Origin of the sequence: Brevundimonas sp., assembly GCF_035561115.1 — a bacterium.
Taxonomy (GTDB): Bacteria; Pseudomonadota; Alphaproteobacteria; order Caulobacterales; family Caulobacteraceae; genus Brevundimonas.
The window spans coordinates 1-167414 of sequence record NZ_DATMYH010000106.1; the positions used below are offsets into that span (position 1 = coordinate 1).

A 167414-nucleotide genomic window follows, 5' to 3' on the forward strand; every position below is an offset into this window, starting at 1 on the left:
CGGAGCCGGTGAAGCCGAGGCTGCGCAGGAAGGGGATGTCGGGGCGCTCGTGCGGCGGCAGGACGAACTGGGGCAGGCCGAGGTCGGCCAGCCGCTTCATCTTGTCGAGACCCTGCAGCACGGCCGCGCGCGGGTTCGACGCCTCGCCGGCGTTGAGGCTGGAGGCGAGGTTGCCGGGGGACAGGCCGGCATAGGAATGGGTCGGACCGATCAGGCCGTCGGCGTTTGCCTCGACAGCCGAGGTCACGGCAGCAAGCCCTTGATCTCGCCTTCGATGTTCTTCACCGAGCCGGCTTCGAAACTGGCCACCGGATAGGCGCAATAGTCGGCCGCATAGTAGGCGCTGGGCCGATGGTTGCCGCTCGCGCCGAGGCCGCCGAAGGGCATGTCGCCGGCGGCGCCGGTGGTCGGGCGGTTGAAGTTGACCACGCCGGCGCGGATGCGGCGGATGAAGCGCTCCCAGTTGGCGGGATCGTCGCTGACAAGACCGGCGGACAGGCCGTAGCGGGTGTTGTTGGCTTCGGCGATGGCGGCGTCGAAGCTGCCGACGCGCCGGACCTGCAGGATGGGGCCGAAGATTTCCTCATCCGGGACCTCCACGCCCGTGGTGTCGATGATCCCGGGAAGGACGAAGGCCTCGCTCTCGATGTCGAGATGGCCGAAGGTCATGAGAACCCGGGCCCCGGCGTTGCAGCGATCCGCAGCCTGGCCGAGCACGGTATCGGCCGCGCGGGCGGAGATCAGCGACCCCATGTAGGGCTCCGGATCGCTGTTCCAGCGGCCGATGATCAGCCGGTGGGTCAGGGCGATCACGGCCTCGATGACGGCGTCGCCCCGCGGGCCTTCAGGAATGATCAGGCGGCGCGCGCAGGAGCAGCGCTGGCCGGTGGTGACGAAGGCGGACTGGACGACGATGCCGGCCACGGCCGCGGCGTCGGCGGCGTCCCAGACGACCAGCGGATTGTTGCCGCCCAGCTCCAGCGCCAGGATGACGTGCGGGTCGTCAGCGAATTTGCGCCGGAAATGGGCGCCGGCTGCGCCGGAGCCGGTGAACATCAGGGCGTCGATGCCGGCGTCCAGCAGGGCCGCGCCCGTGTCGCGCCCGCCCTGGACCACATTGACCACACCCGCCGGCAGGTCGGCCGCCTCGAAGGCATCGGACATCAGCTGGCCGATCAGGGGGGTCTCTTCCGACGGCTTGAAGACGACGGTGTCGCCGGCCAGCAGGGCCGGGACGATATGGCCGTTGGGCAGGTGGCCGGGGAAGTTGAACGGTCCGAGCACGGCGGCGACACCGTGCGGGCGGTGGCGCAGGGTCGCATGGCCGAAGGCGGTGTCGGCGGTGCGCTCGCCGGTGCGCTCGTCATAGGCGCGGATCGAGATATCGACCTTGCCGGCCATGGCGGCCAGTTCGGCCGTGGTTTCCCACAGGGCCTTGCCGGTCTCGCGGCTGATCGCCTCGGCCATCTGCGGGGCGCGATCCTTGAGCACGGCCTGATAGCGTTTGACGGCGTCGATGCGGTCCTGACGCGGGCGGTCGGCCCAGTCGGGGAAGGCGGCGCGGGCCCGGTCGGCGGCGGCCTGGACCTCGGCGGGAGAGGCGGCGGCGCCCTCCCAGACGGTTTCGCCGGTGGCGGGGTCGATCGATTTGAAAGGGGTCATGGTCATCAGATGGTGGCTCAGGTTTTTACCCGCACTGTATCGCCCGCGCTGACCTTCAGCGCGTCGGCCGCTTCGGCGGTCAGGGTGGCGGTGTCGCCCTCGATATAGGCACGCTGGCGGACGGCGCGGAAGGCGGTGACGCTGTCGGTCGAGATCAGGGCGGGCAGTTCGGCCTCGACCTCGGCGGCGACGGCGACGGTCAGGCGGCGGGCGTCGCGGACGGTGCGGATGTTGTCGCGGCCGCAGGCCACCGTGGGCCCGGCGTCGAAGATGTCGATCAGGCCGTTGGGCCGGAAGCCCTCGCTCTCCAGCAGGGCCATGGCGGGCACACCCTGCGGATGGACCTTGCCGATCACGGCGCGGGCGGGCTCGGGCAACAGGTCGATGTAGATCGGGTGGCGCGGGGCCAGGTCGAGGATGAACTGCTTGTCCGTCGAACCGGTCATGCGGTCGGCCTCGTCGAACTCCATGGGGAAGAATTTGTGCGCCACATGATCCCAGAAGGGGCAGGCGCCGTCCGGGGTGAAGACGCCGCGCAGTTCGGCCAGGACGTTCTCGTTGAACAGTTCGGGCTCGGCGCCGATCAGCATGTAGCGCGACTGGCTGAGCAGGCGGCCCGCGCCGCCCTTGCGCCGGTCGGCCTTGAGGAAGAGGGAGCCGACCTCGGTCCAGCCGGTGCATTCATTGACCAGGACGAGGGTTTTCTGCTCCAGCTTGATGCCCAGCGAGGGCGAGGACTGGGTGTTGGTCACCACCCGGAACGAGAAGAAGGGCCGGTGCAGGCCGACGGCGGCCTTGACCGAGCCGATGCCGTCGACGTCGCCGGTATCGGATTCCTCCAGCATCAGGGTGTACCAGCGCTCCTCCGGCGCCAGTTTGCCGGAGAAGCTGTCGCGGCTGAGATCCAGCCGTTCGGCCAGCTGGTCCGGATCCTCGGGCAGGCTGGTGAAGCCGGGTCCGCTGAGGATGGCCAGCTCCAGCAGATGGTCGAGGTCGGCGGGCGCGGCGGGTCGGACGACGAGCATGGGTTACATCGTCTCCAGACGCAGGGATTTCAGTTTCAGGGCGTCGATCTCGCCCGAGGCGATCCGGCACAGGATCAGGGCGCTGAGCTGGGCGCGATCGACGAAGCTGGCGGGCCAGGCGAACTCCTGGTCCGAGTGAATGTCGCCGCCCAGCACGCCCAGGGTGTCGACATTGGGCAGGCCGGCGGCGTGCAGGTTGTTGCCCTCGCAGACCCCGCCCGACGGCTTCCAGGCCAAGGTCTGACCCAGCAGGGCGCCCGTGTCGCGCACGGCCTCGAACAGGGCCGTCTGGGACGCGTCCATCGGCTTGGGCGCGCGGGTCATGCCGCCGTGCAGCTGCAGGGTCAGGCCGGGGAGGGGGGGATCGGCGGCGATCTCGCGCACGGCGGCCTCGATCCACTCCGACGCGGCCTTGTCCGGCACGCGGACGTTGAACCGGACCACGGCGTTGTCGGCCACCACGTTCAGGGCTCCGCCGCCGGATATCTTCGCCACATTGACGGTGACGCCCTCGCGCAGGCCGTTCAGGGCGTGCAGCCGGGCGGCGAGGATGGCGGCGCCGGCGACGGCGTTGGCGCCTTCATGGAAGGCGCGGCCGGCGTGGGCGGCCTTGCCGCTGACGATCAGATGGTAGTTGCCGCTGCCCTTGCGCGCGCCAGCGAGCGTGCCGTCGGCGAGGGCGGGCTCATAGGTCATGCCGATGTGGCCGCGCGCGCCGAGCTCAGCCAGCAGGGGTGCGGAGGCGGGCGAGCCGATCTCCTCGTCCGGCGAAAGCAGGACGGTCCAGCCGACGCGCTCGCGCTCCGGGTGGGTCTCGAAGGCCTCCAGCGCCGCCAGCATGACGCTGATCCCGCCCTTCATGTCGGCGATGCCGGGACCGTTCAGCGCACCGTCGGACCGGACGGAGACGGTCTGGAAGCCGCTGCCTGCCGGGAAGACGGTGTCGTAGTGGCCGGTGAGGACGATCTGGATCGGCGCATCGGGCCGAGCGACGACCTTCAGCGCGTCGGCGTGGGCCTCCGTCCGCACCGCGCCGTCGTCGCCGACCGAGGTGGAGGGCCCGGTCGCGATTCGCTGAGCCTCGGCGGGCAGACGCGCGATTTCGGCCTCCAGCCTGTCCAGCATCATGACCAGTCCGCCGGTGTTGCGGCTGCCCGAGCTTATGTTTGACCAGTCGACCGCGCGGCCGATGATAGCGGCCTCGCGCGCCGCGACATGGTCGAGCACGAGTTGATCGGAGGGCTGAATTCGCATGCGGGCGGACCCTAGCCGGGCGGACGGCAAAGGTGAAGGCGACGGCGTGCCGGTTTCCACCGATGGACGCGCACGCTAGGCTGACTCATCTTTAAGGGAGGAACACCACATGACTGACCTGATCCGGGCGTTGAATCCGACGGCGCCGATCACCACCGAAAGCGAGGCGATCGACGCGGCGAGGGCCAGCGCGCTCGCCATATTCCTCGGCGTGCTCTGGGGCATTGTCGGGGTGATCTATCTGATGACCGCCGGTCAGGCGGTCATGGAAGCGGCTGTGGCCCAGGCCTCGGCCCAGAACCCGGAAGCCGCCGGCATGGCTGGCGCCATGGCGCAGACCGCGCTGTGGATGTCGGTCGGCCTTGTCGTGATCCAGGCGATCCTTGGGTTCGTCCAATGGACCAAGCCGAACATCGTCATCCCGATCATCTTCGCCATCCTGGTCGCCTTCGGCCTGGTGTCCGGGCTGCTGAGCCTGGCGATGGCGGGGCAGGCCGGCATGCCGGAAACCGTCCAGGCCCCGATGTGGCAGGTCTGGGGCGGCTTCATCGTCATGGCCGTTCAGCTGCTGATGCACATCAACGGCATCCGCGGCGCACGGAAGCTGGACAAGCTGCGTTTCGACGCCGCCCAGACCTACTGATTCCTAGCGGTTCGGGCGCCGGTCCTCGCGACCGGCGCCCGGCTGCCGGGACTGGCGGCGCCAGCGGATCGACAGACTGGCCTCGCCCTGTCCCCCGAATTTCGAGCTGACGGTCAGGTTGCGGCGCACCTGCCATTCGACGTTCACGGCCGCGCCGTTCTCGCCGCCGCCGATGATCTCCAGATAGACATCGTCGTTGATGTAGCGTCCCCCGGCGACCGTCAGGCCCGACGCCTCGCCCCCGAACGACAGCCGGTCCAGGCCCGCCAGTTCGCGCAGGTTTCCGATCACGTCGAAGCCGCCGCCGCCCGCCAGGGCCGCGACGCCGGCCGCCAGCTGGGCGGCCTCGAACGCCGACAGCTGCGAGGCCGATCGCCCGAACAGGACCTGGGACAGGATTTCGTCCTGGGGCAGGGCGGGCGTCGAGGTCAGGGCGATCTCGGGCCGGGCCGCGGTTCCCGTGACGCGGATGGTGGCGGTCAACGCCGGGTCGTCGCGGGTGGCGGTCAGATCCAGCCGGATGAGTTCGGGGTTGGTCGACAGGCTGACGGAGCCGCGCTGATCGAACACGAACCGCTTGCCGGCGAAGTCGTAGTCGCCGCGCACGACCCGCGCCGTGCCGCTGAGGATCGGTCGGCTGATGGTGCCGGTGACCCGGGCGTCGACGTTCATCTCCACGTTCAGACCGCGACCGATCACGCGCACGTCGCCGTCCGGCGAGCGCAGGCCGACGTTAAGCCCGAACTGAAGGCCCCGCTGGCGGTTCTGCTCCTCTTCGGGGACGTCTCCGCCCGGCTTGTTGATCTCGACCACATCCATGCGGACGATGCCGTTTGAACCGGGCGGATTGGCCTCGATGCGGGCCTCGTCGATATCCATCTCGCCCGTCAGGGTGATGTTCCCGTCCGCGCCGCGCGTCACCGTCAGAAGACCGGACGCCTTCGCGTCGGCGATGTCGTTGTCGATAATCCGGAACCGGTTCAGCAGCAGCTGGAAGCTGGAGCCGGACCCTTGACGCAGGCCTATGCGTCCGCTGCCTGAAACCGAGCCTCCGGCCCCGTCCACGGCGTTGAAGGTCTCGATCAGGCCCGTGGTGTCGTCGAAACGGCTGGCCAGGACGACGTTTTCCAGCCGCACGCCCGTGGCGCTGTCGCGGAAGGTCCCCTGTTGCAGGTCGAACCGTCCGTTGATTCGCGGCGCGGCCAGCGAGCCCGCCAGGCTGGCGCGGGCGTTCACCTGCCCCGAAAGAGATCGTTCCCCGCCGGCCAGCAGGTCCCAGATCGGCTGGATCTGACCCTGGATGGAGATGTCGCCGGACATTTCGCGCGTCCGCGCGATGGCCAGACGCAGGGGAACGGCCGAAGACTCGACGGGCAGGGTGAGATCCGCCGTGGCCCGGACGGCGTCGCCGTCGTTGGCCTGGGCCTGGACCCGCAGACTGTCGTTGACCAGAATCGCGTTCAGCGTGCCATCGACCGCCAGACCGCGCGGCGCGTCGATGCTGCGGATGTCCTCGAGCGCCAGGTTGGCAGAGCCCGACAGGTCGTCGCCGGCTCCTCGCAACGAGAGCCGTCCGGTCACCGATCCGCGCATGTCGCGGACCGCCGTGCCCAGGTCGACGCTGGTCAGATTGGCCTCGATTATGGCGGCGCGGGAATCCTGGCGCAGTTCGCCCAGCAGGACGCCGCCCCCGATGCCAAGATCGACTCGCGCGACGCGTCCGTCTCCCGACAGGGCGAGAACGGCGGGATTGCGGGTGGTGAAGGCGATCTCGCGGACCCTGCCGGATCCTTCCAGCACCACCGACTGTGCGCCGGCGTCGCGGGAATAGACGCCGGTTCCATCGAACGAGACCGGCGTCGCGCCGCCGATGTCGGTTCTCAGCGTGAAGGGCAGGCGCGACAGGGTCCCGCGGCCGTTCAGGTCGAGCGTCCGGATCGTCCAGGTGGATCCAGCCAGACGGACATTGCGGCCTGTCACATCTAGGATCGCCGTCTCAGCGCCCTCGCCGTCGGTCAGGCGCACCCGGCCGTCGGCGGTCCCGGTGGCGAGGAAGGCGCCGGGGCGAGCGGTGAAGGTCAGGTCAGCGCTGGAGGGGAAGCTGTTCGACAGGGCGATCGCCCCCTGGGCCGTGACGCCGCCCGCGTTCAGATCCACGTCCGTCAGACGGATGCGGTCGCCGCCGAGGAAGAAGTTGCCGCTGGCCCGCGCCGGTCCGTAGTTCGAACCGGCGGTCAGGGCGATGCGGCCGTCCGAGGCGTCCGCGCCCCGCCGGAAGCTCAACACCATGTCCGCATCGGTCAGGACCAGCGCTCCGGCGCTCAGCTTGCCGAACTGGGCCGTCAGATCGGCGCGGGGCCGGGCCAGCGTGCCCGTCAGCGCCCCTTTGCCGGTCATCGCCCCGTCGATGGCCACCGGGCCGACGCCGAAGGGCCCGCGGGCGTCCCAGGTCAGGGCCAGCCGCATACGCCCGTCGCTTTCGATCAGGCCGCGAGCGCCCGCCGTCCCCTGGGCGCCGGTCAGCAACGCCCGCTCGACCTCGATTCGTCCGCCGTTGAGGGCGCCCGTCGCCTGGAGCCGGGGCGCGGCCCCGAGGAGCCGGTCCAGTTCGGCCATCCCGGTCGCCAGCCGGCGGCCGCGGGCGTCGAAGGTGATGCGCCACGGCTGGCCCGTGCGGGCCATCGACGCCGTAACCGGTCCGCCAAACGCGCCGCGCGCGCCCTTCCGGAGGCGGGAAACGTCAGTGATCTCGGCCCGGCCCCGGAACCCCAGGCCGCCCGTCAGGCTGCGTCCGCCCGTACCCGAAAGGGTCAGCGCCTGGCCCGTCGCCTGAACCCGCTCCAGCAGGATGGCGCCGTCCGCCAGTCGGGCCGCCTGGAAGGAGACCCGTGGCTGGCTGCCCAGAAGGCCGCCGACGATGCCGGCGGTGGAGCCGCCGGCGGCCCGGATGTCGCCGTCCAGATCAAGGCGTCCGAGACGCATCCGGGCGTTCAGGGGGCCATGAATGCGTCGGGCCCGGTAGCTGGACACCTCGGCCCCCAGGAGGTCCGCCGAACCCGTCAGGGTCCAGGAAGAGGCGTCGCCCCTGAACACTCCCTTGTAGGCCGCCGGACCGGCCGCGCGCTGGCCGATGAGCCGGGTCAGGGACGGCGTCGAGACGTCCAGCCGGATGCCGCCGGGGCTGCTGCGGTCGCTGAGCCGGAGGTCGCCGCTGGCGCGGGCGTTCAGATTGTCGGCGATCAGCCGCCAGCCGACGCCGTGCAGGCCGTCGTTGTCGCTGTCGGGCGAGGTGGCGAAGCCGAACCGGACCGTGCGGCCGATCCGCTCGGCGAACGGCGTCAGCAGATCCGACCCGGAAAAATCGGCGAAACCGGAGATCCGGGCCCGGTTTTTTCCGTACCGCCCCTTGATCACCAGCGGCACGAAATCACCCGTTCGCACAATGGCGTCGACGACCGAGCCGTTGACCACGGCGGTGGCGAAGAAGGGCTGGTCGGGGGAATAGCCCAGGGCTCCGGCGATGGGACCGCCCTGGGCCTCATTGGCGCGCAGATTCAGGCGCAGATCGGCGATCTCCGCCCCGATCGTGGCGTTGACGCGCAGATAGTCGCCGGGACGGCTGTTGCTGGCGGCGTTCACGATCGCCTTCTTCTGGCCCTTGCGCGGCACGTCGGCCTCGCCCGACAGCCGCCAGCGGCCGTACTCGCGGCTGAAGCCTTCCAGCAGTTCGACGTCGGCCGAGAAGCGGTCGATGTCGACCGACAGGGGCTGCGGTCCCGGCGGCTCGGTCGTGGGTTCGAGTTCGGGACGGCGGATCAGGCGGATAACCTGGGCCTCGACGTTGGTGGCGTGGAAGCGGCGCGCCATCAGCGGCCACCAGTTCCAGTCGACGCGGACCTTGCGGGCGTCCAGCCAGACGCCCCTGGCGTCAGTGACGGTGACGCGGTCGATGGTGAAATCGTCGAACAGATCGCCGCGCACGCCCTCGACGTTGATCCGGCCGTAGCGGCCCAGCTTCTTGCCGGCCACGAAACTGGTGACCAGATCCCGCCCCGGGTCCGACAGCAGATACATTCGCCCGCCGACGAGGCCGACGATCAGAAGGGCGGCGAGGATGGCCGCGCCCATGCCGCCGAAGAAGGCGATGGCCTGCAGGCGCGTGCGCTTCTTCTTCGCCGTTTCGGCGGGCGTGTCAGGCGTTTCCGGGGGCGGCGGGGCGTCGGTCAAAACGCCTGTCCGATGCTGACGTAGACCTGGAAGTCGGCGTCGCCGTCGCGGCGGTCCAGCGGGAAGGCGATGTCGGCCCGGATCGGTCCGAACGGCAGCTTGTAGCGGACGCCGAAGCCGGCCCCGTAGCGAAGGTTGCCGAAGTCGGGCGTCTCCCGGAAACCGATCGCGCCGGCGTCCACGAAGGCCACGGCCTGGAAATTGCGCCAGACGTCGCGACGAATCTCGACCGAGGCCTCGACCAGGCTCAGGCCGCCGCGGGGGGTGTTGTCAGGCAGGCGCGGTCCCACGCCCTGGTATTCGAAGCCGCGCACCGAGCCGCCGCCGCCGGAATAGAACAGGCGGTCGGAGGGGATGGTCAGTTCGTCGCCGCCGACGATGGAGCCGAGGCGGGCGCGCCCGGCCAGGACGGTCTTCGCATTGTCCTGAAGCGGCAGATAGGCGGTGACCTGGGCCTCGGTGCGCAGGAAGACGGTCGTGTCCTCGCCCGACACGGCCGTGGGCTGGGCCCAGGCCGAGAGGCGCCAGCCGGTCGTCGGATCGAGCGGATCGTTCGACCGGTCCAGATAGGCGCTGGCGCGGCCGGTCAGGATGACCAGGTCGCGGTCGAAATTGACCGGCAGCCGGGTGACCGGATCGAACCGGTTCTCATCGTATTTGCCTGCGTCGAGGCCGACGCCGTAGCTGATCCAGGAGGTCTTGCCGAGGCGCTGCTGCAGGTCGGCGGCAATGGCCAGGGCCGTGCGGCGATAGGCGTCCGTATCCTCGTTGAGCAGGGCGACGGACAGCTTCAGCGTCTCGCCCGGGCGTCGCCAGTGCGGCAGGCTGAGATTGACTCCCAAGCGGCTGTCGACATCGGCCGCGCGGGCCTGCCAGACCACGGTGTCGGCGCGTCCGAACCGGTTGTGCCAGGTCCAGATCAGATCGAGGCCCGATCCTTCGGCCGTCGAGAAGGTCGCGCCCGCCTCGAGAATCCGGCGCGGCCGGTCGGTCAGGGTGACCACAATGGGACGATAGCCGCTGGCCAGGCTCTGGTCGCGCGGCGCCAGGGCCACGCCCACCCCGTCGTAGACGCCCGTCTCCAGCAGCCGGCGCTCGAGCTCGGCCACGTCCTCGGGGTCGTAGACGTCGCCTTCGGCCCAGGGGGCGAGGGCCGTCACCCAGGCGGGATTGGTGGGGCCGCGCGTCTCCAGCCGCACCCCGTCCAGACGCACCAGGGCGCCGGGCGAGATCCGGTAGTTGGGCTGGACGGTGAAGGTCGCATGGTCGACGACGACGCGCCGGGGCTCGGCGGCGGCGTCCGCATAGCCGCGGCGGGTGAGGACGGCGACGACCCGGCCCTCGGCGGCCAGAACGTCGCCCGCGCGCCCGGCCTGATCCGGTTTGACCGCGACCTCGGCGAGCGCGGCGGTTTCCGATTCGGCGTCGGGCGCGGGAGCGGTCCACTGCACGCGGGGATCCGTCAGCATGAACCGTCGCCCGGGCGTGACGTTGACGATGGCGACGGGGCTTTCCTCGCCCTCGACCACGTCCTCCAGCACCGGCTGATAATAGCCCTCGGATCTCAGCAGGGCCTCGGCGGACTCCAGGGCGCGCCGCGCGCGGCGTCGGGCCTCGAACCGGTTCGAGGGCGGCGCGTCGACCTCGCCGACGGCACGGACGAGCTGTTCGCGAAGTTCCGCGTCCATCTCGCCCCGGATCTGCGCACGCGGGTCTGCATGGGCGGTGGACGCGAGAAGAGCGAAACCCGCCGTGCTGACGAGAAACAGGGCGTGCCTTGGCGTCAAACTGGAACTTTCGTCAGGGCGGCCGGCCGCCGCCGATCAGCGGGCGGATCAGTAGAAGAGGGTTTCGCTCTCGGGTTTGACCGACTCTTCGGAAGACCGCTTCTCGGGTGGGAGCGTGGTCGAGTCCGCCGGCGGCGTATCGACGGCGCTGGGCGCAGCGACCGGAACGCCCGCGTCCTCGGCGGCCGGCGCGACGGGCTCTTCCATCGCGGCGTCTGCGGTTTCAGGCTCGTTCGATTCCTGCGGGTCGTCGCAGGCCGCGGCGGCGAGGGCGCTGGTCAGGACCAGACAGGCGATCAGTCGTTTCATGAATGGCGTCTCCCCCGGATCGGCCTTCCAACGCGCGACCGGTTCGCACGTTCCATAGCCTTGAACGGGCGGATGGTCACCCACGGGAGAGCAAATTTTGCAGCCGGGGGTCCGGCCTGTTCAAGGGCGGCCGATCAACGCCAGCGCGCCACGGCCTGATCGAGGGACAGGGCCGCTCCCGCCGGTTCAGGGCCGGGATCCGATCCGGCGAATCTCGGAGCCGGGGCGGGTTCGGGCCGGCCTGATGCGCCGAACGTGCTGCGGGCGGCGTTGTGCGGATGGCGCGGCGCTTCAGCGAGCGACAGGACAGGGGTGACGCAGGCGTCCGTCCCCTCGAACAGCGCCGCCCAGTCGTCGCGGTCCCTGGTCGCGAAAATCGCCTCAAGCCGGGCGTGCAGGGCCGGCCAGCCGCCCGTGTCGTACTGGGGGGCCTCCGCTTCGTTCAGGTTCAGACCGGCCAGCAGGGCGCGGTAGAACTGCGGCTCCAGCGCCCCGACGGCGACGAACCGGCCGTCCCGGCAGGCGAAGCAGCGATAGAAGGGGGCGCCGCCGTCCAGCAGATTGGCGCCACGCGCATCGCTCCAGAGACCGCGCGCCCTGAGTGCATGGAACAGACTCATCAGCAGGGCCGACCCGTCCGTCATGGCGGCGTCCACCACCCGGCCCGTCCCCGTACGCTGCGCTTCGATCAGGCCCGCCAGCATGCCCATGACCAGCATCATGGCCCCGCCGCCGTAGTCGCCGATCAGGTTCAGCGGCGGTCGGGGCGGACGATCGGGCTCTCCCATGGCGTGGAGCGCCCCGCTGAGGGCGATATAGTTGATGTCGTGTCCGACCTCGGCCGCCTTGGGTCCCGTCTGGCCCCAGCCGGTGACGCGGCCGTAGACCAGTCGCGGATTGCGGCCGGCGCAGACCTCCGGTCCGAGACCCAGCCGTTCCATGACGCCGGGCCGGAAGCCCTCGATCACCCCATCCGCCGCGGCGATCAGCTCCAGGACGCGTGCGTGATCTTCGGCGTCTTTCAGATTGACGGCGACGGGCGACCGGCCGCGATGCAGAATCTCGCCGCCGACATCGGCGAAGACCGGGGCGCCGGTGCTGCGGGTCAGGCGAAGCACCTCGGCGCCGAGGTCGGCCAGAACCATGCCGGCGAAGGTCACCGGGCCCAGCCCGTCGAATTCGATGATGCGCAGGCCGGACAAGGGTTTCATGGCCGATGCCTAGCCCGCCGTCCTCTATCCGTCGACCCGGCGCTTGACCCGGAGGCCGGATTGCAAGAGAAGGCGCCTCGCCGGCCCGCGAACGCGACCGGCGCGGTATGCGCCCTTAGCTCAGTTGGTTAGAGCATCTGACTTTTAATCAGAGGGTCCTCGGTTCGAGCCCGAGAGGGCGTACCACCTTCTTTTCGGGAACAAGGCAGGGCCGCTCCCGGTTGTCGTCAGACACCGAAGGAGAGTTCGCCATGCCCCACCAGAACGCCGATTCCTCCAGGGCCGCCGCCCGGAATGCAGCCGCCGACCCGGTCGCGCCCCGGAGCGAGCCGCGCAGCTACGCCGCCCCCGACGTCGCCGATTCGTCCCTGGCGCCTCCCGCCGCGGGCGAGGTCGCCGATTATATGGACGAGGGCGAGGCGCTCGCCGCCGACGACGTCCAGTCCGGCAGCAACCATCGCAATCGCCCGGGCCGAACCGAGGCGATGTCGGATCAGGGGCCGAAGACGATCGCCGGCAACAAGGAACGTCTCAGGTCAGGTTCCGCCGACGGGCGTTGATGCTACGGCCCGGGGCGGCGCGCGCGGCATTTCCTGCACACTTCGCCGGCGGTACGTGAAGTCGTGTCGGCGCCGCTGCCGGGCGAGCCAGGCCTGAACAACTCGATCCTGGGCGAACCCTGCCTGGATGATCGACGCCGGATAGTGGCTATTCCGACCGGCACGCCGGGGAGAGACGGCTTTCGCCGCGCCGCCGGGCGTGGTTGAACACGGCATGCGCCAGATCATCCCCATTCTCGCGATCGCCACGGCCCTCGCCGGATGCCAGGCGGGCGGGTCGGCGATGGACGGCGCGCGCCAGTTCGGAGCGGGCCTGGGGGCCGCGGCTACCGCGCCGCTCGACGATCTGAACCTGCGACGGCAGCATATCCCGACCGTCCTGCTGCAGGCCGAGGCCAACCCCTATGACCTGCGCAACCTGAACCAGTGCGCGACCATCGGCTCCGAGATCGCACGCCTGAACGAGGCGCTGGGGGCCGACACCGACGAGCCACCCTCGCCGGATGGCTCGTTCCTGAGCGAGCGCGCAGCGGATGCGGCGGCCGGGGCGGCGCTCGACACGATCCGGGACGCCACGACGGACTTCATTCCCGGCCGCAGCTGGATCCGGCAACTCTCGGGCGCGGAGCAGCACAGCCGCCACGTCCAGTCCGCGATCCAGGCGGGACGCATGCGGCGCGCGTTCCTGAAGGGGACGGGGATGCAGCGGAACTGCCCGCCGCCCGCCGCGCCGGCCTGGTTCCGGCCACGGGGCCGCAGCCAGCGCTAGCCGTTGGACGTATGGCGGGCGTGGAAGTCGCGGCGGAAGGCCTCGAACCGGCTTTCGGCGATCGCGGCCCGCATCGCCGCCGTCAGCGCCTGGAAGAAGGCGATGTTGTGCCAGCTCAACAGGACCTTGCCGAGAATCTCGTCAGCCCGGATCAGATGATGCAGATAAGCTTTTGAATATTGAGACGAAGCGGGGCAATCAAGGGTCGGGTCCAGAGGGTCCTGATCTTCGGCGAAGCGGGCGTTCCTGAGGTTGATCGGCCCTTCCCAGGTCCAGGCCTGACCGTGGCGGCCGGCGCGGGTGGGCAGGACGCAGTCGAACATGTCGACGCCGCGCCAGACCGCCTCCACCAGATCGACCGGCTTGCCGACTCCCATCAGATAGCGCGGACGATCGGCGGGCAGCATGTCGGGGGCGTAGTCCAGCACCTCGCACATGGCCTGATGGCCCTCGCCGACGGCGAGGCCGCCGATGGCGTAGCCGTCGAAGCCGGTCTCGATCAGCCGGTCCGAGGACTCGCGGCGCAGGTACTCGAAGGTCGAACCCTGCTGGATGCCGAACAGGGCCTGGGTCTCGCGGGTCCCGAAGGCGGCCTTCGAGCGCGCGCCCCAGCGGGCCGACAGCTCCATGGCGGCGCGGGCGGCGGGCTCTTCGGCCGGCCAGGAGACGCACTGGTCCAGCTGCATGGAGATGTCGGCGCCGATGCGGTCGGCCTGGATCTCGATCGAGCGTTCAGGCGAGAGGACATGTCTGGACCCGTCGATATGGCTGGCGAAGGTGACGGCGTCCTCCTTCACCTTCGATATGCCGGCCAGGGACATGACCTGGAAGCCGCCGCTGTCGGTCAGGATGGGCTTGTTCCAGCCCATGAATTTGTGCAGGCCGCCCAGCCGTTCCATCCGCTCGGGGCCGGGGCGAAGCATCAGGTGGTAGGTGTTGCCCAGGATGATGTCGGCGCCGGTCTGCTGCACCTGGTCGACCGTCATGGCCTTGACCGTGGCGGCGGTGCCGACGGGCATGAAGGCGGGCGTGCGGATGTCGCCGCGCGGGGTTCTCAGCACCCCGGTTCGGGCGCGGCCTTCGGTGGCGGAGATATCAAAGGGAAAGGGCATGGGGCCTCGCGGGGGTTACGAACCGGCAAGGCTCAGTTGGAGGAGGCGAGGCGCGACAGAATATCCCGATAGGCCGCCGCTATCAGGGTCTCCAGGGCCGGGGTGTCGACCGGATGACCCCAGCGCAGCTTCACGTGCCGCATCCGCTTGCCCGAGCCTTCAAGCAGGCCCGCGGGGTCGTCCAGGGACGCGCCGTGGAAGAAGCCGACGTTCGCATGGGCGCTGAAGGCGCCGACGTATCCGAAGGCGGCGTCGCCGACACAGGCGGTGGGACAGCCGTCATGCAGGATCTCCCGCACATCCGGCCCGCACGCGCGCATCCGGGCGAACCACGGCGCGGCGAGGCGGCGGATTTCGTCGCCCGCCGTGAACCAGGCCTCGACATCGGGGTCGCGCCGGACGGCGGAGGGAAGCCGGAAGATCTGCGTCATCGCCCCGAACCTACCGGACCGCGGGGGCGCGGAACAGCAGGGACCCGTCGCCGTAGGAATAGAAGCGATAGCCGTGGGCGATGGCGTGGGCATAGGCCGCCTTCATCGTCTCCAGCCCGGCGAAGGCGGACACCAGCATGAACAGGGTCGACTTCGGCAGGTGAAAATTGGTCATCAGCACATCGGCGGCGCGGAAGCGGTAGCCGGGGGTGATGAAGATGGCCGTGTCGCCGTGGAAGGGGCGAATCTCGCCGTCGCTGGTCGTGGCGCTTTCCAGCAGCCGCAGGGAGGTGGTGCCGACGCAGACGATGCGGCCGTCGGCGGCGCGGACGGCGTTCAACGCTGCGGCGGTTTCGGCGGAAACCTCGCCCCATTCGCTGTGCATTTTATGGTCGGCGGTGTCGTCGGCCTTGACCGGGAGAAAGGTGCCGGCCCCCACGTGCAGGGTCACCGCATGGGTCGAGACGCCGCGGGCGCGGATCGCATCCAGCAGGGCCGGGGTGAAATGCAGGCCCGCCGTCGGGGCGGCGACCGAGCCGTCCCAATGGGCGAACATGGTCTGGTAGTCCAACCGGTCGCGGTCGTCCTCGGGCCGCTTCGCCGCGATATAGGGGGGCAGGGGCATGACGCCGACGTCGCGGATGGCCTCATCCAGCATCGGTCCGGCGAGGTCGAAACGCAGCGCGACAAGGCCGTCCTCGCCCTTGTCGACCACGGTGGCGTCGAGCCGGCCGAGGAGGCAGGCGCCGTCGGCTCCCGCGCCGAAGCGGATGCGGTCGCCGGGCCTGATGCGCTTGCCGGGCTTCATGAAGGCGGACCAGACGTCAGGCGCGTCGCGATGATGCAGGGTGGCCTCGACGTCGACCGTCAGGGTTTCGCCCTCGGCCCCGATACGCTGGCGGACGCCCGACAGGCGGGCGGGGATGACGCGCGTGTCGTTGAAGACCAGGGCGTCGCCGGCTTTCAGGAAGCCGGGCAGATCGCGGATGATCCGGTCCTCGAGCGCGCCGTCGCGGACCACCAGCAGGCGCGCGGAATCGCGCGGCTCGGCGGGGCGAAGCGCGATGCGGTCCTCGGGCAGGTCGAAGTCGAAATCGGCGGTCTTCATCAGGCGGCGCAAAGGCCATGGGGGAGGGGGCGGGTCAACCCTTGCCGCCAGCGGCTCACAGCACGACGTTGCGGATGAAGCGGACCGGACCTTCGCCGCCATTGGCGAAGACATAGGGGCGGGCGCTGGAGAAGATCAGAAAGTCTCCGGCGGCCAGACTGTGCTTCTCCTCGGCGCCCTCGATGACGAGTACGCCCTCGATCACCGCCAACATCTCGTGCCAGTTGTGGGAGTCGGCCTCGGAGGGGTAGCGTTCGCCTTCGGCGAGGGACCAGATCCATAGTTCGGCCTCCCGCGTTGCGGGCGCGGAGCCCAGCAGGACGCCCGAACTTTCCGGCGTCGCGCCTCGCCATGCGACGGTGTTGATGCGGCGGTTGTCGGCGGCGTCGGGCGGACGAACCAGTTCGGTCAGGCTGACATCCAGGGCGGCGGCCAGGCGGTCGAGGGTGGAAAGGCTGACGTTGGCGTCATTGCCCTCCATGGCGCCGATCATGCGCCGACTGGTGCCCGAACGATTTGAAAGTTCGGTCTGACTGAGGCTCCGCAAGGCTCGAAGCCGTCGCAGGTTCTCGCCGACATGGGCGAGGACGTCGGGTCGGGCCAGCGGGTCTTGACTGTGCAATATACTGCCCATAAGAAAAGTGAACTATATTGCCCAGCTTGGGGCCCGGCAAGCACCAGAGGGCCGAAGCGCCCCGAGACGGAGCAGTCATGAAACGGTATGCTGCGATCGTACTCGCCCTGCTGGCGATGGGCTGGGCGGCCGTCGCGCGGGCGCAGCCCGCGCCGCCGGCGGATCTTGCCGGTTTCATCAACGCCTACGCCGTCGAGAATGACCTGCAGGGCGTCATTCGGGTGGAGGAGAACGGCGCGCTTGTGTTTCACGGCGCCTACGGACAGGCCAACAGGGCCTTCGCCGTGCCGACGACGGACGACACCCGGTTCCGCATCGCCTCCATCACCAAGCTGTTCACCGCGGTGCTGATCCTGCAGTTGCAGGACGAGGGGCGGCTCAACATCGATGACACGGTGGGTCGTCATCTGCCGGACCTGCCGGGCGAAGCGGGCGCGCGGGTCACCCTGCGCCAATTGTTGAACCACACCTCGGGTCTCGGGCAGCTCGACACGGTGAGCAGCTATCAAGAGGCCTTCGCCAACGGCATCCCGCACTATCAGCGCCCGATGACGCCCGCGGCCCTGCTGGCGAATTGCTGTACGGGCGCCCTGGCCACGGAACCTGGCGCGGCGTTCAACTACAATAATGCGGACTACATCCTTCTCGGAGCGGTCATCGAAGGCGTCACCGGCAAACCCTGGGAGCAGGTCCTGTCGGAGCGTATCCTGGCGCCGCTGGCGCTTGCGGACACAGGCGTGGCGCGCTGGGACGCCATCGTGGAGCGGCTGGCGCCGACCTACACCTTCCGGGACGACACCCGGACCCTGGTCACGGACATGCCGGTCTATTTCGAGAACTGGTCGGCGAGCGGGGCCATGTATTCGACCGCCGCGGACCTCGCCGTCTTCGCCGACGCGCTTTACGGCGGCCGACTGTTGAAGCCGGCGTCGCTGGACCAGCTGTTGACGCCGGGGCTCGACGACTACGGTCTCAGCGTGTGGAGCTACAGCTTCGAGCGCGGCGGCCGCACCTGGCATGTCGCGCAACGGCCGGGCAGCGTCATGGGGGCGACGGGCGTGCTGTATCGCCTGCGCGAGCGGAGCGTGACGATCGTGCTGCTGTCCAACACCAACGCCGTGGACCTGGACGTCTTCGCCCGGCGGATCGCCGACCGGCTGATCGACAGCGACCCGCCGGCGAACTGAACCGCCGGCCGTCCGGGCGGGTCGAAGTCGAATCGGCGGTCTTCATCAGGCGGCGCAAAGGCCATTGGCGGCATTGGAATCAACAGGGAAGCGAAATCGGGTCTGAAAGTTGACGCTGGCTCACCTAACCGCCAAACCCCGCCCCATGCTGCAGAACCTCGAAACCCTCGCGCGCGAGGCCAAGTCCTGGCCGTTCGAACAGGCCCGCAATCTTCTGGCCCATGTGCTGAAGAAGCGGTTGGACGACGCCGAGCGGACCGCGGCGAAGCTGCTGATCGACGCCGGCAAGGCGGACGAGGCGCTGGCGACGTTCGAGGCCCTGCAGAAGCCGGTGATCTTCGAGACCGGCTACGGCCCGTCCGGCCTGCCGCATATGGGCACCTTCGGCGAGGTGGCGCGCACCACCATGGTGCGCAACGCCTTCCGGGCGCTGACGGGCGACCACTGGACGACGCGGCTGATCGCCTTCAGCGACGACATGGACGGGCTGCGCAAGGTTCCGGAGGGCATTCCCAATCCGGAGATGCTGGCCGAGGATCTGCACAAGCCGCTGACCGTGGTGCGCGATCCATTCGGGACGCACGACAGCTTCGGGGCGCACAACAACGCCCGCCTGCGCGCCTTCCTCGACGGGTTCGGCTTCGAATACGAATTCCTGTCCTCGACCGAGCAGTACAGGTCGGGACGGTTCGACGCGACCCTTCTGACCCTGCTGGAGCGGTTCGATGCCGTTCAGGCCATCATGCTGCCGACCCTGGGCGAGGAGCGGCGCGCCACCTATTCGCCCTTCCTGCCGGTCAGTCCGGTCACCGGCCATGTGCTGCAGGTCCCGACGCTGGAGCGCAACGTCGCCAAGGGGACGATCGTCTTCGACGACCCGGCCGGCGGCCGCACCGAGGTTCCGGTCACCGGCGGCCATGTGAAGCTGCAGTGGAAGCCGGACTGGGCCATGCGCTGGACGGCGCTGGACGTCGACTACGAGATGTCGGGCAAGGACCTGATCGAGAGCGTGCGCGAGAGCGGCAAGATCTGTCGCGCCCTGGGCGGCGTTCCGCCGGAGGGGTTCAATTTCGAGCTCTTCCTCGACATCGAGGGCAAGAAGATCTCCAAGTCCAGGGGCAACGGCCTGACCATGGACGAATGGCTCCGCTACGGCACGCCGGAGTCCCTGAGCTGGTACATGTTCCAGTCGCCGAAATCGGCCAAGAGCCTGCATTTCAACGTCATTCCGCGCGCGATCGACGATTATCTGGCGGCCATCGAGGCGTACAAGACCCAGGAGCCCCCCAAGCGGATCGACAACGCCGTCTGGTCGATCCATTCGGGCGCGCCGCCGACCCACACCTCGCCCGTCTCGTTCGCCCTGCTGCTGAACCTGGTGGGCGTGGCAAATGCGTCCAACAAGGACCAGCTGTGGGCCTATTTCGCCAGATACCTGCCCGAAGCGACGCCGCAGAACGAGCCGCTGCTGGACCAGCTGATGGAGCGGGCGCTGAACTATTACGAGGACTTCGTGAAGCCGACGAAGTCCTATCGCCTGCCCGACGACAGGGAGAAGGCGGCGCTGCTCGACCTGGCGGGGCGGCTGAAAGCCCTGCCGGCGGACACGACCGACGGCGAGCTGATCCAGGCAGAGGTGTATGCGGTGGGCAAGGAACACGCCTTCGAGCCGCTGCGCAGCTGGTTCGGGGCGCTGTACGAGGTGCTGCTGGGCGCGTCGCAGGGGCCGCGGTTCGGCTCGTTCGCCGCGATCTACGGCCTGCCGCAGACGATCCGGCTGATCGAGACCGGCGCGAACGGCGAACTCGCATCCTAGTGGGCCGCGGTCGTCGGCCCTTCGGGACCTGACTGCTGCGCGCCGCCCTTCGGGTCCCGACTCGACGCGGCCTGGCGCTTCGCGCGCGCCCGCGGTCAGGCAGCGATGCGCCGCGCGCATCGCGTCAGCGCCAAAAATGTCCGGTAACGAACATGAACCGAAGATAACGGCGCGGCTCCGGGAGCCTTCATCCGGACCAGCGCATTGTGCCTGACATCGACCAACCTCGATGAATGGAGAGAGCCATGTCGAAGATCATGAACACCACCTTGGCCACCGCCGCCGCCCTGGCGGCCCTGGTGACCGCGGTCCCGACCGCCTCGATGGCCCAGCAGGCCAACGGCATCACCAACTGCGACGCCCCCGGCGGCCGTCAGCGCACCGGCGCTCTCATCGGCGCGGTCATCGGCGGCCTGGCCGGCAGCCAGGTGTCGAGCAATGAACGCACGCTCGGCGCCGTGGTCGGCGCGGGCGCCGGCGCCGCCGCCGGCTCCTACATCGGCTGCAACCAGCAGCGCGCCCGGGTCGGCTCGGAAGCCAGCAGCGGCGCCCAGTACCGCGCCACCTCGAACCTGCGCATCCGCTCGGGTCCGGGCACCAACTACCGTCAGGCGGGCTCGCTGCGCGCCGGCCAGCCCTTCGCCGTCATCGGCTCGCAGGGCGAATGGGTCCAGATCGCCGGCGGCGGCTGGGTGAACGCCAACTACGTCACCGCCTACTAGGGCGCGACGCAGAGACATCGAAGGCCGCCTCGGAAGGGGCGGCCTTTTTTGTTGGACGGTATCGCTCGCCGCGCGGCGGCTCGCTGCCTGAGCGCCTACTGGCTGACCCACAGCACCCGGCCCATCCAGACGATGTCGCGCCGGGGCAGGGTGCGGGGTTCATAGGCGGGGTTGATCGACGACAGGGTCACTGATCGCGCCGTGATCGCCGCCAGTTCCTTGGCCAGGGTCTCTCCGGACGTGGTCCGGACCACGACGCGATCGCCCTTGCGGACCCGGGTCGCGTCGCGATCGACCAGCACCCGGTCGCCTTCGCGATAGAGGGGCGCCATGGAATCCCCGTCAATGCGGAGGCTGAACAGGGTGTCTTTCGGCTGCGGCAGCTCGGTCTGCTCCCAGCCGTCGCCCGCCGGCAGGCCCGCATCGTCGAAAAAGCCGTCCTCGCCCGCCCGGGCCATGCCCAGAAGGGGGGCAGTCGGGGCCCGTTCCGGCGCGTCCATCGCCAGGGTCGCGAAATCGCCCAGCGACAGGCCGGTCGCCTGCAGGATCCGCGTCAGGCTCTCGGTCGAGGGCCAGCGCGGGCGGGGCGGATCTCCGGCGCCGAACCGCTTGGACGGGTTGAAGCTGGTGGCGTCCAGACCGGCCCGCAGCGCCAGTCCGGAGGCGCTCAGGCCCTCGCGCCGGGCCAGGCCGTCGATCGCCTTCCACAACTGGGCATGGGACAGGGGCATGGCGCCTCATCGGGGCCGGATGGCCGATTCGGGCGGAGTTTACGGCAGGGGATTAGGAATATCCACCTATGGCGACGGCGGGCCGCCGCCTATTCCAGCCCCGCCGCGCGCCGGTCCCGCCATGCCCAGAACGTGCCGACCGCTATGACCAGCAGGATTCCGTAGCTGGCCATATTGATGACGGCGTAGAATGCGGCGAGGGGCGGGCGCAGGTCAAAGAGGGTCAGAACGTGGCTCATGACGACCAGGGCCTGCAATCCTGTGGCCCAGACCGGCCATGACCGCCGGCTCTTCCAGGCGAGGGCCGCGTAGACGCCCAGCATGATCGTGTCGATCGTCATCACGCCCCACTGGGAGCCGGACAGCCGGCTGTCGTCCTGGAGCAGCAGTGACGCCAGAAGACCCAGGGCATAGGCGCCGGCGCCGACGCGCTCGGGCTCGTCGCCCTTCAGGAAGGCGAAGGCGATGACCAGTGTGGCGACGCCGGCGCCGATCCGGGCGTACAGGGTGTCAAACAATCACTTCGCCTCTCGCTGACCGGTCCGGCGGCTCAGGTTTCCAGTCCGGCCGCCCGGCGTTCCTGCCAGGCCCAGAAGGTGCCGACGGCGAGCGAGATCAGCAGGCCGTAGTTGGCCATGTTGTTGACGGCGGCGAAGGCGTCGCCCGGGGGGCGGATGTCCGCCAGCACCAGAATGTGGCCGGTGACGATCAGACTCTGGAAGGCCAAGGCCCAGATCAGCCAGGTGCGGCGGCTGTGCCAGGCGAGGCCGCCGAACACGGCTGCCAGAATCAAATCCCAACCAATCGGACCCCATCGCGCGGCGGGGCCGGAATCAGGAGTCACCAGCGAGGCCACCACGACCAGAACAAAGATGGCGCCGGCGATGCGTTCCGGCTCGTCGCCCTTCACGAAGGCGAAGGCAACCACGAGAACTGTGACGGCGAGGCCGACCTGTACGTAGATGTTGTCGAACACAGAATCGCCCCCACGCCATTTTGCGTGGGGGCGAGAATGCCTGAAGTCAGCGACCGCGTGAATGATCGGTAGCGGACATTACGTCGAATTAAACTGCGCGGAGGATCCGACCTTCGGTGGGGCGCTCTTGATCCTCGCCCTTGGGCTTCCAGCCCTCGGCGTAGACGCCGTAGCCCAGGCGGCGGTGGTCCTTGGCGAGTTCCTTGTGGCACTCGACCATGGCTTGGCGCGCGGCGGCGAGCGAGGCGATGGCTTCGAGAGCCTTGGCCTGTGAACCGGCGCAGGCCACTGGCGAAAGCTCAAGTGCAGAACGAGCACCAATCATAGCCTGCACCAAGGTGGTGGCGCGAGCGATGGCCGCATCGACAGACATTTCGGCGGCGTCCAGGTCGCTGGCGACGCTGGCGATGATTTCGGTTTTGGTCACAAAGGCCCCCACTGGAGAAAACTAGGTCAACAAAACCTTAACACAGCTCGGCTGTGTACGGTAGGGTTTTGTTGACCGTGTCTGTCAGGGCTTTGTTTACCATATCCTGATGAACGCCCGGCCCATCCCCGCCGCCACCCCCGATGGGCGGCGTGTCGCCGGGCTTGTCGATCGGACCGACGGCCAGGGCGTCGAGGCCCAGCTTGCGCGCCAGGGCGGCGAGGGCCGTGTGGGTCTGGACCATGTGGGAGCGGGCCGCCGACAGGGCGCTGACGGCCCCCGCGGCCCCGTCGAAGGCGCGCTGGCCGGTCACGGCGGAGAGGTAGGCGTCCGCCCGCGCCGACGGCAGCATCGCCGCCAGCGTCGCCGTCTCGGCAAGCGCCAGATCGATGGCGGTTTCGGCCGCATAGAGCCGGACGGCCAGGGTTTCACCGATGGATTGTCTGGTCATGATCTTCCTCCCGTGACCGGAACGTCACGGGGGAAGCCGATCACGAGGTCCGCTAGAAGACAACTACAGGTCGTCTACCGCAAGTAGGAAGTGTGCGGTCAGTGCGGCGATGGGCTGGGCGCGGTCGTCCTGCCAGGCCTCGGCCAGGACGTGCGCGACCCGGCGGCCCGCGCGGCTGATCCGGGCGCTGGCGTGGACGTTCATCGGCCGTCCTGAACGCAGATAGGCCACGCTGACGTTGATGGGGCGGGGCAGGCGCAGTCGCGGATAGAGGGCGGCGACCTGGGCCACCGCCGTCAGTTCCAGCAGGGCTGCGGTGGCGCCGCCGTGAAGCGCCGGGAGGATCGGATTGCCGATCAGCCGCTCTGCGAACGGCATGGTCACGGTCAGATCGTCGCCTTCGCTTTCGGTCGTCAAGCCGAGAAACCGGGCGTAGGGCAGGCGGTCCAGAAGATCGCTCATCGCGGCGTCTCCCCCGCAGCCCGGAGATTGACGCCCGGACCCCGTCCTTCGCCGGAGCCCAGCATATAGGCGCTCTGAACCGCCGCGACGGGATCCTCGGCGGTGTCCTCGAACGCCCAGGCGCGGACGAAGGCGACCGACCGGGTCAGGCGATAGCAGCGCGCCTCGGCGATCAGATCCCGACGGGTTTCGGCGGCGCGCATGTAGTCGACACGCAGGTCCAGGGTGGCGATCGTCTCGAAGCGGCCGAGCGCGACCCAGGTCGCCAGACCTCCGACGTGGTCCAGCAGGGTGGTGACCAGCCCGCCCGCCAGCACGCCGGTCTCGGGGTCGCCGACGAGGTCCTCGCGCCATGGCACGCGAATGCGGACGCGATCCCCGTCCACGCCGTCGTAGACGAAGCCGAGGGCGTGGGTGTGGGCGGCGCCGCCGGCCAACTGGGGCAGGAGGTCAAGGATCGAGGAGGTCATGGTCCGTTTCTGGGTCGGGCGCGAAATGAGCGCAAGTCCGTCGGGCGCGTTGTCAGGTGCGCCATGACCGCCATATGCCCTTCATGATCCGCTTCGAAGACCTGCTGAGGCCGACGCCGGCGGGCCTCTATTGCCCCCCGGGCGACTTCCATGTCGACCCGGTTCAGCCGGTGGATCGGGCCGTGATCACGCACGGCCACGCCGACCATGCGCGTTCGGGACACGGAACGGTGCTGGCGACGCCGCAGACCCTGGCCATCATGGCCGAACGGTACGGGGAGGATTTCGCCGGACGCCGGCAGGGAGTCGCCTATGGCGAGACTGCGTCCCACAACGGCGTCGGGATCACCCTGGAACCCGCCGGCCATGTCCTGGGCTCGGCCCAGGCGGCGATACGCTGGAAGGGGATCACCATGGTCGTCTCCGGCGACTACAAGCGGCGCCGCGATCCGACCTGCGCGCCGTTCGAGCCCGTGCCGTGCAATGTCTTCATCTCGGAGGCCACCTTCGGCCTGCCGGTCTTCACCCATCCGCCCGACGGCGAGGAGATCGGCCGGCTGGTCCAGTCCCTGCGCCAGTTTCCCGAGCGGGCGCATCTGGTCGGCGCCTATGCCCTGGGCAAGGCCCAGCGGGTCATCCGGCTGTTGCGCGAAGCGGGCTGGGAGCGGCCGATCTATGTTCACGGGGCGCTGGAACGCCTGAATCGTCTGTACGAGCGCGAGGGCGTCGATCTGGGGCCGATCCTGCCCGCCACCGGGCTGAAGCCCAATGCGTTGGGCGGCGAGGTGGTGATCGCGCCGCCGTCGGCGACCCAGGACCGGTGGGCGCGACGCTTCGCCGACCCGGTGCTGGCCTTCGCCTCGGGCTGGATGCTGGTCAGGGCCCGCGCGCGCCAACGAGGGGTGGAACTGCCGCTGGTGCTGTCGGATCACGCAGACTGGCCGGAGCTGATTGCAACCTTCACCGAGCTGAGACCGGAAGAGGTGTGGATCACACACGGGCGCGAGGAAGGTCTGTTGCGCTGGTGCGAACTGAACGATCAGGCGGCGAGGGCGCTGCGTCTGGTCGGCTACGAGGAAGAAGACGACGAGGCCGGATCGGTCGACGGCGACGGCGGCTAGGCGACCGAACGGGCCGCCGGGGCGGGGTCCGCCCCGGCTCTCGCAGCAGCGGCGGCCTGTTCGAGGGCCAGGTTCATGGCCATGCGCAGGCGTTCCGGCTTGATCGGCTTCTCGACCACGGCGGCCATGCCGATTTCCACGTATTTCCGGGCGTCGTCCGGATCGGCGTTGGCGGTCAGGGCGACGATCGGCAGGGCGCTTGCAGGCCCCTCGAGGGCGCGGATCGCCAGGGTCGCCTGAACCCCGTCCATGCGGGGCATCTTGATATCCATCAGGACCAGATCGAACCGGCGTTCCTGCACGGCTTCCAGCGCCTCGACGCCGTCCCCGGCGGTTTCGGAGGTGCAACCGAACATCTCGCACAGCGCCTGGGCCACAACCCGGTTGGTGGCGTTGTCATCGACGATCAGGATGTGGGGATTGGTCATAAGGTCGCCGTCCCCGATGCTTTCGACGTTGGAGGGAGCCGCCGCCTCGACCTCGCTGCGCTCGACCTCAATGTCGAAGGCGAAGGTCGCACCGCGGCCGGGATTGTTTTCCGCCCGGATGCGTCCATCCATCCGGTCGACGATCTGACGGCATATGGCGAGGCCGAGGCCGGCGCCGTCGGGGCCGGACCCATGGACGAACGGATCGAAAATCTCGTCGATGCGGTCGGGATCGACGCCTGGACCATCGTCGCGGACCCGCGCCTCCAGCCGGATGCGGTCGCCCCTGGCCACGGCCTTCAGCCGCGCCTCGACCACCCCGTTGCGCGCGAATTTGAGCGCATTGCCGATCAGGTTGTTGAAGACCTGTTTCACCCGGACGCTGTCGATGAACCCCGCCAGTTCGGTGTCGCCCTCATAGCTTACCATCAGGGTGACGTTGTCCTGCGACGCGCGGGGGGCCCACAGGGCCTGGACGTCGTCCATCAGGGCGCGCAGCGGCGTCGATTCGGGATGCAGCTCCAGCTCCCCGGCCTCGGCGCGCGAAAGATCCAGGGCGTCCTGGAGGATGCGAAGGAGGGTTTCAGACGAGTCCACGATGGTGGTGACGTGCGCCTGGGCCTGGCTGTTCAGCGGCTGGCGGCGCAGCAGTTCGGCGACGGCCAGCACGCCGTTCATCGGCGTGCGCAGTTCATGGCTCATGATGGCGAGGAACTGGCTCGTGGCCCGGGCGGAGGTGAGCGCCTGGTTGCGGGTGTCGCTGAGGGCCCTGGCCTGTTCGGCCAGTTCTTCGTTCTGGCGGCGTTGGCGGTCGTTCACGGCCTGCAGGAGGGACACCGCCGTGCCGACGCCGTGGTACCGGCCTCGCCGGGTGACGATGAAGCCCCGCATGAGGGCGCCGGGGCCGCTCTTCAACAGGATGTCGCAGAAGGCGTCGATGCTGACGCCGGCCTCGACCACAGCCGGCTCTGCGTCCATCAGGTGCTCCACCGGCCGTCCGGCGTAGAGCGCGTGGCCGAAAGGGGCGGCGATCTTGAGCAGGAAGTCGTTACGCTCGATCAGGCCGACCGGTCGACCGGCCTCGACGACGGCGATCACCAGGGTGTCGGGTTCCTGCTCGAAGCGCGAGAAAACAGCGCTTCCCGGCGTCTGCGGCGAGACGGGCTCGGCGCGCTCGGTCAAGACTTCGATGGTCGGCATGTCCGGCCACAACTCCACTGTCACCGGTAGACATTGACCGACAAGCGTTTGCAGAAGGGTTAAGGCGGCGATCGCCGCTTTCCGGCCGTCTTTGCCCTGCGCCCGGGGCTGGTGTAGAAGGCGCGCCCCGCCATCGAAGCGGCCCATCCCCCCTGTTTATGCGCGCGGCCGACCGGCCGACCGCAGGTTTGTCATGAGCGATTCCGGCCCCACCAGCGAAAAATCTGCCCTCGTCCTGTTCTCGGGCGGTCAGGACAGCGCCACCTGTCTGGCCTGGGCGCTGGCGCGGTTTCCGCGCGTCGAAACCGTGGGTTTCGACTATGGCCAGCGTCATGCCGTCGAGATGGAAGCGCGGCTGACGGTGCGCGAGGGCATGCAGGCGGTCCTGCCGCAGTGGGCAGGGCGGCTGGGCCCGGACCATGTCGTCGACCTGACGGGATACGGCCGGATCGCGGAGAGCGCCCTGACGACGGACCGGGCGATCGAGATGGACGCGCGGGGACTGCCCAGTACGTTCGTGCCCGGCCGGAATCTGGTGTTCCTGACCTGCGCCGCCGCGCTGGCGGACCGGCGCGGGCTGGACCTGCTGGTCGGCGGCATGTGCGAGACGGACTTTTCCGGCTATCCCGACTGCCGCCGCGACACGATCGACGCCATGGCGACGGCGCTCAGCCTGGGGCTCGACAAACCGGTCGTGATCGAGACGCCGCTGATGGCCCTGACCAAGGCGGAGACCTGGGCCTTGGCCAACCGGATCGGCGGGGCGCCGCTGGTGGAGCTGATCGTCGAGGCGTCGCACACCTGCTATCGCGGCGACCGCGAACACCGCCACGTCTGGGGCTATGGCTGCGGCGACTGCCCGGCCTGCGACCTGCGGGCGACGGGCCACGCGGAATGGGCGGCCGCATGACCTATTCCGCCAAGGAGGTCTTTCTGACCGTGCAGGGCGAGGGCGGGCAGGCCGGACGGCCGGCCGTGTTCCTGCGGTTCGCCGGCTGTAATCTCTGGAACGGGCTCGAGCGCGACCGGGCCGCGGCGGTCTGCACCTTCTGCGATACGGACTTCGTCGGGACGGACGGCGACGGCGGCGGAAAGTTCGCCGACGCGGACGCCCTGGCCGATCACGTCCTGTCGATGTGGCGGGGCAGGGCGGGGGATCCCCGGCTGGTCGTCTGCACCGGGGGCGAACCCCTGCTGCAACTGGACGCGGGCCTGATCGACGCCCTGCACGCGCGCGGGTTCGAGATCGCCATCGAGTCCAACGGCACGCTTCCGGCGCCGGCCGGGATCGACTGGATCTGCGTCAGCCCCAAGGCCGAGGCGGCTGTGGTCCAGACCTCGGGCCAGGAGCTGAAACTGGTCTTCCCGCAGCCGAAAGCCATGCCGGACCGGTTCGAGCATCTGGCTTTCGAACGCTTCTGGCTGCAGCCGATGGACGGCCCCGACCGGGCGGCCAACACGGCCGCAGCCATCGACTATTGCCTGACCCACCCCAGATGGCGGCTCAGCGTCCAGACCCACAAATACATCGGCGTGAGATGAGCGTTTTCGAGATCACCAAGGCCGCGACCTTCGACGCCGCCCACCACTTTCCGCACGAGCCGGAGGGCAGCATCTATCGCCGCATCCACGGCCACTCCTTCACGGTCGAGGCGACGATCCGCTCCGAGGTGCTGGACGCCGATCACGGCTGGGTCGCCGACCTTGGCGCACTGGACCGCGCCCTCAAGGCGGCGGCCGAGGAACTGGATCACGGCATGCTGAACGAGAAGCCGGGGCTGGAGCTTCCGAGCCTGGAGAACCTTTGCCTCTGGTTCGCCCGTCGCCTCCGGCCCGAATGGCCGGGCCTGTGCCGCATCCAGGTGGCGCGGCCGACCATTCACGAACGCTGCGTGCTGACCCTCTAGGTCAGCAGTCGCGGCCCTGGCGCTGGCGCTGTTCGCAGCGGCGCTGCTCGCGTTCGTGGTCCCGCTGCTCGCGCTCGCGTTTAGCTTTGGTCTCCTCGTCGGAGGTCGTGACCACGTCGACACCCGCGCCGACCACGGCGCCGGTGGCCTGGGCCGCACCCCCTACGATCGCGCCCGCCGTTCCGACGACGGCGCCGACCAGACAGCCCTGCAGCATCAGGGCCGCGCCGAGAACGCCCGACAGGATGGCGAGGCGGGCAGGGGGCATGGACATGGTGAATCTCTCCTGACCGGCAGGGTTAGGCCGCGAAGGGTGAACGCATCCTGACCGGCGCCGGGGCGGGCGCCGGGGATTGGTGGGCGGCGAGGGGTTCGAACCCCCGACCCCCTCGGTGTAAACGAGGTGCTCTGACCAGCTGAGCTAGCCGCCCGATCCCTTCGCTTTCCGGCCTAGAACCGGAAGCTGGCCCGCAGGAACAGCATGTAACGGACATAGTCCTCGATCATCTCGGCGTCGGCGTTGATGGACAGCATGCCCAGTTCGTTGCCGACGTTCAGGCGGAAGCCGACGATCGGCCCGCCGCCCTCGATCGAACCGCCCGCCAGGGTGAAGTCCGGACCACCCGAACGGAAGCGCGCGATGGTCTCGCCCGGATCAGCCGAGATGTTCTGACGCCAGCCGACGCGCAGCTCCGGGCGCAGCCAGCTGTTTTCGCCCATTCCCATGCCGACGTTGATGGCGGCGGTCGCCGAGAACAGGTGCCCTTCGCGGTCGTCGATCTCCAGGTCAAAGCCGTCTCCGCCGCCCGTTTCGACGTGGCCGTCCTCGCTGAGCGAGAAATACTCGGCATAGATTTCGGGCCGGACGCTGAAGCGTCCGAAGGAGCGCTCATACGAGGCGCCGCCGGCTGCGGCCAGGGTGAAGCCGTTCCAGTCCGATTCGTTGGACAGGTTCAGGCCCGCTCCGACGAAGCGGCGCTCCGAAGTGAAGGTCGCATAGCCCGCGGCGGCGCGCGCCCAGGTCGTCCAGTACTGGCCCTGGGCCCGCCAATAGAGACCCAGCTCCAGCAGATTCGCCGACAGCACTTCCTCGGCCTCGGCCTCCGGATCCTCGAGGTCCGACGAGGTGAAGGCCGCCGTGATGCCGATATTGCCCAGACCGCTGCCGCGTTCGACGCCGCCCGCGACGCCGAAGCCTTCCGAGCGGAAGCCGTAGGTGTCGGTCTTGTCCTTGTCGGCGTAGAAATTGATCTCCTGGACCCAGGCGCTGGTTTCACCCGGCGCGGCCGAGGCGTTGCGGCCCGTCAGGGCCCGCGTCACGGCGTCGACGCCCGAGGCCAGGGAAAGCAGCGGACCGCCCGAGTGGTCGGGCAGGAGCTGCTCGTACAGATTGATGAAGTCCTCGCGGCCCGTCTGGGCCAGGAAGGCGTTGCGCATGCTCAGGGCGTCAGCGTCGCCGATCGCGGTGTAGAAGGCGTCGTACAGGGCGGCTTCGACCGGAATGAATTCGGCTTCGGCCGCCGTCCGCCGGCGGACATCGGCGAACACCTCGCCGGCGGCGACATCGGCGCCCGCCTCGACCACATACAGATACGGGGAATTGGCCTCGATCGAAGTCAGGTCGATCGCGCCGAAATTGAGGGTCGCCGCGTCGATGAGCGTGAACCGCTCCTCCGCCGTCAGAAGCGAGGTGAAACGCACGCCGAGGCCGGCGCCGTCGGCCAACGTCGCCGTTCCTGCGACGTTGAACCCGCCCGAACTGTTGTTGGCCGGATCCAGGGTCACGATCAGATTGCCGTCCGCTCCGACATTCAGGTCGGTGACGTTCGTCCGCGTGAGCTGACGCGCGTCGAGCGTGCCGTTGGAAACGTCGATGGTCAGGTCGCCGCCCGTATCCGACAGGGCGCCGCGCACGACGCCGCCGCCCGAGATCAGCAGACGGTCGGCGCCGGCGCCGAAGGCGACATCGCCCTGCACCACGCCGTTCCGGATATCGACGGTGTCTGCTCCTGACCCGAGTTTGATCGCGCCCACGATGATCGGTTCGTTGCTGTCCGGCACGCCGTCGCCGTCGGTGTCAGGGTTCGCTGCAGTCGGCGTGGCGGCGACGCCCGTCTGAATCAGGCTCACCCCGGTCGTATTCGCGCTGACATCGATCGCCGTCGTGGAGCCGGTCAGCGCGTCGCCGTCTGCGTTCGGAGCAAGCAGCGCCTGGATCGACCGGGTGTTGTTGATCGAGGTGAGGCCGCCGCTGAGGTCCAGAATGCCCGTGACGGTCGCCGTGCCGCCCGTGCCCGAGCCCAGGATCGAGCCGTTGTTGGTGAGGCTGGTGACCGACGCCCCGGCGTCGATCCGGATCGCAGTCGCCGATGCGGACGCCAGATCGCTGGAGACGCCGGCGTTGATGGCCCCGGAGTTGTAGATCAGGGGCGCGTTGGTTCCTGCGCCGAGCCGGAGCGTCGTGGCGTTCGCATCGAACGCGAGGGCCGACACAGTTCCCTCGTTCCGCACGCCGCCCGAGACCGTCACCGTCTGGCCGGCGTTTCCGCCAAAAACGACCCCATTGGCGTCAATGCCGTCATAGACGCCCTGACCCGAGATCACCCCGCGGTTGATGAAGCCGAAGGCGCCATCGCCCGTTCCCACGGCCCCGAGGGTGATGGATTGTGTCGCGGAGCCGATCACAAGCGCCGGCGCAGCGCCAAAGCTGGTGATCGCGCCCTCGGGCTCGGAGGCGTCCGGGAAGCCGTCGCCGTCTTCGTCCGCATTGGCCGTGTCCGCGTCCACGGGCGCGCGATCGACGATGACGCCGCCGGCGACATTGCCGGCGACGATCACCGCGGGGCCGCCCTGCAGCTTGTCTTCAGCGTCGAGTTTCTCCTCGAAGGCGTCGCCCCCGCGGGAAGTGTAGCGGTAGCCGGACGCGTTGATGTCGCCCTGAAGCGTCAGGCGGCCGCCCACGTCGCCGCCGATCGAAACAGCGGACACATTGGCGCCGCGCGCGCTGACGGCTCCCATAAGAGTCACCGCGCCCGTGATCGGACCCTGGGTGCGAATGGCGATCGAATTGTCGCCAAACACCCGGACGGCGCCCTGGCTCTGGAGTTTTCCGGTGAGGCCCGATTCGATCAGGACGCCGTACGAGTTGGCGCCCTCGACGTTGATGACGCCGCTGACGCCAATGATCAGGTCTCCGGTGACCGGCGCGCCTGCCGCGTAGCGTATGCCGTACCGGCCCGATCCGGTGGCCCAGGGACCGTCGAGATCCCCGTCGCTGTCGCTGTCGGGATAGGTCCCGATCGTGTCCGAGATGGAGATGGAGCCGTTGATCGTGAGGGTGGAGGCGACCCCCGGGTTGACCAGGACCCCGGTCGCGCCGTTGGCGGCGAGGGCCATGGTGACGGCGCCGGCCGAGTCGATAGTGAAGTTTTCGCTGGCGTCGACCGTCACCGCTGCGCCGGACGCGACGTTGATGGCGCCGCCGCCGGCGATGCGGATGTCGTCGGGACCCGAGCCGGTGGCGTTCGACGTCGCGATCGGCGTCGTGCGGGCGGTCGAAATCACGACCTCGGCCATCGCGCCGGAAGCCGCCATCAGGGGAGCGATCGCAACCGCGGTCGCGAGTAGAATACGCATTCGGTAGAAACCCCTGTGGACGATACGCCAGAGACGCGGGCGATCCTCTAACAGGGACCACGCCAGCCTGCCTCAAGTTTCTCGAATTTGAGGCGAATGCAAGGCCGAAGCCGGGCCTCCGGGCAACAGTTAAAGCGAGGCTATTGCGCAATTCGACATCAAAGTGATATCATTTTCATATTGCTTCAGGGAGGGACCGATGACCGCAACCACACATTCCAGATCCACGGAACGCCCGGCGTCGACCGCCAATGGCGTCCTCATGCTGCTGGTCGGGCTGGCCCTGCTCATTCTCGGGCCGGTCAGCATCACCCAGGATCCGGACACGGCTTGGCGGGTCGTCGCCGGCATCGTCACCGCCGTGGCGGGCCTGCTGCTGATCTGCGGGCTGTACTCGCTGCAGCCGAACGAGGGCATGGCGATCCTCCTGTTCGGCGACTATCGCGGCACCGACCGCAGGACCGGGCTGCGCTGGGTCCTGCCCTGGTACAGCCGCAAGAAAATCAGCCTGCGCGTTCGCAACCTCACCTCGGACAAACTCAAGGTGAACGACAGGCGCGGCAATCCGATCGAGATCGCCGCCAATGTGGTCTGGCGCGTCGAGGATTCGGCCCAGGCCCTGTTCGACGTCGACGACTACCAGGCCTTCGTCGCCATCCAGGTCGACACGGCCCTGCGCGATATCGCCTCGCACTACGCCTATGACCACGGCGAGGAAGGGCAGGATTCCGAACTTACGCTTCGCGCCGACGCCGAGGACGTGGCCGCCCGGCTGCGTGACGAGCTGGGCACCCGGTTGCACGCCGCGGGCCTGGCGATCGACGAGGCCCGCCTGGCCCACCTCGCCTATGCGCCTGAGATCGCAGGGGTCATGCTGCGGCGTCAGCAGGCCGAGGCGATCCTGTCGGCCCGGCGCCTGATCGTCCGTGGCGCCGTCGCCATGGTCGAAAACGCCCTTCTGGACCTTGGCGAACGCGGCGTCGTGGAACTGGATGAGGACCGCAAGGCGGCCATGGTGTCCAACCTGCTGGTGGTTTTGTGCGCCGATCGCGAGGCCCAGCCGGTCATCAACACCGGCACCCTGTACGGCTGAGTCCATGGCGCGTCCCAGGAAGCCCTTTCTGATGCGCGCCTCTCCGGGCGTGATGGCGGCGGTCGAGCGATTGGCCGCCGCCGAACTGCGCTCGGTCAACGCCCAGGTGGAGACCTTGCTGCGGGAGGCGCTTCACCGCCGCGGCGTGGTCCCCGTCGAAGACGGTCCGCAAGCGGACGACGCTTGAGCTTGGCTTCGAGCGGCGCTAGGGGCCGCTGATGGTAAAGTCGCATATGTCGAAGGTCCGAAAGGCCCGCCGCATCCAGAAGCGCGTCGCGCGCGTTGGAGCCTCAAGAATCAGCGCGGCCGAACGTGAACTCATGAGCCTGGCGGGTCTGGAAGTGCAGGAAGGCGAACTGCGCCTGATTCCGGGCTGGGACGAGGAAGTCTCGGAAACCCTGAGGGCAACCAAGGCCGCCGGCGATGAGGGCCGGCCGCGTCTGGTCGACACCACCATGCTGTACGCGCCGCGGTCGGGCGGGGTGAAACGCTATCTGCTGTCCAAGAAGGCCTGGCTGGAGGCCAACCGGCCGGGGGTGGCCCATTCGCTGGTCGTGCCCGGCGCGCACCACAAGGCGGGCGATGACGGCATCGTCCAATTGCACGCGACCAAGCTGCCGTTCGGCGACGGCTACCGCTGGCCGACCTCGGTGCGGCGCTGGGGCGCCTGGGTGGCGTCGCTGAATCCGTCGATCATCGAGGCTGGCGATCCCTATACGCCGGGGCAGGGGGCCCTGGAGGCCGGTCAGCGCGCCGGCTGCCCCGTCGTCGGCTTCTGCCATTCCGATCCGGCCGGCCTCGCCGCCCTGCATTTCGGCGAATGGGCCAAGAAGCCCGTCGAGAAGCGTTGGGCGCGGCTGTTCGGCCAGTTCGACAAGGTCATCTCGCCCAGCCGCTTCATCGCCCGCCGGCTCGAGGAGGCCGGCGTCGGCAACATCGTCATCCGTCCCCTGGGCGTGGAGATCGACACCTTCCGCCCCGACCGCCGCGACCGCGACTGGCTGCTGAAGAAGCTGGGCCTGCCCGCAACCGCGCGCTTGCTGTGTTTCGCCGGCCGGCCCGCGCGCGAGAAGAACATCGACGTGCTGATCGAGGCCGTCCAGAGACTGGGCGACCCCTACCATCTGATCCTGGTCGGCGCCGGCGCGGGCATGCCGGCCGAAGAGCGGGTCATCTCCCTGCCGTACGAAGCCAACCCCAAGGCCGTGGCGCGGATCATCGCCTCCTGCGACGCCTTCGTTCACGCCAATGACAAGGAGCCGTTCGGCCTGATCGTGCTGGAAGCCATGGCCTGCGGACGGCCGGTCGTCGGGGTCAACGCCGGCGGGGTGAAGGAAACGGTCGACGACACCGTCGGCCAGCTGGCGAAGAGCGCCAACCCCGTCCAGTACGCTGCGGCGATCGAGGCCCTGTTCGCCCGCGATATCGAGGCCATCGGCGCGGCCGCACGCGTCCGGACCGTCGAACGCTTCGCCTGGAACCGTGTCTTCGAGGACCTCAGCTCAGTCTACGCCGAGGTCAGCGGCGAGCCCGCCTTCGCCCGGCCGGGTGAGTGGAAGGTGCACTGAAGCGTATCGGGGCGCCGGCGTCTTCGCCCTCGACAGTCGATGCCCCGGCGGTCAATCTCGAGCGAAACCGGGATTTGAGATCATGAAACGCCTCCTGCTCGCGGCCGCCTTCTCGCTGCTGACCGCCACCTCGGCCATGGCCCAGACGGTCTATCTGGTCCGTCACGCCGAGAAGGCCGACGCCGGCGCCGATCCGGCGCTGTCAGAGGCGGGTCAGGCTCGCGCCGCCGTGCTCGCGGCCGCCCTCGCCGAGGTCCATCCCGGTCACATCTTCACCAGCCCGCTGCAGCGTACGCGTTTGACCGCCGCGCCGGCGGCGGAATTCCATTCCGTGACCGTCGAGCCCGTCGGCCTCGACGGCGGCGCGGCGGCCCATGTGGCCGCCATCGCCGAAAAGGTCCGCGCCCTGCCGGACGACGCCGTCGTTCTGGTGGTCGGCCACAGCAACACCGTGCCGCTGGTCGCCCGCGCGCTGGGCTATGCCGAGGCTGCCGACATGCCGGAATGCGAGTACGACCGCATGACGGTGCTGCATCTCATGGGCGACGCCGCCCACGCCCAGGTCAGCCGTTACGGCGCTCCGACGGCGTGCGACCAGGCGACCGCTCACTGATCGACATAATTTATCCGGGTAATATTGACGATCCGATATTGCCCGGGTAAATCCACCGGATGACGCGCTTCTGCGTCATGCCGGGAGACCAGCCATGCAACATGACCTGACACAGGGATCGATCAGCCGGCGTCTCATCGGCATGGCGGCCTTCATCGGTCTCGGCCTGCTGTTCCAGACCCTCTATTTCCTGATCGACCTCTATTTCGTCGCCGGCGTCGGACCGGACGCGATCGCCGGCGTCGGCCTGGCCGGGGTGGTCTTCTTTCTGGTGATGGCGGCCGCCCAGATGGTGGCCGTCGGTTCGCTGTCGCTGATCGCCCGCGGCATCGGGGCGAAGGATTTCACCCAGGTCGACGGCGTCTATCGCCAGTCCATGCTGATATCCCTGGGGCTCTCGGCCCTGACCCTGATCGGTGGCTACGGCTTCGGCGGCATGGCCATCGGCGCCTTCGCCGCGGACCCCGAAACGGCGCGGCAGGGGACGGCCTATCTGTACGGCTTCCTGCCGGCTCTGGCGTTGATGTTCCCGACCGGAGCCATCGGGGCGGCGCTGCGGGCCGCGGGCGTGGTGCGGCCCACCATGCTGATCCAGTCGGGCACGGTCCTGCTCAACGCCGTCCTCGCGCCGGTGCTGATCGCGGGTTGGGGCTCGGGCCTGCCGCTCGGAACCTTCGGGGCGGGACTGGCCAGCTCGCTGGCGGCGCTGGCCGGTTTCGTCGGCTCGGTGTGGGTGTTCGGGCGCGCGCAGACGCTGATGAGCGAACCCCTGCGTCTCGCCCGGCCCGACCGCGCCGTGCTGTCGCGCATCGTCGGCATCGGCCTGCCGTCGGCGGCCGAGTTCGTGCTGATGTTCTTCACCATGGGCGTCGTCTACGCCGTGATCCGCAATTTCGGGTCCGAGGCCCAGGCCGGGTTCGGCGTCGGCTCCCGGGTCATGCAGTCGGTCTTCCTGCCGGCCATGGCGGTGTCCTTCGCCGTGGCCCCGGTGGCCGGACAGAATTTCGGCGCGGGTCTGCCCGATCGCGTGCGCCGCACCGTGCGCGACGCGGCGATCATCAGCTGCGGCCTGATGCTGGTGCTGACCCTCATCTGCCAGTGGGAGGCCGGCTGGCTGGTCGCGCCCTTCACGCCCGATCCGGCGGTGGCCGAGGTCGCCTCGACCTATCTGCGCATCGTGTCGCTGAATTTCATCGCCACCGGTCTGATCTTCATCGCCTCCGGGACCTTCCAGGCGCTGGGCGACACCCGGCCCGCGCTGGTCGGCAGCGCGCTGCGTCTGCTGGCCTTCGCGGGGGGCGCCTTCTGGCTGTCGGCCCAGTCCTGGACGCGGCTGGAGCATTTCTGGTGGCTGTCGGCGAGCGCTGGCCTGCTGCAGTGTCTGGTCGCGCTGTTCTTCCTCCGGCGGCAGCTGCGGCTGAAGCTGGCGGGTCTGGTCCCGCCCCGGCCGGCCGCGGCCCTGGCCGGCTGATCAGACGTCGAGGTCGGCCACCGCGAAGCGCGCGTTTTCCTGGATGAACTGGAAGCGGGCCTCGGGTTTGCGGCCCATCAGGCGTTCGACCAGATCCTCGATCTCGTCTTCGGACGACGGCACCGTGACCCGCGCCAGGGTGCGCTTCTTGGGGTCCATGGTGGTCTCCTTGAGCTGGGAGGCCATCATCTCGCCCAGGCCCTTGAAGCGGCCGATCTCGACCTTCTTGCCCTTGAAGACGGTGGCGATCAGCTCGTCGCGGTGGGCGTCGTCGCGGGCGTATTCGGACAGCGGGCCGGCGCTGATCCGGTAGAGCGGGGGCAGGGCCATGAACAGCCGGCCCTGACGGATGGTCTCGGGCATGGAGCGGTAGAAGAAGGTGATCAGCAGCGCGGCGATGTGCGCCCCGTCCACGTCAGCGTCGGTCATGATGACGATCCGCTCGTAGCGCAGGTCTTCCATGTTGAACCGGCTGCCGGGCTGGACGCCCAGGGCGAGGGCGAGATCGGACAGTTCGATATTGGCGCGCAGTTTGTCGGCCGTGGCCGAGGCGACGTTCAGGATCTTGCCGCGCAGGGGCAGGATGGCCTGGGTGGTGCGGTCGCGGGCCTGTTTGGCCGAGCCGCCGGCCGAGTCGCCCTCGACGATGAACAGTTCGGTGCCGTTGGCCGACTGGCGCGAGCAGTCTGACAGCTTGCCGGGCAGGCGCAGCTTGCGGGTGGCCTGGGCGCGCTGGACCTCCTTGTCCTTGCGGCGACGCAGGCGGTCCTCGGCCCGGTCGATAACAAAGCCCAGCAAGCTGTTGGCTTGTTTGGGACTTTCGGTCAGCCAGTGGTCCAGCGGATCGCGCAGCAACTGCTCGACCAGACGCTGGGCGTCGGGCGAGGAGAGGCGGTCCTTGGTCTGGCCCTGGAACTCGGGGTTGCGGATGAAGACGGAGATCATCGCCCCGGCGTTGGCGATGACGTCCTCGGCCGTGATCAGGCCCGCCCGCTTCTCATTGGTCAGTTCGCCATAGGCCTTCAGACCCTTCACCAGGGCGGCGCGGAAGCCGGCCTCGTGGGTGCCGCCGTCGGGCGTGGAGACGGTGTTGCAGTAGGAGGAGACGAAGCCGTCGGCCTCGCCGAAGCCGATCGGCGACCAGGTCACGGCCCATTCGACGGCTCCGGCCTCGCCCTTGCGCTCGACGCGGCCCGCGAACGTCGGGGTCACCGTCTCCAGGGCGCCGATTCGCTCGGCCAGGGCGTCGGCCAGGCCGTTGGGGAAGTGGAAAACCGCCTCGGTCGGCGTGTGGTCGGTGATGCGGTCCGCGGCGCAGGTCCAGCGAATCTCGACGCCGCGGAACAGATAGGCCTTGGAGCGGGCCATGCGGAACAGACGGGCGGGCTTGAAGGCCGCGCCGACGCCGAAGATTTCCTCGTCCGGCTTGAACCGGATCAGGGTCCCCTTCTTCTTCGAGGGCGGCCCCTGGACGATCGAACCCAGCGGCAGGCCGCGGCTGAATGACTGGGTCCACTCATGACCGTCACGCCAGACCGTAACGTCCAGCCGTTCGCTCAGGGCATTGACGACGCTGACCCCGACCCCGTGCAAACCGCCTGAGGTTTCATAGGCTTTACCGGAAAACTTGCCGCCCGAGTGCAGGACGGTCATGACGACTTCCAGCGCCGACTTGCCCGGATGTTTGGGATGGGGATCGACCGGGATGCCGCGGCCGTCGTCGCGAACGGACAGCCAGCCTTCGGCGTCCAGATCGACGGTGATCAGTTTCGCGTGGCGGGCGACGGCCTCGTCCATCGCATTGTCGAGGACCTCGGCGAACAGGTGGTGCAGCGCCCGCTCGTCGGTGCCGCCGATATACATGCCGGGCCGTTTGCGGACCGGCTCCAGCCCTTCCAGCACCTCGATCGAGGAGGCGGAATAGCTGCCGGGGACAGGCGGCGCGGTTGCGACAGCAGGCGAGGAGGCGGGGGCCGGCTCCGGCTTCGAGGCTGCGGGACGGGGCGTCAAGACCGGATCATTGGCTGGCGCGCCGGCGGGATCGGGCTCGCCGGCGGCCGGCCCTCCAAAGAGGTCATCGAGAAACGAAGGTGCGGGATCGGACTGGCCCATGCGGATACTGTGCGGCGATTCGGGAGCCGGTCTGGTAGGCCCCGCGGCGCTTCTCCACAAGCGGCGCGGCGACCGGAACGGGCGAGGGCAGGACGGCGCGCGTCAGGACCGCCAGGAACAGGACCCAGTGCAGGCTCTGATGCTGCACCAGGATGCTTTCCGACAGGCTCAGAACGAAGAAGGCGGCCAGGAAACCCAGCGCCCACCAGCCCTCGCGCGCGCCCTGGCTCATGGAGCGCAGGACGGTGACCAGGGTCGTCGTCGTCATCAGCAATCCCACCAGCACCGCGCCCGGCCAGCCGAGCTGCACCAGCAGATCGATCCAGCCGTTGTGGGCGCTGGGCACGGTCCAGCCGGTCTCCTTGCGCACCCAGTCCGCCGGAACCGACTCCCCAACCCGGCCCCAGAAGGCCCCGTAGCCGTAACCGGTCCAGGGCCGGTCGGCGACCTTGCGCATCAGGCTGTCCCAGATCTCGGTCCGGCCCGTGAGGGAGGGGTCCTTGCCCAGCGCCTCCAGCACGGCGACGGAGTGGGTCTCCCAGGTCCAGAGACCGATTCCGGCGACCACGACGGCGATCCAGATCGCCACGACGCTGAAGGCCGCACCGCCGCGCTTCAGCGACCAGAAGCCACCGACCAGGCCGAGGCCGACGATCAGGCACAGCAGCGAGGTCTTGGACTGGGTGGCCAGCACGAGGAGGGACGCCAGGCCGAGGGTGACGGCCGGCAACAGCCGGCGCGGGTCAGGCGAGGCCAGGCAGGCGGCTGCGGCCGTCGCCCCGACCACCATCACGGCGCCCATCTGGTTCTTCTCGTACCAGAGGCCGCGCCACAGGCCGGCGTTGTCGTACTGGTGCACGCCGATGGACGGGAAGGCGAACACCATCACCAGACTTCCGATCGCCATCAGCAAGGCGGCGTGCATCAGCAGGCGCGGCAGGTGCGGACCCCGGAACACCGCTCCCAGATAGAGGGCGAAGACGCAACTGATGGCCAGGGCGATGACCCGCCGGCTGGTCACCTCATAGTCGATCGACCAGTATTTCGAGGCGAAGGCCAGGCCGACCACGGCGGCCATGGCCAGGACCGCCGGCCACGCCCCCCACATCCGGTCGATCCGCCATGCCGCCATGCCGAAGATGGCGGCATAGGCCGGCAGCCAGACCAGCCGCAGCACCGGGGTCTCTTCCTGCAGCGGCGCGAAGACCGGCCCGATCAGGGCGCCGGTCAGCATGGCGATGATGACGACGCAGATCACCCGCTCCCACCAGCCGGGGGCGGGGTCGGTCTGGCCGTTGTCTGGACGGGACTCGCGCACCGATGCAGGGTCGGGCTTCAGGCTTAACGAAGGGTTGGAATCGGATGGCGGGCGACCTGCTGAGAACCCGGGACGGAAACCACGCCCGCGTGGGCTTCGTCGAACTGTTCTTCGACCTCGTCTTCGTCTTCGCCATCACCCAGCTGTCGCACACCCTGCTGGAGCACCTGACCTGGCTGGGCGTGCTGCAGGCGACCATGCTGCTGGGCGCCCTATGGTGGGCGTGGATCGACACCAGCTGGATCACCAACTGGCTGGATCCCGACCGCGCGCCGGTGCGAGCGCTTCTGTTCCTGCTGATGGGCGCTGGCCTGGTCATGTCGACCTCCCTGCCGGAGGCCTTCGGCGACAAGGGGCTGATCTTCGCCTGCGCCTTCGCCTCGCTGCAGGTCGGGCGCGGCCTGTTCACCCTGTGGGCGGTCCGGGAGCATGCGGTGCTGCGGCGGAATTTCCAGCGGATCTGCCTCTGGGCCGTCGGGGGCGCCATCCTGTGGATCGCCGGGGGAGTCTTGGACGGGCAGGCCCGTCTGGTCCTGTGGCTGATCGCCGTGGTCGCCGAATTCGCCGCGCCGGCCTGCTATTTCTGGGTTCCGGGCCTCGGCCGGTCGCATACCGAGGACTGGGAGGTCGAGGGCGGCCACATGGCCGAACGCGTCGGACTTTTCATCATCATCTGCCTGGGCGAATCCGTGCTGGTCACGGGCGCGACCTTCGCCGGGCTGGAGTGGACGCCGCCGGTTCTCGGCGCCTTCGCCACGGCCTTCGGCGGCACCCTGGCCATGTGGTGGATCTGGTTCAGCAAGGCCCACGACGCCGCCTCGGACGTCATTGCGCATGCGCAAGACACCGGGCGCGTCGCGCGCCGCGCCTACACCTACGCGCCGATCCTCGTGGTCGCCGGCATCGTCGTCACCGCCGTCGGGGACGAGATGTCGCTGAGTCACCCGGGCGGCGTCATCGATTTCGCCATGGCCGCCGTCGTGATCGGGGGCCCCATGCTGTTCCTGATCGGGGCCCAGGTGTTCAAACTGGCCGCCTTCGGCAAGTGGTCGCCGTCACGGCTGAGCGGGATCGCGGCGCTGGGGGCGCTGGGATTCGCCGTGCCGATGCTGACGCCGCTGGGTCTCGCGATTTGCGCGACGGCGGTGCTGGTCGGGGTCGGCGCGTGGGAGACCCTGGCGAGTCACGGCGCGCCGGCCGAAAGGGCGCAAACGCCCGGATAGCCGCGGGAAGCCGCCTCCCGCTACAGCGCCGCCAGCGCCGCGGCCTGCGCGCGGATCAGCGTCCGCGTGGAGGCGTCCGTGTCGAACACGCCGTACCACCCCTGGGGCTCGTGAGGCGGATCGCCCAGCCATGCCCGGTCGCCCTCGCGGAAACGGAAATCCGGATTGCGCGTCCGGCCTTCGCCGTTCCATGCCCAGAAGTTGGATCCAACCAGCGGGCCGCCCGTGCGGCTGTCGGCGAGGACGGCGGCGTGAATGTCGCGATAGAAGCCGTCACGCAGGGTGGTCGGCGTCGCCGGATCATAGGCGTCGCCGTCCCGTGGATATCCGAACTCCTCGATCACCAGGGGTTTGCCCAGCTCCCGGGCGAAGCCGATGTGCTGGCGGATGTAGTCGGCCGACCGGGCCCGCGCCTCCGCGTCGGTTCCGGCCATGTCCTGCCGGTTCAGCCAGCTCCAGTTGGCGGGCCAGATATGGGCGGTCAGATAGTCGATGTCGGACGGGCGATGAGCGTCCAGCAGGATGTCGGCCCGTTCGACCGATCCCTTCAGGCCCTCGCTGCCCGTCGAGACGAGATGGTCGGGATCCAGAGACTTGATCAGCCGCGCCGTGCCGGCGATCCAGCCATAAAAGGCCGGCAGGTTGGCGGCGGCCCGGACCTCCGAACCGGCCGGGCGAGGCTCATTGGCCAGCTGCCAGGCCATGATGGCGGGATCGTCGGCGTATCGTACGCCGGTGACGGTGTTGGTTCGCGTGACCACGGCGCGGACCCAGGCGTGATAGAGATCGACGGCGTCGGCGGCGCCGTAGTAGTCGGCGACGAAGTCCGGAAATTCGGGCCACGGGTGGGCCGGGTCGTTCATGTCCAGATAGCGCCCGCCATTGACCCACGAGAGATAGGTCATCATCCCGCCGGACCATTCCCAGAAATTGGTCAGGTAGAGCACGGCCTTCATGCCGCGCCGCCCGATCCCGGCCAGCGCCCGGTCCAGACCGACAAGCAGGGTTTCGTTGTAGTCGGAACCCCGGTCGCGGAAGGCGGGCCGGACCGAATTCTTCAGAGGCGAGAGTTCAGCGGAAGCGGCGATCCGGAGATTGGTCACGCCGTCGCCGGCCAGGGCGTCCAGTTCGCGTTCCAGCCGCGCCCGGTCGCCAAAGTCCGCCTCGGCGCCCAGCCAGGCCAGATACCAGGCGTTGGCGCCGACGAACCGGTAGGGCCGGCCGTCGATCTTCAGCCCCATCCCCTCGCGCGTGACGAAGCCCGGCCGGCTGGCGGCGGCTGCGGGCGAGGCGAGGGAAAGGGCGGCTGCGGCCGCCAGGACGGCGCGGCGGCTGGGTGTCATGGAATCTTCTCCACGAAACTGTCGATCACCTTCTTTTCGCCGGCCTTGTCGAAGGCGACCAGCAGTTTGTTGCCCTCGATGCCGGTGATCAGGCCGTAGCCGAACTTCTGGTGAAACACCCGTTCGCCCTTCGACCAGTCGCCGCCGGCCTTGGGATCGGCCGTGGCCACCAGACGGCCGTCGCCCTCGATCAGCGTGTGGCGCGCCGTCCGCGCCGCCGGGGTCTTCGCCGCGGTGAACGACTGGGCCCGTTTCCAGCCGGGAGAGGAATAGCCCGAGCCGAAGGTCGGCATGTCGTCCCAGCGGCTCTTGGCGTCCTTCATGCCCGGGGTGACGCCATAGTAGCCGGTGTCGCTCTCGGCCTCGACGTGGGCCATGGGCAGTTCGTCCACAAACCGGCTCGGCAGTTGCGAGGTCCAGCGCCCGTAGACCAGCCGGTTGGCGGCGAAGCTGATGCGCGCGTCGGACTTGGCCCGGGTCACGCCGACATAGGCGAGGCGGCGTTCCTCCTCGAGGCCCTTTTCGCCCTTTTCGTCGATGCTGCGCTGGCTGGGGAAGACGCCTTCCTCCCAGCCGGGCAGGAAGACCAGCGGGAACTCCAGCCCCTTGGCTCCGTGCAGGGTCATGATCTGGACTGCATCGTCCGAACCGCCCCGGTCGAGGTCCATGACCAGTGAGACGTGCTCCAGATAGGCGGGCAGGGTCTCGAACTGCTGCATGGATTGCGTCAGCTCCTTCAGGTTATCCAGCCGGGTCTGGCCGGTGGCGCGGTCAGCCTTCTGCATGTCGGTGTAGCCGCTCTCCTCCAGCACCGCCTCGGTCAGCTCCCAGTGGGTGGTGGTCTGGGCCAGGGCCCGCCAGCGGTCGATGTCGCGCACGAAGTTGGACAGGGCCGTCCGCGTCCGCGCCTGAAGCTCGTCCGAGGTGATCAGGTCGCGCACGGCGCTCATGGCCGAGACGCCGGACAGGCGGGCGATCTGAAGCACCTTCTGCACGCTGGTGTCGCCGATGCCGCGCTTGGGCACGTTGACGATCCGCTCGAAGGCCAGGTCGTCGTCCTCGGACAGGATCAGCCGCAGATAGGCGTGGGCGTCACGGATTTCGGCCCGCTCGAAGAAACGCGGTCCGCCGATGACGGTGTAGGGCACGGCCAGAAGGACGAACCGCTCCTCGAACGCCCGCATCTGGAACGAGGCGCGGACCAGGACAGCCATGTCCCTGTAGGGCGTGCCGGCCCGCCGCGCCGTCTCGATCTCGTCGGCGATCAGCCGGGCCTCGGCCTCGCCGTCCCAGACGCCGCGCACCCGGACCTTGTCGCCGCTCAGATCCTCGGTCCACAGGGTCTTGCCCAGACGGTCCCGGTTGGCGGCGATCAGGCCCGACGCCGCGCCAAGAATATGCTGCGTGGAGCGATAGTTGCGCTCCAGTCTTATGACCTTGGCTCCGGGGAAGTCCCGCTCGAACCGCAGGATGTTGTCCACCTCGGCCCCGCGCCAGCCATAGATCGACTGGTCGTCATCGCCGACGCAGCAGACGTTGCCCGTCGAGGAGGTCAGCAGCCGCAGCCACAGATACTGGGCGACGTTGGTGTCCTGGTATTCATCGACGAGGATGTAGCGAAAGCGGCGGCGATATTCCTCAGCAATATCGGCATGCTGCGACAGGATCGTCAGGTTGTGCAGCAGCAGGTCCCCGAAGTCGCAGGCGTTCAGGCTGACCAGCCGCGCCTGATAGGCGGCGTACAGGGCGTGGCCCTTGCCGTTGGCGAAATCCTCGGACGGCGGCAGCTTGTCCGGCGTCCAGCCCCGGTTCTTCCAGTGATCGATCAGGCCGCTCAGCGAGCGCGGCGTCCAGCGTTTGGTGTCGAGATTGGCGGCTTCCAGAAGCTGTTTGCAGACCCGCTCCTGGTCGTCGGTGTCCAGGATGGTGAAGGTCGACTTCAACCCGACCAGTTCGGCGTGCCGGCGCAGGATCTGGGCGGCCACGCTGTGAAAGGTGCCGAGCCAGCGCAGTCCCTCGGCCGACGGGCCGATCAGCTGGGTGATCCGCTCGCGCATCTCGCGCGCGGCCTTGTTGGTGAAGGTGACGGCCAGCAACTCCCACGGCCGGGCGCGGCCGGTGGCCAGGATGTGGGCCAGCCGGGTGGTCAACACCCGGGTCTTGCCCGTGCCGGCTCCGGCCAGCACCAGCACAGGACCATCGACGGTCTCGACCGCCTCGCGCTGCTCGGGGTTCAGTCCGGCCAGATAGTCGGGCGCGGCCGCTTCGACGCCGTTGGGGCCGCGCGAACGGGCCAGATCGGAAATGCGCGGGGCGGGGGCGTCAGGCAGACTCATCGGCGGAACATAAGGTGCACGGAGCCGGATGTCAGCGGCGGCGTAGGTCTGACGTCGCGGAACCGTGAAGCGTGACCGTCGTTCCGGTCGCATCAGCAATCAGGGAAGGGTCTTCCATGGCCGACAACATCAACAACACCGGCAGCGGCGGCGGCAATGCGGGCCTCGCCTTCATCGTCGGCGGCATCGTCGTCGTGCTGGCTATCGTGGCCTATTTCGTCTTCGCCCGCGGCGGCGCGCCCGAGACCAGGGACGTGAACGTCGACGTCGATCTGCCCGAAGTCTCGGCTCCGGCCGTACCGGCTGCGAACTGACCGATGACCGATCCCAACGTTCCGCCGCCCGAGAGGCCCGAAGTCGTCCATCACACCACTATCAACAATCCGCCCCGGAGAAGCGGCGGCAGCTGGATCGGCCTGCTGGTCGGCGGCCTCGTCGTGGTGGTCATCGTCATCGCCTTTGTGGTCTTTTCGAACGGCGGCATGAACCCGGCCAAGGACACGAACGTCGATATCGACGTCGACCTTCCGCGTCCCACGCTGCCGGATGCCCCGAAAGCGCCGGACCTTCCGGACATGCCTTCCGTCGAGCCTCCGAGCGTACCGGGTCCGGAACCCGTGGCGGAAAACTGATCGTCAGCGCAGACGGTAGCTGATGGTGGTCACGACCCGGACCTTCTTGTCCGGGGACTGGCTCTCGTCGCCGATCTCATCCCGGGCGAGGATTTCGAACGAGCCCTGCGTCGCCTGACGGATCGGTCCCAGAGGCGCGCCCGAATCCTGGGCGAACCGCTCGGCGCCGGTGCGGGCCGCGGCCGTCGCCTCGGCGATCATGGCGGGGCGCACGCTGTTCAGCCTGGTGAAGACATAGGTGGGGCCGGAGAAGTCCTGCAGGACCACGCCCTGGCGAACCAGATCGTTCAGGGCCCGGGTCGTGGCCTGGACCCGGTCCACATCCGTCGTCCGCACGATCACCGTCTGGGCGAGGATGAACCGGGGTCCGCCGGTCTGGTTGGCGTATTCGCGTGATCGCGTATCGGCGACCTCAAGCCGGCCCAGCGACACGGCGGCGGCGGGATAGCCCTGCGCAGTCAGGAAGCCGCGCACGATGACGAGGTCGCCGTCGATGCGCGCCTGGACCTCGGACAGGACGTCGCCGGAGGCGGTGAACCGCAACGGCAGGACGGCCAGATCGGCCTTCACATTGCGCTCGGCCAGGCCGCGCACGCTGACGGACCGGTCGCCGACGCGGGCGTTGACGATCCCCTGTCCGATCAGGGCGCCGCCTCCGAGCATGCCGAGGGCGAGCAGGCCGCCGACGATCGCGGCGGGGATCAGTTTTTCGTTGGACATGGGGACGCCTCCGGAACGGAGGATGCGCCAACCCGGGCCGCTGTCAATCAGTAGACGCCTGTTCGGCGAAAGACCGGTCGCCACCCGCCCAGGCGAGCGCCAGAAGGCGGCAGGCGGAGGCGAGGGGCGTGCGTCCCCGCTGTTCGTCGATCCGCTTCATCAGCCCGGCCTGCGACAGGCCAGCGGTGACCGCGACCTCGTCCAGCACGGTCCAGAAGGCCGGCTCCAGCGCCACGGAGGTGGCGTGGCCGGACAGGGAGACGGAGCGTTTCTTCAGCATCAGCTGCGGCGGTCCTGCAAGGCGCGGTCCTCCACCCGGATGCGCCAGGCGACCAGTAGCGCGTTGGCGACGCTCCAGACCAGAGCGATCCAGACCTGACCGAAGGCCAGGGGCAGGACGAGGATCTCCAGCGAGGCGACCACATAGTTGGGGTGGCGTATGAAGCGGTAGGGACCGCCCGTCTCCAGCGGCGCGCCGGGCAGGGTGATGATCCGCGTCGTCCAGAACCCGCCGAGCGTCCTGATGACCCAAAGCCGGCCGAATTGCAGGATCCCGTAGAGCGCCAGCCACCACAGGTTCGGAACCGTCGTCCACGGGGTTGCGATGGCGAGCGCGGCCAGCCAGCTGGCGTGCAGCGCGACGAACAGGGGATAGTGGACGGCCCCGACCTCGACCGCGCCCTCTGCCAGAAGGCGTTTTGTGTTGCGATCCGCCAGCCACAACTCCCAAAGCCGCTGCGCCGCGACGAGCCCAAGGACCAGCCACAGCCACATCAGGCGTGCACCAGCATCAGTCCGGCGGTGAATCCGGGACCCAGGGTGGTCAGCAGCAGCGGTCCCTTCGCCCCGTCGTCCAGCATGGCCTTGAGCACGAACAGCACCGTGGCGGCGCTCATATTGCCGTGGTCGCGCAGGACGGCGCGAGTATGGGTCAGAGCGCCCTTCGACAGTTCGAAACAGGCTTCCAGCGCATCGATGACCTTGGCGCCGCCCGGATGGCAGACGAAGCCGCCGATGTCGGCCGGGGTCAGACCCTCGGCGGCCAGGAAATCCATCGCCACGGGCCGGAAGTCGTTCTGGACCAGGGTGGGGATGTCACTGCTGAACACGACCTTCAGCCCGTCGTCGGCCACGTCCCAGCCCATGACGTCGAGGGTGTCGGGCCAGGTGTGTTCGCGGCTGGCGCCGAGGGCGGGTCCCGTGGCGTCGTCGCGGCAGCTGATCACCGCCGCCGCCGCGCCGTCGCCGAACAGGGCGGTGGCGACCAGATTGCTCTTGGACCGGTCCTGCGCCCGGAAGGTCAGGGCGCAAAGTTCTACGACCAGCAGCAGCACCCGCTCATCCGGATGCGCCCGGGCCAGATCGGCCGCCCGCGCCAGTCCGACGACCCCGCCCGCGCAGCCCAGGCCGAAGATGGGCAGCCGCCTCACGTCCGGCCGGAACGGCATCGCCTGCATCAGCCGCGCGTCCAGCGCAGGGGTCGCGATCCCGGTCGTGCAGACCGCCACGATCGCGTCGATGTCGCCTGCCTCAAGTCCCGCCTGATCCAGCGCCTTGCCCGCGGCCTCGGCCAGCACAGTGACAGCGTTCTCGAGGAACAGGTCGTTGCGTTCGGAGAAGCTGTGCGGCTTCAGATACCATTCGATCGGGACGCAGGAATGCCGCGTCTCGATCAGGGCGTTGCGATAGATGGGCGCCAACCGTTCGAAGCCGCCGTGGGTGGTGGCGAACATCTCCGCGCCGTTGGCGGCGACATCCTCCTGACGCAGCACGTGGGGCGGCCATGCCAGGGCCAGGGACTGGAGCCGGGGCGCCGCCGTCGTACGGGTGGTGGACATCAAGACGTGGCCTTCAAAGACTGTTATCGTCGATAACCCGAGCTACGCGGCGCCGTTCCAGCCGGACGCGGCCCGAGCACACTGCGCGCCCCGACCGGATCCCGCCATGACCCTGACCGCCGACGTCGACGATTTCCGCAAGCTTCGGCCGCAAGGCCTGCGTCCGTTGACGGCCCTGCGCGCCTTCCAGCGGCTGATCCGCGACAAGGAGGACACCGTTCAGGTCTTCCGCATCATGCAGGCGCTGAGCGGCCGGTCGGTTTCGCGCGGCTATCAGCGGATGCTGGCCACGATGGAAGGCGGCCGGCAGGCCTTTCTGCGCGAGGAGCTGGCGCACAGGCTGGACGACCCCGTCTGGCTGGCCCGCTTCGAACCCGGCACGGTCGGCGCCAGCTACCGCGCGTTCCGCGAGGCCCGCGGCTTCACCGCCGACGGTCTGGCCGAGGTCGAGCGCGAGGTCGTGCCCTTCATCGACGCCCCGCATCCGATCCTCTGGTATTCGCGCCGACTGCGCGACATCCACGACATCTGGCACGTCCTGACCGGCTACGGCGCCGACGCCCTGGGCGAGGCCTGTGTGGTCTCCTTCTCCTACGGCCAGACCCGCAATCTCGGCTTCGCCTTCATCGGCTGGGGCGCGGCGCGGGAAATCCAGCGCGAAGTCCGGTCAGTGCCGGCCCGGCGCGCCGTCTGGCAGGCGTACCGCAACGGCAAGGCGGCGCGCTGGCTGCCCGGGCTCGACTACGAGGCCCTGTTCGAACAGCCGCTGGATCAGGTCCGCGAGCGCCTGCACATCCGCCCGGCGACAGTCTATCAGGCCGTGCCCGCCGAGGTCCGCGCCGGGCTGAAACTGCGCGCCTGACGGCGACATCCGGACGCCATAAGCCGTCCTTATGGCGAACGGCGACAACCCCGCTTGTCCCGTCGAGCCGGGCGGTCCATGTCGAGGGCATGTCCTCCCCGACTGAAGCTGCAGCCGTCGCCCGCCTGCCCATGTCCCGGGCCAAACTGCTCGGCGTCGTCGGCGTGATCATCTGCGCCATGATCTGGGGCACGACCTGGTACGCCATCACCCTGCAGCTGGGGACGGTGCCGCCGCTGGCCTCCATCGTCTGGCGGTTCGGCCTGGCGTCGGCCCTGCTGTTCCTCGGCTGCCTGATCTTCCGCCAGAACCTGCGTCTCACCCGGGCCCAGCATCTGGCCGCGCTGGGGCAGGGGGCCTTCGCCTTCTCGATCAGCTACAGCTTCACCTACGCCAGCGAGGGCCATGTGGCCTCGGCCATCGTGGCGGTCACCTTCGCCTCCCTGACCTTCCTCAACCTGGTCCTGTTCCGCATCGCCGCCGGCCAGAAGGCGGCCGCGGCCTCATGGGGCGGCGCCGTCCTGGGCCTGTTCGGCGTCGCCGTTCTGTCGGGCGGCGAGGTGCTCAGCGCCGGCTTCGACCGTCGGGCGGCGCTGGGCGTCGGCCTCGCCCTGATCGCCACCACGGCCTCGGCCTTCGGCAACTATTTCGCCTGGAGGGGCCAGAACCGCGGCTCCGAGGCCATCCCCTCGACCGCCTGGGCCATGGCCTATGGTACCGGCCTGCTGGCGCTCTACGGCCTGATCACGGGGGTGGAGTTCCGGATCGACCCGACCTTCACCTACGTCGGGTCGCTGCTCTACCTGTCGATCTTCGGCTCGGTGATCGCCTTCGGCCTGTATTTCACCATCGCCCGGACCATCGGCTACGCCATGGCCAGCTATATCTCGGCCCTGACGCCGCCGATCGCCATGCTGGTGTCCGTGCTGTTCGAAGGCGCCCATTTCGGCTGGACGGCGCTGGTCGGCCTGCTGCTGGTCCTGTCGGGTCAGGCCCTGCTTATCCGCGCACCCAAGGCAGCCTAGCGGAACCAGCCGCGCTTCTTCTTCTCCGGGGCCGCCCCCTTCTTCGCCGCCTCGGCCTCGCGTCGCTCGCGCTCGGCCTTGACCCGCATGGCGACCAGAACGGGGATCAGCCCGTGTCTGATGCGCGGGTCCTGACGCGGATCGGCCATGGCTCAGTCCTCCAGCTTCGACCCGTCCAGAAGCCGGTTCGCCCGGTCGCGTTCCTTTTCGGCCGCCGTGCGATCCGCCTTCGATCGCCCGTGACCGGCGCGGTTGGCTTTCGCGGCGGCCTTCGCTTCGGTCTTGGCCCGGTCCTTCCGGACCCGGTTCAGGTTGACGATTTCACCCATCACGACCTCCGCAGACGAAACCCGGCGAACCCTGTGACGTTGATTTTGCGCGCCATCAGGGCAGGAGCTTTCACATGGTAGACGTCTCCCGGATCAAGGAACACCTTGAAGTCGTCGGCTCGGACGGGGAACACGTCGGCCGCGTCGATCATGTCGTCGGCGACCAGATCGAACTGGCCAGACTGGATCTCGCCGGCGGCTTCAAACACCATATGATCCCCGTCAGCTGGGTCGATCACGTCGATGAGCACGTGCATCTGAACGTGACGAAGGATGACGCCAAGGCGCGCTGGACCGAAAAGCCCTGACCCGTCCGGCTTACCGCGAATTCACGAAGGCCCCGCTGATATCCGGCGGGGCCTTCGCCTATTATGGGGCGGCGTCCGACCCGGACGCATCGGAGACGACCCCCTTGATCCGCCTGATCCTGAACGTGCTGTGGCTCATTTTCGGCGGCTGGCTGTCCGGCCTGCTGTGGCTGCTGGGAGGCGCGATCCTGGCCCTGACCGTCGTCGGTCTGCCCTGGACCTTCGCCGCCTGGCGGATCGCCAGCTACTCCTTCTGGCCGTTCGGACGCGAGGTCGTCTGGCGCGAGCCGGACGCGACGGCTTTGGGCGCTGGTTGTTTCGGCATAGGGCTGAACGTCATCTGGTTCGTCTTCGCGGGCTGGTACATCGCCCTGACGCACATCATCATCGCGGTCGCCGAGGCGATCACCATCATCGGCATTCCCTTCGCGTTGAAGGATCTGGAGCTCGCGAAGCTGGCCCTGGCCCCGGTCGGCCGCACCATCCGCGACAAGCCCTGATCTTCGTGAACCTCGACGGGGGAGCTGGCGGCGGCTATGGCTGGACCGGCAGCAGCTTTGCTGTGGGGGATTCACGATGATCAAACACCTGGTTCTGGCCGCCGCCGCGGCCACGTTGCTGGCCGCCTGCGGCTCCGGCGGCGACGCCGCCGCACCCGCTGATGCCGCCGCCGCGCCTGCCGCCGGCGCACCCGCCGCCGCCGCCGAAGCCGCCGGCGTGGCCGAGGTCAAGTTCAACCTCAAGAACGCCACCAGCTTCACCCTGACCCATCTCTATATGTCGCCGGCCGCCAGCAACGACTGGGACAACGACATCCTGGGCGAGCAGGTGGTGGCCGCCGGCGAGACCGCCGAGGTCTCGATCGATGACGGGGTCGAAAGCTGCATGTACGACCTTCGCGCCGATTTCGACGATGGCGACGCCATCGACGTCCGCGGCGTGAACGTCTGCGAAATCGAAGGCACGACAGTCACGGTCTCGGAATAGTTCCCGACCTGAACGACGAAGGGCCGCGCCGGAGACCCCGGCGCGGCCCTTTTTTCTCATCGGAACTCCTGCGGCCTCGGGACGCCGGCGTTCAGCGCCCGTCCTCCGCCAGCAGCACCTTCAGATAGGTCTCGCGCCGGTTCAGGAAGCCACGGGTCACCTGATAATGCTCGGTGTCCTCGTATTCGACCCGGTCCAGCCCGTGCGGCGAGGCCTGATAGAGCCAGGCGTCCGGGTAACCGAGGATGATCGGCGAGTGGGTGGCGATAATGAACTGTGAGCCTTGCAGGACGAGTTCGTGCATCCGCGCCAGGAACGACAGCTGCCGCGTCGGCGACAGGGCCGCCTCGGGCTCATCGAGGATGTAGAGGCCCTCGCCCATGAAGCGGTTGTCGAACAGGTTGAAGAAGCTCTCGCCGTGCGACTGTTCGTGCAGGCCGGCCTGTCCCGCCCGGCCTGTTCCGGATGCTTCCAGATAGCTGGCCGTGTTGAAAAAGCTCTCGGCCCTGAGGAAATAGCCGTCCTTCGCCTTCACGGGCGCCCGCACCGGCCGGATGAACCGGTGCAACGGCGAATGCGAGGCGCGGGTCGAGAACCGGTGATCCTTCGATCCGCCCTCGGCATTGAACCCCCAGGCGATGGCCAGGGCCTCGATCAGCGTCGACTTGCCCGCGCCGTTCTCGCCGACGAGGAAGGTCACGCGTGGATGGAAGACCAGCGTCTCCAGCGCCTTCAGAACCGGCAGATTGAACGGATACGCCGCGTCGTCCCACCCCTCGCGCCGCTCGAAGCGCGCCTCGATCCAGTAGGGACGCTCCAGCGCGCTCATGTCGTTCAGCCCGGTGAGATCATCTTCTCGGGCCGCACCGCCTCGTCAAATTCCGCATCCGTCAGGTAGCCGCCGCCGACCGCCTCCTCGCGCAGGGTGGTGCCGTTCCTGTGCGCCGTCTTGGCGATCTTCGCGCAGATGTCATAGCCCAGCCTGCCGTTCAGGGCGGTGACCAGCATCAGCGAGTTGTCCAGGCCGCGCTTGATATTGTCCTCGCGCGGCTCGATCCCGACCACGCAGTTGTCGGTGAAGCTGATGGCGGCGTCGGCCATCAGACGGACCGACTGCAGGAAGTTGTAGGCCATCACCGGGTTGAAGACGTTCAGCTCGAAATGTCCCTGCGACCCGGCGAAGGTCACCGCCGCGTGGTTGCCGAACACCTGGACGCAGACCTGGGTCAGGGCCTCGCACTGGGTCGGATTGACCTTGCCCGGCATGATCGACGAGCCGGGCTCGTTCTCGGGCAGGGCCAGTTCGCCGAGGCCCGAGCGCGGGCCGGAGCCGAGGAAGCGGATGTCGTTGGCGATCTTGAACAGGCTGGCGGCGACCGTGTTGATCGCGCCGTGGCTGAAGACCATGGCGTCGTGGGCGGCCAGGGCCTCGAACTTGTTCGGCGCGGTGACGAACGGCAGGCCGGTGATGGCGGCGATCCGCTCGGCCACCTGTTCGGCGAAGCCGATCGGGGCGTTCAGTCCGGTGCCGACCGCCGTGCCGCCCTGGGCCAGCTCCATGAGCTTCGGCAGCGTCATCTCGATCCGCTCGATGCCGTTGGCCACCTGTTGCGCATAGCCGCCGAACTCCTGACCCAGCGTCAGGGGGGTGGCGTCCTGGGTATGGGTGCGGCCGATCTTGATGATGTGGGCCCAGGCCTTCGCCTTGGCGTCCAGCGCCGCCTGCAGATGCTTCAGCGCCGGCAGCAGGTCGTTGACCACCTGTTCGGCGCAGGCGACGTGCATGGCCGTCGGATAGGTGTCGTTCGACGACTGGCTCATGTTGACGTGGTCGTTGGGGTGGACCGGCTTTTTGGAGCCCATCTCGCCGCCCATCATCTCGATGGCCCGGTTCGAGATCACCTCATTGGCGTTCATGTTCGACTGGGTGCCCGAGCCCGTCTGCCAGACCACCAGCGGGAAGTGGTCGTTCAGCTTGCCGGCTATGACCTCGTCGGCCGCCTTGACGATGATGTCTCCGATGGCGGGGTCCAGCTTGCCCAGCGCCATGTTGGTCTCGGCCGCCGCGCGCTTGACGATGCCCAGCGCCCTGACGATCGGCAGGGGCTGCTTCTCCAGGCCGATCCTGAAATTGCCCAGCGACCGCTGCGCCTGGGCGCCCCAGTAGCGGTCGCTCGCGACCTCGATGGGGCCGAAGGTGTCGGTTTCGGTGCGGTGTCCAGACATGCGGCGCGGGCTCTCGAAGGCGTGGCGGGAGGATGCGCGGCGGTGTAGCACGGGCAGGCGACGGGACAAGGCGGAGGGCATGGACCATGCGGCGATTGGCGATGACGGTGGCGGCCATGGTCCTCGGCGCCTTGCCGGCGGGATGCGCCGCCCAGGCGGGCGACAGACGGCCGCGGGTGGTGCTGGAGACCGGCGCCGGACGGATGGCGATCGCGCTCGAGCTCGACCGCGCCCCGCTCAGTGTCTGCAACTTCCTCAGCTATGTGACCGACGGCGACTATGACGGCGGCGCCTTCTTCCGCACCGCGGTCAGGGCGTCCGACCCCGGTCCGCACCCCATCGACGTGATCCAGGCCGCCACCCCGCGCGGTCCGGATGACGATCTGCGCCCGCCCGTTCCGCTCGAAAGCACGCGCGACACCGGCCTGCGTCATGTGGCGGGCGCCGTTTCCCTGGCCCGCGACGGTCCGGAAACCGCCACTTCCAGCTTCTTCATCGTCACTGCCGACACGCCGGCGCTGGATCATGGCGGCGGTCGCAACCCTGATGGCCAGGGGTTCGCCGTCTTCGGGTTCCTGGTCGAGGGGCTCGACGTGGCCCGGCGGATCCACGCCTCGCCTGCCGATGCGGGGGAACGGCTGACTCCCCCGATCGCGATCCGTTCGGCCCGCCTGACCGGCGAGGTTCCGCCGGAATGCCGCCCGTGACCCAGGGCTGGATCGGCATCGGAAAGGTCCGCGCCCGCGAGGCCGGCGACGCCGTCGAGATCACCATCGACGGCCTGACCACCCAGGCCAAATACTACAAGCCGCTGGTCTATGAATTCATGCGCAAGGAGTGGCAGTCGCGTCCGTCATATGGCGACTACACGGTCGAAATCCTGATGGAGCATGTCGGCGACCCGCCGTGGATGGACCTGGACAATCTGGCCAAGGCCCTGCTGGACGCCATCAAGGGCTATCTGTTCCACGACGACGCCCAGGTCGCCCGCCTGCTGGTCGAGCGCCGCGAGGGCGAGCGCGAACGGATCACGATCCGGGCCTTCCCCCGCCAGGTCCCGCAGTCCTGAACCTCAAGGTGGGCAGCCTCAACTGCATGTCCGGGCCGACGAACAGCTGGGGGTCGGAGGGCAGGGCGACCCCGTGAGCCGCCTCCTTGCGGGCCACGCAGGCGCGCGCGCCCGCCGCCAGGGCCAGGAAGTCCGTCGCCGTCGGCAAGGCTTCGAGAACGCAGCCGTCGAACCACGGCCAGGTCTCGTCCGCACCACATCCAAAGGATGTCCGCTCCCGGCTGGCCGCCGTCAGCACCATGCGGTTGGGCGCGGCCAGGGCGTTGACGAATATCCCCGAATAGCAGGCCGAGACGATCACCACGGTCGGCCGGGCGCCGCAGGCCCGCCGGACGATATTGACCATCATGTCGGGCGTCATGGGCGGGGCGTCGCCGAACACCATGGCCGTCCGGGAGCCGTGCGAGGTAAAATACAGCAGACATCCGGCCGGCCCCCTGGCCGCCGCCTCGTACAGGCCGTCCAGCGCCGTCAGGGCCGTCGCCGGTTGAGGCGCGTCAGGCCTCAGGCTGTAGTCGACCATGGTGGCCCGGGGAAAGCCGGCGTCGAGGAAACCCTTCACCAGGTCGCGGCGCGCATTGTCGAAGGCCTGGATCGGCCGGCCGCGGCCGTCGCGCCAGTCGGCCGCAATGATCGCCGAGGCCCAGCCTTCGAACCGGCCGGACGCTGCGCGGGTCTGGCTGACGGCGGGGGTGGCGAGGACGATCCATGCCGCCAGCACGATAAACGCCCGTCCCATGACCGCTCCCCCGGTTCCGACAGACCGAGGTTAGCCGACGCGGCTGGAAGGGGAAGGGCCTACTTCTTCCGGAACTGGTCCAGCGAGACGACCTTGGGGCCATCGTCTCCGGTATCGACAGGCTCGGCGCGGGCCGGTTCGGTCGCCGCGATCTCGGCGGCTATGTCCTCGACCGTGGCGGGCGCCTCGAACTGCAGCAGGAACTGCACGGAAGGGTCGTAGAAGCGGGTTACGGCCGTATAGGGCATGGCCAGGACCTTTGGCATGCCGCCGAACTTCAGCATGACCGAAAATTTCGTCGGCTCGACCTTCAGATCCCAGTACTGATGCTGCAGCACGACGGTCATCTCGTCCGGATATTTGGCCATGATGTCCGGCGGGACGCTGACGCCCGGCGCGCGGGTCTTGAAGGTCACATAGAAGTGGTGGGCCCCCGGGATGCCTTCAGGCAGGGCCGCCCGCTCCAGCGCCGAGCGGATGACGCCGCGCAGCGCGTCCTGCGCCAGCTGCTCGTAATGCATCTCGTCGACTGGAGGAGTTTCGTCGGCCATGGGTCGCCTCGATGGTTCGCGCGAACTGATAGCTGTGCGCGACGGCGGGCGAAAGATGGCGACGTGGTGAAAGCGCCGGATTCTGGCGGCGGTCGATCGATGGCGTGGGGAAAGTGCCAGGGGTTCTGTTGGCGGGCCCCCTGGCGGCCCCGCCCCGGGAACTGATCCCCGAGGACTTAAGTGTTCGAAATCACCCGAACCGCTTACGCGGCGAGAGCGACTTCTCCAGCGAAGTTATCGTTCGCAGTTAGAAAATGGCCCGATACGGTGGGCCAGGACGGGCGAAAGCAGTCTTCTTTACACGTCCGTCGATGCTAGTCGGCCCCATGCTCGCTCCGCCGATAACGCGGGGAAGAAATGGTGGAGCCGCCGGGAATCGCACCCGGGTCCGGTCCGCTTATTACAAGCGCGTTTATCGCCATAGTCCGGGCGAACCCGAACCTGCATAATATAGGGGCTAAGTCTCAGGCTTCCAATAGTCTGCAGTTCGCGGCGCGAGCGCGGGCCAAACGTGCGCAAAGGGCCCGGTCGCGGCCGTGTCGCTACTGCTGGCGGGCCGGACAACCCGTGCCTGGATCGGTCAGACACTCGGACGTTCCCAACGCATCTACCGTATTGCTCAACCATCTACGGGACTGTTCGCGGTGGTGGTCGGCGACTTCCTCACGCGTGCAGACCTTGCGGGTCCGGTTCGAGCCGGTCACGGTTTCGCGCCGACAAACGATCGGTCCCTGTTCGGGGACGGCCACGCTGTCCGCACTGGCCGGAGCGGCCGACGGGCTGTCGGCCCGGACGGCCAGCCGGGACTCTGCGTCCGGCGCTGTCGGGGTGGCGTCCTGGCCCGCCAGAACGAGACACAACAACAGCACTTTCAGCATCACAACCTCCCCAACAGATTGCGAACCTTAACAGCGCGACCCCGCGTTGCAAGCGGGCGATTCAGCGCCCGGTCGTCGTCGCGAGCGGCGGGGAATTCTGACGGCTGTTGCCGGATTCGAGCCGATGGGCCAGGCGACGGGACTCGTCACGGCGCTGGTTCCATTCACGCCGGGTCATGCATATCTGCCCGCCGAAGCGGGTGCCCACCACTGCTTCGTTGCGGCAGACCCGCTCGTTCAGCCGCGCCTCCCGGGCCTCGTCGACGGTCTCGGGCGGCGTGGTCGCTGCCGGCGTCGAAAGCTGAGCGTCCATGGCGGGTGGAGGCGTCTGCTGCACAGCGGACATCAGGACGGCGGCGAAAACAACGGCGATCATGGCTCATCTCCAACTGACGCCCGAACGTCGCTCCCTTCACCTCTGCGGTCAACCGGCGGTCGCCGGGGTCAGGATTGAATCTGCTCCCCCTGGTTCACTCCGCCGCCCGGTGGGGAAATCCCGTCAGCAGACGCGGACAGGCGTGGCTATGGCGCGACGCGCTTCCATCCCGGCGTCTGGTTTCTGAACCAGGTCAACTGCCGCTTGGCGTAGTTTCGCGTCGCCTGCCGCGTCGCCTCGACCGCCGCCGCCAGCGACGCTTCGCCCGCCAGATGGGCCGCGAACTCCCGCACCCCGACGGCCTTCATGGCCGGCGCCCCCGGGTCCAGCCGGCGCGCCGTCAACGCCCGCACCTCGTCCAGCGCGCCCTGATCGACCATCCAGGCGACCCGCTGGTCGCAGCGGGCGTAAAGCGTCGCCCGCTCGGGCTCGACCACCAACCCGGACCAGGCGCCGGCGGGCACGAGCGGCGTCGTGTCCGCCATCCAGTCGCTGAGGGCGCGTCCGGTATGCTCTGCGACGGCCATCGCCCGTATCAGGCGTTGACGATCGCCCGCCTCGATCCGCTGCGCCGCCGCCGGGTCGAACCGGGCCAGACGTTGGCGGAACGCCGCCTCGCCCTCGTCAGCCAGCGCCGTGGTCGCCGCCTCCCTCGCTTCCCCCGGAATCTCCGGCACGTTCGCCAGCCCTTTGGTCAGGGCTGTGAAATACAGCCCTGTGCCGCCAACCAGCAGGGCAGGGCGGCCATCCAGTTCGTCCAGGACCTGCATCAAGGCCCGGCTCCATCGCCCGACCGACCACGCGTCCGCCGCGTCGGCCACGCCGTACAGCCGGTGGTCCGTCAGCGCCTCATCCTCCGGCGACGGGCGGGCAGTCAGCACGCGCAGGTCGGCGTACAGTTGTTGGCTGTCCGCATTGACGATCACGGCCCCTGTGCGCCGCGCCGTCTCCAGCGCCAGCTGCGACTTGCCGGAGGCGGTGGGCCCGGCGATCAGTGTGATGAGGGGCTCTGGCAAATGCGGGCTCGCAGGCAGGGGTCTCCGGCGATAGAACGCAGGCCTCGCACCCGCAACCCGGATGACCGCCTTGCCCGACCGCGCTACCGTCATCGCCGCCCTCGACGCCGTTCCCGACCCGAAGACGGGCCAGGGTCTGGTCGCGGCCGGTCTGGTGCAGGGACTGACCGTCGCCGACGACCGCGCCGGCTTCGTGATGGAGGTGCCGACCGCCGACGCCGCCCTCTATGCGCCGGTGCGCGCCGCCGCCGAGGCCGCGCTGAAGGCCTTGCCCGGCATGACGCGGGTGTCCGTCGTCCTGTCCGCCGAGGCCGTGGCCCCGCGCGCGTCGCGCCGCGCCTCCCTGTCGCCCCAGGCCGTCGACCAGACCCGCCCGAAGGCTCCCGTCGCGACCGACCGGCCCGCCCACGTCCGCCGCGTCCTGGCCATCGCCAGCGGCAAGGGCGGGGTCGGCAAGTCCACCGTGGCGGTCAACCTCGCCGCCGCCTTCGCCGCCCGGGGTCTGTCCGTCGGCCTGCTCGACGCCGACGTCTACGGCCCGTCACTGCCGACCATGCTCGGGATTTCGGGTCAGCCGGACTATCGCGACGGACGGATCCAGCCTCACCTCGCCCACGGCCTCAAGGCCATGTCCGTCGGCCTGCTGACCAAGGCCGATGACGCCATGATCTGGCGCGGCCCCATGGCCTCCCAGGCCCTGACCCAGATGCTGACCCAGACGGCCTGGGGCACGGAGGATGCGCCCCTGGATATTCTCGTCGTCGATCTGCCGCCGGGCACGGGCGACGTCCAGCTGACCCTGATCCAGAAGACGCCGCTGGACGGCGCCGTGATCGTCTCCACGCCGCAGGAGGTCGCCCTCGCCGACGCGCGCCGGGCCCATCGCCTGTTCGAAAAGGTCGGCGTTTCGACCTTGGGTCTGATCGAGAACATGACCGGCCCGGTGTTCGGTCAGGGCGGGGCGAAGTCAGAAGCGGACCGTCTGTCCATTCCCTTCCTCGGCGACCTGCCGCTGGATGCGGCCTTCCGGGAAGGCGGCGACGCCGGCGCGCCTGTCGTCATCAGCCATCCCGACGGCGACATCGCCCGGCGCTTCGCCGTGATCGCGGAACGCGTGGCCGGCGCTCTGGACCTGGCGTAACCCCGGCGCGCCTGTTCTCAGTCCGGTTCGAGCACCACCGCCGTGCCATAAGCCAGCACCTCGGTGATGCCCGGCATGATCTCGTTGGCGTCATAGCGCATGGCCAGGATGGCGTTGGCGCCCATCTCCCGCGCGTGGGCGACCAGCTCGTCATAGGCTTCCTGACGCGCAGTCTCGGCCAGTTTCACATAGACGCCGACGCGGCCGCCGAGGATCGACTGCACCCCGCCGACCATGTCGCTGATGGCGTTGCGCGAGCGCACGGTTATGCCGCGCACCACGCCCAGGGTCTTCACCACCCGATGTCCGGGCGCGTCGTTTGTGGTCACGATCAGCATGTCGGCCTCCTGCCTGTTTCAGCGGCGGTCCAGCACACGGAACACGAAGGCATGGTCGTCCTTCTCGCCGGCCGGATGCGCTTCCGAGGATAGCTCGACAAAGGCCGCCTCGTCGAACGGCGGAAACACCACGTCGCCCTCAGGCTCGGCCTCGACCTCGGTGACGTACAGCCGTTTCGCCCGCGGCAGGGCCTTTTCGAACAGGCCGGCGCCGCCGATGATGCAGATCTCGTCGACGCCGTCCTCCTCGGCCGTCTCGCGCGCGATCTCGATGGCCTCGTCCAGGGTGGTGCAGACAAGGGCGCCGCGCGCCGTGAAGGACTCGTCTTTCGACAGCACGATGTTGAGCCGGCCGGGCAGGGGCTTCAGCGGCAGGCTCTCCCACGTCCGCCGGCCCATGATGCAGGGCTTGCCGACGGTGATCGCCTTGAACCGCTGCAGGTCGCTGCGCAGCCGCCACGGCAGGTCGCCGTCGCGTCCGATCACGCCGTTGCGGGCGCGGGCGACGACGAGGACGAGTTGGGGGATCATGTGCGTTTGCCTGACCAGCCGCCGAGCGCCATGCCGAGCAACAATCCTGCGATCAACGCGGTGAGGATCAGACTGCCGGGCGAGTTGATCAGGAGACTGGTCGGAACATCCAGTCCGGCGCCCGCCAGCAGCTCAGCAAACACACCCCGCACCTCTTCCTGCTGGTCCATTTCACGCCTCCAGCGCCACAGGAGTTGACCGAGCAGGGCCAGGCCGACCACGGTGTAGAACAAGGGCAGGCCGTGAACCTTCAGCCACGCCTTCATCGATCCAGCCATTTCAACCACTTCCTCTTGACCGAAGCTTCAAGATCGATCCCCGCCCGGTCGCAATAGATCAGCAGCATGCCCAGCACGTCCGCCGCCTCGTCGCCCAGCTTGCCGGCGTCGGCGGTTCCTCGAGCCCGACCGCTCATGCGCAGATGCTCGGCGGTCAGTTCGCCCAGCTCCTCCTGGATTTTAAGCAGCGCCCAGTCCGCGGACCGCTCGATTCCGTGCTCGGCGGCGTAGATGTCGGAGATGCGCAGGACGTCGGCCTGCAGACCCTTGAGGTCGAGGGACATCAGATCGCGACCGGCGCCTTGATGTGCGGCCACGGCTCGTAGCCCTCGAGCACGAAGTCCTCCAGCCGGTAGGCGAACAGGTCGTCGCGCGGCGTGATGGTCATGGTCGGGGCGGGCCGGGGCTCGCGGCTCAGCTGCAGTTCGGCCTGTTCGACATGGTTCAGATACAGGTGGGCGTCGCCGAAGGTGTGCACGAACTCGCCGGGCTTCAGGCCGCACACCTGGGCGACCATCAGGGTCAGCAGGGCGTAGGAGGCGATGTTGAATGGCACGCCGAGGAAGACGTCGGCCGACCGCTGGTACAGCTGGCAGCTCAGCTTGCCGTCTGCGACGAAGAACTGGAACAGGCAGTGGCAGGGCGGCAGGGCCATGTCGTCGACGTCGGCCGGGTTCCAGGCCGAGACGATGTGGCGGCGGCTGTTGGGATTGGTCTTCAGCCCCTCGACCAGCCTGGTGATCTGGTCGATCACCCGCCCGTCCGGCGCCGCCCACGACCGCCACTGTTTCCCGTAGACCGGCCCCAGCTCGCCCTCGGCGTCGGCCCATTCGTTCCAGATCGAAACGCCGTTGTCCTTCAGCCAGCCGATATTGGTCTCGCCGCGCAGGAACCACAGCAGTTCGACGATGATCGACCGCAGGTGCAGCTTCTTGGTGGTCAGGACTGGAAAGCCCCTGGCCAGGTCGAACCGCATCTGCCGCCCGAACACGCCCAGGGTCCCCGTGCCGGTTCGGTCATCGCGTTGGCTGCCGTTGTCGAGAATGTCGCGCAGCAGGTTCAGGTACTGCCACTCGGGATGATCGGCCGCGACGGCGCCGGTGCGGGCGTGCAGGTCGGACAGGGCGGCGACGGCGTTCATGCAGTGGACTGTGCCGGTGATTCGCTCCGCTTGGCAGGCCGCTGATTCGGTTGCTCACAGAAACGTGGCCCTCTCCCCTTGCGGGAGAGGGAGATCGCACACGGCGGCGCAGCCGTCGTCCTTGTGCGATCGGGTGAGGGGTCGCACCGGCCCGCCGGCGAAACCCCTCATCCGACCTCGCTATGCTCGGCCACCTTCTCCCTCAAGGGGAGAAGGATCCACCTACGCCAGCTTCTTCCCCACCAGCAGCGCCCCCAGCTCGGACGAGGCCCCGTCATAGAACCCCGCCTCCTTCGGCGCGGTCTTCGGGTTGCGGTACGTGCCGAAGATCATGTCGATCAGCGGCAGGTCGCAGTAGTTCGACCGGTGCTCGCCACGCTCGTGGTGGGCGGCGTGCATCTCCGGCCGGGCGATAAACCAGCCCAGCCAGTGCGGAGTGCGGACATTGGCGTGGGTGAAGATGGCCATGAAGCTGGTGACCAGCACGATCGGAATCACCGCCCCAAGCGACAGCCCGACGATCCACACCAGCGCCAGACTGGCGTGCAGGGTCCAGGCGACCATGTCCAGCGGGTGGAACCAGAAGGCGCTGTAGACGTCGATCCGCTCGGCGCTGTGGTGGGTCTGGTGCAGGTGTCGCCACAGGAAATCGACGCCGTGCAGGGTCCGGTGCCACAGATACTGGGTCAGGGCGAAGACGAACAGGCCGACCCCCAGCTGCAGTCCCAGCGGCTGGCGCGTCAGGTCGACCAGGCGGTGCCCGGCCAGGAAGGCGTCCCAGACCAGCGGCGCGGACAGGGCCACAACCATATAGGCGGCGAAGGCCAGCAGCCCCTTCACCCGCCACCCCGGTGTCGACGGGTAGTCGCGGGGCCGCCAGACGGCGTCCAGCAGGATGAAGCCGGCGAATATCGCCAGCACGGAAACGGTCACAACATTGATCATCTTTAACCTCTGGAAGGGCGTTTCGCCGCCGAACGGCGGTCGATCCGGGGAGGCTGAAGTGATAAGAGAGCGCCCCGCCCGATATCAGTCGTCGAGTGGTCCAGTGCCCTCGGGAAGCGTGTGTTTCCCCGTGTTTTCAGTGAGATGAAGACCCGCCCGGCGACCGCTTGCGCCGCCGGCCTGTGGCGAGAATGAGGAAAACCGCACTCATGGTGCAGTCAGTGGCGCGCGAAAGACCGGTCCAGCGCATCTCCCGCGGCGAGCAGACGCGCGACCGCATCATGGACGTGGCCGAGGCCTCGGTGCTGGCCAAGGGCTTCGCCGCCACCTCGATCGACGAGATCCTGTTCGAGGCCGGCATCACCAAGAGCGGCTTCTTCTACCACTTCCGCGACAAGAACGACCTGGCGCTCGCCCTGATCTCGCGGTTCCGCAACCAGTACCTGCCGTTGTTCGAGGAGGTGTTCGAACGCGCCGACGAACTCAACGAGGACCCGCTGCACGCCTTCCTGGTCGGCCTGAAGCTGTTGGCCGAACTCATGGCCGACGTACAGAAGGAGCGACCCGGCTGCCTCGTCGCCACCTTCGTCTATCAGGACCAGCAGTTCGACGGCCGGGTCCGGGCCATTCTGGTCGAGGTGAGCGAGACCTGGCGGGCTCAATTCCTGGCCCGCCTGGAGCGGATTGCGGCGATTCATCCGCCCCGGATCGATATCGATCTGGCGGACCTCGCGGACATGCTCACCACGGTCATCGACGGCGGCATTCTCCTGTCCAAGACAGTGCGGCAGCCCGAACTGCTGGCGCGTCAGGTGCTGGCGTACCGGACCTTCGTCCGCCTGGTCTTCCTGGGCTCCTGAGCCTGCGGGTCGGCGACCGTCTCCGGACAAGGCCGCTTTCCGCCCGGCGCGGAGGCGTTGTGCACGGCTATCCCTTGAAGCCCTCCTGATCCAGGAACGCCTGCTCGTCCGGCGTCGTCTCGCGGCCCAGCGCCCGATTCCGGTGCGGGAACCGGCCGAACGTCGCGATCACCCTGTGATGATGCTCGGCCCAGCGGTCGTCGGCGGGGCGCTCCATGGTCTGGAACAGCGCCAGCTGGCGGTCCTGCAGGGCCATGTTCTCGGCGTGCTGCAGCGGCAGGTAGAAGAACCGGCGCAGGTCGTTCTCGATCGCGTGGTCCTGCCGGTCGTCCAGCGCCATGATCGCGAAATGCCGCGCCAGCGGGTCTGTGGCGAAGGCGTGGCCGGTGTTGCGGAAGACATTGCGCGGGAACTGATCCAGCAGGATCAGCAGGGCCAGCGATCCTTCCGGCGTTTCCGCCCAGTGATCCAGCTCGCGCCGCGCGGCCATGAAATGCGCGGTCTCGAACCGCTGCCGGAACAGGGCGTCGAACGCGTCGTCCTTGGCGAACCACTTGCCGGGCCCGGCCTCTTTCCAGAAGCCGACGACGTCCGATGGCGCTATCTGTGTGCTCATGACCGCTCACATAGCCACGCCGCTGCCCGTCTTCCATGACCGCGACTGCGATCTCTCGATTATCCGCGGCAAACGGGTGGCGGTGATCGGCTACGGAAGTCAGGGCCGCACTCATGCCCTGAACCTGCGCGATTCCGGCGTGACCGACATCGTCGTCGGCCTGAAGGCGGCCTCCGCCACCCGGGCGAAAGCGGAAGCCGACGGCTTTCCGGTCCTCACCGCCGGCGAGGCCGCCGCCTCCGCCGACGTCGTCGCCATCATGGTTTCGGACGAGGCCCACCGCGACCTGTGGCGCGACGAGCTGGCCCCCGCCATGAAGCCGGGCGCCGCCCTGGTCTTCGCCCACGGCCTGTCGGTCCGCTTCGGCCTCGTCGAGCCGCGCCCCGACCTCGATGTCATCCTCGCCTCGCCCAAGGGCATCGGGCCGCGCATCCGCGACCTCTATGTCGAAGGGCAGGGGGTCTTCGCCCTGTTCGGGGTGCACCAGGACGCCAGCGGCGGGGCCCATGCCCTCGGCCTGTCCTACGCCGCGGCGCTCGGCTGCGGCCGCAAGGGCATTCTCGAGACCACCTTCGCCGCCGAATGCGAAAGCGACCTGTTCGGCGAGCAGGTCGTGCTGTGCGGCGGGGTCGGCGAACTGATCGACGCCGCCTTCATGAAGCTGGTCAAGGCGGGCTATCCGCCCGAGGTGGCCTGGTTCGAATGTTTCTACGAGGTCAAGCTGGTCACCGACCTGATGTTCGAGCGCGGCATCGCCGGCGCATTCGGCAAGATCTCCAATACGGCGGAGTACGGGGCCTATCTGACCGGACCCCGTATCATAGGCGGCGCATCAACGACCGCCATGGACGTCGTTCTTTCAGAGGTCCGCGACGGCTCGTTCGTCAAACGGCTGATGGCCGACTACGACGCGGGCTCCCCCGATCTGCTGGCCCGCCGCAAGGCGCTGGGCGAGCGCACGATCGAGGCCGTGGGCGCGCATCTGAATGCGGTGGCGGCGAAGGCGGGGGATTGAGGCGGGGAGAGGAGGGCGCCGGCGCGCCCGACCCGCGCTCAAGCAATGCGCCCCCGTGGGGCGAATGCCAGCGCGAGAAAAATGGTCGGAGTGAGAGGATTCGAACCTCCGACCCCTGCGTCCCGAACGCAGTGCTCTACCAGGCTGAGCCACACTCCGACTTGAGGAGGGGGCTTATAGCTAGGGGTTTTCACGCCCGCAAGCGTCGTTTCGCGGTCGGTGAAAATAGTCTCGAAACCGGTTCTTGCATCGCCCGCGGCCTTCGCGTATCTCGACCGCCTTCCGGCGCTTCGGCCCCGGATGCGCCGGACCTGCTGGGGAATGGTGTAATGGTAACACTCCGGTTTTTGGTACCGTCATTCTAGGTTCGAGTCCTAGTTCCCCAGCCATCCGCCTCTCCTGACATCGCGGAGCCTGCGTCCGGAACTGACGCAGGCGCGTGCCACGATCTCCCCATCACCGGATGGAGCGGTCATGGCGCGTTGGATGAAGTGGACGGAGCGGACTCTTCGGACTCATTGGACTGTGTTTTTTTCGGAATCGCGACTAGTGCGCCGCAGCCGTCTCGAGCGGCAGGCGGATGCGCACGCCCACGCCGGCCTCGGGCGCGGTTTCGATGTTCATCGAGCCGCCGAGGTGGTCGACCAGCCCCTGAACCATCAGCAGGCCTTCGCCCGGCGTCAGCGCCTCGGCCCCGATTCCCGAATCGCGGACCACCAGGCTGACGCCTCCCACGGCGCGGGAAAAGGCGACCGCGATCGACCCGCGCCGGTTATCCGGGAAGGCATGACGGCAGGCGTTCGAGATCAGTTCGTGGGTGATGATGGCCAGCGGAAACAGATGGCTGTCGGGCAGGAGCGTCGTCTGGCCGCGGACATCGATCCGCACCGGCCGGCCCTCGCAGGCCCGACCCCAGAAGGCGGCGACGTCGTCCAGATAGCCGGCGAAGTCCAGCGGGCCCTCCGCCGTCATGCGCCGGCCGATCAGTTCCATGGCGGCGGTGACATCGCTGAGCCAGGACAGGTGCCGCACGCTCTCGGGATCGGTCACGCTGCGCAGGCGGATGCCCACCAGCGTCTGCAGCAACTGGTAGCCGCCCAGAACGCGTCGTTGAAGCGCGACGAGGCGATCCTCGGCAGTCGCGGCCATTTCGCCCCCAAGCATTGAAAACCCCGGATTTTCTTAGCCGAGCCGAACCAAATATCCAACGGTGCGTTGGACTGTCCGCTAACCGACACAAATGGTGTACGAGTCGGTGCGCGTTGGGGGTGTTGCGTGTCGAATCCGCCCGACCTTCGGGTCATGATCGTCGAAGACCAGGCCCTGCTCGCCATGGAGCTGGAGCTGGTGCTTGGCGAATCGGGCTGCGATGTCGTGGGCTGCGCCATGGACCGGGCGGGGGCCTTCGCCGTCGCCGAGCGCGAGCGGCCCGACCTCGCCCTGATCGACGTCAATCTGCTGGACGGCCTGACGGGGCCGCAGATCGCCCAGCGAATGGTCGGCGACTTCGACTGCGCCGTCGTCTTCCTGACGGCCAATCCGGAACAGATTCCCGATGGCTTCGCCGGCGCGCTCGGGGCCGTGTCCAAACCGTTCGACGAGGCCACCATCCGGGCCGTCGTGGTTTTCGCGCGCCAGTTCATCCAGCACCGGACCCTGGGCGAGACGCCGCGCCGGTTCCGCCTGGCCCCGTGGCTGACGACGCCGCCGGCGGATATCGCGCCACACTGACCCGGAACGTGCGGCGCGGGCCTCGTCAGCCAGGCGTGAGCCGCGGAAGCTTCACGTGAGGCCGCCGGTCAAATCCAGCCCCGGCCCCGACGGCGGATCGCCGTCGGGCGCCATGTCCAGCTGCATCAGGGTGACGTCCAGCCAGCGCTCGAACTTCCAGCCCACCTGGCGATAGACGCCTGCCTGGCGGAACCCGAGCGATCGGTGCAGGGCGATCGAGGCGGCGCTGGTGTCGCTGTCGCTGATCGCGCCGATGACGTGACGCAGGCCCATCGCCCGGGCCCGGGCGATCAACGCGGCCAGCAAGGCCCGGCCCACGCCGTGCCCCCGCGCGGCCTCCTCGACATAGATCGAGCCCTCGACGCCATAGCGATACGCCGGCCGGGGCCGGAAGGGCGAGGCGTAGGCATAGCCGGCGAACCGGCCGTCGATTTCGGCGACCAGCCAGGGCAGGCCGTGGCGCCTTACCGCCGCGAATCTGCCGGCCATCTCGTCGAGCGTCGGCGGCGTGGTTTCGAAGGTGGCCGTGCCGCCCTCGACTTCACGGCCGTACAAGGCGGCGACAGCCGCCAGATCGCGCTCGTCTGCGTCGCGGAGGAGGGGGGTCATGATCGGCTGTCCCGCGATTCAGGCCCGCTCCCAGCCCTTCTCGATCGCCCAGACCGCGAAGGCGTAGTCGTGGGCGACCTCCTTCAGATAGTCGAAGCGACCCGAGGATCCGGCGTGACCCGCCTCCATATTGATCTTGAGCAGGATGGGTTTGCCCGAGGTCGTCGCAGGACGCAGCTTCGCCACCCATTTCTCCGGCTCCCAATAGGTCACCCGGGGATCGGAAAGCCCGCCCGTGGCCAGCACCGCCGGGTAGGCGCGCGGGGCGACCTGGTCATAGGGGCTGTAGCTCATCATATAGTCGTAGGCCTCGGGATCCTCGATCGGATTGCCCCATTCGGGCCATTCCGGGGGCGTCAGCGGCAGGCTGGTGTCGCTCATGGTGTTGATGACGTCGACGAAAGGCACGCCGCCGATCACCCCGGCCCACAGGTCGGGCCGCATGTTGTTGATCGCTCCCATCAGCATGCCGCCGGCCGACCGGCCCTCCGCGACGATGTTTCCGGCACGGGCGTAGTTGCGCGAAATCAGGTGTTCGGCGGCGGCGATGAAGTCCGTAAAGGTGTTCTTCTTGGTCATCCGCCGCGCGGTCAGGAACCAGTTCCAGCCCTTGTCAGAGCCGCCGCGGACATGGGCGATGGCGTAAATCCAGCCGCGGTCGACCAGCGACAACCTGTTGGTCGAGAAGCTGGCCGGGATCGGACTTCCATATGAGCCATAGCCGTACAGCAGGACCGGGGCCGAGCCGTCGACCGGAGTCGATCTGCGGCGCAGCACCGTCACAGGCACCAGCTCGCCGTCGGGGGCGGGGGCGTTCAGCCGCTCGACCACATAGTCGGCCGGGTCGTGGCCCGACGGCACCTCCTGCACCTTTCGCAGGGTCCGTTCACGCGTCGCCAGATCGTAGTCATAGGTCGAGGTCGGCGTGGACGGCGAGTTGTAGCCGTAGCGCATGATGGTGGTGTCGAACTCCGACGCCCCGCCCAGCGACAGGGAATAGGCCGGCTCGTCCACCGCGATCTCGTGCTCGGCGCCCGCCCGGTCGCGGATGACGATCTTCGTATTGGCGTCGGCCCGTTCCTGGCGGCCGATGTAGTCCCTGACCAGGGCCACGCTCTCAATGAACCGGCCCGGCGTATGGGCGACCAGATCGGTCCAGTGGGCCTTGGCGGGTGAGGCGGTGGGCGCCGCGACGATCTTGAAGTCGATGGCGCCGTCGGCGTTGGTGCGGATGACCCAGCGGTCACCCCAGTGATCCGCCTCGTACAGCCGGCCGACGTGGCGCGGCTCCAGCACGACGGGCGTCGCAGTCGGCGTGGCGGCGGGGATGACGCGGGCTTCCGCGGTCTCCTGATTGGCGATGGAGATCAGGATGAAGGCATCGTCGGCAGTGCGACCGACGCTGATGAACATGCCGTCGTCGGCTTCCTCATAGACCAGGCTGGTCTCCCCGCCGCGAACCGGCCGGCGGAAGATCTTGTCCGGCCGGCCGTTGTCGTCGCGGTTGGTCCAGAAAATCCACTGGCTGTCCGGCGAGAAGGTAAAGTCGCCGGTGGCGGAGCCGATCGGATCGGGGAGAACCGCGCCGGTGGCCAGGTCCTTGATGAAAATCTGATGCACTTCCGACCCCTGCGCATCCTCTGCGTAGGCGAACAGGGCGTGATCGGGGCTGTGGTCGGCGGCCGAAACCTCGGAATAGGCCTTGCCGGCGGCCAGGGCGTTGGCGTCGAGCAGCAGCTGGCCCGCACCACCCTCGCGCGGCTTGCGCATGTAGCGGGGGTGCTGATCGCCGGTCTGGTATTCGGTGTAATAGGCCCAGGCGCCGTCGGGCGAGGGGACCGACGAGTCCGCCTCCTTGATCCGCCCCTTCATCTCCTCGAACATCGCGGCCTGCAACGGCAGGGTCGAGGCCATCATGGCCTCGCGATAGGCGTTCTCGGCCAGCAGATGTTCCTTGACGTCGGCCTTGATCACGGTCGGGTCGCGCAGGACGGTCTGCCAGTTGTCGTCCTTCATCCACTGATAGTCGTCGGTACGGGTCCGGCCCAGCTGTTCGATCGTCACGGGAATCTTCCTGGCGACGGGCGGGACGGGAAGATTCTGCGGCATCGAGGCTCCGGGCGTGCGGGCTGAAACGGGAAGGGCGCTGGCGGCGAGCGCGGCGGCGGACGTGGCGAGAAGATCGCGGCGGTTCATGGAGGCCCCCTAGGATGACGGCGGACCTTGTGCGCGCGGGCGACCCGCCGTCAAATGAACAAACGCCGCTGACCCGATAGGGGATGATGTTCGATCTTCAGACGCCCCCTGAACCGGTCCAGGAGCCGCCGCCCGTGGCGGGTCTGTCGGCGCCGCCCTGGGACCTGACGGTCGGCCTGATCAACGCCACCGTGCAGATCGACCAGATGAATGGAGACGGCACCCGTCGTGTTGGAACCGCCTTCCTGATCGATGCGCCGCGTCCCGACGGGGAGCCCCGGACGGTGCTGGTCACGGCCCATCACGTGGTTTCGGGGATGAGAGCCGCCGAGGCGCGGATCGGCTGGCGGGTTGAAAGTCCAGACGGCGGCTGGCGCTTCGCCCCTGAAACGCTGCGTATTCGCGACGAGGCGGGCGAGCCGGTCTGGATCAAGCATCCGGACCGGGACATTGCGGTAATGGAGGTGTCCGCGCCACCCGCCTTCGCCCGCGCCGCCATTCCGCTGGCGTGGCTGGCGGACGAAGAGTCTCTCGACGCGTGGCAGGTCGGACCGGGCGACGAGCTGTTCACCCTGGGGTTTCCCCGCGGCTATGCGTCGAACACGGCGGGGTTTCCGATCCTGAGAGTAGGCCGGGTTGGTTCCTGGCCTCTAACCCCAATAGAGAGGTTTCCAGTATTCCTGCTTGATTTTCCAGTTTTTCCCGGAAATTCAGGTGGGCCCGTTTTCTGGACCCCGGCCGCGCGGAAGCTGCCCGGGACCGTGCAGCCGGATCATCCCTTCATCGCCGGGGTGCTGACATCCGAGGTGAGGCCCTCTGATCAGCCGCTGGGCATCGGCCTGGTGGCCCACGCCAACTATGTCCGCGAAGCCATTGTCCTGCTTGAGGCCGCTGAGCAGGCGGCGGCGGGACCGTAGATGTTGAACGCGCCGACCGGAGCGGCGATAACAGGACCACGCTGTTATTTTCGGTGAAGGCGCGAAGCCGATCGTTCCGGTTCGGGAACGGCGCGAAGGACCGATCCCTTGTCGTTCAATCTGACGCTTGCCACCGGCCGCCTTGTCATCTGCGTCACCGATCGACGGCTGTCCTCGCCGGATGGCCGGCGCATCGTCACAGAACGCTCAAACAAGCTGACGGTCTTCAGGTGCCGCGATGCTCATGGCCTCATCACCTACAATGGCGTCGGGCAGGATTTCGAAGGGGCCACGCCGAGCGACTGGCTGGCGAACCTTACCGCTCTTCCGGATCAGATGCTCGATGCCGCTGTCGAAGCAATCAGGTTTGACGCCGATCGCCGACTGGAGGCGGTCCGGGCGCGAGGCGTCGATGTTCGCCACAGCTTCGTTCTGAGCGGCTTCCGGCGCGGGACTCCCTTCATTCAAATGATCTCCAATTACGAGTCTCTGGGGACGGAGGGGGCGCTTCCGGTCGCCGAAGCGCGACTCACCGTCAGCGGAACTTCTCTCTCAACCAGCACGACGGCCGGAACGCCATTTGCCTTGGTCGCGACTGGCGCACATCCGCGTCGCCTGGCTCATCTCCAGCGGATCGCTGATCGCGTACGCGACGGCGCAGCCCCGGGGGAACTCCGCAAGATGATGGTGAAGGTCGTCAAAGACATCGCCTATGGACAAGGGCGACGGGGTTCGGTCGGCACGAGCGTTCAAAGCGCCATGGTGGGGCCGGTTTCCGGATTTGAGACCTCCGGCCACATCCCTGGCGGAACGACGTTGCAGGAGATGCCCAACTTCCTTGCGCCCGGCATGCTCTTCAAAGACATCTATATCGATGTCTCGGGGTCACCGGATCCCCGAGGCAGATACGACCTCGTCCGACGCAAGGCCCGCATCGCCGAAACAAGCTGCAAAACGTGCGGCAATCCTGTTCCGGAAGGTTATCGCAGATGTGGAATCTGCGATGAGGTTGTCCACCCCACATAGACCTTCCAAGCCGGCAACGGTTCCGGGCGAGCCACGCTTGCGTAAGCCCAGGGAGTCGAGTGTGGTCACACTCTAAATGCGCATAAGATATATTATGTGAAATATCGTTTGCAGTTTGCGCCTCAGGCCTGCCTGGGCCGGTCCTGCAGCCGCGCCGCCAGACTGGACGTGTCCCAGCGCGCGCCGCCCATGGATTGCACCTCGGAATAAAATTGATCGACCAGCGCGGTGAGCGCCAGATGCGCGCCGTTGGCCCGCGCCTCGTCGAGCACAAGTCCGAGATCCTTGCGCATCCAGTCGACTGCAAAGCCGAAATCGAACCGCCCCTCGGCCATCGTCGCCCAGCGGTTGTCCATCTGCCAGGACTGGGCCGCGCCCTTGGATATGGCGTCATAGGCCGCCCCGGTGTCCAGACCCGCGACCTGGGCGAAATGAACCGCCTCCGCCAACCCTTGCACGACGCCGGCGATGGCGATCTGGTTGACCATCTTGGTCAGCTGGCCCGCGCCGGACGGCCCCATGTGCTTCACCGCCTTCGAATAGGCCATCAGCGCGGGTTCGGCCCTGGTCAGGGCGTCGGAGTCGCCGCCGGCCATGACGCTGAGCTGGCCATTCTCGGCCCCGGCCTGACCGCCGGAGACCGGCGCATCGATGAAGGTGCGGCCCTGTCCGGCCGCCAGAGCCGCCATTTCGCGCGCCACCTTCGCAGACGTCGTCGTGTGATCGACAACGGTCGCTCCGGCGTTCAGGTGCGGCAGCGCCGCGTCGACGACCTGCCGGACGTCGTCGTCATTGCCGACGCACAGGATGAACAGGTCCGCGCCGGTCGCCGCCTCGGCGACCGTCGCGGCGAACCGGCCGCCGCTGGCCCCGGCCCATGTCCGCGCCTTGTCGGCGGTCCGGTTGAAGCCGGTCACCTCATGTCCTGCATGAACCAGATGTCGCGCCATCGGCCCGCCCATCACGCCCAGGCCCGCGAAACCGATCTTCATTCTTCAGGCTCCGGCGCGACGCCGTATCGGCCGCGATAATAGACAAGGGCCGCACCCGGCCGGGTTTCAAAACTGCGCACCGCTCCCACAATCGTCAGGTGATCGCCCATGACGATCCGTTCGGTCGCGGTGCAGTCCAGTCGCGTCAGGGCGTTTTTCAGCCGCGGCGGCTCCGCGCTGGAGCTGTCGAACTCGTCCGACGACAGACGGCAGACGCCCCAGGCGAAACGGTCCGACATCTCGCGATCCTCGGCCGGCAGCATGTGCACGGCGAAGCGGTCGGCGGCCGCAAAGGCGTTGTGGCGATCCGATGTGCGATCCAGGCACCACAGCACCAGCGGAGGCGTCAGCGACACAGAGGTGAAGGAGTTGATCGTGATGCCGAAGGGCCCCTCCTCCGTATGGGCGGTCACCACGCAGACGCCGGTCGCGAAACCGCCCAGCGCGCGGCGGTAGGCGAAAATGTCGGATGCAGGGTCGGAGGGCGTGCTCACACCGCGACGACTAGGCGAGGCCCCGCCCCGGAGCAAGACCGGGCGGTATGGGAAACGCGGTCTTAACCTTGCCGCATCCATCTTCGCGGCGAGTTCACCGTCGAGGCCGCGTCCCATGTCCATGAGCGATCGTCCGATCCTCATCAAGAAGGTCAAGAAGGTCATCGGCGGCGGCCACCATGGCGGCGCGTGGAAGGTGGCCTATGCCGACTTCGTGACGGCCATGATGGCCTTCTTCCTGTTGATGTGGCTGATCAATACGACCGACCCCGAACAGAAACGCGGCATCGCCGAATATTTCGCTCCGGCCAGCGTCTCGCAGACGACCTCGGGTTCGGGCGGCATCCTGGGCGGGACATCGCTGGGCGACGACGGGGCCAAGGGCTCGGGCTCGCAATCGGTGATCAGCGCGCTGGCGCCCGAAGCGCCGCCGGACGCGCCCGCCGAGGCCGGCCAGAGCCAGAACCTCGCGGCCGCCAGCGAAGCGGCCCTGCGCGAGGAGATCGCCCGCCGCGAGGCCGCCGAATTCTCCTCGGCCGCCGAATCACTGCGTCAGGCGATGCAATCGATGCCCGAGCTGGCCGAGCTGTCGAAACAGCTGATCATCGACCAGACGCCCGAAGGCCTGCGCATCCAGCTGGTCGACCAGGAAGGCCGCTCGATGTTCGAGCAGAATTCGGCGCGGCCCAATCCCCGGGCCCAGCTGCTGTTGCGGACCATCTCGAAGGTCATCACCCAGCTGCCCAACCGCATCTCGGTGACGGGCCATACCTCGGCGGCGCCGGGATCGAACCGCGCCACCGGTCCCAACGACTGGACCCTGTCCGCGAGCCGCGCCAACGCCTCGCGGCTGATCCTCCAGGGGGCGGGCGTTGATCCGGACCGCGTCTATCAGGTCTCGGGCAAGGCGGGTTCCGACCCGCTCTATCCCGACGATCCGACCCTGGCCGGCAACCGTCGCATCGCCATCGTCCTGCTGCGCGAGGCGCCGGTCCTGCCCACGGACACCAGCCTGTGACCCTCCGCCCCGCACAAGCGTGTGGGGTGAACGGGCTTGCCCCGCGAGGCGACGCGGGCGCAAATCATCCCATGACGGGACGATGGCCAGATTGTCGACGAAATCGGGTGCGGATGTAACGCCGTGACCTTCGTTCCCCAGCGCCAGCTTCGCTTCTACATGACCTCGGTGGCCCCCTGCCCCTATCTGCCCGGGCAAACCGAGCGGAAGGTGTTCGCCAACCTGCCGTTCAGCGAGGGCGCCCACGTCAATGACGAGCTGACCCAGGCCGGGTTCCGCCGCAGCCAGAACATCGCCTACCGCCCGGCCTGCGAGGCCTGCGACGCCTGCGTCTCGGTGCGGCTGCCCGTGCCCGAGTTCGCCTTCTCGCGCTCGCAGCGGCGGGTGCTGAAGCGGAACGCCGACCTGTCGCGCGATCTGGTCGAGGCCGAGGCGACGACCGAGCAGTTCGACCTGCTGCGCCGCTATCTGAACGGCCGCCATCCGGGCGGGGGGATGAGCGCCATGAGCTGGCTCGACTATGTCGCCATGGTCGAGGATACGGCCGTGCGCACCCATCTGATCGAATATCGCCTGCCCTCGCCCGACGGCGGGCCCGGGGATCTGGTGGGGGTCTGCCTGACCGATCTGCTCGGGGACGGGCTGTCGATGGTCTACAGCTTCTTCGAGCCGGGGATGGAAGCCCGCAGCCTCGGCCGGTTCGCCATCCTCGATCACGTGCGTCAGGCGACCGCGGTGAACCTGCCGTTCGTCTATCTGGGCTACTGGGTCCGGGGGTCGCGCAAGATGGACTACAAGGCCGACTTCCGGCCGATGGAGCAGCTGACCCGGCTGGGTTGGGAACGGATGATCGATCAGCCTGCAGCGGGCGTCGACGTCGCATAGCCGGACGGGCCGGAACCGGTCTCGCCGCCGATCCACGGGCCGGGATCCCGCCCTCCCCCGAATTTCACCAGGGCGTCGACCCGCTTCTGGATCGACGGATGGCTGGCGAACAGGCCTTCAAGACCGACGCCGTCCGGCTGGTTGTCGAGGAACAGCTGCTGGAGTTCGTCGGGTCCCTTGAGCGAGGAGCGGCCCTCGACCTTGCGCAGGGCCGAGATCATGGCGTCGGGGTTCTTGGTCAACTCGACGGCCCCGGCGTCGGCGACGTACTCGCGCGTGCGCGACAGCAGCATGCGGATGACAATGGCGAGGGCGAAGCCCACGACGGCGAAGGCCAGGCCGATCAGGACCAGCGGGAGCGCGTTCTTGTTGTCGTCCCGGCGGCTGCCCCCGCTCGAATACATCAGGCCCCGGAAGACCAGTTCGGCGATGACGCTGATGATGCCCGCGAAGATCGAGGCGATCACCATGGTCCGCACATCCTTGTTGATGACGTGGGTCAGTTCGTGCGCCAGAACCGCCTCGAGTTCGTCGCGGGTCAGGGTGTCGACGAGACCGCGGGTGACGGTGATGCTGTACCGGCCCTCGTGCAGGCCGGTGGCGAAGGCGTTGAGGCTGTCGTTGTCGATGATGCGCAGGGTCGGGGTGCGGAGGCCGCGCGAGATGGCGAGATTTTCCAGCAGGTTGTAGAGGTCAGGTTCAGATTTCCTCTCAACCTTACGGGCCCCGGTCATCAGGTCGATCATGGTCTGGCTGCCGAAGTAGGAGATGGCGAACCAGATGCCGGCGACGATGAAGGCCAGGGGCACGGTGCCGCCCAGCCATGAGGCGGCCAGGGCCATGTCCTCGCCCAGACCGCGCCCGGTCCCCGGCAGGAAACCCAGCCCCATCAGGATCAGCTGCACCCCGTAGATGATGCCCACCATCAGGACCGGAAAGCCCGCCAGCAGCAGGACCGAGCGGGTGTTGTTCGCCCATATGTGGGTCTGGAGCCCGACGGCGCCCATCAATTCAGCCTCTTACGCCGTGAAGCTGACCTTGGGCGGGGCGGCGGTCATCGCAGCGCGGTCGCCCTCGCCCAGGTCGAAGAAGGGCTTGTCGGAACCGAAGCCGACCATGCCGGCGAACAGGACGGTCGGGAACTGGCGGCGCACGGCGTTGAATTCGGAAACCGCATTGTTGAAGAAGCGGCGGGCGGCGGCGAGTTTGTTCTCGATGTCCGACAGCTCGCGCTGCAGTTCGAGGAAGTTGGTGTTGGCCTTGAGGTCCGGATAGGCCTCGGCGACGGCGAACAGACGGCCCAGGGCGCCGGTCAGCAGGTTCTCGGCCTGGACCTTGTCGTTGACGGAGGTGGCGCCGGCGGCGGCCGCGCGGGCGGCGGTGACGGCGTCCAGGGTGCCGCGCTCGTGCGTGGCGTAGCCCTTCACGGTCTCGACGAGGTTGGGGATCAGGTCGTGCCGCTGCTTCAGCTGGACGTCGATGTCGGCGAACGACTGGTCGGCCCGCTGGTCCAGGGCGACCAGCCTGTTGTAGGCGCCGACGATGACGAAAAGCACCACGGCGACGATGACGGCGATGACGATCAGGGTGGTCAGCATGGCGGTCTCCAACCTCGGCCGATGATCGACCGTTCAGGGATTATCGGGCGCCGGGGCGACGCTCGATAGTGAAATCGGCGTTAGCTCTGCGGCGGCGCCCCTCCACCGCTTCGCGGTCCCCCTCCCCGCTCCGCGGGGAGGAGACGGTTTACCTGAACTTCCTCAACCCCCTCGGCCCCTGCCGTCCCGCCCCGGCGCGCTTGCCCAGCCAGTCCTTCCAGTCGGGCCAGTTGCGGCGGCGGGCCCCGCCGTCGACCCATTCGGGGCCGTGGGCGCTGTCGAAGACCGTGACGTCGGCGAGGCCGCCCTGTTTGTAGGATTGCAGCTTGACGCCCTTGCCGCGGCCCATCTCGGGCAGTTCGGCGATGGGGAAGATCAGGGCCTTGATGTTGTCGCCGATGGTCGCGACGTGGTCGCCGACGACGCGCAGGGCGGCCTGCATCTCGCCGTTGAGCACCTGTTTGCCGCCCCGCTTCTGGGCCAGCAACTCGTCCTCAGGGGCGATGAAGCCGTAGCCGGCCTTCGAGGCGATCAGCAGCCTGCCGCCCGGCTGGTGCATCAGCAGATTGACGATCCCGGCCTTTTCGTCGAGGTCGATCATCAGCCGCAGCGGCTCGCCGTGGCCCCGGCCGGACGCCAGCCTGTCGGCGCCGACCGTGAAGATGCGGCCGTCCGTGGCCGCCACCAGCAGCTTGTCGGTCGTGTAGCCGGGGACGAGGAAGGCGAGGCTGTCGCCCTCCTTGAACTTGAGCTCGGACGGGTCCTCGACCTTGCCCCTGGCTGCGCGGATCCAGCCGCGTTCCGACAGGATGACGGTGATGGCCTCGCGCGGGATGAAGGCCTCGACGGAGGCGAAGGCGGCGCTGTCGATGGCCTCGGCGATGGTGGTGCGGCGCGGCGAGACCAGGGCCTTGCGCACGGCTTCCAGGTCCTTGCCGACCTGTTTCCACTGTTTGGCCGGTGAGGACGACAGCGATTGCAGCGCCGCAAGTTCATCGGACAGGGTCTTGTATTCGTTCTCGATCGTCATTTCCTCGATCCGCGCCAGCTGGCGCAGTCGGGTGTCGAGGATGAAGTCGGCCTGGAGCTCGCTGAGACCGAAGCGGGCGATCAGGACGGCCTTGGGCTGCTCCTCCTCGCGGACGATGCGGATGACCTCGTCGAGGTTGAGGAAGACGATCCGCAGGCCTTCCAGCAGGTGCAGCCGCTTCTCGACGCGCTCGATGCGCCAGTTGGCGCGCCGGACCAGGACGTCGCGGCGGTGATCGAGGAAGGCCTGCAGACAGGCCTTCAGCCCCATGACCCGCGGCGTGCCGGTGGCGTCCAGCACGTTCATATTGATCGGGAAGCGGACCTCGAGATCCGAGAGCTTGAACAGGCTCTCCATAAGGACTTCAGGCTCGACCGTTCGGCTCTTCGGTTCGATGACCAGCCGGATGTCCTCGGCCGACTCATCGCGGACGTCGCCCAGCAACGGAGCCTTCTTGTGCTCGATCAGGTCCGCCAGGTCGGCGATGAGCTTCGACTTCTGCACCTGGTACGGCATCTCGGTGACGACGATGCGCCACACGCCGCGGCCGAGGTCCTCGGTCTCCCAGCGGGCGCGCAGGCGGACGCCACCGCGGCCCGTCTCATAGGCGTCGAGGATGGAGGCGTGGCCTTCGACGGCGACGCCGCCGGTCGGGAAGTCGGGCCCCGGAACGATGGCCGCCAGTTCCTCGGTCGTCGCGTCCGGGCGGTCCAGCAGGACGTGGCAGGCGTCGATCAGCTCGCCGACATTGTGCGGCGGGATCGAGGTGGCCATGCCGACGGCGATGCCCGACGAGCCGTTGGCCAGCAGGTTGGGGAAGCCGGCCGGCAGGACGATCGGCTCCTCGTCCTGATCGTCATAGGTGGCCTTGAAGTCCACCGAGTCCTGGTCGATGCCCTCCATCAGCAGGACGGCGGCGGCGGTCAGCTTGCACTCGGTGTAGCGCATGGCCGCGGCGTTATCGCCGTCGATGTTGCCGAAATTGCCCTGGCCGTCGACCAGCGGATACCGCTGCGAAAAGTCCTGGGCGAGGCGCACGAGCGCGTCATAGATCGAGGCGTCGCCGTGCGGGTGGTAGCCGCCCATGACCTCGCCGACGACCTTGGCGCATTTGCGCGCCGCCGCCTGCGGGTTCAGCCGCATCTGGTGCATGGCGTACATGATGCGCCGGTGCACGGGCTTGAAGCCGTCGCGCACGTCCGGCAGGGCGCGGTTGGTGATGGTCGACAGCGCATAGGCGAGATAGCGGCGCGACAGCGCCTCGCTCATCGGCTCGTCTATGATGCGTCCGCCTTCCGGCGGCGGGGTGTGAACGGTCATGGGGTCCGAATCGGCGGTCTGGAGCGGGAAGTCTAGCGCGGACCCGCTGGAACGGGGGACGTCTGCGCGTCAGCCTGTGGGCAAGCCTCCTCAGCCGCCGCGCGCGACCAGATCGTCGAGCCGGATCGCCTGTTCCAGCCGGACCGCGCCGGCGACGTCACGGATTTCGGCCAGGACGGTCGGTCGGGCGGCGTCCCAGCCCACGGTCAGCAGGCCGAAATTCCGGTCCCGATACGCCTCCCCGACCCGTCGCGCATTGGGTGGCAGAACGGGCCAGACCTCGGTGAGGCCGGACGAGGTGATGTCCCACAGCGGATAGGGGGTGTTGACGTCCAGCCGCGAAATCTCGGCGTAATGGGTGTCGCCCGACAGGCAGATCAGGCGGTCGGCCCCGCGCTCGCGGATGGCGGCGATCAGGCGCTGGTGGTCGTGGGCGAAATTGATCCAGCCTTCCCAGCCGGGGAAGTCGGCCACGACCTGAAGGCTGGATCCGAACAGGCGAAGATCGGCCGGGACCGACAGCTGTTCTTCCAGCCAGCGCCACTGGGTCTCGCCCAGTTGGGTGGCCATGGCTTCCGGGTTGCGCGCGTAGGGGCCGGGCGTCGGCTCGCCGGCCTCGGCGCGCTTTTCGATCCAGGCGTCATAGTCCTGGCCGCCCAGTTCCAGCGGGACCAGCGGGGTGCGGTTCCAGCGCAGGTCGGGCAGGATGACCTGCACCCGGCGTCCTGGCGGGCCGAAGACGTGGGCCGTATAGATGCCGTCGCGCGACCGGCGCGGGCTGTCGGCGGGCTCGCCGAAGAAGTCCAGGAACAGCCGGCGGCTCTCCTCCTTCATCGGATAGTCAATGCCCGCGTCATTCTCACCGTAGTCGTGGTCGTCCCAGATGGCCAGGATCGGCACGCTGGCCTTCAGCCGCTGGAAGCCCGGCTGGGCGGCCAGTTCGGCGTATTTGCGGCGCATCGCCGCCGGGTCGCGGGTGTCCAGATAGACGTTGTCGCCGAGGAAGATGAACAGGTCCGGCCGCGTGGCGAGCACGGCGTCCCAGATCGGCTGGGGCTTGTCGCTCCTGGCGCAGGAGCCGAAGGCGATCCGGGTCAGGGTGCGGTCAGCCTGCGGATGCGGATCGGGCGCCGCCCGGGCGGCGCCGGCGATCAGACCTGCGCCGGCTGTTGCAGCCATCAGGCCGCGTCTCGAGAAACCGTTCATCTCGTCATCCCTGGAACTGTAGAAAACAAACGGGGCGCACCGTCTCGATGCGCCCCGTCCTTGTACGCGATCAGAAATGACGGCGCAGTGTCACGAACGCCTGACGGGGGGCGCCCGGCAGGAAGGTCTGGCGACCGGCGCCGTTCTGGAAGCCGCCCGAACCGACCGTCGAGATATGGTCTTCATCGAACAGGTTGGTCACGTTGAACTGGACTTCCGTCCCGTCCAGCCAGTCGCCGCGACCGATGAAGCGATAGCCGGCGGTCAGTTCGAACAGGGTATAGGAACCGACCGATTCATCGTTCAGGTAGCTGGAGAAGCGTTCGCCGGTGAAGGCTCCCGCGACCGTGCCGTAGAGGCTGCCGTTGTCGTAGGTGAGTTCGGCCCGGGCCAGGGTCTCGGGCGTGTTCACCACGGTCTTGCCGGCAGTAGCGGCCACCAGCGCCCCGGTGCCGTCACGGACGTCGTCCTCATAGGTCGAGTCGTTGTAGCTGAACGAGCCGAAGGCCGACCAGTCGTCCGCGAACGACCAGACCGCGGCGGCTTCGAAGCCGCGGCTCTGGACCGAACCGACGTTCTGGATGCCGCTGCCGAGGCCCAGGATCGGGGCGCCGAGAGCGACGCCCAGCAGGCGGTTCTCGAACTGGACGTCATAGACGGCGACCGAACCCTGAAGCTGGTCGAAGCGGAAGCGCCAGCCGGCCTCGAGGGTCTTTGAGCTCTCCGGCTCCAGGGTGGCCTGCAGGGCCGCGAAGCCCGCCGCGGTGGCCGAGAACGGGCCGCCCGTGGCCGAGGACTCATAGGCCCGCAGGTTTTCGGCATAGGAGGCGAACAGCTGGTGATCGCCGTTGACGTCCCAGGCGACGCCGACCTGGGGCAGGAAATTGTCTTCCGCCTTGATCGATCCCGTCTTGTTGTCGCCGGCGATCGTCGTCGCCGAGTTCTCGACCGACAGCGACTTGAAGCCGGCGTTGATCGTCAGGGCCTCGGTGACCGACCAGCTGTCCTGGATGTAGAACAGCGAGGTCTCGGTCTCGAAATCATATTCCCACTGGGTGAAGAAGGGGTGGGCGAAGAACTCGAGCGAATCCCGCGTGTTTGCGGTGCGGGACAGGCCGTAGAAGCGACGGGCCTGGTTGAAGTCGTTCTGCTCCAGCCAGAAGCCGGCCTCGAGCGAATGGGCGCCCAGGTTCAGATTGACCGAGCCAATCGCGCCCTTGCGGTCGATGTCGTATTCGGTGGTGCGCACCGAAATCGGGCTGGGGTTGGTGATCGGCGAACCGTTCTCGTCAGGAGCCCCAAGCGGCGTGGCGACATAGGGCGACCACCACAGGCCCTGGCCCTCGTTCTTGTGGCCATAGCCGGTCAGCGAGACCGACAGCATGTCGTTGACCGGGTAGTTCAGCGTCAGGGCGCCGAGGGTGTCGTCGCGCAGGCCCGCGGCGTTGAAATAGGCGTCATCGACGGTCGCGATCGGCGTCGGATAGACCGTGCCCGCCGCCGCATTGGTCACCGGCGCGCCGGTGTCGCCGCGGTTGTTGGCGATGTCGGCGATCAGCACCGCCAGGGCGTAGTCGCCCGAGATGTTGTCCCAGTCACGGCCGAGGCGGGCGATCTGATCCAGCGACATGTCCTGGTAGTCGTTCTCGCGACGTTCGGAATGGTTGATGAAACCGGTGATCTCGCCGCGGCCGATCGGCTGGACCAGGTTGAAGTTGATCTGCTGCTGGTTCTGCTCGCCGACGCCCTTCCACTTGTCCATGCTGTGGTCGACGTAGGACAGCGACAGGGCGGTGTCGGCGGGGCCGAAGGCGCCCGAGTCGATGCGGACGAAGCCGCGCATCGTGTCCTCGCTGCCGTAGGTCCCGGCCAGGTCGAAGCCGAAATCGTCGGCCGGACGACGGCTGATGAACTGAATGGCGCCGCCCAGATTGCTGCTGGAGGCGGTGCCGAGCGCGCCCGAACCTTGGGCCACGTCAACGCGGGCCACATTCTCGGAGATGATGGCGCGCGAGATGTGCAGGCCGTTGTGGGCGCCGTAGCTCATGTCGCCCAGCGGCAGGCCGTCCAGGGTGAAGCCGAGCTGGTTCTGATTGAAGCTGCGCAGGGTGATGCGCGCCGACCATTCATAGTTTCCGAAGGCGTCGGCCGACTGGAAGCTGACGCCCGGCAGGCGCTCGATCGCCTTCAGGGGGCTGGTGCCCGGCGCCTCGATGGCGATGGCGGCCTCGGTGATCGAGGCCTGCTGCCGGCTCTGGCCCAGCCCGAAGACAACGACGTCATCCAGGTTCGTCGGGCCGTCGGGACCGGTGACAATGGCCTGGGCCGAGACGGTGGTCGGCGCCAGCAGGCTGCAGGCGAGCAGGGACGCTCCTGCCAGGAGGCGATGATTGGTCAAGTTGAGCCCTCATTTGGATTGTGGCGCGACAGCGCGGATCGGGGGCTAGACCGGGCTGACGACGGTACGGTAACCAACGCTACGAGATTTCGTGACGAGTGGCCTTCGGGGCATCAAAGGCGGCCCGCCGTGGCCTTATGGCTACGCTTGATCCGCCCACGTCTCATTCGCGAGCCGCTCCAGCATCCAGACCCGCGCCGGCGGCAGCGGCCGGTTCTGCGCATGGAAAACGAACTGTTCGAGGAAATGCCCGGTCAGGGCCAGTCCGTCCCTGACATCGCCCTCGGAAAGGCCCGCCTGGGCCCCGAGCATGAAGGGCGGCAGTTTCAGCAGCTTGTCGGCATAAGGCGCGCCCGCGTCGCGGCTGACGGCGCGGCCGGTGCGCGGGCTGACCCAGATCAGGTCGTCCATGCTCCCGGTGACGGCGCAACGCGACAGGTCGAGGCCGAAGCCCAGATCCTCCAGCAGGCCCGCCTCGAAGCGCACGAAGATGGCGGGCCATATGTCCGGCAGGGCGAAGGCGCTCATCAGGGCCTCGAAGGCCAGGAAGGCGCCGGGATGGGGTTCGCGCTCGGGCAGCGCGCCCTGCGCCACCGCGGCGGCGGCGGCGAGGCCAGTCAAGGCCAGCGGGTCCTCGAACAGGGCGCTGGGCCCCTCCCCCACGGGCTCCAGCCGGGCCGAGCCGAGGTGGTCCGAGGTGCGGGCGCGGTATTCGACGGTGACGCGTGCGCCGGCCTGAAGGAAGGGCTTCATCTTGCGCGAGGCCCCGCCGGCGACATAGGCGGCGCGGCGGCCGTGTCCTTCCGTCAGCAGTTCGACGACCACGCCCGTGTCGCCGTGGGCGCGGGCGGACAGGACGAAGGCGTCGTCGGTGAAATCCATCCGGCGGTGTTAGCGGTCCGGGCGTGAGTTGGCTATATGTTCCGCTTCTGACCGCAACCCTATCCGGCCGCCGCCGCCCGGATCCTCGCCGTCATGTCGCGGGCGAGAGCGTTCGGGATCGGGAAGGTCAGGGCGTAGAGGGAAATGCGCCACGTCCCGTCGTCGCCGCGCACAAGCACCCCCGTTCCCCGGCTGGTCCCGTAGCTTTCGCTGTCCAGCGCCTCGTCGAACCAGACCACGCAGCGGCAATCCAGTGGAGCGAGGGTCAGGGAGCGGGAGCGCGGGGTGTAGGTCCAGCCCCTGCCCCGGGCGAAGTAGGGCTCGGCATAGGCCCGGAACCCGGCGATGGACCAGTGCTCGGTCACATCCGTGCCGATATAGGTCGCGTCGGGGGTGAACAGGTTGAAATAGGTCGCCCCGTCGGCCGCCGAGGCCGCGCTATGCAAGGCGTCCAGCGTCGCGGCCGCGGCGGTCTCCTCCGGCGTGTCGGCGGCCTCGCCCGGGGCGTCGGCGACCGGCGTCGCCGCCTCGAACGCCTTGATCTCGGCCGTCATCCCGTTGGCGAGATCGTTGGGGATCGGATAGCTCAGGGCATAGCGCAGGACGCGCCAGTCGCCCCCGTGGCGGACCAGCATCCCCTCGCCTCGCGCCGTGCCGTAGGTGGCGCTGTCCAGCACCTCGTCGAACCAGGCGACGCAGGCGCAGGGGTCGGGGGCCAGGGTCACGTGGCGCTCGCGGGCCGAATAGGTCCAGCCTTCGCCGCGGGCGAAGATCGGGGCGGCGAAGGCGAGGAAGGCGTCCCGGTCCCAACGCTCGGACGTCTCGTTGCCGACCCAGACCAGGTTCGGCGCGAGGCGGTCGGCCCAGGCGGCGGAGTCGGCGCGGGCGGCCGCCGCATGCATCCGGTCCAGGGCGTCGGCGGCCTGTTGTTCGGGGGTCGCCTGGAGGGCGAGGGCGAGGGTCAGGGCGATCAGGGACATGGGCCACCCTATCCCGGCTTTTCATGCGCCGTCACGGGCGGAGTTGGACGTCAGTCCTCGCCGCCTTCCGGGACCGGATAGGTCGAGGGCCGGAGGACCTTCGCCAGGGCGACGAGGTTGCGGGCGGCGTTGCGGCCGACGCGGTCCGAGTAGTCGTGGCCCTGATCGGTGTCGACATAGTCGGGGCCGGGGCCGGGGCCGAGGTGCCAGTAGGTCCAGCTCTGGGCGGGGATGGTGAAGCCCATGTCGATCAGGCCCTGGCAGACGGTGGCGACGATGTGGTGGGCGCCGTCCTCATTGCCGGTGATCACCACGCCCGCGACCTTGCCGAAGGCGACCGGGCGGCCGCTGTCGTCGGTCTCCCCGAAGAAGGCGTCCATCCGCTCCAGCGCGCGCAGGCAGACGCTGGACATCTGGCCCAGCCAGGTCGGGGTGGCCATGATCAGGATGTCGGCGGCCATGATCTTTTCATGGACGGCGGGCCAGTCGTCCCCCTCCCCCTCGTCCGTCCTCACGCCGGGCTTGAGGTTGAGATCGATCAGCCGGATCAGTTCGACGCTCGCCTGCTGCCTTTCGAGCTCGGCCATGACCACCCCGGCCAGGGCCCCGGTGCTGGAGGTTTGCGGCGACGGCTTGAGGGTGCAGTTCAGGATCAGGGCTTTCATCGGTCTCCTCGCGACTGGCAGACCAACCCCGGCGCCGGGGAGACGTTCCGCGATTTTATTTAACCGAACGGTTGACAACCGGGCCGGCCCGATGCATTTAACCTCCAAGTTAGATACGAAGCAGGCCCATGCAGACCGATCCGCTCAGCGCCAAATTCGCCGCCCTCGCCGACCCGACCCGCCGGGCCATCCTGGCGCGGCTGTGCGAGGGCGAGGCCAGCGTCAACGACCTGGCCGAGCCGTTCGACATGAGCCTGCCGGCCGTGTCGAAGCATCTGAAGGTGCTGGAGAAGGCCGGGCTGATCAGCCGGGGCCGCGAGGCCCAGTGGCGCCCGGCCCGGCTCGAACCCATGGGGATGAAGGGCATCGCCGACTGGCTGGAACACTACCGCCGGTACTGGGACGCCAGCTTCGACCGCCTCGACGCCTACCTCAAGAAGATCCAGAAAGGAGACCCCAGTGGCCCAAGAAACTGAGAACAATCCCTGCATCACCGACGGTGTCGCGCATCAGCACGCCCTGGTCCTGCGCCGCGTCCTCGACGCCACGCCGGAGCAGATCTGGAAGGCCTGGATGACGCCGGAACTGCTGCAGCAATGGTTTGCGCCGCGGCCGTGGACGGTGTCGGACGTGAAGATCGACCCCCGCCCGGGCGGCGTCTTCAACTTCGTCATGCACGGGCCGGACGGCGAACGTTTTCCCAACAGCGGTGTTTTCCTCGAGGCCATCCCGAACCGCCGGTGGATCACGACCGACGCCTTCACCCCCGACTGGCAGCCGGCCGGCCAACCCTTCATGGTGGCCACGGTCGAACTGACGCCGAGGGACGACGGCAAGACCGACTACGTCGCCACGGCGCGCCACTGGAACGCCGAGACGATGAAGCAGCACGAGGCCATGGGCTTCCATGAGGGCTGGGGGACATGCGCCGACCAGCTGGCCGAACTGCTGAAGACCCACTGACCTCCCCGGCCTTCGACCGGACCCGCTGAAGAGCCCGCCCGATGACCTTCGTCGAAACCCTCGCGACCCGTCCCGTCCTGCAGATGCAGCGCTTCTTCGATGCGCCGCGGCCGCTGGTGTGGCGGGCCTGGACGAACCCCGAGGTCATGGTGCTGTGGCTGGGTCCGGTCGAATGGCCGGCGGTCAGCGCCACCCAGGACCTGAGGGTCGGGGGCGAATGGCGGGCCTGCCTGCGCTCGCCCGACACCGGCCAGGACCTGTGGCAGGGCGGGGTCTACCGCGAGATCGTCCCGGACGAGCGGCTGGTCTTCACCTTCAAATGGGACGAGTCGCATGAGGACGGCCCGCCGGTCGAAACGCTCGTCACGGTTCAGCTCGGCGACGCCCCGGGCGGCGGCACCCTGATGGACTTCACCCACGAGGGCCTGAAGTCCGAGGCCAGCCTGACGGGCCACAGACATGGATGGACCAGCACCTTCGAGCGGCTGGAATCCTTCCTGGCCGCGGGAGGCGTCACTTGAGGAGTCGCCGGGATGCGGCGCCGTAACACCGCCCGAGGGCCCGGAGAGGCTCATGGCAGCATTCGCCCGATATATGTCATTCGGGACAGGACCAGGCGGGCGTAGATTTGACGTGCTCTGCCGCGCGTCCGACAGCCGCCCGAGAGGGAGCCGCAGAGCTCCCGGCGGATCAGTACCGGCGCCGAGGCGTCGCGCGTTCGATGCAACCGTTCACGGAGGAATGACCATGAAGATCGTGACCAGCCTGAGCTTCCGCGGCCAGGCCCGCGAAGCCTTCGAATTCTACGCCAGGGTCCTGGGTGGAGAGATCACCGCCGCCATTCCGTACGGCGAAGGCCCGCCCGACATGCCGGTGGGACCGCAGTACAAGGACTGGCTGATGCACTGCTGGCTGCAGGTCGGCGACCAGGCGATCATGGGCGCTGACATGGACGTCGACTGGGCCCGGAACATCGACAAGCCGAAGAACGGCTTCGACGTCACCCTGCACACCGACGACGCGGCCGAGGCCAGACGCTGGTTCGACGCCCTGTCCGACGGCGGCAAGACCGTAATGCCCTTCGGCGAGACCTTCTGGTCGCCCGGTTACGGCGCCCTCGTCGACAAATTCGGCGTGCCGTGGATGGTCAATGTCGTCCCCGGCGCCAACTGGAAGCCTGCGTCGTGAAGGCCTCCCCTTCCGTCTGGACGGGCCGGGTGCTGAGCGGATTGTTCGCCCTGTTCATCCTCGGGGCCTCGGCCTTCCCGAAACTGAGCGGCATGCCGATCGCCGAGGAGACGATGGCCCAGCTGGGCTGGCCGTCCGGCTATGTGCTGATGATCGGTCTGATGGAGCTGGGATTCCTGATCCTCTATCTGATCCCGCGCACCAGCCTGCTGGGCGCCGTTCTCTTCACCGGCCTGCTCGGCGGGGCCATGGCGACCCAGGTCCGGGCTGAAAGTCCCCTGTTCAGCCATGTGCTGTTCTCGATCTACCTCGGCCTGTTCATGTGGGGCGGGCTGTGGCTGCGGGACCCCGCCCTGCGCGCGCTGTTCCCGTTCCGGCGCGGCGGCGCGGAGGCGGTCTCGTGACCGTCTCCGCCGCCATCCCGGAGCGGCTCAGGCGGCTCAGCATCGTCCGGACCTTCGACGCCCCGCGCGCCCTGGTCTGGAAGATGTGGACCGACCCCGCGCACGTCGCGGCGTGGTGGGGGCCGGAGCATTTCACCACGCCCGAGGTCCGGATGGACGTCCGGCCCGGCGGGGCCATTCACATGGTCATGCGCGGTCCGGACGGCGCCGACTTCCCCTTCGACGGCCGCTTCACGGCCATCGAGGAACCGGAGCGGCTGGTGATGCGGACGTGGGTGCGCCGCGAGGACGGTTCGACCTGGTTCGAGGTCGAGCAGAGTTTCCGGTTCGAGGAGATCGACGGCCAGACGCGGCTGCACCTCGACGCCGTCGTGATCGAAGCCGGCGAGGACGCGCTCGGCCCGCTTAGCGGCATGGAAGCCGGCTGGACGCAGAGCCTCGACAAGCTCAAGGCGCATGTCCTGGCCGTGACGGGAGACTGACAGGGGACGCCGGATCCGGCGACCTGACGACAACCCTGAAGAAGGAGACGATCCGATGATCCGACTGCCTTTCAACCGCTTCGCCTTTCTGGCGGCGGCGTCGGTGCTGGCCTTGACGGCGGGTTCGCCCGCGGTCGCCGGGATCCCGACGCCCGCGCCCGCCGCCCCGGCCCAGAACCAGGCGGCCCCGAACCAGGCGGCCCCGCGCGCAGAGTCCGCCGCCGTCGAGGGCGGCGAGGTGCGTTACTTCGTTCATGGCGACCTGAACGCCGGCAAGACGCCGGTGCTTGTACTGCACGGCGCCTTCATGTCCTCGGATGCGATGAAGCCGCTGACCGACCGGCTCACCGGCCGGCCGCTGATCGTCGTCGACCAGCGCGGTCACGGGCGGACCGGCGACCTGCCCGGACCGATCACCTACGAGAATCTCGCCGATGACGCCGCCGCCGTTCTGGCCGACGCGGGGGTCCGGAAGGCGGACGTCATCGGCTATTCGATGGGCGCCGGCGCGGCCCTGCAGCTGGCGCTGCGTCACCCGGAACGCGTCGACCATCTGGTCATCGCCTCGGTCAGCTTCAACGAGGCGGGCAACCTGCCCGGCTTCACCGCGATGATGGAGGGCATCACGCCCGAAATTTTCGCCGGAACGCCGATGGAGGCGGAGTTCAAACGCCTGTCGCCCAACCCCGACGCCTTCGCCTCCGTGGTCGACAAGATCAAGGTGATGGACAAGGGCCAGGACTGGCCCGCCGAACAGATCCGCGCCCTGACCTCGCCGACCTTCATCATCATCGGCGACCATGACATCGTCCGCCCGGAGCACGCGGTGGATCTGTACCGCCTGCGCGGCGGCGGCGACACGGCGCGCGCGTCCCAGCCGTTCCTGACCGAGGCCCCGCCGGCGCGGCTGGCCATCCTGCCGGGCGCTTCGCACATCGACGTGTTCGGCGACCCGGCCCTGCTGGCGGCGATGATCCTGCCCTTCCTGGACGACCAGACGCGGCCGTCGCCGGGGGGCCTGTTCGACAACGTCCCCGGAACCGAGTGAGGCCCGCCATGCGCACGATCAGGACCGCCACCTTCATCAGCCTGGACGGCGTCATGCAGGCTCCGGGCGCTCCCCATGAGGATCCCCGCGGCGGCTTCGCCTTCGGCGGCTGGGTCGCTCCCTTCTGGGACGAAACGCTCGATCAGATGATGGGCGAGGCCATGGGCGCGGATTACGATCTGCTGCTGGGCCGCCGGACCTATGAAATCTTCGCCGCCCACTGGCCGTTCCAGGACGACGAGATCGGCCGGACCTTCAACGCCATCAACAAATACGTCGTCGCGGGCCCCGACACCCCCATGACCTGGTCCGGCAGCCACAGGCTGGAGGGCGAGGCGGCGGACGCCGTCCGCACGCTCAGGCAGACCGACGGCCGCGACCTGCTGATCCAGGGGTCGAGCGAGGTGATCCACGCCCTGCTGGCCGCCGATCTGATCGATGCGATGACGGTCCTGACCTTCCCGCTGGTTCTCGGCAAGGGCAAGCGGCTGTTCGACGACCGCTCGCGCCCCCACGCCTGGAGGATGACGAACACGCGTCTGTCGACGACGGGCGTGGTGGTCAGCCGTTATGAACGGGACGGCGCGGTGCCGACCGGCTCGTTCGGGGCGGACAACCCCGGCGAGGCCGAACTGGCCCGGCGCGCACGCTGGGCCCGGGAGGGCTGAGGGGCCGACCGGAGCGCAACGTGGGTCGGGACGCCCCGTTGGAGCTCGACGGCTGCCGACGGGCGGTGTCGGTCATGTCGATGATGTCGCGGCGATTGTCGTGGTTATCGCTGATCACGCTTGTCGCGGATGTATCGCCCGGGATCACCGCGCCATCGAGGTCGGGACCTCGCGGCCCAACGCCTCGGCCATCCCCTGCTGCGACAGCAGGAAGACCGCATCGCGCTGGTGGAAATTGTTGGACAGGACGATCACCGTGACGTCCGCGTCCGGCTGGTAGGTGACGAGGTTCCGGAAACCGGACCAGCTGCCGGTGTGGAAAATCTGACGGTCGAGGAACGGCGGCGAGACCCGCCGGCCGATGCTGTTGGAGAACAGGCCGAAACCCCACTCGCGCCGGGGCCGGCCGCGCTCGTCCGGCGTGGTTTCCGGGGCGTGGTCGGCGATCATCATGGCGTAGCCGCGCGGCGACAGCAGATGGCCGCGATGCAGGGCCCGCTCCCAGACCAGCAGGTCGTCCAGCGTCGAATACAGGGCGCCGGCCGCGAAGATGATGCTGACATTGGCGTCGGGCTGGGGCGAAGGACCGCCGCCGCCGAGGTTCGCGTAGCCCATGACCACGCCGGAGGCGCCGTCGTCATAGCCGGTGTCCGCCATGCCCAGCGGCTTGAAGAAGGCCTGCTGCAGATAGTCGTGCAGCGGCATGCCCGAGGCCTTTTCGACCACGGCGCCGAGCAGATTGTAGCCGGCGTTGTCGTACCGCACCTTCGTTCCGGGGATGAATTGAAGCCTGTAAAGTTTGGATTCTTCGGTCAATTCCTCTGAGGTCGCGGGTGTGACCCGACGCACGCCCCACCCCGGCCGGGCCATCAGGTCGGGCACACCCGAACTGTGCGCCAGCAGGTGGTGCAGCCGGATCGGCTCCCAGGCGGGGGGACAGGGCTGGATCCATTTGCACAGGGGATCGTGGGTCGACAGCACGCCCTCGTCCTGCAGTCTCAGGATGGCGGCGGCGGTGAACTGCTTGCTGACCGAAGCCAGGCGAAAACGCGAGGTCAGCTGCAGCGGCGCGCCCTGGCTGCGGTCGGCGAAGCCGTGGACCTGCCGGAACAGGACCTGATCGCCGCGGGCCACCAGCACGCCGCCGGTGAACTGGCCCGAACCGCCCCACCGGTCCAGCTGGGCCTTCAGTTGCGGCAGGGCTTCGACCACCACGACCGGCGGCCGGGGCGGCAGGGGTGCGGATTCGGGCGCGGCCGGCTCAGGCCGGGCGCTGGCCCACGCGACCAGCGCCGCCGCGACGATCAGCAGGGCCGCGAGGACGGCGATCACAAGCCGGGGATGGCCCCCGGCGTTTCTGGGTACGTTGAACACTGAAACTAGACGTCGAAATCCAGCCCGAACTGGGCGTACAGCGCGCGGGAATCCTGCCACTTCGGGTCGACCTTGACCGTCAGGAACAGGTGGACGGGACGGTCGAGCAGCTCGGTCAGCTCCTCGCGCGACTTCTGGCCGATCCATTTCAGCGTCTGGCCGCCCTTGCCCAGAACGATCGGCCGCTGACTCTCGCGCTCGACATAGATGGTCTGTTCGATCCGGGCCGAGCCGTCGGCCTTGTCCTCGAATGCGGTGGTCTCGACGGCCGCCGAATAGGGCAGCTCCTCGTGGACGCGCAGATAGACCTTCTCGCGGGTGATTTCGGCGGCCAGGACCCGCATCGGCACGTCGGCGGACTGGTCTTCCGGATAGAGCCAGGGGCCCTTGGGCATGGCGCGGGCCAGACGCTGCTTCAGATCGTCGACGCCGTCGCCGCTGAGGGCCGAGATCATATAGACCTCGGAATAGACGCCGGTGTCGAACAGCCGCCGGGACAGGGCCAGCAGGGTGTCGCGGCGCATGCCGTCGATCTTGTTCAGGGCCAGGATGACCTTGGTGTTCGTCGCCTTGAGGTTGGCGATGATGGTCTCGGTGTCCTCGGCCGAGCGGCGATCGGCGGCCTGGCCTTCCTTGCCCTCGGCGGCGATGTGCGAGGCGGCGTCGATCAGGTGGACGACGACGTCGGCGTCGGAGGCGCCGCCCCAGGCCGAGGCGACCATGGCGCGGTCCAGGCGGCGGCGCGGAGTGAAGATCCCGGGGGTGTCGACCAGCACGATCTGGGCGTCGCCCTCGATGGCGATGCCGCGCACGGGAAAGCGCGTGGTCTGGACCTTCTGGGTGACGATCGAGACCTTGGTTCCCGTCAGACGATTGACCAGCGTGGACTTGCCCGCGTTCGGGGCGCCGATGATGGCGGCGAAGCCGGCCCGCTGGTTTTCTGTATCGGTCAAATCACGCCTTCACGCTGCAGCAGGCCGATCGCGGCCGCTTTCTCCGCGTCCTGACGCGAACGGCCTTGCGCGGTCAAGGGCGGATATCCGGTCACGCTGACTTCCACGGTGAACGTCGGGGCGTGATCCGAGCCCTTGCGTTCAACGATACGGTAGGCGGGCAAAGGCTTTGAGTGGGCCAGGGCCCACTCCTGCAAGGCCGATTTCGGATTGGTCAGCGATGTACGCGGCGGAGCGGCCAGTTCGTCCGCCCACGTCCGGTCGAACACGGCGCGGGCGGCGTCGATGCCGCCATCGAACCAGGCGGCGGCCAGAATGGCCTCCATGGCGTCGCCCAACATGCCTTCGCGGCGTCGGCCGCCCTGTTTGGCCTCGCCGGGCGACAGGCGCATGGCGTCGCCGACCCCGACGGCCTCGGCCACGCGGGCGCAGGCGGCCTTGTCGACGAGGGCGTGCAGGCGGGACGACATCTCGCCCTCGTTGGCGTCGGGGTAGTCGCGCATCAGCCGGTCGGCGACCAGCAGGCCCAGCACCCGGTCGCCGAGGAACTCCAGCCGCTGGTTGTCGGCGAACAGCCGGCCGCGGGCGTCGCGCTCGGCCCCCTCCCCCACGCTGGCGTGGGTCAGGGCGAGATCCAGCAGGGCCGGATCCCGGAACTCATGGCCGAGGCGGCGCGTCAGCGCCCGGACAGCCTCGGCCCGTCGGTCAGCCATCAGTCGAGGACGGTGAAGAACCGGCTCGGACGGATCTTCGAGAACCAGCTGATCGGGTTCCACAGCGAGGCGCCGGGCGACCACGAGAACAGGATGATCTCGGCCTTGCCGATCAGATTTTCTTCGGGCACCAGGCCGACGCCCTGCGACTGCTCGACCCGGCTGTCGATCGAGTTGTCCCGATTATCGCCCATCATGAAGTAGTGCCCGGCCGGGACCTCGAACACCGGGGTGTCGTCCAGGTCGTTGCCGGGGCCGAAGTCCTGGATGGTGATGGTCTTGCCCTTGGGCAGGGTCTCGCGCATCCGCACGATGGGCATGCCGTACATATTGGTCACGTCGGCGCCGCTGACGACGACGTCGCGCACGGGCTGGCCGTTGATGTTCAGCACGTTGTTGATCATCTGGATCCGGTCGCCCGGCAGGCCGATCAGACGCTTGATGTAGTCGGTCTTGTCGTCGCGCGGCAGCTTGAACACGACGATGTCGCCGCGCTTCGGCGTCTGGGCCAGGATGCGGCCGTCGAGGATCGGCGGGCTGAACGGGATCGAGTGTTTCGAATAGCCGTAGCTCCACTTGGAGACGACGATGTAGTCGCCTTCGTAGAGGTTGGGCTCCATCGAGGCCGACGGAATGGTGAAAGGCTGGAACAGCACCACGCGCAGGACGAAGGCGATCAGCAGGGCGAAGAAGATCGTCTTGACGAACTCGAAACTCTCGCTGCCGGATCCGCCGGATTTCTTCTTCTTGCCGCCCTTGCCGCGGGCATAGACGGGGGTGGTGTCGACGTCCTCGAACGGCGCGTCGCCGGCGTCGCTCCAGACAGGCCGTGGGGCCGCAGCGGCGGCCACGGCCGCGCCGGCGGCGGCGGCGGGCTCGACGTGGGGCTCGTGATGGTCGGCGGCCGGAGCCTGATGGTCGTCATGGCCATGAGCCTCGGCGGCCGGATGCGCGTGATCGTCGTGACCATGAGTCTCCGCGACGGGATGGGCGGCATGGTCGTCATGCGCGGGCGCGTCATGGCCGTGATCGTCGTGACCGTGAGCGTGAGCCTCAACGGCTGCATGGTCGTCATGACCGTGGGCCGCGGGCGCGTGGTCGTCGTGCGCATGGCCATGGTCGTCGTGGGCGTGATCCTCGACTGCGTGCGCCGGAGCCGCATGGTCGTCGTGCCCATGGGCGTCCGCGACGGGATGCGCGGCGTGGTCGTCATGCCCGTGCGCGTCAGGCGCGGCGGGGGCCTGATCGTCATGCCCCGCAGGGCCGTGGTCGTCGTGCGGCTTGTGCTCGTCGCTCATCTTGGCTCAGTCCCCCAGCCGCTGTTCCGCGGTCTTTGCGGCGAAATCGGTATAACGTGATTAAGCCACGGGCAAGGCTTCGATCACCACGAAGGCGAGTGCGTACGGATGCTCGTCGCTGAGCGTCAGATGTATCCGCGGTTCGTGACCGGGCGGTGTCAGCCTTGACAGGTGTTCGGCGGCATGCCCGGTGAGGACTAGGGTCGGCTGTCCCGAGCGCTGGTTCACCACCCCCATGTCGCGCCAGTAGACGTCGGCCCGCATGCCCGTGCCGAGGGCCTTGGCGCAGGCCTCCTTGGCGGCGAACCGCTTGGCGTAGCTCCAGGCGGGTTCGGGTTTGCGGTCCGAGCGGATCTGCTCAAGGTCCGTGAAGCAGCGCTGTTTGAACCGGTCGCCGAAGCGGTCGAGCGAGCGCTGGATGCGGCGGATGTCGCACAGGTCCGCGCCGACGCCGAGGATCACGCCGCGGCGTCCATCGCCGCCCGCATACGGTGGATGGCGGGGGTCAGACCCACGAACACCGCCTCGCCGATCAGGAAATGCCCGATGTTCAGCTCGCGGATCTCGGGAATGGCCAGCATGTGGGCGGCGGTGACGTAATCGAGGCCGTGGCCGGCATGGACTTCGAGCCCCAGATCGAAGGCGCGTGTCGCCGCCGCCTGCAGCCGTTCGAGCTCCACGGCCCGGTCGTCGCCGGCCAGATGGCAGTACCGGCCGGTATGAAGCTCCACGACCTGGGCCCCGACGGCATGGGAAGCCTCGATCTGATCGATGCCGGGCTCGACGAACAGCGACACCCTTATGCCTGCGTCGGCCAGGGCTTTCACGACCGGCTGGATGCGGGTTTCGTGGCCGGCGACGGCCAGTCCGCCCTCGGTCGTAACCTCCTCGCGACGCTCGGGTACGAGGCAGGCGGCGTGCGGACGGTGGCGCAGGGCGATGGCCAGCATTTCGTCGGTGACCGCCATCTCGAGGTTCAACGGTCGCCCGGCCCCGGCGCACAGGTCGCTCAGGGCGGCGATGTCGGCGTCGGTGATGTGGCGGCGGTCCTCGCGCAGGTGGGCGGTGATGCCGTCGGCGCCGGCCGCCAGCGCCTCCCGCGCAGCCCGGACCGGATCGGGATGAACGCCGCCGCGGGCGTTACGCACCGTGGCGACGTGGTCGATGTTGACGCCCAGCCGGACCGGCGTGACCATCGCTCCGCTCCTTATTTCGCCAGCCGCCGACTGCCGGGATCCTCGACCGGCAGGGCGGCCAGTTCGGGCGGCAGGGCGTCGGCAGGATACGCGGGCACGTCCAGGGTCGCCAGGGCGACCAGCGGCACGCCGACGTCCGCCCGTCCGCCCGAGCGGTCGACGATGCAGGCCGCCGCGACGACGTCTCCGCCCGCCGCCCGGATGGCCGCGATGCATTCGCGCGAACTCAGGCCCGTGGTGACGATGTCCTCGACCATGACGACCTTCTGGCCGGGCTCGACATGGAAGCCGCGGCGCAGCTTGAATTCGCCGCCCTCGCGCTCGACGTACATCGACGGCACGCCGAGCCAGCGCGCGGTTTCGTAGCCGGGGATGATGCCCCCGACGGCGGGGGAAATGGCCACGTCGACCGATCCGACCGCCGCCGTGATCTTCTCCGCCAGCGCCTTGCACAGCCGGGCGCAGCGCGCCGCGTCCATGAACACGAGGTTCTTCTGCAGAAATACCGGGCTGTGCAGGCCCGAGGACAGCACGAAATGGCCTTCGCGCAGGGCACCGGCGCCGCGGAATTCGTCGAGTACGTCGTCTGAGGTCATGGCGGCTGTCATAGCGGGCGCAACCGTGGCCGCAAGGCCCTACCCCCGCGCCCGTTCGACCGTATCGACCGACGGGTTGGTGCGCAGGGCGGCCATGATGGTGGTGGCGTGTTTGGCGTCCTCGACCTCCATGTCGATGTCGACGTCGAAAAAGTCCTGCTGCCGGTGGCTCATGACAAGGTTCAGGATATTGCCGCCCGCCTCGCCGATGATGGTGGCGACCTGGCCGAGGACGCCGGGCGCGTTCTTGATCGTGGCGCGAATACGGGCCGAGGCGACCGCTCCCTGCTCGGCCTGCGGCGTCCACTGCAGATCCTGCCAGACGGAATCGTCGTCGGCGTAGTCGGCGAGGCGCTGGCAGTCGATCGTGTGCACTGTCAGGCCCGCCTCGGGCTCGAGGATGCCGACGATGCGGTCGCCGGGCACCGGCGAGCAGCAATGGCCGAAATGGACGCTGACCCCCGGCGTCAGCCCGCCGCCACGCACGAACAGACGAGCCTGCTCGTCGCCGATGCGCTTGCGATCCGGTCCGGCCTTGAGCCGCCCCTTGAGCGCGGGGAACAGGATTTCGCCGACCTTGGCCGCCGACAGCCGGCCGCGGCCGATGGCCTCGAACAGATCGTCTTCCGAGGCGAACGACAGGGTCTCCAGGGCCGCCTTCAGCGACACCTCCGCCAGGGACTTGCCGGCGCGCGACAGAGTCTGGTCCAGGGTCGCCCGGCCCAGTTTCTGGAATTCGCCCCGCTCCGAGGTGCGGATATGCCGCCGGATGGCCGACCGGGCCCGGCCGGTGATCGTCAGAGAACGCCAGTCCACCGGGATTTCGCGCTTGGACCCCCGCACGATCTCGATCACGTCGCCGTTCTGGAGCTGGGTGCGCATCGGCTTGAGTTCGCCGTTGATCTTGGCGCCCACGGCGGTGTCGCCGACCTCGGTGTGGACGGCATAGGCGAAGTCCAGCGGCATGCCGCCGCGCGGCAGGGTGATCAGCGACCCCTTGGGGGTGAAGACGAAGACCTGTTCGAGGTACATCTCCAGCTTGGCGTGTTCGACCCAGTCCTCGCCGCCCTCGCCGTGCTCGATGACCTGGACGAGATGGCGCAGGTTCTGCAGCGGATCGCGGCCGCCGTCCTTCTCCATGGCCTCCTTGTCGAAGCCATAGGACTTGTTCTTGTAGGCCCAGTGCGCCGCCACCCCGTCCTCGGCCACGCGATCCATGGCCTCGGTCCGGATCTGCATCTCGATGCGCAGTCCGGACGGGCCGACAACAGTCGTGTGCAAGGACCGGTAATTGTTCGACTTCGGCGTTGAGATGAAGTCCTTGAACCGCTCGGGCACCACGGGCCAGGCGCGGTGGATGACGCCCAGGGCGCGGTAGCAGTCGTCCTCGGCCTCGACCAGGACACGGAAGCCGTAGATGTCGGACAGGGACGAGAAGCCGACCGACTTGCGCTGCAGCTTGCGCCAGATCGAATAGGGCGTCTTCTGGCGGCCGAAGACCTGGGCCTTGACCCCGGCTTCCGAGAGCACGCGCTCGACCTCGCGCGACACGCCGTCGATGGCGCGGCCGTGTTCCAGCTTGAGCGCCTCCAGCCGGCGCTCGATGGCGGTCCGGGCGGTGGGGTTCAGGTGTTCGAACGCCAGCTCTTCCAGCTCGGAAGCGATCGAATGGATGCCGATCGAGCGGCCCAGCGGGGCGTAGACTTCCAGCGTCTCGCGGCTGATGCGCTCGCGCTTCTCGGGTTTGACGTGTTTCAGCGTCCGCATGTTGTGCAGACGGTCGGCCAGCTTGACCAGCAGGACGCGGACGTCCTTGGAGATGGCGAGGATGAATTTGCGCAGGTTCTCGGCCTGGCGCGTGTGCTCGGCCTGAAGCTCCAGCCGCGACAGCTTGGTCACGCCCTCGACCAGGGAGGCCACCTCCTCGCCGAAGCGTTCGGCGATGTCGTCGCGGGTGGCCGAGGTGTCCTCGACCACGTCGTGCAGCAGGGCGGTGACGATGGTGGCGGTGTCGAGCCGGTAGTCGGTCAGGATGCCGGCGACCTGGATCGGATGGGCGAAATAGGGATCGCCCGAAGCCCGCAGCTGCGAGCCGTGCATCTTCATCGCATAGACATAGGCGCGGTTCAGCAGCGCCTCGTCCGCGGTCGGGTCATAGGCGCGGACGGCCTCGACCAGCTCGAACTGGCGCAGGACCTTGGAGCGCGGATGGTCGGACGGGTCCACGTGGGGACGCGGACCTCCGGGGTCGTTCAGATTGGCGGGTTCGGGCGTCGGCGCGGGCTGCCGCGCCGGCAGGATGGTGATACCGTTGGCGGGCTCCGCCGTCAGTAGCGTTCCTCCTGCCCGCCGTCGCGGTCGCTTTGCAGCGCACGGATCAGTTCGGCCTCGGCCATGTTCATGTGCTGGGGTTCGGCCAGCAGGCCCACGATCTCGGCCTCGTCCTCGGCTTCGGTGCGTTCGTCGACGCGTTGCAGCGCGACGATGACCGTCTCGCGCAGTTCTTCGGGCGCGACGGTGGAGTCGGCCAGTTCGCGCAGGGCCACGACGGGGTTCTTGTCATTGTCCCGATCGAGAGTCAGCGGCGCGCCGTTGGCGATGGCGCGGGCGCGGTTGCCCGCCAGCAGAACCAGGCCGAACCGGTTCGGCACCTTCTCGATGCAGTCTTCGACAGTGACGCGGGCCATGAATATCCTCGGGCGCGGGGGAGAACCGCACAAACTATAGGGTCAGGCGTAATTGTGCAACGCCGCATGGGCGAGAATGAGACCATTCGCGACAGGCGGCGGGACGACCGTCCGGATCAAACCGGGTGATCGCCCGTCGGCGCGACGACGGGATCAGCCGCCGCCGGCGCTGCGGTTTCCAGCGGGGCCGGCCGGACCGGCGGCGTGGCCAACATCAGCACAGCCAGGCCGATTCCAACCACGGGGGCGACATAGGCCCAGTAGCGGGTCGGGATGAAGAACAGTGAGCCCGCGTGCTTGCGGACCACGATGCGTTGCTGGGTGGCTTCGTCGATGAACGCCCGCCCCTCGCCCTTCTCGATCTGTCGAGCCAGCAGGAAGGATCCGAGCCCCGCCAGCAAGCCGGCGCAGATGAAGCTCACAGCGGTGGCTGTGTCCGGGTCGGCCGAGACCAGGCTTCCGACCGGAATCCCGATCAGGAACCCGACAAGATAGAAGACGACGACAAGAAAGCCCCAGCCGGACCAGATGATCATGGAAATATCCCCCGCGCCCTCCCATGGCGCGAGGCAAGCTTAGCCATACAGAGCCCGCGTGGAACAACTTTCGCGCTCAACGGGATCGTCGCAATCCGGGTGTTGAAAAAATGCCTCACCCGATGGGGCAGGCATCCCTTCCGATCGAAGCCGAAATTGAAAGATCGGTCGCGGTTCGCCCTGCCTCCGGATGCAGCCATCCGGGTGCGATTTCGGCGAGCGGCCCCATCACGAAACGCCTGTCGGCCGCCCTCGGGTGCGGCAGGATCAGGCCGTCCAGATCACCGGTCAGCCGACCATAGGCGATCAGGTCCAGATCCAGGGTCCGGGGCGCATTGGCGACCCCGCGCCTCCGGCCGAACGCCTCCTCGATCCGGCCCAGCGCCGCCATAAGGGCGTGGGGTTCGTGTTCGGTGCGCACGATCACCACGCCGTTGAGGAAGGGCGGATCGCCCGGGTCCGGCCAGGCCGCCGACCGCCACCACGAGGACCGCGCCACGACGTCGACCCCCTCCGACCGGAACCGCGCCAGCGCAGCCTCCAGCGCCTCGCGGCAGTCGGCCCAGGCCCCCTTGTCATTGCAGCCCAGCGCGACGATGACAGCCGAGTCCATATCCAGCGCGCCGTCTATTTCGACGGAGGCGTGGACGTCTGTTTCCCCGGAGTCCTTTTCCATGACGCCTTATCCGACCGAACGCATCGCCCTGTTCATCGACGGGGCCAATCTGTATTCCGCGGCCAAGGCGTTGAACGCCGATCTCGACTTCAGGAAGCTGGTCGAGATGTATCGCGACCAGGCCGTTCTGGTTCGCGCCTACTATTACACGGCGGTGATCGAGGGCGAAGAGTTCTCGCCCATCAAGCCTCTGGTGGACTGGCTGGACTACAACGGCTTCACCGTCGTGACCAAGCCGGTCAAGCGATTCACCGACGCCCTGGGCCACACCCGCACCAAGGGCAATATGGACATCGAGATCGCCGTCGACATGCTGGAGTTCGCGCCCCACATCGACCACGCGATCCTGTTTTCCGGCGACGGGGACTTCCGCCGGCTGGTGCAGGCCGTGCAGGCGAAGGGCGTGCGCGTCACCGTGGTCTCGACGACCAAGAGCCAGCCGCCCCAGATCGCCGACGAATTGCGCCGCCAGGCTGACGCCTTCGTCGAGCTGACCGATCTGCTGCCGGACATCGGCCGGCCGCGCGCCGCCCCGTCGCAGCCGACCAGCCGGGTGTTCGAGACGGATCACCGCGAATGAGCCTGAATCCGGAGCCGCCCCGCGACTGTCCCCTGTGCCCGCGCCTGGTCGGCTACCGGCGCGAGAACGAGCGCCAGAACCCCGACTGGTTCAACGGGCCGGCTCCCTCGTTCGGCGACCCGGCCGCGCGCCTGCTGGTCGCCGGACTGGCGCCAGGCCGGACCGGGGCCAACCGCACGGGCCGACCCTTCACCGGCGACGGCGCGGGCTGGATTCTCTACGAAACGCTGATCAGGACCGGCTTCGCCACCGGAGTGTACGAAGCCCGGCCCGACGACACCCTGAAGCTGGTCGACTGCATGGTCACCAACGCCGTGCGTTGTGCGCCGCCCGGGAACAAGCCGCTGCCCGCCGAGGAGGCGACCTGCCGCCCCTTCCTGACCGCGCGCCTCGCCGCCCTGCCCCGACTGAAGGTCATCGTCACTCTCGGCGATGTCTCGCGGCGCAATGTGCTGAAGGCTCTGAGTCTCAAGGGAACGGCGGCGCCCCCGGGGCACGGCGTGGAAGCGGCGCTGGGCGGCTACGTCGTCCTGAACAGCTATCACTGCTCCCGCCTCAATACGAACACGGGCCGCCTGACGCCGGCGATGTTCGAAGCGGTGTTCCGCCGAGCCCGCGAGATCATCGACGGTTGACCGAACACCGCTCGCCCGACCGGCGAGTGTGGCTCCCGCGCCACGCGAATCAGGCGGCGTGGGGCGCGGCCTCATCCATCAGGAACGGCGCCGCCCAGCTTGCGTTGATCGAACAGCTTTGGAGGCTGTGATGCGCAGGTCGAACGGGGTGTTCACGCCCCAGGAACGGAAGGCGGCGATGTGGGCCCTGTTGACGGCGGCGTTGCTCGCGGCGACGGGGCTGATGGTCCAGCAATACAGCCAGCCCTCTGTCGGGCCCGGCGGCGTCGACGCCTATATGACGGCCTCGGCTCCGGGGGTGCTGGACGCCCAGCCGGTGATGGACGCAGCGGCGCCCCTCGCCTGAGACGTCAGCCGCGCTCCTTCATCAACCGGGCCTTGTCGCGCTGCCAGTCGCGCTGGGCGGTGGCCTCGCGCTTGTCGTGCAGCTTCTTGCCCTTGGCCAGGGCGATCTCGATCTTCGCCTTGCCGGCCTCGTTCAGGTAGAGCTTGACCGGAATGATGGTCTGGCCGTCGCGCTGGACCGCGCCGATCAGCTTGTCGATCTGCTTGCGGTGCAGCAGCAGTTTCCGGTGCCGGCGCGGCTCGTGATTGAAACGGTTGGCCTGTTTGTAGGGCGGGATGTCCGCGTTCACGAGCACGATCTCGCGCCCCTCCACCGCCGCATAGCTCTCGGCGATATTGGCCCGGCCGTCGCGCAGGGCCTTGATTTCGGTGCCCAGCAGCTGGATGCCGGCCTCGATGAAGTCCTCCAGGAAATAGTCGAAGCGTGCGCGCCGGTTTTCGGCGATGACCTTCATCTTGGGAGCCGCGGACGCCATCAGCCGACGCCCGCCTCCGCCATGGCCCGGTCGATGGCCGGCTTGACGGCGTCTGAAGTCGGGGCCAGCGGCAGGCGCACCTCCTCGCCGCAAAGCTGCAGGCGCGACAGGGCGTATTTGGTCGGGGACGGCGAGTTGTCGAGGAACAGGGCCTTGTGCAGACCGATCAGCCGGTCCTGCCAGTCGCGCGCGGTGGCATAGTCGCCGGTCGCAGCGGCCTCATGCAGGGCGACCATGCCCTCGGGCGCGACATTGGAGGTCACCGAGATCACGCCCACGCCGCCATGGGCGTGGTAGCCGAGGTAGCTGGGATCGTCGCCCGAGATCAGGTCGAACTGGCCGCCGATGTTGGCGCGCATCCAGCTGACTCGCGACAGGTCGCCCGTGGCGTCCTTGATGCCGACGATGTTCGGATGCGCCACCAGCCGGGCGACGGTCTCATTGGCAAGGTCCACGCCGGTTCGTGCGGGCACATTGTACAGCAGCAGCGGCAGCTGGACCGCCTCGGCGATGGCCTCGAAATGGAGCGCCAGACCCTCCTGCGAGGGGCGGTTGTAATAGGGGGTGACGACCAGCGCCCCGTCGGCGCCCACGGTCTTGGCGTGACGCACCAGATCGATCGCCCTGTCCGTCGCCGACGACCCCGCGCCGGCGATCACCCGGATCCGTCCGGCCGCGACCTGCACGCACAGTTCGACCACGCGCTTGTGCTCGTCCGGATGCAGGGACGCGCTCTCGCCCGTCGTACCCATCGGCACGACGCCGTGAATTCCGGCGGCGATCTGGCGTTCCAGCAACCGGGTGAAGGCGGCTTCGTCCACCTTTCCGTCACGAAGTGGTGTGATCAGGGCGGTGATCACGCCCTTGAACAAGGGGGCAGTCATTGAGACAGATGGTCCTGCGTGGAAAGAGGCGGCGTTCGCCGGGAGAAGCGCTGGAGGGTAGGTTGCCGGTCGCCCGACCGCAACCGCGACGCATGGAGTTCGGACACGCAATGATCGCTGCCAGCCTCGCGGCCGCCCTGGCCCTGCTCGCCCCCGCGCCGGAAAGCCTGCTGCCCCAGGAGACGCCGTACAGCGCGGTCGCCCCGGGTCCCGTCAGCAACCAGCCGCGCCTGCTGAACGATCAGGATACGGCGCTATTCCGGCAGGGTCTGGCCGCCGCCCGCAACCGCGACGTCATGGGCGCCCGCAACGCCGCCGCCCAGATCGGCGACCCGACCGCGCGCAAACTCGTCGAATGGGCCCTGCTGGACACCTCCGCCGAACAATTGCCGTACAGCGACCTCGCCGTCGCCCAGACATCGTTCGCGGGCTGGCCCCGCGTCGAGAGCCGGCGCGCGGCCGCCGAACGCGCGCTGGACCTGGCGTCGCCCGGACCGGATACGGTCATGAGCCTGTTCGCGTCCGCTCCTCCTTCGACGGTCCAGGGCGCCATCGCCCTGACCGACGCCCTTGAACAACGCGGCCGCCGGGACGAGGCGCGGGCCCTGATCATCGAATGGTGGCGAACCCGGTCTTTCGACGAGGCGGCCCAGAACCGCATCCTGAACCGCTGGGGCGGCTGGCTGACCCAAGCGGATCACGAGGCGCGGCTGAACATGCTGCTGCTCGGCCCGCACGGGCCCGCCACGCGCGCCATGGTCGCGCGCGTGGGGTCCGATCGTCAGGCCGTCGCCAACGCCGCCATGGCGCTGCGCAGCGCCTACAGCCCTGACGCCCTTGTCGCGGGCCTGAGTCCGGCGCAGGCGATGGATCCCGCCGTGGTGCTGGAGCGGGTGCGCATCCTGCGCTCGCAGAACCGCCAGTCCGAAGCCTTCCCCCTGCTCGGCGCCCTCCCCGCGGCCCCGTCGCATACCGAGGGCCAGAACACCCTGTGGAGCGAGCGCCGCAACTATTTCCTCGACGCCCTGCAGCAGCGTAACTGGCAGGCGGCCTATGACGCCATGGCCGGCCACGGCTTCCCGTCCGGGGACCGCAAGGTGGACGCCGAATTCTTCGCGGGCTGGGTCGCCCTGGTGAAGCTGAACGACCCGGCGCGGGCCACGACGCATTTCGAGACCCTGCGCCAGTCGTCCTCGACCCCGATCACCCAGGGCCGCGCCCTCTATTGGCTGGGCCGCGCCGCCGAGGCGCAGGGGGCCACGCCGGCCGCCATCCAGTACTACCAGGCCGGTTCGCGGCACATCCAGACCTTCTACGGCCAGCTGGCGGCCGAAAAGGCGGGGATGACCTCGATCGCCCTGCCCGGCGATCCCGTGCCCTCTGGCGCCGAGATCGCCGCCTTCGAGGGCAATGAGGTCGTCCGCGCCATGCGCATTCTCGGCGAGACGGGCGAAACCAGCCTGTTCCGCGTCTTCGCCTACCAGTTGGACGATGATCTGCCCGGCGCGTCCCAGCTGGCCCTGCTGATGGATATGTCGCGCAACTACGGTGAAGGCTTCACCGCCATGATGGTCGGCCGCGCCGCCAGCCAGCGCGGCTTCCTGATGCCCGAACGCCAGTACCCTATCCGCATTCCGCCGCAGGTCGGCGGCGCCGCGCCGCTGGAGTTCACCCTGGCCATTACGCGTCAGGAATCCAGCTTCGACCCCCGAGCCCGCTCCCACGCCAATGCGCGGGGCATGATGCAGTTCGTGCCCGCAACCGGCCGGGCCGTGGCCCGACAACTGGGCCTGCCCTATTCCGACGAGCGGCTGTACGACCCCGATTTCAACATGACGCTGGGCAGCTACCACCTCGGCGATCTGACCAGCGATTTCGGCGGTTCGATGCTGCTGACGACGATCGGCTACAACGCCGGCCCGGCGCGGCCGCCGCAGTGGGTGGCGCGCTGCGGCGATCCGCGGGGCGGCGGGGTCGATCCGATCGACTTCATCGAATGCGCGCCATTCACAGAGACCCGCAACTATATGATGCGAGTCATGGAAAACATGCAGGTTTACCGCGCGCGACTGAATGGTGGATCGGCGCCCCTGACGTTGTCAGAGGACCTCAGCCGCGGCGCCGCCGCGGGGCCCGCTCCCTATACGGCCTATGCGCCCGAGACGGATTCGACCGCGACGCCCTACCCGGCTGACTGACGTCGACCCGCCGTCAACAGGGGGCCGTCGGGGCCAGTGATCCACCGGCCCGTCAAACCGAAGACGCCGGCCATGACATCGGGGGTCAGGGCCTGCATGGGCGCGCCGTCGGCCGTCACCTTGCCATGGTCCAGTACCACGACCCGGTCCGCGAACCGCGCCGCCAAGGCCAAGTCGTGCAGGCTGACCAGCACCGCCTGCCCTCTTCGCGCCCGCGCCTGAAGCCGTTCCAGCACCATCAGCTGGGCGTCCGGATCCAGTCCGGCGATCGGTTCGTCCACCAGCAGGCCCCGCGCATCGGCGGCCAAGGTCCGGGCCAGCAGGATTCTCGCGCGTTCGCCGCCCGACATCTCGGCCACGCCGCGGTCGGCCAGGTGCCCGGCCTCGACCTCATCCAGAGCGGCCTGGGCGGCGCCTGTGGCCTCCACCGCTGACAGGAAGGGCACACCCAGCGCAGCGATCTCGATGGCGGGCAGATTCCAGGCGATGTGCCGTTCCTGCGGCAGATAGGCGACCCGTGCCGCGCGACCGCGGGGCGACAGGGTGCTGACGTCGTCACCCTGCAGACGTGCGACGCCCCTCGTCAGGGGCAGCAGGCCCGCGAAGGCCCGGATCAGGCTGGACTTGCCCGCCCCGTTAGGGCCGACCACGGCCACCAGTTCGCCGGACTCTACCTGCAGGTCAGCGCCGTCCAGCACGGTGCGGCCGCCCAGACTGGCGTCGGCGTCCCACATCGTCAGAAACGCCGTCACAGCCGCCATTCCCGCGCCGCCCGCCAGGCGATCATCGCGAACAGGGGCGCGCCGACAAGCGCGGTGAACACGCCCAGCTTCAGTTCCTGATCCGTCGGCGTCAGTCGGGCCAGCAGGTCGGCGACCACGAGCATCAGCCCTCCCGCCAGGGCGGCGGGCGCCAGAAGTCGGCCTGGATCGCCGCGCACGGCGCTGCGCACCAGATGCGGCGCCGCCAGTCCGACGAAGCCGATCACCCCCGCCACGGCCACGGCCGCCCCGGTGGCGAGCGCGGCGGCCAGCAGGGCCAGCAGCCGCAGCCGCGCCATGGGCAAGCCCGAGGTCCGCGCCGTCTCCTCGCCGAGGCTCAGCATCCGCAACCCGGGAGCGGCCAAGGCGGCGAGGACCGCCGAAAGCAGCACCGCCGGCGTCACCCAGGCCACGTCCACCCAGCTGCGGTTCTGCACCGAGCCCAGCAGCCAGCTCATCACCTCCGCACTGGCGATGGGCGACGGGGACAGGTTGAAGATCAGGGCCGTGGCCGCGCCCGCGAAACTGGACACCGCCACGCCGAACAGGATCAGGGCCTCCGGCGAACGGACGCGCGCCGAGAACAGGATCAGCAAGGCTCCCGCCAGCCCCGCCCCGACGAGGGCCGAGACCTCGACCGCTCCCGGAACCGCCGCCGCGCCCAGCACGATCGCGCCGGCCGCGCCCAGGGCCGCGACCGCAGACACGCCCAGCACCCCGGGGTCGGCCAGCGGGTTCCGGAGCAGGCCTTGCATGACCGCCCCCGCCAGCCCCAGGGCCGCGCCGACCATCAGGGCGGTGACGACGCGCGGGGCCCGGACCTGCCACAGGACCTCGCCCGGACCGGACGCCGGATCGGTGAAGGCCTGCGCCCATTGCCGGCTGTCGAAAGCGCTTTCGCCCAGCAGCACGCCTGTGACGACCGCCGCAAGGATCAACAGAACCAGGCCGAGGGTCAGACGTGGCGGCTTCACGCCCCGCCCCTCAGCACGGCCGCGGCGTCGGCGGCGAACCATCCCGGACAGGTCAGGGCCGCCGCCGGCAGGCGGGCGGCGATGCGCCCGCGGGCGACCCGGCGCAGCGCCGGATGGCGGCCGGCGCCGCGCCAGTCCATGCGGGCCTGATCAAAGAAGCCGAGGACAAACCGCGCCGGCGGGAACAGGACGGTGCGCTCGATGCTGACCGGCGCGAAGAAGGACGCCTGCGCCGCATTGGCGAAACCCGCGGCCGTCAGGATGGCGTCGATCAGCGTCCCCTTGCCGGCCGTAAAGCCGCCAGCCGTCAGATACAGGGCCCGGGGTTTCGCTGTCCCATTGTGATCGGGGCGACCGGTGAGCTTGCGGTCCATGCGCGCGATCAGGGCCTCGCCTCGCGCCGGGGCCCCCAGGCCCCGGGCCACGGTCCGGATATCGGCGCGCACCCCGTTGAAATCCGTCGCGTCCTCGATGGTGAGAACCCGGACGCCGTCCGCCTCCAGCCGCGCCAGCAGGCGGGGTTCGCCGCCCCAGTAGCGGACCACGACATCCGGCTGGAAGGCGATGGCCGCTTCCAGGGTGGGCCGGATCCGACGATGGTTCGCAGCAGCGGCGCGCATCCAGGCGTCGGGATCATCGGCGCGGGGCGACAGGGCGATGTCGGCGTTGGGCGCCAGGGCCAGAACATACTGATCGGCGCACTGGTCAAGCGACATGACCCGCAGCGGACGCGCATCGGCCGCCGCCGGCGCGACCAGGATCGCGGCGGCGAGACCCGCGGCGCAGCGCTTCATGGCTTGAGCAGTCCCGCGAGCAGTCCGTCGATGAGAGTGACGACAAGGGCTTCGCGGTCAACCCAATCAAAATAGGGCTTGGTGATCATCAGCGAAACCACGCCATGTCCGCCGGCCCACAGCGCCTGGGCCGCCGTTCGCGCGTCGCCGCGCAGCAGGCCCGCCGCCTCGACGTCCTCGACGGCCTTCTCGAACGACCGGAACAACTCGTGTCCCAGTTCCCGCGCGGCGGACTGGGCCCCTTCGCGCAACTCGATCGGCCGGGTCATATAGGCCAGGCGATAGGCGTTGGGGTTCTCGAAGCCGAAGTCCACATAGGCGCGCAGCATCAGCCTTAACCGCGCTTCGGGATCGACCGGCTGGCTGATCACCGCCTCATTGGCTTCCAGCAGCGCCGAAAAGGCCCGGCGGCAGATCTCGTGCAGGATCTCGCTCTTCTCCGAGAAATGCATGTACAGCGCCGTCGACGACAGGCCGACGTCGTCCGCGATCTTGCGTATCGTCGCGCCTTCATAGCCGTGCTCGACGAAGATCCGCTCGGCCGCCGCGAGGATTTCCGCGCGGCGCGCATGGCCCTCGCCTTTCGGCTTTCTCTGCGAGCGGGGGTTGATGGTCACGGCGGTCAAACGCGCACTCCGAACGTCGACCCCATGAATAGCGACATTCCCGGGCGTCCGCCAACCGCTTGCCGTGCGCAAATCGCTGGGATAACCATGCGTTGTGGAGAGGGCTGAGCCAAGCAATCTGGAGGATCGCCGGCGCGACGCCGGACGGTATGGACCGCCGCCCGGTCAGAGCGCGGCCATGCGCGGCCTCGCCCCTGCGCAGATCGGCGTCATGGCGGCGCTGCTCGCAGCGACGGGAACCTTGGCCTGGTTCAGCCCGGAGGTGTTCGGGCGGGGGATCATTCTCGCCGGAGCCTGGGGTTTCCTGGCCGTCGCAGCCTGGCGCACAGCCCTGATCCTGCTCAGCGCCGCACCGGCGCGGCCGCCGACCGAGCCGACCGTCTGGCCGCGGTACACAGTGCTGGCGGCGCTTCATGACGAGGCCGAAGTCGTCGCCCAGTTGATCGGCCGTCTCTCGCGCATCGATTATCCGGCCGACCGGTTGCAGGGCCTGCTGGTGCTGGAAGCTCATGATCACGCCACCATCGCGGCCGCCCTGGCCACGCAGCGGCCCGGCTGGCTGGAGGTGTTCGTGGTCCCGCCCGGCAAGCCGCAGACCAAGCCCCGCGCGCTGAACTGCGCCCTCGCCCACGCCACCGGCGACCTGCTGACGGTCTATGACGCCGAGGACGAGCCGGACCCGCTTCAGCTGCGCGAGGCCGCCAGCCGGTTCGCGGCGGACACGACGGGGCGGCTGGCCTGCCTGCAAGCCCCGCTGCGCATCCGCCGCCGGGGGCCGGCGGACGGTTCGCCCTTCCTCGACCGCCAGTTCGCCGCCGAATACGCCAGCCTGTTCGAGACCGCCCTGCCCGGCATCGCCCGCCTCGGCCTGCCTTTTCCCCTGGGCGGGACCAGCAACCATTTCCGCACCGACGTGCTCAGCGCGGTCGAGGGCTGGGACGCCTGGAATGTCACCGAGGACGCCGACCTCGGCTTCCGGCTCTGGCGTCGCGGCTGGCGGCTCGGGGTCATATCTCGCCCGACCTGGGAAACGCCGCCCGGCGGGCTCGACAATTGGCTGCCGCAGAGAACCCGATGGCTGAAGGGCTATATGCAGACCTGGGGCGTGCACACGCGCGATCCTTGGCGGCTGGGCTGGCGGGGCTCCGCCGCCCTCGTCATGACCGTCGGCGCGGGCCTGGTCTCGGCGGCGCTGCACGGGCTGTCGCTGGCCTGGGTGGCCGCCACGATTCTCGTTTCCCTGATGGCGGGCCTGCCGCCGGAGACGCCCGCCCTGGCGTTGAGCGTGCTGGTGCTCGGCGCGGCCTCGGCCTGGCTGTCCTGCGCCATCGGAGCGCGGCGCGCTGGCGTGCCCTATGGTCCCGGCGACATGATCGCGGCGCCCGCCTACTGGGCCCTGCTCAGCCTGGCCTTCGTCCACGCCGGGTGGAGGCTGATCCGCGATCCCTTCGCCTGGGACAAGACCCGCCATCGCCGCGACGCGGCGCCCGCCGCGGAGGAAGCGGCCCCCGAAACGCACGACGTGCTGGACGCGACCGGGCCTCTCCGCCTATCAGCCCTTCATGCCGCCGCGCCTGAACCCGTCGCCTGAGACCCTGGTCACCCGCGCCTGGGCCGACTACGCCCTTCTGGACAGCGGCGCCGGCCGCAAGCTGGAGCGCTATGGCCGGTTCACCGTCGTCCGACCCGAACCCCAGTGCTTCTGGTCGCCGCGCGATCCGGGCGCCTTCGATGCGGCCGACGCGGTGTTCGATCCGACCGACGAGGACGAGAGCGGGCGCTGGCGCTTCGCCGGCGCCCCGATCGACACCTTCCCCCTGGCATGGCGCGACGTGCGTTTCACCAGCCGGTTCACGCCGTTCCGTCATCTGGCCTTCTTCCCCGAACAGGCCGCGAACTGGGAGTGGCTGGATGGGCGGATCCGCAGACTGCGCAAGCCCCGCATCCTCAATCTGTTCGGCTATACCGGCGTGGCCAGTCTGGCCTGCGCTGCGGCCGGAGCCGAGGTCACCCACGTCGACGCCTCGAAGAAGTCAGTGGCCTGGGCCCGCGAGAACGCCGAGCTGTCGGGCATGGCCGACAAGCCGATCCGCTGGATCGTCGAGGATGCCCGCAAATACGCGGCGCGCGAGGTGCGGCGCGGGTCGAAATACGACGGGATCATCCTCGATCCGCCCAAATACGGCCGGGGTCCGACGGGCGAAGTTTGGCGTCTGTTCGAGGATCTGCCGGGGCTTCTGAAGGATTGCGCCGCCCTGCTGTCGGATGACGCCTCCTTCCTGCTGCTGAACGCCTACGCCGCGCGTATCTCGGGCCTGTCGCTGTCGCATCTGATGGCCGAGGCGACCGCCGACCGGGGCGGCGTCATCGACTGGGGCGAGCTGGCCCTGGCCGAAGACGGGGCGGACGGGCGCGCCATCGGCCTCAGCTTCTTCGCGCGGTGGTCGGCGTGACAGACCGGCTGATCACCTCCCTGACCAATGACACGGTCAAGGCCGTGCGCGCCCTGCATATGCGCAAGGAGCGCGAGGCGACGGGGCGGTTCCTGGCCGAGGGGCTGAAATTCATCGGCGAGGCGCTGGATCAGAGCCGCGCGCCGCGCCTGCTGCTGATCGGCGAGGACGCCCGCCCCCATCCGATCCTCGACCGCGCCCGCGAGGCGACCCGGGCGGCGGGCGGCGAAGTCGTGACCGTCACCCACGCCATCCTTGAAAAGATCAGCCGGCGGGACAATCCGCAGACCGTGCTGGGCGTATTCGATCAGGTCTATACGCCGCTGTCGGCGATCCAGCCGGAGTCGGCGCCGGCCTGGGTGGCGCTGGAGCAGGTCAGGGATCCGGGCAATCTGGGCACCATCATCCGCACGGCGGATTCCGCCGGCTGCGGCGGGGTGATCCTGATCGGCGACTGCGTCGATCCCTATTCGGTCGAGGCGGTGCGGGCGACCATGGGCTCGGTCTTCGCCGTGGCCATCGCCCGGGCCACGCCGGCCGAGTTCCTGGCGTGGCGGCAGACCTGGCCCGGCAGCGTCATCGGCACCCGGCTGGACGCGACCGAGGGCTATCGCGACGCCTCGATCCAGCATCCGGCCCTGATCCTGATGGGCAACGAACAGGCCGGTCTGACAGACGCCCTGGCGGCCGCCTGCGACGTCAACGTCAAGATCCCGATGCGCGGCCGGGCCGACAGCCTGAACCTCGCCGTGGCGACGGGGATCATGGTCTATGCCGTGACGGACCCGGCCTAGAAACTGCGGCCGTCGACGCGCTGCGCCGTCCAGCTGAAGGGCTCGATATCGGTCAGGGTGCGGATGTTGACCGCCACCGTGGGGCCCTTGGGCCCGCTGCCCCGGGCGAAGGACTGGACGCCGCAGGTGTCGCAGAACCGGTGGCGGATCTTGTGGGTGTTGAACAGATATTCGGTCTGCGGCCCCTCCTGCGTCACCCGGAAGGCGTCGGGCGAGACGAAGGCCAGGACGAAGCCCTTGCGATAGCAGTGTGAGCAGTTGCACTCCATCAGCCCCTCGAGGTCGGTGTCGACCTCATAGGCCACGGCCCCGCAGGCGCAGGAACCGGTGTGGGTCTTCATCTCAGCCATCATGCATCCTCCAGCAGCACCACGCCGGGCGCCGATTTGAGCGCGCCGCGCAGGGCGCCGTCCAGCCGGTAGCGGCCCGGCAGTTTCAGCTCGACCTCGCGGCGGCCGTCCAGCGAGGCGATCAGGGAGACCTCCCCGCCCTTGCCCGGCGATTGCGCCTTCTCGAGCCGCGTCCGCAGGGCCTCGGCGTCGGCGGATTTGGCCGACACGTGGATGCGCAGGCCCATGGCCCCGTCGTCCAGCAGGGCGTCCAGCCGGGAGGCGTCGTCGCCGAAGAAGCGCACCTCGCCGTCGGCCGACTTGGCCCGAACGCGGACCATGATGGAGGCCCCGACCTCCAGCACCTCGCGGCATTTGCGCAGCTGTTCGGGCGGGAACAGGCATTCGAACTCGCCGGTCGGGTCGGAGAAGGTGACGAAGGCGAATTTCTCGCCCGATTTGGCGCTGGCCCGCTCCTGGCGGCGGCGCACGACGCCGGCCATCAGGAAGGCCTCGTGACCGCTCTCGGCCAGGGCCGTGGCCTCGGCGACGAAGGTGACGCGCTTGCGCTTCAGCGCCGGGGCCATGTCCTCCAGCGGGTGGCCGGACAGGTAGAAGCCGACGGCGGCCAGTTCCTGATCCAGCTTCTCGGGCCCGACCCAGGGCTCGACCGGCTTCAGGCGCGGGCGGGCTGCGCCGGCCTGATCGCCGCCGAACAGGGAGACCTGGGACGAGGCGCGTTCGGCGGCCACGCTCTGGCAATAGGCCATCAGGGTGTCGGCCTGTTCGAACAGCTGGCGGCGGTTGGAGTGGAAGCTGTCGAAGGCGCCGGCGCGGGCGAGGTTCTCCAGCGCCCGCTTGTTGACGCTGCGCGGATCGACCCGCTCGAGGAAGTCGAAGATGTCGGTGAACCGGCCGCCGGTCTCGCGCACCTCGACCAGATGCTTCATCGCCTCCAGGCCGACGTTGCGGATGGCGCCCAGGGCATAGAGGACGGCGCCCACGCCGTCGTCGTACGCCACGTCGAAATCGGCCGAGGAGCGGTTCACGTCCGGCGACTTCACCGGCACATCGAAGCGCCGACAATCCTGATAGAAGACAGCCAGTTTGTCGGTATTGCTGAGATCGAGACTCATGGACGCGGCCATGAATTCGACCGGGTGGGTCGCCTTCAGCCAGCCGGTCTGGAAGCTGATCAGGGCGTAAGCGGCCGCGTGTGACTTGTTGAAGCCGTAGCCGGCGAACTTGGCCACCAGATCGAAGATGCCGCCGGACTGTTCCTCGGGAACGCCCTTTTCCGACGCGCCCGCGATGAAGCGCGCGCGCTGGAAGTCCATCTCCTCCTTCTTCTTCTTGCCCATGGCGCGGCGCAGGAGGTCGGCCTCGCCGAGGGAGTATCCCGCCAGGATCTGGGCGATCTTCATCACCTGCTCCTGGTAGATGATGACGCCATAGGTCTCGGTCAGGACCTCGGTCAGGGAGGGGTGCAGATAGTCCACCTGCTGCCGGCCGAATTTCCGGTCGATATAGGTGTCGATCATCTCCATCGGCCCGGGCCGGTAGAGGGAGATCAGGGCGGTGATCTCCTCGATCGAACCGCAGCGCATCTTGCGCAGGGTGTCGCGCATGCCCTGGGATTCCAGCTGGAACACCCCGACGGTCTGGCCCGAAGCCATCAGCTCATAGGTTTTCGGATCGTCCAGCGGCAGGCCGTTCCAGTCGGGCGCGGCGCCGCGCCGTTCCAGATACTGGCGCGCGCGGTCCAGCACGGTCAGGGTCTTGAGGCCGAGGAAGTCGAACTTCACCAGACCGGCGGCCTCGACCCATTTCATGTTGAACTGGCTGGCCGGGATGGTCGAGCGCGGGTCCTGGTACAGCGGAGCCAGCTCGATCAGGGGGCGGTCGCCGATGACGATGCCGGCGGCGTGGGTCGAGGCGTTGCGGTACAGCCCCTCCAGCTCCAGCGCCGTCTCCAGCAGGGTCGCCACGGCCTTGTCGCTGTCGCGGGCCTCGCGCAGGCGCGGCTCGATCTCGATGGCCTGGGCCAGGGTGACGGGATTGGCGGGGTTGGCCGGCACCATCTTGGCGAGCCGGTCGACCTGGCCCAGCGGCATCTGCAGCACCCGGCCGACGTCGCGCAGCACGGCCCGCGCCTGCAGGGTGCCGAAGGTGATGATCTGGGCCACCCGGTCCTTGCCGTAGCGGGCCTGGACGTAGTCGATCACCTCTTCCCGCCGCTCCTGGCAGAAGTCGATGTCGAAGTCGGGCATGGAGACCCGTTCCGGGTTCAGGAAGCGCTCGAACAGCAGGCCGAACCGCAGGGGATCCAGATCGGTGATGGTCAAGGCCCAGGCGACCAGCGAGCCGGCGCCCGAACCCCGGCCCGGACCCACGGGGATGCCGTGGTTCTTGGCCCATTTTATGAAGTCCGACACGATCAGGAAATAGCCGGGGAAGCCCATCTGCTGGATGATGCCGACCTCCCATTCGAGGCGGGCCCAGTAGTCGGCCTCGGGCGCGACGGGCGTCACGGCCGCCAGCCGCGCCTTCAGCCCCTCGCGGGCCTGATGCATCAGCTCGTCGGGCTCGGAGCGGCCGGCGCCGGCGTCGAAGCGCGGCAGGATGGGTGCCCGGGTGGGAGCGAGGAAGGCGCAGCGGCGGGCGATCTCAATGGTGTTGTCGCAGGCCTCGGGCAGGTCGGCGAACAGCGCACGCATGGCCGCCGCGGGCTTGAACCAGTGTTCGCCGGTGATGCGGCGGCGGTCCTCCTGGCCGGTGAAGGCGCCGTCGGCGATGCACAGCAGGGCGTCGTGGGAGCGCGCCTGCGCGGCTTTCGCGTAGTGGACGTCATTGGTGGCGACGAGGGGCGCGTCGTGGGCGTACGCCCATTCGACGAGACCGCGTTCCGCCTGCCCTTCGCTGGCGAGCCCGTGGCGCTGCAGCTCGACATAGAAGCGGTCGCCGAACACCCGCGCCATCTCGGTCAGGGCCGCGGCGGCCTCGTCAGGGCGGGACTGGACGAACAGGGGATCGACGGGCCCGTCAGGGCCGCCCGACAGCAGGATCAGACCCTCGGAGCGCTCGGCCACCATGGTCCAGGGCACGCTGGGCTCGTCCATCGCGCCGGCGTCGAGGAAGGCCGAGGACGACAGGGCGCACAGGTTCAGCCAGCCGGCCTCGTTCTGGACCAGCAGCACCACGGTCGGGACCCTGGCCCAGCGCTCGTTGATCTTGCCGCCGATGCCGGTGACGGGGATGGCGCAGGCCACGAGGGGCTGGACCCCCGCCCCTTTCGCCGCCTCGCTGAACTCCAGGGCGCCGAACAGATTGGCCCGGTCCGCCACGCCCACCGCCGGCATGCCCGCGTCGGCCGCCAGGGTCGGAACCTTGCCCGCCTTGATCGCGCCTTCCAGCAGCGAATAGGCCGAGCGGACGCGCAGGTGGATGAAGCCCTGATTGGCCATCGCTTCACTCACAGCGCCGTCGCTCCGTTCCGGGTTGGAATGTCATCCTGCCCCGAGTCCCACATCGCGTCCGGCCGGAACACAGGAAACCGGTGAAGAGCCGCCGCCGCCGGACGACGGACTGTGGATAGCCTTCCGGCCAGACCCTCAACCGGGGCCCGGCGAAAAAAACAGAGTCCGAAGAGTCCGAAGAGTCCACTCGTACGGGCCAAGTGCCTGATAACGTTCGGATGGAGAAACGGCCGGTCCGGACTCTACGACCCGCTTCAGGCCGCCGAAGTCAGCAGCGCCGCCTGCCACATCACCCAGACGAAACCGCTGCACGACGCCAGCGACAGCATATCCCTTACCCAACGCGCCATGATCTTTGTCCCCGGATTGCGTGTTCCGGCTATGTTCTATGTTCTCGTTGCGTTCTCGTCAAGCGCATTTGAGGTGAGCGACTCGTCCAGCCCTGTAGGATGGGGGCGCGCGTCACCCACCATCCGCCCCTTCCGGCGGCAGGCGTCGCAGGAGAGCGGCCATGGCCAAGGGTCAAGTGAAGAGCAACAAGGAAGTCCGCAAACCCAAGGCCGAGAAGCCCAAGCCGTCCGTCGCGGTCAGCAGCAGCTCGCCGTTTACGACGCCTCCGGGGAAGAAGTAGCGGTCCGGATATCCGCTCATCCCGGCGAAAGCCGGGACCCAGTTCTTTGGGCGATCAGTCTCACCGATACCGCGCGCTGGTGATCCCTTGCACCGTGCGTCGCGAAAGCACTGGGTCCCGGCTTTCGCCGGGATGCACGGAGTGGGGTCGGGCCCGATTGTTCTTGCCCCTAGTGCGGCCAGACTTCCTTCAGCACCTCGGCCCGGCCGTCGTGGACGCGGACCTCCAGCGCCGGGGTGGCCGGCTGGCCGTCGGCGAACAGTTCGTAGATGACCGCGCCGTCCTCGGCCTGGGTGCTTTCGATCACCCGCACGGGGATGAAGCCCGCCCGCGCGCCTTCGGCCGCAGCGCGGACTCCGGCCGGAACGGCGGTCCAGGGGAGGTCGCGCTGGATCTCCACCACCTTCCAGCCTGCGGGCGTCTCGAGCAGATCGAGCTCGATCTCCGAGCCGTCGGGCATGCGGCCCTCGACGTCGTAGTAGCGCCGGCCCTCGCGCTCCTTCAGCTCGGCCTCGGCGATGATCATGCCGGGCCGCGCGGTCAGGACGGCGGCGCGCACCGCGCCGGGGATATGCCCGGCCTTGGTCGGGGTGATGGCCGTGGCGGGAGCGGCCGGCGCCGCGGGCGCCTCCGGCCCGGCCTGATTGCAGGCCGCGATACTGATGACACCGGTAGCAACGGCGGAAACAAACAGGGTGCGCGTCATGGCGGTCTCCCTTTTTGGCTGAAGCCGCCAGTCTAGTCCGACCGGAGCGGCGCGCAAGGCGGCCTCAGTCCTCGTCGGCCTCGAGGCGCCGTTCGCACTCGGACACGCCGGCCGCGACGCCGCTGTCGGCGTAGAGGTCCCGCGCGGCGGTCCAGGCCGCTCGCGCTGGTCCGGCGCGGCGCAGGCCGTCCAGCGCCAGGGCCGTCAGCCGCAGGGCGTTGGCCATGTCCAGGGATGCCCCCTGCCCGTTCGCCCGGTACAGGGCCGCCGCCTGTTCGGCATGGGCCAGAGCCTCTTCCAGATGGTCGGCCTCGCGGTCGATGTCCGAGAGGTGGCGCAGGGCGTGGGCCTGCAGCAGGGGCGCGCCGCTCTCGCGGCTGAGGGCGGCGGCGCGGGCCCAGGCGTTGCGGGCGTCCAGCGTCCGGCCCTCGGCCAGGGCCTCGCGCGCCGTCGTCAGATGGGCCTGGATGGCGTCGGTCATGGAAGGCTCCGGGTGAACGTCAACCTTAGCACGATCTCAACAGGCGTGGCTCAGTACGCCTTGCTCCGGGCCGGGCGTTCTTCCAGATGGCCGTCCTTGAGGGCGAAGACGCGGTCCATATGGCCGGCCAGCTCCATGTTGTGGGTGGCGATCAGGGCGGCGACGCCGGTCTTCTTGACCAGGTCGTGCAGGGCCTCGAACACCGTCTGGCTGGTGGCGGGGTCGAGATTGCCGGTCGGCTCGTCGGCCAGCAGCAGGCGCGGACGGTTGGCGAGGGCGCGGGCGACGGCGACGCGCTGCTGCTCGCCGCCCGACATCTGGGCCGGCTGGTGGGTCAGGCGTTCGCCGAGGCCGAGGGCGGACAGGACCTCGGCGGCGCGGGCGCGGGCCGCGGCCTGGCCGACGCCGGCGATGCGCAGCGGCAGGGCGACGTTGTCGCGGGCGTCGAACTCGGCCAGCAGGTGGTGGAACTGGTAGACGAAGCCGATCTTGGCCAGACGGATGTGGGTGCGCGCGCGTTCGTCCAGGGCGCCGACGTCCTTGCCGTCGATGAGGATCTGGCCGGATGTCGGGCGCTCCAGCAGGCCGGCGGCGTGCAGCAGGGAGGACTTGCCCGAGCCGGACGGGCCGATCAGGCCCACGACCTCGCCCGGACGCACATCGAGATCGACGCCCTTGAGCACCGTCAGGGGGCCTGCGGCGGAGTCGTAGGTGCGGGTCAGGCCGCGGACCGAGAGGACGGGACTACTCATAGCGAAGCGCCTCGACCGGATCCATTTTCGCGGCCCGCCACGACGGCAGCAGGCTGGCGATACAGCTCATGAACAGGGACCAGACCGTAACCCAGAAGACGTCGCCCGGATCGACCAGGGCCGGCACGGCGTCCAGCATGTAGACGTCGGCGTTGAACAGCTGGACGCCCAGCAGGGCCTCGAGGAAATGCTGGATGGGTCCGATGTTCAGGCAGAAGATGAGGCCGAGGAACAGGCCGGTGGCCGTGCCCGCCACGCCGATGGCCGCCCCGGCGACGAAGAAGACGCGCAGCATCGACATCTGGCTGGCGCCGACGGTGCGCAGGATGGCGACGTCGCGGGTCTTGTTCTTCACCAGCATGACGATGCCGGAGATGATGTTCAGGGCCGCGATGGCGACGACGAGGCCGAGGATGATGCTCATCGCCACCCGTTCGACCTTGAGCGCGCCCCAGAAGGCCGCCAGCCGGTCGCGCCAGTCGCTGACGACGGCGTTGGGTCCCGCGGCGGCGCGGACGGCGGGATAGAGGTCGGCCACGCGATCGGGCTGGTCGACCTTCATCTCGATGACGTCCCAGACGCCCTCCTTGGCGAAGAAGAGCTGGGCCTGTTCCAGGGGCATGAAGATGAAGGCGCGATCGAAGTCGGCCGTGCCCGAAGTGAAGACCCCGCCGACGCGATAGGTCTTTTCCAGCCCGCCGAGATTGCCGAAGGCGCTGTCGGCCCCGGTCGGGGAATACAGGGTGATGGGGTCGCCGACCCGCAGGCCCATGCCCTCGGCCAGCGCCTTGCCGATGATGATGTTGTCGCCGCCGTATGCGCCCTGGCCGAAGGTGCGCTTCGCCTCGGCCGACAGGCTGTCATAGACGTAGGACATGGAGTCCAGGTCCTGCGGGCGGATGCCGCGCACGACGGCCCCGGTCGTCTGGCCGGCGGCGCGCACGAGGCTCTGGTTCTCGATGACCGGGGTGACGCTGATGACGCCCGGGACGCGGCCGATGCGCTGAACGGCGGCGTCGCGGTTGGGATCGCTCAGGATCTGGCCCTGGACGTACATGTGGCCGTTGAACGACAGCATGCGGCTGAGCAGCTCGGACCGGAAGCCGGCCATGATGCTCATCACCACGATCAGCGCCATGACCGCCAGCGAGATGGCGACGTAGGAGATGATGGCGATCAGGGCGATGCCGCCTTCTTTCCGCCGGGCGCGCAGATAGCGCAGCGCCAGTTCGATCTCCCAGGCCGAGAACGGCCCCGCCGGTTTCGTCGGCTTCACCGCCGCGACCTCCGTCATCCGCGCACCTTCGCCAGGGCCTCGTCCAGGGGAATGGAAAGCTTCTCGCCGGTCGCCCGGCGCTTGAGCTCGACCACGCCTTCGGCGACGCCCTTGGGTCCGATGGTCAGCTGCCACGGAATGCCGATCAGGTCGGCGGTGGCGAACTTGCCGCCCGGACGCTCGTCGGTGTCGTCGTAGAGGACGTCCTTGCCGAGCGCCTCGAGCCTGGCGACGGCCTCCTCGCAGGCGGCGGAGACGGCCTCGTCACTGGCGCGCAGGTTGATGACCACGACGTCGAACGGCGCGACGGAGTCCGGCCAGATGATGCCGCTGTCGTCGTGGCTGGCCTCGATGATCGCGCCCAGCAGACGCGAGACGCCGACGCCGTAGCTGCCCATGTGGACCGGCGCGTCCTTGCCGTCGGGGCCGGCGACGAAGGCCTTCATCGGGGCGGAATATTTCGTGCCGAAATAGAAGATGTGGCCGACCTCGATGCCGCGTGCGGTCAGGCGGTCGCCCTCGGCGGTCTGGGCCTCGAACTGGCCGGCGTCATGCATTTCCTCGGTCGCGGCGTACAACGCCGTTCGCTGATCAACGATTGACTGCAGGTCGTCCCAGTCGACGCCCGCGCCCGGCGCCGGCATCTCGACCAGCTTGCGGTCGCAGAAGACCTGGCTTTCGCCGGTGTCGGCCAGGACGATGAACTCGTGGCTGAGATCGCCGCCGATGGGGCCGGTGTCGGCGCGCATCGGCACGGCCTTCAGCCCCATGCGGGCGAAGGTGTTCAGATAGGCCACGAACATGCGGTTGTAGGCCTTGCGGGCCGAGGCCTCGTCGATGTCGAAGGAATAGGCGTCCTTCATCAGGAATTCGCGGCCGCGCATGACGCCGAAGCGGGGGCGGCGCTCGTCGCGGAATTTCCACTGGATGTGGAAGAGGTTCAGCGGCAGCGCCTTGTAGCTCTTCACGAAGCCGCGGAAGATGTCGGTGATCATCTCCTCATTGGTCGGTCCGTACAGAAGCTCGCGCTCGTGCCGGTCGGTGATGCGCAGCATCTCCGGGCCGTAGGCGTCGTAGCGGCCGCTCTCGCGCCACAGGTCGGCCAGCTGCAGGGTCGGCATCAGCAGCTCGACAGCGCCGGCTCGCTCCTGCTCCTCGCGCACGATCTGCTCGATCCGGTTCAGCACCCGCAGGCCCAGCGGCAGCCAGGCGTAGATGCCGGCGGCCTCCTGTTTGATCATCCCGGCGCGCAGCATCAGCTGGTGCGAGACGATCTGGGCGTCCGAAGGCGCCTCCTTGAGGGTGGGCAGGAAATAGCGCGACAGGCGCATGGGCAGAATCCGGGGACAAAAGGTGAAGCACCGCTTTAGCCGCTCGGAAGGGGCGAAAGCTAGGCGGTCGTCACAAACGCGCGGGATCGATCAGGGATGCGGCAGGCCGATGCCGTAGCGGGCGGCCAGATAGGGGATGATCGCCTGGTCCTGCAGGAAGCGTCTGCCGGTCGTTTTGCTGGTTCGGGCCTCGGGCCAATCGAAGGTCTCGTCGAGAACGAGGATGGGGCAGCTCTGATGCTCTTCGCCGACCAGTTCGATGACGGGCGGCCTGGGACGCGGGTGGTCCAGCCGCGTGATGTCGAGTTGCGTCTTCAGGGTCGGATAGAAGGCCAGAACGCCTTCGACGACCGCGCCGGCGGGGCAGTACCAGGGTCCGCCGAGGTCGTCGGTCCAGCCGGGATTGAGCACGAAGAGGCGGTCGGTCATCAGGCAATCCTCAAACGGGCGGCGCGAGATCCGGCAGCGGCATCCAGCCGATGTAGACAAGGACCATCACCAGCGCCCAGATCAGGGCCGCGACCCAGGTCGTGGTGAGGAATTTGCGCTTCAGGTCCGGCTTCTCGGGCGCCCCCCACTGGGCGCCGTCGGTCGGCGGCTCATGCGTTTCCCTCGACGTGCCCAGCGGCAGGACGGCGAACAGCACCGTCCACCAGCAGACGAGGTAGATGGCCAGCATCGTGATCGGGCCGATCGGCATCAGTGCGCTCCCGTCTTGTGATTGGCTTTCGGCGTTTCCATCAGTTCGACCAGGACGCCGCCCATGTCCTTCGGATGGACGAAGATGATCGGCGTGCCGTGGGCGCCGATGCGCGGCTCGCCGGTGCCGAGGATGGTCGCCCCCCTCGCCCGCAGGGCGTCGCGGGCGGCGAGAATGTCCTCGACCTCGAAACAGACGTGATGCTGCCCGCCCTTCGGGTTCTTCGCCAGGAATCCGTGGATCGGGCTGTCGTCGCCCAGGGGCTCGATCAGTTCGATCTGGGCGTTGGGCAGGTCGATGAAACAGACGCGCACGCCCTGGGCCGGCAGGTCGAAGGGCGGATGCGCCTTCGTGGCGCCGAGCATGTCGCGGTACAGGGCGACGCTGGCCTCGATGGAGGGGGTGGCGACGCCGACGTGGTTCAGTTTGCCGATCATGCGGATGCCTTAGCCGGTGTCGCGCCCGTGGAGAAGGCGGTTCTCCGTCCATGCGACGTCAGGTTCCGCCGGTCGCCAAGCGGCCCGCTGTCGACTACCAGTGGCCGTGACGACGCGAGAGGGCGTCCAGAATCGGGAGGAACCCATGGTGGTCGCGCTGACCCTCGCCGGACTGCTCGGACTGCAGGAACCGCCGCCGCCCTATCCGGTCATGCCCGGCCGGCCGCCGCCGATAGCCAGCGGTTTCGCCTTCGGCGGGGTGCTGGGCTCGGCCTGCGACGACAGGCGTGGCGATGACGGCCGGTGGTTCAACGATCATGCGTTGTCCCTGGGGCCCGGCCAGAGCGTCGGCCTGAACGTCAGTTCCCGGGAATTCGCGCCGCTGATGCAGGTGATCGACGCGGATGGGGGCGTGGTCGCCGGGATCGGGGCGGCCGCCGACGGCGAGGCGGCCGGCTTCGTCTTCACTGCCCCCGGCGAGCGGTCCCGCGAGCCTCAGCCGTCGCTGGGCTACCGGATCAGGGTCACGAGCGCGAAGCCCGGAGCCGGCGGCCCGTGGCGGGTGGAGCAGGATTTCGAGGGCCGGATCGATGTCGCCTATCCCGGCGAGGCGTCGCCGTTTCCGGTCCGCACAGGTTGCCAGCCGATGCCGCCCCTCCCGCCGCGCGCCGGCTAAGGCGGCAGGAGGCGCGAATCCCGGGTTCCATCAATGCCGATGCCGGCCCCGGCGGCAACGAAAAGGCGCGGGATGCCAGCAGATCAGCACCCCGCGCCCTCGATGCGCTCCCTAACGGTCGGGAGAGCCTGTGCAGGAAAGGCGGCCTCTGATCGCCCCGCCTTGATCCAGATCAGAAGAAGCCCAGCTTGTCGGGGCTGTAGCTGACCAGCAGATTCTTGGTCTGCTGGTAGTGATCCAGCATCATCAGATGGTTTTCGCGGCCGATGCCGGACTTCTTGTAGCCGCCGAAGGCCGCGTGCGCCGGATAGTGGTGATAGCAGTTGGTCCAGACACGACCGGCCTGGATGGCGCGGCCCGCCCGGTAGGCGGTGTTCATGTCGCGGGTCCAGACACCGGCGCCGAGGCCGTAGTCCGTGTCATTGGCGATGGCGATGGCCTCGTCGAACGTCCTGAAGGTGGTCACGGCCAGGACCGGGCCGAAGATCTCCTCCTGGAAGATCCGCATGTCGTTCGTGCCCCTGAAGATCGTCGGCCTGACGTAGTAGCCGCCCGCCAGATCGTCATGCAGCACGGCCTCGTCGCCGCCGGTCAGGACTTGCGCCCCCTCTTCCTTGCCGAGCTTGAGATAGCCGAGGATCTTCTTCAGCTGCTGGGCGGACGCCTGGGCCCCGATCTGGGTCGCCGGATCCAGGGGATCGCCCTGGACGATGGATTCGACCCGCTGGATCGCCCGGGCGATGAAGGCGTCGTAGATATCCTCATGGATCAGGGCGCGGCTCGGGCAGGTGCAGACCTCGCCCTGGTTCAGAGCGAACATGGCGAACCCTTCCAGCGCCTTGTCGAGGAAGGCGTCGTCAGCGTCCATCACGTCCCTGAAGAAGATGTTCGGCGACTTGCCGCCCAGTTCCAGGGTCACCGGGATGATGTTCTGCGTCGCATATTCCATGATCTTCTGACCGACGGCGGTCGAGCCGGTGAAGGCGATCTTGGCGATGCGGGGATTGGTGGCGAGCGGCTCGCCGACTTCAACGCCCGTGCCCGACACGATGTTCAGGACGCCGGCGGGCAGCAGGTCCTGGATCAGTTCGACCACCACCAGGATCGAGGCCGGCGTCTGCTCGGCCGGCTTGAGCACGATGCAGTTGCCGGCGGCCAGGGCCGGAGCGATCTTCCAGGCCGCCATGAGGATCGGGAAATTCCACGGGATGATCTGCCCGACCACCCCAAGCGGCTCGTGGAAATGATAGGCGACCGTGTCGTTGTCGAGCTGCGAAATCCCGCCCTCCTGGGCGCGGATGCAGCCGGCGAAATAGCGGAAATGGTCGATGGCCAGCGGGATGTCCGCGGCCAGGGTCTCGCGCACCGGCTTGCCGTTGTCCCAGGTCTCGGCCTCGGCCACGGTCTGGAGATTGGCTTCGATGCGGTCGGCGATCCGGTTCAGGATCACGGCGCGCTCGGCGACGCTGGTCTTGCCCCAGGCGTCCCGGGCGGCATGGGCGGCGTCGAGCGCCAGCTCGACATCGGCGGCGTCGGACCGGGCGACCTCGCAGAGCACCCGCCCGTTCACCGGCGAGGGGTTCTCGAAATAGCGGCCGTTGACCGGCGCGACCCACCGGCCGCCGATGAAATTGTCATAGCGCGTCTTGAACTTCGGCATGGCGGCGCGAACGAATTGCGGCCTGGTCATGAAAGCCTCCTGGTTTCCTCGGGCGTCGATTGTCGACGTCGTTGGAACGAAGGCTCGACCTCGCGGGACGGAGACGCCAGACGGCCGCCTCATGGTGCGCCGCAAACCTGTCGCAGGTTTGCGACAGGTTTGGTCAGTGCAGATCGCCGCCCAGGCCGAGACGACGCAGCTTGCGGTGCAGCGTCGCGCGACTGACGCCCAGGGCCCGTGACGCCGCCGAGACATTTCCGCCGCTCAGGGCGAGGGCGCGGCGCACCGCTCCACGTTCGGCCTCCGTCAGACCGGCTTCCGCCGAGCCGGCGCCGAGCACCTCCGAGGCCGCCAGTTGGCCGGCCATGCGTTCGTCGGTGATGGAAAGCGCCAGCCGCGCGGCCCGGGTCGCCCCGATCACCAGATCATCGCGATCCACCGCCAGCAGGGCCGAGGCGTTCCGTTCGGCCGCTTCGCCCGCCAGCACGATCCGCGCGCCGGAGAAGGCCTGGCGGAAGGTCTGGGCCTCGATGGCCCGCGCCGCGTCCTCCACCGCCGCCGCGATCAGACCCAGCACGCTCGCCGTCGCGTCAGCCCGGCACGAGGACACGTCCAGCAGGCCGGCGAGCCGGCCCAGATGGTCGTGAATGGGGTGGCTGGTGCAGCTGAGCGCTGTGTTCCTGCTGCGGAAATGCTGATCGCGGTGAATGGTCAGCGGCCGATGCTCCGCCAAGGCGGTGCCGATCCCGTTGGTGCCCTCGGCCGCCTCCGACCAGACGGCGCCCGGCCAGAGCCCCCAGCGGTGAAAGGTCTCGTCATCCGCGGCCGCGCCCCGGCGTTCAACGGGCACGCCGTCGGCATTGGTCAGCAGGACGCAGCAACCCGTGTCGCCGACCGCCAGAAACAGTCGATCCAGCACGTTCCGGGCGGCCCGCACCATGGGCTCCGCCGCCTCGCACGCCTCGCGCAGCTGGAACTCCGTCAGCGTCTCGACCTGGCCGTGATCTTCGGGATCGAGCCCGTAGAGCGTCAGCGAACGTCGCCAGGATGCGGCCAGCGCCGAGCGCGCCGGTCCCGGCCCGTCGTCCAGAGCCTGTCTGATCAGGCTGCCGTGGTCGCGTCCCGTCCGCTCGCCCACGCTCGATCTCCCAGGAGGCTCCTGCGACCGGCATCAGACGCCCGCGCCCGGGAGGCGTCAAATCCGGGCTTCCCCGGAGGTGCGCCGGGCGATCATGGCGCTCGCGCCGGACAGGAAAAAGGGCCGGCGACCCGTGGCCGCCAGCCCCTTCATCCGATCATCCCTGAAGGGAAGAAAGCCTACTGGCCGCCGGTCATCGCGGCGACTTCGCTGGCGAAGTCCGGGCCCTCGACCTTCTCGACGCCTTCGCCGAGGGCGAGGCGGACGAAGCCGGCGAGGTGCAGGCCGGGATGGCCCAGTTCCTTGCCCGTATCGGCGACCAGCTGTTCGATGGTCACGTCGGGGTTCATGACGAACGGCTGCTTGGTCAGCACCACGTCCTTCTGGAACTTGTTGATCTGGCCTTCCACGATCTTGGAGATCATGGCTTCCGGCTTGCCTTCTTCCTTGGCCTTCTCGGTCAGGACCTGACGCTCCTTCTCGACCGCGGCCGGGTCCAGATCGTCGGTGTTCAGCGACAGCGGGGCCGTGGCGGCCACGTGCATGGCGATCTTGCGGCCCAGTTCGCGCAGGGCGGTCTTGTCGCCGCCGCCGTGCAGGGCGACCAGCACGCCGATGCGGCCGAGGCCCGGCGAGACGGCGTTGTGGACGTAGGAGGCGACGACGCCTTCATCGACCGACAGGCGGGCGGCGCGGCGCAGCTGCATGTTCTCGCCGACGGTGGCGATCAGCTGGGTCACTTCATCCTGGACCGTCTTGCCGGTTTCCAGCTCGGCGCCGTGCAGGCCTTCGAGCGTTGCGTGCTCGAGGCCCAGTTGGGCGAACGACTTGGCGGCGTTCTGGAACAGGTCGTTGCGGGCGACGAAGTCGGTTTCGGCGTTGAACTCGATGGCGGCGCCGACTTCGCCGGCCCCGACTTCCTTGGAGGCGACGGCGACCAGGCCTTCGGCGGCGACGCGGTCGGCCTTCTTGGCGGCCTTGGACAGGCCCTTGGCGCGCAGCCAGTCGATCGCGGCGTTGATGTCGCCGCCGGTTTCCTGGAGCGCCTTCTTGCAGTCCATCATGCCGACGCCGGACTTGGCGCGCAGTTCCATAACGAGGGCGGCTGTGATCTCGGCCATGGGGAATATCTCCTTGGTATGCGTATGCGGGAACGGCCGGGGCCCCGGAATTGGCCGCCGCGCGGCCAATTCCGAATTCCTAGATTAAGAGCCCAGTGCGACAATCGTCGCACTGGGTGGCCCGGCCGTATGTCAGTTTCGCCGTCGATGGAAAGTCGGGGTCGTTTAGACCGCGGCTTCCTCGGTTTCGACGGCGTCGTTGGCTTCCGAGGTCGCGGCCTGGGCGGCTTCGTCGGCCACGGCCGGCTCGGCTGCCGGTTCGGCGGCGGCGATCATTTCCTCGGCGACGGCTTCCGTGCCGGCCGGGGCGGCGTCCTCAACCTTGGCGGCCTTGGGGGCCCTGGCTTCGCGCAGCATCGGCTCGTCCGGGTTCACAGCGGCGCCCAGATCGACGCCGGCGGACGCCTGGCCGGCGGCCAGGCCGTCGAGGACGGCGTCGGCGATCAGATCGCAATAGGTCTGGATGGCGCGGGCGGCGTCGTCGTTGCCGGGGATCGGATAGGTGATGCCGTCCGGGTCCGAGTTGGTGTCGAGGATGGCGATGATCGGGATGTTCAGCTTGCGGGCTTCAAGGATGGCGATGGCCTCCTTGTTGGTGTCGATCACGAACATGATGTCCGGCACGGAGCCCATGTCCTTGATGCCGCCCAGCGACAGTTCCAGCTTGTCGCGCTCGCGCTGAAGGTTCAGCAGCTCCTTCTTGACCCGGCCCTCCCCGCCGGACTCCAGCAGGGCGTCCAGCTCGCGCAGGCGGGCGATCGAGCCCGAGACGGTGCGCCAGTTGGTCAGGGTGCCGCCGAGCCAGCGGTTGTTCATATAGTACTGGGCGCAGCGCTTGGCGGCTTCGGCCACCGGGTCCGCGGCCTGGCGCTTGGTGCCGACGAACAGGACGCGGCCGCCCTTGGCGGCGACGTCGCGCACGGCGACCAGGGCCTGGTGCAGCAGCGGGATGGACTGCGACAGGTCGATGATGTGGATGTTCGAGCGCGAGCCGAAGATGTAGCGCTCCATCTTCGGGTTCCACCGGTGCGTCTGGTGGCCGAAGTGGGCGCCGGCTTCGAGCAGCGAACGCATGGAGAATTCTGGCAGGGCCATGAGGGGTCGTCCTTTATCCGATTGATCCGCCGCAGGCGCTGTAAAGACCGGAGTCCTCGGAACGGAGCGGACAGGATTTCTCCCTGGCCGCGCCACGCCTGCGTGTGAAGTGGGCGGGCATGTAGGCGGGATAGGCGCAAAAGGCAAGCGCGGCGATCAGACCAGGGCGAGCCCCAGTCCCGCAAGTCCGGCCAGCAAAAGCACGATCGGCGGCGCATACCGGGTCCTGACGACATACAGGGCCGCGAGGGCGGCGCCGGCGATGGCGATGGACGCCAGCGGATGCGGGGAGCCCGACAGGCCGACGGCCAGGCTGATCGCCGTCGCTACGATCAGGCCGACGACGGCCGCCGCCACGCCGTCCAGCGCGGCCCGGACGCGCGGCTCGGACACCACGGCCTCGAGCCGGTCGTAGAAGATCATGGAAAAGGCGAAGGCCGGCAGGAAAACGCCCGCCGTGATGGCCACGGCGCCGGCGAACCCGCCCACGGCGTAGCCGGCGAAGGTCGCGAAGATGATCAGGGGGGCCGGCAGCACGTTCGCCAGGGCGACGCCGTCCAGAAAGGTCCCGTCCCCGAGCCAGCCGCGGCCGACGACGTCCTGCCGCAGGAACGGGATCGCCGTATAGGCTCCGCCGAACGTCAACAGACCGGCCTTGAGCCCTGAAGCGAACAGGAGAGGCCAGGCGCCCCCGCTCGAAAGCAGGCCGGCGGCCGGCGTCTGTGTCGGCGCCCCATGCCGCGCGAGGTTCCAGACCACGACGACGCCGACGCCAGCGACCAGCAGAAGCGCCGCCGCCCCGCGCCGTCCGCTCCGGACCAGGGCGTAGATCGCCGCGCCGAGCGGCAGGATGATCCAGAACGGCGCCCCCAGCAGCGTCGCGCCGGCGGAAGCGACGCCGATGGTCCACAGACCCCGATCAGCCAGCACATGCTCGCCGATCCGGTGCGCGGCGCGGACGATCAGGGCGACCACAGCCGCCTGGGCGCCGATCAGGACAAAACCGGCCAGACCACGGTCGATGTCGAAGCGGAAATACGCCCAGGCGGCCAGCAGCATCAGCGCGAACCCGGGCAGCATGAACCCCAGCCCGGCCAGCAATCCCCCGACCCGTCCCCTCGCGTGGATGCCCAGGTGGACGCAGAGCTCGTGCGCCTCAGGCCCGGGCAGGACCTGCATGACGGCCAGCAGCCGGTTGAACCGGGCGCTCGAAATCCACCGCTCCTGCTCCACCAGTTCCCGCCGGATCATGGCGATCTGGGCGACGGGACCCCCGAACGCCAGGACTCCGAACCGGAGGAAGCGCAGGAACAGCGCCGGATACGACAGATCCGGCGGACGGAGATGAACATCGTCAGCCATGGCCCGACGATGCCAGTTTTGCCCCGACGCGTCTGCCGCCCTCTCGCAAGCTTCGCATAACGACGCTATGGTGGGTTCGGGGAGGGTCGATCACATGAACATCCGCACCGGAGCGCTTGTCGGAGGCGTCATTCTGGCCGCCGCCATGGCGGGCGTCGCCACCTCGCAGCAGCCGCCGCCTTCGCCCGTCGCGGCGACCCAGATCGATCTGCCGCGGTCGCGCGCGGACAACGCCGCCCTGGCGGTCGCGCAGAAGGAGCCGCTGGCCGCCCGTCTGCGCGGCGTGCTGAGCCAGGACCCGGCATCGCAACGCGTCCTCGCCGTCGCGGACGCATCGCCCGTGCCGGTGCTGGCGCCCGCCGATCCGGCCCTGCTGCGCACCGCCCGCATCTTCACCGGCGACCGCCACTATATGCTGGTCGTCCAGCGGGGCGAGCAGATCATCGAGATCTATGGTGCGACCAAGGCCTTCCAGTCGCCGATCGCGCCGGCTGCGCAGCCGCAACCGACAAGGCCTCCGACCGCGGGAAGCCTCACCGCCGTACGCCCCACGGCTCCGGCCTCGACGATCGTGCGCGCCGGCCCCCGCATCGCCGCCGCCCGGGTTCCGCCAGCCGCTTCACGCGCCGCCGCCCAGGCCCGGACCGAGGGGCTGACCAACGTCAGGACCGAGCGCACCGAGTACGGCGTCGACGTCACCTTCAGCCGTTTCGGCGCGGCCTATAATGTCAGCTTCATCTGCGAAGGGCCGGGCGCGGCCGGCTGCACCGAGCCGGAGGCCATCGCCTTCGCCTCGACCCTGCAATTGATCGGCGGGGGCGCGTCGTGAAGCGCCTGACCCTCGCGGCCCTGCTGCTGCTCACGGCCTGCTCGCCGAATGGCTGCGCCCAGGATCCGGCCGCCCCGCCCGTGAAGACCGACCCGCCAGCGCCCGCGACGACGCCGACCGAGCCCGCCCCCGCGCCCGGCGAGGTCCCGCCGGCGCCCATGCCCGAGCCGGAACCGGTCCCGGAGACTCCGCCGGCGCCGGAACCCGTCACCTGGCCGCACGATCCGGGCGGCGCCCTGCCCCCGGGCTCGGGCAGCGGGGCGACCGATGCGACCCTGTGGGCCGCCGGCATGCGTTTCCCGATGGAGGCCGGGCCCGCCTACGCCAACTCCCAGGTCTACGGCTACGGCGGGTTCGCCGCGCCGGGACCGGGCGGCCAGTGCGATCCCCGCAACTACGCCTATCCGTGGCGCGACAATTTCTGCGAGACCCGGTCGTGGACCAACGGCATGTGCCCCGCCGGCCGCGGCCATCAGGGACAGGATATCCGCCCGGCCACCTGCGTGAAGAAGGTGCACTGGATCGTGGCGGCCGAAAGCGGGCGGATCACCTCGATCGGCAGCTACACCGTCACCCTGCTGGGCGATTCGGGCCGGATCTACCGCTATCTGCACATGGACATGCCGGGCGTGAACGCCCTGTTTCCGACCATGGCGTCGCGCGATGTCGAGCGGGGCCAGCATATCGGCAAGGTCTCGGCGGACTTCGGGGGCAACGCCACCACCATCCACCTGCATTTCGAGCTCAAGGCGCCGGTCTCGATCGGCGGCAGCCCGGCCAGCGTCAATTTCGTCCCGACCTACACCAGCCTGGTCGACAGTTACGGCCGGATGCTGAACGGCGCGGCCTGAGACCGCGCCGTCCGGGTCAGTCCGCCGGGCTGCTCACATAGACGTCGGCTTCCAGGCCCGAGCCCAGGATCACCGTCACGCGGACATAGTCCGACGTCTCATAGGCGTCCGCCGCCGCGATCTCGGCGGCGGTCACCCGAAAGGCGACCCCTTCGACGCGGTCGTCCGGTTGGTCCGTCCTGCGAACCATCGGATGCCGGTTCGAACCGCTGATGGCGATGACCTCCGGATCGGTGATCTCGATCATCGAGAGCACATAGCCTTCGAGCACGTCGTTCCGCCCCTCCAGCGGGCGGCCGAAATTCGCCAGTTGCACCTCGGGCTGGCGCAAGGTCCCGTACGAGAACAGCCATCGGTCCGCGGCAACCACGGGGTCGACCTGGTTTGTCCGGGGCATCCGGCGCCTCCTCTGACGGGGCGAGCACCGCCCCCCCGAAGAGACGAGAGCAACGGGAAGGCCGCAGTCAAGTCCCGCGAGGCTTCGCCCGCGAGGTCGCCTCGGCCCTCGTCGGGTCCTCGGGCCACGGATGCCGCGGATAGCGGCCGCGCATCTCGGCCCGCACGGCCGCCCAGCTGCCGGCCCAGAAGCCCGGCAGGTCCTTCGTCACCTGCACCGGCCGTCGCGCCGGGGACAGCAGGGCGAGCGTCAGCGGAACCCGTCCGCCGCCGACCGCCGGATGCGCCGTCACGCCGAACAGTTCCTGCACCCGGATGTCCACGCGCGGTCCTCCGGGGGCGGCATAGTCGATCGCCGCCGAGCCGAGCGGCGTCTGCAGCCGCGCGGGCGCCAGCTCCTCCAGAGCCCGCTGCCGGTCCCACGGAACCAGCGCCTTCAGGCCGGCCTCGAGCGCCCCGTCCGCAAGGGCGTCGAGGGCCTGGACCGTCTCCAGCAGCGGCCACAGCCAGGTCTCGCGGGCTGCCAGCAGTCCCGCGTCCGACACATCCGGCCACTCCGCATCCAGCCCCTTGAGGAAGGCCAGCCGGGCGCGCAGACCTGCAGCCCGCTCGCCCCATTTCAGGTCCGCCAGCCCGCCGCGCTCGACCTCGGCCCGAAGCGCCGCCGTGACCGCCGCCCGGTCCGGCGCGCCGACGATCTTCTCGTCCACGACGATTGCGCCGATGCGGCGGATGCGGCGCATCGTCATTCGTCCTGACGGCTCGCGGCTCAGCCGGTCCTCGACCTCTATCCGCCGCTCAAGCGCCGCCGGATCGACCGGGGCGGCCAGCCGGATGCGGTCGCGGGCGTCGCCCCCGCCCAGTTCGGCCACCGCCAGCCAGGGTTCGCGGGCGAGCAGATCGGTCGGCTCGACGAAGGCGCCGCGGCCCGCGGCCAGCAGAACCTCGCCGGGCTTGCCGCGCGCCTTCGCCACGCGCTCGGGGAAGGCCTCGGCCAGCAGCGCGCCGGGGTCCGCCTCGCCGCCCTGCCCGCCCCCGGCGGCGCGGGCCCAGCGGTCCGCCAGTTTCATCGCGTCGCGCGCCCTCATCGAGCGGTCCCGCGCCAGTTCCCGCAGCCGCTCGCGCAGATCGACATCGTTCCCGCCCAGCCCCGGCTCGCTCAACACCGCCGCCATTCGCGCGCCCAACACAGCAGCGCCGGCGTCGCTCGCGACAGCGACCATATGCGCCAATCTCGGCGGCAACGGGATGCGGGTCAGCCTCCGGCCATGCGCCGTCAGGGTGCCATCGGCGTCCAGCGCCTCCAGCCGTTCCAGCACCTTGCGCGCCTCGGCGAAGGCCCCGGCGGGGGGCTGATCCAGCAGGGCGAGGCCTTCGGTCGTCCGCGCGCCCCATCGCGCCAGATCCAGGGCGAAGGCCGTCAGGTCCGCTTCCAGAATCTCGGGCCGCTGGTGCGCGACCAGGCCCCGTGTCGCCGCCTCGTCCCACAATCGGTAGCAGACGCCGGGCTCGACCCGCCCTGCCCGGCCGCGCCGCTGCTCCGCCGACGACCGGCTGACCCGCACCGTCGCCAGCCGCGTCAGGCCGCTGGACGCCTCGAACCGCGGCACGCGCGACAGGCCGCCGTCGATGACCACGCGCACGCCCTCGATGGTCAGGCTGGTCTCGGCCACCGAGGTCGCCAACACCACCTTGCGCCGCCCGGGCTCCGCCGGCCGGATGGCCCGGTCCTGATCCGTCGCAGCCAGGGCGCCGTACAACGGTGCGATATCCACCGAGCGATCCCGCACGGTTTCCCGGAGCCGCTGGGCCGTGCGATGGATCTCGCCCTGTCCCGGCAGGAAGACGAGCACCGAGCCGGTTTCCTCGCCCAGGGCCAGCCGGACCGCCCGCGCCGAGGCGTCCTCGATCCGTTCGGCGGCGTCCCGGCCCAGGTAGCGGGTCGCGACCGGATACATCCGCCCCTCGGCCTCGATCACCGGCGCGTCGCCGAGCAGACCCGAGACGCCCGCGATATCCAGGGTCGCCGACATGACCAGCAGCCGCAGGTCCTCGCGCAGCAGCCCCTGCGTCTCCAGCGCCAGCGCCAGCCCCAGGTCCGCGTCCAGCGACCGCTCGTGGAATTCGTCGAACAGCACCGCCCCGACGCCCTCCAGCCCCGGGTCGTCCAGAATCATCCGCGTGAACACCCCCTCGGTGATCACCTCGATCCGGGTCCGCGGGCCGACCCGGGTCTGCAGCCGGGTGCGGTAGCCGACCGTGTCCCCGGCCTGTTCGCCCAGCGACGACGCCATCCGCTCCGCCGCAGCCCGCGCCGCCAGTCGTCTGGGCTCCAGCACCAGCACCTTGCCGTCGCCCAGCCACGCCTCGTCCAGCAGGGCCAGGGGCACGACCGTGGTCTTGCCGGCGCCCGGCGGCGCGGCCAGCACGGCGACATTGCCCGCCGACAGGGCGATTTTGAGCGGCTCGAGGACGGCGTGAATGGGCAACATCGGACCCGGGTCTAGACGCTCTGCCCCTGTTCACGAAAGCGTCTCCGCGCGTTCATCAATCGGAAACCGCGTTGCCAGCGGGGTCGTGCGCCGCTAGCGTCCGCGCCATTGAAGGCGGTCCGGGGAGGACTTGCCGTGTATCAGGGGGCGAGACTCGATGTCCGCAGAAGGCCTTAGGCCCAAGGGGAACCGCCTGTTCCTCAAGAAATCCGTAGCCCAGATCCAGAAGGAAGCGGCCAGGAGCGAGCTGAAGCGCTCGCTGGGTCCCATCAATCTGATGAGCCTGGGCATCGGCGCCATCATCGGCGCCGGCATCTTCGTCCTCACCGGCCAGGTCGCCGCCGCCCACGCGGGCCCGGCGATCATGCTCAGCTTCGTGGTCGCCGGCATCGCCTGCGGCCTCGCCGGCCTGTGCTACGCCGAACTGGCCTCGACCATGCCGGTGTCCGGCTCGGCCTATACCTATGCCTACGGCACCCTGGGCGAGGTCTTCGCCTGGATCATGGGCTGGTTGCTGGTGCTGGAATACGGCGTCGCGGCCTCGACCGTCGCGGTCGGCTGGTCGGGCTATGTCGTCTCGATCCTGCGTGATTTCGGGGTGGCCGACAGCCTGTTCCCGATGATCCAGTACGCCGGCGGCGAAGGTCCCTCCTGGGCCACGCCGCTGATCCAGGCCGTCACCTCCGACGGCGGCGTCGCCAGCTTCCCCCTGACCGGCACCTTCAACCTGGTGGCCGCCATCGGCATCGCCGCGGTCTGCAGCCTGCTGGTCCTCGGCGTCAGCGAGTCGGCCTCGATCAACAACATCATCGTGATGATCAAGATCGTGGTTCTGCTGACCTTCATCGCGGTGGGGATCCAGTACATCAACCCCGCCAACTGGACGCCCTTCATCCCGGAAAACACGACCGGCAAGTTCGGCGAGTACGGGGCCACCGGCATCCTGCGCGGCGCCTCGATCATCTTCTTCGCCTACGTCGGCTTCGAAGCGGTCTCGACCGCGGCGGCCGAGGCCAAGAACCCGTCCAAGGACGTGCCCGTGGGCATCCTCGGAGCCCTGATCGTCTGCACCCTGATCTACATGGCCGTCGCGGCGGTCATGACGGGCGTCGTGCCCTACCTCGAACTCGCCAGCCCGGCGCCGGTGGCCGTCGCCATCGACCGCATGGGTCTGGAATGGGCCGACACGCCATTCATGACGCCGGACGGAACCCCGCTGAACCTGATCAGCTTCCTGATCAAGGTCGGCGCCATCACCGGCCTGTCCTCGGTCATGCTGGTGCTGTGCTACGGCCAGACGCGGATCTTCTACACCATGGCCCGCGACGGCCTGCTGCCACGCGCCTTCGCCGTCATCCATCCGAAGTTCCGCACCCCCTGGATCGGCACCATCCTGCTGGGCGTACTGATCGCCGTCGCGGCCTCCTTCCTGCCCATCTCGATCCTCGGCGACCTGGTGTCGCTGGGCACGGCCGTGGCCTTCTCCATCGTCTGCCTGAGCGTGATCTTCCTGCGCATCAAGCATCCGGAGATGGAGCGTCCGTTCAAGGTGCCGGGCGGCATCGTCACCGCCGTGCTGGGCATCCTCGCCTGCCTGGCGCTGGCGGGCTTCAACTTCTGGCCGATGATCCAGCACGCGATGGACGGCAATCCGCTGCCCCTGACCATCCTGGCCGGCTACGCCGCGGTCGGGGCGGTGATCTACATCCTCTACGGGTTCTGGCACTCAAAGCTGGCCAAGGGGATCGACATCACCGAGGACACCAAGCTGGAAACCGCGACGGACGCCTTCGTCCGCGGCGTGGATCCCAAGCGGGACGACTGATCCCTGGATCAGTCTCGACAATGCGGAGGCCCGGGAGCGATCCCGGGCCTTTCGCTTTTCCGCCGTCTCGCCTAGAGGCTGTTCCCGTACCTGAGCGGATGTGGCGGAACTGGTAGACGCACTGGATTTAGGTTCCAGCGCCGCGAGGCGTGGAGGTTCGAGTCCTCTCATCCGCACCATGCCTTCGTTGGGCCTATGCTCGCCGCGCGGCGGCTCGCGACTCGAGGCCCGGAGGCCCGCCCTGAAAAGCGGGCCTTTTCATTGGCGATAATGTTCTTGCTTTGTTCCGATCCGTCGCTATCCTTCTCTCATGGCTGAAGCGGCGAAAGGACGAGGCGCCCGATCGAATGCGACGGGTCGGTTCGAGCCGGAAACCGTGCAGGCCTTCGATGACGGCTGGACGACCGACGACGCCGAGGCCGCGCCCCTGCGCACGACCCTGACGCCCGAACACGCCCGGACGATCATCGCCCGAAACACCAGTCCGGACATCGGTTTCGACCGGTCCATCAACCCCTACAAGGGCTGTGAACATGGCTGCATCTACTGCTACGCCCGTCCGTCCCATGCCTTCATGGGCCTATCCCCGGGCCTGGATTTCGAGAGCCGGATCTTCTTCAAGCCCGAGGCCGCGCGTCTGCTGGAGCAGGAGCTGTCAAAGCCCCGCTACGTCTGCAAGCGCATCCACATAGGCGGCAACACCGACCCCTATCAGCCGGTCGAGCGCGAGCTCAATTCGACCCGCTCGATCCTCGAGGTGATGCAGCGCTTCAACCACCCGTTCAGCATCATCACAAAGTCGGTGCTGATCGCGCGTGACACCGACATCCTCGGGCCGATGGGCCGGGCCGGCCTGGCCTCGGCCATGGTCTCCATCACCACCCTGGACCGTGGCCTCGCCCGGGCGATGGAGCCGCGCGCCTCGACTCCTGCGAAGCGGCTGGAGGCGATCCGCCGTCTGGCCGACGCCGGCTGTCCGGTCGGCGTCGGCTTCGCCCCGGTCATCCCCGGACTCAACGACCACGAACTGGAATCGGTGCTCGAGGCGGCGTCCAGGGCGGGCGCGACCTCGGCCATGTATGTGACCCTGCGCCTGCCGCTCGAGATCAAGGATCTGTTCCGCGAATGGCTGGCCGACGCCCGGCCCGACCGCGCCGCCCGCGTCATGTCGCTGGTCCGCCAGACACGCGGCGGCCGCGACTACGACCCCGACTGGTCCCAGCGCATGAAGGGGACCGGACCGGTCGCCGAACTGATCGCCGCGCGATTCCGGGCCGCGATCAAACGCTACGGCCTGGACGCCCCGCGCCGGCCGCTGGACGAGACGCAGTTCCGAGTGCCGGCGGATATGAAGAAGCAGATGGATCTGTTCGACGCGCCTCACTCGGTCCCTTCCCCCATTTCGGGGGAAGGTGGGCCGCGGAGCGGCTCGGATGGGGGCCTGCCGGATGCAGCCTGAACAGACGATCAGACGCGCCCGCCGTTTGTGTAAAGCGCCGACTCGGGCGGAAGATTTCTTCCGGTCGCTGGTTCGGGACCGGGCTGTCGAAGACCTTCGCTTCCGTCGCCAGGTTCCGATCGGCTTCTATGTGGTGGATTTCGCCTGCCTGTCGGCGCGTCTGATCGTTGAGGCGGACGGCGGCGACCATGCCTTACGGATGTTCGATGACGCGAAACGAGACGCCTGGCTGACGTCTCAGGGATTCCGGGTCCTTCGTTTTTCGAACTCAGATATCCTCGCCCGACCGAACGACGTGCTGGCCGCGATCCGGAACGCCGTCGGCAAGCCCCCATCCGTCAGGCTTCGCCTGCCACCTTCCCCCGAAATGGGGGAAGGGCGACGAATTTAGTCCCCCTCCGCCGCCGAAGGATCGATCGCGTTCGTGACCAGCTCCCGCCAGGTGGGATCGGTGGCGTCGACCAGATCGACATCCTCCATCAGGGCGACCGCGCCGCCGCCGTCGGGCAGGATCAGGCCCAGGATCTCCATCTCCTCGCCGTCCGGCCCGAGGTGGCTCTCGGCCTGCACCGCCACCGCCGCCTGCTCGCCGTCGTCGTCCCACCAGATCACCGGCTGCGGCAGCTCCATGGCGATCGGGCGCGGGTCGTCGGTGTCGCCGAGGGCGAACACCGCCCGGCGCGCCTGGACATCGTCCAGCGTCGCCACCGCCCCGGCGAAGGGCGTCAGCCGGGTCCAGTCCTCGGCGTCGAAGCCGCCCCCACCCTCATCGCTCCCGTCCTCGTCGGGCAGGTTGTCGTTCATCGTCATCGCCGGAACACCCCGACCAGCTCGACATGAGCCGACCACAGGAACTGGTCCACCGGGGTGACCCGTTCCAGCCGGAAGCCGGCGTCGATCAGCACCCGGGCGTCGCGGGCGAAGGTCACCGGGTTGCACGAGACATAGACGACCACGGCCGCCTTCGACCCCGCGATCTGCCGGGTCTGCTCCAGCGCCCCGGCGCGCGGCGGGTCCAGCACCACGGCGTCGCAGCCGCGCAGGTCATACGGGGCCATCGGGCGGCGGAACAGATCGCGGACCTCGGCCGTGACCGGCTTCATGCCGGGCCCGGTCCCGATGCCGGTCTTCAGCGCGGCGATCCCCGCCGCCGAGGCGTCCGCGGCCAAAACCGGCGCGACCGTCGCCAGCGGAAAGGTGAAGGTTCCCGCGCCGCAGAACAGGTCGGCGATCTTCCTCGCCCCCTTCACCGCCTCGACCGCCCGCCCGACCATGGCGAACTCGGCCTCCGGCACGGCCTGCAGGAAGCCGCCGGGCGGCAGGGGCACGATCGCGGGGCCAAAGGCCACCTTCGGCTGGCGCTCCATCATCAGGGTCTCGCCCGCCAGGCTCAGCCGGGCCAGATCGGCGGCGGCGGCGGCCTCGACGGCCCGCATCCGTGCATCCCCCGACAGACCGCCCGAGCGGCGCTCGACCCCGGTCACGTCGACATCCAGGCCCGTCAGGGTGGCCGTTACATGCAGGGTCGGGGCCGATTTCGGATGCTCCAGAAAGGCCCCGGCCACCCGCGCCAGCGCCGGAAGGGCCGCGACCAGGCGCGGATCCGCCACCGGGCAGGCCGTCACCTCGACCAGGCGCCAGCTCTTGCGCGCCTTGAAGCCCAGCAAGACACGGCCATCCTCTCCGCGCCGCGCATGCAGGGCCAGCCGGCGCCGGGCGCCGGGCGGCACGGCGACCGTGGCCTCGATCCCGGTCTCGATCCGCTCGCGCGCCAGCGCCAGCCGGACCTGCTCCCGCTTCCAGTCCAGATAGGGACCGGTCGCCCAGTGCTGCAGGGAACAGCCGCCGCAGTCGCCATAGTGGGGCGAAACCGGCGCGATCCGTTCGGGACTGGCCTTGAGAATTTCGACGGCCTCCAGCCGTCCGTCGAGGAGTCTCCCGCGCACGACCTCGCCCGGCAGCGTCAGGGGGGCGAACACGGGCCCGGCGGCGGTCTCGGCGATCCCGTCGCCCTGCCCGCCTATGCGCGTGATCGTCAGTGTTTCCGTCATGGGCCGGTCGTAGACGCTCCGGACGGTCGGGGAAACCTGAACGAAGATGAACGGCCTGCTCAAAAGCCGTTCAGCTTCGCCCGGTCATAACGTGCTGCAACAGACAGGGGCGCCCGCCGTTCGGCCCCTGTCCCTGCCTCAAGGACCGACCGCATGTTCGCCCGCCTGACCATGAAGACCGCAGCAGCCGCCACCGCCCTCGCGGTCGCCGGCGCCCTGCTGACGCCCGCAGCGGCTTCGGCCCAGACCTATTCCTATCCGGGCCCCCAGAACTACGGCTCCGGGACCTACAGCCAACGGTATGACTACGACCAGTCGCGCTACGGCTACCAGGACGATCGCTACGGCGACTATCGCAACACCTATGACTATTGCCGCAGCGATCGCAGCAATCGCCAGGGCGCGGGCGTCGCCATCGGCGCGACCCTGGGCGCGGTCGCCGGTTCGCAGCTGGCCGCGCGCGGCCGCCGGACCGAGGGCAGCATCCTCGGCGGCGTTCTCGGCGCCGTGGTCGGCGCCGGCGTTGGCGGCAGCTCGGCCCGCGACTGCGGCGACAGCTACGGCCGCTACGACTACCGGTACGATCAATCGCGCTATGGCGACGACGACCGCTCGTACGACCGCGGCTATGACCGGGGTTACGACTACAATCGGGACGACGGCTACGACCGCTCTTACCAGGACCGCTACCAGTCGGGGTACGGCTACCAGTCGGGCTATCAGACGGGTTGCCGGACGGTCGAGGTCCGCAGCCGCGACTACAACGGCCGCTACGTCACCCGCTACGAGCAGTCCTGCCCGGACCGCTACTGAATCACGGAATTGCGTCGCCGGTTTTTTTTCAGCCCCCCTGTCGATCGGCGACGTGACGGAGACCGCCGGTGGAGAAATCCGCCGGCGGTTTTTCCTTGTTCGGGCGCTGGCGCGGCCGGCGCTAGCGGTCGTCGTGCGAGGACTCGCTGCCTGAGCGCCGTCTCGCCCACAGCAGGAATTCGACATTGCCGTCGCCGCCCGTGATCGGGCTTTCGGCCGTCGCCTGCACGGACCAGCCCCGCCCTTCGAGCCATCCGGACACCGAGGCCAGCGCCGCCTGGCGGGCGGCCGGGTCCTTGACCACGCCCTTCTTCGCCCGGCCCGGCCCGGCCGCCTCGAACTGCGGCTTGACCAGGGCGACAAGGTCCGCGTCCGGCGCGGCCAGATCAAGGACCGCCGGCAGCACCTTGGACAGGCCGATGAAGCTGGCGTCGCATACGATCAGCTGCGGCGCCTCGGGTATCAGCGCGGGCGTCAGGTCGCGGGCGTCCGTGTGCTCCAGATTGATCACCCGGGGGTCGGCGGCGACGCGCGCATGCATCTGGCCCGAGCCGACATCGACGGCGAATACCCGCTTCGCGCCGCGCGACAGGCAGACTTCGGTAAAGCCGCCCGTCGAGGCGCCCACGTCCAGAACCGCCCGCCCCTCGACTGCGACCGGCCACAGGGTCAGGGCGTGGTCCAGCTTCAGCGCGCCGCGGCCGACCCAACTGTGGACGTCGGCATAGGTGACGAGGGCGTCTTCTGCGACCGGCTGGGACGCCGCCTTCGCGGGCGCGCCGTCCACGGTCACGCCGCCCGACTCAATCGCCGCCTTCGCCCGTGACCGGCTCTCCGCCAGACCGCGCGCGACCAGCAGCTGGTCGAGCCGCGTTTTCACCCCACCGCGTCCAGCCGCGTCAGGGCCGCCTGCAGCTTCGCCTTTCCGGCCTCGGCCTCGGCCAGTTTCTGGCGCTGCTCGTCGACGACCTCGGGGGCCGCGCGATCCACGAAATTGGGATTGCCGAGCTTCTTGTTCACATGGCCGATGTCGCTGTCGAGGACGGCGATCTCCTTGATCAGGCGCGCGCGCTCGGCCGTCAGGTCGATGACGCCCGCCAGCGACAGGGCCGCCGTGGCCCCGCCCGAGACGAAGGTGACCGCCCCCGAAGCCGCAGCCTCGACCGCCGACAGGTCGGACACCCGGCCCAAGGTCAGGATCAGGTCGCGATGGCGCGCGATCCGGTCTCCCGTGGCGGCATCCGGCGCGATGAAGGCCAGCGGCGGCCTGGCGCCCGGGGGCACGTTCATTTCGGCCCGCAGCTGGCGGATTTCGGTGACCAGATCGACCAGCCAGCCGATCTCGGCCTCGGCCCCCGCGTCGATGAAGCCGTCCGGCAGATCGGGCCAGGCCGCGCCGATCAGCGTGGCCTCTGCGCGCGGCGCGCCCTCGTCCGCCAGCTTGTCCCACAGCTCCTCGGTGATGAAGGGCATGACCGGGTGCATCAGCTTCAGGGTCTGGTCCAGGGTCCAGGCCGTCATGGCCCGGGTCTCGGCCTTCGCGCCTTCATCGGCGCCTGTGAACACCGGCTTGGCGAGCTCCAGATACCAGTCGCAGAACACGTTCCAGACGAAGCGGTACAGGGCCGAGGCCGCGTCGTCGAAACGACCGCCTTCGATGGCCTCGCTGACCGCGCGCCCGGCCTTCGTCACCTCGCCGCGGATCCAGCGGTTGATGGTCTGGTCGACGGCCGCCGGATCGAAATCCTCGACCCGCCGCGCCTCGTTCATCTGGGCGAAGCGGGCGGCGTTCCACAGTTTAGTGCCGAAGTTGCGATAACCTTCAATGCGTTGCCGCGACAACTTGATATCGCGTGTACCCGACAGAATGGCCATGGTGAAGCGCAGCGGGTCGGCGCCCAGTTCGTCGATGATGCCCAGGGGGTCGATGACGTTCCCCTTGGACTTGCTCATCTTCTGGCCCTTCTCGTCGCGGACCAGGCCATTGATGATGACCCGTCTGAACGGAACCTCATCCATGAAGTGAAGTCCCATCATCATCATCCGGGCGACCCAGAAGAAGATGATGTCAGCGGCGGTGACCAGATCGCTGGTCGGGTAGAAGCGCTCGAGATCCTCGGTCTTCTCGGGCCAGCCCATGGTCGAGAACGGCCACAGGGCGGAGGAGAACCAGGTGTCGAGGACGTCCTCGTCCTGGGTGAGCGAAGTCTCGGCGCCGTAGTGGCTGCGCGCCGCCGCCCGGGCGTCATCCTCGTTCTCCTCAACGAATATGGTCCCGTCGGGGCCGTACCAGGCGGGGATGCGATGGCCCCACCACAGCTGCCGCGAGATGCACCACGGCTCGATGTTGCGCAGCCATTCGAAATAGATCTTCTCGTAGCTCTTCGGCTCGAAGACCGTGTCCCCCTGCTCCACCGCCTTGATGGCCGGCTGGGCCATGGTGTGGGCGTCGACGTACCATTGGTCCGTCAGCCACGGCTCGATGACGACGCCCGAGCGGTCGCCGTGCGGGATCACATGCCGGGTCTTCTCGATCTCCTTCAGCCAGCCGTCTTCCTCCGCACGGGCGACGATGGCCTTTCGCGCGGCGAAGCGGTCCATGCCCGCGAAGGGTTGGGGAATGGCCCCATAGCCCGGCTCATTGTCGACGATGCCGGCGGGCATGTCGGCGTAGGAGTCGCTCTCATGTCCGACACTGGTCCGGACCTGGATCGAGGTTTGCGCGTGATCGAAGCGCTCAAGCACGCGACCGAACGCGTCGAAGATATTTATCAGTTCAAGCCCGGCCCGCTTGCCGACCTGAAAGTCGTTGAAGTCGTGCGCCGGGGTGATCTTCACCGCGCCCGAACCCTTGGTCGGATCGGCGTACTCGTCAGCCACGATCGGGATGCGGCGTCCGACGACAGGCAGGATCACCGCCTTGCCGACCAGCCCCGCATACCGCGCGTCGTCCGGATGCACGGCCACGCCGGTGTCGCCCAGCATGGTCTCGGGCCGCGTCGTGGCGACGACGATGTAATCCCGGGTCTCGTATTCCGTGGGCTGGCCGTCGCCGTCCCAGGCGACCGGATGCTGATAGGTCACGCCGTCGGCCAGCGGATAGGCGAAATGCCAGTACGAGCCATCCATCTCCTTCTGCTCGACCTCGAGGTCCGAGATCGCCGTCTGGAAATGCGGGTCCCAGTTGACCAGCCGCTTGTCGCGATAGATCAGCCCGTCCCTGTGCAGCTGGACGAAGACCTTGCGCACCGCCGCGTTCAGTCCCTCGTCCAGGGTGAATCGCTCGCGGCTCCAGTCGCAGCTGGCGCCCAGCCGGCGCAGCTGCTGGACGATGGTCCCGCCGCTCTCGGCCTTCCATTCCCAGACCTTGGCCACGAAGGCGTCACGGCCCATGTCGCGTCGCCCGACATTGCCCGCGGCGGCCAGCTGGCGCTCGACCACCATCTGGGTGGCGATGCCGGCGTGGTCCGTGCCCGGCAGCCACAGCACCGCCTTGCCCTTCATCCGGTGATAGCGGGCCAGGATGTCCTGCAGGGTGTTGTTCAGCGCATGGCCGATGTGCAGCGACCCGGTCACGTTCGGCGGCGGGATGACGATCGAATAGGCCTCGGCGGCGCCGTCGGTCCTGGGAGCGAACAGGCCGCTGTTCTCCCACATCGCATAGAGGCGAGGTTCGGCGGCGGTCGGGTCGAAGGTCTTGTCGAGCATGAAGGGTCTTCGGACATCAAAGAGAAAGGGCGGCCCCGACTGGAGCCGCCCCGGAATGATCTAGCCTTGATCAGGTCGCAGGTGAAGTCAGCCGGCCGTGCGGGCGATGCGTTCGACTTCCTTGCGTACCTGGGCCTCGACGATGGCCGGCAGATTGGCGTCCAGCCACTCCTTCAGCATCGGCCGCAGCAGGCCGCGGACCATTTCGTCGATGGTCGGTCCCGACGGGAAGGACACATCGGCCGGCTCGGGCTTCTTCAGGGTCGAGGCGAAGCCGGCGAAGGCCGAGGCGGCGCTGGCCGCGGCGCTGTCGCCGACGAGGCTGTCATAGGATGTCGTCGGCACGGACGGATGCTCCGGGGTGCGCACCTCGGCGGGAGTGTCAAACACCGACTCGCTGACCGGGGCGCCGGGGAATGGCTCGGGCTCGGGCTCTTCGGGCGCGGAAACGTCCAGATCGCCGATGCTTTCGATGGCGGGAGCCTCGTAGGCTTCGGTCAGTTCCAGCACGTCCTCCTCGGCGGCCTCGGGCTCCTGCATCGACGGCGTTTCGTCCATCAGGGCGGGCGATGGCGCGGTTTCGGCCTCCGCCTCCGGTTCGGGCGCAGCGGCGGCCGTCGCGGTCTCGGCGGGTGCGTCGTCCTCGGAGATGATCCGGCGGATCGAGGCCAGGATTTCCTCCATCGTCGGTTCCTGGGCGGCGGTCTGGTCGGTCATGTCGAAACCCCGGGGCGAATGGCGGCAGGGTCGGCGGACCGCCCCTGTACGGTTGTCGTCGCATCTCAGCCCGCTGGAATCAACGGGCGTTTTTCGCCTGACCGGTTAACCGCCCGACCGCGAGTCGCGCGACAGGCGATCAGTCGCGGGGAGCGGTCTGGACGATCTCGGACTTCAGCTGGGCGTCGATCGGCGCGTCAACGGCGTCGTTGGCGGGCGTGACCGGCGGCGCGGCGATCCGGTCGATGGCTTCGATCACGCCGTCCCATGGCAGGGCGCCGCGATTGCGCACGCGATTGTAGTTGGCCGCCGGGTCATAGACCGCGATCGACGCATCCAGATCCTGGCCTTCCAGCCGGCCCATGGCGGCCAGCAGATTGGCCTGGGCCACATATTCGTTGCGGCGCGCGCTGGCCAGGGTGACCTCGGCGTTGCGCAGTTCCAGTTCCTGGTTCAGCACGTCGAGGGTGGTGCGCAGACCGACCTGGGCCTCCTGCCGCACGCCCTCGGCGGCGACGGTGGCGGCGCGGACCGCCTCTTCTCCGGCCGTCAGGGTCGAGCGGGCGGAAAGGGATTGGGCGTAGGCCGAGCTGACCGACTGCAGGGTGTTGCGGCGCTCGCCCTCGACATTGATCTGGGCGACATTGGCGCGCTCCAGCGCCTGGGCCACGCGCGATCCGTTCAGCCCGCCGGTGAACAGGGGCACCGAAATGGTCGCCCCGGCCTGGAAGCTGGTGTTGTCGACGATGTCCCCCGGCCGTCCGAGGTCGTCGCTCGAGCCGCCGTACGACGCCGTCAGTCGGGCCGAGGGCATGTATTCCGCCCTGGCCGCGGCGACATTGGCCTCGGCCGCACGCAGATTGTAGCCGGCGGCCCGGATGCCCGGGTTGTCCTGCAGGGCGACGTCCAGGGCGGTATCGAAATCGGTCGGCAGGTTCGGCAGGACCGGCATGGGGGCCAGGTCTCCGGGCGACTGGCCGACGACGGCGGCGTAGGCTGCGCGCGACACCGACAGCTGCGCCTGGGCGTTGGCCAGGTCGGCTTCCGACTGGGCCAGACGCGCCTCGGACTGGGCCACGTCGGTGCGGGTGATCTCGCCGACCTCGAACCGGGCCGAGGCCTCGTCGAGCTGGCGCTGCAGCACGACCAGGTTGGACTGGCGGATGCGCAGGATCTCGCTGTCGCGGATCACGTCCGCATAGGCCTGGATGACCGAGGTCAGGACGGTCTGTTCGATGTCGCGCAGGTTTTCGCGCCCGGCCATGATGTTGGCCTCGGCGGCGCTGATGCCGTGGCCGATACGGCCGCCGGACCAGATCGTCTGCGACAGGCCGATGCTGGCCCCGACGCTGGTGCTGTCGCTGTTGGAGGCGGGAATGTTGATGGTGGTGTCGGGGATGCCGTCGCCGTTGGTGTCGACTTCGCGGAGGCCGCCGGCGCTGTCGCTGAAGGTGTAACCGGCGGTCGCGCTGACATCGAGCTGGGGCCGCAGGCCGGCGCGGGCCTGGACGATCGATTCGTCCAGCGCCCGCTGGCTGGCCCGCTGGGCCAGAAGCGAGGGGTTGGTCTGGTAGGCGAGGGCCAAGGCTTCCTTCAGCGTCTCGGCCCATGCGGGGACGGCGATGCCGGAGAGGATGGCGATGGCGGCTGCCGAGGCGAGCGCGCGCGAACGTTTCAGCATGTCTGTTCCTGCCTGGCGCGGGGGAAGCACGCCCTTGGTATATATAGGGTATATATAGGTCTGATGCGGGACGCTTTACGCCCGCGCCAGTTAAGTTTTTTTCACGCGAAGGTTCTGCGGAATCCGTCGCCCCGGCGCTACAGGGCGAAGGCGGGTTCCGGAGCGAGGTCCGAAAGGACCGGCGGGGTCGAATTGAACAGCTCCCGACGCGACACGCCCTGGTCGCCGCGAACATACAGCACCGCCTTGCCGACCGGCCCGCTGCGCTCGACGACCGCCAGCCGGCCGCCGACCTTCAAGGCCGCCAGCCAGGCGTCCGGACGTCCGGGGACGGCCGCCTCGGAAATGATGACGTCGTAGCCGTCGCCTGCCGGCGTCGACAGGGGCGCGATCACGGTCCGGACCCCCTCCTCCGCAAGGACGGCGCCCGTAATCCCGAACACTGCATCGCCGGCCTCCTGGGCCGTCACGGTCAGGCCGAGTCGCGCCAGCACCGCCGCTGCATACGGGGCGGCCATGGCCAGGGCGGTTTCGCCCGCCCTTGCGTCCAGCGCCATCAGCAGCTTGGACAGGTCGCGGGCCATCATCAGCCGGCGCCCGCCCGCAATCTCGGGCTCGATCTCGGCATAGGCCGACCACGCGCGATCCGCGGGCAGAAACCGCTCGCGCGGCACCGCCAGCAGCGCCGCCTGCAGCGACCGGTCGGTGACGTCGTTCACGCGGACCTGGCTGTCGACCATGACCTTGCGGGCGGCGGCGAAATCCATGGAGCGACGATCCTGCGGCTGTGGGCGCCCGGCGACAGGCCGGGAAATCTGGCGCGCTTATAGGTCTGTGCGTTGCGGGCGACAATCCGATCTGATAGCGAACGCCCCTCGCGATGGCGAGGTCGCCCCCGGATCGTTTCCGGGGCGGCCCAGGGCCTGATGGCGGAGTGGTTACGCAGAGGACTGCAAATCCTTGCACCCGAGTTCGATTCTCGGTCAGGCCTCCATCGCGATTTTCTTCAGATCGGCCCGTCCAGGCGTCTAGACGGGCGCGGTGATCCAGCCGATCACGCTGGCCGCGCTGACGCCGGCCGTAACGATGCCCACCGCCAGCGCCAGGCGCGCATTGCGATGGATGAAGACGAAAACGCCGCCAAACATTGATTGAACCCTCCCCGGACGCCGCCACTGCGACACAAGTCCGGCGGTTCATCAAGGTGTACAAAGCGTTAATCTCGGTTTGGTGATCGTTTCACGCCTGTCGGGTGAAATGGTGCAGCGCGATTCCACTGGCGACCGAAACATTGAGCGAATCAAAGCCGCCCGACATCGGAATTCCCACCGGGCGGCACCGGGCGATCACGTCCGGCGCCAGGCCCGGGCCCTCCGGTCCCAGAATCAGCGCCACCCGGCCGCCGCGCGGCGCGCGGTCCAGCGGCGTCTCCGCCCCGGGGGTCAGCGCCAGCACGGCGAACCCCGCCCCCTCCAGGCCGTCGATCATGTCGGACGCTTCGAGCCCGACGACCTGGGGCGTGCGCAGCACGGCGCCGACCGAGACGCGGATGGCCTTGCGGTAGAAGGGGTCGCAGCAGGTCCGGTCCAGCAGCACCGCCCCGGCCCCGAAGGCGGCGGCGTTGCGGAACAGTCCGCCCATGTTGTCGTGGTTGCCGATGCCGCACGCGGCGACCACCACGGCCTCCGGGCCGAGCGGCGCCAGACAGTCTTCCAGCGTCGGGCGCGCCGGCTTGCGGCCCAGCGCCAGGATGCCGCGGTGCAGATGAAAACCGGCGATGGCGTCCAGAATCGGCTGGTCGGCGACATAGACCGGCGCATCGTCCGGCACGCGGGCGACCAGTCCGGCCAGTCCCTCGACCCGTTTTTGATCCAGCAGCAGGGCGACGGGCCGGCACAGCGATTGCGGCGAGGTCAGCACGTTCAGCACCACCTCGCCCTCGGCCACGAACAGGCCCTGCCTGCCCGTCAGGTCGCGTTCCTTGATATCCCGGAAGCCGGCGATGCGCGGATCGTCGGGGTGGTCGATGCGGATCAAGGCCAAGATCGGATATTTCCCGTTGCGTCAGTCTGACTCGCGCTGCTATAGCGCCCGCCTTCCCGAGAGGAAGTGTTCCGCGGTAGCTCAGTGGTAGAGCAGCCGACTGTTAATCGGCTGGTCGTAGGTTCGAATCCTACCCGCGGAGCCACTCTTTCCCCACACATCGCCAGCGAAAAAAAGCCCGACGCGAGCGCCGGGCTGAAGAAGTTCGGTGATGGTGGGTGTCCCCGAAGAAGGAAGACACCCTTCCGTTGAAGTGAATTGGTTAACCGGAAGTAAACCGCTTCAGGCGGCGTCGGGCAGCCAGGTGGACTGCCGGGCGCCGGCCGCGCCGGTCCAGGCGATCCGCCACCCCTGCCCGGCCCGTTCAACCCGCGGCGACGCGCCGGGGTCCGCCTCTCCGGGCCAGGCGAAACGCCCGCCCCCCGCCTGGATTTCGTCCGGGCCGTTCGAGGGCCGCAGCATCAGGCTCCAGCGGCCCTCGCCGTCCGGCGCGACGCGCACGGATTCGCCGCCCGCCCGCACCACGACCGGCGCCCCCGCCGGCGCCCTGCCAGACGCCAGCCGCATGCGGCCGTCGCTGTCGACCGCCCCAAGAGCCGGCGCCCGGTCCAGGCGCCGGGTCGGTCCGCCGGCGCGCAGGATGGCGATGGGCCCGCGCCCGCCCGCCACGATCAGCAGTCGGTCCGGCGACGGGGCCGCGTCCTGACCGACCTGGGTCTCGGGCCGGAGCCACAGATCGCCCGCCGGCGCCGCCATGCGGATGTCGAACCGGCCGCGTGCGTCCGCCACCGCCGCATAGGCCGCCCCCGAATCGCTTCGCAGCACCACACGGGCCCCCGGCTCGGCCTCTCCGGTGAAGATCAGGCTGGCTGCCGCCCTTTGCACCGACAGAATCTCCGGCGGGCGGGTCCATCCCGCGGCGACGGCGCTTTCCGCCTCGACCGTCGGCGGCGCGGCGGGGGGCGCGCAGGCCGTCGCCAGCACGCCCAGAAGCGCCGCCGTTCCCGCCTTGCCGAACATGGCCCGTTTCATCGCGTCCATCCGACCGCTAGGAGTATTCCCCTGGATAGCGCGCCCGGGGGGCCGCTGTCTCCCATCGTTCCAGAGGCCCCATGTCTTCGCCTGTCGCCATCCAGCCCTTCGACGGAAAGTCCGTCTGCCTGTTCTGCGGTTCCTCGGATGCGTCCGATCCCGCCTATACCGAGGCGGCGCGGGCGTTCGGCGAGCAGACGGCCAGGGCCGGCTGGCGGCTGGTCTATGGCGGGGGCGGCGTCGGCCTGATGGGCGCCTCGGCCCGCGCAGCTCACGCCGCCGGCGGACGGGTGCTGGGGGTCATGCCGGGCTTCCTGCGCAGCCGGGAACGGCTGTTCGATGACGTTGAAACCCTGGTTGTGTCCTCGATGCATGAGCGCAAGACCATCATGTACGACCAGTCGGACATCTTCGTAGTCGCACCCGGCGGCGTCGGCACCCTGGAAGAAGCCATCGAGGTGCTGTCTTGGAAGCGCCTGGATCTGCATTCAAAGCCGGTCATCTTCCTGAACCTCAACGGTTTCTGGGAACCGCTTCTGGCCATGATGGAGCACAGCATCGGGTCCGGCATGACCCCCGCCAGCTTCCGCGAGGCCTGGGTCGTGCGCGACACGGTCGAGGCCGCGATCGAGACCATGAAGGGCGCGGACGCCATGCCGCACTTGAAACATGATCAGCGTTAAGTAATCACTGGTCAGTCAGCCGGTGTTCGTGCGTCTCTTTTGGAAACGCGCCTTGACAGTTTCGTATAGAAACGGACACTGGCGTTGCGGAAACGATGGTCGTTTGCGCCCGTCCGGAGACCTCCCCATGCGTGCTCTGCTAATCGCCGCGGCCCTGTTCGCCGCCGCTCCCGCTCCCGCCCTCGCCCAGGCCCCGGCCTCCAGCGCTGTCCTGACCGATGCGTCCAAGGCCCCGGCCAACGCCACCATCATCGACGGCGCGTCCTGGCGCTGCAACGGCGGCTCCTGCACCGCCAGCGGCGGCGCGAACCAGCCGGCGACGCGCGCCTGCCGCCGCGTCGTGGCCCGTTTCGGCGCGGTGTCGTCGTTCAGCTACAAGGGCGTCGCCCTGACGGCCGAACAGATCGCCGCCTGCAACGCCTGATCCGACGGATCGCAGAAACGAAAAGGCCGCCCTGCGAAGGGCGGCCTTTTTGCTGTGCAACGTCCTTTTTGAAAGGCCTAGGCGGTTTCGCCGTTCAGCCGTTTCACGATCCGCTCGCGGCCGATCATCGGCGCCAGGGTCGCCATGTCCGGGCCGTGCGACTGGCCGGTGATCATCAGGCGCAGCGGCATGAACAGCGCCTTGCCCTTGGCCCCCGTCGCCTCCTTCACCGCCGCCGTCCATACAGGCCACAGGGTCTCGTCGATGATTTCCGGCAGGGCCGCCAGCGCGGCCTGGGCGAAGGCCGGATCCTCGATCGTCGGCGTCACCGGACCGCGCACGATCTTCGCCATTTCAACGACATCCGCGAATTTCTGAAGATTGCCTCGCACACCGTTCCAGAAGGTCTCGCCCAGATCAGCATCCAGTTCCACCAGCCTCGGCCGCGCCACGGCGTACGGCATGGCGTGCAGGGCCTGGGCGTTCAGACGGTCTAGATCGGCGGTGTCGTAACGCGCCGGCGACCGGCCCATCTTGGCGAAGGCGAAGCTGGCGCCGAGGGCGTCGATGGACTCCCCCACCTCCAGCGGATCGGACGTCCCGATGCGGCCCAGATGGCTGGTGATGGCGATCGGCTCATAGCCTTTGTCGCGCATCTCGGCGATCGACAGCGACCCCAGGCGCTTGGACAACGCCTGCCCGTCCTCGCCGACCAGCAGGGGCATGTGGGCGAACTCAGGCACGGGGCCGCCCAGCGCCTCGAAGATCTCGATCTGGGCGCCGGTGTTGGTGACGTGGTCCTCGCCGCGGATCACATGGGTGATGGCCATGTCGATGTCGTCGACGACGGACGGCAGGGTGTAGAGGAACAGGCCGTCCTCGCGGATCAGCACCGGGTCCGACATGGACGCCGTATCCACCTCGGCGTGGCCGCGCGACAGATCTTCCCAGGCCACGCGCCGGCCGTCCAGCCTGAACCGCCAGTGGGGTTTGCGCCCCTCGGCCTCATAGGCCGCCTTTTCCGCGTCGGTCAGCGCCAGGCCGGCGCGGTCGTAGATGGGCGGCAGGCCGCGGGACAGCTGCACCTTGCGGCGGCGGTCCAGTTCTTCGGAGGTGTCGTAGCAGGCGTACAGCCGTCCGGCGGCCTTCAGGCGCGCCGCGGCCTCCTCGTAGCGATCGAATCGCTTCGACTGGTTGTGGCGTTCGTCCCAGACCAGGCCCAGCCAGGTCAGGTCGTCCTCGATGCCCTGTTCGAATTCCGGCGTGGACCGCGCCAGATCGGTGTCGTCGATGCGCAGCACGAACGACCCGCCCTGCCCTTTCGCGAACATCCAGTTCACCAGGGCGGTGCGGACATTGCCGACGTGCAGCTTACCCGTCGGCGACGGGGCGAAACGGACCTTGACGGACATGCGATAGACCTTGGAAACGCGGGGCGCACAGGTCGCCCTCGCGGCCCTTCAAGTCAAGGCTCGCGGGCGATCAGTCGTCGCGGTGGACGCGCTCGCGGCGCTCGTGCCGCTCCTGGGCCTCCACCGACAAGGTCGCGGTCGGGCGGGCCTCCAGCCGTCCGAGGCTGATCGGCTCGCCGGTCTCCTCGCAATAGCCGTAGGAGCCGTCCTCGATGCGGCGCAGCGCCTCGTCGATCTTGGAGATCAGCTTGCGCTGGCGATCGCGGGTGCGCAGCTCCAGCGCCCGGTCGGATTCCGACGACGCCCGGTCAACCAGATCCGGATGATTTTCCGTCTCGGCCTTCAGGTTTACGACAGTTCCCTTGGACTCGCGGAGGATGTCCTCCTTCCAGTCCATCAGCTTGCCCTTGAAATAGGCAAGCTGGCGTTCGTTCATGAATGGCTCGTCGTCGGATGGCCGGTAACCGGCCTTTTCGACAGGCACAGAGGCCAATGCGGTCATCGTCGCACTCACGGTCTCTTACAGCGCCCCCCTGTGGCGCAGCCCTGCCTATAGGGATGGCGAAGAGTCGCGGCAACAACGCTCGCGAGAGCGTGACCCGTAAAGCTTACAGTCGCTGCGGAAGCGTGACATTTCTTCATCACCCGGCGCTCGGCGATTGTCCTTTTTCAAGGAATTCCGGCGACTTATGCTGCAGTGCGGCGAAGATCGGCCTTGGCCAACTCAACCGCGGCGCGCAAGTCGATCTGATCCAGCAGGCTGTTCAGACCGGCGTCGGCGTCCATGGGCCGTTCCTCCCGCAGCGTCCGGGACAGGCGATCCAGCGCGCCCTCGCCCGCCTCGCCCTGCAGCAGCGCCAGTTTCAGCTCTTCCAGCCGGTCCAGCAGCCCTCCGCCGCGACGGATGGCGCGGCGGCGGCGTTCGGTGACGTCCTCGACCCCCTGCAGCGCCATCAGGGCGGACACGTCGCTGACCCCCGACACGCCGGAAGCCGAACTGGCCGGCGCCGCGGTCGCGCCCGCCGCCGCCTGGGGCACGGAGAAGCCGCCGCCCGCGCGGGCGGGACGGCTGCCTTGCGGGGACGACGGTCCGGACGGGCCTGTGACCTTCATGCGATGCGACTCCAGCACATGCCGGACCATCGTCGGGACCGCGTCACCGTTTGGTTAACGGCCCGGCAGTTTCTGCCGCTCCCTCCAGGGGTCGATCGGGTCTGCTCACTGTTTTCATGGAAGTTTTCGTCTGGCACGCCTTTGGCAACACACAGGGCGCAACAGTACCTGGACGCCCCGCCCATGCAGAAACTGCTCGCCTCCCTCCTGACCGCCGCGGCCGTGGCCGGATTCGCCGCGCCGGCGTCCGCCCAGTCGCGGATCAAGGACATCGCGGCCATCGAGGGCGTCCGCACCAACCAGCTGGTCGGCTATGGCCTGGTGGTCGGACTGAACGGCACCGGCGACAGCCTGCGCAACTGCCCCTTCACCCGCCAGTCGCTCGAGGGCATGACCGAGCGGCTTGGCGTCAACATCCGCGGCTCCAACGCCAACTCCAAGAACATGGCCGCCATCATGGTGACGGCCGAGCTTCCGCCCTTCGCCACTCCGGGCTCCCGCGTCGACGTCAGCGTGGCCAGCATGTGCGACGCCAAGAGCCTGCTGGGCGGCACCTTGCTGGTCACCAGCCTGCAGGGCGCCGACGGTCAGGTCTATGCGGTGGCCCAGGGCTCGATCCAGACCGGCGCCGTTTCGGGCGGCGGGGCCTCCGGCTCCTCGGTCACCCGCGGCGTGCCGACCGCCGGCCGCATCGCCTCGGGCGCCACGGTCGAGCGCGAAACCGGCTTCCACCTGGCCAATATGAACGAGGTGCGGCTGACGCTGCGCAATCCGGACTTCACCACGGCCCAGCGCGTCGCCGCCGCCATCAACCAGACCTATCCCGGCACGGCCCTGGCCGAGAACGGCACCGTCGTCGCCCTGCGCGCACCCGGTCAGATGGGCATGGCCGGCTTCATCAGCATGGTCGAGAACCTGCCGGTCCAGGTCGACGCTCCGGCCAAGGTCATCATCGACGAGGTCAACGGCGTCATCGTCATGGGCGAGGCGGTCCGCGTCTCCACCGTGGCCATCGCCCAGGGCAATCTGACCATCTCGGTGCAGGAAAGCCCGCAGGTCAGCCAGCCCGAGCCCTTCAGCCGTGGCGGCCAGACGGTGGTCGTTCCCGAGTCCACCGTCGCGGTCGAGGAAGACCTGGGCCGCCAGATGCGTATCGTCGGCGGCGGGACCTCCCTGTCCACCCTCGTCAACGGCCTGAACGCCCTCGGCGTCAGCCCGCGCGACATGATCAGCATCCTGCAGGCCATCAAGGCTGCGGGCGCCCTGCAGGCCGACATCGAGGTGATGTGAGCATGAGCGACTTCCCCGTCGATCCCGCCCTGGTCCGGCCTCTCGTCGCCACGGCGCACCCCGCCGTCACCGATCGCATGCGCGAGACGGCCGAGAATTTCGAGGCCACCTTCCTCGCCCAGATGATGAAGCCGATGTTCGAGGGCCTCTCCACCGAAGCCCCCTTCGGCGGCGGCGAGGCCGAGTCGACGTGGCGCAGCTTCATGATCGAGGCCATGGCCAAACAGACCGTCAAGGCCGGCGGGGTCGGCCTGGCCGACCAGGTCGTGGCCCAGATGCTGAAGATGCAGGAAGTCCAGGAACTCGCCGCATGACCGAGACAGCCACCGTCAACGCCCGGGCCCGCGTCCGCCAGCTGACCGACCTGACGACGCGCCTCACCGCCCGTCTCATCGAGGAATCGAAGGCCTTCGAGTCCCGCCGCCCGCAGGACGCCGCCGCGACTCTCGGCGAGACCCAGCAGCTGGCCAACGCCTACCGCCGCGAGTCGGCCCAGGTTAAGGCCGATCCGTCCGTGCTCGCCGCCGCCCCGGCCGCCGACCGGCTGGCGCTGGTCAAGGCCACGGAAGCGTTCGAAGCCGTGCTGTCGGGCCACGCCCGCGCCGTCGAGGCCGCCCGCATCGTCTCCGAGGGACTGGTCAGGACCATCGTCGCCGAGGTCGCCGGCCAGCGCGGATCGCCGTCCGCCTATGGAGCCTCGGGCCAGGCCAACGCCGGCGACGGCCGGGCCGTGGCCTTTAACCGCACCGCCTGAGAGCGACGGTCCTCCCGATCCCGATCGCGTCGAGAAAATCGGCGTCGTGGCTGACCACGACCAGCGCGCCTTCCCAGGCGTGCAACGCGGCCTCCACTGCCGCGATCGAGTCCAGATCCAGATGGTTGGTCGGCTCGTCGAGGATCAACAGCTGCGGCGGCCGCGCGCCGCTCATCACGCAGGCCAGGGCCGCCCTCAGTCTCTCACCGCCTGACAGCGTCCCCACGACCCGATACGCCGCCGTGTTGCGGAACAGGAAGCGCGCCAACGCCGCATGGGCGTCGTTCGGGGTGGCCTCGGGGTTGAGCCGGCGGTAGGCCTCGACCAGCGTCTCATCCGGTTCCAGTATCTGCGCGGCCTGATCCAGCAGGGCCGCGGCGACCGGCCGCTCGACCCGGCCCGACGAAGGCTCCAGGTCGCCGGCGATCAGCCGCAGCAGGGTCGTCTTGCCGGCCCCGTTCGGCCCCGTGATCGCCACCCGCTCGGGGCCGGTCAGCCGCAACGGGACCGGCCCGACGATCCGCCGTCCGCCCGGCGCGTCCCACGCCGCCTCGTCCAGCACCAGCGCCGTCCGCCCCGCCGCCAGGCCCGTCGGCGGCATGGGAATGTCCAGCGCCCGCACCCGTTCGACCCGTTCGCGCGCCTCGGTCAGCGCCGTCTCGGCCTCGGCCGCCTTGCGCTCGGCCAGCCGGTTCTCGCGCGCGCCGCTGGTCTCGGCGCGCTCGGCCATGGCGCCCAGCAGGATTTTCGGCTCGGACTTCTTCGCGGCGAAGGCCCGTCCGGCCTTGTCGCGCCGCGCCTTCTTCTCCAGCGCGACCTGGCCTTCGCGCGCAACCCGACCGGTTTCGCGCTCCGCGACCTCCAGATCACGCGACGCCGCCGCCCGTTCCGCCGCCTTGCGCGCGGCATAGAGGTCGAAATTTCCGCCGTAGATCGCCGCGCCCAGCGACGACAGCTCGACGATCCGGTCCATGGTCCGCAGCAGGCCGCGGTCGTGGCTGACCACCACCGCGCCGCCCTTCCAGCGCTGCAGCACCCCGGCGACGGCGGCCCGACCCTCCGCGTCCAGATGATTGGTCGGCTCGTCCAGCACCAGCAGATCCGGCTGCGCCAGCAGCAGGGCCGCCAGCCCCAGCCGCGTCTGCTCGCCGCCGCTCAGAGACGCGACGGGCCGGTTCAGATCCAGTCCCTCGAGCCCCGCCTCCGCGAGGGCCGCGCCGATCCGGTCTTCCAGCGTCCAGTCCGCCTCGGCCAGATCGTCGCCGGACGCTTCGCCCGCCAACACCCGGGCGACGATCGCCAGAGGCCCCGCGACGCCCAGCGTCCCGGCCGCGGTCTCGTCCGGCCCGGGCTCGCGCCTCTGCTCGAGCCAGCCGATGCGGCCGACGCGCGCCACCCCGCCCTCGGCCGGTTCGGTCAGGCCCGCGATCAGACGCAGCAGGGTGGTCTTGCCCGCGCCATTGCGGCCGACGACGCCCGTGCGCTCGCAGCCGAACGTCAGGCTCAGATTGTCGAAGAGGGTGGAGCCGTCAGGCGTCCGGGCCGCGACGCGATCGAGCGTCACGAGTGCGGATGCGGACGGGTTTGGGCTTTGGAGCGAGGGCATGGGCGAGCACGAGCAGCAGAGGGATGGAAAGGGCGAAACCGATTTCCAGCGCGCTGATCATGTTCGTCGGGCCTCCAAACTCACTCGAAGAATTCGAGGATGGGGTCGAAGGGGCTGATGCGCAAGCCATTTCGGCAATGGCGCGCCCGGTTGAAGCTGGAACGCGTGATTTGTCCGACGGCGATTGGCCGCAATGGCGGACCGAAGCCAGGCCGCCTAATTAGGAGGGGTGACCCTTTCTGATGATCCTGCCACCCGCCGCCAGTCCATTGTCCGCCGCATCGAGGCCGAGACCGGTATCGACGAGCCGATGATCGCCCGACTGGTCGACGCCTTCTACGACCGGGTGCGTCTTGATCCGCTGATCGGGCCGGTCTTCGATGCGCGCATCTCCGACTGGGGCCCGCATCTCGAGCAGATGAAGCTGTTCTGGTCGTCCGTCGCCCTGATGAGCGGCGTCTATCACGGCCGGCCCATGCCCAAACACCTGCCCCTGCCGGTCGACGCCCGACATTTCGACCGCTGGCTGGAGCTGTTCGAGGCCACGGCCGCGGACGTCTGCCCGCCCGCCGCCGCCGCCCACTTCATCGAGCGCGCCCGCCGCATCGCCGAAAGCCTGGAACTGGGCATAGCGGGCGCCAACGGCGTTCTGCTGGACAAGGGCGAGCGGTATATTCGCCCGCCGGAACCCTGGACCCCGCCGGCCTGACGCCAGACTTGCTGACACGGGATGTCAGCAGGTTGGCGCGGACCCATCCGTGTTCTCACATTGTTCTTGCTGAATCCCGCGAATTGATCCCCATATAGCAGCGTCGCGCCGGACCCTCCGCGGCCCCGCTGCGTTCCCGAATACCCAAGCCGTCAGGCCTCATGACCGAAAAGCACAACTTCATCCGCGTGCGCGGCGCGCGCGAGCACAATCTCAAGGGCGTCGATCTCGACATCCCGCGCGAGCAGCTCGTCGTCATGACCGGCCTGTCGGGCTCGGGCAAAAGTTCGCTCGCCTTCGACACCATCTACGCCGAGGGCCAGCGCCGCTATGTCGAGAGCCTGAGCGCCTACGCCCGCCAGTTCCTGGAGCTGATGGGCAAGCCCGACGTCGACCTGATCGAGGGTCTGTCGCCGGCCATCTCCATCGAGCAGAAGACCACCTCGAAGAACCCGCGCTCGACCGTCGGCACGGTGACCGAGATCCACGACTATATGCGCCTGCTGTGGGCGCGCGTCGGCGTGCCCTATTCGCCGGCCACCGGCCTGCCGATCGAGAGCCAGACCATCTCCATGATGGTCGACAAGCTGACCGCCCTGCCCGACGGCGAGCGGTTGATGCTGCTGGCGCCGGTCGTACGCGGCCGCAAGGGCGAATACCGCAAGGAAATGGCCGAGTGGCAGCGCGCCGGCTTCCAGCGCGTCAAGATCGACGGCGAGTTCCATGCCATCGAGGACGCCCCCGTGCTCGACAAGAAATTCAAGCACGACATCGACATCGTCGTGGACCGCATCGTCACCAAACAGGGGCTGGAAAGCCGCTACGCCGACAGCCTGCAGACGGCGCTGGGTCTGGCCGACGGCATCACCGTAGCCGAATGGGCCAGTGCGGCCGAGGGCGAGAAGGAGCCGCGGCGGCTGACCTTCTCGGAGAAATTCGCCTGTCCCGTCTCCGGCTTCACGATCAGTGAGATCGAACCGCGGCTGTTCTCGTTCAACAACCCGTTCGGCGCCTGCCCGGCCTGCGACGGCCTGGGTGTGAAACTGGCCTTCGACGCCGATCTGGTCATCCCCGACCGCGACAAGACCCTGCACAAGGGCGCGGTGGCGCCGTGGTCGCGCGGTCCCTCGCCCCTCTATACCCAGACCCTTCAGTCGCTGAGCCGCCACTACGGCTTCTCGATGGATGTGGCGTGGCGCGAACTGCCTCAGAAGGCCCAGGACGTGATCCTGCGCGGCTCGGGCGGCGACAAGATCAAATTCACCTACGACGACAACGCCCGCAAATACGAGGTCTCCAAGGCCTTCGAGGGCGTGCTGCCGAATCTCGAGCGGCGCTGGCGCGAGACGGATTCCTCGTGGGTGCGCGAGGAGCTGGGCCGGTTCCAGTCCGAGACCCCGTGCGAGGTCTGCCATGGCAAACGCCTCAAGCCCGAGGCCCTGGCCGTCAAGGTGGCGGGCACGGACATCGCCGAGGTCTCCTGGCTGTCGATCAAACACGCCCACGAATGGTTCACGGCCCTGAACGACAGGCTGACCGACAAGCAGATGGAGATCGGCCGCCGCGTCCTTAAGGAGATCACCGACCGGCTGCGCTTCCTCAACAACGTCGGCCTCGACTACCTCAGCCTGTCGCGCGCCTCCGGCACCCTGTCCGGCGGCGAGAGCCAGCGCATTCGCCTCGCCTCCCAGATCGGTTCGGGCCTGACCGGCGTGCTCTACGTCCTCGACGAGCCCTCCATCGGCCTGCACCAGCGCGACAATTCCCGCCTGCTGGAAAGCCTGCGCGGCCTCCGCGACCTCGGCAATTCCGTCCTCGTCGTCGAGCATGACGAAGAGGCCATTCTCACCGCCGACTACGTCATCGACATGGGTCCGGCCGCCGGCATCCACGGCGGCGAGGTCTGCGCCCAGGGCACGCCGGCCGAGGTCATGGCCAATCCCGACTCCCTGACCGCCAAATACCTGACCGGCGAGCGCGAGATCGAACTGCCGCCCGAGGGGCGCCGTCCCGTCGACCGCAAGAAGATGCTCAGGATCAGCGGCGCCACCGGCAACAACCTCAAGAGCGTCACCGGCGAAATCCCCGCCGGCCTGTTCACCTGCGTCACCGGCGTGTCCGGCGGCGGCAAGTCGACCTTCACCATCGAGACCCTCTACAAGGCCGCGGCCCGCCGGCTGCACAACGCATCGGACGCCCCGGCCCCCTTCGACCGGATCGAGGGGCTGGAGATGTTCGACAAGGTCATCGACATCGACCAGTCGCCCATCGGCCGCACCCCGCGCTCCAACCCGGCCACCTACACCGGCGCCTTCGGCCCGATCCGCGACTGGTACGCCGGCCTGCCGGAGTCCAAGGCCCGGGGCTACGGCCCCGGCCGCTTCTCGTTCAACGTCAAGGGCGGCCGCTGCGAGGCCTGTCAGGGCGACGGCCTGATCAAGATCGAGATGCATTTCCTGCCCGACGTCTACGTCACCTGCGACGTCTGCAAGGGCAGGCGCTACAACCGCGAGACGCTGGAAATCGTCTTCAAGGGCAAGAGCATATCCGACGTTCTGGATATGACGGTTGAAGAGGCGGCCAGCTTCTTCAAGGCCGTGCCCTCGATCCGCGACAAGATGCTGACCCTGAACCGCGTCGGCCTCGGCTACGTCAAGGTCGGCCAGTCCGCGACCACCCTCTCGGGCGGCGAGGCCCAGCGGGTCAAGCTGTCGAAAGAGCTGTCGAAACGCGCCACCGGCAAGACCCTCTACATTCTCGACGAGCCCACCACGGGCCTGCATTTCGAGGATACGCGCAAGCTGCTGGAGGTGCTTCAGGAACTGGTCGAGAACGGCAACACCATCGTGGTCATCGAGCACAATCTCGACGTCATCAAGGTGGCCGACTGGCTGCTCGACTTCGGCCCCGAAGGCGGCGACGGCGGCGGCGAGATCGTCGCGGTCGGCACCCCCGAACAGGTCGCCGCCAATCCCGCCAGCTGGACCGGCAAATACCTCAAGGAGGTCCTCGACCGCCACGAAACCCGCCGCAAGGCGCGGGTGGCCGCGATCAAAAAGCGCGCCTGATCTCAGACCGGGACCGGGGCCGCTTCAACGCCCTGGTCCCGGGTCCGTCCGCGCGCCATCAGCACGACGATCCCCGCCAGCAGCACCGCCGTCGTGACCAGGCTGGCCTCCGGACCGAAGGCTCCGCCCGTCAGCCACCAGGCCGCGCCGGGCGCCGTCGTCAGGTCGGTGATCAGAGGCGTGGCGTCCACCGCCATGCCGGACACTTCCAGCCCGAAGCCCAGGCCCAGCAGCCAGTTCCACGCCGCATGCCATCCGCACACGCCCCACAGCGAGCCTTCGCGGACCGCGTAGAGGCTGATGAAAAGGCCGAACAGGAGGATGTTGCCGAGGCCGCTGTACAGCTCGTTCGACGGCTCCATGTTTCCGGCATGGGCCAGGGCGAACAGGGCCGAGTTGGCGATCACGGCGATCCACAGCCCGTGCCGCGAGGCGATGAGCTGCATCAGCCACCCGCGGAACAGGATTTCCTCCGACGAGCCCTGGATGACGAAACCCAGCATCAGCACGCCGATGGGCAGCAGACTTGCGCCGACGGCGGCGGTGCCGAACGCCCCCGCTCCCTCGACCACATAGCCTCCGAGGCTCCAGATCACGCCGACCACGGTCAGCATGAAGGCGAGGCCGACCAGGTAGCCGCGCGCGAAACGCATCGGCCCCCGTGCGTTCAGCCCCAGGGCGCTCGGCCCGCGCCGCTCGAACAGGCGCGCCCACAGCAGGATGAGGATCGAGGTCAGGCCGAAGGATGCGCCCAGCTCATACGCCAGCTGCGGCCAGCCCTCGGCGCTGTCGCCGGGAACCACGAAGCCGGCAGCGATCGCCGGCAGGAGGGCGCCCACCTGGCCGCCGACCATGAAGACCAGGCCCAGCAGGACGGCAGCCGCCGTCCAGGTCCGGCGGTGGCTGCGCTTTCGCTCTGCGTATAGTTCAGTGCCGGCCATGCGATCCCCCCTTGTCATGAGCCAGCGGACGGGCTCCGTCACGACAGGAGGCTGCGGAGGCTCCCAATGGATGCGCCGCCCCCCGAATTTCAGCCGCTCGACGTCACTTCAGGCCTCGCCAGGACCGAGGGATCAGGGCGGCCCGCCGTGGAATCGGCGCTTCGGTGCGTCAAGGATCGGTTTAATCGATTACCGCCGCGTTGGACGGGCCGCCCGTAATGTCGCGGTAGGCGGCCGCGAACGGCGCGTACAGGATCCCGACCGTCAGGGCGGATACGATCGCCTCGACCACGGCATTGGCGATCACCCAGGGGTTGCTGACGTCCAGGGCCGCCCGGACGGCCGCCGGGTCCTGGTCGCCGCTGAACGACCAGTCTTGCAGCCCCGACATGATCGCCATCGGCATGCTGACGATGGAGGACAGCAGCTGGACGAGCAGGACCATCACGATGGCCAGGACCGCCATGCCCAGCAGCGGCCAGAACCGGCCCTTCGTCACATTGAACGAGTCGAAGAAGGCGAAACGTTTCTCCGCCACCGTGATCGGCACGGCAAGGCTGAGCCGGACGGACAGCCAGACCAGGCCGCAGATGATGGCGAGGAAGCCGACAACCCCCGCGATGGCCGCTCCGCCTCCGCCGCCCCCGGCCTTCGCTGCCGCCACCAGCAGGCCCAGGGCCATGAAGGCCACAAAGGCGACAAGGCCCCCGAGCAGGCCCAGAACGAACGTCACCACCAGCACGCGAACCTCGTCCATGCCGAGCCGCAGATAGCCGAACCGGTCGCCGGACGGATTCAGTACGCCGCGCGCCACCGCAGCGCCCAGCATGGCGCCGACCACCAGGCTGACCGGCATCAGCCAGGCCACCTGGGCCATGATCGCTCCAAACCCGGCCATCACGGCCATGACCTGATCGAGGCTCGGCTGATCCACGGACTCCAGCGCTTCCGCCTGGGCGGTCACGGCTTCGAGCGGGCCGATCATATTGGACAGCGAGAACAGGGCCGTCAGCGTCAGGACCGCGTACAACAGCGTCCAGGCGACAAGCGCCAGGGGATTGCGCCGAACGAGGCGGAAGCCCTCGAAGGCGGCGTCGGTGGCCGAAAACGCCATGGCAGAATCTCCTGTCTCTGGCCCGATCCTAGACTACTTCGGCAGGCGCGGGCGACTGCTCGTCCGCCTTGGGCGGCGTTTCGCCTTCGGCCAGCTGCCGGCAGGCGGAGGCGTAGGGCGCGATGTGCAGCGTCACGAGCAAACCATAGATGGCGGCCGCCACAACGGCCCCGACCGCGAACCATGGCCAGTTGGCCGCGACCATGGCGGAGATGCCCGCGAATGGATTGGCTTCCGTGTGGTGTGATTGAAGTCCGGCCCAGTCGATGCCACCCGAAGCTCCGACCGCGACCGCGATGGCCAGGCCGACGCCCACCACCACCACCTCGACGACGACGACCAGCAGGATCAGCAACAGCATCATGCCGAACAGGCGGCCGGTCTGGCCCCGTCCCAGCCGCCATCCCTCCGCGAAGGCGAACGTGCGGTACAGCACGCTGGCGGGCGCTATCATGCTGACCCGCGCCATTCCGAGGAAGATCGCCAGGATCGCCGTGACGACCAGACCGACGATGACCAGCCAGTTGACTGGCGAACCCGCGCCCCAGGCTGCGAAGCCGACCGCGGCGCCGATCAGCACCATCACCATCATGGTGATGTAGAGGCCCACGACCACCGCGAGGCCGACGACCGCGACCCTCAGCTCGTCCATGCCGATACGCAACGAGAAGAAGCTGTCCTCCCGCGGCCGCAGGACGGCTCGCATGATCGCCGTGTAGACGACGACAATCAGCAGCATCTGGAGAATGTTCAAGAGTCCGGACATGGCCTGGAACTGCATCATGTTGGCGAACGCGGTGTCGTGAACGCTCCCGTCGCCGCGGGCCTCCATCGCCATCGCGCCTATCATCTCGCCCATCATCGGCCAGACGAGACCGAACGTGGCCGCCGACGGCGCCACCATCAGCAAACCCCAGACGAACACCGCCAGCGGCCGCCGCCGGATCAGGTCGAACCCATCGCCGATCGCAGTCCCGATTGAAAATCGCGCCATTTCATTCCCCCGTCCCACGGCCACGCTAGCCCAAGCCGGGCCGCGCCGCTAGAAGCCGCCCATGACGGAAACCCTGAAGCCCATCCACGTCGTCGGCGGCGGCCTCGCCGGCTCGGAAGCCGCCTGGCAGATCGCCAGCGCGGGCGTGCCCGTGGTCCTGCATGAGATGCGCGGCGTTCCGGGCGTGAAGACCGACGCCCACCACACCGACGGGCTTGCCGAGCTGGTCTGTTCCAACTCCTTCCGTTCGGACGACTGGGAGCATAACGCCGTCGGCCTGCTGCACGCCGAGATGCGGGCGCTCGATTCCATCATCATGAGCTGCGGCGACGCCCATCAGGTCCCCGCCGGCGGCGCCCTCGCCGTCGACCGTGACGGCTTCTCCCAGGCGGTGACGGCGAAGCTGGAGGCTCACCCGCTCCTCACCATCGTGCGCGAGGAGATCGCCGGCCTGCCGCCCGCCGACTGGGACAATGTCATCGTCGCCACCGGCCCCCTGACCTCCCCGGCCCTCGCCGCCGCCATTCTCGACCTGACCGGCGAGGACGCGCTCAGCTTCTTCGACGCCATCGCCCCCATCGTCCACGCCGACTCGATCGATTTCGACATCGCCTGGCGCCAGTCGCGCTACGACAAGGAGGGGCCCGGCGGAGACGCCGCCGCCTACGTCAACTGCCCGATGAACCGCGAGCAGTACGAGGCCTTCATCGACGCCCTGCTGGCCGGTCCCAAGGCCGGGTTCAAGGACTGGGAGAACGTCCCCTATTTCGACGGCTGCCTGCCCATCGAGGTGATGGCCGAGCGCGGCCGCGAAACCCTGCGCCACGGACCCATGAAGCCCGTCGGCCTGACCAATCCGCGCGACCCCCAGGTCAAGGCCCACGCCATCGTCCAGCTGCGCCAGGACAATGCGCTCGGCACCCTGTTCAACATGGTCGGCTTCCAGACCAAGCTGAAGCACGGCGCCCAGGCCGAGGTCTTCCGCATGATCCCCGGTCTGCACGACGCCCAATTCGCGCGCCTCGGCGGCCTGCATCGCAACACCTTCCTCAACAGCCCCAAACTGCTGGACCGCCAGCTGCGTCTGAAAGCCATGCCGCGCCTGCGTTTCGCCGGTCAGGTCACCGGCGTCGAGGGCTATGTCGAGAGCGCCGCCATGGGCCTGCTGACCGGCCGCCTCGCCGCCGCCGAACGCCTCGGCAGACCGCTGGAGGCTCCGCCGGTCCACACCGCCATGGGCGCCCTGGTCGAGCACATCACCGGCGGCCACCTCGACGGCCCCGGCGGCATCTCCAAATTCCAGCCGATGAACATCAACTACGGCCTGCTGCCGCCGCTGGAGGCGCCGAAGGTCGACGAGGCTGGCGTCAAGATTCCGATGAAGGAACGCGGCCGGGCGAAGAAGCGGCTGATGAGCCTCCGGGCGCTGGAGGCCCTGAAGGCGTGGCGCGATGCCGCGCCCGCCCGACCCTGATGGCGCCGGTCAAGGACATGTTCTGGATTACGGGCGCGATCATCCTCCTGGCGGCCTTGCCGGCCCTCCTGAACATCAGGACCGCCCCGCTGGAGCTGCTCGCCAACCTGCGCCCGCAGGTCATCGTGCTCTGCATCGCCTTCGGCTGCGCGGCCCTGACTGTCGGCCGCTATCTCCCGGCCGGTGTGGCGGCCGTGTTGGTCGCCGTGCTTCTGGCGACGACTCCGGAGTTGTTCTCAAGGGTTCCGCCTCCCGTCGCGCAGCCGGCGCTGACGATTGTGTGGTGCAATGTGTTCAGGACGGACGACGTGGTGGCCCGGCTGGCCGTCCTCGCCCGGAAGGAAGCCGCAGACCTCATTATCCTCGCGGACCCCCCCAACGATTCAGCCAGAACCCGTCAGGCCCTGTCGGAGTATCCCTTCGTCTACGGCGCGATGGACCCCGATGAGCACGGCGCGGTGATTTTCAGCCGGAGTCCCCTGACCGGGCGGCCCCGGCCCGACCTGCCCCCTGGAGTCTACCCGGTGTCGATAATCGACACAGGTGAGATCAGGATCGTCGCCATGCACCCGCCGGTGGCCCTCACGCCCTCCCGTCTCCGCGCGAGCAACCTCATGATGGCCGCGGCGGTTCAGGAAGCGACGGCGGGCCCGACCCTCGTCATCGGCGACATGAACGCCACGCCATGGTCCGACCGTCTGCGGCTCCTCTCGTCAACGCTGGTTCGTCTTTCGCCGGCGCTCGGCTCGACGTGGTTCTCTTCGCTGCCGGTGCTGGGCCTGCCCATCGACCATGCCTTCGTGACACCCGATCTCCGCGCCTCCGCCCGGGTCGGCCCCGGCGTCGGTTCGGATCACCTGCCGCTGATCGTGTCCATCCAGCAGCCTGCGGTCGTCGGACCCGGGCCGGGACACCGCCCGGCCGCCTGATCACCAGGCGGTCATCCGCCGCAGCGTCCCGTCGCGCAGCACATGGTGGTGGAACAGGGCCGCCGCCGCGTGCAGGCCGACCAGCCAGTAGCCGATCGTACCCAGCGTCTCGTGGATCTCCTCGGCCTGTTCGGCCAGCGCCTCGTTCGGTCCGGTCAGCGGCGGCAGGCCGAGGCCGAACAGCTGCACCGGATCGCCCTCGGCGCTGAGGGTGATCCAGCCCAGCAGGGGCATGGCGATCATGAAGCCGTACAGCGCCACATGCATTACGGCGGCGGCCCAGGCCGCGGCGCCGCCCGGCCGGTGTCGGATCCCGCCGAGCCGGCGGGCGATCAACCGCACCCAGACCAAGGCGAACACCGTCAGTCCCAGACTGAAATGCCACGCCTTCAGCGCCTCGCGAATCTCGCTGCCGCGAGGATAATTCTCGCGCATCAGAATGGTCGCATAGACCGCCGCCAGCAGCAGCAGCATCAGCCAGTGCAACGCGACGGACAGGCGACTGTAGGCGGGAAGCGACAGCTTTGGTTCGGCGAGGCTCACGGTTCGACTCCTCAAATCAGATTCAGGCTGCGCCGTTGTCCGGCAAGGATCGTTGATCCAGCGCAAACCGTGGTCCGGGACGCATCGGGACGATGCCGCCGACGGTCCGTTCATGGTATCGGCCGGTCTCCCGCGATCGCACGCCCGGACCCGAATGCCCCCTCTCCTCGAACCCGCCAAGGTCGCCATTCGCCGGCGCATCACCGAGCTGTTCAACGACGCCTCGAGGGGCGAACGCCCCATCCTGCGGCGGGCCGACGCCCTGTTCGCCGCCGACTCCGTCGCCTGGCGGGTCAATGGCGACATCGTCACCATGATGATCGGCGGCGTCTCGGGCCTGTTGTTGCAGATGCTGCATCCGGCGGTGCTGGCCGGAGTCTGGGACCATTCCGACTTCCGCTCCGACATGCACGGGCGGCTGCGGCGCACGGCCAAATTCATCGCCGTCACCACCTATGACCACGCCGGACACGGTCTTGCCGCCATCGACCGCGTCCGGGGCATCCACGACAGGATCGGCGGCGTCCTTCCCGACGGAACGCCCTACCGGGCCGGCGATCCGGCCCTGCTGGCCTGGGTCCACGTCACCGAGGCGATCAGCTTCCTCGACGCCTGGATCCGCTACGCCGAACCGGACATGCCCGTCGCCGACCAGGACGGATATTTCGCTGAAATGGCGATCGTCGCCGATCGGCTGGGCGCCGACCCGGTCCCCCGGGACCGCGCCGCGGCGGAGGCCCTGATCCAGTCCATGCGTCCGGCCCTGCGCGTTGACGCCCGCACCCACGAAGTCGCGCAGCTGGTGCTGAACCAGTCGGTCGGCGCGGCCCTGACCGACGCCGCCTCAGCGGTGATCATGCAGGCGGGGGTCGACCTGTTGCCCGACTGGGCCCGGGCCATGCACGGGTTGAAGACCCCGCCGACGCCCGTGGTCCGCGGCGGGGCCCATGCCCTCGCCCGCACCCTCGGTTGGGCCTATGAAGGCTCGCCCAACCACGAAGTCTGGCCCGCGGAGGTGACGGTCTGGCCGCGCGGCTGAACCGTCGCCGCCCGGCGCCAGGACGGGTCGCCGGCCCCTAGACTCGTCCGGTCAGCATCGCCCAAACCAGTCGCAGGCGTTTAACCGGCTCCCGCGTTTCGCGGCGAACCAGGGCGGCGTGGGCCGCGGCGGGAAAGGCGACCGCCGGCAGGCCGCGCAGGGTCGCATTGGCTACGGGGCGCAGCGCCGTGGCCTCGTCCGGCCGCCCCGTCTGCGCCAGCCCCCACACACGTCCGGCCT

The 167414-nt window shown here is 68.8% G+C and carries 177 protein-coding genes, 7 tRNA genes, 1 other RNA gene and 1 pseudogene; 72 read left to right on the forward strand and 114 right to left on the reverse strand.

Annotated features, from left to right (window positions below; all coding sequences use genetic code 11):
* The 4 genes from VN378_RS13670 to VN378_RS13685 form a co-directional block, all read right to left on the reverse strand.
* The coding region (locus tag VN378_RS13670; protein ID WP_325744117.1) for an N-succinylarginine dihydrolase at window positions 1-247 on the reverse strand (247 nt) is incomplete at its 3' end.
* Window positions 244-1662, reverse strand: a complete 1419-nt coding sequence (gene astD, locus VN378_RS13675) for a succinylglutamate-semialdehyde dehydrogenase (protein ID WP_325744286.1) — start codon at window positions 1660-1662, stop codon at window positions 244-246. The genes astD and VN378_RS13670, both read right to left, overlap by 4 nt.
* Before the next feature lie 17 nt (window positions 1663-1679).
* Window positions 1680-2687, reverse strand: a complete 1008-nt coding sequence (locus tag VN378_RS13680; RefSeq protein WP_325744118.1) for an arginine N-succinyltransferase — start codon at window positions 2685-2687, stop codon at window positions 1680-1682.
* 3 nt (window positions 2688-2690) lie between these two features.
* On the reverse strand, window positions 2691-3941 hold the full coding sequence (locus VN378_RS13685) for a hydrolase (protein ID WP_325744119.1): 1251 nt from the start codon (window positions 3939-3941) through the stop codon (window positions 2691-2693).
* Between the two features lie 109 nt (window positions 3942-4050).
* Between VN378_RS13685 and VN378_RS13690 the strand changes: the two genes are divergently transcribed.
* On the forward strand, window positions 4051-4584 hold the full coding sequence (locus tag VN378_RS13690; RefSeq protein ID WP_325744120.1) for a hypothetical protein: 534 nt from the start codon (window positions 4051-4053) through the stop codon (window positions 4582-4584).
* Window positions 4585-4587: 3 nt separating this feature from the next.
* On the opposite strand, the gene VN378_RS13695 is transcribed toward VN378_RS13690, so the two are convergent.
* From VN378_RS13695 to VN378_RS13710, 4 genes are all read right to left on the reverse strand, one after another.
* On the reverse strand, window positions 4588-8811 hold the full coding sequence (locus VN378_RS13695) for a translocation/assembly module TamB domain-containing protein (RefSeq protein ID WP_325744121.1): 4224 nt from the start codon (window positions 8809-8811) through the stop codon (window positions 4588-4590).
* Window positions 8808-10598 (reverse strand): autotransporter assembly complex family protein, encoded by a 1791-nt coding sequence (locus VN378_RS13700; RefSeq protein ID WP_325744122.1) that lies wholly within the window; start codon window positions 10596-10598, stop codon window positions 8808-8810. Before VN378_RS13700 ends, VN378_RS13695 begins: the two co-directional genes overlap by 4 nt.
* Window positions 10599-10646: 48 nt before the next feature.
* Window positions 10647-10907 carry a hypothetical protein gene (locus VN378_RS13705; protein ID WP_325744123.1) on the reverse strand — a complete coding sequence of 87 codons (261 nt, stop codon included), beginning with the start codon at window positions 10905-10907 and terminating at the stop codon, window positions 10647-10649.
* A gap of 134 nt (window positions 10908-11041) precedes the next feature.
* On the reverse strand, window positions 11042-12118 hold the full coding sequence (locus tag VN378_RS13710) for a CaiB/BaiF CoA-transferase family protein (protein ID WP_325744124.1): 1077 nt from the start codon (window positions 12116-12118) through the stop codon (window positions 11042-11044).
* Window positions 12119-12227: 109 nt separating this feature from the next.
* Between VN378_RS13710 and VN378_RS13715 the strand changes: the two genes are divergently transcribed.
* The 3 genes from VN378_RS13715 (at window position 12228) to VN378_RS13725 (ending at window position 13447) form a co-directional block, all read left to right on the forward strand.
* Window positions 12228-12304: transfer RNA gene (locus tag VN378_RS13715), tRNA-Lys, on the forward strand.
* 65 nt (window positions 12305-12369) lie between these two features.
* A complete protein-coding gene (locus VN378_RS13720; RefSeq protein WP_325744125.1) occupies window positions 12370-12678 on the forward strand; it encodes a hypothetical protein in 309 nt (102 codons plus the stop codon).
* Between the two features lie 214 nt (window positions 12679-12892).
* Complete coding sequence (locus VN378_RS13725; protein ID WP_325744126.1) at window positions 12893-13447, forward strand: hypothetical protein; 555 nt, start codon at window positions 12893-12895, stop codon at window positions 13445-13447.
* Here VN378_RS13725 and tgt read toward each other — a convergent pair.
* The 4 genes from tgt to VN378_RS13745 are packed head-to-tail and all read right to left on the reverse strand — an operon-like array spanning window position 13444 to window position 16732.
* The gene (gene tgt / locus VN378_RS13730) at window positions 13444-14559 is read right to left on the reverse strand and encodes a tRNA guanosine(34) transglycosylase Tgt (RefSeq protein ID WP_325744127.1); all 1116 of its coding nucleotides are present in this window, start codon (window positions 14557-14559) and stop codon (window positions 13444-13446) included. The two genes, VN378_RS13725 and tgt, sit on opposite strands and share 4 nt — an antisense overlap.
* A 32-nt stretch (window positions 14560-14591) precedes the next feature.
* Complete coding sequence (locus tag VN378_RS13735; protein ID WP_325744128.1) at window positions 14592-14990, reverse strand: DUF1801 domain-containing protein; 399 nt, start codon at window positions 14988-14990, stop codon at window positions 14592-14594.
* A gap of 10 nt (window positions 14991-15000) precedes the next feature.
* A complete protein-coding gene (queA, locus tag VN378_RS13740; protein ID WP_325744129.1) occupies window positions 15001-16098 on the reverse strand; it encodes a tRNA preQ1(34) S-adenosylmethionine ribosyltransferase-isomerase QueA in 1098 nt (365 codons plus the stop codon).
* A gap of 55 nt (window positions 16099-16153) precedes the next feature.
* A complete protein-coding gene (locus VN378_RS13745; RefSeq protein WP_325744130.1) occupies window positions 16154-16732 on the reverse strand; it encodes an XRE family transcriptional regulator in 579 nt (192 codons plus the stop codon).
* 77 nt (window positions 16733-16809) lie between these two features.
* On the opposite strand from VN378_RS13745, the gene VN378_RS13750 reads away from it, so the two are divergent.
* The 3 genes from VN378_RS13750 (at window position 16810) to VN378_RS13760 (ending at window position 20457) form a co-directional block, all read left to right on the forward strand.
* Window positions 16810-17919: a serine hydrolase domain-containing protein gene (locus tag VN378_RS13750; RefSeq protein ID WP_325744131.1), complete on the forward strand. Its 1110-nt coding sequence runs from the start codon at window positions 16810-16812 to the stop codon at window positions 17917-17919.
* A 145-nt stretch (window positions 17920-18064) separates the two neighbouring features.
* Window positions 18065-19735, forward strand: coding sequence for a lysine--tRNA ligase (locus VN378_RS13755; RefSeq protein ID WP_325744132.1), 1671 nt, complete (start codon window positions 18065-18067; stop codon window positions 19733-19735).
* Window positions 19736-19980: 245 nt separating this feature from the next.
* A complete protein-coding gene (locus VN378_RS13760; RefSeq protein WP_325744133.1) occupies window positions 19981-20457 on the forward strand; it encodes an SH3 domain-containing protein in 477 nt (158 codons plus the stop codon).
* Window positions 20458-20552: 95 nt separating this feature from the next.
* Here VN378_RS13760 and VN378_RS13765 read toward each other — a convergent pair whose 3' ends face one another.
* From VN378_RS13765 to VN378_RS13795, 7 genes are all read right to left on the reverse strand, one after another.
* Entirely contained in the window at window positions 20553-21188 is a 636-nt protein-coding gene (locus VN378_RS13765; RefSeq protein WP_325744134.1) for a helix-turn-helix transcriptional regulator, read from the reverse strand.
* A gap of 89 nt (window positions 21189-21277) precedes the next feature.
* Window positions 21278-21706 carry a hypothetical protein gene (locus tag VN378_RS13770; protein ID WP_325744135.1) on the reverse strand — a complete coding sequence of 143 codons (429 nt, stop codon included), beginning with the start codon at window positions 21704-21706 and terminating at the stop codon, window positions 21278-21280.
* Between the two features lie 32 nt (window positions 21707-21738).
* A complete protein-coding gene (locus VN378_RS13775) occupies window positions 21739-22164 on the reverse strand; it encodes a hypothetical protein (RefSeq protein WP_325744136.1) in 426 nt (141 codons plus the stop codon).
* A gap of 88 nt (window positions 22165-22252) precedes the next feature.
* Window positions 22253-22591: a hypothetical protein gene (locus VN378_RS13780; RefSeq protein ID WP_325744137.1), complete on the reverse strand. Its 339-nt coding sequence runs from the start codon at window positions 22589-22591 to the stop codon at window positions 22253-22255.
* Window positions 22592-22628: 37 nt separating this feature from the next.
* Entirely contained in the window at window positions 22629-23042 is a 414-nt protein-coding gene (locus VN378_RS13785) for a hypothetical protein (protein WP_325744138.1), read from the reverse strand.
* Window positions 23043-23105: 63 nt separating this feature from the next.
* On the reverse strand, window positions 23106-23504 hold the full coding sequence (locus VN378_RS13790) for a PaaI family thioesterase (RefSeq protein ID WP_325744139.1): 399 nt from the start codon (window positions 23502-23504) through the stop codon (window positions 23106-23108).
* A complete protein-coding gene (locus VN378_RS13795; protein ID WP_325744140.1) occupies window positions 23501-23974 on the reverse strand; it encodes a PaaI family thioesterase in 474 nt (157 codons plus the stop codon). Before VN378_RS13795 ends, VN378_RS13790 begins: the two co-directional genes overlap by 4 nt.
* An 83-nt stretch (window positions 23975-24057) precedes the next feature.
* Between VN378_RS13795 and VN378_RS13800 the strand changes: the two genes are divergently transcribed.
* Window positions 24058-25095 carry a ligase-associated DNA damage response exonuclease gene (locus VN378_RS13800; protein WP_325744287.1) on the forward strand — a complete coding sequence of 346 codons (1038 nt, stop codon included), beginning with the start codon at window positions 24058-24060 and terminating at the stop codon, window positions 25093-25095.
* Here VN378_RS13800 and VN378_RS13805 read toward each other — a convergent pair.
* Entirely contained in the window at window positions 25092-26723 is a 1632-nt protein-coding gene (locus VN378_RS13805; RefSeq protein ID WP_325744141.1) for a response regulator, read from the reverse strand. The genes VN378_RS13800 and VN378_RS13805 overlap by 4 nt on opposite strands.
* A 193-nt stretch (window positions 26724-26916) precedes the next feature.
* Between VN378_RS13805 and queC the strand changes: the two genes are divergently transcribed.
* Genes queC through VN378_RS13820 form a run of 3 tightly spaced genes read left to right on the forward strand, consistent with a single transcriptional unit; the run spans window position 26917 to window position 28630 of the window.
* The gene (queC, locus tag VN378_RS13810; protein ID WP_325744142.1) at window positions 26917-27633 is read left to right on the forward strand and encodes a 7-cyano-7-deazaguanine synthase QueC; all 717 of its coding nucleotides are present in this window, start codon (window positions 26917-26919) and stop codon (window positions 27631-27633) included.
* A complete protein-coding gene (gene queE, locus VN378_RS13815) occupies window positions 27630-28265 on the forward strand; it encodes a 7-carboxy-7-deazaguanine synthase (protein ID WP_325744143.1) in 636 nt (211 codons plus the stop codon). The genes queC and queE overlap by 4 nt, the downstream gene beginning before the upstream one ends.
* A complete protein-coding gene (locus tag VN378_RS13820; protein ID WP_325744144.1) occupies window positions 28262-28630 on the forward strand; it encodes a 6-carboxytetrahydropterin synthase in 369 nt (122 codons plus the stop codon). The genes queE and VN378_RS13820 overlap by 4 nt, the downstream gene beginning before the upstream one ends.
* 1 nt (window position 28631) lies before the next feature.
* Here VN378_RS13820 and VN378_RS13825 read toward each other — a convergent pair whose 3' ends face one another.
* The 3 genes from VN378_RS13825 to VN378_RS13835 all read right to left on the reverse strand — a co-directional run bounded on the left by VN378_RS13825 (window position 28632) and on the right by VN378_RS13835 (window position 32266).
* Window positions 28632-28904 (reverse strand): hypothetical protein, encoded by a 273-nt coding sequence (locus VN378_RS13825; RefSeq protein WP_325744145.1) that lies wholly within the window; start codon window positions 28902-28904, stop codon window positions 28632-28634.
* 80 nt (window positions 28905-28984) lie between these two features.
* Window positions 28985-29061: transfer RNA gene (locus VN378_RS13830), tRNA-Val, on the reverse strand.
* A 19-nt stretch (window positions 29062-29080) separates the two neighbouring features.
* Window positions 29081-32266 (reverse strand): autotransporter outer membrane beta-barrel domain-containing protein, encoded by a 3186-nt coding sequence (locus VN378_RS13835; protein ID WP_325744146.1) that lies wholly within the window; start codon window positions 32264-32266, stop codon window positions 29081-29083.
* A 199-nt stretch (window positions 32267-32465) separates the two neighbouring features.
* Here VN378_RS13835 and VN378_RS13840 point away from each other — a divergent pair, with 199 nt between their 5' ends.
* The 5 genes from VN378_RS13840 to VN378_RS13860 all read left to right on the forward strand — a co-directional run bounded on the left by VN378_RS13840 (window position 32466) and on the right by VN378_RS13860 (window position 37011).
* Window positions 32466-33359: an SPFH domain-containing protein gene (locus tag VN378_RS13840; RefSeq protein ID WP_325744147.1), complete on the forward strand. Its 894-nt coding sequence runs from the start codon at window positions 32466-32468 to the stop codon at window positions 33357-33359.
* A gap of 31 nt (window positions 33360-33390) precedes the next feature.
* Complete coding sequence (locus VN378_RS13845) at window positions 33391-33546, forward strand: hypothetical protein (protein WP_325744148.1); 156 nt, start codon at window positions 33391-33393, stop codon at window positions 33544-33546.
* 133 nt (window positions 33547-33679) lie between these two features.
* The gene (locus VN378_RS13850) at window positions 33680-34927 is read left to right on the forward strand and encodes a glycosyltransferase (protein ID WP_325744288.1); all 1248 of its coding nucleotides are present in this window, start codon (window positions 33680-33682) and stop codon (window positions 34925-34927) included.
* Between the two features lie 82 nt (window positions 34928-35009).
* A complete protein-coding gene (locus VN378_RS13855) occupies window positions 35010-35540 on the forward strand; it encodes a phosphoglycerate mutase family protein (protein ID WP_325744149.1) in 531 nt (176 codons plus the stop codon).
* Between the two features lie 94 nt (window positions 35541-35634).
* Window positions 35635-37011: an MATE family efflux transporter gene (locus VN378_RS13860; RefSeq protein ID WP_325744150.1), complete on the forward strand. Its 1377-nt coding sequence runs from the start codon at window positions 35635-35637 to the stop codon at window positions 37009-37011.
* On the opposite strand, the gene parE is transcribed toward VN378_RS13860, so the two are convergent.
* Both parE and VN378_RS13870 read right to left on the reverse strand, forming a co-directional pair.
* Window positions 37012-39123, reverse strand: a complete 2112-nt coding sequence (gene parE, locus VN378_RS13865; RefSeq protein ID WP_325744151.1) for a DNA topoisomerase IV subunit B — start codon at window positions 39121-39123, stop codon at window positions 37012-37014.
* Window positions 39086-40441, reverse strand: a complete 1356-nt coding sequence (locus VN378_RS13870) for an O-antigen ligase (RefSeq protein WP_325744152.1) — start codon at window positions 40439-40441, stop codon at window positions 39086-39088. Before VN378_RS13870 ends, parE begins: the two co-directional genes overlap by 38 nt.
* Window positions 40442-40485: 44 nt before the next feature.
* Between VN378_RS13870 and VN378_RS13875 the strand changes: the two genes are divergently transcribed.
* Window positions 40486-41664 carry a low temperature requirement protein A gene (locus VN378_RS13875; RefSeq protein WP_325744153.1) on the forward strand — a complete coding sequence of 393 codons (1179 nt, stop codon included), beginning with the start codon at window positions 40486-40488 and terminating at the stop codon, window positions 41662-41664.
* A 20-nt stretch (window positions 41665-41684) separates the two neighbouring features.
* On the opposite strand, the gene VN378_RS13880 is transcribed toward VN378_RS13875, so the two are convergent.
* A complete protein-coding gene (locus VN378_RS13880) occupies window positions 41685-43007 on the reverse strand; it encodes a mannanase (RefSeq protein WP_325744154.1) in 1323 nt (440 codons plus the stop codon).
* Complete coding sequence (locus tag VN378_RS13885; RefSeq protein WP_325744155.1) at window positions 43004-45343, reverse strand: ATP-dependent helicase; 2340 nt, start codon at window positions 45341-45343, stop codon at window positions 43004-43006. The genes VN378_RS13880 and VN378_RS13885 overlap by 4 nt, the downstream gene beginning before the upstream one ends.
* A gap of 116 nt (window positions 45344-45459) precedes the next feature.
* Here VN378_RS13885 and VN378_RS13890 point away from each other — a divergent pair, with 116 nt between their 5' ends.
* Together VN378_RS13890 and VN378_RS13895 are read left to right on the forward strand one after the other, a co-directional pair.
* A complete protein-coding gene (locus VN378_RS13890) occupies window positions 45460-45657 on the forward strand; it encodes a hypothetical protein (protein WP_325744156.1) in 198 nt (65 codons plus the stop codon).
* A 3-nt stretch (window positions 45658-45660) separates the two neighbouring features.
* Window positions 45661-45975 carry a hypothetical protein gene (locus VN378_RS13895; RefSeq protein WP_325744157.1) on the forward strand — a complete coding sequence of 105 codons (315 nt, stop codon included), beginning with the start codon at window positions 45661-45663 and terminating at the stop codon, window positions 45973-45975.
* A 3-nt stretch (window positions 45976-45978) separates the two neighbouring features.
* On the opposite strand, the gene VN378_RS13900 is transcribed toward VN378_RS13895, so the two are convergent.
* From VN378_RS13900 to VN378_RS13915, 4 genes are read right to left on the reverse strand one after another with little or no spacing between them, the layout of a single operon-like run.
* On the reverse strand, window positions 45979-46695 hold the full coding sequence (locus tag VN378_RS13900) for an SIMPL domain-containing protein (RefSeq protein ID WP_325744158.1): 717 nt from the start codon (window positions 46693-46695) through the stop codon (window positions 45979-45981).
* A 43-nt stretch (window positions 46696-46738) separates the two neighbouring features.
* Entirely contained in the window at window positions 46739-46975 is a 237-nt protein-coding gene (locus VN378_RS13905; protein WP_325744159.1) for a ribbon-helix-helix domain-containing protein, read from the reverse strand.
* Window positions 46975-47469: an isoprenylcysteine carboxyl methyltransferase family protein gene (locus VN378_RS13910; protein ID WP_325744160.1), complete on the reverse strand. Its 495-nt coding sequence runs from the start codon at window positions 47467-47469 to the stop codon at window positions 46975-46977. The genes VN378_RS13905 and VN378_RS13910 overlap by 1 nt, the downstream gene beginning before the upstream one ends.
* On the reverse strand, window positions 47469-48533 hold the full coding sequence (locus VN378_RS13915) for a type III polyketide synthase (protein ID WP_325744161.1): 1065 nt from the start codon (window positions 48531-48533) through the stop codon (window positions 47469-47471). Before VN378_RS13915 ends, VN378_RS13910 begins: the two co-directional genes overlap by 1 nt.
* 106 nt (window positions 48534-48639) lie before the next feature.
* Between VN378_RS13915 and VN378_RS13920 the strand changes: the two genes are divergently transcribed.
* Together VN378_RS13920 and VN378_RS13925 are read left to right on the forward strand one after the other, a co-directional pair.
* Entirely contained in the window at window positions 48640-49395 is a 756-nt protein-coding gene (locus tag VN378_RS13920) for a Coq4 family protein (RefSeq protein ID WP_325744162.1), read from the forward strand.
* Between the two features lie 89 nt (window positions 49396-49484).
* Window positions 49485-50420 (forward strand): DMT family transporter, encoded by a 936-nt coding sequence (locus VN378_RS13925; RefSeq protein WP_325744163.1) that lies wholly within the window; start codon window positions 49485-49487, stop codon window positions 50418-50420.
* Here VN378_RS13925 and VN378_RS13930 read toward each other — a convergent pair.
* Window positions 50417-50569, reverse strand: coding sequence for a hypothetical protein (locus tag VN378_RS13930; RefSeq protein WP_325744164.1), 153 nt, complete (start codon window positions 50567-50569; stop codon window positions 50417-50419). The genes VN378_RS13925 and VN378_RS13930 overlap by 4 nt on opposite strands.
* 3 nt (window positions 50570-50572) lie before the next feature.
* The gene (locus VN378_RS13935; RefSeq protein ID WP_325744165.1) at window positions 50573-50749 is read right to left on the reverse strand and encodes a DUF4169 family protein; all 177 of its coding nucleotides are present in this window, start codon (window positions 50747-50749) and stop codon (window positions 50573-50575) included.
* A 74-nt stretch (window positions 50750-50823) separates the two neighbouring features.
* Here VN378_RS13935 and VN378_RS13940 point away from each other — a divergent pair, with 74 nt between their 5' ends.
* The 3 genes from VN378_RS13940 (at window position 50824) to VN378_RS13950 (ending at window position 52044) form a co-directional block, all read left to right on the forward strand.
* On the forward strand, window positions 50824-51057 hold the full coding sequence (locus tag VN378_RS13940) for a DUF2171 domain-containing protein (protein ID WP_325744166.1): 234 nt from the start codon (window positions 50824-50826) through the stop codon (window positions 51055-51057).
* A gap of 104 nt (window positions 51058-51161) precedes the next feature.
* Window positions 51162-51557 carry a YccF domain-containing protein gene (locus VN378_RS13945; RefSeq protein WP_325744167.1) on the forward strand — a complete coding sequence of 132 codons (396 nt, stop codon included), beginning with the start codon at window positions 51162-51164 and terminating at the stop codon, window positions 51555-51557.
* Window positions 51558-51633: 76 nt separating this feature from the next.
* Complete coding sequence (locus VN378_RS13950) at window positions 51634-52044, forward strand: hypothetical protein (RefSeq protein ID WP_325744168.1); 411 nt, start codon at window positions 51634-51636, stop codon at window positions 52042-52044.
* A 91-nt stretch (window positions 52045-52135) separates the two neighbouring features.
* On the opposite strand, the gene VN378_RS13955 is transcribed toward VN378_RS13950, so the two are convergent.
* Both VN378_RS13955 and fumC read right to left on the reverse strand, forming a co-directional pair.
* A complete protein-coding gene (locus VN378_RS13955) occupies window positions 52136-52873 on the reverse strand; it encodes an AAA family ATPase (RefSeq protein ID WP_325744169.1) in 738 nt (245 codons plus the stop codon).
* A gap of 5 nt (window positions 52874-52878) precedes the next feature.
* Window positions 52879-54270, reverse strand: a complete 1392-nt coding sequence (gene fumC / locus VN378_RS13960) for a class II fumarate hydratase (protein ID WP_325744170.1) — start codon at window positions 54268-54270, stop codon at window positions 52879-52881.
* An 86-nt stretch (window positions 54271-54356) separates the two neighbouring features.
* Between fumC and VN378_RS13965 the strand changes: the two genes are divergently transcribed.
* Together VN378_RS13965 and VN378_RS13970 are read left to right on the forward strand one after the other, a co-directional pair.
* Window positions 54357-54977 carry a peptidylprolyl isomerase gene (locus tag VN378_RS13965; RefSeq protein WP_325744171.1) on the forward strand — a complete coding sequence of 207 codons (621 nt, stop codon included), beginning with the start codon at window positions 54357-54359 and terminating at the stop codon, window positions 54975-54977.
* Window positions 54965-55339: a RusA family crossover junction endodeoxyribonuclease gene (locus VN378_RS13970; RefSeq protein ID WP_414642253.1), complete on the forward strand. Its 375-nt coding sequence runs from the start codon at window positions 54965-54967 to the stop codon at window positions 55337-55339. Before VN378_RS13965 ends, VN378_RS13970 begins: the two co-directional genes overlap by 13 nt.
* On the opposite strand, the gene VN378_RS13975 is transcribed toward VN378_RS13970, so the two are convergent.
* The 6 genes from VN378_RS13975 to miaA all read right to left on the reverse strand — a co-directional run bounded on the left by VN378_RS13975 (window position 55299) and on the right by miaA (window position 58899).
* Window positions 55299-56078: a C13 family peptidase gene (locus VN378_RS13975; RefSeq protein ID WP_325744173.1), complete on the reverse strand. Its 780-nt coding sequence runs from the start codon at window positions 56076-56078 to the stop codon at window positions 55299-55301. The two genes, VN378_RS13970 and VN378_RS13975, sit on opposite strands and share 41 nt — an antisense overlap.
* A 59-nt stretch (window positions 56079-56137) precedes the next feature.
* A complete protein-coding gene (locus VN378_RS13980; RefSeq protein WP_325744174.1) occupies window positions 56138-56629 on the reverse strand; it encodes an SspB family protein in 492 nt (163 codons plus the stop codon).
* Between the two features lie 112 nt (window positions 56630-56741).
* Window positions 56742-57109: a transfer-messenger RNA gene (ssrA, locus tag VN378_RS13985) on the reverse strand.
* A 62-nt stretch (window positions 57110-57171) separates the two neighbouring features.
* Complete coding sequence (locus tag VN378_RS13990; protein ID WP_325744175.1) at window positions 57172-57507, reverse strand: hypothetical protein; 336 nt, start codon at window positions 57505-57507, stop codon at window positions 57172-57174.
* Window positions 57508-57568: 61 nt separating this feature from the next.
* The gene (locus VN378_RS13995; RefSeq protein WP_325744176.1) at window positions 57569-57883 is read right to left on the reverse strand and encodes a hypothetical protein; all 315 of its coding nucleotides are present in this window, start codon (window positions 57881-57883) and stop codon (window positions 57569-57571) included.
* A gap of 146 nt (window positions 57884-58029) precedes the next feature.
* Entirely contained in the window at window positions 58030-58899 is an 870-nt protein-coding gene (miaA, locus tag VN378_RS14000) for a tRNA (adenosine(37)-N6)-dimethylallyltransferase MiaA (protein WP_325744177.1), read from the reverse strand.
* A 70-nt stretch (window positions 58900-58969) separates the two neighbouring features.
* Between miaA and VN378_RS14005 the strand changes: the two genes are divergently transcribed.
* A complete protein-coding gene (locus tag VN378_RS14005) occupies window positions 58970-60040 on the forward strand; it encodes an Mrp/NBP35 family ATP-binding protein (RefSeq protein ID WP_325744178.1) in 1071 nt (356 codons plus the stop codon).
* A gap of 17 nt (window positions 60041-60057) precedes the next feature.
* Here the strand turns inward: VN378_RS14005 and VN378_RS14010 are convergent, their stop codons facing one another.
* The 6 genes from VN378_RS14010 to VN378_RS14035 all read right to left on the reverse strand — a co-directional run bounded on the left by VN378_RS14010 (window position 60058) and on the right by VN378_RS14035 (window position 63273).
* A complete protein-coding gene (locus tag VN378_RS14010) occupies window positions 60058-60378 on the reverse strand; it encodes a YbjQ family protein (RefSeq protein WP_325744179.1) in 321 nt (106 codons plus the stop codon).
* An 18-nt stretch (window positions 60379-60396) separates the two neighbouring features.
* On the reverse strand, window positions 60397-60909 hold the full coding sequence (locus tag VN378_RS14015) for a dihydrofolate reductase (protein WP_325744180.1): 513 nt from the start codon (window positions 60907-60909) through the stop codon (window positions 60397-60399).
* A complete protein-coding gene (locus VN378_RS14020) occupies window positions 60906-61187 on the reverse strand; it encodes a hypothetical protein (protein ID WP_325744181.1) in 282 nt (93 codons plus the stop codon). The genes VN378_RS14015 and VN378_RS14020 overlap by 4 nt, the downstream gene beginning before the upstream one ends.
* Window positions 61172-61471, reverse strand: a complete 300-nt coding sequence (locus VN378_RS14025) for a phosphoribosyl-ATP pyrophosphohydrolase (RefSeq protein WP_325744182.1) — start codon at window positions 61469-61471, stop codon at window positions 61172-61174. Before VN378_RS14025 ends, VN378_RS14020 begins: the two co-directional genes overlap by 16 nt.
* A complete protein-coding gene (locus VN378_RS14030) occupies window positions 61471-62328 on the reverse strand; it encodes a thymidylate synthase (RefSeq protein WP_325744183.1) in 858 nt (285 codons plus the stop codon). The genes VN378_RS14025 and VN378_RS14030 overlap by 1 nt, the downstream gene beginning before the upstream one ends.
* A 222-nt stretch (window positions 62329-62550) precedes the next feature.
* A complete protein-coding gene (locus tag VN378_RS14035; RefSeq protein ID WP_325744184.1) occupies window positions 62551-63273 on the reverse strand; it encodes a sterol desaturase family protein in 723 nt (240 codons plus the stop codon).
* A 209-nt stretch (window positions 63274-63482) separates the two neighbouring features.
* On the opposite strand from VN378_RS14035, the gene VN378_RS14040 reads away from it, so the two are divergent.
* Window positions 63483-64133 (forward strand): TetR/AcrR family transcriptional regulator, encoded by a 651-nt coding sequence (locus tag VN378_RS14040; protein ID WP_325744185.1) that lies wholly within the window; start codon window positions 63483-63485, stop codon window positions 64131-64133.
* A gap of 67 nt (window positions 64134-64200) precedes the next feature.
* On the opposite strand, the gene VN378_RS14045 is transcribed toward VN378_RS14040, so the two are convergent.
* Window positions 64201-64749, reverse strand: coding sequence for a DUF924 family protein (locus VN378_RS14045; RefSeq protein ID WP_325744186.1), 549 nt, complete (start codon window positions 64747-64749; stop codon window positions 64201-64203).
* Between VN378_RS14045 and ilvC the strand changes: the two genes are divergently transcribed.
* The gene (gene ilvC, locus VN378_RS14050; RefSeq protein ID WP_325744187.1) at window positions 64748-65764 is read left to right on the forward strand and encodes a ketol-acid reductoisomerase; all 1017 of its coding nucleotides are present in this window, start codon (window positions 64748-64750) and stop codon (window positions 65762-65764) included. The genes VN378_RS14045 and ilvC overlap by 2 nt on opposite strands.
* Before the next feature lie 82 nt (window positions 65765-65846).
* Here the strand turns inward: ilvC and VN378_RS14055 are convergent.
* Window positions 65847-65923: transfer RNA gene (locus VN378_RS14055), tRNA-Pro, on the reverse strand.
* A 156-nt stretch (window positions 65924-66079) separates the two neighbouring features.
* Between VN378_RS14055 and VN378_RS14060 the strand changes: the two genes are divergently transcribed.
* Window positions 66080-66153 (forward strand) — tRNA-Gln (locus VN378_RS14060).
* A 157-nt stretch (window positions 66154-66310) separates the two neighbouring features.
* On the opposite strand, the gene VN378_RS14065 is transcribed toward VN378_RS14060, so the two are convergent.
* Window positions 66311-66913 (reverse strand): sensor histidine kinase, encoded by a 603-nt coding sequence (locus VN378_RS14065; RefSeq protein ID WP_325744188.1) that lies wholly within the window; start codon window positions 66911-66913, stop codon window positions 66311-66313.
* Between the two features lie 126 nt (window positions 66914-67039).
* On the opposite strand from VN378_RS14065, the gene VN378_RS14070 reads away from it, so the two are divergent.
* Window positions 67040-67495 carry a response regulator gene (locus tag VN378_RS14070; protein WP_325744189.1) on the forward strand — a complete coding sequence of 152 codons (456 nt, stop codon included), beginning with the start codon at window positions 67040-67042 and terminating at the stop codon, window positions 67493-67495.
* Window positions 67496-67546: 51 nt separating this feature from the next.
* On the opposite strand, the gene VN378_RS14075 is transcribed toward VN378_RS14070, so the two are convergent.
* A complete protein-coding gene (locus VN378_RS14075) occupies window positions 67547-68104 on the reverse strand; it encodes a GNAT family N-acetyltransferase (RefSeq protein WP_325744190.1) in 558 nt (185 codons plus the stop codon).
* 18 nt (window positions 68105-68122) lie between these two features.
* Window positions 68123-70300, reverse strand: a complete 2178-nt coding sequence (locus VN378_RS14080) for a S9 family peptidase (protein WP_325744191.1) — start codon at window positions 70298-70300, stop codon at window positions 68123-68125.
* An 86-nt stretch (window positions 70301-70386) separates the two neighbouring features.
* Here VN378_RS14080 and VN378_RS14085 point away from each other — a divergent pair, with 86 nt between their 5' ends.
* Window positions 70387-71217: a serine protease gene (locus tag VN378_RS14085; RefSeq protein ID WP_325744192.1), complete on the forward strand. Its 831-nt coding sequence runs from the start codon at window positions 70387-70389 to the stop codon at window positions 71215-71217.
* A gap of 108 nt (window positions 71218-71325) precedes the next feature.
* A complete protein-coding gene (locus VN378_RS14090) occupies window positions 71326-72243 on the forward strand; it encodes a hypothetical protein (RefSeq protein WP_325744193.1) in 918 nt (305 codons plus the stop codon).
* Between the two features lie 122 nt (window positions 72244-72365).
* Here the strand turns inward: VN378_RS14090 and VN378_RS14095 are convergent, their stop codons facing one another.
* Together VN378_RS14095 and VN378_RS14100 are read right to left on the reverse strand one after the other, a co-directional pair.
* A complete protein-coding gene (locus tag VN378_RS14095; protein WP_325744194.1) occupies window positions 72366-73235 on the reverse strand; it encodes an NAD(P)-dependent oxidoreductase in 870 nt (289 codons plus the stop codon).
* Window positions 73232-73729, reverse strand: a complete 498-nt coding sequence (locus VN378_RS14100; protein WP_325744195.1) for a flavin reductase family protein — start codon at window positions 73727-73729, stop codon at window positions 73232-73234. Before VN378_RS14100 ends, VN378_RS14095 begins: the two co-directional genes overlap by 4 nt.
* 115 nt (window positions 73730-73844) lie before the next feature.
* Here VN378_RS14100 and VN378_RS14105 point away from each other — a divergent pair, with 115 nt between their 5' ends.
* Window positions 73845-74747, forward strand: coding sequence for a flagellar motor protein MotB (locus VN378_RS14105; RefSeq protein ID WP_325744196.1), 903 nt, complete (start codon window positions 73845-73847; stop codon window positions 74745-74747).
* A gap of 123 nt (window positions 74748-74870) precedes the next feature.
* Window positions 74871-75632: an arginyltransferase gene (locus VN378_RS14110; protein WP_325744197.1), complete on the forward strand. Its 762-nt coding sequence runs from the start codon at window positions 74871-74873 to the stop codon at window positions 75630-75632.
* On the opposite strand, the gene VN378_RS14115 is transcribed toward VN378_RS14110, so the two are convergent.
* From VN378_RS14115 to VN378_RS14150, 8 genes are all read right to left on the reverse strand, one after another.
* Window positions 75602-76639, reverse strand: a complete 1038-nt coding sequence (locus VN378_RS14115; RefSeq protein ID WP_325744198.1) for a M48 family metallopeptidase — start codon at window positions 76637-76639, stop codon at window positions 75602-75604. The two genes, VN378_RS14110 and VN378_RS14115, sit on opposite strands and share 31 nt — an antisense overlap.
* A 12-nt stretch (window positions 76640-76651) precedes the next feature.
* Window positions 76652-77230, reverse strand: a complete 579-nt coding sequence (locus VN378_RS14120) for a LemA family protein (RefSeq protein ID WP_325744199.1) — start codon at window positions 77228-77230, stop codon at window positions 76652-76654.
* 148 nt (window positions 77231-77378) lie between these two features.
* Complete coding sequence (parC, locus tag VN378_RS14125; protein ID WP_325744200.1) at window positions 77379-79580, reverse strand: DNA topoisomerase IV subunit A; 2202 nt, start codon at window positions 79578-79580, stop codon at window positions 77379-77381.
* A 90-nt stretch (window positions 79581-79670) separates the two neighbouring features.
* Entirely contained in the window at window positions 79671-80759 is a 1089-nt protein-coding gene (locus tag VN378_RS14130) for an alkaline phosphatase D family protein (protein ID WP_325744201.1), read from the reverse strand.
* 97 nt (window positions 80760-80856) lie between these two features.
* The gene (locus VN378_RS14135) at window positions 80857-83184 is read right to left on the reverse strand and encodes a TonB-dependent receptor (RefSeq protein WP_325744202.1); all 2328 of its coding nucleotides are present in this window, start codon (window positions 83182-83184) and stop codon (window positions 80857-80859) included.
* A 141-nt stretch (window positions 83185-83325) separates the two neighbouring features.
* Window positions 83326-84066, reverse strand: a complete 741-nt coding sequence (recO, locus tag VN378_RS14140; RefSeq protein WP_325744203.1) for a DNA repair protein RecO — start codon at window positions 84064-84066, stop codon at window positions 83326-83328.
* Window positions 84067-84125: 59 nt separating this feature from the next.
* Window positions 84126-85046 (reverse strand): nuclear transport factor 2 family protein, encoded by a 921-nt coding sequence (locus VN378_RS14145; protein ID WP_325744204.1) that lies wholly within the window; start codon window positions 85044-85046, stop codon window positions 84126-84128.
* A gap of 50 nt (window positions 85047-85096) precedes the next feature.
* Window positions 85097-85711 (reverse strand): flavodoxin family protein, encoded by a 615-nt coding sequence (locus VN378_RS14150; RefSeq protein WP_325744205.1) that lies wholly within the window; start codon window positions 85709-85711, stop codon window positions 85097-85099.
* Between the two features lie 128 nt (window positions 85712-85839).
* Between VN378_RS14150 and VN378_RS14155 the strand changes: the two genes are divergently transcribed.
* The 8 genes from VN378_RS14155 to VN378_RS14190 all read left to right on the forward strand — a co-directional run bounded on the left by VN378_RS14155 (window position 85840) and on the right by VN378_RS14190 (window position 90464).
* Entirely contained in the window at window positions 85840-86187 is a 348-nt protein-coding gene (locus VN378_RS14155) for an ArsR/SmtB family transcription factor (RefSeq protein WP_305757962.1), read from the forward strand.
* Complete coding sequence (locus VN378_RS14160) at window positions 86171-86674, forward strand: SRPBCC family protein (RefSeq protein ID WP_325744206.1); 504 nt, start codon at window positions 86171-86173, stop codon at window positions 86672-86674. The genes VN378_RS14155 and VN378_RS14160 overlap by 17 nt, the downstream gene beginning before the upstream one ends.
* Window positions 86675-86715: 41 nt before the next feature.
* Window positions 86716-87195 carry an SRPBCC domain-containing protein gene (locus VN378_RS14165; protein ID WP_325744207.1) on the forward strand — a complete coding sequence of 160 codons (480 nt, stop codon included), beginning with the start codon at window positions 86716-86718 and terminating at the stop codon, window positions 87193-87195.
* Window positions 87196-87421: 226 nt separating this feature from the next.
* Window positions 87422-87862: a VOC family protein gene (locus VN378_RS14170; protein WP_325744208.1), complete on the forward strand. Its 441-nt coding sequence runs from the start codon at window positions 87422-87424 to the stop codon at window positions 87860-87862.
* On the forward strand, window positions 87859-88266 hold the full coding sequence (locus VN378_RS14175) for a DoxX family protein (protein WP_325744209.1): 408 nt from the start codon (window positions 87859-87861) through the stop codon (window positions 88264-88266). Before VN378_RS14170 ends, VN378_RS14175 begins: the two co-directional genes overlap by 4 nt.
* Window positions 88263-88748: an SRPBCC domain-containing protein gene (locus tag VN378_RS14180; protein WP_325744210.1), complete on the forward strand. Its 486-nt coding sequence runs from the start codon at window positions 88263-88265 to the stop codon at window positions 88746-88748. Before VN378_RS14175 ends, VN378_RS14180 begins: the two co-directional genes overlap by 4 nt.
* Window positions 88749-88803: 55 nt before the next feature.
* On the forward strand, window positions 88804-89796 hold the full coding sequence (locus VN378_RS14185; RefSeq protein WP_325744211.1) for an alpha/beta hydrolase: 993 nt from the start codon (window positions 88804-88806) through the stop codon (window positions 89794-89796).
* 8 nt (window positions 89797-89804) lie between these two features.
* Window positions 89805-90464: a dihydrofolate reductase family protein gene (locus VN378_RS14190; RefSeq protein WP_325744212.1), complete on the forward strand. Its 660-nt coding sequence runs from the start codon at window positions 89805-89807 to the stop codon at window positions 90462-90464.
* A 144-nt stretch (window positions 90465-90608) separates the two neighbouring features.
* On the opposite strand, the gene VN378_RS14195 is transcribed toward VN378_RS14190, so the two are convergent.
* Genes VN378_RS14195 through lepB form a run of 4 tightly spaced genes read right to left on the reverse strand, consistent with a single transcriptional unit; the run spans window position 90609 to window position 94355 of the window.
* The gene (locus VN378_RS14195) at window positions 90609-91796 is read right to left on the reverse strand and encodes a serine hydrolase domain-containing protein (protein WP_325744213.1); all 1188 of its coding nucleotides are present in this window, start codon (window positions 91794-91796) and stop codon (window positions 90609-90611) included.
* 47 nt (window positions 91797-91843) lie between these two features.
* Window positions 91844-92791, reverse strand: coding sequence for a GTPase Era (gene era, locus VN378_RS14200; protein WP_325744214.1), 948 nt, complete (start codon window positions 92789-92791; stop codon window positions 91844-91846).
* Entirely contained in the window at window positions 92788-93504 is a 717-nt protein-coding gene (gene rnc, locus VN378_RS14205; protein WP_325744215.1) for a ribonuclease III, read from the reverse strand. The genes era and rnc overlap by 4 nt, the downstream gene beginning before the upstream one ends.
* Complete coding sequence (lepB, locus tag VN378_RS14210) at window positions 93504-94355, reverse strand: signal peptidase I (RefSeq protein WP_325744216.1); 852 nt, start codon at window positions 94353-94355, stop codon at window positions 93504-93506. Before lepB ends, rnc begins: the two co-directional genes overlap by 1 nt.
* A 30-nt stretch (window positions 94356-94385) precedes the next feature.
* On the opposite strand from lepB, the gene VN378_RS14215 reads away from it, so the two are divergent.
* Entirely contained in the window at window positions 94386-94862 is a 477-nt protein-coding gene (locus VN378_RS14215) for a hypothetical protein (RefSeq protein WP_325744217.1), read from the forward strand.
* Here the strand turns inward: VN378_RS14215 and acpS are convergent, their stop codons facing one another.
* From acpS to folK, 7 genes are all read right to left on the reverse strand, one after another.
* The gene (gene acpS / locus VN378_RS14220) at window positions 94863-95264 is read right to left on the reverse strand and encodes a holo-ACP synthase (RefSeq protein ID WP_325744218.1); all 402 of its coding nucleotides are present in this window, start codon (window positions 95262-95264) and stop codon (window positions 94863-94865) included.
* Window positions 95261-95998 (reverse strand): pyridoxine 5'-phosphate synthase, encoded by a 738-nt coding sequence (locus VN378_RS14225; RefSeq protein WP_325744219.1) that lies wholly within the window; start codon window positions 95996-95998, stop codon window positions 95261-95263. The genes acpS and VN378_RS14225 overlap by 4 nt, the downstream gene beginning before the upstream one ends.
* Before the next feature lie 11 nt (window positions 95999-96009).
* Complete coding sequence (pyrE, locus tag VN378_RS14230; RefSeq protein WP_325744220.1) at window positions 96010-96594, reverse strand: orotate phosphoribosyltransferase; 585 nt, start codon at window positions 96592-96594, stop codon at window positions 96010-96012.
* A gap of 39 nt (window positions 96595-96633) precedes the next feature.
* Window positions 96634-98820, reverse strand: coding sequence for a bifunctional (p)ppGpp synthetase/guanosine-3',5'-bis(diphosphate) 3'-pyrophosphohydrolase (locus tag VN378_RS14235; protein ID WP_325744221.1), 2187 nt, complete (start codon window positions 98818-98820; stop codon window positions 96634-96636).
* A 101-nt stretch (window positions 98821-98921) separates the two neighbouring features.
* Complete coding sequence (gene rpoZ, locus VN378_RS14240) at window positions 98922-99281, reverse strand: DNA-directed RNA polymerase subunit omega (RefSeq protein ID WP_292064166.1); 360 nt, start codon at window positions 99279-99281, stop codon at window positions 98922-98924.
* Between the two features lie 116 nt (window positions 99282-99397).
* Window positions 99398-99817 carry a hypothetical protein gene (locus VN378_RS14245; protein WP_325744222.1) on the reverse strand — a complete coding sequence of 140 codons (420 nt, stop codon included), beginning with the start codon at window positions 99815-99817 and terminating at the stop codon, window positions 99398-99400.
* A gap of 115 nt (window positions 99818-99932) precedes the next feature.
* Window positions 99933-100493 carry a 2-amino-4-hydroxy-6-hydroxymethyldihydropteridine diphosphokinase gene (gene folK, locus VN378_RS14250; RefSeq protein ID WP_325744223.1) on the reverse strand — a complete coding sequence of 187 codons (561 nt, stop codon included), beginning with the start codon at window positions 100491-100493 and terminating at the stop codon, window positions 99933-99935.
* Between folK and VN378_RS14255 the strand changes: the two genes are divergently transcribed.
* From VN378_RS14255 to VN378_RS14265, 3 genes are all read left to right on the forward strand, one after another.
* Window positions 100492-101073: an NYN domain-containing protein gene (locus VN378_RS14255; protein WP_325744224.1), complete on the forward strand. Its 582-nt coding sequence runs from the start codon at window positions 100492-100494 to the stop codon at window positions 101071-101073. The genes folK and VN378_RS14255 overlap by 2 nt on opposite strands.
* A complete protein-coding gene (locus VN378_RS14260; protein ID WP_325744225.1) occupies window positions 101070-101708 on the forward strand; it encodes a uracil-DNA glycosylase in 639 nt (212 codons plus the stop codon). Before VN378_RS14255 ends, VN378_RS14260 begins: the two co-directional genes overlap by 4 nt.
* A gap of 130 nt (window positions 101709-101838) precedes the next feature.
* The gene (locus tag VN378_RS14265; protein ID WP_325744226.1) at window positions 101839-102054 is read left to right on the forward strand and encodes a hypothetical protein; all 216 of its coding nucleotides are present in this window, start codon (window positions 101839-101841) and stop codon (window positions 102052-102054) included.
* A 4-nt stretch (window positions 102055-102058) separates the two neighbouring features.
* On the opposite strand, the gene smpB is transcribed toward VN378_RS14265, so the two are convergent.
* Window positions 102059-102508: an SsrA-binding protein SmpB gene (gene smpB, locus VN378_RS14270; RefSeq protein ID WP_325744289.1), complete on the reverse strand. Its 450-nt coding sequence runs from the start codon at window positions 102506-102508 to the stop codon at window positions 102059-102061.
* A gap of 20 nt (window positions 102509-102528) precedes the next feature.
* Window positions 102529-103413: a 4-hydroxy-tetrahydrodipicolinate synthase gene (gene dapA / locus VN378_RS14275; protein ID WP_325744227.1), complete on the reverse strand. Its 885-nt coding sequence runs from the start codon at window positions 103411-103413 to the stop codon at window positions 102529-102531.
* A gap of 110 nt (window positions 103414-103523) precedes the next feature.
* Between dapA and VN378_RS14280 the strand changes: the two genes are divergently transcribed.
* On the forward strand, window positions 103524-105611 hold the full coding sequence (locus VN378_RS14280) for a lytic transglycosylase domain-containing protein (protein ID WP_325744228.1): 2088 nt from the start codon (window positions 103524-103526) through the stop codon (window positions 105609-105611).
* On the opposite strand, the gene VN378_RS14285 is transcribed toward VN378_RS14280, so the two are convergent.
* The 4 genes from VN378_RS14285 to VN378_RS14300 are packed head-to-tail and all read right to left on the reverse strand — an operon-like array spanning window position 105596 to window position 108757.
* Window positions 105596-106372 (reverse strand): ABC transporter ATP-binding protein, encoded by a 777-nt coding sequence (locus tag VN378_RS14285; protein WP_325744229.1) that lies wholly within the window; start codon window positions 106370-106372, stop codon window positions 105596-105598. The genes VN378_RS14280 and VN378_RS14285 overlap by 16 nt on opposite strands.
* The gene (locus VN378_RS14290; protein WP_414642258.1) at window positions 106360-107388 is read right to left on the reverse strand and encodes a FecCD family ABC transporter permease; all 1029 of its coding nucleotides are present in this window, start codon (window positions 107386-107388) and stop codon (window positions 106360-106362) included. The genes VN378_RS14285 and VN378_RS14290 overlap by 13 nt, the downstream gene beginning before the upstream one ends.
* Window positions 107343-108140, reverse strand: a complete 798-nt coding sequence (locus tag VN378_RS14295) for an ABC transporter substrate-binding protein (protein ID WP_325744231.1) — start codon at window positions 108138-108140, stop codon at window positions 107343-107345. Before VN378_RS14295 ends, VN378_RS14290 begins: the two co-directional genes overlap by 46 nt.
* Entirely contained in the window at window positions 108137-108757 is a 621-nt protein-coding gene (locus VN378_RS14300) for a TetR/AcrR family transcriptional regulator (RefSeq protein WP_325744290.1), read from the reverse strand. Before VN378_RS14300 ends, VN378_RS14295 begins: the two co-directional genes overlap by 4 nt.
* A 187-nt stretch (window positions 108758-108944) precedes the next feature.
* Here VN378_RS14300 and VN378_RS14305 point away from each other — a divergent pair, with 187 nt between their 5' ends.
* Genes VN378_RS14305 through VN378_RS14315 form a run of 3 tightly spaced genes read left to right on the forward strand, consistent with a single transcriptional unit; the run spans window position 108945 to window position 112013 of the window.
* A complete protein-coding gene (locus VN378_RS14305) occupies window positions 108945-110357 on the forward strand; it encodes a glycosyltransferase family 2 protein (protein ID WP_325744232.1) in 1413 nt (470 codons plus the stop codon).
* Entirely contained in the window at window positions 110329-111219 is an 891-nt protein-coding gene (locus VN378_RS14310) for a class I SAM-dependent methyltransferase (protein ID WP_325744233.1), read from the forward strand. Before VN378_RS14305 ends, VN378_RS14310 begins: the two co-directional genes overlap by 29 nt.
* Window positions 111216-112013, forward strand: coding sequence for an RNA methyltransferase (locus tag VN378_RS14315; protein ID WP_325744234.1), 798 nt, complete (start codon window positions 111216-111218; stop codon window positions 112011-112013). Before VN378_RS14310 ends, VN378_RS14315 begins: the two co-directional genes overlap by 4 nt.
* Here the strand turns inward: VN378_RS14315 and VN378_RS14320 are convergent.
* Complete coding sequence (locus VN378_RS14320) at window positions 112010-112363, reverse strand: GFA family protein (RefSeq protein WP_325744235.1); 354 nt, start codon at window positions 112361-112363, stop codon at window positions 112010-112012. The genes VN378_RS14315 and VN378_RS14320 overlap by 4 nt on opposite strands.
* Window positions 112363-115818: a DNA polymerase III subunit alpha gene (dnaE, locus tag VN378_RS14325; RefSeq protein ID WP_325744236.1), complete on the reverse strand. Its 3456-nt coding sequence runs from the start codon at window positions 115816-115818 to the stop codon at window positions 112363-112365. Before dnaE ends, VN378_RS14320 begins: the two co-directional genes overlap by 1 nt.
* 511 nt (window positions 115819-116329) lie before the next feature.
* Between dnaE and VN378_RS14330 the strand changes: the two genes are divergently transcribed.
* Window positions 116330-116449 (forward strand): hypothetical protein, encoded by a 120-nt coding sequence (locus VN378_RS14330; RefSeq protein WP_235561751.1) that lies wholly within the window; start codon window positions 116330-116332, stop codon window positions 116447-116449.
* Between the two features lie 169 nt (window positions 116450-116618).
* On the opposite strand, the gene VN378_RS14335 is transcribed toward VN378_RS14330, so the two are convergent.
* From VN378_RS14335 to mce, 8 genes are all read right to left on the reverse strand, one after another.
* Window positions 116619-117155, reverse strand: coding sequence for a hypothetical protein (locus VN378_RS14335; RefSeq protein WP_325744237.1), 537 nt, complete (start codon window positions 117153-117155; stop codon window positions 116619-116621).
* A gap of 64 nt (window positions 117156-117219) precedes the next feature.
* Complete coding sequence (locus VN378_RS14340) at window positions 117220-117636, reverse strand: hypothetical protein (protein WP_325744238.1); 417 nt, start codon at window positions 117634-117636, stop codon at window positions 117220-117222.
* Between the two features lie 50 nt (window positions 117637-117686).
* Entirely contained in the window at window positions 117687-118388 is a 702-nt protein-coding gene (locus tag VN378_RS14345) for an ABC transporter ATP-binding protein (RefSeq protein ID WP_325744239.1), read from the reverse strand.
* Window positions 118381-119682 (reverse strand): lipoprotein-releasing ABC transporter permease subunit, encoded by a 1302-nt coding sequence (locus VN378_RS14350; RefSeq protein WP_325744240.1) that lies wholly within the window; start codon window positions 119680-119682, stop codon window positions 118381-118383. The genes VN378_RS14345 and VN378_RS14350 overlap by 8 nt, the downstream gene beginning before the upstream one ends.
* Window positions 119679-120995: a proline--tRNA ligase gene (gene proS / locus VN378_RS14355; RefSeq protein WP_325744241.1), complete on the reverse strand. Its 1317-nt coding sequence runs from the start codon at window positions 120993-120995 to the stop codon at window positions 119679-119681. Before proS ends, VN378_RS14350 begins: the two co-directional genes overlap by 4 nt.
* 90 nt (window positions 120996-121085) lie before the next feature.
* Window positions 121086-121424 (reverse strand): DUF3088 family protein, encoded by a 339-nt coding sequence (locus VN378_RS14360; protein ID WP_325744242.1) that lies wholly within the window; start codon window positions 121422-121424, stop codon window positions 121086-121088.
* A gap of 10 nt (window positions 121425-121434) precedes the next feature.
* Window positions 121435-121695, reverse strand: coding sequence for a DUF1467 family protein (locus tag VN378_RS14365; protein ID WP_325744243.1), 261 nt, complete (start codon window positions 121693-121695; stop codon window positions 121435-121437).
* A complete protein-coding gene (gene mce, locus VN378_RS14370) occupies window positions 121695-122132 on the reverse strand; it encodes a methylmalonyl-CoA epimerase (protein ID WP_325744244.1) in 438 nt (145 codons plus the stop codon). Before mce ends, VN378_RS14365 begins: the two co-directional genes overlap by 1 nt.
* A 145-nt stretch (window positions 122133-122277) precedes the next feature.
* Here mce and VN378_RS14375 point away from each other — a divergent pair, with 145 nt between their 5' ends.
* A complete protein-coding gene (locus VN378_RS14375; protein WP_325744245.1) occupies window positions 122278-122808 on the forward strand; it encodes a hypothetical protein in 531 nt (176 codons plus the stop codon).
* A gap of 172 nt (window positions 122809-122980) precedes the next feature.
* Here the strand turns inward: VN378_RS14375 and VN378_RS14380 are convergent, their stop codons facing one another.
* The 5 genes from VN378_RS14380 to chrA form a co-directional block, all read right to left on the reverse strand.
* Complete coding sequence (locus VN378_RS14380) at window positions 122981-124498, reverse strand: aldehyde dehydrogenase family protein (RefSeq protein WP_325744246.1); 1518 nt, start codon at window positions 124496-124498, stop codon at window positions 122981-122983.
* Between the two features lie 133 nt (window positions 124499-124631).
* A complete protein-coding gene (locus VN378_RS14385; RefSeq protein ID WP_325744247.1) occupies window positions 124632-125606 on the reverse strand; it encodes a GAF domain-containing protein in 975 nt (324 codons plus the stop codon).
* Window positions 125607-125785: 179 nt separating this feature from the next.
* On the reverse strand, window positions 125786-126727 hold the full coding sequence (gene tsf, locus VN378_RS14390; protein ID WP_325744248.1) for a translation elongation factor Ts: 942 nt from the start codon (window positions 126725-126727) through the stop codon (window positions 125786-125788).
* A gap of 165 nt (window positions 126728-126892) precedes the next feature.
* The gene (gene rpsB, locus VN378_RS14395; protein ID WP_325744249.1) at window positions 126893-127822 is read right to left on the reverse strand and encodes a 30S ribosomal protein S2; all 930 of its coding nucleotides are present in this window, start codon (window positions 127820-127822) and stop codon (window positions 126893-126895) included.
* Window positions 127823-127978: 156 nt separating this feature from the next.
* Window positions 127979-129184: a chromate efflux transporter gene (gene chrA / locus VN378_RS14400; protein WP_325744250.1), complete on the reverse strand. Its 1206-nt coding sequence runs from the start codon at window positions 129182-129184 to the stop codon at window positions 127979-127981.
* Between the two features lie 94 nt (window positions 129185-129278).
* On the opposite strand from chrA, the gene VN378_RS14405 reads away from it, so the two are divergent.
* On the forward strand, window positions 129279-130013 hold the full coding sequence (locus VN378_RS14405) for a hypothetical protein (RefSeq protein ID WP_325744251.1): 735 nt from the start codon (window positions 129279-129281) through the stop codon (window positions 130011-130013).
* Window positions 130010-130864: a M23 family metallopeptidase gene (locus VN378_RS14410; RefSeq protein ID WP_325744252.1), complete on the forward strand. Its 855-nt coding sequence runs from the start codon at window positions 130010-130012 to the stop codon at window positions 130862-130864. Before VN378_RS14405 ends, VN378_RS14410 begins: the two co-directional genes overlap by 4 nt.
* A gap of 16 nt (window positions 130865-130880) precedes the next feature.
* Here the strand turns inward: VN378_RS14410 and VN378_RS14415 are convergent, their stop codons facing one another.
* The gene (locus tag VN378_RS14415; RefSeq protein WP_325744253.1) at window positions 130881-131261 is read right to left on the reverse strand and encodes a gamma-glutamylcyclotransferase family protein; all 381 of its coding nucleotides are present in this window, start codon (window positions 131259-131261) and stop codon (window positions 130881-130883) included.
* A 67-nt stretch (window positions 131262-131328) separates the two neighbouring features.
* Window positions 131329-133752: an ATP-dependent helicase HrpB gene (gene hrpB, locus VN378_RS14420; RefSeq protein ID WP_325744254.1), complete on the reverse strand. Its 2424-nt coding sequence runs from the start codon at window positions 133750-133752 to the stop codon at window positions 131329-131331.
* 157 nt (window positions 133753-133909) lie between these two features.
* Here hrpB and VN378_RS14425 point away from each other — a divergent pair, with 157 nt between their 5' ends.
* From VN378_RS14425 to VN378_RS14440, 4 genes are all read left to right on the forward strand, one after another.
* Entirely contained in the window at window positions 133910-135577 is a 1668-nt protein-coding gene (locus tag VN378_RS14425) for an amino acid permease (protein ID WP_325744255.1), read from the forward strand.
* Between the two features lie 94 nt (window positions 135578-135671).
* Window positions 135672-135756: transfer RNA gene (locus VN378_RS14430), tRNA-Leu, on the forward strand.
* 131 nt (window positions 135757-135887) lie between these two features.
* A complete protein-coding gene (locus VN378_RS14435; RefSeq protein WP_325744256.1) occupies window positions 135888-137036 on the forward strand; it encodes a PA0069 family radical SAM protein in 1149 nt (382 codons plus the stop codon).
* Window positions 137026-137427 (forward strand): endonuclease domain-containing protein, encoded by a 402-nt coding sequence (locus VN378_RS14440; RefSeq protein ID WP_325744257.1) that lies wholly within the window; start codon window positions 137026-137028, stop codon window positions 137425-137427. The genes VN378_RS14435 and VN378_RS14440 overlap by 11 nt, the downstream gene beginning before the upstream one ends.
* Here the strand turns inward: VN378_RS14440 and VN378_RS14445 are convergent.
* Together VN378_RS14445 and VN378_RS14450 are read right to left on the reverse strand one after the other, a co-directional pair.
* Window positions 137424-137840, reverse strand: coding sequence for a hypothetical protein (locus VN378_RS14445; RefSeq protein WP_325744258.1), 417 nt, complete (start codon window positions 137838-137840; stop codon window positions 137424-137426). The two genes, VN378_RS14440 and VN378_RS14445, sit on opposite strands and share 4 nt — an antisense overlap.
* A gap of 2 nt (window positions 137841-137842) precedes the next feature.
* The gene (locus tag VN378_RS14450; protein ID WP_325744259.1) at window positions 137843-139087 is read right to left on the reverse strand and encodes a class I SAM-dependent RNA methyltransferase; all 1245 of its coding nucleotides are present in this window, start codon (window positions 139085-139087) and stop codon (window positions 137843-137845) included.
* Between the two features lie 153 nt (window positions 139088-139240).
* Between VN378_RS14450 and VN378_RS14455 the strand changes: the two genes are divergently transcribed.
* A complete protein-coding gene (locus VN378_RS14455; protein ID WP_325744260.1) occupies window positions 139241-139900 on the forward strand; it encodes a hypothetical protein in 660 nt (219 codons plus the stop codon).
* A 121-nt stretch (window positions 139901-140021) separates the two neighbouring features.
* Here VN378_RS14455 and VN378_RS14460 read toward each other — a convergent pair whose 3' ends face one another.
* The 5 genes from VN378_RS14460 to VN378_RS14480 form a co-directional block, all read right to left on the reverse strand.
* Window positions 140022-140780, reverse strand: a complete 759-nt coding sequence (locus tag VN378_RS14460; protein ID WP_325744261.1) for a TlyA family RNA methyltransferase — start codon at window positions 140778-140780, stop codon at window positions 140022-140024.
* Window positions 140777-143608: a valine--tRNA ligase gene (locus tag VN378_RS14465; RefSeq protein WP_325744262.1), complete on the reverse strand. Its 2832-nt coding sequence runs from the start codon at window positions 143606-143608 to the stop codon at window positions 140777-140779. The genes VN378_RS14460 and VN378_RS14465 overlap by 4 nt, the downstream gene beginning before the upstream one ends.
* An 87-nt stretch (window positions 143609-143695) precedes the next feature.
* Window positions 143696-144325 (reverse strand): DUF2497 domain-containing protein, encoded by a 630-nt coding sequence (locus tag VN378_RS14470; RefSeq protein WP_325744263.1) that lies wholly within the window; start codon window positions 144323-144325, stop codon window positions 143696-143698.
* A 139-nt stretch (window positions 144326-144464) separates the two neighbouring features.
* On the reverse strand, window positions 144465-146006 hold the full coding sequence (locus tag VN378_RS14475) for a TolC family outer membrane protein (RefSeq protein WP_325744264.1): 1542 nt from the start codon (window positions 146004-146006) through the stop codon (window positions 144465-144467).
* Between the two features lie 137 nt (window positions 146007-146143).
* A complete protein-coding gene (locus VN378_RS14480) occupies window positions 146144-146773 on the reverse strand; it encodes a protein-L-isoaspartate O-methyltransferase (protein ID WP_325744265.1) in 630 nt (209 codons plus the stop codon).
* 153 nt (window positions 146774-146926) lie between these two features.
* Here VN378_RS14480 and VN378_RS14485 point away from each other — a divergent pair.
* Window positions 146927-147000: transfer RNA gene (locus VN378_RS14485), tRNA-Cys, on the forward strand.
* 245 nt (window positions 147001-147245) lie between these two features.
* Here the strand turns inward: VN378_RS14485 and VN378_RS14490 are convergent.
* Entirely contained in the window at window positions 147246-148049 is an 804-nt protein-coding gene (locus tag VN378_RS14490) for an RNA methyltransferase (protein WP_325744266.1), read from the reverse strand.
* Between the two features lie 70 nt (window positions 148050-148119).
* Here VN378_RS14490 and VN378_RS14495 point away from each other — a divergent pair.
* A tRNA-Asn gene (locus VN378_RS14495) sits at window positions 148120-148194 on the forward strand.
* A 137-nt stretch (window positions 148195-148331) separates the two neighbouring features.
* On the opposite strand, the gene VN378_RS14500 is transcribed toward VN378_RS14495, so the two are convergent.
* On the reverse strand, window positions 148332-149081 hold the full coding sequence (locus VN378_RS14500) for a hypothetical protein (RefSeq protein WP_325744267.1): 750 nt from the start codon (window positions 149079-149081) through the stop codon (window positions 148332-148334).
* A gap of 80 nt (window positions 149082-149161) precedes the next feature.
* Between VN378_RS14500 and VN378_RS14505 the strand changes: the two genes are divergently transcribed.
* A complete protein-coding gene (locus VN378_RS14505; RefSeq protein WP_325744268.1) occupies window positions 149162-149764 on the forward strand; it encodes a TIGR00730 family Rossman fold protein in 603 nt (200 codons plus the stop codon).
* A gap of 127 nt (window positions 149765-149891) precedes the next feature.
* On the forward strand, window positions 149892-150188 hold the full coding sequence (locus tag VN378_RS14510; RefSeq protein ID WP_325744269.1) for a CC_3452 family protein: 297 nt from the start codon (window positions 149892-149894) through the stop codon (window positions 150186-150188).
* Window positions 150189-150265: 77 nt separating this feature from the next.
* Here VN378_RS14510 and gltX read toward each other — a convergent pair whose 3' ends face one another.
* From gltX to VN378_RS14525, 3 genes are all read right to left on the reverse strand, one after another.
* Window positions 150266-151600: a glutamate--tRNA ligase gene (gltX, locus tag VN378_RS14515; RefSeq protein WP_325744270.1), complete on the reverse strand. Its 1335-nt coding sequence runs from the start codon at window positions 151598-151600 to the stop codon at window positions 150266-150268.
* 70 nt (window positions 151601-151670) lie between these two features.
* Window positions 151671-152102: an RNA polymerase-binding protein DksA gene (dksA, locus tag VN378_RS14520; protein WP_325744271.1), complete on the reverse strand. Its 432-nt coding sequence runs from the start codon at window positions 152100-152102 to the stop codon at window positions 151671-151673.
* Window positions 152103-152287: 185 nt separating this feature from the next.
* Window positions 152288-152713: a flagellar assembly protein FliX gene (locus VN378_RS14525; RefSeq protein WP_325744272.1), complete on the reverse strand. Its 426-nt coding sequence runs from the start codon at window positions 152711-152713 to the stop codon at window positions 152288-152290.
* 183 nt (window positions 152714-152896) lie between these two features.
* On the opposite strand from VN378_RS14525, the gene VN378_RS14530 reads away from it, so the two are divergent.
* From VN378_RS14530 to VN378_RS14540, 3 genes are read left to right on the forward strand one after another with little or no spacing between them, the layout of a single operon-like run.
* Window positions 152897-154003 carry a flagellar basal body P-ring protein FlgI gene (locus VN378_RS14530; protein ID WP_325744273.1) on the forward strand — a complete coding sequence of 369 codons (1107 nt, stop codon included), beginning with the start codon at window positions 152897-152899 and terminating at the stop codon, window positions 154001-154003.
* A gap of 2 nt (window positions 154004-154005) precedes the next feature.
* Entirely contained in the window at window positions 154006-154317 is a 312-nt protein-coding gene (locus VN378_RS14535; RefSeq protein ID WP_325744274.1) for a rod-binding protein, read from the forward strand.
* The gene (locus VN378_RS14540; protein WP_325744275.1) at window positions 154314-154757 is read left to right on the forward strand and encodes a flagellar basal-body protein FlbY; all 444 of its coding nucleotides are present in this window, start codon (window positions 154314-154316) and stop codon (window positions 154755-154757) included. Before VN378_RS14535 ends, VN378_RS14540 begins: the two co-directional genes overlap by 4 nt.
* Here VN378_RS14540 and VN378_RS14545 read toward each other — a convergent pair.
* Window positions 154741-156363 (reverse strand): ABC-F family ATP-binding cassette domain-containing protein, encoded by a 1623-nt coding sequence (locus VN378_RS14545; protein ID WP_325744276.1) that lies wholly within the window; start codon window positions 156361-156363, stop codon window positions 154741-154743. The two genes, VN378_RS14540 and VN378_RS14545, sit on opposite strands and share 17 nt — an antisense overlap.
* A 229-nt stretch (window positions 156364-156592) precedes the next feature.
* On the opposite strand from VN378_RS14545, the gene VN378_RS14550 reads away from it, so the two are divergent.
* Together VN378_RS14550 and uvrA are read left to right on the forward strand one after the other, a co-directional pair.
* On the forward strand, window positions 156593-157072 hold the full coding sequence (locus VN378_RS14550) for a group III truncated hemoglobin (protein ID WP_325744277.1): 480 nt from the start codon (window positions 156593-156595) through the stop codon (window positions 157070-157072).
* A 161-nt stretch (window positions 157073-157233) separates the two neighbouring features.
* Window positions 157234-160140 carry an excinuclease ABC subunit UvrA gene (gene uvrA, locus VN378_RS14555; RefSeq protein ID WP_325744278.1) on the forward strand — a complete coding sequence of 969 codons (2907 nt, stop codon included), beginning with the start codon at window positions 157234-157236 and terminating at the stop codon, window positions 160138-160140.
* A gap of 2 nt (window positions 160141-160142) precedes the next feature.
* Here the strand turns inward: uvrA and VN378_RS14560 are convergent, their stop codons facing one another.
* The 3 genes from VN378_RS14560 to VN378_RS14570 all read right to left on the reverse strand — a co-directional run bounded on the left by VN378_RS14560 (window position 160143) and on the right by VN378_RS14570 (window position 163189).
* Window positions 160143-161081, reverse strand: a complete 939-nt coding sequence (locus VN378_RS14560; protein WP_325744279.1) for a type II CAAX endopeptidase family protein — start codon at window positions 161079-161081, stop codon at window positions 160143-160145.
* A gap of 181 nt (window positions 161082-161262) precedes the next feature.
* On the reverse strand, window positions 161263-162195 hold the full coding sequence (locus tag VN378_RS14565; protein ID WP_325744280.1) for a hypothetical protein: 933 nt from the start codon (window positions 162193-162195) through the stop codon (window positions 161263-161265).
* Between the two features lie 28 nt (window positions 162196-162223).
* Window positions 162224-163189 carry a hypothetical protein gene (locus VN378_RS14570; RefSeq protein WP_325744281.1) on the reverse strand — a complete coding sequence of 322 codons (966 nt, stop codon included), beginning with the start codon at window positions 163187-163189 and terminating at the stop codon, window positions 162224-162226.
* Between the two features lie 61 nt (window positions 163190-163250).
* Here VN378_RS14570 and trmFO point away from each other — a divergent pair, with 61 nt between their 5' ends.
* A complete protein-coding gene (trmFO, locus tag VN378_RS14575) occupies window positions 163251-164663 on the forward strand; it encodes a methylenetetrahydrofolate--tRNA-(uracil(54)-C(5))-methyltransferase (FADH(2)-oxidizing) TrmFO (RefSeq protein ID WP_325744282.1) in 1413 nt (470 codons plus the stop codon).
* Window positions 164663-165592, forward strand: a complete 930-nt coding sequence (locus tag VN378_RS14580) for an endonuclease/exonuclease/phosphatase family protein (protein WP_325744283.1) — start codon at window positions 164663-164665, stop codon at window positions 165590-165592. The genes trmFO and VN378_RS14580 overlap by 1 nt, the downstream gene beginning before the upstream one ends.
* Here VN378_RS14580 and VN378_RS14585 read toward each other — a convergent pair whose 3' ends face one another.
* Window positions 165593-166135: a cytochrome b gene (locus VN378_RS14585; protein ID WP_325744284.1), complete on the reverse strand. Its 543-nt coding sequence runs from the start codon at window positions 166133-166135 to the stop codon at window positions 165593-165595.
* A 154-nt stretch (window positions 166136-166289) separates the two neighbouring features.
* Here VN378_RS14585 and VN378_RS14590 point away from each other — a divergent pair, with 154 nt between their 5' ends.
* Window positions 166290-167174 carry an oxygenase MpaB family protein gene (locus tag VN378_RS14590; RefSeq protein WP_325744285.1) on the forward strand — a complete coding sequence of 295 codons (885 nt, stop codon included), beginning with the start codon at window positions 166290-166292 and terminating at the stop codon, window positions 167172-167174.
* A 37-nt stretch (window positions 167175-167211) separates the two neighbouring features.
* On the opposite strand, the pseudogene VN378_RS14595 reads toward VN378_RS14590, so the two are convergent.
* Window positions 167212-167414 (reverse strand): annotated as a pseudogene (locus VN378_RS14595) (squalene/phytoene synthase); the annotation flags it as partial.

What these genes read in the sequence shown, in the direction of transcription:
- astD (WP_325744286.1), bottom strand. Translation starts at nt 1,662, where the DNA reads ATGACCCCTTTCAAATCGATCGACCCCGCCACCGGCGAAACCGTCTGG.
- VN378_RS13680 (WP_325744118.1), bottom strand. Translation starts at nt 2,687, where the DNA reads ATGCTCGTCGTCCGACCCGCCGCGCCCGCCGACCTCGACCATCTGCTG.
- VN378_RS13685 (WP_325744119.1), bottom strand. Translation starts at nt 3,941, where the DNA reads ATGCGAATTCAGCCCTCCGATCAACTCGTGCTCGACCATGTCGCGGCG.
- VN378_RS13690 (WP_325744120.1), top strand. Translation starts at nt 4,051, where the DNA reads ATGACTGACCTGATCCGGGCGTTGAATCCGACGGCGCCGATCACCACC.
- VN378_RS13705 (WP_325744123.1), bottom strand. Translation starts at nt 10,907, where the DNA reads ATGAAACGACTGATCGCCTGTCTGGTCCTGACCAGCGCCCTCGCCGCC.
- VN378_RS13710 (WP_325744124.1), bottom strand. Translation starts at nt 12,118, where the DNA reads ATGAAACCCTTGTCCGGCCTGCGCATCATCGAATTCGACGGGCTGGGC.
- VN378_RS13720 (WP_325744125.1), top strand. Translation starts at nt 12,370, where the DNA reads ATGCCCCACCAGAACGCCGATTCCTCCAGGGCCGCCGCCCGGAATGCA.
- VN378_RS13725 (WP_325744126.1), top strand. Translation starts at nt 12,893, where the DNA reads ATGCGCCAGATCATCCCCATTCTCGCGATCGCCACGGCCCTCGCCGGA.
- tgt (WP_325744127.1), bottom strand. Translation starts at nt 14,559, where the DNA reads ATGCCCTTTCCCTTTGATATCTCCGCCACCGAAGGCCGCGCCCGAACC.
- VN378_RS13735 (WP_325744128.1), bottom strand. Translation starts at nt 14,990, where the DNA reads ATGACGCAGATCTTCCGGCTTCCCTCCGCCGTCCGGCGCGACCCCGAT.
- queA (WP_325744129.1), bottom strand. Translation starts at nt 16,098, where the DNA reads ATGAAGACCGCCGATTTCGACTTCGACCTGCCCGAGGACCGCATCGCG.
- VN378_RS13745 (WP_325744130.1), bottom strand. Translation starts at nt 16,732, where the DNA reads ATGGGCAGTATATTGCACAGTCAAGACCCGCTGGCCCGACCCGACGTC.
- VN378_RS13750 (WP_325744131.1), top strand. Translation starts at nt 16,810, where the DNA reads ATGAAACGGTATGCTGCGATCGTACTCGCCCTGCTGGCGATGGGCTGG.
- VN378_RS13755 (WP_325744132.1), top strand. Translation starts at nt 18,065, where the DNA reads ATGCTGCAGAACCTCGAAACCCTCGCGCGCGAGGCCAAGTCCTGGCCG.
- VN378_RS13760 (WP_325744133.1), top strand. Translation starts at nt 19,981, where the DNA reads ATGTCGAAGATCATGAACACCACCTTGGCCACCGCCGCCGCCCTGGCG.
- VN378_RS13765 (WP_325744134.1), bottom strand. Translation starts at nt 21,188, where the DNA reads ATGCCCCTGTCCCATGCCCAGTTGTGGAAGGCGATCGACGGCCTGGCC.
- VN378_RS13785 (WP_325744138.1), bottom strand. Translation starts at nt 23,042, where the DNA reads ATGACCAGACAATCCATCGGTGAAACCCTGGCCGTCCGGCTCTATGCG.
- VN378_RS13790 (WP_325744139.1), bottom strand. Translation starts at nt 23,504, where the DNA reads ATGAGCGATCTTCTGGACCGCCTGCCCTACGCCCGGTTTCTCGGCTTG.
- VN378_RS13795 (WP_325744140.1), bottom strand. Translation starts at nt 23,974, where the DNA reads ATGACCTCCTCGATCCTTGACCTCCTGCCCCAGTTGGCCGGCGGCGCC.
- VN378_RS13800 (WP_325744287.1), top strand. Translation starts at nt 24,058, where the DNA reads ATGATCCGCTTCGAAGACCTGCTGAGGCCGACGCCGGCGGGCCTCTAT.
- VN378_RS13805 (WP_325744141.1), bottom strand. Translation starts at nt 26,723, where the DNA reads ATGCCGACCATCGAAGTCTTGACCGAGCGCGCCGAGCCCGTCTCGCCG.
- queC (WP_325744142.1), top strand. Translation starts at nt 26,917, where the DNA reads ATGAGCGATTCCGGCCCCACCAGCGAAAAATCTGCCCTCGTCCTGTTC.
- queE (WP_325744143.1), top strand. Translation starts at nt 27,630, where the DNA reads ATGACCTATTCCGCCAAGGAGGTCTTTCTGACCGTGCAGGGCGAGGGC.
- VN378_RS13820 (WP_325744144.1), top strand. Translation starts at nt 28,262, where the DNA reads ATGAGCGTTTTCGAGATCACCAAGGCCGCGACCTTCGACGCCGCCCAC.
- VN378_RS13825 (WP_325744145.1), bottom strand. Translation starts at nt 28,904, where the DNA reads ATGTCCATGCCCCCTGCCCGCCTCGCCATCCTGTCGGGCGTTCTCGGC.
- VN378_RS13835 (WP_325744146.1), bottom strand. Translation starts at nt 32,266, where the DNA reads ATGCGTATTCTACTCGCGACCGCGGTTGCGATCGCTCCCCTGATGGCG.
- VN378_RS13840 (WP_325744147.1), top strand. Translation starts at nt 32,466, where the DNA reads ATGACCGCAACCACACATTCCAGATCCACGGAACGCCCGGCGTCGACC.
- VN378_RS13845 (WP_325744148.1), top strand. Translation starts at nt 33,391, where the DNA reads ATGCGCGCCTCTCCGGGCGTGATGGCGGCGGTCGAGCGATTGGCCGCC.
- VN378_RS13850 (WP_325744288.1), top strand. Translation starts at nt 33,680, where the DNA reads ATGAGCCTGGCGGGTCTGGAAGTGCAGGAAGGCGAACTGCGCCTGATT.
- VN378_RS13855 (WP_325744149.1), top strand. Translation starts at nt 35,010, where the DNA reads ATGAAACGCCTCCTGCTCGCGGCCGCCTTCTCGCTGCTGACCGCCACC.
- VN378_RS13860 (WP_325744150.1), top strand. Translation starts at nt 35,635, where the DNA reads ATGCAACATGACCTGACACAGGGATCGATCAGCCGGCGTCTCATCGGC.
- parE (WP_325744151.1), bottom strand. Translation starts at nt 39,123, where the DNA reads ATGGGCCAGTCCGATCCCGCACCTTCGTTTCTCGATGACCTCTTTGGA.
- VN378_RS13875 (WP_325744153.1), top strand. Translation starts at nt 40,486, where the DNA reads ATGGCGGGCGACCTGCTGAGAACCCGGGACGGAAACCACGCCCGCGTG.
- VN378_RS13880 (WP_325744154.1), bottom strand. Translation starts at nt 43,007, where the DNA reads ATGACACCCAGCCGCCGCGCCGTCCTGGCGGCCGCAGCCGCCCTTTCC.
- VN378_RS13885 (WP_325744155.1), bottom strand. Translation starts at nt 45,343, where the DNA reads ATGAGTCTGCCTGACGCCCCCGCCCCGCGCATTTCCGATCTGGCCCGT.
- VN378_RS13890 (WP_325744156.1), top strand. Translation starts at nt 45,460, where the DNA reads ATGGCCGACAACATCAACAACACCGGCAGCGGCGGCGGCAATGCGGGC.
- VN378_RS13895 (WP_325744157.1), top strand. Translation starts at nt 45,661, where the DNA reads ATGACCGATCCCAACGTTCCGCCGCCCGAGAGGCCCGAAGTCGTCCAT.
- VN378_RS13900 (WP_325744158.1), bottom strand. Translation starts at nt 46,695, where the DNA reads ATGTCCAACGAAAAACTGATCCCCGCCGCGATCGTCGGCGGCCTGCTC.
- VN378_RS13905 (WP_325744159.1), bottom strand. Translation starts at nt 46,975, where the DNA reads ATGCTGAAGAAACGCTCCGTCTCCCTGTCCGGCCACGCCACCTCCGTG.
- VN378_RS13910 (WP_325744160.1), bottom strand. Translation starts at nt 47,469, where the DNA reads ATGTGGCTGTGGCTGGTCCTTGGGCTCGTCGCGGCGCAGCGGCTTTGG.
- VN378_RS13915 (WP_325744161.1), bottom strand. Translation starts at nt 48,533, where the DNA reads ATGTCCACCACCCGTACGACGGCGGCGCCCCGGCTCCAGTCCCTGGCC.
- VN378_RS13920 (WP_325744162.1), top strand. Translation starts at nt 48,640, where the DNA reads ATGACCCTGACCGCCGACGTCGACGATTTCCGCAAGCTTCGGCCGCAA.
- VN378_RS13925 (WP_325744163.1), top strand. Translation starts at nt 49,485, where the DNA reads ATGTCCTCCCCGACTGAAGCTGCAGCCGTCGCCCGCCTGCCCATGTCC.
- VN378_RS13930 (WP_325744164.1), bottom strand. Translation starts at nt 50,569, where the DNA reads ATGGCCGATCCGCGTCAGGACCCGCGCATCAGACACGGGCTGATCCCC.
- VN378_RS13935 (WP_325744165.1), bottom strand. Translation starts at nt 50,749, where the DNA reads ATGGGTGAAATCGTCAACCTGAACCGGGTCCGGAAGGACCGGGCCAAG.
- VN378_RS13940 (WP_325744166.1), top strand. Translation starts at nt 50,824, where the DNA reads ATGGTAGACGTCTCCCGGATCAAGGAACACCTTGAAGTCGTCGGCTCG.
- VN378_RS13950 (WP_325744168.1), top strand. Translation starts at nt 51,634, where the DNA reads ATGATCAAACACCTGGTTCTGGCCGCCGCCGCGGCCACGTTGCTGGCC.
- VN378_RS13955 (WP_325744169.1), bottom strand. Translation starts at nt 52,873, where the DNA reads ATGAGCGCGCTGGAGCGTCCCTACTGGATCGAGGCGCGCTTCGAGCGG.
- fumC (WP_325744170.1), bottom strand. Translation starts at nt 54,270, where the DNA reads ATGTCTGGACACCGCACCGAAACCGACACCTTCGGCCCCATCGAGGTC.
- VN378_RS13965 (WP_325744171.1), top strand. Translation starts at nt 54,357, where the DNA reads ATGCGGCGATTGGCGATGACGGTGGCGGCCATGGTCCTCGGCGCCTTG.
- VN378_RS13970 (WP_414642253.1), top strand. Translation starts at nt 54,965, where the DNA reads ATGCCGCCCGTGACCCAGGGCTGGATCGGCATCGGAAAGGTCCGCGCC.
- VN378_RS13975 (WP_325744173.1), bottom strand. Translation starts at nt 56,078, where the DNA reads ATGGGACGGGCGTTTATCGTGCTGGCGGCATGGATCGTCCTCGCCACC.
- VN378_RS13980 (WP_325744174.1), bottom strand. Translation starts at nt 56,629, where the DNA reads ATGGCCGACGAAACTCCTCCAGTCGACGAGATGCATTACGAGCAGCTG.
- VN378_RS13990 (WP_325744175.1), bottom strand. Translation starts at nt 57,507, where the DNA reads ATGCTGAAAGTGCTGTTGTTGTGTCTCGTTCTGGCGGGCCAGGACGCC.
- VN378_RS13995 (WP_325744176.1), bottom strand. Translation starts at nt 57,883, where the DNA reads ATGATCGCCGTTGTTTTCGCCGCCGTCCTGATGTCCGCTGTGCAGCAG.
- VN378_RS14010 (WP_325744179.1), bottom strand. Translation starts at nt 60,378, where the DNA reads ATGCTGATCGTGACCACAAACGACGCGCCCGGACATCGGGTGGTGAAG.
- VN378_RS14015 (WP_325744180.1), bottom strand. Translation starts at nt 60,909, where the DNA reads ATGATCCCCCAACTCGTCCTCGTCGTCGCCCGCGCCCGCAACGGCGTG.
- VN378_RS14020 (WP_325744181.1), bottom strand. Translation starts at nt 61,187, where the DNA reads ATGGCTGGATCGATGAAGGCGTGGCTGAAGGTTCACGGCCTGCCCTTG.
- VN378_RS14025 (WP_325744182.1), bottom strand. Translation starts at nt 61,471, where the DNA reads ATGTCCCTCGACCTCAAGGGTCTGCAGGCCGACGTCCTGCGCATCTCC.
- VN378_RS14030 (WP_325744183.1), bottom strand. Translation starts at nt 62,328, where the DNA reads ATGAACGCCGTCGCCGCCCTGTCCGACCTGCACGCCCGCACCGGCGCC.
- VN378_RS14035 (WP_325744184.1), bottom strand. Translation starts at nt 63,273, where the DNA reads ATGATCAATGTTGTGACCGTTTCCGTGCTGGCGATATTCGCCGGCTTC.
- VN378_RS14040 (WP_325744185.1), top strand. Translation starts at nt 63,483, where the DNA reads ATGGTGCAGTCAGTGGCGCGCGAAAGACCGGTCCAGCGCATCTCCCGC.
- ilvC (WP_325744187.1), top strand. Translation starts at nt 64,748, where the DNA reads ATGACCGCTCACATAGCCACGCCGCTGCCCGTCTTCCATGACCGCGAC.
- VN378_RS14045 (WP_325744186.1), bottom strand. Translation starts at nt 64,749, where the DNA reads ATGAGCACACAGATAGCGCCATCGGACGTCGTCGGCTTCTGGAAAGAG.
- VN378_RS14065 (WP_325744188.1), bottom strand. Translation starts at nt 66,913, where the DNA reads ATGGCCGCGACTGCCGAGGATCGCCTCGTCGCGCTTCAACGACGCGTT.
- VN378_RS14075 (WP_325744190.1), bottom strand. Translation starts at nt 68,104, where the DNA reads ATGACCCCCCTCCTCCGCGACGCAGACGAGCGCGATCTGGCGGCTGTC.
- VN378_RS14080 (WP_325744191.1), bottom strand. Translation starts at nt 70,300, where the DNA reads ATGAACCGCCGCGATCTTCTCGCCACGTCCGCCGCCGCGCTCGCCGCC.
- VN378_RS14085 (WP_325744192.1), top strand. Translation starts at nt 70,387, where the DNA reads ATGTTCGATCTTCAGACGCCCCCTGAACCGGTCCAGGAGCCGCCGCCC.
- VN378_RS14095 (WP_325744194.1), bottom strand. Translation starts at nt 73,235, where the DNA reads ATGAAGATCGGTTTCGCGGGCCTGGGCGTGATGGGCGGGCCGATGGCG.
- VN378_RS14105 (WP_325744196.1), top strand. Translation starts at nt 73,845, where the DNA reads ATGTCCATGAGCGATCGTCCGATCCTCATCAAGAAGGTCAAGAAGGTC.
- VN378_RS14115 (WP_325744198.1), bottom strand. Translation starts at nt 76,639, where the DNA reads ATGGGCGCCGTCGGGCTCCAGACCCACATATGGGCGAACAACACCCGC.
- VN378_RS14120 (WP_325744199.1), bottom strand. Translation starts at nt 77,230, where the DNA reads ATGCTGACCACCCTGATCGTCATCGCCGTCATCGTCGCCGTGGTGCTT.
- parC (WP_325744200.1), bottom strand. Translation starts at nt 79,580, where the DNA reads ATGACCGTTCACACCCCGCCGCCGGAAGGCGGACGCATCATAGACGAG.
- VN378_RS14130 (WP_325744201.1), bottom strand. Translation starts at nt 80,759, where the DNA reads ATGGCTGCAACAGCCGGCGCAGGTCTGATCGCCGGCGCCGCCCGGGCG.
- recO (WP_325744203.1), bottom strand. Translation starts at nt 84,066, where the DNA reads ATGGATTTCACCGACGACGCCTTCGTCCTGTCCGCCCGCGCCCACGGC.
- VN378_RS14145 (WP_325744204.1), bottom strand. Translation starts at nt 85,046, where the DNA reads ATGTCCCTGATCGCCCTGACCCTCGCCCTCGCCCTCCAGGCGACCCCC.
- VN378_RS14150 (WP_325744205.1), bottom strand. Translation starts at nt 85,711, where the DNA reads ATGAAAGCCCTGATCCTGAACTGCACCCTCAAGCCGTCGCCGCAAACC.
- VN378_RS14155 (WP_305757962.1), top strand. Translation starts at nt 85,840, where the DNA reads ATGCAGACCGATCCGCTCAGCGCCAAATTCGCCGCCCTCGCCGACCCG.
- VN378_RS14165 (WP_325744207.1), top strand. Translation starts at nt 86,716, where the DNA reads ATGACCTTCGTCGAAACCCTCGCGACCCGTCCCGTCCTGCAGATGCAG.
- VN378_RS14170 (WP_325744208.1), top strand. Translation starts at nt 87,422, where the DNA reads ATGAAGATCGTGACCAGCCTGAGCTTCCGCGGCCAGGCCCGCGAAGCC.
- VN378_RS14185 (WP_325744211.1), top strand. Translation starts at nt 88,804, where the DNA reads ATGATCCGACTGCCTTTCAACCGCTTCGCCTTTCTGGCGGCGGCGTCG.
- VN378_RS14190 (WP_325744212.1), top strand. Translation starts at nt 89,805, where the DNA reads ATGCGCACGATCAGGACCGCCACCTTCATCAGCCTGGACGGCGTCATG.
- rnc (WP_325744215.1), bottom strand. Translation starts at nt 93,504, where the DNA reads ATGGCTGACCGACGGGCCGAGGCTGTCCGGGCGCTGACGCGCCGCCTC.
- VN378_RS14225 (WP_325744219.1), bottom strand. Translation starts at nt 95,998, where the DNA reads ATGGTCACGCCGGTCCGGCTGGGCGTCAACATCGACCACGTCGCCACG.
- pyrE (WP_325744220.1), bottom strand. Translation starts at nt 96,594, where the DNA reads ATGACCTCAGACGACGTACTCGACGAATTCCGCGGCGCCGGTGCCCTG.
- rpoZ (WP_292064166.1), bottom strand. Translation starts at nt 99,281, where the DNA reads ATGGCCCGCGTCACTGTCGAAGACTGCATCGAGAAGGTGCCGAACCGG.
- VN378_RS14245 (WP_325744222.1), bottom strand. Translation starts at nt 99,817, where the DNA reads ATGATCATCTGGTCCGGCTGGGGCTTTCTTGTCGTCGTCTTCTATCTT.
- VN378_RS14255 (WP_325744224.1), top strand. Translation starts at nt 100,492, where the DNA reads ATGACGCCTTATCCGACCGAACGCATCGCCCTGTTCATCGACGGGGCC.
- folK (WP_325744223.1), bottom strand. Translation starts at nt 100,493, where the DNA reads ATGGAAAAGGACTCCGGGGAAACAGACGTCCACGCCTCCGTCGAAATA.
- VN378_RS14260 (WP_325744225.1), top strand. Translation starts at nt 101,070, where the DNA reads ATGAGCCTGAATCCGGAGCCGCCCCGCGACTGTCCCCTGTGCCCGCGC.
- VN378_RS14265 (WP_325744226.1), top strand. Translation starts at nt 101,839, where the DNA reads ATGCGCAGGTCGAACGGGGTGTTCACGCCCCAGGAACGGAAGGCGGCG.
- smpB (WP_325744289.1), bottom strand. Translation starts at nt 102,508, where the DNA reads ATGAAGGTCATCGCCGAAAACCGGCGCGCACGCTTCGACTATTTCCTG.
- dapA (WP_325744227.1), bottom strand. Translation starts at nt 103,413, where the DNA reads ATGACTGCCCCCTTGTTCAAGGGCGTGATCACCGCCCTGATCACACCA.
- VN378_RS14280 (WP_325744228.1), top strand. Translation starts at nt 103,524, where the DNA reads ATGATCGCTGCCAGCCTCGCGGCCGCCCTGGCCCTGCTCGCCCCCGCG.
- VN378_RS14285 (WP_325744229.1), bottom strand. Translation starts at nt 106,372, where the DNA reads ATGGCGGCTGTGACGGCGTTTCTGACGATGTGGGACGCCGACGCCAGT.
- VN378_RS14290 (WP_414642258.1), bottom strand. Translation starts at nt 107,388, where the DNA reads ATGGTTCGCCGCCGACGCCGCGGCCGTGCTGAGGGGCGGGGCGTGAAG.
- VN378_RS14295 (WP_325744231.1), bottom strand. Translation starts at nt 108,140, where the DNA reads ATGAAGCGCTGCGCCGCGGGTCTCGCCGCCGCGATCCTGGTCGCGCCG.
- VN378_RS14305 (WP_325744232.1), top strand. Translation starts at nt 108,945, where the DNA reads ATGCGCGGCCTCGCCCCTGCGCAGATCGGCGTCATGGCGGCGCTGCTC.
- VN378_RS14310 (WP_325744233.1), top strand. Translation starts at nt 110,329, where the DNA reads ATGCCGCCGCGCCTGAACCCGTCGCCTGAGACCCTGGTCACCCGCGCC.
- VN378_RS14320 (WP_325744235.1), bottom strand. Translation starts at nt 112,363, where the DNA reads ATGGCTGAGATGAAGACCCACACCGGTTCCTGCGCCTGCGGGGCCGTG.
- VN378_RS14330 (WP_235561751.1), top strand. Translation starts at nt 116,330, where the DNA reads ATGGCCAAGGGTCAAGTGAAGAGCAACAAGGAAGTCCGCAAACCCAAG.
- VN378_RS14335 (WP_325744237.1), bottom strand. Translation starts at nt 117,155, where the DNA reads ATGACGCGCACCCTGTTTGTTTCCGCCGTTGCTACCGGTGTCATCAGT.
- VN378_RS14340 (WP_325744238.1), bottom strand. Translation starts at nt 117,636, where the DNA reads ATGACCGACGCCATCCAGGCCCATCTGACGACGGCGCGCGAGGCCCTG.
- VN378_RS14345 (WP_325744239.1), bottom strand. Translation starts at nt 118,388, where the DNA reads ATGAGTAGTCCCGTCCTCTCGGTCCGCGGCCTGACCCGCACCTACGAC.
- VN378_RS14350 (WP_325744240.1), bottom strand. Translation starts at nt 119,682, where the DNA reads ATGACGGAGGTCGCGGCGGTGAAGCCGACGAAACCGGCGGGGCCGTTC.
- proS (WP_325744241.1), bottom strand. Translation starts at nt 120,995, where the DNA reads ATGCGCCTGTCGCGCTATTTCCTGCCCACCCTCAAGGAGGCGCCTTCG.
- VN378_RS14360 (WP_325744242.1), bottom strand. Translation starts at nt 121,424, where the DNA reads ATGACCGACCGCCTCTTCGTGCTCAATCCCGGCTGGACCGACGACCTC.
- VN378_RS14365 (WP_325744243.1), bottom strand. Translation starts at nt 121,695, where the DNA reads ATGCCGATCGGCCCGATCACGATGCTGGCCATCTACCTCGTCTGCTGG.
- mce (WP_325744244.1), bottom strand. Translation starts at nt 122,132, where the DNA reads ATGATCGGCAAACTGAACCACGTCGGCGTCGCCACCCCCTCCATCGAG.
- VN378_RS14375 (WP_325744245.1), top strand. Translation starts at nt 122,278, where the DNA reads ATGGTGGTCGCGCTGACCCTCGCCGGACTGCTCGGACTGCAGGAACCG.
- VN378_RS14380 (WP_325744246.1), bottom strand. Translation starts at nt 124,498, where the DNA reads ATGACCAGGCCGCAATTCGTTCGCGCCGCCATGCCGAAGTTCAAGACG.
- tsf (WP_325744248.1), bottom strand. Translation starts at nt 126,727, where the DNA reads ATGGCCGAGATCACAGCCGCCCTCGTTATGGAACTGCGCGCCAAGTCC.
- rpsB (WP_325744249.1), bottom strand. Translation starts at nt 127,822, where the DNA reads ATGGCCCTGCCAGAATTCTCCATGCGTTCGCTGCTCGAAGCCGGCGCC.
- chrA (WP_325744250.1), bottom strand. Translation starts at nt 129,184, where the DNA reads ATGGCTGACGATGTTCATCTCCGTCCGCCGGATCTGTCGTATCCGGCG.
- VN378_RS14405 (WP_325744251.1), top strand. Translation starts at nt 129,279, where the DNA reads ATGAACATCCGCACCGGAGCGCTTGTCGGAGGCGTCATTCTGGCCGCC.
- VN378_RS14415 (WP_325744253.1), bottom strand. Translation starts at nt 131,261, where the DNA reads ATGCCCCGGACAAACCAGGTCGACCCCGTGGTTGCCGCGGACCGATGG.
- hrpB (WP_325744254.1), bottom strand. Translation starts at nt 133,752, where the DNA reads ATGTTGCCCATTCACGCCGTCCTCGAGCCGCTCAAAATCGCCCTGTCG.
- VN378_RS14425 (WP_325744255.1), top strand. Translation starts at nt 133,910, where the DNA reads ATGTCCGCAGAAGGCCTTAGGCCCAAGGGGAACCGCCTGTTCCTCAAG.
- VN378_RS14435 (WP_325744256.1), top strand. Translation starts at nt 135,888, where the DNA reads ATGGCTGAAGCGGCGAAAGGACGAGGCGCCCGATCGAATGCGACGGGT.
- VN378_RS14440 (WP_325744257.1), top strand. Translation starts at nt 137,026, where the DNA reads ATGCAGCCTGAACAGACGATCAGACGCGCCCGCCGTTTGTGTAAAGCG.
- VN378_RS14445 (WP_325744258.1), bottom strand. Translation starts at nt 137,840, where the DNA reads ATGAACGACAACCTGCCCGACGAGGACGGGAGCGATGAGGGTGGGGGC.
- VN378_RS14450 (WP_325744259.1), bottom strand. Translation starts at nt 139,087, where the DNA reads ATGACGGAAACACTGACGATCACGCGCATAGGCGGGCAGGGCGACGGG.
- VN378_RS14455 (WP_325744260.1), top strand. Translation starts at nt 139,241, where the DNA reads ATGTTCGCCCGCCTGACCATGAAGACCGCAGCAGCCGCCACCGCCCTC.
- VN378_RS14465 (WP_325744262.1), bottom strand. Translation starts at nt 143,608, where the DNA reads ATGCTCGACAAGACCTTCGACCCGACCGCCGCCGAACCTCGCCTCTAT.
- VN378_RS14470 (WP_325744263.1), bottom strand. Translation starts at nt 144,325, where the DNA reads ATGACCGACCAGACCGCCGCCCAGGAACCGACGATGGAGGAAATCCTG.
- VN378_RS14475 (WP_325744264.1), bottom strand. Translation starts at nt 146,006, where the DNA reads ATGCTGAAACGTTCGCGCGCGCTCGCCTCGGCAGCCGCCATCGCCATC.
- VN378_RS14480 (WP_325744265.1), bottom strand. Translation starts at nt 146,773, where the DNA reads ATGGATTTCGCCGCCGCCCGCAAGGTCATGGTCGACAGCCAGGTCCGC.
- VN378_RS14500 (WP_325744267.1), bottom strand. Translation starts at nt 149,081, where the DNA reads ATGAAACGGGCCATGTTCGGCAAGGCGGGAACGGCGGCGCTTCTGGGC.
- VN378_RS14505 (WP_325744268.1), top strand. Translation starts at nt 149,162, where the DNA reads ATGTCTTCGCCTGTCGCCATCCAGCCCTTCGACGGAAAGTCCGTCTGC.
- VN378_RS14510 (WP_325744269.1), top strand. Translation starts at nt 149,892, where the DNA reads ATGCGTGCTCTGCTAATCGCCGCGGCCCTGTTCGCCGCCGCTCCCGCT.
- gltX (WP_325744270.1), bottom strand. Translation starts at nt 151,600, where the DNA reads ATGTCCGTCAAGGTCCGTTTCGCCCCGTCGCCGACGGGTAAGCTGCAC.
- dksA (WP_325744271.1), bottom strand. Translation starts at nt 152,102, where the DNA reads ATGACCGCATTGGCCTCTGTGCCTGTCGAAAAGGCCGGTTACCGGCCA.
- VN378_RS14525 (WP_325744272.1), bottom strand. Translation starts at nt 152,713, where the DNA reads ATGAAGGTCACAGGCCCGTCCGGACCGTCGTCCCCGCAAGGCAGCCGT.
- VN378_RS14530 (WP_325744273.1), top strand. Translation starts at nt 152,897, where the DNA reads ATGCAGAAACTGCTCGCCTCCCTCCTGACCGCCGCGGCCGTGGCCGGA.
- VN378_RS14535 (WP_325744274.1), top strand. Translation starts at nt 154,006, where the DNA reads ATGAGCGACTTCCCCGTCGATCCCGCCCTGGTCCGGCCTCTCGTCGCC.
- VN378_RS14540 (WP_325744275.1), top strand. Translation starts at nt 154,314, where the DNA reads ATGACCGAGACAGCCACCGTCAACGCCCGGGCCCGCGTCCGCCAGCTG.
- VN378_RS14545 (WP_325744276.1), bottom strand. Translation starts at nt 156,363, where the DNA reads ATGCCCTCGCTCCAAAGCCCAAACCCGTCCGCATCCGCACTCGTGACG.
- uvrA (WP_325744278.1), top strand. Translation starts at nt 157,234, where the DNA reads ATGACCGAAAAGCACAACTTCATCCGCGTGCGCGGCGCGCGCGAGCAC.
- VN378_RS14560 (WP_325744279.1), bottom strand. Translation starts at nt 161,081, where the DNA reads ATGGCCGGCACTGAACTATACGCAGAGCGAAAGCGCAGCCACCGCCGG.
- VN378_RS14565 (WP_325744280.1), bottom strand. Translation starts at nt 162,195, where the DNA reads ATGGCGTTTTCGGCCACCGACGCCGCCTTCGAGGGCTTCCGCCTCGTT.
- VN378_RS14570 (WP_325744281.1), bottom strand. Translation starts at nt 163,189, where the DNA reads ATGGCGCGATTTTCAATCGGGACTGCGATCGGCGATGGGTTCGACCTG.
- trmFO (WP_325744282.1), top strand. Translation starts at nt 163,251, where the DNA reads ATGACGGAAACCCTGAAGCCCATCCACGTCGTCGGCGGCGGCCTCGCC.
- VN378_RS14580 (WP_325744283.1), top strand. Translation starts at nt 164,663, where the DNA reads ATGGCGCCGGTCAAGGACATGTTCTGGATTACGGGCGCGATCATCCTC.
- VN378_RS14590 (WP_325744285.1), top strand. Translation starts at nt 166,290, where the DNA reads ATGCCCCCTCTCCTCGAACCCGCCAAGGTCGCCATTCGCCGGCGCATC.